Origin of the sequence: Bhargavaea cecembensis DSE10 (assembly GCF_000348905.1) — a bacterium.
GTDB classification, from domain to species: Bacteria; Bacillota; Bacilli; order Bacillales_A; family Planococcaceae; genus Bhargavaea; species Bhargavaea cecembensis.
This window is the reverse complement of record NZ_AOFT01000002.1, coordinates 173,014-364,254: the sequence shown is the minus strand read 5'-3', so window position 1 is coordinate 364,254 and position 191,241 is coordinate 173,014. Positions and strand designations below refer to the sequence as shown.

General features: G+C 56.1%; 182 protein-coding genes, 1 pseudogene and 1 other annotated feature (1 of these 184 only partly in view). Of the genes and pseudogenes, 157 read left to right on the top strand and 26 right to left on the bottom strand.

Annotated features, from left to right (window positions below):
• Positions 1 to 9 precede the first annotated feature (9 nt).
• From C772_RS03425 to C772_RS03395, 7 genes are all read right to left on the bottom strand, one after another.
• Positions 10 to 1,230 carry an MFS transporter gene (locus C772_RS03425; RefSeq protein WP_008297429.1) on the bottom strand — a complete coding sequence of 407 codons (1,221 nt, stop codon included), beginning with the start codon at positions 1,228 to 1,230 and terminating at the stop codon, positions 10 to 12.
• Positions 1,231 to 1,372: 142 nt separating this feature from the next.
• Complete coding sequence (locus C772_RS03420; protein WP_008297428.1) at positions 1,373 to 2,449, bottom strand: ABC transporter substrate-binding protein; 1,077 nt, start codon at positions 2,447 to 2,449, stop codon at positions 1,373 to 1,375.
• On the bottom strand, positions 2,446 to 3,246 hold the full coding sequence (locus C772_RS03415) for an ABC transporter permease (RefSeq protein WP_008297427.1): 801 nt from the start codon (positions 3,244 to 3,246) through the stop codon (positions 2,446 to 2,448). The genes C772_RS03420 and C772_RS03415 overlap by 4 nt, the downstream gene beginning before the upstream one ends.
• Positions 3,230 to 4,054 (bottom strand): ABC transporter permease, encoded by an 825-nt coding sequence (locus tag C772_RS03410; protein WP_008297426.1) that lies wholly within the window; start codon positions 4,052 to 4,054, stop codon positions 3,230 to 3,232. The genes C772_RS03415 and C772_RS03410 overlap by 17 nt, the downstream gene beginning before the upstream one ends.
• The gene (locus C772_RS03405) at positions 4,044 to 5,150 is read right to left on the bottom strand and encodes an ABC transporter ATP-binding protein (protein ID WP_008297425.1); all 1,107 of its coding nucleotides are present in this window, start codon (positions 5,148 to 5,150) and stop codon (positions 4,044 to 4,046) included. Before C772_RS03405 ends, C772_RS03410 begins: the two co-directional genes overlap by 11 nt.
• A 22-nt stretch (positions 5,151 to 5,172) precedes the next feature.
• Complete coding sequence (locus C772_RS03400; RefSeq protein ID WP_008297424.1) at positions 5,173 to 5,712, bottom strand: helix-turn-helix domain-containing protein; 540 nt, start codon at positions 5,710 to 5,712, stop codon at positions 5,173 to 5,175.
• A gap of 175 nt (positions 5,713 to 5,887) precedes the next feature.
• On the bottom strand, positions 5,888 to 7,345 hold the full coding sequence (locus C772_RS03395) for a magnesium transporter CorA family protein (protein ID WP_008297422.1): 1,458 nt from the start codon (positions 7,343 to 7,345) through the stop codon (positions 5,888 to 5,890).
• A gap of 67 nt (positions 7,346 to 7,412) precedes the next feature.
• Between C772_RS03395 and C772_RS03390 the strand changes: the two genes are divergently transcribed.
• Positions 7,413 to 7,697, top strand: a complete 285-nt coding sequence (locus tag C772_RS03390; RefSeq protein ID WP_008297421.1) for a hypothetical protein — start codon at positions 7,413 to 7,415, stop codon at positions 7,695 to 7,697.
• 105 nt (positions 7,698 to 7,802) lie between these two features.
• Positions 7,803 to 8,462 carry a potassium channel family protein gene (locus C772_RS03385; RefSeq protein ID WP_035001263.1) on the top strand — a complete coding sequence of 220 codons (660 nt, stop codon included), beginning with the start codon at positions 7,803 to 7,805 and terminating at the stop codon, positions 8,460 to 8,462.
• Between the two features lie 110 nt (positions 8,463 to 8,572).
• On the opposite strand, the gene rnjA is transcribed toward C772_RS03385, so the two are convergent.
• Both rnjA and C772_RS03375 read right to left on the bottom strand, forming a co-directional pair.
• Positions 8,573 to 10,243, bottom strand: coding sequence for a ribonuclease J1 (gene rnjA / locus C772_RS03380; protein WP_008297419.1), 1,671 nt, complete (start codon positions 10,241 to 10,243; stop codon positions 8,573 to 8,575).
• A gap of 5 nt (positions 10,244 to 10,248) precedes the next feature.
• Positions 10,249 to 10,458, bottom strand: a complete 210-nt coding sequence (locus tag C772_RS03375; RefSeq protein WP_008297418.1) for a DNA-dependent RNA polymerase subunit epsilon — start codon at positions 10,456 to 10,458, stop codon at positions 10,249 to 10,251.
• 275 nt (positions 10,459 to 10,733) lie between these two features.
• Here C772_RS03375 and C772_RS03370 point away from each other — a divergent pair, with 275 nt between their 5' ends.
• The gene (locus tag C772_RS03370) at positions 10,734 to 11,504 is read left to right on the top strand and encodes a Cof-type HAD-IIB family hydrolase (protein WP_008297417.1); all 771 of its coding nucleotides are present in this window, start codon (positions 10,734 to 10,736) and stop codon (positions 11,502 to 11,504) included.
• A 63-nt stretch (positions 11,505 to 11,567) separates the two neighbouring features.
• Here the strand turns inward: C772_RS03370 and def (C772_RS03365) are convergent, their stop codons facing one another.
• Positions 11,568 to 12,131, bottom strand: coding sequence for a peptide deformylase (def, locus tag C772_RS03365; protein ID WP_008297416.1), 564 nt, complete (start codon positions 12,129 to 12,131; stop codon positions 11,568 to 11,570).
• 143 nt (positions 12,132 to 12,274) lie between these two features.
• Between def (C772_RS03365) and C772_RS03360 the strand changes: the two genes are divergently transcribed.
• The 6 genes from C772_RS03360 to C772_RS03335 all read left to right on the top strand — a co-directional run bounded on the left by C772_RS03360 (position 12,275) and on the right by C772_RS03335 (position 19,089).
• Positions 12,275 to 12,922 (top strand): YkyA family protein, encoded by a 648-nt coding sequence (locus C772_RS03360; protein ID WP_008297415.1) that lies wholly within the window; start codon positions 12,275 to 12,277, stop codon positions 12,920 to 12,922.
• A gap of 264 nt (positions 12,923 to 13,186) precedes the next feature.
• The gene (gene pdhA, locus C772_RS03355; protein ID WP_008297414.1) at positions 13,187 to 14,302 is read left to right on the top strand and encodes a pyruvate dehydrogenase (acetyl-transferring) E1 component subunit alpha; all 1,116 of its coding nucleotides are present in this window, start codon (positions 13,187 to 13,189) and stop codon (positions 14,300 to 14,302) included.
• Positions 14,303 to 14,305: 3 nt separating this feature from the next.
• On the top strand, positions 14,306 to 15,283 hold the full coding sequence (locus C772_RS03350) for an alpha-ketoacid dehydrogenase subunit beta (RefSeq protein ID WP_008297412.1): 978 nt from the start codon (positions 14,306 to 14,308) through the stop codon (positions 15,281 to 15,283).
• A gap of 33 nt (positions 15,284 to 15,316) precedes the next feature.
• The gene (locus C772_RS03345; protein ID WP_008297410.1) at positions 15,317 to 16,669 is read left to right on the top strand and encodes a dihydrolipoamide acetyltransferase family protein; all 1,353 of its coding nucleotides are present in this window, start codon (positions 15,317 to 15,319) and stop codon (positions 16,667 to 16,669) included.
• A 3-nt stretch (positions 16,670 to 16,672) separates the two neighbouring features.
• Positions 16,673 to 18,082 (top strand): dihydrolipoyl dehydrogenase, encoded by a 1,410-nt coding sequence (lpdA, locus tag C772_RS03340; protein WP_008297408.1) that lies wholly within the window; start codon positions 16,673 to 16,675, stop codon positions 18,080 to 18,082.
• Positions 18,083 to 18,204: 122 nt separating this feature from the next.
• Complete coding sequence (locus C772_RS03335; protein WP_008297407.1) at positions 18,205 to 19,089, top strand: polysaccharide deacetylase family protein; 885 nt, start codon at positions 18,205 to 18,207, stop codon at positions 19,087 to 19,089.
• A gap of 51 nt (positions 19,090 to 19,140) precedes the next feature.
• Here the strand turns inward: C772_RS03335 and C772_RS03330 are convergent, their stop codons facing one another.
• On the bottom strand, positions 19,141 to 20,613 hold the full coding sequence (locus C772_RS03330) for an aminotransferase class I/II-fold pyridoxal phosphate-dependent enzyme (protein WP_008297406.1): 1,473 nt from the start codon (positions 20,611 to 20,613) through the stop codon (positions 19,141 to 19,143).
• A 139-nt stretch (positions 20,614 to 20,752) separates the two neighbouring features.
• On the opposite strand from C772_RS03330, the gene C772_RS03325 reads away from it, so the two are divergent.
• From C772_RS03325 to C772_RS16490, 3 genes are all read left to right on the top strand, one after another.
• On the top strand, positions 20,753 to 21,730 hold the full coding sequence (locus C772_RS03325) for an NAD(P)H-dependent flavin oxidoreductase (protein WP_008297405.1): 978 nt from the start codon (positions 20,753 to 20,755) through the stop codon (positions 21,728 to 21,730).
• Positions 21,731 to 22,021, top strand: a complete 291-nt coding sequence (locus C772_RS03320) for a UPF0223 family protein (RefSeq protein ID WP_008297404.1) — start codon at positions 21,731 to 21,733, stop codon at positions 22,019 to 22,021.
• Between the two features lie 261 nt (positions 22,022 to 22,282).
• Positions 22,283 to 22,645 carry a hypothetical protein gene (locus C772_RS16490; protein WP_152419676.1) on the top strand — a complete coding sequence of 121 codons (363 nt, stop codon included), beginning with the start codon at positions 22,283 to 22,285 and terminating at the stop codon, positions 22,643 to 22,645.
• 180 nt (positions 22,646 to 22,825) lie between these two features.
• Here C772_RS16490 and C772_RS03315 read toward each other — a convergent pair whose 3' ends face one another.
• The gene (locus tag C772_RS03315) at positions 22,826 to 23,443 is read right to left on the bottom strand and encodes a YktB family protein (RefSeq protein WP_008297403.1); all 618 of its coding nucleotides are present in this window, start codon (positions 23,441 to 23,443) and stop codon (positions 22,826 to 22,828) included.
• 171 nt (positions 23,444 to 23,614) lie between these two features.
• On the opposite strand from C772_RS03315, the gene C772_RS03310 reads away from it, so the two are divergent.
• A complete protein-coding gene (locus C772_RS03310; RefSeq protein WP_008297402.1) occupies positions 23,615 to 23,818 on the top strand; it encodes a hypothetical protein in 204 nt (67 codons plus the stop codon).
• A gap of 120 nt (positions 23,819 to 23,938) precedes the next feature.
• The gene (locus C772_RS03305; RefSeq protein ID WP_008297401.1) at positions 23,939 to 24,736 is read left to right on the top strand and encodes an inositol monophosphatase family protein; all 798 of its coding nucleotides are present in this window, start codon (positions 23,939 to 23,941) and stop codon (positions 24,734 to 24,736) included.
• A 53-nt stretch (positions 24,737 to 24,789) separates the two neighbouring features.
• Here the strand turns inward: C772_RS03305 and C772_RS03300 are convergent, their stop codons facing one another.
• Positions 24,790 to 24,975 carry a YlaF family protein gene (locus C772_RS03300; protein WP_008297399.1) on the bottom strand — a complete coding sequence of 62 codons (186 nt, stop codon included), beginning with the start codon at positions 24,973 to 24,975 and terminating at the stop codon, positions 24,790 to 24,792.
• A gap of 117 nt (positions 24,976 to 25,092) precedes the next feature.
• Between C772_RS03300 and typA the strand changes: the two genes are divergently transcribed.
• A complete protein-coding gene (gene typA / locus C772_RS03295) occupies positions 25,093 to 26,943 on the top strand; it encodes a translational GTPase TypA (protein WP_008297396.1) in 1,851 nt (616 codons plus the stop codon).
• 51 nt (positions 26,944 to 26,994) lie between these two features.
• A complete protein-coding gene (locus C772_RS03290) occupies positions 26,995 to 27,303 on the top strand; it encodes a YlaH-like family protein (protein WP_008297394.1) in 309 nt (102 codons plus the stop codon).
• A 396-nt stretch (positions 27,304 to 27,699) separates the two neighbouring features.
• Here C772_RS03290 and C772_RS03285 read toward each other — a convergent pair whose 3' ends face one another.
• Both C772_RS03285 and C772_RS03280 read right to left on the bottom strand, forming a co-directional pair.
• Positions 27,700 to 27,903: a YlaI family protein gene (locus C772_RS03285; RefSeq protein ID WP_008297393.1), complete on the bottom strand. Its 204-nt coding sequence runs from the start codon at positions 27,901 to 27,903 to the stop codon at positions 27,700 to 27,702.
• 12 nt (positions 27,904 to 27,915) lie between these two features.
• Entirely contained in the window at positions 27,916 to 28,416 is a 501-nt protein-coding gene (locus C772_RS03280; RefSeq protein ID WP_008297391.1) for a hypothetical protein, read from the bottom strand.
• A gap of 176 nt (positions 28,417 to 28,592) precedes the next feature.
• Between C772_RS03280 and C772_RS03275 the strand changes: the two genes are divergently transcribed.
• The 3 genes from C772_RS03275 to pyc all read left to right on the top strand — a co-directional run bounded on the left by C772_RS03275 (position 28,593) and on the right by pyc (position 33,560).
• Positions 28,593 to 28,874, top strand: coding sequence for a YlaN family protein (locus C772_RS03275; protein WP_008297390.1), 282 nt, complete (start codon positions 28,593 to 28,595; stop codon positions 28,872 to 28,874).
• A gap of 65 nt (positions 28,875 to 28,939) precedes the next feature.
• Entirely contained in the window at positions 28,940 to 30,103 is a 1,164-nt protein-coding gene (locus C772_RS03270) for an FtsW/RodA/SpoVE family cell cycle protein (protein ID WP_008297389.1), read from the top strand.
• A gap of 16 nt (positions 30,104 to 30,119) precedes the next feature.
• Positions 30,120 to 33,560 carry a pyruvate carboxylase gene (gene pyc / locus C772_RS03265; RefSeq protein WP_008297388.1) on the top strand — a complete coding sequence of 1,147 codons (3,441 nt, stop codon included), beginning with the start codon at positions 30,120 to 30,122 and terminating at the stop codon, positions 33,558 to 33,560.
• A 136-nt stretch (positions 33,561 to 33,696) separates the two neighbouring features.
• Here pyc and C772_RS03260 read toward each other — a convergent pair whose 3' ends face one another.
• Positions 33,697 to 34,617: a COX15/CtaA family protein gene (locus tag C772_RS03260; RefSeq protein ID WP_035001260.1), complete on the bottom strand. Its 921-nt coding sequence runs from the start codon at positions 34,615 to 34,617 to the stop codon at positions 33,697 to 33,699.
• A 318-nt stretch (positions 34,618 to 34,935) separates the two neighbouring features.
• Between C772_RS03260 and cyoE the strand changes: the two genes are divergently transcribed.
• The 7 genes from cyoE (at position 34,936) to C772_RS03225 (ending at position 41,475) form a co-directional block, all read left to right on the top strand.
• Positions 34,936 to 35,850: a heme o synthase gene (cyoE, locus tag C772_RS03255; protein ID WP_008297386.1), complete on the top strand. Its 915-nt coding sequence runs from the start codon at positions 34,936 to 34,938 to the stop codon at positions 35,848 to 35,850.
• Between the two features lie 94 nt (positions 35,851 to 35,944).
• Positions 35,945 to 37,012 carry a cytochrome c oxidase subunit II gene (coxB, locus tag C772_RS03250; protein WP_008297385.1) on the top strand — a complete coding sequence of 356 codons (1,068 nt, stop codon included), beginning with the start codon at positions 35,945 to 35,947 and terminating at the stop codon, positions 37,010 to 37,012.
• A 27-nt stretch (positions 37,013 to 37,039) separates the two neighbouring features.
• Positions 37,040 to 38,914, top strand: a complete 1,875-nt coding sequence (gene ctaD / locus C772_RS03245; RefSeq protein WP_008297384.1) for a cytochrome c oxidase subunit I — start codon at positions 37,040 to 37,042, stop codon at positions 38,912 to 38,914.
• Entirely contained in the window at positions 38,914 to 39,540 is a 627-nt protein-coding gene (locus tag C772_RS03240) for a cytochrome (ubi)quinol oxidase subunit III (protein WP_008297382.1), read from the top strand. Before ctaD ends, C772_RS03240 begins: the two co-directional genes overlap by 1 nt.
• A 1-nt stretch (position 39,541) precedes the next feature.
• Positions 39,542 to 39,874: a cytochrome c oxidase subunit IVB gene (ctaF, locus tag C772_RS03235; protein WP_008297381.1), complete on the top strand. Its 333-nt coding sequence runs from the start codon at positions 39,542 to 39,544 to the stop codon at positions 39,872 to 39,874.
• Between the two features lie 183 nt (positions 39,875 to 40,057).
• Positions 40,058 to 40,984 (top strand): cytochrome c oxidase assembly factor CtaG, encoded by a 927-nt coding sequence (gene ctaG, locus C772_RS03230; protein ID WP_035001315.1) that lies wholly within the window; start codon positions 40,058 to 40,060, stop codon positions 40,982 to 40,984.
• Positions 40,985 to 41,013: 29 nt separating this feature from the next.
• Positions 41,014 to 41,475, top strand: a complete 462-nt coding sequence (locus C772_RS03225; RefSeq protein WP_008297379.1) for a DUF420 domain-containing protein — start codon at positions 41,014 to 41,016, stop codon at positions 41,473 to 41,475.
• Positions 41,476 to 41,611: 136 nt separating this feature from the next.
• Here C772_RS03225 and ytvI read toward each other — a convergent pair whose 3' ends face one another.
• A complete protein-coding gene (gene ytvI / locus C772_RS03220; RefSeq protein WP_008297378.1) occupies positions 41,612 to 42,670 on the bottom strand; it encodes a sporulation integral membrane protein YtvI in 1,059 nt (352 codons plus the stop codon).
• A gap of 130 nt (positions 42,671 to 42,800) precedes the next feature.
• Positions 42,801 to 43,166 carry a YugN family protein gene (locus C772_RS03215; protein WP_008297377.1) on the bottom strand — a complete coding sequence of 122 codons (366 nt, stop codon included), beginning with the start codon at positions 43,164 to 43,166 and terminating at the stop codon, positions 42,801 to 42,803.
• A 151-nt stretch (positions 43,167 to 43,317) separates the two neighbouring features.
• Here C772_RS03215 and C772_RS03210 point away from each other — a divergent pair, with 151 nt between their 5' ends.
• On the top strand, positions 43,318 to 44,379 hold the full coding sequence (locus tag C772_RS03210) for a CAP domain-containing protein (RefSeq protein WP_008297376.1): 1,062 nt from the start codon (positions 43,318 to 43,320) through the stop codon (positions 44,377 to 44,379).
• Positions 44,380 to 44,388: 9 nt separating this feature from the next.
• Here the strand turns inward: C772_RS03210 and C772_RS03205 are convergent, their stop codons facing one another.
• Positions 44,389 to 45,117, bottom strand: a complete 729-nt coding sequence (locus C772_RS03205) for an amino acid kinase family protein (protein WP_008297375.1) — start codon at positions 45,115 to 45,117, stop codon at positions 44,389 to 44,391.
• Between the two features lie 114 nt (positions 45,118 to 45,231).
• Between C772_RS03205 and C772_RS03200 the strand changes: the two genes are divergently transcribed.
• Positions 45,232 to 46,764, top strand: a complete 1,533-nt coding sequence (locus tag C772_RS03200) for a UDP-N-acetylmuramoyl-L-alanyl-D-glutamate--2,6-diaminopimelate ligase (protein WP_160162832.1) — start codon at positions 45,232 to 45,234, stop codon at positions 46,762 to 46,764.
• Positions 46,765 to 46,769: 5 nt separating this feature from the next.
• On the top strand, positions 46,770 to 47,216 hold the full coding sequence (locus C772_RS03195; protein ID WP_008297373.1) for a YlbF family regulator: 447 nt from the start codon (positions 46,770 to 46,772) through the stop codon (positions 47,214 to 47,216).
• A gap of 682 nt (positions 47,217 to 47,898) precedes the next feature.
• Here the strand turns inward: C772_RS03195 and C772_RS03180 are convergent.
• Positions 47,899 to 48,840 carry a glycerophosphodiester phosphodiesterase gene (locus C772_RS03180; protein ID WP_008297372.1) on the bottom strand — a complete coding sequence of 314 codons (942 nt, stop codon included), beginning with the start codon at positions 48,838 to 48,840 and terminating at the stop codon, positions 47,899 to 47,901.
• Between the two features lie 130 nt (positions 48,841 to 48,970).
• On the opposite strand from C772_RS03180, the gene C772_RS03175 reads away from it, so the two are divergent.
• Positions 48,971 to 49,243, top strand: a complete 273-nt coding sequence (locus tag C772_RS03175; protein WP_008297371.1) for a YlbG family protein — start codon at positions 48,971 to 48,973, stop codon at positions 49,241 to 49,243.
• Positions 49,244 to 49,249: 6 nt separating this feature from the next.
• On the opposite strand, the gene C772_RS03170 is transcribed toward C772_RS03175, so the two are convergent.
• Positions 49,250 to 49,633, bottom strand: coding sequence for a DUF7147 family protein (locus C772_RS03170; protein ID WP_008297370.1), 384 nt, complete (start codon positions 49,631 to 49,633; stop codon positions 49,250 to 49,252).
• Between the two features lie 71 nt (positions 49,634 to 49,704).
• Between C772_RS03170 and rsmD the strand changes: the two are divergent.
• A pseudogene (gene rsmD / locus C772_RS03165) lies at positions 49,705 to 50,283 on the top strand (16S rRNA (guanine(966)-N(2))-methyltransferase RsmD); the annotation flags it as partial.
• Positions 50,276 to 50,773, top strand: a complete 498-nt coding sequence (coaD, locus tag C772_RS03160) for a pantetheine-phosphate adenylyltransferase (RefSeq protein ID WP_008297368.1) — start codon at positions 50,276 to 50,278, stop codon at positions 50,771 to 50,773. The pseudogene rsmD and the gene coaD, both read left to right, overlap by 8 nt.
• Before the next feature lie 52 nt (positions 50,774 to 50,825).
• On the opposite strand, the gene C772_RS03155 is transcribed toward coaD, so the two are convergent.
• Positions 50,826 to 51,719 carry a hypothetical protein gene (locus C772_RS03155; protein ID WP_008297367.1) on the bottom strand — a complete coding sequence of 298 codons (894 nt, stop codon included), beginning with the start codon at positions 51,717 to 51,719 and terminating at the stop codon, positions 50,826 to 50,828.
• 96 nt (positions 51,720 to 51,815) lie between these two features.
• On the opposite strand from C772_RS03155, the gene C772_RS03150 reads away from it, so the two are divergent.
• Positions 51,816 to 52,868, top strand: a complete 1,053-nt coding sequence (locus C772_RS03150) for a SepM family pheromone-processing serine protease (RefSeq protein ID WP_008297366.1) — start codon at positions 51,816 to 51,818, stop codon at positions 52,866 to 52,868.
• 3 nt (positions 52,869 to 52,871) lie between these two features.
• On the opposite strand, the gene C772_RS03145 is transcribed toward C772_RS03150, so the two are convergent.
• A complete protein-coding gene (locus C772_RS03145; RefSeq protein ID WP_008297352.1) occupies positions 52,872 to 54,080 on the bottom strand; it encodes a nucleotidyltransferase in 1,209 nt (402 codons plus the stop codon).
• 157 nt (positions 54,081 to 54,237) lie between these two features.
• On the opposite strand from C772_RS03145, the gene C772_RS03140 reads away from it, so the two are divergent.
• The 43 genes from C772_RS03140 (at position 54,238) to pyrE (ending at position 99,037) form a co-directional block, all read left to right on the top strand.
• The gene (locus tag C772_RS03140; protein ID WP_008297349.1) at positions 54,238 to 54,777 is read left to right on the top strand and encodes a YceD family protein; all 540 of its coding nucleotides are present in this window, start codon (positions 54,238 to 54,240) and stop codon (positions 54,775 to 54,777) included.
• A 21-nt stretch (positions 54,778 to 54,798) separates the two neighbouring features.
• Complete coding sequence (gene rpmF, locus C772_RS03135; RefSeq protein ID WP_008297348.1) at positions 54,799 to 54,972, top strand: 50S ribosomal protein L32; 174 nt, start codon at positions 54,799 to 54,801, stop codon at positions 54,970 to 54,972.
• A 157-nt stretch (positions 54,973 to 55,129) separates the two neighbouring features.
• Complete coding sequence (locus C772_RS03130) at positions 55,130 to 55,891, top strand: enoyl-CoA hydratase/isomerase family protein (RefSeq protein ID WP_008297347.1); 762 nt, start codon at positions 55,130 to 55,132, stop codon at positions 55,889 to 55,891.
• A 52-nt stretch (positions 55,892 to 55,943) separates the two neighbouring features.
• Positions 55,944 to 56,330 (top strand): Prespore transcriptional regulator rsfA, encoded by a 387-nt coding sequence (locus C772_RS03125; protein WP_008297345.1) that lies wholly within the window; start codon positions 55,944 to 55,946, stop codon positions 56,328 to 56,330.
• A gap of 135 nt (positions 56,331 to 56,465) precedes the next feature.
• Positions 56,466 to 57,821, top strand: a complete 1,356-nt coding sequence (locus tag C772_RS03120) for an acetyl-CoA carboxylase biotin carboxylase subunit (protein WP_008297343.1) — start codon at positions 56,466 to 56,468, stop codon at positions 57,819 to 57,821.
• A gap of 1 nt (position 57,822) precedes the next feature.
• Positions 57,823 to 58,035: a biotin/lipoyl-binding carrier protein gene (locus C772_RS03115; protein WP_008297341.1), complete on the top strand. Its 213-nt coding sequence runs from the start codon at positions 57,823 to 57,825 to the stop codon at positions 58,033 to 58,035.
• Between the two features lie 35 nt (positions 58,036 to 58,070).
• A complete protein-coding gene (locus C772_RS03110) occupies positions 58,071 to 59,612 on the top strand; it encodes an acyl-CoA carboxylase subunit beta (protein WP_008297340.1) in 1,542 nt (513 codons plus the stop codon).
• A gap of 61 nt (positions 59,613 to 59,673) precedes the next feature.
• A complete protein-coding gene (locus C772_RS03105) occupies positions 59,674 to 60,579 on the top strand; it encodes a ketopantoate reductase family protein (RefSeq protein ID WP_008297338.1) in 906 nt (301 codons plus the stop codon).
• Positions 60,572 to 60,964: a DUF3397 family protein gene (locus C772_RS03100; protein ID WP_008297336.1), complete on the top strand. Its 393-nt coding sequence runs from the start codon at positions 60,572 to 60,574 to the stop codon at positions 60,962 to 60,964. Before C772_RS03105 ends, C772_RS03100 begins: the two co-directional genes overlap by 8 nt.
• 74 nt (positions 60,965 to 61,038) lie before the next feature.
• Positions 61,039 to 62,655 carry a bacillithiol biosynthesis cysteine-adding enzyme BshC gene (gene bshC / locus C772_RS03095; RefSeq protein WP_035001251.1) on the top strand — a complete coding sequence of 539 codons (1,617 nt, stop codon included), beginning with the start codon at positions 61,039 to 61,041 and terminating at the stop codon, positions 62,653 to 62,655.
• A gap of 323 nt (positions 62,656 to 62,978) precedes the next feature.
• Complete coding sequence (mraZ, locus tag C772_RS03090) at positions 62,979 to 63,410, top strand: division/cell wall cluster transcriptional repressor MraZ (protein ID WP_008297332.1); 432 nt, start codon at positions 62,979 to 62,981, stop codon at positions 63,408 to 63,410.
• 28 nt (positions 63,411 to 63,438) lie between these two features.
• On the top strand, positions 63,439 to 64,374 hold the full coding sequence (gene rsmH / locus C772_RS03085; RefSeq protein WP_008297330.1) for a 16S rRNA (cytosine(1402)-N(4))-methyltransferase RsmH: 936 nt from the start codon (positions 63,439 to 63,441) through the stop codon (positions 64,372 to 64,374).
• A gap of 54 nt (positions 64,375 to 64,428) precedes the next feature.
• Positions 64,429 to 64,812, top strand: a complete 384-nt coding sequence (gene ftsL / locus C772_RS03080; RefSeq protein WP_008297328.1) for a cell division protein FtsL — start codon at positions 64,429 to 64,431, stop codon at positions 64,810 to 64,812.
• Positions 64,813 to 64,847: 35 nt separating this feature from the next.
• A complete protein-coding gene (locus C772_RS03075; protein ID WP_235046361.1) occupies positions 64,848 to 67,025 on the top strand; it encodes a penicillin-binding protein in 2,178 nt (725 codons plus the stop codon).
• 86 nt (positions 67,026 to 67,111) lie between these two features.
• A complete protein-coding gene (locus C772_RS03070) occupies positions 67,112 to 69,022 on the top strand; it encodes a penicillin-binding transpeptidase domain-containing protein (RefSeq protein WP_035001305.1) in 1,911 nt (636 codons plus the stop codon).
• Between the two features lie 53 nt (positions 69,023 to 69,075).
• Entirely contained in the window at positions 69,076 to 70,047 is a 972-nt protein-coding gene (gene mraY, locus C772_RS03065; RefSeq protein WP_008297323.1) for a phospho-N-acetylmuramoyl-pentapeptide-transferase, read from the top strand.
• Between the two features lies 1 nt (position 70,048).
• A complete protein-coding gene (murD, locus tag C772_RS03060; RefSeq protein WP_008297321.1) occupies positions 70,049 to 71,392 on the top strand; it encodes a UDP-N-acetylmuramoyl-L-alanine--D-glutamate ligase in 1,344 nt (447 codons plus the stop codon).
• Between the two features lie 38 nt (positions 71,393 to 71,430).
• A complete protein-coding gene (locus tag C772_RS03055) occupies positions 71,431 to 72,522 on the top strand; it encodes an FtsW/RodA/SpoVE family cell cycle protein (protein WP_008297318.1) in 1,092 nt (363 codons plus the stop codon).
• Positions 72,523 to 72,546: 24 nt separating this feature from the next.
• Positions 72,547 to 73,350, top strand: a complete 804-nt coding sequence (locus C772_RS03050) for a cell division protein FtsQ/DivIB (RefSeq protein WP_235046365.1) — start codon at positions 72,547 to 72,549, stop codon at positions 73,348 to 73,350.
• Between the two features lie 186 nt (positions 73,351 to 73,536).
• Positions 73,537 to 74,811: a cell division protein FtsA gene (gene ftsA, locus C772_RS03045; RefSeq protein WP_008297314.1), complete on the top strand. Its 1,275-nt coding sequence runs from the start codon at positions 73,537 to 73,539 to the stop codon at positions 74,809 to 74,811.
• A 36-nt stretch (positions 74,812 to 74,847) separates the two neighbouring features.
• Entirely contained in the window at positions 74,848 to 76,026 is a 1,179-nt protein-coding gene (gene ftsZ / locus C772_RS03040; protein WP_008297313.1) for a cell division protein FtsZ, read from the top strand.
• Between the two features lie 205 nt (positions 76,027 to 76,231).
• On the top strand, positions 76,232 to 77,092 hold the full coding sequence (locus tag C772_RS03035; RefSeq protein WP_008297312.1) for a sigma-E processing peptidase SpoIIGA: 861 nt from the start codon (positions 76,232 to 76,234) through the stop codon (positions 77,090 to 77,092).
• Complete coding sequence (gene sigE, locus C772_RS03030) at positions 77,076 to 77,783, top strand: RNA polymerase sporulation sigma factor SigE (RefSeq protein WP_008297311.1); 708 nt, start codon at positions 77,076 to 77,078, stop codon at positions 77,781 to 77,783. The genes C772_RS03035 and sigE overlap by 17 nt, the downstream gene beginning before the upstream one ends.
• 97 nt (positions 77,784 to 77,880) lie before the next feature.
• A complete protein-coding gene (sigG, locus tag C772_RS03025; protein ID WP_008297310.1) occupies positions 77,881 to 78,687 on the top strand; it encodes an RNA polymerase sporulation sigma factor SigG in 807 nt (268 codons plus the stop codon).
• Between the two features lie 214 nt (positions 78,688 to 78,901).
• The gene (locus C772_RS03020; RefSeq protein WP_008297309.1) at positions 78,902 to 79,141 is read left to right on the top strand and encodes a PRC-barrel domain-containing protein; all 240 of its coding nucleotides are present in this window, start codon (positions 78,902 to 78,904) and stop codon (positions 79,139 to 79,141) included.
• 77 nt (positions 79,142 to 79,218) lie between these two features.
• The gene (locus C772_RS03015) at positions 79,219 to 79,911 is read left to right on the top strand and encodes a YggS family pyridoxal phosphate-dependent enzyme (RefSeq protein WP_008297308.1); all 693 of its coding nucleotides are present in this window, start codon (positions 79,219 to 79,221) and stop codon (positions 79,909 to 79,911) included.
• On the top strand, positions 79,908 to 80,384 hold the full coding sequence (locus C772_RS03010) for a cell division protein SepF (protein WP_008297307.1): 477 nt from the start codon (positions 79,908 to 79,910) through the stop codon (positions 80,382 to 80,384). Before C772_RS03015 ends, C772_RS03010 begins: the two co-directional genes overlap by 4 nt.
• A 19-nt stretch (positions 80,385 to 80,403) precedes the next feature.
• Entirely contained in the window at positions 80,404 to 80,667 is a 264-nt protein-coding gene (locus C772_RS03005) for a YggT family protein (protein ID WP_008297306.1), read from the top strand.
• A 172-nt stretch (positions 80,668 to 80,839) separates the two neighbouring features.
• Complete coding sequence (locus C772_RS03000; RefSeq protein WP_008297305.1) at positions 80,840 to 81,616, top strand: YlmH family RNA-binding protein; 777 nt, start codon at positions 80,840 to 80,842, stop codon at positions 81,614 to 81,616.
• Between the two features lie 124 nt (positions 81,617 to 81,740).
• Positions 81,741 to 82,250: a DivIVA domain-containing protein gene (locus tag C772_RS02995; protein WP_008297304.1), complete on the top strand. Its 510-nt coding sequence runs from the start codon at positions 81,741 to 81,743 to the stop codon at positions 82,248 to 82,250.
• A gap of 65 nt (positions 82,251 to 82,315) precedes the next feature.
• Positions 82,316 to 82,531 (top strand) — a binding site (T-box leader).
• Positions 82,532 to 82,601: 70 nt separating this feature from the next.
• Positions 82,602 to 85,367, top strand: coding sequence for an isoleucine--tRNA ligase (gene ileS / locus C772_RS02990; RefSeq protein ID WP_008297303.1), 2,766 nt, complete (start codon positions 82,602 to 82,604; stop codon positions 85,365 to 85,367).
• Between the two features lie 593 nt (positions 85,368 to 85,960).
• Positions 85,961 to 86,446: a signal peptidase II gene (gene lspA, locus C772_RS02985; protein ID WP_008297302.1), complete on the top strand. Its 486-nt coding sequence runs from the start codon at positions 85,961 to 85,963 to the stop codon at positions 86,444 to 86,446.
• The gene (locus C772_RS02980; protein ID WP_008297301.1) at positions 86,446 to 87,357 is read left to right on the top strand and encodes an RluA family pseudouridine synthase; all 912 of its coding nucleotides are present in this window, start codon (positions 86,446 to 86,448) and stop codon (positions 87,355 to 87,357) included. Before lspA ends, C772_RS02980 begins: the two co-directional genes overlap by 1 nt.
• Positions 87,358 to 87,557: 200 nt before the next feature.
• The gene (gene pyrR / locus C772_RS02975) at positions 87,558 to 88,100 is read left to right on the top strand and encodes a bifunctional pyr operon transcriptional regulator/uracil phosphoribosyltransferase PyrR (RefSeq protein ID WP_008297300.1); all 543 of its coding nucleotides are present in this window, start codon (positions 87,558 to 87,560) and stop codon (positions 88,098 to 88,100) included.
• Between the two features lie 33 nt (positions 88,101 to 88,133).
• Positions 88,134 to 89,420 carry a uracil-xanthine permease family protein gene (locus C772_RS02970; RefSeq protein ID WP_008297299.1) on the top strand — a complete coding sequence of 429 codons (1,287 nt, stop codon included), beginning with the start codon at positions 88,134 to 88,136 and terminating at the stop codon, positions 89,418 to 89,420.
• A gap of 132 nt (positions 89,421 to 89,552) precedes the next feature.
• On the top strand, positions 89,553 to 90,431 hold the full coding sequence (locus tag C772_RS02965; protein WP_008297298.1) for an aspartate carbamoyltransferase catalytic subunit: 879 nt from the start codon (positions 89,553 to 89,555) through the stop codon (positions 90,429 to 90,431).
• A 1-nt stretch (position 90,432) separates the two neighbouring features.
• Positions 90,433 to 91,713: a dihydroorotase gene (locus tag C772_RS02960; protein ID WP_008297296.1), complete on the top strand. Its 1,281-nt coding sequence runs from the start codon at positions 90,433 to 90,435 to the stop codon at positions 91,711 to 91,713.
• Positions 91,710 to 92,816 carry a carbamoyl phosphate synthase small subunit gene (locus C772_RS02955; RefSeq protein WP_008297295.1) on the top strand — a complete coding sequence of 369 codons (1,107 nt, stop codon included), beginning with the start codon at positions 91,710 to 91,712 and terminating at the stop codon, positions 92,814 to 92,816. Before C772_RS02960 ends, C772_RS02955 begins: the two co-directional genes overlap by 4 nt.
• Positions 92,809 to 96,024 (top strand): carbamoyl-phosphate synthase large subunit, encoded by a 3,216-nt coding sequence (carB, locus tag C772_RS02950; RefSeq protein WP_008297294.1) that lies wholly within the window; start codon positions 92,809 to 92,811, stop codon positions 96,022 to 96,024. The genes C772_RS02955 and carB overlap by 8 nt, the downstream gene beginning before the upstream one ends.
• Complete coding sequence (locus C772_RS02945) at positions 96,021 to 96,788, top strand: dihydroorotate dehydrogenase electron transfer subunit (RefSeq protein WP_008297292.1); 768 nt, start codon at positions 96,021 to 96,023, stop codon at positions 96,786 to 96,788. The genes carB and C772_RS02945 overlap by 4 nt, the downstream gene beginning before the upstream one ends.
• On the top strand, positions 96,785 to 97,696 hold the full coding sequence (locus tag C772_RS02940) for a dihydroorotate dehydrogenase (RefSeq protein ID WP_008297291.1): 912 nt from the start codon (positions 96,785 to 96,787) through the stop codon (positions 97,694 to 97,696). The genes C772_RS02945 and C772_RS02940 overlap by 4 nt, the downstream gene beginning before the upstream one ends.
• On the top strand, positions 97,696 to 98,403 hold the full coding sequence (gene pyrF, locus C772_RS02935) for an orotidine-5'-phosphate decarboxylase (protein WP_008297289.1): 708 nt from the start codon (positions 97,696 to 97,698) through the stop codon (positions 98,401 to 98,403). Before C772_RS02940 ends, pyrF begins: the two co-directional genes overlap by 1 nt.
• Before the next feature lies 1 nt (position 98,404).
• On the top strand, positions 98,405 to 99,037 hold the full coding sequence (gene pyrE / locus C772_RS02930; protein WP_008297287.1) for an orotate phosphoribosyltransferase: 633 nt from the start codon (positions 98,405 to 98,407) through the stop codon (positions 99,035 to 99,037).
• 108 nt (positions 99,038 to 99,145) lie between these two features.
• Here the strand turns inward: pyrE and C772_RS17005 are convergent, their stop codons facing one another.
• The gene (locus C772_RS17005; protein WP_008297285.1) at positions 99,146 to 101,761 is read right to left on the bottom strand and encodes a multicopper oxidase; all 2,616 of its coding nucleotides are present in this window, start codon (positions 101,759 to 101,761) and stop codon (positions 99,146 to 99,148) included.
• 231 nt (positions 101,762 to 101,992) lie between these two features.
• Positions 101,993 to 103,687, bottom strand: a complete 1,695-nt coding sequence (locus C772_RS02920; protein WP_008297283.1) for an Rqc2 family fibronectin-binding protein — start codon at positions 103,685 to 103,687, stop codon at positions 101,993 to 101,995.
• 145 nt (positions 103,688 to 103,832) lie between these two features.
• Here C772_RS02920 and gmk point away from each other — a divergent pair, with 145 nt between their 5' ends.
• From gmk to spoVM, 13 genes are all read left to right on the top strand, one after another.
• Complete coding sequence (gene gmk / locus C772_RS02915) at positions 103,833 to 104,459, top strand: guanylate kinase (protein WP_008297281.1); 627 nt, start codon at positions 103,833 to 103,835, stop codon at positions 104,457 to 104,459.
• Entirely contained in the window at positions 104,459 to 104,683 is a 225-nt protein-coding gene (gene rpoZ / locus C772_RS02910) for a DNA-directed RNA polymerase subunit omega (RefSeq protein WP_035001300.1), read from the top strand. The genes gmk and rpoZ overlap by 1 nt, the downstream gene beginning before the upstream one ends.
• Positions 104,684 to 104,753: 70 nt before the next feature.
• On the top strand, positions 104,754 to 105,971 hold the full coding sequence (gene coaBC / locus C772_RS02905; protein WP_008297278.1) for a bifunctional phosphopantothenoylcysteine decarboxylase/phosphopantothenate--cysteine ligase CoaBC: 1,218 nt from the start codon (positions 104,754 to 104,756) through the stop codon (positions 105,969 to 105,971).
• Positions 105,961 to 108,369, top strand: coding sequence for a primosomal protein N' (gene priA / locus C772_RS02900; protein WP_008297277.1), 2,409 nt, complete (start codon positions 105,961 to 105,963; stop codon positions 108,367 to 108,369). The genes coaBC and priA overlap by 11 nt, the downstream gene beginning before the upstream one ends.
• 28 nt (positions 108,370 to 108,397) lie before the next feature.
• The gene (gene def, locus C772_RS02895) at positions 108,398 to 108,892 is read left to right on the top strand and encodes a peptide deformylase (RefSeq protein ID WP_008297275.1); all 495 of its coding nucleotides are present in this window, start codon (positions 108,398 to 108,400) and stop codon (positions 108,890 to 108,892) included.
• Positions 108,889 to 109,830 carry a methionyl-tRNA formyltransferase gene (gene fmt / locus C772_RS02890; RefSeq protein ID WP_008297274.1) on the top strand — a complete coding sequence of 314 codons (942 nt, stop codon included), beginning with the start codon at positions 108,889 to 108,891 and terminating at the stop codon, positions 109,828 to 109,830. Before def (C772_RS02895) ends, fmt begins: the two co-directional genes overlap by 4 nt.
• Positions 109,827 to 111,176: a 16S rRNA (cytosine(967)-C(5))-methyltransferase RsmB gene (gene rsmB, locus C772_RS02885; protein ID WP_008297272.1), complete on the top strand. Its 1,350-nt coding sequence runs from the start codon at positions 109,827 to 109,829 to the stop codon at positions 111,174 to 111,176. Before fmt ends, rsmB begins: the two co-directional genes overlap by 4 nt.
• A 60-nt stretch (positions 111,177 to 111,236) precedes the next feature.
• Positions 111,237 to 111,998, top strand: coding sequence for a Stp1/IreP family PP2C-type Ser/Thr phosphatase (locus C772_RS02880; protein WP_008297270.1), 762 nt, complete (start codon positions 111,237 to 111,239; stop codon positions 111,996 to 111,998).
• Positions 111,995 to 113,938 (top strand): Stk1 family PASTA domain-containing Ser/Thr kinase, encoded by a 1,944-nt coding sequence (gene pknB, locus C772_RS02875; protein ID WP_008297268.1) that lies wholly within the window; start codon positions 111,995 to 111,997, stop codon positions 113,936 to 113,938. The genes C772_RS02880 and pknB overlap by 4 nt, the downstream gene beginning before the upstream one ends.
• A gap of 51 nt (positions 113,939 to 113,989) precedes the next feature.
• On the top strand, positions 113,990 to 114,877 hold the full coding sequence (rsgA, locus tag C772_RS02870; protein WP_008297266.1) for a ribosome small subunit-dependent GTPase A: 888 nt from the start codon (positions 113,990 to 113,992) through the stop codon (positions 114,875 to 114,877).
• Positions 114,874 to 115,539 carry a ribulose-phosphate 3-epimerase gene (rpe, locus tag C772_RS02865; RefSeq protein ID WP_008297264.1) on the top strand — a complete coding sequence of 222 codons (666 nt, stop codon included), beginning with the start codon at positions 114,874 to 114,876 and terminating at the stop codon, positions 115,537 to 115,539. The genes rsgA and rpe overlap by 4 nt, the downstream gene beginning before the upstream one ends.
• The gene (locus C772_RS02860; protein ID WP_008297261.1) at positions 115,536 to 116,186 is read left to right on the top strand and encodes a thiamine diphosphokinase; all 651 of its coding nucleotides are present in this window, start codon (positions 115,536 to 115,538) and stop codon (positions 116,184 to 116,186) included. Before rpe ends, C772_RS02860 begins: the two co-directional genes overlap by 4 nt.
• A gap of 14 nt (positions 116,187 to 116,200) precedes the next feature.
• A complete protein-coding gene (spoVM, locus tag C772_RS16280) occupies positions 116,201 to 116,335 on the top strand; it encodes a stage V sporulation protein SpoVM (protein WP_008297258.1) in 135 nt (44 codons plus the stop codon).
• 41 nt (positions 116,336 to 116,376) lie between these two features.
• On the opposite strand, the gene rpmB is transcribed toward spoVM, so the two are convergent.
• A complete protein-coding gene (rpmB, locus tag C772_RS02855) occupies positions 116,377 to 116,565 on the bottom strand; it encodes a 50S ribosomal protein L28 (protein ID WP_008297256.1) in 189 nt (62 codons plus the stop codon).
• A gap of 236 nt (positions 116,566 to 116,801) precedes the next feature.
• Between rpmB and C772_RS02850 the strand changes: the two genes are divergently transcribed.
• The 68 genes from C772_RS02850 to yfmH form a co-directional block, all read left to right on the top strand.
• Positions 116,802 to 117,164 (top strand): Asp23/Gls24 family envelope stress response protein, encoded by a 363-nt coding sequence (locus C772_RS02850; protein WP_008297254.1) that lies wholly within the window; start codon positions 116,802 to 116,804, stop codon positions 117,162 to 117,164.
• 19 nt (positions 117,165 to 117,183) lie between these two features.
• Positions 117,184 to 118,845, top strand: coding sequence for a DAK2 domain-containing protein (locus C772_RS02845; RefSeq protein ID WP_008297251.1), 1,662 nt, complete (start codon positions 117,184 to 117,186; stop codon positions 118,843 to 118,845).
• Between the two features lie 134 nt (positions 118,846 to 118,979).
• Complete coding sequence (gene sdaAB / locus C772_RS02840) at positions 118,980 to 119,642, top strand: L-serine ammonia-lyase, iron-sulfur-dependent subunit beta (protein ID WP_008297250.1); 663 nt, start codon at positions 118,980 to 118,982, stop codon at positions 119,640 to 119,642.
• Between the two features lie 15 nt (positions 119,643 to 119,657).
• Entirely contained in the window at positions 119,658 to 120,560 is a 903-nt protein-coding gene (gene sdaAA, locus C772_RS02835; protein ID WP_008297248.1) for an L-serine ammonia-lyase, iron-sulfur-dependent, subunit alpha, read from the top strand.
• A complete protein-coding gene (gene recG / locus C772_RS02830) occupies positions 120,553 to 122,589 on the top strand; it encodes an ATP-dependent DNA helicase RecG (protein WP_035001241.1) in 2,037 nt (678 codons plus the stop codon). The genes sdaAA and recG overlap by 8 nt, the downstream gene beginning before the upstream one ends.
• 309 nt (positions 122,590 to 122,898) lie before the next feature.
• Positions 122,899 to 123,477, top strand: coding sequence for a transcription factor FapR (gene fapR / locus C772_RS02825; RefSeq protein WP_008297245.1), 579 nt, complete (start codon positions 122,899 to 122,901; stop codon positions 123,475 to 123,477).
• Positions 123,474 to 124,469: a phosphate acyltransferase PlsX gene (plsX, locus tag C772_RS02820; RefSeq protein WP_008297243.1), complete on the top strand. Its 996-nt coding sequence runs from the start codon at positions 123,474 to 123,476 to the stop codon at positions 124,467 to 124,469. Before fapR ends, plsX begins: the two co-directional genes overlap by 4 nt.
• Positions 124,462 to 125,406: an ACP S-malonyltransferase gene (gene fabD, locus C772_RS02815; protein ID WP_008297241.1), complete on the top strand. Its 945-nt coding sequence runs from the start codon at positions 124,462 to 124,464 to the stop codon at positions 125,404 to 125,406. Before plsX ends, fabD begins: the two co-directional genes overlap by 8 nt.
• Positions 125,407 to 126,153, top strand: a complete 747-nt coding sequence (gene fabG, locus C772_RS02810; protein ID WP_008297238.1) for a 3-oxoacyl-[acyl-carrier-protein] reductase — start codon at positions 125,407 to 125,409, stop codon at positions 126,151 to 126,153.
• Between the two features lie 114 nt (positions 126,154 to 126,267).
• A complete protein-coding gene (acpP, locus tag C772_RS02805; protein WP_008297236.1) occupies positions 126,268 to 126,504 on the top strand; it encodes an acyl carrier protein in 237 nt (78 codons plus the stop codon).
• A 123-nt stretch (positions 126,505 to 126,627) separates the two neighbouring features.
• Positions 126,628 to 127,389, top strand: a complete 762-nt coding sequence (rnc, locus tag C772_RS02800; protein WP_008297234.1) for a ribonuclease III — start codon at positions 126,628 to 126,630, stop codon at positions 127,387 to 127,389.
• A 1-nt stretch (position 127,390) separates the two neighbouring features.
• Positions 127,391 to 130,999: a chromosome segregation protein SMC gene (gene smc, locus C772_RS02795; protein WP_008297232.1), complete on the top strand. Its 3,609-nt coding sequence runs from the start codon at positions 127,391 to 127,393 to the stop codon at positions 130,997 to 130,999.
• Positions 130,996 to 132,012, top strand: a complete 1,017-nt coding sequence (ftsY, locus tag C772_RS02790) for a signal recognition particle-docking protein FtsY (RefSeq protein ID WP_008297230.1) — start codon at positions 130,996 to 130,998, stop codon at positions 132,010 to 132,012. Before smc ends, ftsY begins: the two co-directional genes overlap by 4 nt.
• Positions 132,013 to 132,090: 78 nt before the next feature.
• Entirely contained in the window at positions 132,091 to 132,426 is a 336-nt protein-coding gene (locus C772_RS02785; RefSeq protein ID WP_008297229.1) for a putative DNA-binding protein, read from the top strand.
• Positions 132,427 to 132,444: 18 nt separating this feature from the next.
• Entirely contained in the window at positions 132,445 to 133,803 is a 1,359-nt protein-coding gene (gene ffh, locus C772_RS02780) for a signal recognition particle protein (protein ID WP_008297227.1), read from the top strand.
• A 363-nt stretch (positions 133,804 to 134,166) separates the two neighbouring features.
• Positions 134,167 to 134,439, top strand: a complete 273-nt coding sequence (gene rpsP, locus C772_RS02775) for a 30S ribosomal protein S16 (protein WP_008297224.1) — start codon at positions 134,167 to 134,169, stop codon at positions 134,437 to 134,439.
• Between the two features lie 18 nt (positions 134,440 to 134,457).
• The gene (locus tag C772_RS02770; RefSeq protein ID WP_008297223.1) at positions 134,458 to 134,688 is read left to right on the top strand and encodes a KH domain-containing protein; all 231 of its coding nucleotides are present in this window, start codon (positions 134,458 to 134,460) and stop codon (positions 134,686 to 134,688) included.
• A gap of 64 nt (positions 134,689 to 134,752) precedes the next feature.
• Positions 134,753 to 135,268 carry a ribosome maturation factor RimM gene (gene rimM, locus C772_RS02765; RefSeq protein ID WP_008297220.1) on the top strand — a complete coding sequence of 172 codons (516 nt, stop codon included), beginning with the start codon at positions 134,753 to 134,755 and terminating at the stop codon, positions 135,266 to 135,268.
• On the top strand, positions 135,268 to 136,002 hold the full coding sequence (trmD, locus tag C772_RS02760) for a tRNA (guanosine(37)-N1)-methyltransferase TrmD (protein ID WP_008297219.1): 735 nt from the start codon (positions 135,268 to 135,270) through the stop codon (positions 136,000 to 136,002). Before rimM ends, trmD begins: the two co-directional genes overlap by 1 nt.
• Positions 136,003 to 136,131: 129 nt before the next feature.
• The gene (gene rplS, locus C772_RS02755; protein WP_008297217.1) at positions 136,132 to 136,476 is read left to right on the top strand and encodes a 50S ribosomal protein L19; all 345 of its coding nucleotides are present in this window, start codon (positions 136,132 to 136,134) and stop codon (positions 136,474 to 136,476) included.
• A 100-nt stretch (positions 136,477 to 136,576) separates the two neighbouring features.
• Positions 136,577 to 137,134 (top strand): signal peptidase I, encoded by a 558-nt coding sequence (lepB, locus tag C772_RS02750; RefSeq protein ID WP_008297216.1) that lies wholly within the window; start codon positions 136,577 to 136,579, stop codon positions 137,132 to 137,134.
• A 14-nt stretch (positions 137,135 to 137,148) separates the two neighbouring features.
• Positions 137,149 to 138,000, top strand: coding sequence for a ribosome biogenesis GTPase YlqF (gene ylqF / locus C772_RS02745; protein WP_008297215.1), 852 nt, complete (start codon positions 137,149 to 137,151; stop codon positions 137,998 to 138,000).
• Positions 138,001 to 138,103: 103 nt separating this feature from the next.
• A complete protein-coding gene (locus tag C772_RS02740; protein WP_035001299.1) occupies positions 138,104 to 138,913 on the top strand; it encodes a ribonuclease HII in 810 nt (269 codons plus the stop codon).
• 62 nt (positions 138,914 to 138,975) lie between these two features.
• Positions 138,976 to 140,136: an ADP-forming succinate--CoA ligase subunit beta gene (gene sucC, locus C772_RS02735; protein ID WP_008297210.1), complete on the top strand. Its 1,161-nt coding sequence runs from the start codon at positions 138,976 to 138,978 to the stop codon at positions 140,134 to 140,136.
• 16 nt (positions 140,137 to 140,152) lie between these two features.
• Positions 140,153 to 141,055 (top strand): succinate--CoA ligase subunit alpha, encoded by a 903-nt coding sequence (gene sucD, locus C772_RS02730; RefSeq protein WP_008297209.1) that lies wholly within the window; start codon positions 140,153 to 140,155, stop codon positions 141,053 to 141,055.
• Between the two features lie 65 nt (positions 141,056 to 141,120).
• Positions 141,121 to 142,011, top strand: a complete 891-nt coding sequence (gene dprA / locus C772_RS02725) for a DNA-processing protein DprA (RefSeq protein ID WP_326929634.1) — start codon at positions 141,121 to 141,123, stop codon at positions 142,009 to 142,011.
• Positions 142,012 to 142,139: 128 nt separating this feature from the next.
• A complete protein-coding gene (gene topA, locus C772_RS02720; RefSeq protein WP_008297203.1) occupies positions 142,140 to 144,215 on the top strand; it encodes a type I DNA topoisomerase in 2,076 nt (691 codons plus the stop codon).
• 18 nt (positions 144,216 to 144,233) lie between these two features.
• On the top strand, positions 144,234 to 145,544 hold the full coding sequence (trmFO, locus tag C772_RS02715; RefSeq protein ID WP_008297201.1) for an FADH(2)-oxidizing methylenetetrahydrofolate--tRNA-(uracil(54)-C(5))-methyltransferase TrmFO: 1,311 nt from the start codon (positions 144,234 to 144,236) through the stop codon (positions 145,542 to 145,544).
• Positions 145,545 to 145,608: 64 nt separating this feature from the next.
• Positions 145,609 to 146,508 carry a tyrosine recombinase XerC gene (gene xerC, locus C772_RS02710; protein WP_008297199.1) on the top strand — a complete coding sequence of 300 codons (900 nt, stop codon included), beginning with the start codon at positions 145,609 to 145,611 and terminating at the stop codon, positions 146,506 to 146,508.
• 12 nt (positions 146,509 to 146,520) lie between these two features.
• Positions 146,521 to 147,066 carry an ATP-dependent protease subunit HslV gene (gene hslV / locus C772_RS02705; protein WP_008297198.1) on the top strand — a complete coding sequence of 182 codons (546 nt, stop codon included), beginning with the start codon at positions 146,521 to 146,523 and terminating at the stop codon, positions 147,064 to 147,066.
• On the top strand, positions 147,063 to 148,457 hold the full coding sequence (gene hslU / locus C772_RS02700) for an ATP-dependent protease ATPase subunit HslU (RefSeq protein WP_008297196.1): 1,395 nt from the start codon (positions 147,063 to 147,065) through the stop codon (positions 148,455 to 148,457). Before hslV ends, hslU begins: the two co-directional genes overlap by 4 nt.
• Positions 148,458 to 148,538: 81 nt before the next feature.
• Positions 148,539 to 149,318, top strand: coding sequence for a GTP-sensing pleiotropic transcriptional regulator CodY (gene codY, locus C772_RS02695; RefSeq protein ID WP_008297195.1), 780 nt, complete (start codon positions 148,539 to 148,541; stop codon positions 149,316 to 149,318).
• A 300-nt stretch (positions 149,319 to 149,618) separates the two neighbouring features.
• Positions 149,619 to 150,350 carry a 30S ribosomal protein S2 gene (rpsB, locus tag C772_RS02690; protein WP_008297193.1) on the top strand — a complete coding sequence of 244 codons (732 nt, stop codon included), beginning with the start codon at positions 149,619 to 149,621 and terminating at the stop codon, positions 150,348 to 150,350.
• An 82-nt stretch (positions 150,351 to 150,432) separates the two neighbouring features.
• Positions 150,433 to 151,320: a translation elongation factor Ts gene (gene tsf, locus C772_RS02685; RefSeq protein ID WP_008297192.1), complete on the top strand. Its 888-nt coding sequence runs from the start codon at positions 150,433 to 150,435 to the stop codon at positions 151,318 to 151,320.
• A gap of 82 nt (positions 151,321 to 151,402) precedes the next feature.
• Positions 151,403 to 152,128, top strand: a complete 726-nt coding sequence (gene pyrH / locus C772_RS02680) for a UMP kinase (protein WP_008297190.1) — start codon at positions 151,403 to 151,405, stop codon at positions 152,126 to 152,128.
• Entirely contained in the window at positions 152,128 to 152,685 is a 558-nt protein-coding gene (frr, locus tag C772_RS02675) for a ribosome recycling factor (RefSeq protein ID WP_008297189.1), read from the top strand. The genes pyrH and frr overlap by 1 nt, the downstream gene beginning before the upstream one ends.
• 124 nt (positions 152,686 to 152,809) lie before the next feature.
• Positions 152,810 to 153,583 carry an isoprenyl transferase gene (locus tag C772_RS02670; protein WP_008297188.1) on the top strand — a complete coding sequence of 258 codons (774 nt, stop codon included), beginning with the start codon at positions 152,810 to 152,812 and terminating at the stop codon, positions 153,581 to 153,583.
• A complete protein-coding gene (locus C772_RS02665; RefSeq protein ID WP_008297186.1) occupies positions 153,580 to 154,374 on the top strand; it encodes a phosphatidate cytidylyltransferase in 795 nt (264 codons plus the stop codon). The genes C772_RS02670 and C772_RS02665 overlap by 4 nt, the downstream gene beginning before the upstream one ends.
• A gap of 21 nt (positions 154,375 to 154,395) precedes the next feature.
• Positions 154,396 to 155,544: a 1-deoxy-D-xylulose-5-phosphate reductoisomerase gene (locus C772_RS02660; RefSeq protein WP_008297185.1), complete on the top strand. Its 1,149-nt coding sequence runs from the start codon at positions 154,396 to 154,398 to the stop codon at positions 155,542 to 155,544.
• Positions 155,545 to 155,588: 44 nt separating this feature from the next.
• Complete coding sequence (gene rseP, locus C772_RS02655) at positions 155,589 to 156,848, top strand: RIP metalloprotease RseP (protein ID WP_008297183.1); 1,260 nt, start codon at positions 155,589 to 155,591, stop codon at positions 156,846 to 156,848.
• A gap of 33 nt (positions 156,849 to 156,881) precedes the next feature.
• Complete coding sequence (locus C772_RS02650; RefSeq protein WP_008297181.1) at positions 156,882 to 158,582, top strand: proline--tRNA ligase; 1,701 nt, start codon at positions 156,882 to 156,884, stop codon at positions 158,580 to 158,582.
• A 102-nt stretch (positions 158,583 to 158,684) separates the two neighbouring features.
• Positions 158,685 to 162,986 (top strand): PolC-type DNA polymerase III, encoded by a 4,302-nt coding sequence (locus tag C772_RS02645; RefSeq protein ID WP_035001296.1) that lies wholly within the window; start codon positions 158,685 to 158,687, stop codon positions 162,984 to 162,986.
• 129 nt (positions 162,987 to 163,115) lie between these two features.
• Positions 163,116 to 163,592 carry a ribosome maturation factor RimP gene (gene rimP, locus C772_RS02640; protein WP_008297176.1) on the top strand — a complete coding sequence of 159 codons (477 nt, stop codon included), beginning with the start codon at positions 163,116 to 163,118 and terminating at the stop codon, positions 163,590 to 163,592.
• Between the two features lie 24 nt (positions 163,593 to 163,616).
• On the top strand, positions 163,617 to 164,828 hold the full coding sequence (gene nusA / locus C772_RS02635; RefSeq protein ID WP_008297174.1) for a transcription termination factor NusA: 1,212 nt from the start codon (positions 163,617 to 163,619) through the stop codon (positions 164,826 to 164,828).
• A 20-nt stretch (positions 164,829 to 164,848) separates the two neighbouring features.
• Entirely contained in the window at positions 164,849 to 165,127 is a 279-nt protein-coding gene (rnpM, locus tag C772_RS02630) for an RNase P modulator RnpM (RefSeq protein ID WP_008297171.1), read from the top strand.
• Positions 165,124 to 165,441 (top strand): YlxQ family RNA-binding protein, encoded by a 318-nt coding sequence (locus tag C772_RS02625; protein ID WP_008297168.1) that lies wholly within the window; start codon positions 165,124 to 165,126, stop codon positions 165,439 to 165,441. Before rnpM ends, C772_RS02625 begins: the two co-directional genes overlap by 4 nt.
• 4 nt (positions 165,442 to 165,445) lie before the next feature.
• Positions 165,446 to 167,695, top strand: a complete 2,250-nt coding sequence (gene infB / locus C772_RS02620) for a translation initiation factor IF-2 (protein WP_008297167.1) — start codon at positions 165,446 to 165,448, stop codon at positions 167,693 to 167,695.
• Complete coding sequence (locus C772_RS02615) at positions 167,692 to 167,970, top strand: DUF503 domain-containing protein (protein WP_008297165.1); 279 nt, start codon at positions 167,692 to 167,694, stop codon at positions 167,968 to 167,970. Before infB ends, C772_RS02615 begins: the two co-directional genes overlap by 4 nt.
• A gap of 20 nt (positions 167,971 to 167,990) precedes the next feature.
• On the top strand, positions 167,991 to 168,344 hold the full coding sequence (gene rbfA, locus C772_RS02610; protein ID WP_008297163.1) for a 30S ribosome-binding factor RbfA: 354 nt from the start codon (positions 167,991 to 167,993) through the stop codon (positions 168,342 to 168,344).
• 66 nt (positions 168,345 to 168,410) lie between these two features.
• On the top strand, positions 168,411 to 169,334 hold the full coding sequence (gene truB, locus C772_RS02605) for a tRNA pseudouridine(55) synthase TruB (protein ID WP_008297161.1): 924 nt from the start codon (positions 168,411 to 168,413) through the stop codon (positions 169,332 to 169,334).
• Between the two features lie 5 nt (positions 169,335 to 169,339).
• Positions 169,340 to 170,287, top strand: coding sequence for a bifunctional riboflavin kinase/FAD synthetase (locus tag C772_RS02600; RefSeq protein ID WP_008297159.1), 948 nt, complete (start codon positions 169,340 to 169,342; stop codon positions 170,285 to 170,287).
• A gap of 123 nt (positions 170,288 to 170,410) precedes the next feature.
• Entirely contained in the window at positions 170,411 to 170,680 is a 270-nt protein-coding gene (gene rpsO, locus C772_RS02595) for a 30S ribosomal protein S15 (protein ID WP_008297156.1), read from the top strand.
• A gap of 236 nt (positions 170,681 to 170,916) precedes the next feature.
• Positions 170,917 to 173,040 carry a polyribonucleotide nucleotidyltransferase gene (gene pnp / locus C772_RS02590; RefSeq protein ID WP_008297153.1) on the top strand — a complete coding sequence of 708 codons (2,124 nt, stop codon included), beginning with the start codon at positions 170,917 to 170,919 and terminating at the stop codon, positions 173,038 to 173,040.
• A gap of 99 nt (positions 173,041 to 173,139) precedes the next feature.
• On the top strand, positions 173,140 to 174,357 hold the full coding sequence (locus C772_RS02585; RefSeq protein ID WP_008297151.1) for a M16 family metallopeptidase: 1,218 nt from the start codon (positions 173,140 to 173,142) through the stop codon (positions 174,355 to 174,357).
• Between the two features lie 110 nt (positions 174,358 to 174,467).
• On the top strand, positions 174,468 to 174,737 hold the full coding sequence (locus tag C772_RS02580) for a YlmC/YmxH family sporulation protein (RefSeq protein WP_008297148.1): 270 nt from the start codon (positions 174,468 to 174,470) through the stop codon (positions 174,735 to 174,737).
• A complete protein-coding gene (locus C772_RS02575) occupies positions 174,734 to 175,510 on the top strand; it encodes an NAD(P)-dependent oxidoreductase (RefSeq protein WP_008297146.1) in 777 nt (258 codons plus the stop codon). The genes C772_RS02580 and C772_RS02575 overlap by 4 nt, the downstream gene beginning before the upstream one ends.
• Positions 175,511 to 175,526: 16 nt before the next feature.
• A complete protein-coding gene (locus C772_RS02570) occupies positions 175,527 to 176,117 on the top strand; it encodes a dipicolinate synthase subunit B (RefSeq protein WP_008297144.1) in 591 nt (196 codons plus the stop codon).
• An 80-nt stretch (positions 176,118 to 176,197) separates the two neighbouring features.
• A complete protein-coding gene (gene asd / locus C772_RS02565; RefSeq protein ID WP_008297142.1) occupies positions 176,198 to 177,292 on the top strand; it encodes an aspartate-semialdehyde dehydrogenase in 1,095 nt (364 codons plus the stop codon).
• Positions 177,246 to 178,133, top strand: a complete 888-nt coding sequence (dapA, locus tag C772_RS02560; protein WP_008297141.1) for a 4-hydroxy-tetrahydrodipicolinate synthase — start codon at positions 177,246 to 177,248, stop codon at positions 178,131 to 178,133. Before asd ends, dapA begins: the two co-directional genes overlap by 47 nt.
• 243 nt (positions 178,134 to 178,376) lie before the next feature.
• Positions 178,377 to 180,044: a ribonuclease J gene (locus C772_RS02555; RefSeq protein WP_008297139.1), complete on the top strand. Its 1,668-nt coding sequence runs from the start codon at positions 178,377 to 178,379 to the stop codon at positions 180,042 to 180,044.
• 85 nt (positions 180,045 to 180,129) lie between these two features.
• Positions 180,130 to 182,499, top strand: a complete 2,370-nt coding sequence (locus C772_RS02550; protein ID WP_008297137.1) for a DNA translocase FtsK — start codon at positions 180,130 to 180,132, stop codon at positions 182,497 to 182,499.
• 421 nt (positions 182,500 to 182,920) lie between these two features.
• On the top strand, positions 182,921 to 183,649 hold the full coding sequence (locus C772_RS02545; protein WP_008297135.1) for a GntR family transcriptional regulator: 729 nt from the start codon (positions 182,921 to 182,923) through the stop codon (positions 183,647 to 183,649).
• Between the two features lie 63 nt (positions 183,650 to 183,712).
• Complete coding sequence (locus C772_RS02540; protein ID WP_008297133.1) at positions 183,713 to 184,804, top strand: BMP family lipoprotein; 1,092 nt, start codon at positions 183,713 to 183,715, stop codon at positions 184,802 to 184,804.
• A 162-nt stretch (positions 184,805 to 184,966) separates the two neighbouring features.
• Positions 184,967 to 186,523, top strand: a complete 1,557-nt coding sequence (locus C772_RS02535; RefSeq protein WP_008297131.1) for an ABC transporter ATP-binding protein — start codon at positions 184,967 to 184,969, stop codon at positions 186,521 to 186,523.
• Positions 186,513 to 187,559, top strand: coding sequence for an ABC transporter permease (locus tag C772_RS02530; protein WP_008297129.1), 1,047 nt, complete (start codon positions 186,513 to 186,515; stop codon positions 187,557 to 187,559). Before C772_RS02535 ends, C772_RS02530 begins: the two co-directional genes overlap by 11 nt.
• 1 nt (position 187,560) lies before the next feature.
• Positions 187,561 to 188,520: an ABC transporter permease gene (locus tag C772_RS02525; RefSeq protein ID WP_008297127.1), complete on the top strand. Its 960-nt coding sequence runs from the start codon at positions 187,561 to 187,563 to the stop codon at positions 188,518 to 188,520.
• Between the two features lie 1,107 nt (positions 188,521 to 189,627).
• Positions 189,628 to 190,908 carry an EF-P 5-aminopentanol modification-associated protein YfmF gene (gene yfmF, locus C772_RS02520; RefSeq protein WP_008297124.1) on the top strand — a complete coding sequence of 427 codons (1,281 nt, stop codon included), beginning with the start codon at positions 189,628 to 189,630 and terminating at the stop codon, positions 190,906 to 190,908.
• A protein-coding gene (gene yfmH, locus C772_RS02515) for an EF-P 5-aminopentanol modification-associated protein YfmH (RefSeq protein ID WP_008297121.1) crosses the window boundary here: on the top strand, positions 190,895 to 191,241 show its start. Its footprint extends 952 nt past the window's final position; only the first 347 of its 1,299 coding nucleotides appear in the window; its start codon is at positions 190,895 to 190,897; its stop codon lies off the right edge, out of view. The genes yfmF and yfmH overlap by 14 nt, the downstream gene beginning before the upstream one ends.

Below are 191,241 nucleotides of genomic sequence, written 5' to 3'. Positions count from 1 at the left end.
TCGTTCTGTTTATCGGGTTGCTGCAACCTTTCTGGAGCGGAGCGTCCGGAGCTGTTCCCGGTGGAGCCTCGCCCAGGAGGCGGTGATGCCGAAGCAGACGAGCAGCACGGCGGTCCCGAACACATAAGGGATGGCCATGTTGATATCGAACAGCGTACCCGCCAGCGCGGGGCCGAACATGTTGCCGAGGCTCATGTAGGCATTGATCAGGCCGGCGGCAAATCCCTGTTCATTTCCGGCCATCTTCGAGATCAGCGTGTTGAGCGCAGGGCGCAGCAGCGCGGTTGCCGTGAAGAAGAATGTGGAAATGAGCATAAGTGACCAGAACCGGTCCACAAACAGGATGCCGGTCATGGCAAATGCCGCAATCAGCAGATTCACGAGAATGACGCGCATCTCCCCGTACTTCCGGAACAGCGGGTCGACGACAAATGTCTGGACAACCACTCCGACAAAGCCGCCGATTGTCATCAGGACGGCGATTTCGGATGGGGAATACGCATACTTCTTATCCATATACATGGAAATCGTCGCCTGGAAGTTTGCGAGACCGAACGAAAAGACGAGCGTGATGATCAGCAGGATAAAGTAATCCAGTGCAATGGAGCGTTTTAGCTGTCCAATGATATTCTCCTGCTTTTTCTCCTCCTGTTCTTCCGGCCCGTTTTTCGGACGGGGGTCCGGAAGAATCAGTGCCGACGACAATGCGGCAATCAGTGCGACGCTGCAGGCGATATAAAATGGAAACTGAAGACTGACGCTCGAGAGGAATCCGCCGATGGAAGGGCCGATCATGAAGCCCAGGGACATGGAGGCACCGAGCCAGCCCATCCCTTTTCCGCGGTCATCGAACGAAGTGATGTCTGCCACGAACGCCATCATCGGAGGAATGAGGAAAGCCGCTCCGAAGCCCGTAATGAACCTGGCGACGAACAGCATCCAGAGTTCCGTCGCGAGACCGAATGCAAGCTGCGACAGGCCGAAGACGACCAGCCCGAAGATGATCAGCTTCTTTCTGCCATACTTGTCGGACAGGTTGCCTGAGATCGGGGAGAACAGGAATTGCGCCAGCGCAAAGGAGGAGATGAGGAACCCGAGCACCTGGCCCGCCGCTCCGAATGTCTCCAGGTAAGCCGGCATGATCGGGATAATCAGCCCGATGCCGGACATTGCGATAAACATGTTGAACATGAGGACATACAATGCAAAACGATTGGTTCCCTCCGCCATGCCCGGGCCCCCTTTGGAAATTTCGTGTGTCAAACTATCTTACCATATCCGTAATACCCGTTACACTACCGGCTGATGCCTTTTGAAGGGGAAAATCCAAAATAAAAAACAGCCCGAAATCGGAAAGATTCCGGGCTGCAAGTCAGTTCATCCCCATCTTAAAGCGGAGGAAGCGTTCATTGTATTCGCCGGTCATTTCCGGTCCGAGGTTCCGGTACACTTCAAGCCTTCCGCGGATTTCCTCATCCGGGTAAAAACGCTCATCCCCGGTCACTTCGGGATCCATCAGTTCAAGCGCGGCGGCGTTCGGCGTGGAGTAGCCGACCCAGTCGGCGTTCTGGGCCGCCACTTCCGCATCCAGCATGAAGTTGATGAACTGGTGGGCGCCATCGACATTGGCCGCAGTTTTCGGAATGATCATGTTGTCGAACCAGAGGTTGGAACCTTCTTCCGGGACGGCAAAGTCGATCGATTCGTTGACGTACATCATGTCGAGGGCCTGGCCGGACCAGGTGAGGGCGATGGCCGCCTCGTTCCGCCGCATCATCTCGACAATCTCATCCCCGATGATCGCTTTGACATTCGGCGTGAGTTCATCCAGTTTGGCCGATGCCGCATCCAATTCGGCATTATCGGTCGAGTTGAGGGAATAGCCGAGACTGTTCAGTCCCATCCCCATCACTTCACGCGCACTGTCGACAAGGATGACCTGCTGGCGGAGCTCGGGGCTCCACAGGTCCTCCCAGCTGGTGAAGTCAAAATCCTCCTCGAGAAGGTCCGGGTTAAAGGCGATTCCGACCGTTCCCCAGAAGTAGGGGACGGAAAACTCGTTGCCGGGGTCGAACGGCAGATCCAGGAAGTACGGATCGATGTTTTTCAGGTTCGGGATTTTGGAGTGATCAAGCGGAACGAGGAGGTCTTCCTCCTTCATCTTCTCGATCATGTATTCGGACGGCATGGCGACGTCATAAGACGTACCGCCCTGCTCGACCTTTGTCATCATCGCTTCGTTCGAATCGAATGTCTCATAGATGACACGGATGCCGGTTTCCTCCGTGAACCGGTCCAGGAGTTCCGGATCCAGGTATTCTCCCCAGTTGTAGACAGTGATGGTGTCGTTCCCGGCGCTGCCCGACGTCTTGCCGAGCTGGCTGTTGATATAGATCAGCAGTGCGGATACGGCAATTACGGCAACTGCTGCCCGGATGATTTCTTTCATTTCTTCACCCCCGTGACAGGTGTGCGGTTGCGCCGGTTCAGCGCATAGTAGACGAGGACCAGTCCGACGGTGACGATGAAGATCAGGCCGGACAGTGCATTGATCGTCAGCGAAATGCCGGCCCGGGCCATTGAGTAGATCTCGACGGACAGGGTGCTGAAGCCGTTGCCGGTGACGAAGAACGTCACGGCAAAGTCATCAAGCGAGTAGGTAAGTGCCAGGAAGAATCCGGCGAAGATGCCCGGCTTGATGTATGGGATGATGACACGGGTGAGCACGTCCCTTCCCGATGCCCCGAGGTCGCGTGCGGCATCAATCAGCGAATCGCTCATTTCCAGGAGCTTCGGCAGCACCATGAGGACGACGATCGGTACGCTGAAGGCGATGTGGGAGATCAGCACCGATGCAAAACCGAGACGCACGCCGACCGCTGTGAAAAGGATCAGGAACGACGCCCCGATAATAACGTCAGGGCTGACGATCAGCACATTGTTCAGGGAAAGCAGCGTGCTGCGGAGCTTCCGGTTTTTCAGATAGACGATCGCAAGTGCGCCCAGAACGCCGATCGCGGTCGAGATCAGAGCCGACAAGAGTGCGACGATCACCGTGTTGAACACGATCATGATCAGCCGGGTGTCTTCGAAGACGGCGGCGTAATGCTCCCATGTGAAGGAGTCAAACGACGACATCGTCCCGTTCGAGTTGAACGAATAGAAGATCAGGAAGAAAATCGGCGCATACAGGATGATGAAAACGAGTGCCAGAAAAGCTTTCTGCACATTACTTTGTTTTCCCAATGGATGCGCCTCCTTTCTCCTTCTGGCCGGTGAACAGCATGATGACGAACATGAACAGGATCAGGAAGACGGCAATCGTCGAGCCCATTCCCCAGTTTTGGGTGACGAGGAATTGCTGTTCGATGGCTGTGCCGAGCGTGATGACCTTGTTGCCGGCAATAAGCCGGGTGATCATGAACAGTGAAAGCGCCGGGATAAAGGTCACCTGGATGCCTGATTTCACGCCGTTCATCGTGAGCGGAAGGATAACCCTCCGAAATGTCGTCCAGGGGCTTGCCCCGAGGTCACGCGATGCATCGATCAGTGCGGGATTCAGCCGGTCGATCGCGTTGAAGATCGGCAGGATCATGAACGGGATGAAAATATAGACCGAAACGAAAATAAAGCTGAAGTCGGTGAACAGAAGCTGTGTGGATCCGATTCCGATCGCTGCGAAAAAGGCGTTGATCGGACCGTACTGGCCGAATATCCCGATAAAGGCATACGTCTTCAGCAGCAGGTTGATCCAGGACGGGATGATGATCAGCAGCAGCCAGAGCTGCTTGTGCCTGGTCTTCGTCAGGAAGTAGGCGGTCGGATACGCGATCAGCAGCGAAAACAGCGTGATCAGGAAGGCGTACCAGAACGAGCTGAGCGTCAGTTCCAGATAGACCGAGGAAAAGAACGCCCCGTAGTTGGCAAACGTGAAGTCGCCGTGGATATCGAACAGCGAATAGTAGACGACAAGCGCAATCGGCGCGATGACAAACAAGAGGATCCAGGCCCCATACGGAATCAGGTAAAGTGCGCGTGTCGACTTATTCTGCATGGCCAGACACCTCGTACGACTCGAGCCTCCGGTCGAAATCTTCTTCCGATTCGTTCAGCCTCATGACGTGGATCGCCTCCGGATCGAAGTCCAGGCCGATTTCGTCGCCGACCTGGGCTTTTCTCGTGGAATGCACCAGCCATTCGTTGCCGTCCCTGTCGTAGGTCGACAGCTCATAATGGACACCGCGGAACAGCTGGGTGTCCACCGTGACGACGAGCTTCCCGCGGTCCGGGGAAGTGATCTCCAGGTCTTCAGGGCGGATGACGACCTCGATCTTTTCGTTCGGGTCCAGGCCGGCGTCGACGCACTCGAACTCCCTGCCGGCGAAGCGGACCAGGTGGTCGCGGATCATGACGCCGTCCACGATATTGGACTCACCGATAAAGTCCGCGACGAACCGGTTGATCGGCTCGTCATAAATATCGATCGGGGTCCCGGACTGGACGATTTCCCCGGCATTCATGACGAAGATCTCATCGGACATCGCGAGTGCTTCTTCCTGATCATGGGTGACGAAGATGAACGTCTTGCCGAGCCGCTGCTGCAATTCGCGCAGCTCATACTGCATCTCGGTCCGGAGCTTCAGGTCAAGTGCGGACAGCGGCTCATCGAGAAGGATGATTTCCGGGTCATTGACGATGGCCCGGGCGATGGCGACACGCTGGCGCTGGCCGCCGGACATCTCGGAGATTTCGCGGTTTTCGTATCCCTGCAGGTTGACGAACTGCAGTGCTTCCTCAACACGGCGCTTGACCTCCGCCTGCTTGATTTTCTTGATGCGCAACCCGAAGGCAACATTCTCGAATACATTCAGGTGAGGGAAGAGGGCATAGTCCTGGAATACGGTATTGACCTGCCGCTCATTCGGCGGGGTGTCATTTATTTTCTTCCCGTTAAATTGGATTTCGCCGCTGCTCGGTTCAATAAAGCCGGCAATCAGCCGGAGAATGGTCGTCTTTCCGCAGCCGGAAGGACCGAGCAGGGTATAAAACTTGCCGCGTTCCATTTCGAAGCTGATGTTGTTCAGGACGGACGTGTCGTCGTTGTACCGCTTGGAGACATTGTCGAAGCGGATAATGGGCTGTTGGGTCATGACTTACCTCCAGTATCAATAATCACAAATACGATTCAGTGGCGACGAGCAGGCATCTGGCCTCCCCGGGACCGGCATTTGACAGCTGATGATCATGCGATGCCTCGTAGTAAAGGGCATCGCCCGCACCGGCCTTATAACTCTCTGTACCCAATTGGAGCAGGATCTGCCCTTCCAGGACCAAAATGAATGTCTGGGAGAGGGAAGGTTCGAATTCCTTGAATTCCCCGCCGGGTGCAAGTGTCAGCAGGACAGGCTCCATCTCATTCTCGTTCGACTCGGAAACAAGCCAGCGGACGGAGTACCCCCGGTCCTCATCGGTGTTCAGAATATGTTCATCCTTGCTGAAGACGACTTTGGCCGCAGGGCCGTCGTCGAAAAACTCCTTGGGGGAAGAACCGAGTACCTCCAAAAGAGAAAACAGGGTTTCGATGGACGGCGAGGTATGGTCGCGTTCTAGCTGGGAGATGTAGCCCTTGCTCAAATCCGTCCGCTCGCCGAGTTCTTCCTGTGTGAGCCCTTTTTTCAGCCGGAGCTGCTTGATTTTTTTCCCGATTTGCATGGGACAGCCTCCTGTGGAGTTTACTTATAATAAACTTTAAGTTTAGCAATAGCGGATTTTATTATACAAAATCCATCCGTGATTGCAAGAGAAAAATGTCACCCGGTTTGGTCCCTTGTTTTTTGGGAGACATGCCAAAAGTCCGGCACGCTTTTTTGCGTGCCGGACCGGCGGATCAGAAGTCCAGGTCGTCGAGCTTTCTCTTTAGCTTCCGCCATACGATGCGGCCGAGGTAAGTGAAGAAGAGGTAGACCGACATGCCGATTCCGAGAAGCGCGGTAATGAGCGCGATCCACCCGAACAATCCGTATGAAGAGATCTCGCTCCAGCTCGTATCGTTTTTCCAGTCGTCAATCACCAGGTTCATTCCGTAGATTCCCGAAATCACAGTGAAGACGGTGAGGAAGAAGAGGAGCAGATTCATGCTGTTGGCAGCTGCGTTTTCCTGCGTCCGATACAGCTCATCGAGTGTCGTGCGCACTTCCTGAAACAGATCGTCCAGGCTGAATGCCTGCCTGAAGAGCAGTCCCAGTTCCCGTCCTTCCTGGCGGACACTGACATGCTTGAAATAATACCAGGACGAGAAGATGGTAATCAGCTCAATGAGCCGCTTCAGATACTCTTCGTCCTTGTCCCATTTAAGACGGCTGTATTCGAACGATACCCTGAGAAGCATAATCCGATAAAAGTAATGCAGGAGGAAATTATAGTAGTGCGTTCCCATGAAGTGGGCAAGCGGTCGCTGCATCTCCTCGGAACTTTTCGTGGTCACGTTGGTATAGGAAAAATCCGTGGCCAGCGTGTACAGATCAGGCGCCCATCGGTCATGCAGATATTTATCCAGATAGTCCCTTATGTAGTTCATGTTTGAGGCCGAAATGAAGGGCTTTCCTTCGGGGCTCAGCCCGTCGACCCTTCCGATCCGGAACAGCTGCTCGTCGCTGAATTCCGTCCCCGGTTCGGCGAACAGGAAGGAAGTCACGAACATCCGCTCATCTTCGAAATAAGGCAGGCTTCCGAAGTAGCCTGTGAGCCGCTCATCATGGATGATAAACGGCCTGATTGCGGAGGCCAGGCGGTCGAGGAGAAATTCGTGGATACTTGAAAAATCCTTGCCATCCCCACAATGGATGATCGATCCCTTTTCTTCTTTCAGTTTGTTTTCTGTTGCACGGAAGTGCTGCATAAAGTTGAGGACGGAGGAAAGCGGCAGGTTTTCTTCCAGCAACCGCACCCTAGACGTAAGGAATGCGATGCCGAAAGGACCCAATGTCACGTCCAGGCTCATAAAACGGAACGGATACCGCTCTCCGTCCGCTGTCAGCGTAAAATCTTCGCCGATCACTTTGTAGAAACGGTGGAAGCCGTACTCCTCGACGGTCGGAGGGAAAATTTTGCGTTCCACGTAGGGAAGGAAATACTGATCCAGTTCCTCCTGTGAAATCTCGATCGAGCCTTCGTAAAGATCGTTAATCCGGCCTCCGGGATCTTCCAGGGTGAAAAAGTGAAACCCGTCTTTTTTGAGGACATCGGCCGCTTTCCTGATCTGTTTTTTTCTATAGGCAAATGGCAGGATAAAGGACAGATAGCCGTCTTTGACAATAAAGTCTTTTGTATCCGGAACCTCAGTCATGTTTTCACCGCGATTCATTGTAGTTTTGGGATGATGTGGTACACTATTGGAAAAAGGAGGGGTGGCAATGGGAAAGAACAATTTCTTCCCGGGTCCGGACCATGGCCGGGGGCGCAGCCGCAACGGCGTAACGCCCGTCATCGAAGGGGTTTTCCTGATGACAAAAGATCGCATCATCCCTTATGAAGAGCTGGATGATTACTGTGAATTCTGTCTGGAACCGCTGTCCTACGATGCCACCTATGATTCCGCATATTGCGCCGGATGCAATGAGTGGCGCGAAGAAACCTGTACGGATCCGAAATGCCAGTTCTGCACGGAACGGCCAAAGCGTCCGTTTGGCCGGGGCTGAACGGCCTCCCTCTCATCCTTCCCTCTTTCCGGGGAAGAGTAAACGGTTTTGAAGCTGTAATTTACGCGCGGCCCCCGGGCGGGCCGGCGTCTGGAGGCATGGATGATGAAGAAAGAGTTTGTCGTAGTCGGGCTGGGGCGGTTCGGAGGAAGCATCTGCCGGGAACTGGTGGAGCAGGGGGCCGACGTCCTTGCCATCGATCAGGATCCCGAGAGGGTGGACGAGTTCGCCTCGATCGCGACACAGGCCGTCGTGGCGGATACGACCGACGAGCAGGCACTCGTGTCGCTCGGCATCCGGAATTTCGAACACGTGATTGTCGCCATCGGGGAGGATATCCAGTCCAGCATCCTGACCACGCTCATCCTGAAGGAACTGGGTGTCGAAAAGATTACGGTAAAAGCGCAAAACGACTATCACGCGAAGGTGCTCCAGAAAATCGGAGCGGACCAGGTTGTCCATCCGGAGCGGGACATGGGCATCCGTATCGCGAACAATATGATCTCAAACAACATCCTGGATTACCTCGAGTTGTCCGAAGAGCACTCCATCATGGAGATCAAAGCGAATGAGATGCTTGCGGGCCATTCCATTCTGGATCTTGATATCCGGGCCCGATACGGCATCAACATCGTGGCGATCAAGCGGGGGGAGGACGTAGTGGTCTCCCCGATGGCGGAGGAACCGATCCGTGAGGGGGATATCCTGATCATCATCGGCTCCGATGCGGATATCCTGCGTTTTGAGAAAAAAGCACTTCACTGAGCAGCACGAAAAGCCCCGGAAAAGAAAGTTTCCGGGGCTTTCTGATGGGCAGCAGGAATATAAAAAAGCTGAACGGAATGGGATTCCGTTCAGCTTTTTCTTTTCGGTGATCAGACTTCCATGACGACAGGAAGGATCATCGGTTTGCGTTTGGTCTGTTCGTACAGGTACGGACCCAGAATATCCGTGATCTGGCTTTTCAGCGCCTCGGTGTCCGGTGTTTCGGAATTGGATACCGACTGGCGGAGCCGCCGGTTCAGCATTGACTGGGCTTCGTTGATCATCTGTCCGGATTCACGCATGTAGACGAATCCGCGTGAGATCAGGTCAGGGCCCGCGACGATTTTGCCTTTGGCCTTGTTCAGCGTGACGACCACGATGACGAGCCCGTCTTCCGAAAGGACGCGGCGGTCGCGCAGGACGACGTTGCCGATATCGCCGATTCCGCTGCCGTCGATGTAGACGTCACCCGACGGGATCCGTCCCGCCAGATGGGCCTCATCCGAACTGAGCGCAAGAACATCGCCGTTCTCCATGATGAAGATATTGTCTTCCGGTACGTCACACTGGACGGCAAGCCCGGCGTGGGTTTTCAGCATCCGGTATTCTCCGTGGATCGGCATGAAGAACTTCGGTTTGATCAGGCGGAGCATCAGCTTCTGCTCCTGCTGGGAACCGTGGCCGGACGTATGAATGTTGTTGAGCGATCCGTGGATCACTTCTGCGCCTGCCCGGAACAGCAGGTTAATCGTCCGGTTCACGCTGGCAATATTGCCCGGAATCGGGGAAGAAGAGAAGATGACCGTGTCCCCGGGCTGGATCTGGATCTGCCGGTGCGTGCCGTTTGCGATCCGTGAAAGTGCCGCCATCGGCTCACCCTGGCTTCCCGTACAGAGGATCATGACCTCATTGGCGGGAAGGCGGTTGAGTGTCTGGGTATCCACAAACATTTCTTTCGGTGCGTCGATGTAGCCGAGCTCCGTGCCGATGGTGATGGCGTTGTCCATGCTCCGACCGAATACGGCGATCTTCCTGCCATGACGGATCGCCGCTTCCACTGCCTGCTGGAGGCGGTAGATGTTGGAGGCAAATGTTGCAAAGATAATGCGTCCGTTCACTTTCCGGAAGATCTCATCGATGCTTTCACCGACAGTTTTCTCGGACATCGTGAAATCCGGCACTTCCGCATTTGTGCTGTCGGAAAGAAGACAGAGGACGCCTTCCTCTCCGATCTGTGCCATCTTCGCCAGGTTCGCAGGCTCTCCGACAGGGGTGAAGTCAAACTTGAAGTCACCGGTGTGGACAACGTTGCCGGGAGGCGTTTTGACGACAATTCCGAAGGCATCCGGTATACTGTGGGTCGTCCTGAAAAAGCTGACGGATGTTTTTCTGAACTTGATCACGTCATCCTCTTCGACCTCGATCAGCTTCGTGCGGCGGAGGAGTCCGTGCTCCTCAAGCTTGTTGCGCAGGAGGCCCAGCGCCAGCTTGCCGCCATAAACCGGGATGTTGACTTTTTTGAGCAGGTAGGGGATGCCGCCGATATGGTCTTCGTGGCCGTGTGTGACGAAGAGGCCTTTTACTTTGTCGACATTCCGTTCGATGTACGTATAGTCGGGAATCACATAGTCGATGCCGAGGAGGTCATCTTCCGGGAACATGATCCCTGCATCGATCAGGATGATTTCATCCTGGAATTGGACCCCATACGTGTTTTTGCCGATTTCGCCCAGTCCGCCGAGCGCAAATACGGCTGTCTGATCATTCTTGACCGATTTCATCCGGGTCACACCTGTTCGACATGGAAGTCGGGCGATTTTTTCTCGTATTCCAGATGGCCGTCTTCCAGGGCTTGGATGTGTTCAACGTACAGTTCGCGCTCTTTTAATGCAGCGCGGACGGCACGGACAGATTCTGCTTCGACATACATGGTTTTCGTGTTTTCGCGGACTGGTACTTCATGCATGTTTTCTTGATAGTACACTTTGTAGATCATGGTCTGCTCTCCTTTTTCACGTTCAAATACTTGCCATATCGTTTATAATAGCATGCAGGCCCAGTGAAATAAAGAAAAGCCCCCGTAATTGCGGGGGCATGAGTTCACTATGCAATGGACTTCTTGCCGAGGATGCCATTGAGCCGCTTCAACCATTTGCGTTTCAGGCGTTTCAGCATGGCTATCACTCCTTGTGAACCCATTATAGGCCTTTTTGAATGTTCTGTCAAGGGTGGTTCAGAAAGAAATTATATAGGAAGGCGGAGATTGAAACGATGAAGAAAATCCTCTTTTTCGATATCGACGGCACCCTGTACGACCATGACAAGCAATTGCCCGAGTCAGCCAAAAAAGCGGTCATGGCCGCGCGTGAAAAGGGCCATCTTGTTGCGATTGCAACAGGACGGGCACCTTTCATGGTCGGCCCGGTTCTTGAAGACCTGGACATCGATACATACATTTGCTTTAACGGACAATATGTTGTCCACAAGGGTGAGCGGATCTACGGCGGCGTCATCGAACCGGATATCCTTGCCCGCATCAAGGAGAAGGCGGACAGGGACCGCTTCCCGCTCATTTTCATGGATGACCGGGAAATGGTCGCAACAGAAACCGGCCATCCCCATGTCGGGGACAGCCTGAGTTCACTTAAAATGCCGTATCCACGGGCATCGGATACATTCTATAAAGAGAGACCGATCCACCAGGCACTCCTTTTCTGCACCGAGCAGCAGGAGCATGACTATACCGAGGCATTCCCGGAAATGAAATTTGTCCGCTGGCACCGCACGTCGACTGATATCCTTCCAGCAGGAATTTCAAAAGCCGAAGGGATGCAGCGGATCCTCGATCGGGAAGGGCTGACGATGGCCGATGCCGTCGCATTCGGAGACGGTCTCAATGACATCGAGATGCTTGAGGCAGCGGGTGTCGGAGTGGCCATGGGAAATGCCCATGAAGAAGCCAAAAAACGGGCCGACTACATCGCGGGCGACGTGTCCGAAGACGGCATCGCAAGAATCCTCGATCAGTTGCAGCTCATCTGAATAACAAAACAGACAGGCTGGGCCTGTCTGCAATGATTCCGGGACCGCTTGGCGGCCCCGGATTTATTCTTCTTCCGCCTTTAGCGGCTCCGCATCCGGGTAATCACGGAATGGCTCATCCGGATCGATGTGGTCATAGAACATGACACCGTTCAGATGGTCCAGTTCGTGCTGGAAGGCGATGGCCTGCAGTCCGGATAGGCGCTTCTTGATCGGCTCGCCTTCCGGTGTAAAGCCCTTGATTGTGATCTTGGCATGTCGCGGAACAAAGCCGGGAACGTCCCTGTCCACGGACAGGCAGCCTTCTCCGCCCGGGAGATAGGACCTCTTGGCGGAGTGGCTCACAATCTTCGGATTGATGATCGTCATGCTGAGCGGCTCCATGCCCTCATCTGTTATATGCAGGGCGAACATCCGCTTCGGCACGTCGATCTGGTTGGCGGCGATGCCGATGCCTGCACGCAGCCCGTATTTTTCAGCCTTCTCGGGATCCTGGCTGTTTTTCAGAAACTCAAGCATCTCACCGGCAATTTTCTTTTCTTCTTCCGTGAGCGGGAACTTCATTTCCTCCGCTTTTTTCCGCAGGGTCGGATGACCTTCGCGAATAATCTGATCCATCGTAATCATGGCAGCTGACTTCCTTTCGTACGGTATACCTTGTCTCCCATTATATACGGTCCGGCGGGTTGATGAAACAAATTGTCCCGCCTGATTGAAAACGGTGCGCCCAGCGAATATAGTAGAAAGTGGAAAGGGAAGGGGAGACCGAGATGAAAAAACGATTGGCAGGCACAGCGCTTGCTGCGGCGATGCTCCTTTCCGCCTGCTCTTTCGGCGCATCTGCCGAAGACCGGCTATCAGATGTGATCGGGACGATCCAGGAAAAGGAGAAGCCGTTCCTGGAAGCACAGGAGAAAATGGCATCGCTCGAAAAAGAGGAATTCGGGAAGTTCAATGAAATGATGGAGCTGACCCAGGAAGACCGTGAAGAACTGTCTGCATTGGCGGGAGAGGCTGACGAATCTGCAGATGAGCGTCTCGGCCTGCTGGAAGAAGGGAAAGAGGCCCTGGACAATGCCCGGAAGGAGTTGTCCGGGCTCGATGAAATCGGCAAGGACGACGAAGACCCTGTCAGGGAGGCCGTCGGGAAACTGAAGCAGTCGATGTCCGACCGATATGACGCCCACGAGGAATTCTCTGAGGTTTATGAAAAGGCCGCCGTCATGCAAAAAGATCTGTATAGCCTTGCGACGGATGAAGAGGCCGATTTCCAGACGATCCAGGAAAAAGTGGAAGCTGTCAACAAGGGAAATGCGGAAGTGACTGCGGCAGCGAATGCGTTCAATGAAGCGACGGAAGCTGTCAACACGGTGAAAAAAGAAACATATGCAACGATCGGCGACACTGAAGAAAATTAAATACCGAGAGCCCGGAAGCATCTCATTCCGGGCGTTTTTTCGTTTTCATAAAGGGAATACTGGAAATGTTGATTGGGTGTGCTAAAACAAACAAGTGCTATGTGTTAATACAGATGATTGGTTTTATCGGTGTGTACTAATACTAAAAGCGCTTTCAAACCCTTGTATTGACTAGTATTTTCCGGTCTTGTATAATTCAATCCGAATCAGGTGTACCAATTCTGGAAAGAAAAACGATAATACAGCTAAAGGAGAGTTGCCGCAATGGCTGCCAAGAAGGCGAACGCATTCGATCCGGAACAAAACCTCCGTGAAATCGAAGACAAATTCGAAATGCTCCAGATTCTCAATGAAGATGGGGAAATCATCAATAAAGAGATGGATCCGGGACTGAGCGATGAACAACTGACAGAGCTGATGACCCGCATGGTCTGGACAAGGATCCTGGACCAGCGCTCCATTTCCCTGAACCGCCAGGGCCGTCTCGGCTTCTACGCGCCGACTGCCGGACAGGAAGCTTCCCAGCTTGCGTCCCAGTTTGCTCTGGAAAGTGAAGACTTTATCCTGCCCGGATACCGTGACGTGCCGCAGATTATCTTCCACGGCCTCCCGCTTGAACAGGCATTCCTGTGGTCCCGCGGACATTTCCAGGGAAGCGATGTTCCTGACGGCGTGAATATTTTCCTGCCTCAAATCATCATCGGCGCCCAGTATATCCAGGCTGCCGGCGTTGCGCTCGGAAAGCAGAAACGCGGAGAAAAGTCGGTCGTCATCACTTATACAGGCGATGGCGGTACATCCCAGGGTGACTTCTATGAAGGAATCAACTTTGCAGGTGCGTTCAACTCTCCTGCGATTTTCATCATCCAGAACAACCAGTATGCCATCTCGACCCCACGTTCCCTTCAGACAAAAGCGAAAACACTTGCCCAGAAGGGGATCTCTGCAGGCATTCCGAGCGTGCTCGTCGACGGAATGGACCCGCTGGCAGTTTATGCGGTCACAAAACAGGCCCGCGAGCGTGCTCTGAACGGCGGCGGCCCGACCCTCATCGAGACAATGTGCTACCGCTACGGCCCACACACAATGGCAGGGGACGACCCGACCCGCTACCGCACATCCGAAACCGATTCGGAATGGGAAAAGCGCGATCCGCTCATCCGTTTCCGCAAGTACCTGGAAGGCAAGGGCCTCTGGAACGAGGAAAAGGAAAACGAAGTGATCGACCGCGCCAAGGAAGAGATCAAAGCCGCCATCAAGAAGGCGGATGCCGCTCCAAAGCAGAAAGTGAGCGACTTCCTCAACATCATGTACCGCGGGGATATGCCGCAGAACGTGAAAGAACAGCTTGACATCTATACAAAGAAGGAGTCGAAGTGACCGATGGCACAAATGACGATGATCCAGGCGATTACGGATGCACTCCGTACTGAGCTGAAAAATGATGAAAATGTCCTCGTCTTCGGGGAGGACGTCGGCGTTAACGGAGGCGTTTTCCGTGCTACGGAAGGCCTCCAGAAGGAATTCGGCGAAGACCGCGTATTCGACACGCCGCTTGCCGAATCCGGCATCGGCGGCCTTGCGGTCGGCCTTGCGCTCCAGGGATTCCGTCCCGTACCGGAAATCCAGTTTTTCGGGTTTGTCTATGAAGTAATGGACTCCATCAGCGGCCAGCTTGCACGCATGAGCTTCCGCAGCGCCGGACACTTCCACGCACCGGTCACGATCCGTTCGCCGTTCGGCGGCGGCGTCGCCACTCCCGAAATGCACGCGGACAGCCTTGAAGGCCTCATGGCACAGCAGCCGGGCCTGAAAGTGGTCATCCCGTCCGGCCCGTACGACGCAAAGGGCCTCCTGATTTCGGCAATCCGCGATGAAGACCCGGTGATTTATCTGGAACACATGAAGCTTTACCGCTCGTTCCGTGAAGAAGTTCCGGAAGAGGAATACACAATCCCGCTCGGAAAGGCGAATGTGAAGAAGGAAGGCACGGACCTGTCGATCTTTGCATACGGCGCGATGGTGCGTGAAAGCCTGAAAGCGGCCGAGGAACTTGAAAAGGAAGGCCACTCCGTTGAAGTGGTCGACCTCCGTACGGTCCAGCCGCTCGATATTGACACCATCATCTCGTCGGTCGAGAAAACCAACCGTGCGATTGTTGTCCAGGAAGCACAGCGCCAGGCGGGCATCGCGGCGAACGTGGTTGCAGAAATCACAGAGCGCGCAATCCTTAGCCTGGAGGCGCCTGTGCTCCGCGTAACGGCTCCGGATACCATCTATCCATATGCACAGGGCGAGAATGCATGGCTTCCAGGTGCAAAGGATATCGTAGAAACCGCTAAAAAAGTTCTCGAGTTCTGATAGACGATTTTTATAGAAGAAAGGGTGAGAGGCGTGGCATTTGAATTTCGTATGCCGGATATCGGTGAAGGCATCCATGAAGGGGAAATCGTAAAGTGGTTCGTCAATAAAGGCGATACCATCCAGGAAGACGACGTCCTGTGCGAAGTGCAGAACGACAAAGCGGTCGTTGAAATCCCTTCCCCGGTGGATGGGACTGTAGAAGACATCCTTGTCGGCGAAGGTGAAGTTGCTGTTGTCGGGGATCTCCTCATCAAGATCGATTCCCCGGACCACCCGGGCGGTGAAGAGGAAGGGCAAGACGCCGGCACGGACAAAACCGATGACCAGGTCCAGGCTTCCCTTGAATCCGGCCAGGATCTGGAAAAGGAACAAGCCCCAAAAACCGAAAAAGACCAGGGAACAGCCCCAGCTGCTGCCCAGAAATCGGACAAGCCGAAGGGCGGCCGAGTTATCGCCATGCCATCGGTACGTAAATATGCGCGTGACAATGATGTGGATATCCATGAAGTCGAAGGAAGCGGCAAAAATGGCCGTATCCTTAAGGAAGACGTGGATGCGTTCATGAGCGGAGGACAAAAACCTGAGGCAGATCAGTCCGCTGAGGCAGCTGCCCAGGATACTGCACCTGCAGCAGAAGAGACGGCACGTCCTGCCGCGGCTGCACAGCTGCCGGAAGGGGAATTCCCGGAAACCCGGGAGAAGATCTCCCCGATCCGCAAGGCCATTGCCAAAGCGATGGTCAATTCCAAGCATACGGCACCGCACGTCACACATCTTGACGAAGTCGACGTTTCAGCACTTGTCGAACACCGCCGGAAGTTCAAAGAAATCGCAGCGGAAAAAGGCATCAAGCTGACTTATCTGCCATATGTCGTTAAGGCCCTCGTCAGCACGCTGCGTGAATACCCGCAACTGAATGTGTCGTATGACGAGTCGACAGAAGAAGTGATCCAGAAACACTACTTCAACGTAGGCATCGCTGCAGACACCGACCGCGGACTGCTTGTTCCGGTGATCAAGAATGCGGACCGCAAGTCTGTTTTCGCCATCTCCGACGAAATCAACCAGCTTGCAGCTAAAGCGCGCGACGGAAAGCTGGCGCCAAATGAGATGAAGGGCGGCTCGATGTCCATCTCGAACCTTGGCTCTGCAAGCGGACAATGGTTCACCCCGATCATCAACCACCCGGAAGTCGCAATCCTCGGAATCGGCCGCATCGCGGAAAAACCGGTTGTCAAAAATGGTGAAATTGTGGCGGCTCCTATGTTAGCATTGTCATTGAGCTATGATCACCGGATGATCGACGGCGTCACTGCGCAGCAGGCGCTGAACCATATCAAGCGGCTGTTGTCGAATCCGGAACTCTTACTAATGGAGGCGTAAAAAATGGTAGTAGGTGATTTTCCAATTGAAACGGATACAATCGTTATCGGTTCCGGCCCGGGGGGATATGTTGCAGCGATCCGCGCAGCACAAACCGGCCAGAAGGTAACGATTGTAGAACGTGAAAATCTTGGCGGCGTGTGCCTGAACGTAGGCTGCATCCCGTCCAAAGCGCTCATCAGTGTCGGCCACCGCTTCGTCGAAGCACAGGGTGCGGACAACATGGGCATCAGCACCTCCGATGTGAAACTTGACTTCTCCAAGGCGCAGGAATTCAAAAACAGCGTCGTCAAGAAATTGACCGGCGGAGTCGAAGGCCTCCTGAAAGGCAACAAAGTTGAAATCGTACAAGGTGAAGCTTACTTTGCCGACGCCAACACAGTCCGTGTCATGGATGATAAATCCGCACAGACCTATAAATTCAAAAATGCGATCATCGCTACCGGGTCCCGTCCCGTCGAGATTCCTTCGTTCAAGTTCTCGAAGCGCATCATCGATTCGACCGGCGCACTGAACCTTGAGGAAGTGCCTGGCAAGCTGGTCGTTATCGGCGGCGGCTATATCGGCACAGAACTCGGGTCCGCGTATGCCAACCTGGGTTCCCAAGTGACGATTCTCGAAGGCGCGAAGGACATCCTTGCCGGCTTCGAAAAGCAGATGACGCAGATCGTCAAAAAAGGCCTGAAGAAGAAGGGCGTTGAAATCGTCACAGGCGCAATGGCGAAAGGCGCTGAAGAAACAGAAAACGGCGTCAAGGTCACCTACGAAGCGAAGGGTGAAGAACAGACACTCGAGGCGGATTACGTCCTCGTTACAGTCGGACGCCGCCCGAACACAGACGAGATGGGTCTCGAGGAAGCCGGCGTGAAATTCGGCGAGCGCGGCCTCATCGAAGTCGACCGCCAGGGCCGCACGAGCGTGTCCAACATCTTCGCAATCGGTGACATTGTCCCGGGCCCTCAGCTCGCCCACAAGGCGTCGTATGAAGGCAAAATCGCCGCTGAAGCGATTGCCGGCGAAAAATCGGAAGTCGATTACATGGCCATCCCGGCAGTGTGCTTCACTGATCCGGAACTGGCAACAGTCGGCCTGAACGAAGAACAGGCGAAAGCAGAAGGCTATGAAGTGAACGCGGGCAAGTTCCCGTTTGGTGCAAACGGCCGTGCGCTCGCACTGGATGCTTCCGACGGCTTCGTCAAGCTGGTTTCCCGCAAGGAGGACGGACTCCTTCTTGGTGCGCAGATTGTCGGTGCAGGCGCATCCGATATGATCGCGGAACTCGGCCTTGCCATCGAAGCGGGCATGACAGTCGAAGATATTGCCATGACCATCCACGCTCACCCGACACTCGGCGAGATCTCGATGGAAGCGGCGGAAGTCGTACTCGGCAACCCGATTCATATCCTGAAATAATCACGACAGCAAGAGAGCGGACTTTCCGCTCTCTTTTTTCGTTTCCTGAAACTCCCTTTGGCGGATTGTGCGGCGGGATCATGCGGTGATAGACTGATAGTAGGGAAGGGGTGGATTCACGAATGCTGCTTAAACTGAATTGGATGGCGGGCGCCGCACTGGCTGCAGCCCTGCTCGGCGGCTGCGCTGCCGAGGAGGATGCCGCAGACAGCGGAGCGGCGGATGACCAGGGCCAAATGGAAGAACAGACTGAAGAAACCACTGATGGCAAGAATGCAGATGGTGAATCAGCGGAAGAAAAGGCGGAAGATAAAGAGGAAGGCAGTGAGGGGAGCCAGGTGCCTGCCACAGCGGAGCCGGCGGAAGCGCTTTATGAGCTGAATGAAGCCACCTGGTCATTCCGGCCAATCGGTGACGCCGATCCGAAGGCGGCCCTGCTGACAATCGATGATGCGCCCGACAAGCATGCGCTTGATATGGCGAAGACCTTGAAGCAGCTGGATGCGCCGGCCATCTTTTTTGTAAACGGCCACTTTATCGATACCGATGAAGAAAAGGCAGTGCTGAAGGAAATTCATGAAATGGGATTTCCGATCGGCAATCATACGATGTCGCATCCCAATCTGAAGCAGATTCCCGAGGAGGCCCAGCGTGAGGAGATTCTGGGGGTCAATAAAATCGTGGAGCAAGTGACGGGGGAAAAGCCCAAATTCTTCAGGGCGCCCTTTGGAGTGAACACGGATTTCACCCGCCAGCTGGCAGCTGACGAAGGAATGCTCCTTATGAACTGGACATACGGCTATGATTGGGAACCGCAGTACCAGGACGGAGACGCCCTTGCCGACATCATGGTCAACACGGAATTCCTGAACAACGGAGCGAATCTGCTCATGCATGACAGGGAATGGACGGCTGCGGCCCTTCCGAAGATTGTTCAGGGCCTGCGCGACAAAGGGTACACACTGATCAACCCCGCAACCATCAAAATGCCGGAATCGGCCCAATAAAATGGAGAGCACCGGAATTTTTCCGGGCTCTCCATTTCTTATTCAGTGATATTACGAAATGATCGGCATCCTCTCTTTGATGACGAGGAGGTTTTGCAGCGTGTCATCTTCCGGCCCCTGGACAGGGAGGCCGGCTTCCATGTTCATCCGGATATAGTCGATGTTGTCCCGTGTGACGATTTCGCCGGGGATGACAATCGGGATTCCCGGAGGATAGACCATGATGAACTCGGCGGAAATCCGGCCCTCCGCTTCATCAAGGGGAATGGCTTCCGTCTGCGCGTAGAAAGCATCCCTCGGGGTGAGCGCAAGTGCCGGAATTTCCGGAAGTGCCACGAACGGCGGGGGTTCGGAGCCATCCGGTGCGAACGTCTCGGCCATCCTCTTAAGTGCATTGACCAGAAGGCTCACTTCTTTTCCGGTATCGCCGATGGTGAGGATGCACAGGATATTGTACAGGTCGGACAGTTCAACCTCGATGTTGGCGTTTTCCCGGAGCCAAACTTCTGCCTGGCTGCCGGTGATTGACAGATCCTTGACGCTGATCAGAAGCTTTGTCGGATCAATGTCGTAGGTGGCGGAACTCCGGATCAGTTCACGGCCGGGGCACCAGAGTCCCGGGATCTTATTGATCCGCTTTCTTGCATCCTTCGCAAGGCGGATCGTTTCATCCAGAAGGTCGCTTCCGTGCATGGCGAGCTGCCTGCGGGCGCAGTCAATCGATGCCAGGATCGGATACGAGGTGGACGTGGTTGTCAGCATCGACAGGATGGACTGGACCCGCTTGGTCGAAACCAGCCCTTCCCGGACATTCAGGACAGATCCCTGAGTCATCGCGCCGCCCAGCTTGTGGACGGAAGTGGCGGCCATATCGGCACCCGCCTGCATGGCAGATACGGGAAGGCTGTCATTAAAGTGGATATGGACCCCGTGCGCCTCATCGACCAGCACAGGGATGCCGTAGCCATGGCTGATGTCGACGATCCGCTCCAGGTCTGCACAGACCCCGTAATAGGTCGGGTTGATGACGAGCAGGCCCTTCGCGTCCGGATGGGCCGCCAGCGCTGTTTCCGCGGCTTCCGCAGAGATTCCGTGCGAGATGCCGAGTTCCGGATCGACTTCCGGATGGATAAAGACCGGAACGGCCCCGGCAAAGACAATTGCGGACATGATCGATTTATGGACGTTCCGCGGGACGATGATTTTGTCCCCGGGTTCACAGACGCTGAGGATCATCGTCATGATCGCACCGCTTGTCCCCTGTACGGAGAAAAAGGTGTAATCGGCCCCAAGCGCTTTGGCGGCCAGTTCCTGTGCTTTGTGGATGGCCCCCTTCGGGGAATGGAGATCATCAAGCGGGGCGATGTTGATCAGATCGACCGACAGGATGTTGTCTCCGGCAAATTCCCGGAATGCGGGATCCATGCCCCGGCCCTTTTTGTGGCCCGGAATATGGAATTGTATCGGATGACGGTTCCGGTGTTTCAGGAGCGCGTCGAATAATGGTGTTTCAAGCTGTGACAATCTGGAGCCCCCTCGTTCTTATGATGCAGGATTTCAAGGGGATATTATAGCACCGACTGCCATCAAATGTCACCGAAATACACGGCACGGTTCAACTTCTCCTTTCCATGCGATAAGATGGAAGCAAGGGGGGATTGACATGGAATGGAACACGAGGATCACTGAACTGCTGGGCATCCGCTATCCGATCATTCAGGGGGGACTGGCCTATCTTGCTTATGCCGATCTGGCGGCTGCAGTGTCTAACGCAGGGGGGCTCGGGCAGATTACTGCAATGAGCCTTCCCGGACCGGACGAGCTCCGCCGGGAAATCCGGAGGGTGAAAGAGATGACGGACAAGCCATTCGGGGTGAACTTTGCCATCGGCCAGCATGGGCGGCCCTATGAACACATGCTGGATGCGGCTGTCGAAGAAGGGGTCCCGGCAGTAACGATGACCGGGGGGAATCCGGCGCCGCTTCTGGAACGGCTGGAAGGGACCGGCATCCGGAAACTGGTGCTTGTCGCTGCGGTGCGCCAGGCACAGAAGGCGGAAAGCCTGGGAGCGGATGCTGTCATGGTGGTCGGCCAGGAAGGCGGCGGGCATCTCGGCCGGGACGATGTCGGCACGATGGTCCTTGTGCCCCGTGTTGTCGACAGCGTTTCGATTCCGGTGGTCGCTTCCGGAGGGATCGGTGACGGAAGGGGCTGGATGGCCGCGCACGCACTGGGTGCCGAAGGCATTGAGATGGGGACCCGGTTCATCGCCACACAAGAGTGCGTGGATGCATCCGATGCCTACAGGAAAGCGCTCATGGACGCTTCCGAAACGGGGACAAGCATCATCAAGCGCTCGATCGGTGCGCCGGCCCGTGTACTGAAAGGCAGCTGGACCGAGAAGATCCTTGAAATCGAGCAGGAGAATCCGACATACGAAGCACTGAAAACCTATATCAGCGGTGAGGCGAACCGGCGATTTATCCATGAAGGCCACGAGGATGAAGGATTCGGCTGGGCCGGACAGGTGGCCGGCCTCATCGAAGACGTGCCGACCGTGCAGGAGCTGTTCGACCGCATGGCGCAAGAAGCCGGACAGATCCGTGCAAGATGGGGCTCCGGCAAAAATGGGGAGGAATGAATGATGGCAAGTGAAGGCTATTCCTATCCGCTCCGGACGGACTGGTCGACAGATGAAATCATCGATGCAGTCAAGTTTTTCGAAGCGGTTGAAAAAGCGTATGAAAGCGGGATCAGGCGCGGGGAACTCATGAATGCCTACCGCAGATTCAAGGACATCGAGCCTTCGAAGTCAGGGGAAAAGAAGCTGTTTGCAGAGTTTGAGGAAGCGAGCGGCTATGCGGCCTATCCGGTCATCAAGAAGCTGAAGGATCTTCCGGATGAAGCAATCATAAAAGGAGCGGGGCGATAAGCCGGCGCTCCTTTTGTCTGCTTTTTTGTCCAAAGATGCTAAGCTGTTAAAAGGGCTTTGTTAGTAATTATAATTAATTTTTTATATCAAATGTCATATGTATAGCTTTTTTTATTACAGAATTATAAGACGCGTTACTCTTTTTAGGGTTACTTTAGATGTGTATTTGAAAAAGTAAAGGAATTAAATAGAAATATGCAGTACAATATTTACAAGGATTTGCGCAAATTCTAAAAAAAGTGATGAGAGGATGATTTTGGTATGAAGAAAATGTTATCGATCTTTTTTGCATTGTCCATGGTTCTAGCATTCAATTCCGAGGCTTATGCAGCAACGTCCGCTAGTGCAACTTTATATGCAAGTGAGACCAGTAAGTCAACCATTAGAATAGATGCTAGACAGCACGCAACTTATAACGTAGCTAATACAGGTAAATACAGCATTAGCTACAGAGTATTTAAAAATGGTGTAGCGGTGACTGGCTACAAATTTGTTTCTCCAGGGCAAAGAGCTTCCGGTAAACAGTTAACAGGAGGAACATCTGCCCAATATTCCGTTAGAATGTATTGTGAAAGTAGTTCAGGTACAGGTTGCACCGGTAATTCTGGTATCGTCGGTTTTTAATATATATAAAGAAAGACTCTTTCCTAATTGCCAGATCGTTTGAGGAACTGTATTTTCTGTAATTTAGAGAAGCCCCCACAACACCTTTTCATAAAAGGGTAGTGGGGGCTTTTTTAGATTCAAACATAATGATCTGCATATTATTTCTATCAGACTTAAAATGTTTATCTACAGTTCTCGTTAGCTATAAACCATCCTATAAAGTGGTACGAGCGTGTTGAACGTCTCATTGGCAAGCCGGTAAAACGCTTCTCCGTCGTCCAGCAGCGGGTCGCCTGCCGGAATCGTGCGGCCGATCAGCAGCTCGGCTTTCTTGACGGTGCGGAACCGTTCCAGCACAGCGTCCAGATCGATGCCGGTAACCGGATCGGCCCCTTTTTTCATATGGTCCTGCGAAATGACATACCCGTCCGGAATCGTCGCTTCCACCGTATCGATCCTGTCAAGGAAGCGCTGGGCGATGTTTGCTTTATCGGGAAGCTCGTAAATGAACGCAAGCCAGATAAACGCCCGGTCGTCGAACAGCCCGACCTGGAAATGCGGGTGTTTTTTATAGCCGCGTTTATCACCGGCAATCGCGAGCCATGTATCCTTCGGTGGGTTCACCGTGCGGCGTGCATGCTTGGCGATATGGAGATGCATTTCCTGTCCGAGGATCGCCGAGAGGTCGTCCGTCAGCTCTCCGCCAAGCTCGCGGAACTTCGGCCGGATACGTTCTTCGATGGCTTCCATCCGCTCGGCAAGACCCTCTATTCTAAATGTGTCGAAGTCTTCCTGGCTAAATCCGTTGAACTGCATTTTATTCACTTCCTTCGATTGAATGGTTGGTTGGTTCCTTTTTTGTCCGCACGTTTATTGTAACAAAAAACGGGGAACAATCTTTGCAACAGGACATCTCAACAAACCGCGCGGCAACTCCTGGAATGATGATCGAGATGACCAAAAAAATCCGTGAAAGGGTGCATAAGCATGAAACAAGTCATCCATGTGATCCGGAAAGCCGAAGTTGAAAAACAGTATATCAGCATGCTCAACCTGGAACTGGACTATGAACTCGCCACACTCTACGATGCCATGTCCCAGTCGGATGCCGACCAGAAGAAGAAAAGCAAGCAGCGACTCAAGGAGATTCACGCAGAGCTTGAAAAATATGAAGCGTTCAGGGCGAACTGACCGTCCGACGGCCAGGGACCGAGGGGATCCGGATTCATTCAAGCTTCATTGAATGATGCGGATCCCCTTTCAGTTATAATAGAAGAACGGCCTGCGGCGCAGGCGGGAAGGGGGAGCCCGATGGACTGGGGAGCAATTGACCGCTATGCAAAATCATTGATAAAAGAAGCAGGGCACCGGATCAGGGTGAGCTTTGCGGGAAAGATACAGATTGAGACAAAGGCGGATGCCAATGACCTCGTGACCGACATCGACCGGGAAATCGAGCAGTTCTTCATCTCGCGAATACGCCGGGATTTTCCCGGGCACCGGATACTCGGCGAGGAAGGGTTCGGCGATGATGTCAGCTCAGGTGAGGGAGTGGTCTGGATCCTTGACCCGATCGACGGGACGATGAACTTCATCCACCAGAGGCGCAACTTCGCCATCTCGCTTGGCATCTTCGCCGACGGGGTCGGAATGCTCGGATATATCTATGATGTGATGGCTGACGATTTTTATCACGCCTACCGCGGCGAAGGCGCCTACCGCAATGACGAGCGGCTGCCTGTCCTGGAACCGGTCACTGTCGACAAGGCCGTCATCGGCGTCAACGCCAGCTGGGTGGCACCGAACCGGTATATCGATCATGAAGCGGTCGGGCGCCTCGTTTCGGACTGCCGCGGGACACGATCTTACGGCTCGGCTGCGATCGAGCTTGCGCATGTCGCTGCCGGACGCCTCGATGCGTATCTTTCCATGAGGCTTGCCCCATGGGACATAGCCGGCGGATCCGTCATCATCCGGGAAGTCGGGGCCATTTCGACAAATCTCCGAGGCGAAGACCTGGACATGATTTCCAATGATACGTTCATCGCCGCCCGGCAAGGTCTGCATCAGTCGATATTGGACCAATATATCCGGCTGAAACAGACATAATAAAAGCGGAGCCCGGCATCGGGTTCCGCTTTTCCATCGATTGGGTAAAGACTTTATAGAAGTCCTTTGTCCCGCATGGCTTTTTTGGTTTTGAAGCCCATCCCCATGATGACGAAGAGCAGAATAATGCCGCCGATGATGCCGAGTACACTTTTCACACCGATGGCAAAGCCGATCGCGATCATCGAGAACAGCGCGGCAAGGGCGTATAAGATGAATACCCATTGAACATTTTTCATGAATGATTCCTCCGGAAACAGCTATTTTCGTCTCTTGGTAGTTATTAGATGACAAATGGCTTTCCTGTGATATAATAGCACAGTTATGAATCCGGCAACAGAAAAGTGAGTGAAACTATGACAAACCTTCGTCAAGATCTACGCAATATCGCCATCATTGCCCACGTTGACCACGGAAAAACGACACTAGTCGACCAGCTGCTGAAGCAATCAGGCATTTTCCGTTCGAATGAGCACGTTGATGAGCGCGCGATGGATTCGAATGACATCGAGCGGGAGCGGGGAATTACGATTCTCGCCAAAAACACCGCTGTCCAATATCACGACATCAAGATCAATATTCTGGATACGCCCGGCCACGCCGATTTCGGGGGCGAGGTCGAGCGGATCCTGAAAATGGTCGACGGCGTACTGCTTGTCGTTGACTCCTATGAGGGCACCATGCCCCAGACCCGTTTTGTACTGAAAAAAGCCCTGGAACAGAATCTGAAGCCAATCGTTGTCGTAAACAAAATTGACAAAGATGCTGCCCGCCCCGAAGAAGTGGTCGATGAAGTGCTTGAACTCTTCATCGAACTGGATGCAAACGATGAACAGCTGGAATTCCCGGTCATCTATGCTTCCGGAATCAACGGAACTGCTAGCCTCTCGCCGGATCCTGCAGATCAGGGAGAAAATATGCAGGTGCTGTTCGAGTCGATTCTGGAAAATATTCCGGCACCTGCCGACAACCGTGAGGAGCCCCTTCAGTTCCAGGTGTCACTGCTTGATTACAATGACTATGTCGGCCGGATCGGTATCGGCCGGGTGTTCCGCGGTACGATGCATGTCGGCCAGCAGGTCGTCCTCATGAAAAACGACGGAACGCTGAAAAACTTCCGGATCACCAAAATGTCCGGGTTCATGGGTCTTAAACGGGTTGAAATCGAGGAAGCCTATGCAGGGGACCTCGTGGCCATTTCCGGTTTTGAAGACATTGACGTAGGCGAAACGGTCTGCCCGGTCGACCATCCGGAGGCGCTGCCTGCCCTTCATGTTGACGAGCCGACGCTCCAAATGACATTCCTTGTCAACAACAGCCCGTTCGCCGGACGGGAAGGCAAGTGGGTCACTGCCCGCAAGATCGAAGAACGTCTTGAGCAGCAGCTCCAGACGGACGTCTCGCTCCGTGTCGACCCGACAGATTCTCCGGATGCCTGGATCGTATCGGGCCGCGGGGAACTGCACCTGTCAATCCTGATCGAGAACATGCGCCGGGAAGGATATGAGCTCCAGGTGTCCAAGCCTGAAGTCATCGTCCGTGAAATTGACGGTGTCCGCTGCGAGCCGGTCGAACGCGTCCAGATTGATACACCGGAAGAGTACACGGGTTCTGTCATTGAATCACTCGGGGAGCGCAAGGGCGAAATGCTCGACATGGTCAATAACGGCAACGGCCAGGTACGGCTTGTATTCAACGTGCCGGCACGCGGCCTGATCGGCTACACAACCGAGTTCATGACCATGACACACGGCTACGGCATCCTGAACCATACATTTGACAGCTATCAGCCAATGCAGAAGGGCCGGATCGGCGGACGCCACCAAGGGGTCCTCGTCTCAATGGATAACGGTACGGCTTCGCCATATGGTATACTTCAGGTGGAAGACAGGGGAACGATCTTCGTCGAGCCGGGCACGGAAGTGTATGCCGGCATGATCGTGGGCGAACACAGCCGGGACAATGACCTGACTGTCAACGTCACGAAAGTGAAGCATGCGACCAACGTGCGGTCTGCGACGAAGGACCAGACAACCACTCTGAAAAAGCCCCGGATCATGTCGCTCGAGGAAGCGCTCGAATACCTCAGTGACGATGAATATTGCGAGGTCACGCCGAAGTCCATCCGTCTCCGCAAAAAGCTCCTGGACAAAAACGAGCGGGAGCGGGCAGCAAAAAGGAAAAAGCTGGCGGAGCAGGACGCGTAACCGAATCCGAAAGGAATGTCCATTTTGCAAGAGGAGCAAGTATTCGGAAGAATGTCGGCCATCTCCCGCTATGTGTATGAAGCGATGCCATCTTTCACTTCAGCGGGATATGTCCTGTTCTTCATCATTTTCGCCTTATCGGCCCTCGTGTATTATCTTGGATTTGCGAAGAAGCTGAAACCCTGGCAGAACGTGGTCATCTATCTTTTCCTGTTCCTCGGATGCCTGGTCCTCACATTCCTCGCGTTTTTCCTTCCGATTGTGGAAGGGCTGATTGTTGCGGCACTGATCCTGATCATCTACAGGATCCGCCGGGTCAACGACGACAAAAACGAACAAAAAGATTCCACGCCCGTGTGAGCGTGGAATCTTTTTTTGTATTCTGCCAGGGGTATTGGAGACGGAAGTGCAGACAACGGGGCTTCCGTTTGATTGCATCCACACCAGGTTTATCTAACCAGAAACTTTTTCTCGGTAAGCCGCATGGGGATTGAAGCGAAGGGCCCGAGACTCCTGCGGGAAAAGCCGCACATAAGCCAGTACGAAGACTGGCGTCTGCGCCCACAAGCGAAGCGTTGGGCAGCAGGCAAGCAGGACGGAGTCGAGGGCTAGGCGCCGGCCCGCGGAACGCGAGGGCCCGCAGCGGAAATCCGGTGGATTTCAGTACACACAAGTGACTCGGAAAACAAAAAGTAGCTGCAGACAAAGAAAGAAGTCCCCGCTTTGTCTGCAGCTATAAGGTCTGTTGTCCACCGCTTAAAATTCTTCCTCCGATGATTCGGAGGAGCGGCGGAAAATGAATTTTCCGGTGGCGAGCCGCTCCGCAGTTTTTTCCGCGATGCGGTCGTGGCACTCCCTGCACATATACGTATGGATCGGCCGGTTACGGATGCGCTTGGCCTCCGGGGAGTCATCCGGGATTTCTTCTTCTCGGTCGCACATCACGCAGCGCACATGCATGACTCCACCTCCTCAGACAAATGTGATGGAGCGGATTCCCTTGATCGGGGCTTCCAGATTCGAGCCATCAGGCAGAATGAGGAATGCAGGGCCTTCTTCACCGAGCGGCTTGCCGTCCCGGCTGAATTGGAACAGCATTCCGTAAGCTTCTTCGATCGGGAAGCGGTGCTCGCCTCCATCCTTGTCGGCGAAGACCACGGCTTCCGCATCTTCTTCCGCCTCTGCGTTCTTCAGGAACGGTTCGAGTGCAATGCCGAATGTGCCGGTGAGCAGCTCCTGCTTCTTGAACTTCCTTGCCGGTTTCTCCAGCTCTTCCTGGGTCTTCGCGCCTTCCATCAGTTCGCGGGACCAGTGTTTGGACGTCGATTTGATGTAGTCGCCCATTTTATCATCCGCTACTTTTTCTTCTGTGAAATACGTATTCAGGTCAAGTTTCCGGTCATCGAAGATCCAGGTGGTCGGATCCAGCGAGATGCGGTACTTGCACTTTCCCTGTATCGGAATGATCAGCATCTTGTATCTCCTCCAGTTTGTCGCATGTTCAGTTTACAGCAAAGCGGGCTCCTGCAAAAGGGGAAACCTCTGCCGATGAGAAGCGTCTATATGAAGGGTGCTTGCAATTTCTGCTCCTAAAAGATAAACTCTAATAGATATACTGTAGCAGAAAACCTGCTGATGGGGGCGGCTTCATGGATACAAATGTTCAACCGGCGTATCATGAAAAGGCATTGGAACTTCTTCAGGCGGATGCGGAAAAGATCGCCCAGCTGATCAAAGTTCAGATGGATCATTTGACGATGCCGCAGTGCCCTCTGTATGAAGAAGTGCTCGATACACAGATGTTCGGGCTTTCCCGCGAAATCGAGTTCGCAGCAAAATTGGGCCTGATTGAACGTGAACAGGGAAAAGAGATTCTGGCTTCCCTGGAGCGCGAACTGTCGATTTTGCATGATGCATATACGAAGAAATAACGCAAAAAACTCAAACTCGTTTGCCGGTTTGAGTTTTTTGTTTAGAAGAAAGATTGAGGGATTCGATGAAAGCATACTTGAAGCGATACATCCGGAATTTTGATTTTCCGCTCTTTTTCGTTTATCTTGCACTTTGCCTGTTCGGGCTTGTGATGATCTACAGTGCGAGCATGGTCTGGGCTGTTAACCGCTACGGATTTGATGCGGACCATTTCTACAAACGGCAGCTGGTCAATCTCGCTGTTGCGCTGCCTGCCCTTGCGCTCGGTGCGATTATCCCGTTCAAGCATTATAAGCGGAAAGGGTTCATGGCGCTGATGCTGTTTGTCACGTTCGCCCTGCTTTTTACGGTCCACTTTATCGGGTTCGGCGATGAAGCGGGGGCGAGAAGCTGGATCGACCTGGGGCCGATCAACCTCCAGCCTTCCGAAGTGGCTAAAATTGCCTTCATCCTGTATTTCTCCGGTTTTTTCGCGAAGAAACTGCAGCAGAACGCCATCAATGATTTGAACAACTCGGTGTTTCCACCGGTTATCCTGCTCGCGTTTGCCGTTTTGTCGATCATGATGGAAACCGATATCGGGGCGACCATGATTTTGTTGGTCACCTCCGTTTCCGTCATGGCCGCAAGCGGCATGAGGCCCAAGACATTCTTCAAGTTCTCAGGCCTTGCGATCGCAGCCGCATTCCTCTTCGTTCTTGTCGCAGTCCTGAGCGGCAAGCAACTGCTGACTGATGGACGGCTTGCCAGGCTGACCACATTCATGGATCCGTTTGAAGATCCGCTCGGCTCCGGGTTCCAGATTATAAATGGGTACCTGGCAATCGGAGCGGGCGGGCTGAAAGGACTCGGACTCGGCCAGTCTGTCCAGAAAATGGGTTATCTTCCGGAGCCGCAGACCGACTTCATTATGGCGATCATCTCTGAAGAACTTGGAATCCTCGGCGTGCTGATTGTCGTGGGCGGTCTTGGCTTTATCGTGATGCGGGCCATCAGCCTCGCGCTCAAGACAAAAAATCCCCAGGCCCGCATGATTGCGGCGGGCATCGGGAGCCTCATCGGTTTTCAGACGTTCGTCAATCTCGGCGGGATGACGGGTCTGATGCCTCTGACCGGTGTTCCGCTTCCGTTTATAAGCTATGGCGGAACCTCATTAATCCTGTTATCATTTTGTATAGGGATACTGTTGAATGTATCCATGTTCGTCAGGAACGAAACAAGATCATGATGAAGGAGATGGGGAAATGGGGAAAATCCAGAAGATCCTGGTGGCTAACCGGGGAGAGATTGCAATCCGGATTTTCCGGGCGTGCACAGAACTGAAGATCCGCACAGTCGCCATCTACTCGGCGGAGGACAGCGGATCGTTCCACCGTTATAAAGCGGATGAAGCATACCTGGTCGGCAAGGGGAAAAAGCCGATCGATGCCTATCTTGACATTGAGGGGATCATCGCCATCGCGAAAGATTCCGGCGCGGACGCCATCCATCCGGGATACGGCTTCCTGTCGGAAAACGTTGAATTCGCACGGCGATGCGAAGAAGAAGGGATCATCTTCATAGGGCCACGCTCTACTCACCTGGATATGTTCGGCGACAAAGTCAAGGCACGCGAACAGGCGGTCAAGGCTGATCTGCCGGTTATTCCGGGAAGCGGCGGCCCTGTTTCTTCGCTTGAAGAAGTCCAAACATTCGGGGAACAGAATGGCTATCCGATCATTATCAAGGCAGCACTCGGCGGCGGCGGCCGCGGAATGCGGGTAGTGCGTTCTTCCGATGAGACGGCAGAAGCCTATGAGCGGGCAAAATCCGAAGCAAAAGCTGCTTTCGGATCCTCCGATGTCTATGTAGAGAAATTCCTCGATAAACCGAAACACATCGAAGTGCAGATCCTGGCAGATACATACGGCAACGTCGTCCATCTGTATGAGCGCGACTGCTCAGTCCAGCGGCGCCACCAGAAAGTCGTGGAAATTGCACCGTCGATCACGATCTCGGACGAGCTTCGGGCGGAAATCTGCGAAGCGGCAGTCCGCCTCATGAAAAATGCAGGATACATCAACGCCGGTACGGTAGAATTTCTTGTGGACGGGGACAACTTCTACTTTATCGAAGTCAATCCCCGGATCCAGGTGGAGCATACCATCACGGAGATGGTGACAGGAATCGACATCGTGCATTCACAAATCTATATTGCAGAAGGCAGGAGCCTGTCCGATCCGGAGACGGGGATCCCGGCACAGGATAGCATTCCGCTGTTCGGCTATGCGATCCAGTCCAGGGTGACGACGGAAGATCCGCTGAACAATTTCATGCCGGATACCGGCAAGCTGATGGTCTACCGGTCAGGCGGCGGTTTCGGTGTCCGTCTGGATGCAGGCAACGGCTTCCAGGGGGCGGTCATCACGCCTCACTACGATTCCCTTCTCGTCAAGGTATCCACGTGGGGGATGACGTTCAAGGAAGCGGCGGCGAAGATGGAGCGGAACCTGCAGGAATTCCGGATCCGCGGCATCAAAACGAATATTCCGTTTCTTGAAAACGTCGTCAAACATCCGGATTTCCTCAGCGGCAGATACAATACCGCGTTCATCGATGAGACGCCGGACCTGTTCATCTTCCCGGCGAGGAAGGACCGCGGGACAAAGCTTCTGACGTACATCGGCAATGTCACCGTCAACGGCTTCCCGGGCATCGGTAAAGAACAGAAGCCGGTGTTCCATCCGGCCCGCAAACCGTCCGTCGACCTGTCTGCACCGCCAAAGCAGGGAACCAAGCAGATCCTTGATGAGCGGGGAGCCGAAGGGCTCGCACAGTGGATCCGTGAACAGGATGATGTGCTGCTGACGGACACCACATTCCGGGATGCACACCAGTCACTGCTTGCGACCCGTGTCCGGACGCATGATCTGCTTGATATCGGTGATGAAACCGCACGCCTTATGCAGGATGCATTCTCACTTGAGATGTGGGGCGGCGCGACGTTCGATGTCAGCTACAGATTCCTTGGCGAAAGCCCTTGGGACAGGCTGATCAAGCTTCGCGAGAAAATCCCGAACGTGCTGTTCCAGATGCTATTCCGAGGATCCAATGCGGTCGGCTACACAAACTATCCGGATAATGTGATCCGAGAGTTCGTCAGGAAATCGGCGGAAGCGGGCATCGACGTATTCCGCATCTTCGACAGCCTGAACTGGATCAAGCAGATGGAGGTCGCCATCGATGAGACCCGGCTGTCAGGAAAGGTTGCTGAAGCGGCCATCTGCTACGCCGGGGACATTCTGGACGACAACCGCGCGAAATATACAGTTTCCTATTACAAGGAGATGGCGAAGGCACTGGAAGATGCCGGCGCGCATATTCTCGCCATCAAGGACATGGCGGGGCTTCTGAAGCCTGAAGCGGCTTACCGTCTTGTCTCGGAGCTGAAGGATACGGTTTCGCTTCCGATCCATCTGCACACGCATGACACGAGCGGCAATGGAATCTTCATGTACGCCCGTGCGATCGATGCCGGAGTGGACATCGTCGACACGGCACTCGGCTCGATGGCCGGCCTCACCTCCCAGCCGAGCGCTTCGTCGCTGGCCTATGCGCTTTCGGGCAGAGAACGCAATGTCCGGGCGGATATCGGTTCTCTGGAAGAGCTTTCCCATTATTGGGAAGACGTCCGGAAAATGTACGGAAGGTTCGAGAGCGGCATGAAGAGCCCGCACTCGGAGATTTATGCCCATGAGATGCCGGGCGGCCAGTACAGCAACCTGCAGCAGCAGGCAAAAGGGGTCGGCCTCGGTGAGCGCTGGGAAGAAGTGAAGGAGATGTACGGCCGCGTCAACATGCTGTTCGGCGACGTTGTCAAAGTTACACCTTCTTCAAAAGTGGTCGGCGATATGGCACTCTTCATGGTCCAGAACAACCTGGATGAACAGTCCGTAATTGAACGGGGCCGTTCGATCGATTTCCCGGATTCAGTCATCGAATTCTTCCGCGGGGAGATCGGCCAGCCATACGGCGGTTTCCCGGAAGAGCTCCAGAAAGTCATTCTGAAGGGAAGGGAACCCCTCACTGTACGCCCTGGTGAACTGCTGGAACCGTTCGACTTCCAGGCGGCGCGAGACCAGCTGTTCGAGAAACTGAACCGTCCGGTTTCCGCCCATGACATACTGGCGCATGCACTTTATCCGAAAGTGTTCGATGACTTCGCTGCCCAGGCGGAGAAATTCGGGGACGTTTCCGTACTCGATACGCCAACTTTCTTCTACGGGCTGAAGCTCGGCGAGGAAGTGGAAGTGGAGATTGAGAAAGGGAAGACCCTCATCATCAAGCTTGTATCGATCGGAGAAGTTCAGCCGGACGGGACACGGAACCTCTACTTTGAACTCAACGGCCAGCCGCGTGAGGTCTGCATTGACGATGCATCTGCGGAAACGGATCATATCCAGCGGAAAAAGGCGGAGAAGGGCAACAGTAAGCATATCGGCGCAACCATGCCGGGTACTGTGCTGAAAGTTGCCATTGACCGTGGCAGCCGGGTCAAGCGGGGCGAACATCTCCTCATCACCGAAGCAATGAAGATGGAAACGACCGTCCAGGCACCATTTGACGGCACGGTCAAAGAAATCCATGTTTCTGCGGGAGACTCCATTTCCACCGGGGATCTTCTGATTGAAATGGACGAAGACTGATAAAAAACAGCAGGGAATGCCGAAAACGGCATTCCCTGCTGTTTTTTTGTGAATAGTGGATGGGGGATTGTTTTGTGCGAAGATATGAAAATGCCGCAGACAACAACGGTTGTCTGCGGCTGGAGCCCGGATCGGTTTATATCTTTTTCTCGAAGTGCCGGCTCCTTGAGACGAGCAGGATCATGTAGCAGAGGAGGCCGAACAGAAGCGAGATGATCAGTGAGTGGACCAGGGCCGCGGCCAGATTGGCACGTGTGAGTACCACGAGCATGCCGGTCGTCGCCTGCGCCAGAACGAGGATCAGCGCAATCAGCCAGCCCCGGCTGACAGCCTTCTGGCTCTGGTAATGTTTCCACGCATGGTAGAAGATATAGGCGATCCAGACCATGATGAGCAGTGCGGCAACCCGGTGGCCCATCTGCACCCACTCATGCATGTTTGTGGGAAGGCCGATGTCGTCATTTCTGCAGAACGGCCAGTCCCTGCAGACCAGTCCCGAATCCGTATGCCGGACCAATGCCCCCGTATAGACGACGATATACGAATAAAGGGTAACGCCGATCGTATGCCACTTCAGTTTTTTGCCGATTCTCACATTCTCCGCATCGAATTTCCGGTCCACCTCGAAAATGAGGAGTGTCAGCAGGAAAACTGCTGTGAAAGAAATCAGGGAAATGCCGAAGTGAAGGGCGAGGATGAAGTCACCCTGCCCCCAGAGCACCTGTGCTGCACCGATCAGTGCCTGGAGGACGAGGAAGAAGATGGCCATGAACGACAGAAACTTTGTTTCGCGTATATGTCCGAGTGCTCGCCATGCCCAGACGGACAGTAGGACAATCAGGATCCCGACCACACCGGTAACAACACGGTGGGAGAACTCGATCAGCACTTCAGCGTTGATCTCTGACGGAATCAGTTCTCCGTTGCAGCCGGGCCAGTGCCTGCCGCAGCCCATCCCGCTTTCCGTCTTCGTGACGAGCGCCCCGCCAAGAAGGATGGCGAGCATGCCGATCGTCGAAGCAACGGCGAGCCATTTCAGTGTTCGATTGTGCTGCATGGATGACACCTCTTTAAGAGTTCTGTACCGTTTGGTGACGGTGTCGCTTAACTGATGATATCGGAAACGGAGGGCAAAAACAACGGCGACACCCGCATGGAACACCCGGCCGCACTCCATTTCACAATTTGTTCATAAAAAAGGCTCAAAGGCTTCACAAAAGATTTTCGTAAATGCATTACTATAGAGATGCTGTGCTCTATTATACGGACGGTCCGCTATCATTCGACAAATTCGGGTTATGTATAGAATTCAGCCCGAAATTCAGCTATAGTAAAGGGTAGCGGAACTTGCCGGCAGTTCGAAAGGAGGGGTTTCATGACAAACAGTCGCACCGCACATGCAACTGCGGCGGAAGCTGAATCCGCTTCTTTTATGAAGGACTTTTTGGCACTCATCAAGATCGGCATCGTGAACTCGAATGTCATTACGGCGTTTACCGGTTTCTTCCTTGCCATCCAGTTCGCCGGCCGGCACTTTCTGGACGAGTTGGACTTGTTGTTTTATGTCGTAATTGGGTCCTCACTAATCGTCGCCGGGTCGGCGGCGATGAACAACCTGATCGACAGGGACATCGACCCGATCATGTCGCGGACGAAATCACGTCCCACAGTAACAGGACGCTTCAGGGCATCATCGGTTCTTGCCATGTCGGTTGCCTTTTTGCTGATCGGGGAGATCCTTCTGTTCTCCGCCAGCACGACAGCCGGGCTATGGGGCATCGTCGGGGTTTTCAGCTATGTTGTTCTCTACTCGATGTGGTCCAAGAGAAAGCATGTCAGCAACACGATTGTCGGCAGCATTTCCGGGGCCATTCCTCCGCTGATCGGCTGGGCTGCCGTCGAGCCGACGCTTGGCCCAGGTGCATGGGCGCTGTTCCTGATCATGTTTGCCTGGCAGCCGCCTCACTTCTATGCCATCGCCATGAGAAGGACGGAAGAATACCGAGCAGCGGGCATCCCGATGCTCCCGGTCGTAAAAGGATTCGCCCGGACGAAAAAATCGATGCTCGCCTGGGTCCTCGTTCTCTTCCCGCTCCCATTCCTGCTGCCTCAGCTTGGCTGGCCATTTATTGTCCTCGCCACGGCACTTAACGCAGGCTGGCTCTTTATCGCCCTGAAAGGCTTCAGGGCGGAAGACGACCTCAAATGGGCAACACGAATGTTCGTGTACTCGCTGAACTACATGACGATCCTATTCGTCTCGATGATCATCTTCGCGGTCATCATCTGATTGCGGAATTCTTTCTTTGATAAGAATTCATCATAAATTGGGCACTCCGTCCTCATATTTGAAAACATCTATGAAAGAGAGGTTTGGTTAATCGATGATGAAAGGACTCAAAAAATGGCGCCTTGTAACGCTGCTGGCAGCCCTCACCATCATCCTGTCGGGTTGCGGCGAAGAATACCTCTCGACGCTTCTACCGGCAGGGGAAGTCGGACAGGACCAGTTTAATCTCCTGCTCCTGACGACCGGCATCATGATCCTCGTCATGGCAGTCGTCTTCACCATCTACTTCATCGCGCTTGCAAAGTTCCGCCGCAAGAAGCTGGGTGACGACCATATGCCAAAAGACGTGGAAGGAAGCCACAAGCTCGAATTCATCTGGACGGCGATCCCGATTCTTCTCGTCATCATCATGGCAGTTCCGACAGTCTACTACACCTATAAACTGGGTGATGTGTCGGCGATGGAAGCAACAGACGAAGAAGGAAACCCGGAAAACCTTGTCGTCAACGTGACGGCAAAGCTGTACTGGTGGGAATTCGAATATCCTGAGCACGGAATCGTCACTTCCCAGGAACTCGTCGTTCCAACAGGCGAGAAAGTGTACTTCAACCTGATTTCCTCTGACGTCAAGCACTCCTTCTGGATCCCTGCGGTCGGCGGTAAGCTTGACACGAACGTCGAGAACGTCAACAAGTTCTATCTGACATTCGACAAGGAATCCAAAGATCTCGAAGACGGCGTCTTCTACGGGAAATGTGCCGAACTCTGCGGTCCTTCCCACGCGCTCATGGACTTCAAGGTGAAGACCCTGAGCCCTGATGAGTTCGACAACTGGGTTGCAGCGATGAAAGAAACCGAAGGTGCAACAGCAAGCGCTGAGTCCGCAGATGCGGGTGAGGCTGCATTTGGACAAAGCTGTATCATGTGCCATGCGGTTTCCGCTGTCGGCACGAGCGGTGCTTCGGCTCCGAACCTTGCTACCTACGGTGACCGCAACCGCGTTGCAGGTTTCCTCGAGCACGACAAGCAAAACACGATCGACTGGATCAAGGATCCCCAGAAGTACAAGCCGGGCAACCTGATGCCTGCCTTCGACCAACTGTCGGATGAAGACCTTGATGCCATTGCAGATTATCTGCTTGATCTGAAAGTAGAAGAATAAGGTACCGGTAAAGGAGGGTAACTAACAGTGACAACTGTTGCGAATTCAGTCGGACAAAAGAAAGGGTTCGGCGCGACGCTGTGGGATTGGTTGACCACAGTTGACCACAAGAAGATCGGTATCCTTTACCTCATCGGCGGCGGGTTCTTCTTCGTCCTCGGCGGTATTGAAGCCATGCTGATCCGTCTGCAGCTTCTCATACCGAATAACGACTTCGTCAGTGCGGGGTTCTTTAACGAACTGATCACCATGCACGGTACGACGATGATCTTCTTGGCAGCGATGCCGCTTTTGTTCGGATTTATGAACGCCATCGTCCCGTTACAGATCGGGGCGCGTGACGTTGCGTTTCCATTCATCAACTCCCTTGGTTTCTGGATGTTCTTCTTCGGGGGGCTGTTCCTGAACCTCAGCTGGTTCCTGGACGCTGCACCTGATGCCGGATGGACATCCTATGCATCCCTGTCGATAGCCTCGACAGGCCACGGAATCGACTTTTATGCGATCGGTCTCCAGATTGCCGGTGCGGGTACGCTCATGGCGGGGATCAACTTCCTCGTCACGATCATCAACATGCGTGCACCTGGTATGACATACATGCGTATGCCGCTGTTCACATGGACAACATTTGTGGCATCCGCACTGATCCTGTTCGCATTCCCGCCGCTCACGATCGGGATCTTCTTCCTGACATTCGACCGGATGTTCGGCGGTAACTTCTTTGACCACACGATGGGCGGCAACACGATCATCTGGGAGCATATCTTCTGGATTTTCGGTCACCCTGAGGTATACATCCTGATCCTTCCGGCATTCGGGATTTTCTCGGAAATCTTCTCCGTCTTCTCCCGCAAGCGCCTGTTCGGTTACTCGGCGATGGTCTTCGCGACTGTCCTCATCGGGTTCCTCGGGTTCATGGTTTGGGCCCACCATATGTTCACGGTCGGTCTCGGGCCTACGGCAAACGCGATCTTCGCTGTTGCGACAATGGCAATCGCAGTTCCTACAGGGGTCAAGATCTTCAACTGGCTTCTGACCATGTGGGGCGGAAGCATCAAGATTACGACTCCGATGCTTTATGCTCTTGGATTTATCCCGTCGTTCGTCATGGGCGGCGTAACCGGTGTCCAGCAGGGTGCTGCACCGCTTGACTACCAGCTTCATGACTCGTACTTCATCGTGGCCCACTTCCACTACGTCATCGTCGGTGGTGTCGTGCTCGCGATTCTTGCGGCGACTCACTACTGGTGGCCAAAAATGTTCGGTACGATGCTCAGCGAAAAGCTGGGTAAGATCACATTCTGGTTCTTCTTCATCGGCTTCCATATGACGTTCTTCCTGCAGCACTTCCTCGGTCTGATGGGGATGCCGCGCCGGGTCTGGACATACATGGACGGCCAGGGCTGGAACCTGTTTAACCTGATCAGTACGATCGGTGCCATCCTGATGGCAATCGGCGTCATCGTGCTCATCATCAACATCATTGTTACGACTGCAAGGAACGAACGTGTCGGCAACGACCCTTGGGAAGACGGCCGCACACTCGAGTGGGCGATTCCTTCTCCGCCGCCGTTCTACAACTTTGCACAGACACCGCTTGTCCGCGGCCTGGACACGTACTGGATCGAAAAGCAGGAAGGCCATAAAGGCTATACTGCAGCCGAGCCGGTGACAGATATCCACATGCCGAACGGTTCGATCATTCCGTTCTTCATGACACTCGGACTCTTCATCGCAGGCTTCGGTGCGATGTACCGTGTCGATCATAGCTGGGGACTTGGTGTCCTGGTCTTCGGACTTGCGTTCACGTTCCTTACGATGGCGATCCGCTCGGTCAAGGATGACCTCGGATACTACGTAACGAAAGACCAAATCCGCCGCATGGAAAGGGGGCGCGACTGATGGATCTGAATACTAAATTCACACCTCAGTCCTGGCCGGATCATCCGGAAACGGCCACGATGGAAGCCAAGAACAAGTTCGTCGGCTTCTGGCTCTTCCTCGGTGGAGAGACAGTCCTGTTTGCCACGCTCTTTGCAACGTATCTCGCGCTTAAAAACTCGGTTCCTGACGGGAACGAGTTCCGCACCGAGACACTGTTTGAACTGCCGCTAGTCTTTGTCATGACGATGCTTCTTTTGACATCGTCACTGACGAGCGTATACGCGATGTATCACATGAAGAACTATAACTTCAAAGGGATGCAGGTCTGGCTGGCCATCACCGGCTTCCTCGGCCTCGGCTTCCTTGCTCTTGAAGTTTACGAGTTCAATCACTACATCCACCTCGGGTTCACTTTCGGCAATAGTGCATTCAGCTCGGCATTCTACACGCTTGTCGGCACGCACGGACTACACGTTGCAATCGGCCTCGTCTGGCTGACGCTTCTGATCCTGCGGAACGCGAAACGCGGACTGAACCTGTACAATGCCACGAAGTACTATACATTCTCGCTGTACTGGCACTTCATCGACGTCGTCTGGGTATTCATCTTCACGGTAGTCTACTTGATGGGAGTGGTCGGTTAATATGGCACACGATATCGAGATCATCGAAAAGACACCGGCCGAGTACGCATACAAGAAGCGCCGTTCTGACCGGCTGATGCGCAGCCAGCTGATGATGTTCGCGCTCATGATCTTCATGACGCTGATCTCCTTCGCGGCTGTCCAGGCAGGCTTTTCCGCCTACTTTGTCATCCCGGTGGTGCTCCTTCTTGCAGCTGTGCAGGTCGGACTCCAGCTGTATTACTTCATGCACATGAGTGAAAAAGGCCATGGCCTGGTTGCATTCTTTATGTACGGCGGAATACTGATCGCGTTCCTGACCGTCCTGACATTCGTCACCATCATCTGGTGGTAATGCAGCAACATCCCTGAAGCATCTTGCTTCAGGGATGTTTTTTTCGTTTTCTGATGGCGCATGCTTGAATCAGGCAATTCATCTGTTTCAGTTCCGTCAGGCAGGTGTCATAGTTCGTTCATTGATTCACCTATCTCCCGGGCTTATAATGGGAGGAGACCTTTAAAAGGAGCGATGGCAATGGTGCCAATTAGCATATTCGGTTTCAGGGCGCTTTGGAGCCCCTACTTTTTCCTGACGCTCGTCGTCCTGTTCCTGCTTTACCTGGCCATCACCGTAAAATGGCGAGACCGTTTTGAAGAAAGCGAGCCGCTCACGCGCAGCGAACTGATCTACTTTTCGGCAGGGATGCTGCTTGTTTACATCACCAAAGGATCTCCCGTCGATCTTCTGGGACATATCCTGTTCAGCATGCACATGGTCCAGATGGCGATCCTTCTGCTGGTCGCGGCACCGTTCCTCATCAAGGGGATTCCGGTGTGGATCTGGAGAAACGTCTTTGCCGTCCCTGTTCTCGGTACGATTCTCCGTGTTCTGACCAGACCGCTTGTCAGCGTCATCGTTTTCAGCGCCATGTTCTCGGTCTATCACCTTCCTGCGATCCTGGATACGATCAAGCTCAGCATTCCGCTTCATGCGGTCTTCACGATTACGCTCTTTATCTCCGCGCTGTGTCTCTGGTGGCCCCTGCTCAATGAAAATGACTTTGCGCCTAGGCTTAAGCAGGGCCTGCACAAGATCGCCTATATCATCTCCAGCGCGATTCTGATCACTCCTGCGTGTGCGCTGATCATCTTTGTCGACACGCCTGTGTACGAGACCTACCAAAGCGGGGAAGCGTGGCTCATGTCGATGGCGCTCTGTGTTCCGGCCTCGACTCTAAGCGCACTGTCCGGCACCGGCCTGTCAGGACCGGAAGTGTTCACGTCCATGCCGATCCTATACGATCAGCAGATGGGCGGGGTCATGATGAAGATTCTCCAAGAGATTATTTACGGAGTAGTACTCGGCAAGATCTTCCTGAGCTGGTTCCGTCATGAGCGGGACAATGCGGATGAACTTACACAAAAACAATTGCTTGAACGCAAGCGGCTCTCGATGTACAACTGAGCCGCACACAATAGGGGGATAACATTCAGATGTCACTGCCGATCTTACCGACCATCAGCACATTCTTCATCGTCCTGAGTGCGATTTTAGTCGCCATCGGGTGGTCGCTCATCAGAAAGCGGAAAGTGGAAGCCCATAAAAAGACGATGCTGGCCGCCGGCGTTTCGGCACTTCTGTTCTTCATCATCTATGTCTCCAGAACGGTGTTTGTAGGGAATACGTCGTTCGGCGGTCCGGACGATCTGAAGATCTACTACACGGTCTTCCTTGTCTTCCACATCATTCTGGCGACAACAGGTGCCGTGTTCGGACTGGTGTCGATCTATACCGGGCTTAAGGAAGTCCTTCCGCGGCACCGCAAGATCGGCCCTGTTACAAGCATCATCTGGTTTTTCACCGCCATCACCGGTGTAGCCGTCTACCTGCTCCTGTATGTCTTCTATGAAGGCGGAGAGACGACTTCGATGCTCAAGGCCATCTTCGGCCATTAAAAAAAAGACCGCCCATGGCGGCCTCCATCAGCAGATCATGCGCACCGGCATGGTCTGCTGTTTTTTGCATTTGGTATTGTAATCATATAAAAGACTGTAGGCAGGGAGTAATCCCGCATTGCCCACAGCCAGAATTTCAAATTTTGAATTCCAGTTTGATGATGCCTGCTTCCCGTGCCGTCGTAAAGAGGATGACGATCAGCGGGCCGATAAACAGGCCAAGGAAACCGAAAAGCTTCAGACCGATGAACATCGAAATCAGTGTGGCAAGAGGGGACAGGCCGATCTGCTCTCCCATCACTTTCGGCTCAACAGTGCGGCGGATCACGAGAAGGATGGCTGCGAGGATCGCAAGTTTTGTTCCTTCGGCAACATCACCGATCGCAAACTGATAAATTGACCAGGGGGCAAGGATGATGATGGACCCGAGGATGGGGATCAGGTCGATGATCCAGATGATGATGGACATCAGAATGGCATATTCGGGCTTGATCAGAAGCAGTCCGACAAACGAGGCGGCCAGAATGATCAGGCTGACGAGGAACTGGGCCTTGATGAAGCCGAATACCGTCCGGTTGAGACGGTCCGTCATCAGGATTACTTTTTTCGCGGTGCCGTCGGTCAGGTGGCTGAAGACTTTTTTCTTCAGGCCGGGAAGGTCCAGCATAAACAGGAACAGTGCGATGGCGTAGAACAGCAGGCTCACCAGGAAGTTCGGAATTCCCGTCAGAAGCCCGGTGATCACGTCATAGTTGACGAAGGCGAGCAGGAAATCCCTGGCCGTTTCGATCACCTGGTTCATGCCGTTCTGGATGGATTCCACGACCTCAAGCGGCATGCCTTCCGTATAGTTGAACAATTTGTCCTGCATATCGATCCAAGCACCGGCAATGGCGTTGAATGTATCCGGAGCGGACTTTGTGAAATTGATCAGCCGGCCGACAAGCTGGGTCACCGTAAAGTAGATTAACAGGGCCAGCAAAAGCAGGAAGAAGATATAAACCGAGATCACGGTCAATTTTCTCTTCCACTTAAACCGGATCATCGTCATCCTGACAAGCGGTTCCAGCAGAATTGCCGTGATGAGGGCAAAGATGAGCGGCAGAGAGATCGGCAGGATAAAGAATGCGATCAGGATGGTGATGATTGTGAGGAAGATAATTGTAAAGGTGCGGCGGTTCAGCCATTTTCCCATGAATGAGGTCTCTCCCAGATGGTTGATACATTTATTATAGCCAACAAAAAGAAGTTTGAATAGAAGCGAAGTTTCAAGTTTTTCCGGCAAGCAATCAAAAAGCCCCGCTCAATCGAGCGGGGCGCGGCCATCAGGCCTGCAGTTCGTACGGCTTCAGATCTTCTTTCAGTGCAAGAAGGGTCTGTGTGCAGCTATCAAGAAGGTAGTCCGGGAAATGTTCATCTTCGCCGTATTCGACACCATGCGGATAATAGTGCTTGCCGATCACCGGTTTCTTAAGATGAATCACCGCATCCCTGGCTCCGACATCACCGTCTTTCGTGTAGCCGAAAACGCGGAGATAATAAGTGCCTTCCTTGATGACGATCTTTTTATCATAGCTTACCCGTTCATAATCCCATTGCTCAGCGCGGATGAGGCCATGCTTGTTCATGATATCATCAAGCAGCTGTAGATCGGCGGCAACGCCTTCGATGCCGGTGTTTTCAAAGTACATATTCAGTACGCCTCCTTTGGTGCGGTCTGTCTGCATATCATACCCCATCTATGATAGAACAACGGGAAAACAGTTGCAATGACAAGATTGTGTCCAAAGTCGCCGCACTGTTATAATGGTCCCAATAAACAGAGACCGAGGAGTTTTTTGATTGAAATTTGCACTCAGGCTTATTGCGGTCCTTGCTGCCATCACGGCGGTGATCCTTTTCACGACACAGGGCACAAAAGAGAATGATCCGCTGATTTCACCGGTTCCGAATACGGCCATGCCGGGGGAAGGAGCCCCTTCGCCGGGACAGGATTCCGTCAGCCGGCCGGAAAACGGCCTTTCGGTTTTTGTCGGTGAGACAACTGAAAAGCTTACCCGGGAATTTGGACGGCCGGACCGGATCGAGCCCTCCATGTACGGTTACGAGTGGTGGGTGTTTAGCCGCTCGGCAGATACCTATATGATGGCCGGTGTACAGAACGGGACGGTCAATCAGGTATATGCTGCCGGACAGGATCTTGACGTAAGCCCGTTCAGCATCGGCGAACCGATGGAGGAAATTTATCGGTATACGATCATCGAGCCGGAGGTCAGCGTTGAAATCGGGACCAATCGGTACCTTTTCTCCCTGAACGGCGACGATCTGGAAGAGCGGCTTCTTGTGGCCTTTGACGGTGTATATGCCCAAGTTTACGCCGACCGGGAAGAGGGAGAGGTCATGGCGGTACGATACCTTTCTCCCCGGGTGCTTGTCCTGCATCAGCCATACGAAATGACATACGAAGGTCATTTGATCGCAACGGAACCGCTATCATCGGCAGTGCAGATAGCTGCTGACCGGGCGGCCGAGCAACAAGTTATGGAGCTGACAAATGTTTTCCGGCAGCGGCATGAACTGCTTCCGCTGCAGGCCGATGGGAGTGCGGCAGTGATTGCACGCGAGCGCGCATCCGATGCTGCCAGGGGCAGCCGGACAGAGGAAGGGATCGGACCGCTGTCAGACCAGCTGAAATTGGCAGGCATCGACTACGGCGAGGCGGGGGAGAACATCGCGGCGGACTATGTGGATTCCGCCGCAACCGTTCACGGCTGGGTGAATTCTCCGGAACACCGTGAGCTGATCTTTAACCGAAAATACAACCGGCAGGCAGCCGGCGTATCCAATAAAGTGTATTCGCATCTGTTCCTCAACCGGAAGGAACCGGCCGGCTCTTCCGAGTGAGGCGGCCGGTCATCCGGTAACGAAGGTTCCGGGACATTCTTCGGAAAAACTGCGGATATGAAGCGGCACGGATGCCATCGCGGCATACAGTGCCGCTTTTTTTTGAATAACGGGCCGTTCTGTCTCCAAAAGCGGAAGAAGTTCCTTGTAGGTCAGTGTTTCAAACAATTTCGCATCCGGCTTCACGGAAGGGTCCGCTTCCATTACACCGGGAACGTCCTTGAAGAACTCGACGATTTCGGCATCGAGCATATCACCCAATACCACTGCTGTGAGGTCGCTCCCGCCCCGGCCCGTGGTCCGGATCCGGCCGTCACGCCCTGTCCCCTGAAAACCGGGTACGACGGCGACATTGCGGTCACCCCAGATGCGGAAAAACGGCTCAAGCTCCATTTTCAGATCTGCGCTGCCGAATGGCCCTTCGGTCAGGATGCCCGAACGGCTGCCATAGATCAGTTCGTTTTCGATCCCTTCCTTTTCAAGTTCGGCAGACATGATCGCCGAGGAAAGGAGTTCCCCGCAACCGGCCGCGACATCCTGGGCATGGGGAGAGATTCCGAGCGCATCACTGATGGACAGCAGGCTGTCCGTTGAGTAGGAATCTCCTGCCCTCCCCATGGCGGATACGACTATGACAACCTTCCCGTGTTCCTCGATCGCCCTTCTGATATGACGGATGCATGCTTTTCTGGAGCTGCTGTCCCTCATGGCGACCCCTCCGAATTTCTGGATGATCATCGAACTACGCCACCATCTTTCTTCGTGTCATTCAACCACCGTCCTACATACGATGGAGGGTACTCCAACATAATGTATTCGCTCGGAACAAAAATGTTCGGGAAGGGGTCAGGCATGATCGAATTATGCGAGCTGCTGAAAAACTGGCCGTGCACGGCAAAGGGCGGGGACTTCCGGGCACTTGTCAGCGGCGTGACGGATCATTCGGCCGAGGTCATTCCCGGGTCGGTGTTCGTGGCTAGAAAAGGGCGTTCGGCCAGCGGGCTGGATCACATCCAGGAAGCTCTCCGGAGAGGGGCGATTGCAGTTGTCACCGACATTTCCCGCCCTCCGGCGCTTCCGCAGGGCGTATCGGCCATCTCGGTGCCGGATGCTGCCGATTTTCTCGCCTACGCCTGCTCGGCATTTTACGGCCATCCATCCAGGGAGCTGACGGTGTTTGCGGTTACCGGAACAAACGGAAAAACGACCACCACCCGGTTTATCGGACAATTGCTGAAGGCGGGCGGCATACGGGCGGCCGTCATCGGGACACTCGGGGTGTGGATCGATGGAAGAAAAGCTCCGCTTCAGATTCCGCCGATGACGACGCTGCCGCCTGCCCACCTGCACCGGGTTCTCAGATACTGTGCGGACGAAGGGGTCACACATATCGCCATGGAGGCTTCTTCCCTCGGATTGTCGGGCAGGCGCCTCGACCATTGCAGCATCGATTACGGGATCTTCCTTAATATCGGAACGGATCATCATGCCGAACATGGCGGGGAAGAAGCATACCTTCATGCCAAGGGAAGGTTGTCCGGGCTTGCCGGACAGATCGTTTTGAATGCGGAAGATCCGGCGGTCCTGAGGATTGCCGGAGACAAGTTGCCCGTGATGACTTTCGGCGAGCGGCCCGGAGGAGGCTCTCACCTCAGAATCGATGATGACGGCAACGGGAATTGGATGGTTGTGTACGGTGAAGATCAGGTATGTATTCATGCTCCGGTTGAGGGGCGCCATAACCGGCTGAATGCGGCTGCGGCATTTGCATCTCTTGTGGCCGCGGGGTTCGGCCTGGCCGAACTTTGCAGATATGCATCCTGCCTCTCTTTGCCCGAGGGCAGGATGCAGGAAGCAGAAGGTGCGGGTATCAGGGTATTTGTCGACTATGCCCACACGCCCGATGCCCTTGAGGCGGTCCTGGGGGCCCTGTCCACTGTGTGCAAGGGCAGACTGATATCGGTTTTTGGCTGCGGCGGGGACCGGGACAGAGAAAAACGTCCTCAGATGGGGAGGGTGGCGGGAGAGTATTCGGATTCGGTCTGGGTGACTTCCGACAACCCGCGAAGCGAGGAGCCTGCCCGGATTATCACTGACGTCATGGAAGGGCTTGAGAATACGGCAGCCATCGTCCGTGCCGAGACAGACAGGGAGCGTGCAATCCGCGGGGCCATCTATGAGGCGGAACCGGGGGATGTCGTGCTGATTGCCGGCAAGGGCCATGAGGAGATCCAGATTTCCCGTTCTGCATCGAGGCCATTTTCGGATTTCAGGACAGCTCTGCGCTTTCTCGGTGAACGGGAGGCAGAAGATGGAGCGGCCGGCGGAGATGACAGAGTACAAACGGCCGACAGATTCTGGTATGATGGGAGTGGAATGGAGTGATGACCATGATGATGACCGACGAGTGGCTCCGAGTCATCGAGGAATCCGAACTGCTCAGCCGGATGATTGTCTCCTCCGAAACGGCGGAGGCTTACCGGCTTGCCCATCATAGAGTATATTCCGATCCCGGCCTCGTGCAGGAGATCGCTGATTTTGCAAGACTGAAGGAACAGTACGAGGAGGTACAGCGGTTCGGCCGCTATCACCCCGACTACAGCACCGTCATGAAGGAAGTCCGCACAAAAAAGCGGGAACTCGACATGAATGACAAAGTGGCCGAACTTAAAATGGCCGAGAACGATCTCCAGGACCTTCTTGATGAAGTGAGCCTGCTGATCGGAAAGACCGTCTCAGAATCCGTCAAGGTCCCTGTGAGCAACCCGTTCTTCGAGACCGCATCCTCCTGCGGAGGCAGCTGCGGAACGGGCGGCGGCTGTTCCTGCAGTGCTTGAATACAGAAATAGGAGATGCCTGCCGGCATCTCCTATTTTATTTGAACATCAAGAGAGCCTTGATTTCCGCCGCGGACGGGGGGACTGGCCTATGGTTCATTGAGACGTTGACATATTTCATTGAGACGTTGATATATTTCATTGAGACAAAACCAGTCTCCCTACTGGCTACTCCCGTGACAAATCTCTGCAAACTGGCGGATGCAGTCACGAAGAGCAGCAGGGTCGATCAGGTGCGTGTTTTGCGCCTAGGGAGCTGAATCCCCAGCCGCCGACGAAGCCCTCATCCACGGCGCCAAAGCCATGGCTGCAGCGGACTACCGGCAAAGGGTGAATAACTTTGATGTCATCTTCCTCAGGGTGTACCGGAGGGAGGATTTTTTATTGGGAAGCGTTGTTGGTTTCGTCATTCGGTTGCTCAGTTTCGTCATTCGGAGCTTCAATTTCGTCATTCGACCTCTTCTGGGACGTGAATGACGAAATCATCGTCGGTTATTTTCCTTTCAAGTGCTTCACGAAATCAAACTGGAACGCCCGTTTACGTGCTGCCGGGTATTATGTCCAGTTCAGAGCGCTCATCTTCCGCCACGCGATTCGCACAGATGCCAGTCTCCCGGGAAAGTAAAAACAGTAGACAAAGGAGTGATACTCACTTTGTCTACTGAATGAGGAATACGATTTATCATGAGTCCGGGTATTGGTCCGTCTGCCCGGGTTCTTCTTCCGGTCCGCCTGCAAGGCCTGCGGCAAGGTCCGGACGGTCCGTGATGATTCCCTTGGCGCCGGCTGCGATCAGCCGCTCCATGGCGGACCGGTCGTTGATTGTCCAGTAATGGACCGGAATATTGAGCCGCCCGAGAAAACGGATAAAAGGCGGAAGGTCGAGCGGGAACATGCCGGACCGGACCGGAATCTGGAACACATCGGCCTTCGGCTGATACAGGTGTCCGAAACCGCTCGCAAAGGCGAGGTAAGCGCGCCTCACTTCCTGTTCACCGGCACCGAGCGCAATCTGGTTTCTGGCATACAGATTAAACCGGTCGATCTGGCTGTCATGGAAACTGGTGACGACAACCCTGTGCCGCGCGTCTGCTTCCTCAATGACCCGCCAGAGCTTGGACGGAAGCAGGCCCCCTTCATAGGTATCCGGCGCATCTTTCATGTCAATATTGACCAGCATATGAGGGAAGTCCTCCAGGAGTTTACGGAGCGGTACGGCACCGCCTGCCTTTCCCCTGAATGGATAGGATCCGTCTTCACCCGGATGATGGTAGCCAAAATCAGCTTCTTCAAGCTCGGCCAGCGTATAGTCACCGGGACGGCCGTCCAGGTCGGTTGTCCGTTCGAGCGTATCATCATGGAAAACGATCACTTCTTCGTCCTTGGTGAGGTGGACATCGATTTCAAATCCGTGCACGCCCAGCCCGGCGGCACGCTCAAATGCGGCCATCGTATTTTCGGGCGCGAGTCCGGCTCCCCCACGGTGGGCGAGGATGATCGGGACGTCATAATCCAGGGCCGGAACGGTTGTCCGGCCCTCCGGTTTTGATAACATCTTCGAACCGGCCCAGGCGGCGGCCCCGGCCGCTGCAACCGTCAGGGCGACTTTTCTTTTCTTTGTCATGCTGACCCCTCCCTGTATCCGAGAAAACTATCTCCAGTATAAAAGAAACCGGTTTCTGTGTCATTCTCCGTCCGGTTGCCGTGTTTTTCCGGCTTATGGTATTCTGTATGGTAGGAAAGTAGGGATGATCATGATTGAGCGGCGCGGAATCGTCGTCCACCTTCACCATCTCAAACAGGTGAAGGCTCTCAGGAAATATGGGCATGTCCAATATATTTCCAAGCGGATGAAGTATGCCGTACTGTACTGCGATCTAGACGATGCGGAAGAGACGGCCAGAAAACTTGAGAAACTCCAGTATGTCCGATCGGTCCAGCTCTCGATGAAGCCGTTCATCAAAACGGAATTCGAGAATGCGAAGCCGGACAAGGCGAAGGAGTATGACTACAAGGGCGGCATCTGATCTATTCTACTGGAGCGGCGGAATCAGATGATTGAGCCGAAGGATGCCCGTGATGTGCCTGAAATACTGTTCGCGATCGGAAAAGTCTTTTGACGGACGCACTTCCACTGTGACGGGAGTGGCGCCGGCTTCTGCAGCGGCTTCCCGGAAGCGGCTGACACGGGCACTTTCTTTGCCGTTGCTCCGGATGCCTTCCCGGCAGATGTAGATCGGCATGAAGCTGCCTTCCCCTGCAGGATCAAAGGCCGCGCCCAGCGACAGGACACCGCCGTCGCCAGTAGTGAAGATGAAGGCGCGGTGAAGTCGGCCCGAATTTGTGCGGATCAGCTCGCACAGCTCAAAGACGTCACCCAGCCCTTCGCCCAGTTCGATAAATCGTTGTGTGATCATGCGGATCCTCCTTTCTCTGCTCATCCTATCATACCGGCAGGGCGGGGCTTGGCGCAAAACAGGAAGGTGAGAAGATGAGAATCATTTCCGGAGAACGCAGGGGCCTGCAGCTGAAATCGGCATCCGGGACCGGCACGAGACCGACTTCGGACAAGGTCAAGGAGTCCGTATTCAATATGATTGGGCCATACTTTGATGGCGGCCGCGTGCTGGACCTGTTTGCGGGAAGCGGGGGGCTGGCACTTGAGGCGCTCAGCCGGGGGATGGATCATGCGGTCCTTGTCGAAAAAGACCGGCGTGCCCAGGCGGCAATTCTTGAGAATGTGGCGAAATGCCGATATGATGACCGGGTGGAACTGATCCGGGCGGATGCCCGGCAGGCTGTCCGCCGGATCATCACCAAAGGGGAGCCGTTTGATATGGTCTTCCTGGATCCGCCCTATGCGCGGGATACATATTACAAGCTGGCAGGGGAACTGGCCGGGGCGGGACTGATCGGCAATGATGGGATCATTGTCTGTGAACATGACCGGTCTGTGACCCTTCCGGACAGTTTCGCGGAATTCAGAAGAGAGAAAGAATCTGTTTATGGCGGCACGGTGATTTCGATCTACCGTCATGCTGCCGGCGAGGGGGAGACAAATGGGTAAAATGGGGGTAGTGCCGGGAAGCTTCGATCCGGTGACCAACGGCCATCTGGACATCATCAGGCGTGCATCGCGCGTTTTCGGAGAGATCAGGGTATGTGTGCTGAATAACTCATCCAAAAATCCGCTGTTCACGGTCGATGAGCGGATCAGGCTTATCCATGAGGCAACTGCAGGCATTGACAACGTAAAAGTCGAGTCGTATTCCGGACTGCTCGTCGATTATGCTAAGGGCGTAGGGGCGACCGCGATTGTCCGCGGCCTGAGGGCGGTATCGGATTTTGAATACGAAATGCAGATCACTTCGATGAACAGGGTGCTGGAGGAAGAGATTGAGACATTCTTCATGATGACGAACAATCAGTATTCGTTTCTCAGTTCCAGCATCGTCAAGGAAGTGGCCAAATACGGGGCCGATACCTCGGATCTTGTCCCGCCTGTTGTTGAACAGGCGCTCAGGGAAAAGTACAATATCAAGGAAATCCGAAAATGACACCAAAAAGCGCCCGGGCAAGCCAGTCGGCTTTCCCGGGCGCTTTTTAACGTCAGCTCCAGAATGACAGGAGCAGCATGAAGACGGGCGGCACGATGATCATGTGCGCAAGGCGGGCCGCGGCATACCAGCGCATCGGAATGCCGGCACCCCTGGTAATGACCGCGACCTGAAGGTGAATGCTGAGGCCGTTCATGGAAAGGATGAGCGCAGTGAGCGCCGCATGCAGATCCATTCCCGAAAACAGATCATGGGCAGTCTGTAGGCCCGCGGTCATTTCAAAAAGCGGGAACACCGCCATGCCGGCCGTCTGTGCTTCCAGCGGGCTCAGCCTGGACAACAGATCTGCCGCAACAGTCCCGACTGCGGAAAAGAAAACGACGGTCGTCGCGACAAGGACAATGGTCTGTGAACTTTCCTTCAGGCTTTCGGTGAGAGGGGAGCCGGCTTTCCTTCCCGGAATATTTGAGGAAACCGGCTCCCGCTCCGGATGAAGGGCCGTGTGGGCGGACAGAATAAGGAGGAAAATGAGATTGAGGCCATGGATCACGGCCATCAGCAGCCAGCCGACCGAGGCACGGCCGAACAGCTCATTGCCGACATAGCCGATCAGCAGCATCGAACTTGGCGCATGGCAGATCGCGGTCAGCAAGGCGCCTTCCCGCTTTGTCAGCCTTCCGTCCCTGACCTGGTGAGATACGGAGACAGCCCCCACGGGGAAACCGCCGAATGCCCCCAGCAAATACGTTTTCCAGTAGGTGCCTGTCCGTCTTTTCGGCGCTTTCCCGGGCAGCCGGAGCAGCCACTGGGTCAGGATCAGATACGGAAGCAGATAGGGGAGCAGAGCTTCCGAAAACAGTTCAATGCCGAATACAGCCCCTTCACGGGCAAGGCCCGGCTGGAGAAGAAACAGTGCGATGAGGCACCATATAATGACGGTATACACGAAAATGATCGACTCCCTCGTTTTTGAATGCGCCCATCGCCGGTGCTACACTATGTATATGCCGGCATGTACGGGGCTATTTTGGAGGGATCGGTTTTGAACAATGTAAAAAGGATTGCGCTCACGGCAGTGCTGCTGCTATTTGCGGCAGCGGCACTTCTGCCGCTGGATATGTACATCCAGAAGCCGGGGGGCGCATATGAACTGGCACCGCTCGTGGAAGTGAAGGGCGGCGATCAGGATGACGAAGGTTCCTTGAGCCTGATGACGATCGCCCTCTCGAAGGCAACCCCGCTTACCTATGCCGTTTCCGGCCTGGTGGACAGCCGGAAAATCATGAAAGCCGGACAGGTCCGAAGGCACGGGGAGACGGAAGAGGAGTATAACCTCCGGCAAATGCAGCTGATGGAGGACTCTCAGATCAATGCGATCTATGTGGCCTATAACCGGGCCGGAAAGCCCGTCAAGCTTGAGACCGAAGGTGTACTTGTGATGGACGTGGTAAAAGGCAGTGCTGCAGACGAAATTCTGGAAGCGGGCGACCTGATTGTCCGTGTGGGTGAAGAGCCGGTCGACTCCTCTGAAGCCTTTGCAGAAACAGTCGCGTCGGTGCCCGACGGAGACGCCGTCCGCCTCACTGTGATCCGGGATGATGAAGAGGTTACAGAAGAAATTTCCCCCGGCACCATTCCGGGCGCCGGAGGGAGGAAAGGGCTCGGCGTAAGCTATGCGGCAAAACGCAGCATCGAAACCGATCCTGAGGTTGAAATCGAAACGGAGGATATCGGCGGACCTTCGGCCGGCCTGATGTTCACGCTGGAGATCATGAACCAGCTGCTGGATGAAGATCTCACGAAGGGATACCGGGTTGCCGGTACCGGGGAGATGAATGAGGACGGCACGGTGGGCCGGATCGGCGGAATCGACTTCAAGGTGATGGCTGCCGACCGTGAAGGAATCGAAATCTTCTTCGCACCGGATGACGAAATTACCGGCGAGATGAAGGAGCGCATCCCGGGGGTCCGCTCCAATTACGAAACTGCCGCAGAAACGGCAGAAAAAATCGGCACCGATATGAAAATCGTGCCGGTGAAGACCATTGATGATGCCCTGGACTATCTGGAGAAACTGGATGCGAAGCCGGAATGACAGTTAATCCGTCATGATGGGCCGTGTGCGGAAGTCCTTTCCGGGCCTGTCCCCGATGCCGACTGCATACATGTCGGAGGCCCGGATGTCCGCCGCCAGCATCGGGTCATCGGATGAGGCGGCACGGGAAACGAGCGGAAGACCGAAATCGTCTTTATACAGGTTCAGATACGTGCGGCCGGCCGCCGTCATCCCGAGAAGCCGGAGATAACGGGGATGGCGGAGCCGGCTGAAATCGTTCCTGTCCATCCCGCAGAGAACATGGATAAGAATCCTCTGGATACGGGTCCAGGTGTACCGCTTCGTCTTGACCGCCTCCATGAATTCTGTGAATGTTGAAGCTTCAAGCGCAGCCCGGACAATCCGGTGTTCGAGCCCTTCGGTCATTTCCGCAGTTTCCCTGAGCCGCCCGGCACCGTCACGGATGATGAGAGGACGGAGGATCGGCCAGAAGCGGTCCCAGCCGCCGAATCCGCTGTGCTCCTCCCGGAAGAGGTCCATGGCGCTGGCTGTCCGGGCCGGGACGGCGCGCAGGACCCCATCGGTGATACCCTCTGTCCTGACAGCCTCCCGGATGGCAGTCGCGCTCATGATGCCGCTGTCGGGGTCTGCAACGAGGTCATGGTAGCCGGTTCCGGTACGCCCGATGGTGAAGGCGGTCATTTCCGGTGCGATTGACCGGGCGGCCTTCATATAGTGGAAGCCGAGGATGTTGTTCGGCTTCGTGAGATCCGCAAGCGGACCCGTATCTGCGGAAGCTTCTGCCACGGACCGGTAGGCTTGGCTCAGCGCCGACGGATAACTGATGCCCGTCTTCACGAGCCGCCGCACTTCCGCCTCGTAACCCGTCTCTTCGTCTTCCAGCAGGCGAAGCGTGTTTAGGAAGGGTTCGATCCGCCCGTCTTCTGACCCGAAGCAGTACATGCTGCACCTGGCCGCCGCCAAGATTCCGATTGCGCCTTCGGCAAATTCGGATGCCTGTGCTACGGCGAACCGGTACGGCAGCTCAAGCACGATGTCGGCTCCCGAAGTGAGGGCCAGTTCCGTGCGGGTCCACTTGTCGATAAAAGCCGGCTCGCCCCGCTGGAGGAAGTTGCCGCTCATGACGGCGATGACAACATCAGCATCTGTGATCCTGCGGGTCTCCTTCAGATGATGGACATGCCCGTTATGCAGCGGGTTATACTCGACGACGACGCCTGCGGCTTTCATCACGCTCACTCCTCTGATACAATCGGTTTAACGACATTATAGCGTGGCCGGGATGAAAAAAATAGGCGGCAAGGGCATCCGCGGGTGACAAGAAATAATCTTGACATCACGTTTTGGACATACTATAATCAATTCTGTTGTCTTGAGGTGATTCCTGATGAAATGGACCATCCGGCAATTAAATCAATTCCGGCAGGATTCCATGCCGGTTGACGGCACTGCGGACCTGTCCGGCGTGATGAAGCGCAACCCGGAAATCCGGGCAATCGAACCGGTACGTGTGACGGGCACCTGCTCCGTCGGCACCGGCCAGATGACCTGCCGCTTCAGGCTGGAGGGGACGATGACGCTCCCCGAGGCAAGGACATGGGAAGATGTCGAATACCCGTTTATAATCGAAACGGATGAACAGTTTGTCTGGGAAGGCTATGCCGACCCGGACGATGACGCCGTTCACGAGGTGACGGGGGAAGTGGTGGATCCGACGCCGGTCTTCGAAGAGCTGGTCCTGCTCGAAGTCCCGATCCAGGTGATCGGGGAAGAAGCGGCACCTTCACGGGAAGGGACAGGATGGGCCTACTCATCCGAAGAGGAATTCGCCGCCAAGCGTGAAGAAGAAAAGCCGAAAGTGGATCCAAGACTTGCCGGGCTGGCCAAGTTTTTTGACCAGCAGGGCGAGGATTCAAAGGACGAATAGAACCGTAAGGAGGTGCCCCGCATGGCAGTACCTAAGAGAAGAACTTCCAAAACTGCAAAGCGTCAACGCCGCACGCATTTCAAGCTCCAAGTGCCAGGCATGGTCGCTTGCGATAACTGCGGCGAGATGAAACTCGCTCACCGTGTTTGCAAGAGTTGCGGTGAATACAAAGGTAAACAAGTCGTTTCCGAGTAATCAGAGACGAGCGCGACGGCCGGAATCCGATTCCGGTCTTTTTTTGTGCGGAAAAAACGGATCAGAGCAGAAATCTGCTTGGTCGGCAAGAAGATATGCCGGAGGACCGGCGGAATGGTAGGGTTAAGAAAGCAAGCAACTGAAGGAGGATTCGGGAATGGCTTACAGGTTTGAGAAAAGGGGAAGCGGAGCGGTCTTCACGATCGACCGCCAGGAAAAGCGCAATGCGATCAATGAAGAGGTGATGGATGGCCTGTCGGCAGCGGTTGAGGCAGCCGGGGAAGATGGGTCTCTCCGGTATTTCGTCATTACGGGTGAGGGGCAATCGGCCTTTTGTTCGGGTGGGGACCTGTCGGAATTCCATAAGCTCCGCACAGAGGAGGATGCTGCGCCGATGCTCGGCAAAATGGCGGATATCCTGCTCCGGATGGCTATGTTGCCCGTTCCGGTCATCGCGCTGATTGACGGACATGCCGTCGGAGGCGGCTGCGAGATTGCCACCGCCTGTGATTTCAGGCTTGTCCGTGAAGACGTGAAGTGCGGATTTATCCAGGGGACACTTGCGATCACGACCGGGTGGGGCGGGGCTTCCCATCTGCTGCTCAAGTCAGGGAGGCACGACACGGCGCTCAGGATGCTGACGGAAGCCACGCCGAAGGAAGCCCGGGAATTGCTTGAATACGGATGGGTGACCGAACTGTTCGCGGGGGATAAATTCGGGGCGCTCGACCGCTTCACTGACCCGATGGAGCGCGTCCACCCATCGGTCCACCGCGCCTACAAGCAGGCAGCCGTCCGGCGCCTCCTTGCCGCAGGCCTGCGGGAGCAGGTCCGGGAGGAAGTCGCCTTATGCGCCAAGCTGTGGGCAGCCGATGTCCATCATGAAGCGGTCGACCGTTTCCTCAACAAGAAAAAATGAAGTCTATTTCTTTACTCCACCGCATATAGTTTCCCAAACGGGGGTGGTAGAGGTGAAGGAAAATACAAGAAAAGACCGGTGGACACCGGAAGATGACCGCATCCTCGCCGATACGGTGATCGAAGCAGTGAAAAATGGCGGAACGCAGCTGGGTGCATTTGCGGATGCGGCCGAGAAGCTGGGACGTACCAAACAGGCTTGCGGATTCAGGTGGAACAAGACGCTGCGCAAGATTCATTCGGCCGAGCTTGAGGCCGCCCAGAAAAAGCCCGAGCATCATCTGAAGTCCCACCTGAAACAGGCGATGAGCGGGTTCGATGAATTATCCGAATCCTATATGCGGCTGAAAAAAGAGCATGAAGCGCTCGCCCGCGAGCATCACAGGCTTCTAGCATGGCTTTCAAAAGGAGTGGCTTTCATCGAAAAACAGGAAAGCTGACGGCAGGACCGCGTGTCGGTTCTGCTTTTCTTTTTGACAGTTTTTCCGGTTTGACTTGAAAACGGTTTCAGCTTTCATATAGACTGATATTGAAGGGGTTTTAAATAGTTTGTCAATTCAATAGGGGGGATCCTCATGGAAAAGATTCTCATCGCGAACCGGGGGGAAATCGCGTCACGAATCATCAGGACCTGCCGGGAGCTCGGCATCCGCACCATTGCTGTCCATTCGGAGGCAGACGCAGGGCTGCCATTTGTAAAAGAAGCAGATGAATCGTTTGAAATCGGGCCAGGTCCCGTTCCCCAGTCTTATCTGAAGGGCGACGAAATCATCGATCTCGCCAAGCGTGAAGGGGCGGATGCCATCCACCCCGGTTACGGGCTTCTTTCGGAAAATGCGTCATTTGCACGGAAAGTCCAGGAAGCAGGCCTGGCCTTTATCGGTCCTTCGGCTGATGTGATCGAGAAGATGGGGGACAAGATCGAAGCCAGACGCGCCATGATCAAAGCCGGAGTTCCGGTTGTGCCGGGAACGGAGGAAGGCGTGGCGACGCTGGAAGAAGCGATTCGCGCGGCCGGTGACATCGGCTATCCGGTCATGATGAAAGCGAGTGCGGGAGGCGGCGGAATCGGCATGGTGCGCTGTGAAAGTGAGCAAGCGCTCAGTCGAAATTTCGAAGGGGTCAAAAAGCGCGCCATGTCCTATTTCGGGGATGACCGGGTGTTCATCGAGAAATTCATCGATGAAGCCCGGCATATCGAAGTCCAGATTTTCGGAGACAGCCATGGGAATGTCGTTCATCTGTTTGAACGCAACTGCTCTGTTCAGCGCCGTAACCAAAAAGTGATCGAAGAATCTCCATCACCCGGGTTCCCCGAGGAAGCGAAAGAACGGATGCTCCAGGCAGCGGTGGAGGCGGGTAAAGCAGTGGGCTATACAAATGCCGGAACGGTCGAGTTCATTGTCGGACCGGACCACGAGTTTTACTTTCTTGAGATGAACACCCGGCTTCAGGTGGAACACCCGGTGACGGAAGCCGTAACCGGATTTGACCTGGTGGAATGGCAGATCAGGGTCGCTTCAGGAGAGGAGCTTCCTGTGAAGGTTCAGGATAGCATCACTTCTTCCGGACATGCGATTGAATACCGGATTTACGCGGAGGATCCGGAAAAGTTTCTTCCGTCCCCCGGCAAGATCACACAGCTTGCCCTGCCGGAAGGAGAGGGCGTCCGGATCGACCGCGGATACACGGAGGGCGATACGGTCACGCCGTTCTATGACCCGATGATTGCAAAGGTGATCATCAGCGGCAGTTCGCGTGAAGAAGCGATCCGCCGGTCGGAGCAATTTTTCGGCGAGGCGCATGCCGCGGGTGTCCGGACGAACATCCCGCTTTTCGCATCTTTTGCCGGGTCCGAAGAATTTGCGGAAGGCAACTATACAACCCAGGTGCTTGCAGGATGGCAGGCCAAGAAAAAGGAGGAAGTTTAAGATGAATGAACTGAAATCGACAATGGCAGGCACGGTTTTCACCGTTGATGTAAATGCGGGGGATGAAGTGACGGCAGGACAGACGGTCGTCGTACTCGAATCGATGAAGATGGAGATCCCGGTCGAAGCCGAAAAGGGCGGCAAAGTAAAGGAAGTTCGTGTCAACATCGGAGATTTCATCAATGAAGGGGATACCATCCTCACATTCGAATAATCGGCAGCCGCGAAGCAAAGGGAGGGGGAAGTGGAATGACAGTACAAACAAATGAAACTGAACGTCTTGAAAAGTCCCTGGAACAGATTTTCGCCGGAGGACACCCGAAGTATCATGAAAAGCTGAAGGAGCAGGGCAAACTCTTTGTGAGGGACCGGCTTGAGCTGTTGTTTGACGATGGGGAGTATACGGAAGATGCCCGGTTTGCGAACGTTGAGGCCGGCGATCTGCCGGCCGACGGAGTCGTGACGGCCACAGGCAAGGTCGGGGGGAAGACCGTTTGTGTCATGGCCAATGACTCGACCGTGAAGGCCGGTTCCTGGGGGGCACGGACGGTTGAAAAAATCATCCGCATCCAAGAAACGGCGGAACAGCTGAAAGTCCCGCTGCTTTACCTCGTCGACTCGGCGGGTGCGCGGATCACCGATCAGCTGGACATGTTCCCGAACCGCAGGGGGGCAGGCCGGATCTTCCACAATCAGGTGCGCCTTTCCGGTGTCATCCCGCAGGTCTGCCTTTTGTTCGGGCCGTCCGCAGCAGGCGGGGCCTATATCCCGGCGTTCTGTGACATCGTCATCATGGTGGACGGAAATGCTTCGATGTATCTCGGCTCCCCGAGGATGGCTGCGGAAGTGATCGGGGAAAAGGTGTCGCTGGAGGAGATGGGCGGGGCCCGCATGCACTGCACGGTCAGCGGATGCGGGGACTGGCTTGCCGCGGATGAGCAGGAAGCGATCGAAGCCGCGAAAGCCTACCTGGACTTTTTCCCGTCCAACTTCGCGGAAAAGCCGGAAATCAAATCACCTGTTCCTGTATCCGAAGGCAGGTCTCTCGGGGAAATCATCCCCAAAAACCAGAACGCACCGTTTGATATGTATGAGGCCATCGGCAGACTGATCGATGAAGGCAGCTTTTTCGAGATCAAGAAGCTGTTCGCGCCCGAGCTGATCACCGGGCTTGCGCGCATCGAGGGACGCCCTGTCGGCATCATCGCCAACCAGCCGAAAGTAAAGGGCGGCGTGCTCTTCGTCGACTCGGCCGACAAGGGAGCGAAATTCATCTCGCTCTGTGACGCATTCTCGATTCCGCTCCTGTTCCTCGCTGACGTGCCGGGCTTCATGATCGGAACAAAGGTTGAGCGGGCAGGCATCATCCGTCATGGCGCCAAGCTCATTTCCGCGATGAGTTCAGCGACGGTGCCGAAGATTTCCGTCATCGTCAGAAAGGCGTATGGCGCCGGTCTGTATGCGATGGCAGGCCCTGCATTCGAGCCGGATGCCTGCATCGCGCTTCCGTCCGCACAAATTGCGGTCATGGGTCCTGAAGCCGCGGTCAACGCCGTCTATTCAAACAAGATCCAGGCGATCGAGGATCCGAAAGAGCGGGTTCAATTTATCCAGGAAAAGCGAGAGGAGTACCGTGAGCAGATTGACATCTATAAGCTGGCTTCCGAGATGATCATCGATGATATCGTCTCGCCGGACAATCTCCGTTCGGAGCTGGCTGCCCGGTTCGCGATCTATTCCACGAAAGAAGTCGCACACCCTCTTCGCAAGCACCCGGTCAATCCGGTATAATAGTACTGCAACAAGGCCTGCCCTTCCGGCGGGCCTTTTCATTGGGGGAAGGAGATTGGCGATGAGGATCCATGTAGCTGGAGCCGGAGCGGTCGGGTTGCTGGTAGGAGCCCGCCTGGCCGAGGCCGGGCTTGATGTCCGGATGATTACGAGAACCGCGGAACAGGCGGCTGCCATCCTGGATGAAGGCATCTTGCTTTCGGCCGGCCGGGAGGAGAAGGTCTTCAGGGTCGGTGCGACATCAATCCCCGGGGAGGCCCGAAATGGCGGATTGACCATCTTGGCCATGAAGTCGTATGACTTGAATGAGTTTCTTGCGGCACTGGACGGAAAACCGGGGGACGCACCGCTATTGTTTGTTCAGAACGGAGTGGCGCATCTGTCATTGGCTTCCCGTTTCCGGGACAGGCCGGTTGCGTTCGGGACAATCGAGCACGGCGCACGGAAAACCGGTCTCCGGTCGGTCGAGCACACCGGGACCGGTCCGCTCCGGATTGCACCTGTTTCGGATGACTTCCGCCCGTTTATCCCGCTTCTGGGCGCCGACTCCCCGTCTTTCCCCGTTGTCCGCTCCAATGAAGAGCCGGAGTGGCTTCTCCTGAAAAAGGCCTTGAAAAATTGCATGATCAACCCGGTCACGGCGGTTGCCGGTGTCAGGAACGGGATGCTTGCGGAAGACCCCAACCTCGGTGCGCTACTCGGAAGGCTTCATGCGGAACTTGCTGCAGCATTTCCGGAAACGGCAGACGAAGTCACGCTGGACGAGGTGCTGGCGCTCTGCCGGAAAACAGCTGAAAACACCTCGTCGATGCTGGCCGATCTCCTTGAAGGGAAACGGACGGAAGCAGGCGCTATCATGGGTGGCGTCATTTCCCTAGCCCGGGAGCGCCGTGCCTCCCTTCCGACATTGGCGGCGCTGCATGACCTCGTCTGCTCAATGGAAAGGAGGGGGGACCGGCTTGGCTGACTTCTTTTATTCGGCAGCGGGGTTTCTGATCGCTTTCCCGGCTGTCGCTCTTTTGATTCTGTTCATCTTCTTCACCCGCTTATATAAGGATCCGTCAAAGGGGTTCAGCAGGGCGGCGGATTTCACGACCTTTCTGCTTCTGCCGGCTGTGCCGGCAGTCCTGGCGGCATTTACCGGTTACCGCACAGGATTTTACCTGGCCATTGCAGTGATCTTGTTCGCGCTTTACATGACCTACAGGGAACGCAAGACCGGGCATGATCTGGAGATCGGCCCGCTTCTGCGGAAAATCTGGCGACTGCTGTTTCTGATCCTGTCGGCAGCCTACCTTGCCGCATTTATTGTCGGCTCCGGGGTCATGATTGCCGATTATACGGGTGGCTGAGCTGAATTTTTCATTCGGCAGGGTGGGAATGCTATAATCGGTTTCGATTAATGAATACAAATGGGGTTTTCGACATGGAATTTGAACGACTGGACATCCGGCCTGCGGGGAGAGTCATGGACGCCTACTTCAACGACCCGGATTTTATCCATACATATTTTGATTACTCGCCTGATGCCGAGGGCTATGCGGCCAGACTGAAGGAACTGGAATCCCGCACCTTCGACCGTGCCGGCCTAAGCCGGGTCATCCGGGGGTTCATGGGGAAAGCCGGGCTTTCCGAGGAGGCGGAAGCCCATCTGCTTGAGCTTGAAGAAGGGGCACCGGCAGTTGTCGGGGGGCAGCAGGCCGGGCTCCTGACCGGTCCGCTTTACTCGGTAAACAAGGCCCTGTCTGTCGTTGCGGAAGCCCGCCGGCTCCGTGCAGAACTCGGCACGCCTGTAGTTCCGATTTTCTGGATTGCCGGGGAGGACCATGATCTCCTGGAAATCAATCACGTTTATGCGATTTCTGATGACCGTCCGGTGAAAAGGCAGTTTCCGGTGCCCTTCGGAGCCAAGACCATGGCATCGGAAACTGCCTTTGACCCAGCAGAAATGGAAGCGTACATCCGCAGTGTTTTCCGTGACTACGGGGAAACGGCGCATACCGAAAGCCTGATCGGTACGGTACTGGACTGTCTGGAAGGCAACCCGACCTTTACCTCTTTTTTTGCTGCGCTCATGGCACGGCTGTTCAGTGAAGAAGGGCTCCTGCTTCTGGATGCAGCCGACCCTGCGCTCAGGCAGCTCGAGGCGCCTCACTTTGAGAACATGGTCCGCAATTCCGCGGCCATTGCGGCAGGGGTGGCGGAAACGGAAGAGCGCTTCGTCCGTGACGGGTTCGACCGCCCGCTAGGTTCGGATGGGCAGGATGCCCATCTGTTTTACGTGGAGTCCGGTGAGCGGTTCCTGCTCAGACGGGAGGATGGGAAATTCGTCAACAGCCAGGCAGGCTTCTCGTTTTCGGAAGACGAACTGGCGGAGATTGCACATACCCGCCCGGAACTGCTCAGCAATAATGTCGTGACCAGGCCGGTCATGCAGGACTTGGCCATTCCGGTGCTGACGTTCGTCGGTGGCCCCGGCGAAATCGCCTACTGGTCACTGCTGCGCCCTGCGTTCCGGGAAATGGGGATCAGGATGCCGGTTATTATTCCCCGCCAGTCCCTGACATTTATCAGCCGTCTGACGGCGAGCCTCCTCTCGGAGACCGGACTGAGCGAAGAAGAGGTGCTGGCCGGCATGGCGGAAGAAGAAAAGCAGGCATTCATCGACCGCGTCAGCGACCGCGAAGCGGCCGGCCGGATCGCCCGGATGGAAGAGCAGCTGAATGACGGCTACCGGGAACTTTCGGCATCATTGGAATCGCGCGGCCGGAATGTCCGGGAACTGATTGAGAAAAATATCGCTTTCCATGAACGCCAGTTCAACTACCTGAAAGAGAAGATCCGTGAATCTGTCCTGCTCGAACATGAGACGGCGATCCGCCGCTACAGCCGCCTTGAAGCGGAACTGCTGCCGGAGGGCGGCTTCCAGGAGCGCAAGTTCTCGCCATTCCAATTCATGAATGAATATGGGCCCGGCTTCATCTCCGACCTTGCCGCACGGATGGACGGCCGGCCGGGGGACCACCACCTCGTCCGCCTCTGAATATCCATAAGATCCGATTCGCACCGCCTTCCTGTAAGGGCGGTGTTTTTGTTTGTTCCGGTATATTAAGGCGCCCGGAACGGACAAACTGCTTTTTATGGGGAGAAGCGCAGAGGGATTAAATTTGCAGAGTGGGGATGCCCGGCAGGTTGCCTGGTCGGCACCCTGCATCAGAAGGGTTAAGGCGGTCAATCTGATGTAAAATCAGGCCTTCTGGATCCACAGTTTTCGTTACCAAATTGTAATATAAGAGATTTGCAAAAACGGGTGGAGGAAAGTGGGGGGATGTGGTACATTAAGTTTACGATGTGGGGTGAAGACACATGTTCATGGGCGAATATCAGCATACGGTTGATACAAAGGGCCGGCTGATCATTCCGGCGAAGTTCCGCGATGATCTGGACGGCGGATTCGTCGTCACCCGCGGATTGGATAAATGCCTGTTCGCCTATACCATGGACGAGTGGAAACGGCTTGAGGAAAAGCTGAAAGCCTTGCCGGTCACCAAGAAAGATGCCCGCGCATTCACCCGCTTCTTCTTCTCCGGGGCAACCGAGGTGGAACTTGATAAGCAGGGACGCGTCAATTTACCTGCGAACCTTTTGAGCTATGCCGGCCTTGAGAAGGATTGTGTTGTCCTGGGTGTTTCCAGCCGGATTGAAATCTGGGCGAAGGAAGCCTGGGAAGGCTATTTCGAGGAATCGGAAGACTCCTTTAACGAAATTGCCGAAAACCTTATTGACTTTGACATTTGAAACCTACCGATGAAAGAAGGGGACGGACATGTTCGATCATGTGACCGTGCTGCTGAAAGAGACAGTCGACGGACTGAATGTCCGGCCGGACGGCCTCTATGTCGACTGCACACTCGGCGGCGGCGGCCATAGTGAATATCTTGTGCAGCAATTAGGAGAAGGCGGACGGCTCATCTGCTTTGATCAGGATGAAACCGCCATCCGTCATGCCCGTGAGCGGCTTGCCGAACACTTGGACAAGATTACATTCGTCAGATCGAACTTCCGCTATCTGAAGGAAGAGCTCGGAAAGTTGGGGATCACCGGTGCAGACGGTGTGCTCTACGATCTGGGTGTCTCCTCTCCCCAATTCGACACGCCGGAGCGGGGCTTCAGCTATCGCTATGACGCGCCGCTTGATATGAGGATGGACCAAAGCGCCCCGCTCAGTGCCTATGATGTGGTCAATGAATGGGCATACGGCGACCTGGTCCGCATTTTCTACCGTTATGGCGAAGAAAAATTCTCCAAGCAGATTGCCAGGAAGATCGAAGAAGCGAGGAAGGAACATCCGATCCGGACAACCTTCGAACTTGTGGAACTGATCAAGGCAGGCATCCCGGCGGCGGCAAGAAGGAAGGGCGGGCATCCCGCCAAGCGGATTTTCCAGGCCATCCGGATCGCCGTAAACGACGAGCTGGGGGCAGCGGAGGAATCGCTGCAGGATGCGATCGGTCTTCTGAACAGGGGCGGACGGATCAGTGTCATCACATTCCATTCACTGGAGGACCGGCTGGTCAAGACGATGTTCAAGGAAGCCTCGTCGCTGCCCGACCTGCCTCCGAATCTTCCGGTGATCCCCGAAGGCATGGAACCCGAGCTCAAGTTAATTACGCGCAAGCCGATCCTGCCTACCGAAGAGGAACTGGAAAACAACAACCGCTCCCACTCGGCAAAACTCAGAATCGCAGAAAAACAGAGATAAAAACTAAACAAGATAAAAAACGAGAAAAAAACAATTCAAGGGGGACTAGTTTCGATGGCGCTTGAAGCACGCAAGTTTGACCATGCTTACATACAGGAACCCGAGATCACCCGTGTGCCGGCACCCGCGCCGGAGCCGGAGATACAGCCGAAACGCAGTAAGAAATGGTTCACAAAAGGCGAAAAAACACTGTTCGTGGCATTTGTTGCCGCTGTGGCCATGTTCGCGGTTATCCTTCTCCAGGCGCAGTCATCCCTCAACGAGGTGAACAAGGAGATCCAGCTGATCCAATCCGATATTACGGAAACGGCCAAGCAAAATCATGATTTGTCCATACAAGTGAGCGAAAAATCGACCTACGAGCGCATCTGGGGCAAAGCCCGCGAGCTCGGCCTGTCGCTCAATGAGAAAAACGTGAAGGTCGTGCCTGGGCAATGAAAAAGAAGTTTCGTTTCCAATGGGGAGCCTTCCTGATGTTTTGCGTCTATGGGGGGCTCTTTTTCCTTTTATTCTCAAGATTCCTATATATTCAGGTGACCGGGGAAGCCGAAGGCCAGCCTCTCCGGGCAATGGCGCAGGCGAAATATGAAAGGGAGCAGGTGCTGAGCGCCGACCGCGGCAAGATTGTCGACCGGTCGGGAAATCCGATTGCAGAAGATACCGTGAGCTATAAGCTGATTGCGGTTCTTTCAGAGAAGGCGAGCAAGGACGTCAAAGATGACGAGTGGCTCCATGTCGTCGACCGGGAAAAAACGGCACGTGCCCTTGCCGAACATATCGACATGCCGGAGGAAGAGATTCTGGATCGGCTGAACCGCCAGGATGACCCGGATGTATACCAGGTGGAGTTCGGTCCCGCAGGCCGGGATCTGAGCCATGACAAGATGAAAAAGATCGAGGCGCTTGACCTTCCGGGCATCCAGTTCGTGAAAGACAAAAAACGCTTTTACCCGAACGGGCCGTTTGCCTCCCACCTGATCGGCTTTGCGCAAAAGATGGAGCAGGAAGACGGATCGGTGAAAACGATCGGCCAGATGGGGCTGGAAAAGACCTATGACGAACTGCTTTCCGGCAAGGACGGGAAGATGGCCTATGAAAGCGATACATGGGGTTATCTGCTGCCCGGTGCCGAAAAGCAGGTAACTCCTCCCGAGGACGGGGCGAACATCCGGCTGACCCTGGACAAGACGATCCAAAACTTCGTCGAAGATTCCATGAAGCAGGTGGAGGAAGAGTATTCCCCCGAGCGGATGTCAGTGATTGTCGCCGACCCGAAAACGGGCGAGATCCTGGCGATGAGCCAGCGGCCGACATTCGATCCCGAGACGAGAGAAGGGCTTTCATCCAACTGGCTGAACGAGGCGGTCCAGTACACGATCGAACCGGGATCGACGATGAAGATCTTCACACTCGCGGCAGCGATCGAGGAAGGTGTCTGGAAGCCGGATGACTATTTTAAGTCGGGCAGTTACTCGATCTATGACACGACCATTTATGATCACAACAAAAACGGATGGGGCTGGATCTCCTTCAGGGAAGGCTTCCAGCGCTCCTCCAATGTCTCGATGGCCAACCTCCTTGAGAGGATGGGCGGAGAGGCGATGATGCAGCATTTCAGGAACTTCGGTTTTGGGCAGAAAACCGGCATCGACCTTCCGGGTGAAGCGGCCGGCAGCCTGAACGATGTCGGGCCGGTCGAGCGCCTGACGACGTCCTACGGACAGGGGTCGACGGTCACGCCGATCCAGATGGTGCAGGCCGCCACGGCAATCGCGAACGGCGGTAAAATGATGCAGCCTTATATGATCCAGGAAATCAAGGACCCGAACACAGGCAAGGTCCTCAGGGAAGGGCAGCCTGAAGAAAAGGCGGAACCGATCTCCGAAGACACGGCGGAAACGGTGCTGGAGCTGATGGAATCGACCATCACCTCCGAAAATGGCACCGGAAAAATCTTTAAGCTCAACGACTATTCCGTTGCGGGCAAGACGGCAACCGCCCAGATCCCGAACGGCAAGGGAGGCTATCTGAGAGGACCGAACAATCTGTTGTACGGATTCATCGGCATGGCCCCTGCGGACGATCCACAGCTGATCGTCTATGTGAACGTCCACCGGCCAAAAATCCCTGCCGGAGAATGGGGTTCCGTCCCGGTAGCGAAGATTTTCAAGCCGGTCATGGAAAACAGCCTGAAGCACCTGAATATCCGTCCGGATGAGGAGCAGGCGGCGGACGCTGCCTACCAGCTCCCTGAATTCACCGGCCAGACTGCGGAATCGGCATCCGCCGAGCTCGGGGAAAACGGCATCCGCGCCGTGGCCACAGGTACCGGCGGGGAAGTCATCGCCCAGTTCCCGGAAAAAGGGACTCCGGTCCTTCCGGATAGCGTCGTTCTGCTCCGGACCGAAGGCGAACCGGTCATTCCGGACTTTACCGGATGGCCGAAGAGAACCATTCTGGCCTATGCATCCATGACCGGAACAACGCTCGAGCTGAGCGGGGAGGGTTATGCCGTGTCGCAGAGCGTATCTCCGGGATCACCGGGAGATCCTTCGACCCCGGTGGTCATCCAGCTGGAAACCCCTGAACAGGAAGTCATCACGTCCGGGCAGGAAGAGGTTCCGGAGGAAGAGCAGCTGCCGCTGGACTAAGCGGCTGAATAGCACCCGAAGGCCTGTCATACGTTGTAAGAAAAACGTAAGGTGGGGAAAATGTGCGACGCTTCATCGAAGCCCGGATGAGAAAACGGCTCCGCCTGGCCTTTCTCGTTCTCGCCATCCTGTTTGCTGCACTGCTCGCGAAACTGTTCCATGTCCAGATTGTCCGCAATGCCGAATTGACCGAGAAGGCGATGGAAAACTGGGACCGGGAGCTTCCTTTCGCCGGGAAGAGAGGAGAAATCCTTGACCGGAACGGCAATCGCATCATCGGCAACCGGATTGCCCCGACACTCTACTTCATGCCATCCCAGAATCGGGACATCGCAGGTGCGGCCAAAGAACTTGCCCCGCTGATCGATGCGGACCCGAAAAAATTGGAAGAGCAAATGTCGAAAAGAGCGTCTATCATTAAACTCGCGCCTGAAGGAAAGAACATCCCTTATGAGACTGCAGTCAAGATCGGGAAGATGGGGATTCCGGGGCTCTATACCGGCGTAGACTATGTGCGTGACTACCCATACGGCGATATGCTGTCCCGTCTTGTCGGCTTTACCGGCTATGACAATCAGGGACTGGCCGGGATCGAATTTGCTTATGACCAGATGCTTTCCGGCAAGGGAGAAAAGGTCAGGCTGTTTACTGATGCAAAAGGCAATCCGCTGCCCCATGTCGGTGACGGCTGGGTGGAAGGTGCCGGAGGGGCCGATCTGGAGCTGACGATCGATGTCCGCATCCAGGAAATCGTGGAGCGGGAACTGGAGCAGGCCATGCTCAAGTACGATGCCGCACAGGCGCTCTCGATGGTCATGGACCCGGACACCGGCGAGATTCTCGCCCTTGCCTCTTCACCGAACTTTGATCCGTCAGACTATTCTTCGGTTGACCCTTCCGTCTTTAACCGGAATCTGCCGGTATGGATGACATTCGAGCCGGGATCGACATTCAAGATCATCACCCTCGCCGCAGCGCTTGAAGAGGGAAAGGTCAATCTTGAGGAAGATCACTTTCATGATCCCGGGTACTCGATGGTGGAAGGGGCACGGCTGCGCTGCTGGAAACGTGAGGGGCACGGCTCCCAGACATTCCTTGAAGTCGTCGAGAACTCGTGCAACCCGGGATTCATCGAACTCGGCCAGCGGGTGGGGAAAGAAAAGCTCATGCAGTATATCCGCGACTTCGGCTTCGGTACATCCACCGGCTCCGGCATTGCCGGCGAGGCGGCCGGAATCCTGTTTTCAGAAGAAGCGTTCGGGCCGGTCGAGCATGCGACGACCTCGTTCGGTCAGGGGATTTCCGTCACGCCGATCCAGCAGGTGCAGGCTGTCGCTGCAGCCGTCAATGGCGGAAGGATCATGAAACCGTACGTCGTCAGCCGTGTGCTGGATCCCGAAACGGGCAAGACGATCGAAGAAAACGGCCCTGAGGAAAAGCGCCGTGTGATCAGTGAAGAAACGTCCAAGAAAGTGCGTGAATCGCTGGAATCTGTCGTCGCCAACGGGTCCGGAAGAAACGCGTTCGTCGACGGACTTCGGGTTGCCGGGAAAACAGGGACCGCCCAGAAGGTGGAGGACGGCCGGTACAAGGAGGGGGATTACATCGTATCCTTTATCGGCTTTGCACCTGCTGACGATCCCGATGTACTTGTCTATGTGGCGGTGGACAGCCCGAAAAACGAAGTCCAGTTCGGCGGCACGATTTCGGCACCGATTGTCGGCAGGATCATCGGCGATATCGCGGCCGTCCGCGAAATCGGTCCGAGAAAAGGCCAGCTGGAACGGGAATACCGCTGGGGTGATCCCGTCCAGATCCGTGTTCCTGACCTGACCGGGAAAACATATGACGAAATCAGGCAGATGCTGTACACTGTGAAACTGGAATGGCACGGACCAGAAGGCGGAACGGTCGTGCGGCAGCTGCCGGAGCCGGGAACGCTCATGGAAGAATCGGGCACGCTCCACCTTTATGCCGGGCCGGACGAAAAAGATTAACGATAAAAGGTGCCGGAACAGGCACCGCCGTTTTTAAAGGAGAACGAGAATACATGACACTCGCCACGACCATCACGATCATCGCGATCGCCTTTATCATATCTGCGCTTCTTGCGCTTCCGCTCATCCCGATGCTCAGGAGGCTGAAGTTCGGCCAGAGCATCCGTGAGGAAGGCCCGCAGGCACACCAGAAAAAAGCAGGGACACCGACGATGGGGGGCATCATCTTTATCCTCTCCATCGTCGTGACCGCACTTGCGCTCGGCTGGATGAACGGCCTGCTGACCACCCAGACGGTTGTCCTGCTTCTCGTGCTTGCGGGATTCGGGCTGATCGGATTCCTGGATGACTTCATCAAGGTCGTCCTGAAGCGCAATCTGGGACTGACGTCCCTGCAGAAGCTGATCGGCCAAATTGTCATCGCAGTCGTCTCTTATCTTCTGCTCCGCCTGGGGCCGTTCGAGACAACAGTGGGGCTGCCGTTCACTTCGTTTGAAATTGACCTGGGACCGTTTTATGTCCTGTTCCTCATTTTCTGGCTGGTCGGTTTTTCGAATGCGGTCAACCTGACTGACGGCCTGGATGGACTGGTCGCGGGTACTTCTTCGATCGCCTTCGCGGCATTCGGGGTACTTGGGCTGGTTTACGGGCAGGAAGACCTTTCCCTTGTCGCGTTTTCCGTAACCGGAGCGCTTCTCGGGTTCCTTCTCTTTAACGCGAATCCTGCAAAGATCTTCATGGGGGATACCGGCTCACTTGCGCTCGGCGGCATATTGGCGATGCTGTCAGTCCTGATGAAGCAGGAACTGCTCCTGCTCCTTGTGGGAATCGTCTTTGTCATCGAGACGCTGTCCGTTATCCTGCAGGTGATTTCTTTCAAGACGACGGGCAAGCGAATCTTCAAGATGAGCCCGATCCATCACCATTTCGAACTGTCGGGATGGTCCGAATGGAAAGTCGTCATCGTTTTTTGGACGGCAGCGCTTGCCGCTGCACTTATCGCGGTTTTGCCGGAGGTGATCTGATATGAAACCGATACACCAATTTGAAGGAAGCCGCGTGCTCGTGCTGGGGCTGGCCAAAAGCGGTTCGGCCGCTGCACGGCTCCTGTACAGGCTTGGCGCGGACGTGACGGTGAATGATGCACGCGATGAAGATCCGGAAGCGGCATCTCTCCGTGAAATGGGCGTCGAAGTGATTCTCGGCGGCCATCCGGAGAACCTGCTGGACAGGGGATATGACTGCGTCGTCAAAAACCCGGGAATCCGATATGACCATCCGGTCGTCTCACAGGCGGTGAATGCCGGCATTCCGGTATGGACCGAAGTCGAGCTTGCGTATCTGATCAGCGAGGCCCCGCTTCTCGGCATCACCGGTTCCAACGGAAAGACGACCACCACCACGCTCCTCTATCACATGCTGAACATCGGCGGAAAGAATCCGCTGATAGCAGGGAATATCGGTACGCCGTCTTGCCTGGTTGCGGCAGAGGCGGAACCGGATCAGGCTGTCGTCATCGAACTGTCTTCGTTCCAGCTCATGGGCACGGAGCGTTTCCGGCCCAAGATTGCGATCTGGACGAACCTCTATGAGGCGCATATTGATTACCACGGGACGTTCGGGGAATACGGCGAAGCAAAGTTCAATATCACCCGCAACCAGCTGCCGGAAGATGTGCTGATCTATAATGCCGACCAGCAGGCTGTGGCGGAATATGCCGCAAGGTCCCGTGCACGGAAAATCCCGTTTACGCTGTCCGGACGGGCAGACGACGGCATCAGCGCGGACCGGGAAGCCGTATATTGGTACGGGGAAAAAATGCTGGACCGTTCCGCCATTCTGCTGCCGGGTCGCCACAATCTGGAGAATATCCTGTCGGCGACGGCCGCAGCCCTTACATACGGCTGCCCGCTGGATGCGGTCAAGGATGTCCTGTCCTCCTTCTCCGGGGTCCGGCACAGGACGCAATTTATCCGGGAATGGAAAAAGCGCAGATTCTACAATGACTCGAAGGCAACCAACACCCTCGCGACAAAAAGTGCCCTTGAAGCATTCGGGGGTCCAGTCGTCCTTCTGGCAGGAGGGCTGGACCGGGGGCATTCTTTCGAGGAACTGCGCCCGTTCATGGACCGTGTCCGGGAAATTGTCGTCTTCGGGGAAACGGCAGCCCGGCTCCGCGAATTCGCAGAGTCATGCGGAGTCGAGGGCATCCATGATGCCTCGGACATCGAGCAGGCGACTGAAATCGCAGCCCGCTGTTCAGAGGAAGGGGATACCATCCTGCTGTCGCCCGCCTGTGCGAGCTGGGACCAGTACGAAAGCTTCGAGGTCCGGGGCGATCGCTTTATCGAGGCTGTCCGCAAGCTATAAGGGATCCGGGCAGGCCAGCCGATTCATAACAAGGAAGGATGCATGCACTGGAAAAGAAGCTCCTCATCCTGTTCGCCTCCGCTGCTGCAGCACTCAGTCTGCTGGGAATCCTGTTTGTTCACTCTGCGGGATCCTACTGGGGTGAGATCCATTACGGAGATACACTCCCGTTCGCCCTGAAGCAGGCAGTCTATCTTGCCGTGGCACTTGCCGCGGCTGCATTTATCCTGCGATTCAGGGGTATCGGGAACAAAAAGTTCTGGAATGCCGTCTACATCCTGTCTATTATTCTTTTGGTAGGCGTGCTGATTCCGGGAATCGGGGCGGTGCGCAACGGTTCACAAAGCTGGATCGCTCTGGGGCCGATCAGTCTCCAGCCTGCGGAATTCACGAAGATCGCCGTGATCGGCAAGCTTGCCTCCATGCTGGGGGAGCAGCGGGGCCGCAAGGTGTTCAGGCTGTCACATCTGGCGGTGATCCTGCTGCCGGCAGGGCTGATCATGCTTCAGCCGGATTTCGGATCGATGATGATCATGACGGTCTCGGCTTTCTGCGTTCTTCTGATCGCCGGCTATCCGCTGAAATTCTTTTTCGGGCTCGGTGCGGCCGGTGCAGCCGGCATCACGGCGCTGATCGCCGCGGCCCCATACCGTCTTGACCGGATCAAGGCTTTTCTTGACCCGTGGAGCGACCCTCTGGGAAGCGGATTCCAGGGGATCCAATCCCTCCTGGCGGTAGGGCCGGCCGGCCTGCTGGGCTACGGTTATGGCCAGAGCAGACAAAAGTATCTCTACCTGCCGGAGCCGCAGAATGATTTCATTTTTGCCATCATTGCGGAGGAAATCGGCTTTCTCGGCTCCTCAGCCGTCATCCTTCTCTTCTTATTGCTGACTGCCGCGGCATTCGGACTCGCGGCCCGCCAGCGGGATCCGTTCTCGCTTCAGATGGTATCGGGGATGGCGGCCATGCTCGGTTTCCAGTCTTTCCTCAATATCGGGGTCGTGACGGGACTGTTGCCCGTGACAGGCGTCACCCTGCCGTTCATCAGCTACGGCGGATCATCTTTGCTTGCCGCCTGGATCGCGGCAGCCCTCATCCTGAGATTCGGGTCCGGTGGGGGAAAGGGCTGAAAGGAGGCCACCCGTTTGGATAAAGTGATCGATATCGAAGACCGTATCCCTTCCCTTAAGGAGAAGAGAAGGAGAAGGACGAACCGGAACTTCCTGTTTCTGCTTGTCCTGTTCCTCCTGCTGCTGGCAGTCCTGCTCTATTTTCAGTCACCGCTCAGCAAAGTGAGGGAGATCCGGGTTGAAGGTGCTGCCCTCCAGAACGAGGAGGAGTATATAAAGGCTTCCGGAATCAGGACGGGTGACGCGCTTTGGGGATTCAGTTCCGGTGAAGCCGAGCAGTCGGTAACACGCCTGGCAGGCGTCGAAGGGGCGGAAGTCGTAAGGGAAGACTTCCGTGATGTCGTCATCCGGGTGGACGAGTTTAAAACCGTGGCACTGGTCCAGCGCGAGTCGGGTTTCCATCCGGTCCTGGCTGACGGATCGGTTTTCGGGCGGGCATCCGAAACACCGCCGCCCGCCCCGATCCTTGCGGAATTCGGCGAGGATGAGCAGATGAAGAAAATGGTCGGTGAACTGGAAAAGCTCCCTGCCTCCATCACTTCCCTCATATCAGAGCTGAAGTATACCGGTGAAGGCTCCATCACGGCATTTATGACAGACGGGTATGAAGTCCGGGGTGTCATTTCCGGATTTGCGGATAAGATGGAATACTATCCGTCGATTGTCTCGCAGCTTACAGAAGAGGGGAAAGGCGTCATCGACCTGGAAGCGGGGGTGTACTTCACGAGCTATGAGAAAATTTATGGCGACGGAGAAAGCCAGAATGATAGCGGAGAGGAAAATGCCGGAGAAGGCGGGCCGGAAGAACAGGAAATAGAAATCCCGTAAAAATTCCGTATTTCCTGCCGGACAGCTGCCTGTGTATGCAATAAGTTGCCTGGACATCCCTTTTACGTTTAAAGTATAGATGGACCGGGAATTGAAGGATTTTCAACATAATTCACGAATATACTTAACATTGACTTGATAATGAAATAGAATGATTGTTAAGAGGATCAGAAGGAGGTGCCATCCGTGAGTCAGGCCGATATGTATGTTTCACTCGACATCGGTTCCTCCTCCGTTAAAGTGCTGATCGGGGAAATGACGGATCGTTCGCTGCACGTAATCGGAGTCGGAAATGTTAAATCGGAAGGCATCCGGAAGGGTGCCATTGTAGATATAGATGCGACTGTCCAGTCCATCCGGAAGGCAGTTGAACAGGCCGAGCGGATGATCGGGATGTCGATCCGGGAGGTTGTGCTTGGAATCCCGGCCAATCAGGTCATGCTTCAGCAGGTGAAGGGCGTCGTGGCGGTGAACAGCGAAAACCGCGAAATTACGGACGATGACCTCGACCGGGTCATGAGATCCGCGGAAGTGATGATTCCGGCGGAGCGGGAGCTCATCAACATCATCCCGCAGCAGTTCATCGTCGATGACCTCGATGAGATCAAGGACCCGCGCGGAATGATCGGCGTCCGCCTGGAGATGGACGCAACACTCGTGACGACGTCACGCACGCTTCTCCACAACATTCTCCGCTGTGTTGAGCGGGCCGGACTCCAGATCCGGGAGATTTACCTGCAGCCGCTTGCGGCCGGGTATTTCGCCCTGTCGGAGGACGAGAAAAACCACGGGACCGCCTATGTCGATATCGGCGGCGGTTCGACGACGGTCGCCGTATTCGGTGACGGCCGCCTCGTTTCGGCGGGCGTTATTCCAGTGGGCGGCGACCATGTGACAAAAGACCTGTCGATCGTCCTGAAAACGACGACCGAACAGGCGGAGCAGATCAAGCACCAGTACGGGCACGCCTACTACGATGATGCTTCAGAGGATGAACTGTTCGAAGTTCCAGTTGCTGGCATGGAAACAAAAGACCAATACAGCCAGAAATACATTTCCGAAATCATCGGAGTCCGGCTCGAAGAATTGTTCGAGATGGTGCTGGACGAGCTATACCGGATGGATATCCGGGATCTGCCGGGCGGGATTGTCCTGACCGGCGGCACCGCCAAGCTCGAGGGGCTTCCGCAGCTAGCAAGGGAAGTTCTCCAGACACGTGTCCGGATCTATGTGCCGGAGTTCATCGGAGTCCGTGAGCCGAAGTACTCATCTGCGGTCGGACTCATCCGCTATGCCCGGATGGAAGACGAATTCTTCGGCCAGCGCGGGGAATCTCCGTTCGGCGAAGCGATGGAGGCGGCAGCAGCGGCTCCCGCCAAGAAGAAAGAACCGCGCGGCAAAGACGGCCAGGAAAAGGTCGTCAACCGGATGAAGAAAATATTCGACAAATTCTTTGATTGACCGGAAGTCACCCGTACATCCATAGGAGGAGAAACCATGCTGGAATTTGATACTAATATCGATGCGCTCGCCGTCATCAAAGTCATCGGCGTAGGCGGCGGCGGCAATAACGCAGTAAACCGGATGATTGAACACGGCGTACAGGGCGTGGAATTCATCGCAGTCAACACGGATGCCCAGGCTCTCAAACTGTCCCAGGCGGAAGTGACGCTCCAGATCGGTGAAAAGCTGACGCGCGGACTCGGTGCAGGCGCGAACCCTGAAGTCGGGAAAAAAGCGGCTGAAGAAAGCAAGGAGCAGATCGAGGAAGCGCTCCGCGGCGCGGACATGGTGTTCGTCACAGCGGGAATGGGAGGCGGCACCGGTACGGGCGCGGCGCCTGTCATCGCCCAGGTGGCAAAAGATCTCGGTGCGCTGACGGTCGGCGTCGTGACGCGTCCGTTCACATTCGAAGGCCGCAAACGTGCAACACAGGCTATCGGCGGCATCGCGGCCATGAAGGAATCGGTCGATACACTGATCGTCATCCCGAACGACCGCCTGCTCGAAATCGTAGACAAAAACACGCCGATGCTTGAGGCGTTCCGTGAAGCGGACAATGTTCTCCGCCAGGGTGTCTCCGGCATTTCCGATCTGATTGCGGTTCCGGGACTCATCAACCTCGACTTCGCAGACGTGAAGACGATCATGCAGAACAAAGGCTCCGCATTGATGGGGATCGGTGTCTCTTCAGGCGAGAACCGGGCTTCGGAAGCTGCCAAAAAGGCCATCTCCAGCCCGCTTCTCGAAACCTCGATCGATGGGGCCAAGGGTGTTCTGATGAATATTACAGGCGGATCAAACCTCAGCCTGTTCGAAGTACAGGAAGCGGCCGATATCGTCGCCAGCGCTTCCGATGAAGAAGTCAATATGATTTTCGGTTCCGTCATCAACGACAACCTGAAGGACGAGATCGTCGTGACGGTCATCGCCACCGGCTTCACCGAGGAACAGCTGAATCAGCGCAACACGCGTGCAGGCGGCTTCAGCGCCGGGCGCGTACAGCCGGCCCGGCCGGAACGGCCGCAGCAGCCGGCTCCTTCCCGCAGCGACTATCGTGACCGTGACGATCAGGGCGGCCACTTCCAGCAGGAAGCGCCGCAGCGCCAGAGCCAGCAGCACCAGGAAGACACACTGGATGTTCCGACATTCCTGCGCAACCGCAGGAGAAGATAATCCGGTAACCGACAAGTTTCCAAAAGCCCTTTCCGCATCCTGGCGGAAAGGGCTTTTTGGCATGCCTCCGTTTTTGCGGCAGCTGCAGCCATGGAACTCCCCCTATCCTGTCGGGTCCTGTCCGAATTTTGAGGTCTGTCAGTTCCGGATTCCGACAGAGCCCGCAGACAGGGCGTGATACGGTATGGACAAGGGAGGGGGAGCCATGTACGGAGAAGTGGCGATCGCGGTAAACTCGGCATTCAATTATCTGATTCTTTCATTCGCGGACAAGGTCTGCCGGCGGCCTGCCGGCAAGTGGCGTCTTCTGGGAGCGGCGGTCGCAGGGGCGCTTCCGGTGGTGGTGTTCGGAGGGGCTCCCGTCCCGACGGCAGCGGCATTCCTGGCGATGATCATGATCGCCTTCGGACTGCACCGGAATGCGGCTCTGAAAGGGGCGGGCGCGACTCTGACGGCAGCCCTGTTCGCCGGGGGTCTTCTGACAGTGCTGAATCCTTCGGAGTTCGGGATCGGGGGCACAGCGGCCATTTTCACATCCTGTCTGTTTGCCTCGGGCGGTCTTCAAATGCTGGCCGTCAGATGGCGTGGGGCAGAAGAGGATTCGGCCGCGGCGGAATACCGCGTGGATACAGAGCTTGAATGGTTTGGAAGCAGCATTCCGATTTCGGCATTTGCGGATTCCGGCAATGCCTGCACGGAGCCGCTGACAGGTGCCCCGGTCCATTTTATTGCCTACAGGTCGGTAAAAGAACAGCTGCCGGAAGAAGTCCGCTTTGCCCTGGAAAACCTTCCGGGAGAGGGCGTTCCGGATCTGACCGCTTTTCCGCCGGAGATCCGGGCCCGGCTCCGCCCGATCCGGATCAGGACGGTCGGCGGAAGCGCCTGGGCAGTGGGTTTCAGGGCCGGCAGCTGGACCGTAAACGGCACAGAAGATGCCCGGATCGGCGGATACATCGTACTCACCGAGAATGATGCCGAATATCCGCTCGGCGCGGACGCCATTCTCCACCGCTCCTCCCTCATTCATCTCAAGGAAAGGGGATCGACAGATGCTGACAGGTCTTAAAAAATGGATTGCGGTGCTTCTTCAGACCATCAAGAAAGACGGGACATACTATATCGGAGGACACGAATCACTTCCGGTCCCTCTCACGAAAGAAGAGGAAGAAGAGACGCTCAGAAGATTCATGGAAGGTGACAGGGAGGCCCGCGACCGGCTGATTGAGAAGAACCTGAGGCTCGTCGTGTATATCGCCCGGCGTTTCGAGAATACGAACACACATATTGAAGACCTGATCAGCATTGGCGCAATCGGCCTGATCAAGGCGATCGAAACCTTCGACACGGAGAAGAAAATCAAGCTCGCCACCTATGCATCCCGCTGCATCGAGAACGAAATCCTGATGCACCTGAGGAAGACAAGCCGCATGAAATCGGAAGTATCGTTTGACGAGCCGCTGAATTCGGATGCGGACGGCAATGAGCTGCTCCTGTCCGATATCCTCGGGACGGATGAGGACATCATCACCGATGACGTCGAACGGAAAATCGAACGTCAGCATGTCGTGGAAGCGATTTCAAGGCTGAACGACCGGGAGCGCTACATCATGGAATGCCGGTTTGCACTTGGGGGCAAGGAAGAGATGACACAAAAGGAAGTCGCTGACCACCTGGGGATTTCCCAGTCTTATATATCAAGGCTTGAAAAGAAAATCATCAGTGACTTGAGGGGGCTGCTGAACCATCCGGTAAGCTGATGGATGAAATTGGCGAGGGTCCGCAGCGAATAGGACACCGGCCTCCGGACAGACTGTAGGGAAACAGAGAAAAGTCAAAAGTCCGGAGGATGATGAGATGTCCAACATGAAAGTGGAGATCTGCGGAATCGACACATCGAAGCTCCCTCTCCTGTCCCATGAAGACATGCGTGAAACATTCAAACGGATGCAGGCGGGTGACCAGTCTGCCAAAGATGAACTGGTCATCTGTAATCTCCGGCTCGTTCTGAGCATCGTACAGCGGTTCGCCTACAGGGGGGAGCAGGCAGATGATCTGTTCCAGGTAGGCTGCATCGGCCTTCTGAAATCCATTGATAACTTTGACCTTAAGCATAATGTCCGTTTTTCCACCTATGCCGTACCGATGATCATCGGGGAAATCCGAAGACATCTGCGGGACCACCATCCGGTCCGGGTGTCGCGCTCGCTCCGTGACATCGCCTACAAAGCAATGAAGGCGAAGGAGCAGTTTGTCCACGAGCAGCTGAGGGAGCCGACCCTTGACGACCTCGCCAAGATGACAGACATCCCGTCGGAGGATATCCTTTTCGCACTGGACGCCATCCAGGATCCGCTGTCTCTGCATGAGCCGATTCACCATGATGGCGGGGATCCCGTAACGATGATGGACCAGCTGCAGGACACGCTAGTAAATGAAGACCGCTGGCTGAACTATGTCTCGGTAAAGGAGACGGTGCGGAAAATGGACGCCCGCCAGCAGAAAATATTGTCCAAGCGCTTCTATTACGGTGAGACCCAGACGGAAATCGCGAAGGAACTCGGTATTTCCCAGGCGCAGATCTCGCGTCTCGAGAAACATGCGATCGGAATCATCCGGGAAACACTCGACCAGGAAAAGGACAAAGAAAAGAAAAAGCGTTAGCAGACGGAGATTCGGCCATTCAAGGAAAATCCCGGTTTTGTTCAGTATGGACGGAACCGGGATTTTTTTGCGTTTGTGCCAAACTCCTTTTCTTGAATTTCCGCTTTTCGGTACAACTGCGAGCATCCGTCTTTTCCCGGGAAATGGACAGCGGGTGTCATAGGGAGGGCTCTTTTCAAGACGCCCGGCATAGGATGTACGGGAGGGATCCGCCTTGAAATTTTCCGATCTGCAGAAAAAGGAGTTCATAGAGGCCGGAAGAGGCCGTCAGCTCGGCTATGCGGTCGATGCGACTGTTTCGACGGAAGACGGGACTATCGAGTATTTTCACGTGGGCGGAATGGAGAAGATGCGCCTTTTCGGGAACGCGGAGGCACCTGTGAAAATTCCGCTCCGCCGGGTGATGGTAATCGGCAAGGATGTTGTCCTCGTCGATGATGCGGCCAAAGAATAGGAATGGGGAAGTCATTGAAAAAGCACTTCCGCCTTGATACAATGTAGAAAGCAACGTAGAGAAAAGTGGGAATTGAATTGTCGACTGTAGCAGAACGTTTGAACGATATACAACAACAGATCACGGATGCGTGCAGGCGTGCAGCGAGAAACCCGGAAGAAGTCACGATTGTTGCGGTGACGAAGTCGGTCGGGCCGGAGCGGGCCAGGGAAGTGGTCGATTCCGGAATCGTCCATCTGGGCGAGAACCGCAATGAAGGCCTTGACCTGAAGCAGTCCGCAATCGGCTCCGATGCCCGCTGGCATTTTATCGGTTCTCTCCAGAGCCGTAAGGTCAGGGATGTGATCGGCAGGATCGATTTTCTCCATTCACTGGACCGCAAAAGCCTTGCAAAGGAAATCCAGAAGCGGGCAGAACGGCCGGTCGACTGCTTTGTCCAGGTGAATGTATCGGGCGAGGCTTCCAAGTCCGGGGTCAGCCCGGATGAAGCGGAAGATTTCATCCGCATGCTTGGCGCCTATGATAAGATCCGCGTTGTCGGGCTTATGACAATGGCGCCGAATACGGATGACGAAGAAGTTATCCGAAGCACATTCCGCGGACTCAGGGAATTGCGAGATGAAATCTCATCGCTGGGTCTTCCGCATGCGCCCTGCACCGAACTATCGATGGGCATGTCAAACGATTTCGGCATAGCGGTTGAGGAAGGGGCGACATTCGTCCGGATCGGCACCGCAATTGTCGGCTATGAAAGCGGGGAACGCTCATGAGCTTCAAGGACAAGTTCAAGAACTTCTTCTATCTAGAGGAGGAAGAGGAAATGCAGGAAAAAAAACAGCCGGCTCCCGCACAGCAGCCGCGTCCGGAACCGCCTCGCCAGGCAGATCAGGATTGGCGGCAAAAAGATCGCCGCAAGCCGGCACCTTCAAAGCCGCAGGAAGGCCCTAATGTGGTGAGCCTTCAAAGCATCAAGAAATCCTCCAAAATGATTCTCTCCGAACCCCGTGTGTATGCGGAAGCACAGGATATCGCAGAGCACCTGAAAAATAAGCGCACGGTTGTCGTCAATCTTCAGCGCATCGATCATGGCTCGGGCACGAGGATCATCGATTTCCTGAGCGGAACGGTCTATGCGCTCGGAGGGGACATCACCCGCATCGGGCATGACATCTTCCTCTGTGTACCGGAAAATGTGGAATTGTCCGGTGAGATCTCTGAGTATCTGTACGACGAATTTGAATGATGGGATGAGATAAAGTCTTATGTGGGCACTGTTTAATCTACTGGCCAACGCAGCTCAGATCTATTCGATCCTGCTGGTCATCTACGTACTTATGTCCTGGGTGCCGAGCACGAGGGAAACATCCATCGGCCGGCTCCTCGCCAAAATTTGTGAACCTTATCTGGATATTTTCCGGAAGATCATCCCGCCGATCGGCATGATCGACATTTCGCCGATTGTTGCACTGATTGCACTGAATCTGATTGTTCGGGGACTATTCACTGTTTTCCAGTGGATTGCGTGACCGGCATCCCGGTTTCGGCTCCGATCATCAGAAATACGATACCGGGAGCCTTCCCGGATCCCTGCCCGCGATGCGGAGGGATTCGGAGAGGCTTTTTTTAATGGGCGCCGGTCCCCCGGTTTATTGGTAAATATATGATTTCTGATTTAAACAGGAAGGATGGAGTCGTCCAATGAATGAGGTCTTTCAGCATTTCAGAAAAGATGAACAGCCGTTTATCGAACAGGCAAGCGGCTGGGGGACTGAGGTCGAAGACCGGTACGCGCCGAAGCTGACCGGTTTTCTCGATCCGAGGCAGCGGCACATTGTCCGGGCAGTTGCCGGGACCGGTGACCTGGTCATCACGGAATCTGGCGGGCTTCCGGAGGCGGAGCGCAAGCGGATGATGATCGCCCCTTCCTACTTCGAGGTACAGCCGGAGGATTATGAGATATCGGTGATGGAGATCCGCTATCCGTCCAAGTTCATCGAAATCGGCCACCGGGATGTGCTCGGGTCCCTCACAGGCCTCGGCATCGACAGGGCCAGATTCGGGGATATCCGGACCGGTGACGGCGTCATCCAGTTTGCGGCTGACCGTTCACTCGCGGATTATCTCGCAGCCAATCTCCAGGCGGTGGGAAAGGCGAAGGTGCGTGTATCGGAAGTGGACACGGCAGAATCACTTCTGCCGCTGACCGAGCGGTATGAGGAAGCGTCGATCACCGTCTCTTCCCTGAGGCTGGACACCGTCCTTGCAGGCGCATTGAATCTGTCCAGGCAGAAAGCTGCTACACTGATCCAATCGGGCCGGGTGAAAGTCAACCATGCCGTCCGTGAGTCGGTTTCATTTGAACTGTCCGACTCGGACCTGCTTTCTGTACGGGGCCACGGCAGGATCCGGATTGAAGAAATCGGAGGCCGGACAAAAAAAGAACGGATCCGCCTGATCATCGGCATGCTGAAATAATCCGCCGCGGACAGAGGCAGAATGCCCGTTTTTCCGCCAAAATTTTCGGATTTGCCGTGTCACGGATGCCGGGTCCATGTATAATAGGTCTCAACGGAGTTTGAAAAAGGGGAGATGCAACACAATGGCATTGACACCGCTTGATATACATAACAAGGAATTCGGACGCTCGTTCCGTGGCTATGATGAAGACGAGGTCAACGAATTCCTCGAGCAGGTCATGAAAGATTACGAGGGGGTTCTCCAGAAAAACAAGCAGCTGGAAGAACAGCTCGAAATGACGACTGAACGGGTCACCCATTTCACGACGATTGAAAACACGCTACAGTCTTCGATTCTGATCGCACAGGAAGCGGCAGAGGAAGTGCGCCGCAATTCCCAGAAGGAAGCGAAGCTCATCGTCAAAGAAGCCGAAAAGAACGCCGATCGCATCGTGAATGATGCCCTGACCAAAGCACGCAGAATTGCGGTCGAAATCGAAGAGCTGAAAAAGCAGTCCAAAGTTTTCAGGAACCGGTTCCGGATGCTTGCGGAGGCGCAGCTGGAGATGATCAACACCGATGACTGGGATCTCCTGATGGACTATGAAGTCGACACGTCCGGGCTGGAAGAGCTGGAGGCAGAGCAAGAGTAAGCTGCCTTGACCGGCAGTGTCGGATTCTTTATAATGACGACAAGCAAAACAGAACGATCCAATCATAAATGGCGAAGACGGAGACAGTAGGGGCAGCGGAAGACAAAGCGAGCCGGGGATGGTGAGAGCCCGGTGCGGAAGCCGCCAGCGAAAATCACTCCGGAGCCGGACCGCGGAAACCCAGTACGCGGTCCCGTCACACCCCGTTACGGTGTCCGAGAGGCGGTGCGCGTGCGCGCCGCAATGAGGGTGGTATCGCGGGCAGAGGCTCCGTCCCTTTTATAGGGACGGGGTTTTTTTATTTGGTTGGCCGCCTGCCTGTGCAGGTTTCAATTAAGAGGAGGAATCAGGATGGATTACAAGAGCACGCTGCTCATGCCGAAAACAGAATTCCCGATGCGCGGGAATCTGCCGAAAAACGAACCGAAGATGCAGGAAAAATGGGAAGAGATGGACATCTACGAAAAAGTGCAGGAGCGGACAGAAGGCCGCCCGTTTTTTGTCCTTCATGACGGACCGCCATATGCCAACGGCGACCTCCACATGGGCCACGCACTCAATAAAGTGCTGAAGGATATCATCGTCCGGCACCGTTCGATGACCGGCTATCACGCACCATACGTGCCGGGCTGGGATACGCACGGCCTGCCGATCGAGCAGGCACTCGTCAACAAGGGCGTCAACCGGAAAGAGATGACGGTTGCCGAGTTCCGCGAGCTCTGCAAGGAGTACGCGCTTGAGCAGATCGACCGCCAGCGCACGCAGTTCAAGCGGATCGGTGTCCGCGGAAACTGGAAAAACCCTTACATCACCCTGAAGCCGGAGTTCGAAGCGCGCCAGATCGGTGTGTTCGGAGACATGGCCAAGAAGGGCTATATCTATAAAGGCAAGAAACCGGTTTACTGGTCGCCGTCAAGCGAGTCCGCACTCGCCGAAGCGGAAATCGAATACAAAGACAAGAAGTCACCATCGATCTATGTCGCTTTCCCGGTCAAGGACGGCAAAGGCGTCCTTGATACCGATGTGAACTTCCTGATCTGGACGACAACGCCTTGGACGATCCCCGCCAACCTTGCGATCTCCGTCCACCCGGACTTCGACTATTCCGTCGTCGAAGCTGACGGCAAAAAGTACATCCTGGCAAAAGACCTTCTGGAAGATGTTTCTTCAATGGTCGGCTGGGAACAAGTCGAGACGCTGCGTGAACTGAAGGGCCGGGAGCTGGAGCACCTGACTGCAGAGCACCCGCTTTACGGCAGGGATTCTCTGATCATCCTCGGGGACCATGTCACGATCGACGCAGGTACCGGGTGTGTCCATACGGCGCCGGGCCACGGGGAAGACGATTTCCGCGTCGGCAAGGCGAATGGCCTCGACGTGCTTTGCCCGGTGGATGACCGGGGCTTCATGACAGAAGAGGCACCGGGCTTTGAAGGCCTCTTCTATGACAAGGCCAACAAGCCGATCACCGATGCGCTGAACGAAAAGGGAGCCCTCGTGCACCTTGAATTCATCACGCACTCCTACCCGCACGACTGGCGCTCGAAAAAGCCGGTCATCTTCCGTGCCACTTCCCAGTGGTTCGCATCGATCGATAAGTTCAGGGAAGATCTGCTTCAGGCGATCCGTGACACATCGTTCACGCCGGCATGGGGAGAAACCCGCCTCTACAACATGGTCCGCGACCGCGGTGACTGGTGCATCTCCCGCCAGCGTGCATGGGGCGTGCCGATCCCTGTCTTCTATGCGGAAAACGGGGAACCTGTGATCACCGATGAGACGATCGGACATGTGCAAAAACTGTTCCGTGAGCACGGATCGAATGTCTGGTTCGAGCGCGAAGCGGAAGACCTGCTTCCTGAAGGCTTCACACATCCGGGCAGCCCGAACGGCAAGTTCACGAAGGAGACGGATATCATGGACGTCTGGTTCGACTCCGGATCAACCCACCAGGGCGTCCTCGTCGAACGCGATGACCTTGTTTATCCGGCAGACCTGTACCTTGAAGGGTCTGACCAGTACCGCGGATGGTTCAACTCTTCCCTGACGACATCGGTTGCCGTGAACGGCCACGCTCCGTACAAAGGCATCCTCAGCCACGGCTTCACACTTGACGGAGAGGGCCGCAAGATGAGCAAATCGCTCGGCAATGTCATCGTCCCTGCCAAGGTCATGGACCAGATGGGTGCGGATATCCTCCGGCTGTGGGTATCGTCGGCGGACTATACGGCGGACGTCCACGTTTCCGATGCGATCTTCAAGCAGGTGTCCGAAGTGTACCGGAAGATCCGGAATACACTGCGCTTCCTGCATGGAAACCTGTCGGACTTTGATCCTGCGAAGGACCGTGTCGCTAAGGAAGACCTCCGTCCGGTCGACAAGTATATGGACCTCAAGCTCCAGCGACTGATCCGGACGGTACGCGATGCCTACGACCGCTACGAGTTCATGACGGTCTACACATCGGTCAACAACTTCGTTACGGTCGATCTCAGCTCGTTCTATCTGGATATCGCAAAAGACGTCGTCTATATCGAGGCAGCCGACCATCCGCACCGCCGCGCTATGCAGACGGTCATGTATGACACGCTGACCGCGCTGCTCAAGCTGATGTCGCCGATCATCCCTCATACAGCAGATGAGATGTGGAGCTACCTCCAGCATGAAGAAGCGGAAAGCGTCCAGCTGACCGACATGCCGGATGCGCGCGAGGAAACAGACGAAGACTTCGCGCTCATGGCCCGCTTCACCGAGCTGATGGAAGTCCGCGATGATGTTCTGAAGGCGCTCGAAGAAGCCCGTAACGGGAAAGTCATCGGCAAATCGCTCGAAGCGGCAGTGACCGTCTATGTTCCTGAGGACCTCAAAGTTCTCCTGACTTCTGGAGACATCGACTTCGCCCAGTTCTTTATCGTTTCCGGCTTCCGCATCGGCGGCAACCTGGAAAACTCCCCTGCAGACGCAACGGGCTCCCGTGTCCGTGTCGTCGTGGAAAAGGCGGAAGGCGAGAAATGTGCACGCTGCTGGTCGGTGCCGGGCACAGTCGGAGAAAACCCGGAACACCCGGAACTCTGCGCACGCTGCGCAGATGTCGTTGTTAATCATTACGAAGCGTAAGCAAGCCATAACTGAAGAAAAATCGGACCCGGAAGCAAACTGCCTGGGTCCGATTTCTTTTTGTTGATCTTTGGGGTGAATGGTTACCTAATGAGAACGGGTGATTATCCGGCGATACCACTAATTACAACCAACTCTCTGCCGAATCGCAACCAATGGGTAACTGAACTCCTACCATGCCCGGTGAATCCCAACAAACGCCGCTCAGTTACAACGGCAGCGGGCTTTTTACTTCCCCTTACTTTGGGCTTCGGAATAAAGAAGAGATTATGTTATTTAGGCTATTACTTGTTTAAACTAGCGTTTGCCTCTACTTGTCCTAACAAGCCCTATGACGGATTGAAGCGGAGGGCCTGAGACTCCTGCGGGAAAAGCCGGGCAGGCGAGACCCGCAAGACGCAGTCGCGGGGCTCGGCGCCGGCCCGCGGAAAGCGAAGGCCCGCAGCTGAAATCCGAACGACTTTATGGATGTCTACAAAATGGCTCATCCTTTTCCAGGGCGGCATGAATTCAAAGAACCCCCACATCCCGGGCGCACTGCCGCGGCATCATATGGTAAAATAAACAGGATTCAATCGGATGGAGGAAAAGACGTGTTATTTTACTACGCCATCGCGGCGGCCCTCGTCATCATCGACCAGTGGACGAAGTGGCTCGTCGTGAAATATATGGAAGTCGGAGAGCGGATCTCCGTACTTGACCCGTATCTTGCCATTTTGTCTCACCGGAACCGCGGAGCGGCATGGGGCATGCTGCAGGGCCAGATGTGGCTGTTCTACATCGTGACGGTGGTGGTCGTCGCGGGAATCCTGTACTATTTCCACAAGCATGGAAAAGAGGGCGGTGCGGGCTTCAGGGTGAGTCTCATGATGCTTCTCGGAGGGGCGCTCGGCAACTTCATCGACCGATTGCGGATGGGTGAGGTCGTCGACTTCGTCGATGTCCTGATTCCCGTCATCAACTACGATTTCCCGATCTTCAACGTGGCCGACGCTGCACTGACCATCGGGGTCATCCTTCTCATCGTGCATATGTTTCTTGAGGAACTGAGAGAAAAGCGAAACAAAAAGGAGTCATAATGGAAAAACAGATTCTTGAAATCACACCGGAACACAGCGGCAGCCGCATTGACAAGGCCCTGTCCGCATTCAATCCTGAATGGACGCGCTCCAAGGTCCAGTCGTGGGTCAAAGAAGGCCTCATCCTTGTGAACGGAAAAACCGTGAAGCCGAATTATCAGCTGAAGGAGGACGACCGGGTGGAGGTGTCCGAGCCCGAACCTGAGCCGCTTGAAATCGTACCGGAGGATCTCGGCCTCGATATCGTTCATGAAGATGCCGATGTGCTCGTCGTCAACAAACCGCGCGGAATGGTCGTTCATCCGGCGGCGGGACATGCGACCGGCACGCTCGTTAACGGGCTGATGCACCACTGCACCGATCTGTCGGGCATCAATGGCGTCATGCGGCCGGGAATCGTGCACCGGATCGACAAGGACACGACCGGACTGCTGGCCGTCGCCAAAAACGATCTGGCCCATGCGTCGCTTGCCGAACAGCTTTCCAAAAAGACCGTCACACGGAAATACACCGCGCTCGTGCACGGCAACATCCAGCATGACGAAGGAACGGTCGATGCGCCGATCGGGAGGGATCCGAAAGACCGCCAGCGGATGACCGTCATTGACGGCGGCCGGGATGCGGTCACCCATTTCACCGTCACGGAACGGTTCGGGGACTATACCCTCGTGGAGTGCCGGCTCGAGACCGGGCGGACCCACCAGATCCGTGTCCACATGCGCTACATCGGCCATCCCCTTGCCGGAGACCCGAAGTATGGACCGAAAAAGACACTGCCTTTTGGCGGACAGGTCCTGCATGCGGGCATACTCGGATTCACCCATCCGTCCACCGGGGTGTATATGGAATTCGAGGCACCGCTTCCTGAAGATTTCGAAGACCTTCTCGGGAAATTGCGCCAGCGGGATTGACACCCCCCTGCTGCAGGTGTATAGTGAGTCAGACGAATCAAATAGCGAACCTTTAAGTCGGTCCAGAGAGGCCGGGAAGGTTGTACGGGAAATCCGCGGACCCATGCCGAGTGCATGCTTCCACGGGTAAATTCTGCACATCTGCCCTCCTGCCTGCCGGCCGGAGGGTATTTATTTTGGGGAAAAAGGAGGAAGCCCTGATGGGAGAAACAGTGAATCTTCTGGATGACAAGGCGATCGGACGGGCCGTCACCAGAATCGCCCATGAAATCATCGAGCGGAACAAAGGAATCGACAACTGTATCCTGGTCGGCATCAAGACACGGGGAGTCGACCTTGCCAGAAGGCTGGCGGCCAAGATCGAGACGATCGAGGGTGCGGCGATTGACATGGGGGAACTCGACATCACGCTTTACCGGGACGACATCGGCAAGAAGGAGCGGATGGATGCACCGCTCGTCCAGCAAATCGACATCGAGCAGGATCTTACAGGCCGAAAAGTGATCCTGATCGACGATGTGCTGTACACGGGAAGGACCGTGCGTGCTGCAATGGATGCCCTGATGGACACGGGCCGCCCGGCAAGCATCCAGCTTGCGGTGCTGGTCGACCGGGGCCACCGGGAACTTCCGATCAGGCCCGACTATGTCGGGAAAAATATCCCGACTTCCAAAGAAGAGCGGGTCACCGTCCTCCTTAAGGAGACGGACGGCACCGACAGCGTGACGCTCGAAAAACGGTAACAGCAATTCTTCGAAGAATGGGGAGCATGAACCATGGCAAAGGCAGTTCTCGACATCCAGGATAAGCCGTCCAACGGCAAGCTGCTGACACTCAGCCTGCAGCATATGTTTGCAATGTTCGGGGCGACCATCCTCGTTCCTCAGCTTGTCGGGCTCAGCCCGGCAATCGCGCTCCTGACAAGCGGCATCGCAACGATCGTATTTATCCTGGTAACCGGATTCAAGGTTCCGGCGTATCTCGGCTCTTCATTCGCATTTATCATACCAATCCAGGTGGCGACACAGGCGGGCGGCATCGGCAGCGCCATGATCGGAAGCCTGTTTGTCTCGCTGGTCTACGCGCTCGTATCGCTGCTGATCTGGAGGACCGGCCACCGGTGGATCATGCGGCTCCTGCCGCCGGTCGTCGTCGGACCGGTCATCATGGTCATCGGCCTGGCGCTTGCCCCGACTGCGGTCGGCATGGCGAGCACCATCCAGGTGGACGGGGAAAGCACCTACAGCTTCCTCCACTTCTCTGCCGCGATCGTGACACTTGCGGCAGCGGTCATCTGCATCATCTTCTTTAAAGGCCTGGTGAGCCTCATGCCAGTCCTGATCGGGATTGTCACGGGCTATCTGTACTCGGCTGCGATCGGAATCATCGATTTTTCTCCGGTGCGGGAGGCAGACTGGTTTGCGCTACCGGACTTTATCGTGCCGGGTGTGCATTATGAGTTCCAAGTGACAGGCACGCTGCTTGCCGTCATGGTTCCGATTGCGATCGTGACGATTTCCGAGCATATCGGCCATCAGCTGGTGCTGGGGCGGATCACAGACAGGAATTTCATCAAGGATCCCGGCCTGCACCGCTCGATTCTGGGGGACGGACTCGGAACGTTCTTTAGCGGGCTGGTCGGAGGCCCTCCGAAGACGACCTACGGAGAAAACATCGGTGTCCTCGCACTGACAAAAGTGTTCAGCATCCACGTCATTTTCGGCGCAGCGGTACTGGCGATCGTGTTCTCCTTCCTCGGGAAACTGATGGCACTGATTGCAACGATTCCGCAGGCGGTGCTCGGCGGCATCTCGATCCTGCTGTTCGGGATCATCGCCTCATCCGGTCTCCGGATGCTGGTCGAGCATGGCATCGACTTCGACAAGCAGCGCAATCTGGTGATCGCCTCGGTCATTCTCGTGACGGGGATCGGCGGAGCGGCGATCGAAATCAGCGAAACGTTCAAAATCGAGGGCATGGCGCTCGCAGCCATCCTCGGCGTCCTGCTCAACCTGCTCCTGCCGGGCAAGCCGGAGGGCAATGAAGCGGGAGAAATCGAATAACCGCCTTTTAACTGTATCCGGGAGATACGGAAAGGCCCTTTTGCCGCAGACGGGATACGTGTACCCGCCAAAGCGAAAAGAGCCTTTCCGACGACCGGAAAGGCTCTTTTTTACATAAGGAGGACTGTCACCATGGACCACCTGCTATCGATGAAACGGCTCGGACCGGATGGGATCATCCGCATTCTCGACAGAGCGGCTGAACTGAGGGGCGGGGCCGTGCCGGAAATCGGCCGGACCCACTACATCAGCAACCTGTTCTTTGAACCGAGCACACGCACCAAGACAAGCTTTGAAATGGCAGAGCGCAGGCTCGGGCTGGACGTGATTCCGTTCGAAGCCGGGTTCTCGAGCACCCTGAAGGGGGAGACCCTCTATGACACGGTCCGGACACTCGAAGCGATCGGCCTCGATGCTCTTGTGATCCGGTCTCCCGAGGACCGCTTCTACAAGGAACTAGAAGGCAGGACATCCGTAGCGATCATTAATGCCGGAGACGGATCGGGCCAGCACCCGACACAGACGCTGCTCGACCTGTTCACACTGCGTGAGGAGTTCGGCACACTGGAAGGCCTGAAGGTGACCATTGCCGGAGATGTCTCGCACAGCAGGGTGGCCAAGTCCGGCCGGGATGCGCTCCAGATGTTCGGGGCGGACGTCCGGATCCTCTGCCCGCCGGAATGGCAGGGAGACTTTGAATCGTCGGAGGACTGGGAAGAAGTTCTGCCCGACAGCGACGCGGTGATGCTGCTGCGTGTCCAGCATGAGCGGCACAGCGGCGAAGGATCGTTCTCCGCTCACAGCTACCACGAACGTTACGGGCTGACTGCCGGGCGGGCGGAGCGGATGAAAAAAGGCGCCATCATCCTTCATCCGGCACCCGTCAACCGGGGCGTTGAGATTGCCGGCGAACTGGTCGAACACAGCCGGTCAAGAATCTTCCGGCAAGTGGAAAACGGAGTCTATGTGAGAATGGCAGTACTCGAAACGATATTGAAGGGGAGAGATTGAGATGGGCACATTGATCAGAAACATCCGGATGCTGGATGAAAACGGGACACTCGGGAACGCAGAAATCCTGATGGAGGATGGCCTCTTCAAAGCGATCGGGCAGGAACTGCCCCATGAAGGCCATGAAATCGTGGACGGAGGCGGCCGATTTGCGGCTCCGGGACTGATCGATGTGCACGTCCATCTGCGTGAGCCGGGGGGCGAGCACAAGGAAACAATCCGGACGGGAACGGAAGCGGCGGCACGCGGCGGATTCACGACAATCTGTGCCATGCCGAACACGCGGCCGGTTCCGGACACTGCGGAAAACATCGGCAGGGTCAATGCACTCATTGAAGAAAACGCACTTGTCCGGGTACTTCCTTATGCGTCGATCACCATCCGCGAAGCGGGCAAGGAACGGACGGACATGGAGGAGCTGAAAAAGAACGGCGCATTCGCCTTCACCGACGACGGTGTCGGTGTCCAGTCGGCAGGCATGATGTATGAAGCGATGCGGGATGCGGCGGAAATCGGAATGCCGGTCGTGGCACACTGTGAGGACAATACGCTCATCTATGGCGGCGCACTGCACGACGGCAAGCGGAACAGGGAGCTCGGCATCCCGGGCATCCCGTCGATTGCCGAGTCCGTCCATATTTCAAGGGATGTCCTTTTGGCGGAGGCTGCCGGAGCGCACTATCATGTCTGCCACGTGAGCACGAAGGAGTCGGTGAGGACGATCCGGGATGCGAAGGCGGCAGGCATCCGGGTGACGGCGGAAGTCACGCCCCACCATCTGCTGCTGACGGAAGACGACATTCCGGGCAATGACGCAAACTGGAAGATGAATCCGCCGCTCCGCGCCCAGGAAGATCTGGAAGCCCTACACGAAGGGCTGCTCGACGGCACGATTGATGTGATCGCGACAGACCACGCTCCGCATAGTGCGGAAGAAAAGGCGTCCGGGATGGAAAAGGCGCCTTTCGGCATCACGGGCCTCGAGACGGCTTTCCCGCTGCTCTACACGAACTTCGTGGAAACGGGCAAGTGGACACTCAAACAGCTGACAGACTGGCTCACAGAGAAGCCGGCGGATGTGTTCGGCCTCGGATTCGGCCGGATCGCGGAAGGACTGCCGGCGGACCTTGTCCTGATCGACCTGGAAAAGGAAAAAGAGATTGATCCCGAAACATTCGCATCCAAAGGAAAGAACACCCCGTTCGGAGGCCGTGCATGCAAAGGCTGGCCGGTCATGACGATCTTCGGCGGCGACATCGTTTGGCAGGAGGGACAACAATGACGAAAAAGCGATATCTGATTCTGGAAGACGGTACGGTATTTGAGGGAGAGGCGTTCGGCGCGGAACGCGGCATGGTCGGCGAGGTCGTCTTCACAACGAGCATGAGCGGTTATCAGGAGGCACTGACGAATCCGTCCAACACGGGCGTGATCCTTGTCATGACCTACCCGCTCATCGGCAATTATGGGGTGAACCGGGATGATTCAGAATCGGTCGATCTCAATCTCGGCGCTCTCGCAGTGCGGGCAATTGAGGATCAGCCGTCGAATTTCCGCTGTGACGAAACGCTTTCCTCCTTCATGGAAAAACGGAACATCCCCGGCATCTCCGAAATCGACACACGGAAACTGACCCGCATCATCCGGAGCAAGGGAACGATGAAGGGGATGCTCACCGAGGCCGGAAAGGACGTCGACCTGGATACAGCGCTTCAGGTGCTGGCGGCATCCGAGATGGCACCGGGCCTGGTCGAAGCCGTTTCTACCAAGCGCCCATACCCGAGCCCGGGCCGCGGCAAGCGGGTGGCTGTCGTGGACTACGGCATGAAGCACGGCATCCTCCGCGAGCTGAACAACCGCGGCTGCGATGTGCTCGTCGTTCCTTATGACACATCCGCCGAAGACGTGCTTGCCTGGCATCCGGACGGCATCCTGCTCTCGAACGGGCCCGGCAACCCGGAAGATGTTGAAGAAGCGCCTGCCTTCATCAGGGAAGTGCTCGGAAAAGTGCCGATCTTCGGCATCAACCTCGGCCACGAGCTGCTTGCCATCAGCTGCGGGGCGAAGACGTTCAAGATGCGCTTCGGGCATCACGGCGGCAACCATCCCGTAAAGGACCTGCAGACGGGCCGCACGGAAATCACTTCCCAGAACCACCAGTACGCGGTGGACCGGGACTCGCTCGAAGGAACGGGACTGACCGTCACCCATGTCGCCCTCAATGACGGCACGGTTGAAGGGCTCGCCCATGAGACACATGCGGCATTCTCCGTCCAGTTCGATCCGGAAGCTTCTCCGGGACCGGAGGATTCGAACCACCTGTTTGACAGGTTTATCGACACCATGGAGCGCCACAACGGAAAGGAGATCATCGCCAATGCCTAAACGCACAGATATCGAAACGATCCTCGTCATCGGTTCCGGCCCGATCGTCATCGGCCAGGCCGCAGAGTTCGACTATGCCGGAACACAGGCCTGCCTCTCCCTGAAAGAGGAAGGCTACCGCGTCATCCTCATCAACTCCAACCCGGCAACGATCATGACCGACACGGAGATTGCGGACAAGGTGTACATTGAACCGATTTCCCTGGAATTCGTCTCCCGGATCATCCGCAAGGAGCGCCCTGACGCCATCCTGCCGACGCTTGGCGGCCAGACCGGCCTCAACATGGCCATCGAACTCCACAATTCGGGAATCCTCGATGAACTCGGCATTGAAGTGCTCGGCACGAAACTGGATGCCATCAACAAGGCAGAGGACCGCGAGCTGTTCCGCTCCCTCATGAATGAACTGGACGTACCGGTACCGGAAAGCGAGATCATCCATAACCTGGCGGAAGCAAAGGCGTTTGTCGCGGAGGTCGGCTATCCGGTCATCGTTCGCCCGGCATTTACGCTCGGCGGTACGGGCGGCGGCATCTGCCATGACGACAAGGAACTTGAAGAGATTGTCGCGAGCGGACTAAAATACAGCCCGGTCAGCCAGTGCCTACTCGAGAAGTCGATCGCAGGCTTTAAAGAGATCGAATTCGAAGTGATGCGTGACTCGGCGGACAATGCGATCGTCGTCTGCAGCATGGAAAACTTCGACCCGGTCGGCATCCACACCGGGGACTCGATCGTCGTGGCACCGGTACAGACGCTGTCCGACCGTGAAGTCCAGATGCTCCGCAACGTGTCCCTTAACATCATCCGTGCGCTCGGAATCGAGGGCGGCTGCAACGTCCAGCTGGCACTCGACCCGGACAGCTTCAACTTCTATGCCATCGAAGTCAACCCGCGCGTCAGCCGCTCGTCGGCGCTCGCCTCCAAGGCGACAGGCTATCCGATCGCGAAGCTCGCATCGAAAATCGCGGTCGGCCTCACGCTTGACGAGATGATGAACCCGGTTACCGGACAGACTTATGCCTGCTTCGAGCCGACGATCGACTACATCGTCGCGAAAATCCCGCGCTGGCCGTTCGACAAGTTTGAAAGCGCGAAGCGTAACCTCGGCACCCAAATGAAGGCGACAGGTGAAGTCATGTCCATCGGCCGCACATTCGAAGAAGCGATTCTGAAAGCCGTGCGTTCCCTCGAGACCGGCCTTTACCACCTGAATCTGAAGCACGGGGAAGACCTCTCGATGGAATGGATCGAAAAGCGCATCCGCCGGGCGGGCGACGAGCGCCTGTTCTTTATCGGCGAGGCGCTGCGCCGCGGTGTAACGGTAGAAGCGATCCATGAATGGAGCAAGATCGACTTCTTCTTCCTTAATAAGCTGGAGAAGATCGTTGCCTTCGAAAACACGCTCAGGGAAAACCCGTTTGACCGCACGGTCGCCCGCAAGGCGAAACGCATGGGCTTTGCCGACCGTACGATTGCCGAGCTCTGGAATACGAAGGAACGTGAAGTGTACGAATGGCGCGCCGGGCAGGGGCTCGTACCGGTCTACAAGATGGTCGATACATGTGCCGGAGAATTCGAGTCCGAGACGCCTTACTTCTACGGCACCTACGAAGAAGAAAACGAGTCGGTCAAATCCGGCAAGGAAAGTGTCATCGTGCTCGGTTCCGGCCCGATCAGGATCGGTCAGGGCGTCGAGTTCGACTATGCCACGGTCCACTCGGTCTGGGCCATCCAGGAAGCCGGCTACGAGGCGATCATCATAAACAACAACCCGGAGACGGTATCGACCGATTTCTCCATCTCCGACAAGCTCTATTTTGAGCCGCTCACAATCGAGGACGTCATGGCGATCATCGACCTCGAACAGCCAAAAGGTGTCATCGTCCAGTTTGGCGGCCAGACGGCGATCAACCTGGCGGATGCCCTCGAGGCACGCGGAGTAAAGATCCTCGGTACGACTCTGGAAGACCTCGACCGAGCGGAAAGCCGCGACAAGTTCGAGGAGACGCTCCGCGGACTCGGCATTCCCCAGCCGCTCGGAAAGACGGCAGTTTCCGCGCCGGAAGCGGTCGAAATCGCAAGCGGCATCGGCTATCCCGTGCTTGTCCGCCCGTCGTACGTCCTAGGCGGCCGCGCGATGGAAATCGTCTACAACGAACAGGAACTGAGGCACTATATGGAACATGCCGTCGAGGCGAGTCCCGAACACCCGGTCCTGATCGACCGCTACCTGACGGGCAAGGAGATTGAAGTCGATGCCATCTGCGACGGCGAAAACGTCCTGATCCCGGGCATCATGGAGCACGTCGAGCGCGCGGGCGTCCACTCCGGGGACTCGATCGCGGTCTATCCGCCGCAGAGCCTCACGGAGAAGCAGGTCGCCACACTGGCGGATTACACGGAGCGTCTTGCACGCGGCCTGAACATCGTCGGGCTCATGAACATCCAGTATGTGATCGCTGGTGGAGAGGTGTATGTGATCGAGGTCAACCCGCGCTCCAGCCGGACAGTGCCGTTCCTCAGCAAGATCACCGGCATCCCGATGGCGAATATCGCGACAAAGGCGATTCTCGGGGAATCGATCACCGCTCAGGGCTACCAGACCGGTCTGCTGGAACAGGTAAGCGGCGTTTATGTGAAGGTTCCGGTGTTCAGCTTTGCGAAGCTGGCACGCGTCGACATCACCCTCGGACCTGAGATGAAATCGACGGGTGAGGTCATGGGCAAGGATGACACATTCGAAAAAGCGCTGTATAAAGGATTTATCGCTTCCGGAATGGAAATCCGCGACCACGGCACGGTCCTCTTCACGGTCTCCGACAAAGACAAGGAAGAAGCTGTCGGCATCGCAGCCCGGTTCGCGGATATCGGCTATCAGCTCCTCGCGACGGAAGGTACGGCGGATACATTCCGCGAAGCGGGTCTGCCTGTCAGGACGGTCGGCAAGATCGGCGGGGAAGGCAAGACGCTGATCGACGTCATCCAGACCGGCGAAGCCCAGTTCATCATCAACACGCTCACCAAAGGCAAGCAGCCTGAACGCGACGGATTCCGCATCCGCCGTGAATCTGTCGAAAACGGCATTCCGTGCATGACGTCCATGGATACGGCAAAAGCCGTGCTCCGGGTGATTGAATCGATGACTTTCTCTGCGGAGGCGATGCTTCCGCGTCATACGAAGTCCGCACGGGAGGTCCATGCATGATCCGAAATGAACACATGAAGGTCGCGGGACAGAGGGAGATTGCCCGGAACATCTATGAACTGGTCCTGGAAGGGGAACTGGCCGATGAAATCAAGGAGCCCGGGAAGTTTGTCCACGTCCGGGCAGGCGAGACGCTGGACCCTCTCCTCCGCAGGCCGATCAGCATCGCCGATTACGGCAATGGCAGGATCACGCTGATCTACCGCGCGGAAGGCTACGGAACGCGCGTGATATCGGAAAAGGGCCTTCATGGCCAGGCCGACGTCCTTGGTCCGCTCGGTAACGGGTTTCCCGTTGAGGCGGCCGCTCCGGGAACGAAGGCGCTGCTTGTCGGCGGGGGAATCGGCGTGCCGCCGCTTTACGGCCTGTCCAGACGGCTTAAGGAAGCGGGAGTCGAGCCGGTCCACGTTCTCGGCTTTCAATCGGAAGATGTGGTCTTCTATGAGGAAGAATTCATCCGGCTTGGTGAAACCCATATCGCGACGGTTGACGGCTCCCGGGGGGCGAAGGGGTTTGTCACAGATGTCATGGCCTCGCTCGGCCATGAGTTCAGCGTGTATTACAGCTGCGGGCCGCTCCCGATGCTGAAAGCTGTTGCAGAAGGAATGGCGGGAACGGAAGGCTATCTGAGTTTTGAGGAGCGGATGGGCTGCGGCATCGGCGCATGCTTCGCATGTGTCTGCCGCACGGATTCAAACGACCGCGGCTACGTGAAGGTCTGTTCGGACGGCCCGGTATTCAAGGCGGGGGTGGTGACGTTATGAACCGGCTACAGGTGGAACTGCCCGGACTCACACTGAAAAACCCGATCATGCCGGCAAGCGGCTGTTTCGGGTTCGGCAAGGAATATGCACAACTGTATGACCTGTCAAAGCTTGGAGCCATCATGGTGAAAGCGACCACCCTTGAACCGAGGTTCGGAAACCCGACACCCCGCGTCGCGGAAACGCCCGCGGGAATGCTGAATGCGATCGGGCTCCAGAATCCGGGGCTCGAAAAAGTCGTCACGGAAGAACTGCCGTGGCTGGAGCAGTACGATGTACCGATCATCGCGAACGTCGCCGGCTCCGAGACGGAAGATTATGTCGCGGTCGCCGAGCGCATCTCCAAAGCACCCAATGTCCGGGCGCTTGAACTGAACATCTCATGCCCGAACGTCAGGTGCGGAGGCATCACATTCGGCACGGATCCCAAAATTGCCGGGGAACTCACCCGGGCGGTAAAGGCGGTCTCATCCGTGCCCGTCTATGTCAAGCTTTCCCCGAACGTCACGGACGTCACCGAGATTGCCCGTGCGGTTGAAGCGGGAGGAGCGGACGGGCTGACGCTCATCAACACGCTTGTCGGCATGAGGTTTGATCCGCGGACAGGCCGGCCGGTCATCGCGAATGGCACAGGAGGCCTCTCAGGCCCCGCCGTAAAACCGGTCGCGCTGCGCATGGTCTATGAAGTCTCCCGCAGCGTCTCGATTCCGGTCATCGGGATGGGCGGCATATCCGATGTGGATGATGTCATCAACTTCATGTCGGCCGGCGCCAGTGCGGTCGCGGTCGGGACTGCCAATTTCGTCGACCATTTTGTCTGTCCGAACCTGATCGATGCACTCCCGGACCGCATGGACGAGCTTGGCATCAGGAACATCACGGAACTGATCGGAAGGAGCCACAGATGATGAACCGTTCACCGATTATTGCGCTGGACTTTCCGGCGCCGGATGATGCATTGGGATTCCTGGACAACATGCCGTCCGGCCTGTGGGTGAAAGTCGGCATGGAACTGTATCTCCAGAACGGGCCGGATATCGTAGGCAGGCTCAAGGACAGGGGGCATGCGGTATTCCTTGACCTGAAGCTGCATGATATCCCGAACACGGTGGGCCGGGCGATGGAAGGGCTTGCCCGTGTCGGCGCGGACATGGTGAATGTCCATGCAGCCGGAGGAAGCGAGATGATGCGGCGGGCGCTTGATGGCCTGGATGCCGGAACACCTGCCGGCAGGAAACGCCCCGCACTGATCGCGGTTACCCAGCTGACTTCCACGGGGGAAGAGCAGATGAACCATGAACAGGGGATTCCCGGCAGACTGATGGATTCAGTGGTACGGTATTCCCGTCTCGCAGATATGTCCGGACTGGACGGGGTCGTCTGTTCGGTACACGAAGCCTCTGCCATCCGGGATGCCTGCGGTGAAGAGTTCCTGAAAGTGACCCCGGGCATCCGCCTGGCGGACGGGGACACGCATGACCAGAAGCGGATTGCCACACCGGCAGATGCCGGGCGGGCGGGTTCAACGCATATCGTCGTCGGACGCGCCATCACCCGGGCCGCCGATCCGGCTGCGGCCTATGAAACCGTGAAACAGCAATGGGAGGAAGGTTGACATGTCACTGAAACGAGAAATTGCTGAATCGCTTCTTTCGATCGGAGCCGTGCGCTTCAGTCCGGAAGAGCCGTTTACTTGGGCCTCGGGCATCAAGTCGCCGATCTACTGCGACAATCGCCTGACCATGTCTTATCCCGGAGTGCGGAAGCGCATCGCAGAGGGGCTGGCCGAATTGATCAGGACGGAGTATCCGGAAGCCGAAGTGATTGCCGGCACCGCAACCGCGGGCATTCCTCATGCCGCATGGGTAAGCGACCTGATGGACAAGCCGATGATCTATATCCGCTCCAAGCCGAAAGGCCACGGCCGCGGAAACCAGATCGAAGGGGAATTGAAGGAAGGAAGCCGTACGGTCATCATTGAGGACCTGATTTCGACGGGCGGCAGCAGCCTGACCGCAGCCGCAGCAGCGAAGGAAGCAGGGGCGGATATCCTGGGGGTCGTTTCAATCTTTACATATGGCCTTGAAAAGGCAGAAAAGAATTTCGGGGAAGCCGATTTGCGGCACCACAGCCTCACGGACTTCGATGCCCTTGCGAATGCGGCAGCGGAGTCGGGTGCCATCCCTCGTGACTCGCTGCCGGGCCTGATCGACTGGCACGGGAAGTTGAGAAAAGGCGAACTACTATAAAGATATCCGGCCGGTCCTGTTCAGGGGCCGGTCGTGTTTGTCTAATGAAAAGAGCCGAAGGGGAGGGCATTACCGCGCTCCACTTCGGCTTAACATCATGTCATTCTCTTATTTGCCTTTCTTTTTCTTCCTGGCGTAACGGCATTTCGGGCAGTTGCATGGCTTTTGTTTATAAGTTGGGGCCATTCCGGTCCCTGCGCGGCCAGGGCTATTTTGAGTTTCTATTGCTTCGTAACCCTGGATTGCCATAGTGGATTTCCAGTCGGTGCTTCCAACAGCCGTACCGGCATCGGAAACATCTGTGCCTTCAACAGTGGTGCCTGCACCGGTGTCATCAGTGCCGTCAGGAGCAGTACCTTCAGCTGGGGCCATTCCGGTTTCTGCGCGGTCAGTGGCATTTTGGGTTTCTATTGCTTCGTAACCCTGGATTGCCATAGTGGATTTCCAGTCGGTGCTTCCAACAGCCGTACCGGCATCGGAAACATCTGTGCCTTCAACAGTTGTGCCTGCACCGGAGTCATCTGTGCCCTCGGCAGTTGTGCCTGCATCGGAGTCATCTGTGCCTTCAACAGTTGTGCCAGCACCGGAGTCATCCGTGCCCTCGGCAGTTGTGCCTGCATCGGTGTCATTTGTACCTTCAACAGTGGTACCTGCATCGGAGTCAACAGCGCCTTCTGCAGGGGTGCCGGCACCGGAATCATCTGCGCCTTCAACAGTGGTACCTGCATCGGAGTCAACAGCGCCTTCTGCAGGGGTGCCGGCACCGGAATCATCTGCGCCTTCAACAGTGGTACCAGTATCGGAGTCATCAGTGCCCTCGGCAGTTGTGGCAGCACCGGAGTCGTCTGCACCTTCAACAGTTGTGCCAGCACCGGAGTCGTCTGCACCTTCAACAGCGGTTCCGGCATCGGAGTCATCTGCACCTTCTGCAGGGGTGCCGGCATTTGAATCATCCGTGCCTTCAGCAACAGTACCGGCATCAGAGTCCCCGTTGCCTTCGGTATCCGTAGTGGCAGTGGTGTCATCCGTGCCCTCAATCACTTCATTTACTGTCTCCTCAGCAGTCTCATCCGTGACTTGAGGATCTTCCGGAGTGACAGTGTCAGTTGGGGGCTCTGCCGGAGCGGGTACTTCCGCTGGGGCTTCATCTGCGTGCGGCAGTTGAACCGGGTGGGTGTTCTCGATGATTGTAATCGGACGCATCATGTCATGATCTTCGTGCTCCAGGAAGTGACAGTGCCAGATATAGTTTCCTGTGAAGTCCTTCCAGTGCATGGCGATCGACGTCACCATGCCGATATCGGCCCTTACGACATCCTTCCAGCCGCGCTCGTATTCCCTAGGGGGCTCCGCAGGACCGGTAAATACGATTTCCCCCGTCTCTGTGAAGACATCCACGTCGAACGGACGGCGCTCAAGGATTTTAAACTGGATCAGGTGAAGGTGGATCGGGTGCTGGATCGGTGTCGTGTTGATGAAGTTCCAAATTTCAATGCTGTCAAGTGACGGCCTTTCCGAGGCCGGATCATGATACATATGATCATTCAGCATGAGCATCGGCCGGCCGTATTCATCTGTCGTCGCCGTAAGGGGCAGGTTTCGGACAATATGCGCATGCTCAGTATGCAGTGCCATTTCCGGGTAAAGGGTTTCCGGAATCTGGCTGTCGTCCTCACCGTCCAGCGGAAGGCAGACGGAGAACTGCATGACGACGCTCGTATGCTCATTGAGCGGAAACTCCGGATCATTGTTCAGCAGAGTGATGGTCTGGCCCTGCATCGTCGAGAAGTCGATGATGATGTCTGTCCTCTCTGCCGGCAGCAGATCAAAGGACGTCAGTTCTGCCGGTGCCTCGAGAAGTCCTCCGTCAGTTCCGATCTGATGGATGGTGCCCCCGTTCGATAAACTCAGGGAGTAGCCGCGACGGTTGGAAGCATTCAGAACACGGAACCTGTATTTTCTCGGCTCAACGTTCAGGTAAGGCCAAAGCTTTCCGTTGACCGCGATGGTATCTCCAAGGACACCCGGTGTGATTGAAGGATTGACCGTTACAGGAAACGGCGGTGTGTCCGGGTAGAAGAGTGATCCGTCATCATTGAACGAACGGTCCTGGATCATCATCGGGATTTCATACTTGCCTGAGGGCAGCCTGAGGCGATCTTCCAGGGCATCGCGCAGCAGGTAGAAGCCTGCAAGGCCGGAGTAGACGTTCAGCCGCGTGAGCGACATCGCATGGTCATGGTACCAGAGCGTGGCTCCAGGCTGATGGTTCGTATAGGCATGCACCTGCCTTCTGAACGTCGGGCCGGTCATCTCATAATTCTTCGTGTACCATGCTTCGGGGTGGCCGTCACTTTCCCAGTCCACTTTCGCACCGTGCAAGTGAACGACTGTCCGGACGTCGGCCGTGTCGATGCTGGAGTGAAGGGTGCGGTCGAGTGGGAGGAAATGTTCATCAGGAAGGTTGTTCAGGTATTTCACATAGGTGGTTTTGTCTTTTCTCGCCTCGATCGTCGGACCAGGGATCAGCCCGTCATATCCCCAGATTTTTGTTTCAGGGAAGTTTTGGTGATAACGGTGCAGCCCCTCTTTCATTTCCAGCTCGTAATAGGAGCCGTCGGGATAATCGTCGTGCTGAACAGGCACCGCAACTGACGGCTTTGGCAGCGGATCCATAAATTTGGGGATGCTGTTCGGGTCTGAAGGCTTGACGCATTTGCCCATCGTATTCACTTTCCTTTCCTGTTATTTTTTTGCATGGACCGGCAGGATCCGGCATGCTATCACATCGTATGTATGCAAATAGTCCCAATCATGGACAGTCATCCGGGGAAATGAGATTTAATTGCATAAATATATAAACGCACAAAAAAAGGGCTGCCGCATTTAGCGGTCAGAGCCCTTGTTGTTCGTTAGGTGAGTGTCACGTTGTGTGACACCAAACCACAACAATATTCACTTCCGAAGCTTTTTCACCAGATCCTCATCAGGGTCGGCGAAGATTGTTTTCTGTTCGAAGTAGATGACAAATCCCGGCTTGGAGCCGTTCGGCTTTTTCACATGCCGCACTTCCGTATAGTCGACCGGGACAGAAGCCGATTCGCGGGCCTTGCTGAAGTAGGCCGCAAGGGAGGCCGCCTCCCTGATCGTTTCATCATCCGGCGAGTCTGTATGAATGACGACATGGGAGCCCGGGATATCCTTGGTGTGGAGCCACGTTTCGTTGCGCTTCGCCAGTTTGAAGGTAAGGTAGTCATTCTGCTTGTTGTTCTTGCCGACGGAGATCGGCACGCCGGCACTTGAGACAAATGGATCGGGAACGGGGCGGGTATCCTTTTTCTTTTTCTTGAGACGCCGCGCCTTCATGAACCCCTGTTCGGCAAGCTCATCCCGGATCTCCTCGATGTCAGCCGCGGAGCCCTGGGTGACCTGCTGGAGCAGCGATTCAAAGTAACCGATATCCTCCTCGGCCTTTTCCAGCTGCTCGGCGATTTTAACGAGCGCGTGCTTCGCCTTGTTGTACTTGGAGTAATACCGCTGGGCGTTTTCTGCGGGAGTGAGCCGCGGATCAAGCGGGATCGTAACGGTCCCGCCGTCTTCATCATAGTAATTCACTGCCTCAATGGAACTGTCGCCTTTCTGGATCTGATACAGATTGGCTGTCACGAGTTCTCCGAAAAGCTGGTGGCGGTCAAGCTTTCCGGCCTGCTCCTGTTCATCCCGGAGCTTGATCATTTTGTTTTTCAGTTTCTGGATCTCATTCGTCAGCCAACGCTCGAGGTCTCCGGCCTGCTGCTTGACCCTGTCCCGTTCCGCCTTTGCATGGAACACTTTGTCAAGCAGGGCGGAGAGGGATGGATAATCCCTCGTTTCGCCGCCAAGATGGTGGAGGGGATTGGCGGAGAAGTAGACTTTTCCGCCCGCTTCGCACAGCGTCGGCCGGGCGCCGCCAGACCGGAAATCTTCTATATAAGAGCGGTACGCCGCGAGCCTGTCTGCCGGTTCCATACCCCCGATGCGGAACAGAAGCTCTTCTGCATGAAGCGGCGAAAATCCGCCTACCCTCCGGAAAATCGCTCCCGCAGTTTCCGCATCACCGAGGACTTCCATGATCTCACGGTCATCTGCTTCGACAGGGTCCAGCTTGTCCTGTGGAGGTGCCGGGACATAGGACTGCCCGGGAAGCACCGTCCGGTAACTGTTCACAGAAGGCGGCAGGTGCTTCAGGCTATCGAGGATCAGGTTCCGTTCCGGATCGGTCAGGATCAGGTTGGAGTGCCGTCCCATTACCTCGGCATGAAGTTCCCGGATGGTGTCATCGCCGATTTCGTCCCGGCCGCGCACGGTAAGGGTGACGATCCGGTCGGCACCCGCCTGGCGGATGCCGGTGATGATGCCGCCCTCGAGATGTTTGCGGAGAAACATGCAGAACGTCGGCGGCTGCGATGGTGTATCCACGGGTTCGTCTGTGAGGTGAAGACGCGAGTAGGACGGGTGGATCGAAATGAGTAGCCGGTGGTTGGTCCTGCCGGCGCGTATCGTGAAAAGCAGCTCCTGCGCATTCGGCTGCTGGATCTTGGAGATCCGGCCGCCGGTGAGCTGCCGCAGTTCCTGTGTCATTGCCATCATGAATAATCCGTCAAAAGCCATATGATTGCCTCTTTCATTGCGTTTGTTTCCATTTTAGCATTCATGCGGAGGGATATGGTATAATTGCGACATCATCCAAAAACGGTTCCGCCCTTTACCGGTGTGCCGGGAGGCGGAAAAACTGACTGCAGAGGGATCAACGTTTATGAAAAAAGGACGCGGCCTGCTCATCGTCCTTTCGGGGCCATCGGGCGTCGGAAAAGGCACGGTGCGCAAGGAGCTGTTTTCACAGCCGGATACGAACTACGAATATTCCATTTCCATGACTACCCGCAGCCCGCGGGAAGGCGAAGTGGACGGAAAAGATTACTTTTTCAAGAAACGCGAAGAATTTGAGCAGCTGATCCGGGAAGGACGGCTGCTTGAGTATGCGGAGTATGTCGGGAACTATTACGGCACTCCGCTGGATTACGTAAATGAGACGCTGGATGCCGGCCGCGATGTGTTCCTCGAAATCGAGGTTGTCGGCGCAGCGAAAGTCCGGGAAAAGATGCCGGACGGCGTGTTCATTTTCCTGGCGCCTCCGAATTTATCAGAGCTGGAACAGCGCCTGATCGGCCGGGGCACGGAGACTGACGAAGTCATCCGCAACCGTATCGGCAAGGCGAAGGAAGAGCTCGAGATGATGCACCTCTATGACTATGTCGTCGAGAACGACGAGGTCGGCAGGGCGTGCGACCGCATCAATGCGATCATCACGGCCGAGCACTGCCGCCGCACCCGTGTGGAAGAACGATACAAACTCATGCTGGAAGGGAATGATCCGCAATGATGCTTTATCCATCCATCGACTCGCTGAAAAAGCAGATCGACTCCAAATACACCCTGGTGAGCCTGGCCGCCAAGCGCGCCCGTGAAATCCAGGCCAAAGACAATCTTCTCCTTGAGAAGTATGACGCCGAAAAGTTCGTCGGAATGGCCCTTGAGGAAGTCGCGGAAGGCGTGCTCGAGAAGCAGGCTTCCGACGCCAACATCCAGTACGAAGACGAAATGTAAGATATGCACAATGAAAACTCCCGGAGAATCTTCTTCCCTGGGAGTTTTCATTCGAAAGGGAGAAAAAAGGATGCTGAAAAACAAACATATCCTTCTTTGTGTCACAGGGGGAATCGCTGTATACAAAGCCGTGGCGCTTGTCAGCAAGCTGTCCCAGGCAGGAGCGGAGGTCAAGGTGATCATGACGGAATCCGCCACGCAATTCGTGGCACCGCTCACCTTCCAGGTCATGTCCCGCAATGATGTGTACACCGATACGTTCGACGAAAAGGACTCATCGGTGATTGCCCATATCGATCTTGCCGACTGGGCTGACCTCATCATCGTCGCGCCGGCGACGGCCAACGTGATCGGCAAGCTGGCGAACGGCATCGCAGATGACATGGTGACGACGACATTGCTGGCAGCCACAGCCGATGTGTGGATTGCACCGGCGATGAATGTCCATATGTATGATCATCCCGCGGTTATTCGCAACATTGACCGCCTCCACAAGGACGGCTATCGGTTTATCGAACCGTCCGAAGGATTCCTCGCCTGCGGATATGTCGGGAAAGGTAGGCTTGAGGAGCCGGAGCGGATCACCGAACTGGTGGAGCGGCATTTCAGCGAAGGGAACCATTCCGAACCGGGAATCCTTGCCGGAAAAAAAGTGGTCGTCACTGCCGGTCCGACCAGGGAACGGATCGACCCGGTGCGCTACCTGTCGAACTTCTCAAGCGGCAAGATGGGCTATGCGATGGCCGAGGCCGCTTCCAGGCTCGGGGCTGAGACTGTTCTTGTCTCGGGACCGGTCGGGCTTGAAGTTCCGGCCGGGATCCGGGCTGTCCAGGTGGAAAGTGCGGCGGATATGCTCGACTCGGTCCTTGCGGAATACGCAACAGCCGATGTTGTGATCAAGGCCGCGGCAGTTGCCGACTACCGTCCCAAAACCGTCCACGGCGGCAAAATGAAAAAACAGGATGGGGACTCGGTCATTGAGCTCGAGCGGACAACGGACATCCTCAAGACGCTCGGCGAACAAAAAGAAGGCCAGTGTCTCATCGGATTCGCGGCCGAGACTGACCGGGTCGCCGAGTACGCCCGGGGCAAGCTGGAGCGAAAAAACCTCGACTACATCATCGCCAACGATGTAACCGCCCCTACCGGTGTGTTCGGGAGCGACACGAATGTCGTGACGCTGTTCGGCCGTGACGGCACCGAAGTGTCGTTTCCGGCTACGGAGAAAAAGGCGCTCGCGCTGAAGCTCCTTCGCCGGATCTTCGGGGGTGAGCGGGATGATCGCTGAAGTCATCACGGATGTCTCTGCCCACCCCGTTGACCGGCCTTTTGATTACGCAGTGCCGGAAGGAATGGCGGAAGTCATCGAACCCGGTGCGCGTGTGAGGGTCCCCTTCGGGAATCGCAAGGTCCTCGGATTCGTCACCGGGCTAAAGGAGGAAACCGACGTACCGCCCGCCCGCCTGAAGCCGGTCGACGAACTGCTCGACCCCGAGCCGGTCCTGACCGGGGAGATGCTTCAGCTTGCAGACTGGATGAAGCGGACGACGCTCTGCTTTGAGATTGATGCACTCCAGGCGATGCTCCCTTCTGCGCTCCGGGCAAAGTACGAAAAAACCGTCCATATACTCGAGCCGGAAAAACTGGACGGGGAAGTAGCGGAAATTGCACGGAACCGGCGGGTCGTGGCAGTCAAGGAATTCGGCGAACGGCTTCTGCCCGTGCTCAAGCGTCTTGCTGCTGATGGGAAGGTCTCGATTGAAACCGCGGTCAGGCAGAGAACGAACATTAAAACAGAGAAGGTTCTTCATATCGGGGAATCCGAACGGCTGATGGAGATCAGGGAATCCCTACCGAAATCGGCGAGCCGGCAGGCGGAACTGATTGATTGGATGGATACACACATCGGCCTGTCCGTGCCGACGAAAGATGTGATGGAGGCCACCGGCACGACACGGGCGACCGTCAAGGCGCTGATTGAGAAAGGGGCTGCCCGGGAGACGGAGGAGGAAGTGTACCGGAAGCCGGAATCGGGCCTCATGCCGGAAAGCGGCGGCATGCCCGGGCCGCTCACTATAGAGCAGGAGACCGCAGTAGGGGAAATCGCTCAGGCGGTCGGTGACAGGCGTGCTGAAACATTCCTACTTCACGGTGTGACGGGAAGCGGAAAAACAGAGGTGTACATGCAGGTCATCCGCCATGTCCTGGACCTCGGCAAGGAAGCGATCGTCCTGGTTCCGGAAATTTCGCTGACCCCGCAGATCACCTCCCGCTTTAAAAGGCGCTTCGGCCCAATGGTCGCCGTCATGCACAGCGGGCTGTCCGCAGGTGAAAAATACGATGAATGGCGGAAGGTGCAGCGCGGGGAAGTGAAGGTCGTCGTCGGTGCGCGTTCCGCCGTTTTCGCGCCGTTCAGGAATCTGGGCGTCATCATCCTGGACGAAGAGCATGAATCCAGCTACAAGCAGGAGGACAGCCCGCGCTACCATGCAAGGGATGTGGCGATCCGCCGCTCGGAGGAGCACGGCTGCCCGGTTATCCTGGGCAGCGCAACGCCGTCGCTTGAATCCTATGCACGGGCAAGTAAAGGCGTCTACTCGCTTTTGACCCTCACCGAGCGGGCGAAAAAACAGCCGCTGCCGGAAGTGCAGGTCGTCGACATGCGCGAGGAACTGAAAAACGGCAACCGCTCGATGTTCTCTGTCCCGCTGGCAGAGGCAATCCGGGACAGGCTGGAAAAAGGCGAGCAGACTGTGCTGTTCCTGAACAGGAGGGGGTACTCTTCATTCGTGCTCTGCCGCGACTGCGGGACGTCCGTCCAGTGCCCGAACTGTGATATTTCGCTGACCTACCACCGGGCGACCGAGCGTCTCCAATGCCATTATTGCGGACATGAGGAGCCGGTCCCGCTCACCTGTCCCGAATGCGGAAGTGAACATATCCGCTTTTTCGGGACGGGCACCCAGAAAGTGCAGGAAGAACTTCACCGGCTGCTGCCGGAAGCGCGCGTGCTGCGGATGGATGTGGACACGACGCGACAGAAAGGCGCCCATGAACGGCTGCTCCGGCAATTCGGCGAAGGCGATGCGGATATCCTCCTGGGAACCCAGATGATCGCAAAAGGGCTCGACTTTCCCAACATCACGCTGGTCGGTGTGCTGTCCGCTGACACAATGCTCCGGCTGGCCGACTTCAGGGCGGCCGAGAAGACGTTCCAGCTCCTTACACAGGTAAGCGGCCGTGCCGGGCGGCATGAAAAGGAAGGGGAGGTCATCGTCCAGACCTACGCTCCGGAACATTATGCGGTGGAGCTGGCCAAGGACCAGGCCTATGAGCCTTTTTATGCGATTGAAATGGGGAACCGCAAGCGGTATTCCTATCCGCCGTTTTATTTTGTGACGCTGATTCAGTTCTCCCACGAGGATCTTCTGAAGGTATCGGAAACCGCCGGAAACGCGGTGCGCTACCTGTCCGGGAAGCTGGGGCCGGACACCGTCATCATCGGCCCGACGGCAGCGGAGGTGGCCCGCGTGAACAATAGATATCGCTATCAATGTCTGATAAAATACAAAAAAGAACCGAAGCTGGCCGGGGTTCTGACGGATCTTGTGAAAATCTACAGAAGCAGCTGGATGAAAGAAGGCATTCTCATGTCGATCGATATGAATCCTTCCTCCATCAGCTGAACCCGGCAACGGAAATGGGGAATCATCAATGGCAATTCTTAAAATAGTGCAACATCCGTCCCCGATACTGACGGAATCCTGCAAGCCGGTCACCGATTTCGGTGACGGGCTGCAGGTGCTTTTGGACGATATGTACGAGACGATGATCGATGCTGACGGCATCGGCATCGCTGCCCCGCAGGTCGGTGAAGCCATCCGCGCGGCCATCGTCGATCTCGGCGAGGGCCAGGATCCGATCTGGCTCATCAACCCCGAAGTGGTTGCAACGGGCGGCAAAGAAACCGAAGTGGAAGGCTGCCTGAGCTTTCCGGGCCTCTACGGCGAAGTGGAGCGGCCCTATCATGTAAAGGTGCACGCCCAGGACCGCGACGGCTCATGGTATGAGCTGGAAGCGGAGGATTACGAGGCAAGGGCGATCCTCCACGAGATCGACCACCTGGACGGCATCCTGTTCGACTCGAAAATCATCCGGGTCGTTCCGGAGGAAGAACTGGAAGCGGCGGAAGAGGAGGAAGAGGAATGACGCGAATCGTATTCATGGGGACTCCGGACTTTTCCGTGCCGATCCTCCGCATGCTTCATGAAGAGGGTTACGACCTCCTGGCTGCTGTTACGCAGCCGGACCGTCCCGTCGGGCGAAAGCGGGTCCTGACGCCTCCGCCGGTCAAGGAGGAGGCGCTCCGGCTCGGACTCCCGGTCATCCAGCCGGGCAAGCTGAGAGGATCAGCGGAGCTGGACGAGATTCTTTCGCTCGAGCCGGACCTGATCGTCACGGCCGCATTCGGCCAGATTCTTCCGAAGGAGCTGTTGGACGCGCCTCCGCTCGGCTGCCTGAATGTCCATGCGTCACTGCTGCCCGAGTACAGGGGCGGCGCGCCGATCCACCAGGCCATTATTGACGGCAGGGAGGAGACGGGCGTCACCATCATGTATATGGCAGAAAAGCTGGATGCAGGCGACATCATTTCCCAGGTGCGCGTGCCGATCGGTGAAAACGACAACACCGGCGAGCTGTTCGAACGGCTTTCGGAAGCCGGTACCCGTCTATTGAAAGAAACGCTTCCGGCCGTCATCGCCGGCAAGAACGACCGTATCACCCAGGACCATGAAAAAGCCACGTTCGCGGGAAACATCAAACGGGAGCAGGAGCGCATCGACTGGGCGAAGCCTGGTAGCGCGGTGCACAATCAGATCCGGGGCCTCAGCCCATGGCCGGTTGCCTACACCGAACTGGACGGGAAGACCGTGAAAATCTGGCGCTCCGAAAAAGCTGCGGGCAAGTCAGGCACATCCCCCGGTGAAATCATTTCGACAGATGACGGCACCATCACGGTGCAGGCCGGCGACGGAACGGCTGTCCGGATTCTTGAACTCCAGCCGTCAGGCAAAAAGCGGATGGAGACCCGGGGATACCTGAACGGGGCCGGATCCCACATCAAACCGGGAGACCGTTTCGAATGAGCCGCAAAAAAGAGAAAAGATGGGACGGGAACGTCAGGGACGCGGCACTCAGCATCCTGCTGTCGGTAGAGCGCGACCAGGCCTACAGCAACCTGCTGCTGAACCGCACGATCGAAACGTATGGCCTTGATGACAAGGACCGGTCCCTTCTTACGGAACTGACATACGGCACGCTGCAGCACCGGATGACACTTGATTATCATCTTGAGCCGCTGGTACGGGGCAAACTTGATGACTGGGTGCGGGAGCTCCTGAGGCTGTCGGTCTACCAGATCGTCTACCTGTCGAAGATTCCGCCGCACGCCGCGGTGAATGAAGCGGTAGAGATTGCCAAGCGGCGCGGCCATAAAGGAATCGCATCGCTGGTCAACGGAATTCTCCGCTCTTTCTTGAGGAAAGGCCCGAGGGAAATCGGGAGCAACCTGACTTGGGAAGAGCGGACCGCGGTCGAAACGAGCCATCCCGAGTGGATGATCCGCCGCTGGGCGGAACAGTATGGCAAAGAAACGGCGCGAGAAATGGCGCTTGCGAACAACGAACCTCCTATCCAGACAGTGAGGGTGAACCGGACGAAGGCCACACGTGAGGAAGTCTTGGACATGCTCGGGGAAGAAGGCTTCAGGGCCGAACCGAGCCCCGTTGTGCAGGATGCGGTCCGTATCCGCGGAGGCAATGCCGCCAGAAGCCGGGCATTCCGGGAAGGTTTTGTCACCATCCAGGACGAAAGCTCGATGCTTCCCGTCATGGCACTGGACCCGGGGCCGGGCATGTCGGTGCTTGACATGTGCGCGGCGCCCGGCGGCAAAACGACCCACATCGCAGAACGGATGGAAAACACCGGCGAAGTGCGGGCATTCGACCTACATCCGCACAAGGTGAAACTCATCGGCCAGAACGCGGCCCGGCTCGGACTGGATAATATCCGGACAGGTTCCGCTGACAGCCGTGAACTGGCGGGAAGCCTGGAGCCGGCATCTTTCGACCGGATCCTCGTTGATGCACCGTGCAGCGGGCTCGGCGTCATCAGGAGAAAGCCGGATATCAAATATTCCAAGTCGGAAGATGAAATCGGCAGATTGCCGGACATCCAGAAAAGCCTGCTGGAAGAGGCCTATCAACTCCTGAAGCCCGGCGGCCTGCTTGTCTATAGCACCTGTACGGTCGACAGGGAAGAAAACCGCATGACGGCAGAGGCATTCCTGGAGGCCCATCCGGATCTCGAACGCGTGGATCTCCGGAAATCGATGCCAGAAGATCTCCGTTACGAGGACGGCATGCTTCAGGTTTTGCCGCAGGATTTCGGCGGTGACGGATTTTTTGTGGCCGCATTCAGAAAACCGGAATAAGCCGGCGGACCGGACCCGGAAATATGAGGGGAGTCCGCAAAAGGAAACGGGGGAGTCAAAGTGGAAGTTGCAGTCCGGACGCATGTCGGGATGAAAAGGCGCATCAATGAAGACCGGACCGGCCTCTTCACAAGGGAAGGCGGCCGGTTCCTGCTGGCTGTGGTCGCAGACGGAATGGGCGGCCATAATGGCGGTGATACGGCAAGCCGGATGGCCGTCGAGGGTTTCGGTGAAGAATTCGGCAAGGCCGACATCTCCTTCCTCAGTTCGGATAATAGCCGGGCCGACTGGCTTTCAGACGTGACAGAGAGGCTGAACCGCAGCCTTCTCGAACATGCACGTTCCAATGAGGAATGCAGGGGCATGGGGACGACACTCGAAGCGGCAGTGATTGCAGGGAAAGAAGTGACACTGTGCCATATCGGGGACAGCCGGACGTACAGGCTGGGACCGGAAGGCTTCGAACAGGTGACAAAGGATCATTCCCTTGTCAGCCTGCTTGTCGATTCCGGAGAAATCACCGAAGAGGAAGCGCGCATCCACCCGAAACGGAACTTCATCATGAAGGCTTTGGGTACGGATGACACAGTTGAACCGGACATCATTCCTCTCCGGCTGCCGGAAGGGAGCGCGCTCCTGCTCTGTTCCGACGGCCTGAGCAATAAACTTGGGGATACCGAAATTGCGGAGGCAGTGGCCGGGGAAGGTACCGCGACAGAGCGTGCGGATGCCCTTGTCGATCTTGCCAATGAGCGGGGCGGCGAAGACAATATCTCCGTCATCCTGATTGACAATGGCGTTCGGGAGGCTGATGCCGGATGATCGGAAAACGGATCAGCGGACGTTATGAAGTCCTCGGCCTGCTGGGCGGAGGCGGAATGTCCACCGTCTATCTCGCGCAGGATATCATTCTGGACCGCCCGGTCGCAATCAAGGTCCTCAGGCAGGATTTCTCGGATGAAAATGAGCTCAGGAAACGCTTCCAGCGGGAAGCCCTGTCTGCCACTTCGCTCGTCCATCCGAATATCGTCAACATCTATGATGTCGGCGAAGACGGGGACCTGCAGTACCTGGTCATGGAATACGTGGAGGGCCAGACACTTAAGGAATACATCAAGGACCGGGCTCCGCTCGCGCCGGCGGAAGCTGTGGAGATCATGAAACAATTATGTTCGGGCATCACGGCGGCCCATATACATGGCATCATCCACCGGGACATCAAACCGCAGAACATCCTGATGGACCGTGAAGGGCAGGTGAAACTGACCGATTTCGGGATTGCAATGGCGCTGTCCGCCACTGCGCTTACACGCACCAATTCGGTGATGGGGACGGTCCACTATCTGTCACCCGAGCAGGCGCGAGGCGGGATGGCGACAGAGCGGACCGATATCTACTCATTGGGGATCGTCCTGTTCGAGATTCTGACGGGAAAACTGCCGTTCTCGGGTGAATCGGCGGTTTCCATCGCACTGAAGCATCTCCAGGAACAGACTCCTTCGGTCCGTGCACTCAGGCCTGAAATTCCGCAAAGCCTTGAAAATGTCATCCTGAAAGCAACTGCCAAAGATTCGGCAGCCCGCTATCCTTCCGCTGATGCGATGCTCCGGGACCTTCATACCGTCCTGTCGCCCGAACGTTCCGGTGAAGCTCCGTACGAGCCGCCGCCAATCGACGAGGAAGCGACAAGGGCCATCCCGGTCATCAGGGATGAGCCTACGTCAGAAAAGACAATAGGCCCCAAGCCTGTTGTGCCGCCTTCAACGGAGCCGGCAGATGAACCACAGGCACCAAAAAAGAAAAAGCGGAAAAAATGGCCCTTCGTTTTGGGCGGAATCATCCTGCTTGCCCTGATCGCAGGCATCGTCCTTTATATGACCGGTGTAATCGGAACCAGGCAGGCTGAAGTGCCGGATGTTGCCGGCATGACCGTGGAAGAAGCATCTGCGGAGCTAGAGCAGGCCGGTTTCCTTGCCGGGGATATAAATGAAGAACATTCGGCGGACATCGGGGAAGGATCCGTCATCCGGACGAGTCCGCAGGCAGGGCGTGTCCGTGATGAGGGAGAAACCATCGACCTGGTGGTCAGCATGGGACCTGAGAAAGTCGAGCTGACCGATTTTACCGGCCGTGACCATGAGGCCATTTCTGATGTCATAGAAGATTATGGTTTCCGGAATGTGGAAGTCAACGAAGTGTTTTCCGAAGAGGCACCCGGAACAATCATCAGCCAAGAACCCGAAGCGGGTGAAGAAATCGCCCCTTCCCAGACTGACCTGGTGCTCACGGTCAGCAAGGGCGTCGAAATGATCGGAACCGAAGACCTGTCCGGATTTGATGAGCAGCAGCTGAACGACTACGCCAAACGGTCCGGGTTCAATATCCGGATCGTGGCCGAACAGCCATCCGGCAGCATCGAGGCCGGCAAGGTGATCTCCCAGAATCCGGAAGCCGGAACGGAGCTTGAAAAAGGCAGCACCATTGAAGTTGTCCTCTCCAAAGGCCCGGAGTCGAAGCCGGTCAAGACCTACATCCAGTCAATCACCATACCGTACGAACCGGCGGAAGAGGGTGCAGAACAGGCAGTGGAGATCTATATCCGGGACAATACCCGGACGATGGATCAGCCGGCAGAATCATTTGCGATCTCTGCAGATGAGACAAGGCGCATCCGCCTTGAGATCAGCGAGGGACAGACCGGGGCCTACAAAATTGTCCGCGACGGAGACACGATCGATGAAGCAACAATTCCATATGAATAGAAGCTGATGCACGCAGCAGCCGCTGACAATTCGGAAAGGGAAGGTGAAAGTTTGAAACAGGGCCAGATCCGCAAGGCACTGAGCGGGTTCTACTATTTGTATGACGATGGCGAGATGGTGCGCAGCAAAGGGCGAGGGGTCTTCAGGGTGCGCGGTGTCACTCCGCTTGTCGGGGACTTTGTCGACTACGAAAAAGACGGTGAAAATGACGCCGTCATCGTGAACGTCCATGAGCGCAAGAACGAACTTGTCCGGCCTCCGATCGCCAATGTTGACCAGGCGCTCCTCGTCTTCTCGGTCAAAGAGCCGAACTTTTCTCCGAAGCTGCTTGACCGGTTCCTTGCCGTCATCGAATCCTACGGGGTCGAGCCGGTCATCATCCTGACCAAGACCGACCTGCTGGATGAAAACGATGCGGCGCATATCCGGAGGTACATGGATTACTACCGGGGCATCGGCTACACGGTGCTGAAAACCAATATGGGAGACGGGGCGATCTCCGAGGAGCTCGGTCCGATCATCGAGGCCAGGACAACTGTGCTGACCGGCCAATCGGGAGTCGGAAAGTCGACCCTGCTCAACACCCTCATGCCGGAACTCGAACTGAAAACGGATGAAATCTCCGATTCGCTCGGCCGCGGCCGGCATACGACCCGTCACGTTGAACTGATCGAGTTTGCCGGCGGCCTGGTGGCGGATACGCCGGGCTTCAGTTCGCTCGATTTTGACCATATTGAGAAAGAGGAATTGGCCGGCTGCTTCGCCGAATTTGCGGAGCTGTCCGAAAACTGCAAGTTCAGGGGCTGCCTGCATCTGAAGGAGCCGAAATGTGCGGTAAAGGCCGCTGTCGAATCCGGAGAAGCCGAGCAGTTCAGGTATGACCATTACGTACAGTTCCTGCAGGAAATCATAGACCGAAAGCCGAGGTATCCATCATGATCAAAATAGCACCATCCATCCTGTCTGCCGATTTCGCGAAACTCGGTGAGGAAGTCAGGGAAGTGGAACAGGCGGGAGCCGACTACATTCACGTGGATGTGATGGACGGTCACTTTGTGCCGAACATCACCCTGGGACCGAATATCGTCAAGGCAATCCGTCCTGTAACGGACCTGCCGCTTGACGTCCATCTGATGATTTCGGACCCGGACCGCTATATCGCCGACTTTGCCGAGGCGGGGGCGGACATTATCACCGTGCATGCGGAGGCGTGCACCCACCTGCACCGGACCGTCCAGCTGATCCGGTCGCATGGAGTGAAGGCGGGGGTTGTCCTGAACCCCCATACCCCTCATGAGGTCCTCGAGTATGTGATCGATGACCTGGATATGGTGCTGCTGATGACGGTCAACCCAGGGTTCGGCGGCCAGTCGTTTATCCGGGAAGTGGTACCGAAGATTGCCAAGGTGTGCGCGATGATCCGCGAGCGGGGCCTTTCCACCGAGATCGAGGTGGACGGCGGCATCACTGCGGATACGATCGCGGAATGTGCCAAGGCGGGGGCGAATGTGTTTGTGGCCGGGTCTGCGATCTACAACAAGGATGACCGGGCGGCAGCGATAGCTGCGATCCGCGAAGCAGGGGTATCGGCACTCCAATGATCCGTGAAGCTGTGGTCGTGGCAGGAGGACCGGGTGTTGCCGGGATCCGCCCGGATGCGGGAGGGAACGCCGTGTTTATCGGGGCCGACCGCGGTGCGCTCCGCCTTGTGCGCCTCGGCATCCGTCCTGCCCTATCCGTCGGGGATTTTGACTCCGTCACGGAGGAGGAGTTCCTGGAAATCTCATCTTCATCGGACCGGGTGCTCCGCGTCGGGGAGGAGAAGGACGAGACCGACACGGAACTGGCACTTGCCGGTGCGATCCGTCTGGAGCCCGCGACCATCACGCTCACCGGTGTAACGGGCGGACGTCTCGACCATGCGCAATCGGCCATGCATGCCGTTTACCGGCTCCAGGAAAAGCATCCGCAAATCACATTCAGGATCCTCGATCCGAATAATGAACTTTACTTTCTCCGTCCGGGAAGGCATGTGCTGCAGGACGCAGGGCCCTACCGGTATATTTCTTTCTTTTCATTTGGCGGGCCGGTGACCGGAATGACGCTCAGGGGATTCAGGTATGAAGCGGAAAATGCGGAGATCCTGCCGGGGACGACGCTCTTCACGAGCAATGAAACCGGCAGCGGGGAATGTACTATCTCATTCGAGACAGGCATATGTTTGGTTGTAAGAAGCACCGATGCCTGAAAGGAGCGGACGAAATGAGAGTGTACACATTCCAGCTGCCCAAAATGGTGAGCAGCTTTGCGCGCAAGTGCCTGCAGCTTTTCCAGCGTGAGGAGCGGAAGCCTGTCGCAAAAAAGAAAAAGCGGAGAAAAAGCAAAATGCCGAGCTGACTCAGGTCAGCTCGGCATTTCTTTTTGCGATATTTAACAGGTCAGACGCGCTGGACTTTACCGGATTTCAGGGCGCGTGCGGAAACCCATACGCGCTTCGGCTTGCCGTCCACCATGATGCGCACTTTCTGAAGGTTGGCACCCCAAGTGCGGCGGTTTGCGTTCATTGCGTGGGAACGGTTGTTGCCGGCGCTTGCTTTACGGCCTGTAATAACACATTTTTTAGGCATGTTTTTCCCTCCTCTTCGGTGAAGATGAAGACGGGATCCCGTCTGTTCGCCATCTCACATACTAAAATAATTTAGCACAAATCAGCCGGCGATGCAACAGGTTTACGGCGTCCATCAAGAAAAAACACTTTACAGCGTCCATCGATGACAGAAGCCGCTCTGGGTGTGTCTTTTCTATTCCCGGGCAGTAGTGTACAATGACGTTAGCCAAAATGGACTTCACAGGAGGCGTTACCATGTCGATCGGACTGAAAAATGAATTCGGTACTATTGAAATTTCGAATGATGTGATCGCACAGGTGGCCGGCGGCGCAGCGGTCGAGTGCTACGGAATCGTCGGGATGGCATCCCGCCATCAGATCCGGGACGGCCTGACCGACATCCTCCGCAAGGAAAACTTCACCAGAGGTGTGATCGTCCGGTCAATCGGGGAAGATCTCCATATCGACATGTACGTCATCGTCGGCTATGGTGTAAAGATTTCCGAGGTCGCTTATCAGGTCCAATCCAAAGTGAAATATACATTGAGCAAACTATTGGGTATGACGGTCAGCTCCGTCAATATTTTTGTCCAGGGAGTCCGTGTGACGAACCTGTAAAAGGAGGAAGCGAACGTTTATGAAAGAATTAGATGGACATCGATTTGCGGAAATGGTGATGATGGGCTCCCATCACCTTTCCAATAATGCGGACTTCGTCGATTCGCTCAACGTCTTTCCCGTGCCGGACGGCGATACGGGGACGAACATGAATCTGTCCATGACGTCCGGCGCGAAAGAGACGGAACAGGCGGCAAACGACCATATCGGCAGGACTGCGCAGGCCCTTTCAAAGGGTCTGCTCATGGGCGCGCGCGGAAATTCCGGCGTCATCCTGTCCCAGCTTTTCCGCGGTTTCGGCAAGGCGATCGAGGACAAGCCGGCGCTGGATGCAAAGGAGTTTGCCGGCGCATTCCAGGCGGGCGTGGACACTGCCTATAAGGCGGTCATGAAACCGGTCGAGGGCACCATCCTCACCGTGGCAAAAGATGCCGCAAAAAAAGCGGTCGAGGCAGCAGAAACGGAATCGGATATCATCAAGGTGATGGAGGCGCTCACTGACGAGGCGAAGGCTTCACTGAAGAGAACACCCGACCTGTTGCCGGTCCTCAAGGAAGTCGGTGTCGTGGACAGCGGCGGCCAGGGTCTTGTTTTTGTCTATGAAGGATTCCTTTCCGCTCTCAGGGGCGAGGAACTGCCTGAAGCCACGCTGCAGACATCAATGGATGATCTTGTGAGCGCCGAGCACCACAAAAGTGTGCAGGGTTTCATGGATACGTCCGAAATCGAGTTCGGCTACTGCACGGAATTCATGGTGCGTTTCGAAGAAGATAAAACCACGGGCAATCCGTTTGACGAGTCGAAGTTCCGGGAAGATCTCAGCGCTTACGGAGACTCGCTTCTCGTCATTTCGGACGATGACGTCGCCAAGGTACATATCCACTCTGAAGATCCGGGGGAAGTCCTTTCCTACGGCAAAAAATACGGCAGCCTGATCAAGATTAAGATCGAGAACATGCGGGAGCAGCATACGGCCATCCTTGAAAAGGATGAACCGGCCCGCACCCCGCAGGCGCCCGCCACCCATCCGTATGCCATCATCACAGTTTCGATGGGACCGGGTATTGCCGATCTGTTCCGCAGCATCGGTGCCTCGTATGTCATCGCAGGCGGCCAGACGATGAACCCTTCGACGGAAGACATCGTCAAGGCGATCCGGGAAGTCGGCGCCGAGCGTGCCCTGATTCTTCCGAACAACAAGAATATCATCATGGCTGCCGAACAGGCAGCGGAAGTGTCCGGCATTGAGGCTGCAGTCGTTCCGACGAAAAACGTGCCTCAGGGGCTGGCGGCCATCCTCGCCTTTAATCCGGAGGCACCGGTTTCCGACAATGCGGCTTCCATGACAGATGCATTTTCACATGTCCGGACCGGCCAGGTGACGACAGCCGTCCGTGATACAACCATAGACGGCGTAGAAATCCGAAAAGGTTCCTTCATGGGAATGGCCGAAGGCAAGATTGTCAACTCCGACCCTTCCCTAAAGAGTGTCACCGAATCCCTGATCCCGGAGATTGTCGATGAGGAATCGGAAATCGTGACCATTCTTTTCGGTGAAGGTGCGACGCGTCAGGAGGCTGACGAACTTGCCGGATACATCGAGGATCTTTATCCGGATGTTGAAGTGGAAATCCACGAAGGCAAGCAGCCGCTTTATCCATATATCATCTCTGCCGAATAAAAACAGGCGCACCGGGCAGCCGGTGCGCTGTTTTATAGAGCCGGGAGAAAGCGTTTGCAGCGAACGTGTGTTTTGAGAAAAGTCACGAAATCATGTAAAATAGGGAAAACGTCCCTCAAGGAGGACTTCAACTTATGAAATTCAGATCGGTTTTTGATATTATCGGTCCGGTCATGGTCGGGCCTTCATCCTCGCATACAGCGGGAGCCGCGAGGATCGGCCGTGTGGCCAGGACGCTGTTCGGGCGACAGCCGGACTGGGCGGAAATCCGCCTGTACGGATCATTTGCGGAAACTTACAAAGGCCACGGCACCGATGTTGCGATTATCGGCGGGCTTCTTGACTACGATACGGATGACGAACGGATCCGCACGGCTTTCGATGAAGCGGAACAGGTCGGGCTGAAGTTCGAATTTATCACAGAATCCGAAGAGCCGGAACATCCGAATACCGCAAAAATCCGGATCGGTGACGCTGATGGCGAAATGGAACTGACAGGCATTTCGATCGGCGGCGGCAAGATGGAAGTGACGGAACTGAATGGCTTTACGCTCAGGCTGACCGGGCACTACCCTGCGCTGCTGATCGTCCACCACGACCGTCCCGGTGTCATCGCGAGCGTCGCAAATGCGCTCGCGGCAGACGGCATCAATATCGCACACATGGAGTGCGGGCGAAAAGAAAAGGGCGAGATGGCGCTTATGGTCATCGAAGTCGACCAGATCATCACCGACTCCATGATCCGTCTCATCTCTGACCTGGACAATGTGACTCAAGTTTCGATACTTGCAGACTGATAAGGGGGATTCCCATTGGATATTCTATTTTCTACAGTTAAAGAACTGGTCGGGCTCGCGGAGGAATCCGGACGGCCGATTTCCGAAATCATGATCGAGCAGGAAATGCTCATCACCAAGCGTTCCCGCGAAGATGTAATCGCACAGATGGAGCGCAATCTCGAAGTCATGGAGGAAGCGGTCGAAAAGGGGCTGAAAGGCGTCAGTTCGACGTCCGGGCTGACCGGCGGCGATGCTGTCCTGATCCAGAACTATATCAAGAGCGGCAAATCGCTTTCCGGAAATCTTCTTCTAGATGCCGTGAGCAAGGCTGTCGCGACCAATGAAGTCAATGCTGCAATGGGCATGATCTGTGCGACGCCTACGGCAGGCGCAGCGGGCATTGTGCCGGGCACATTGTTTGCCGTGAAGGACAAGCTGAACCCGACACGTGAACAGATGATCAACTTCCTGTTCACATCAGGGGCATTCGGATTTGTCGTGGCGAACAATGCATCCATCTCCGGAGCCGCAGGCGGCTGCCAGGCGGAAACAGGCTCGGCAGCTTCGATGGCTGCCGCGGCAATTGTTGAGATGGCCGGCGGCACGCCGCAGCAAAGTGCAGAAGCGTTTTCCATCGTCATGAAGAACATGCTCGGACTGGTCTGTGACCCGGTGGCTGGACTGGTAGAAGTGCCGTGCGTCAAGCGCAATGCGATGGGTGCAGCCAAGGCGCTGGTCGGGGCGGATATGGCGCTTGCAGGCGTCACAAGTGTGATCCCGACCGACGAAGTGATTGAAGCCATGCACCGGATCGGCCGGTCGATGCCGTCCGCATTGCGCGAAACGGCAAAGGGAGGCCTTGCCGCGACACCGACGGGCAAGCGGCTCGAGGCGGAGATCTTCGGAAAGAAGGCGGAAGAAAGTGTGGTTGACTGAACCGGTCACTACTCTGAAGGGCATCGGAAAAGAAGCTGCCGCATCCCTTGAGAACCTGGGGGTCCGGACGGTAGGGGACCTTGTCATGATGTTCCCTTACCGCCATGAGGACAACCGTCTGAAGGATTTGGCGGAAACCCCCCACGAAGAACGGGTCACCATTGAAGGAAGGGTCGAAAGCGAGCCTTCCGTTTTCTTTTCCGGAAAAAACAGGTCCAGGCTGCAGATCCGCCTTTTGGCGGGACGCCATCTCGTGAAGGCGGTATTCTTCAACCAGCATTATCTCAAGAACCGCCTGACGCCGGGCATGACAATCACCGTCACCGGAAAATGGGACCGCGGACGGCAGACCATCAACGTCAGCTCCTTCAAGGAAGGACCGAAGCAGGCAGGGGAGGATTTTGAGCCGGTCTACAGCCTGAAGGGCGGCATGCACCAGAAGACGATCCGCCGGTACATCCGCTCGGCCCTTGATGCTGTGGCGGGCGACCTGCCGGATCCGATGCCTGCCGACCTCCTGGAAAAATATAAGCTGCCGGGAATCGCGGAAGCGCTAGAGGGCATGCATTTTCCGCGCGATGCGGAACATGTCAAGCATGCCCGCCGCCGCTTTGTCTACGAGGAGTTCCTCGGCTACCAGCTGAAGATGCAGGCGATCAAAAAGGTCAGGAAAGAAACGGGCAAGGGGACGGAACTCCATTATGACCTGGAGAAGCTGAGGGCATTCATCGACTCACTGCCTTTCGAGCTCACCGGCGCGCAGAAGAGGGTCGTCAATGAGCTTTGTGCAGAGCTGAAGGAGCCGGTGCGCATGAACCGGCTTCTTCAGGGTGACGTGGGATCGGGAAAGACCGCCGTGGCAGCGATTGCCCTTTATGCGACAGTCACTGCCGGTGCGCAGGGGGCGCTCATGGCACCGACGGAAATCCTCGCAGAGCAGCATGCCCAGACACTTGCGGACTGGCTGGAACCCTTTGGTGTCCGAATGGCCCTGCTGTCGGGCTCCACAAAGGCGAAAGCTCGCCGGATCATCCTTGAAAAGCTGGCAGAGGGCGAAATCGACCTCGTTATCGGCACTCATGCCCTGATCCAGCCGGATGTCGTATTCAGGAAACTCGGGCTGGTCATCACGGACGAGCAGCACCGGTTCGGAGTGGAGCAGCGCCGGGTCCTGAAGGAAAAGGGGGAGGATCCGGATGTGCTGTTCATGACTGCGACGCCGATTCCCCGGACGCTTGCCATCACGGCATTTGGTGAGATGGATGTCTCCATCCTTGACGAGATGCCGGCTGGCCGCCAGCCGATCGAAACCTACTGGACAAAGCGAGAAGCGCTGACGGCTGTCCTTAAGCGGATGGGGAGGGAGCTCCAGGAGGGTCGACAGGCATACGTCATCTGTCCTCTTATCGAAGAGTCCGACAAGCTGGACGTCCAGAATGCGGTCGATATGTATGAACAGATCCGGCAGTATTTCGGCGGCAGGTTCAACGTCGGGCTCATGCACGGACGCCTCCATCCCGATGATAAGGAAGCGGTCATGCGCGAATTCTCCGAAGGCGGGCTGCACGTGCTCGTCTCGACGACGGTCGTAGAAGTCGGCGTGAACGTTCCGAATGCGTCATTCATGGTCATCTCGGATGCCGAGCGTTTTGGCCTTGCGCAGCTGCACCAGCTTCGCGGCCGCGTGGGCCGCGGGGCGCATAAATCCTACTGCGTGCTTCTGGCAGATCCGAAGACGGAAATCGGCAAGGAGCGGATGCAGTCGATGACCGAGACGAACGACGGCTTCCGGCTTGCCGAAAAGGACCTGGAGCTTCGCGGCCCGGGCGACTTTTTCGGGAAAAAGCAGAGCGGCATGCCGGACTTCAAGGTGGCCGATCCCGTCCATGACTATCGTGCACTCAATACAGCCAGGCTGGACGCGGAACAGCTTATCGCATCCGAGGCATTCTGGAACGGCACAGAATACGAAACACTCCGGACGATGATCGAACAATCAGGAGCCCTGTCCGACGAACGGATCGACTGACCCGAATCCGTTCGCCGGATTTTTGTGTTTTACAAAAGTAGCGGTCGTAAAAAGGCCAAGACACGTGCATTTTACCGAAACGTTAACATACCGGTGTGAGACGTTGACATAGAGCGATGAGATGTTGACATCTACAGACGCCGGCCTCCGTACTTGCGCCTCACGAGAAAGGCGCCTGTGCCCAAAGCTGAAATCCGGAAGATAGATTAGAAACGTGGCAAGTACAAAGTTTCCATGCACGGTTGCAATCTGCCCCGATGGTTTTATATACTCATATTAGTACCAAGTGCTAAATCCGGTGGTGAAAACATGAAACTGCAGAAACGAGAGCGCCAGGCCCGCCTGTCATCGCTGCTGGAGGAGAACCCGCTGCTCACGGACGGCGACCTCGCCGAACATTTCGGGGTCAGCGTCCAGACCATACGCCTCGACCGGATGGAGAAGGGGATTCCTGAACTGCGGGAACGCCTGAAAGATGTGGCCGTCCGGTCGCTTGACGACGTGAAGTCGCTGCCGATCGACGAAGTGATCGGCGACATCATCGATATTGAGCTGGACAAGCGTGCGGTGTCCGTGTTCGACGTCACGAAGGACCACGTCTTCCAGCGCAACGGCATCGCAAGGGGGCATCATCTGTTCGCACAGGCCAACTCCCTTGCCGTGGCGGTCATCGATGATGAGCTTGCGCTTACCGCAAAATCATCGCTGAACTTCATCAAGCCGGTGAGGGCGGGAGAGCGTGTCGTTGCAAAAGCGGCGGTCCGGCCGGATAAACGGCCCCGCCGGTCAATCGTGGAGGTTATCTCGACGGTGGGTGATGAGCCTGTTTTCACCGGAACATTTGAAATGTACCGGACCCACGAGAGCGGAAAAGAGGGACAATCATGATCATAGCAGTAGACGGAATGGGGGGCGACCATGCCCCTGATGCGGCAGTGGAAGGAGTGCGGCAGGCACTGGAGGCGTTCCCTGATATCCGGATCCGGCTATACGGGGATTCCGGCCGGATCGAGCCGATGATCGGGGCGCATGAGCGCCTTGAGATCATCCATTGCACCGAGAAAATCGAAGGGGAGGACGAACCGGTCCGCGCTGTCAGGCGGAAAAAGGATTCATCCATGGTCCGCATGGCACAGGCCGTCCGGGACGGGGAGGCCGATGCGGGCGTCAGCGCCGGGAATACGGGAGCGCTCATGGCCGCGGGGCTTTTCGTTGTCGGCCGTCTTGACGGGGTTGACCGTCCCGCTCTTGCGCCGACCCTCCCGACTCTCGACGGGAATGGGTTTGTCATGCTTGACATGGGGGCGAATGCCGACGCGAAGCCGCAGCATCTTGCGCAGTACGCAATTATGGGAAGCATCTATGCCGAGCAGGTCCGCGGCATCCAAAATCCCCGGGTGGGCCTTCTCAATATCGGCACCGAAGAAAACAAGGGAAACGAACTAACCAAGGAAGCCCACGCCCTCCTGGCCGGCTGTCCGGTCAACTTTATCGGAAATGTGGAAGCGAGAGATCTGCTGGGAGGAGTCGCCGACGTCGTCGTGACCGACGGCTTCACCGGCAATATGGTGCTGAAGACGATCGAGGGCACAGCCCAGGGGCTGATGTCCATGATGAAAGACGCCTTCATGTCCAATGCAAAAGGCAAGATCGCCGGCCTCCTCGTCAAGGACGGGCTCAAGGATCTGAAAAAGAAAATGGACTACACAGAGTACGGCGGTGCCGGCCTGTTCGGCCTGAAAGCACCGCTGATCAAGGCACACGGCTCCTCGAATGCCAACGCCGTCATGAACGCCATCCGCCAGGCAAGGACCATGGCCGGACACGGTGTGACGGAGCGTATCGGAGAGACGATCGGAAGGATGGGGGAACATGAGTAAGATCGCATTTGTCTTCCCTGGCCAGGGTTCGCAGAAAGTCGGCATGGCCTCGGAATTTATCGGAACAGGCGCCGCGTTCAGCAGCTTCGCTGATGAAGCGGACAGCCGCCTCGGCATCGGGCTGGGCGGGCTGATGCAGGAAGGCCCTCAGGAAGAACTGACACTCACCTACCATGCACAGCCTGCCCTGCTGACGGCTGGCGCGGCGATTGATGCCGCACTCAAGGAAGCGGGCATCCGGCCGGATTACGCTGCCGGTCATAGCCTCGGCGAATATACGGCACTTGTTTCGGCGGGCGTTCTGACGTTCGGCGACGCCGCGGAGACGGTCCATCGCAGAGGTTTGTACATGAACGAGGCCGTCCCGGCGGGAGAAGGCTCGATGGCCGCCATCCTCGGCCTCGGTGCCGAAGAGCTGAAGCGCGTGACGGATGTTGTGACCGGAGAAGGGCATCCGGTGCAGCCGGCCAACCTGAACTGCCCGGGACAGATCGTTATTTCCGGCAGCAAGCGCGGTGTCGAACTGGCTTGCGAGGCAGCGAAGGCGGCAGGCGCCAAGCGGGCGATCCCGCTAGACGTGAGCGGGCCATTCCACTCCTCGCTCATGAAGCCTGCGGCACAAAAGCTCCAGGCGCAGCTGGATTCCGTCGGGTTCAGCGAAGCGGAATTCCCGGTGATCGCAAATGTCACCGCAGAACCTGTCCGGGATCCCGAACAGACCAAACAGCTTCTCGTGGAGCAGCTGTATTCTCCGGTGCGCTGGGAAGAATCCGTCAGGAACATGCTGGACCTCGGCGTGACACTCTTTATCGAATGCGGTCCGGGCGGCGTGCTGTCCGGGCTGATCCGGAAAATCGACCGTTCCGCCACCGTGCTCAGGGTCGAAGATACGGAAACATTGAACAAGGCCGTCGAGACGGCGAAAGGATGGTCGTGAATGGGCAAACTTACCGGTAAATCCGCTATTGTGACGGGGGCTTCCCGCGGCATCGGGCGGGCGATTGCCATTGCCCTTGCAAAAGAAGGCGCGAAGGTCGCCGTAAACTATGCAGGCAGCGAAGACAAGGCCGCAGAGACCGTCCGGATGATCGAGGATGCGGGCGGGGAGGCGTTTGCCGTCCGCGCCTCGGTCAGCAGCCAGGAAGACGTCAAGCAGCTTGTCGACGAGACGATGGAGCGCTTCGGCTCCGTCGACATCCTCGTCAACAACGCGGGCATCACGAAGGACAACCTCCTCATGCGCATGAAGGAGGAAGAATGGGATGACGTGCTGTCGACCAACCTGAAAGGGGTCTTCCTCTGCACAAAGGCCGTCGCGCGGCCGATGATGAAAAAACGGTCCGGCACGATCGTCAATCTGGCATCCGTGGTAGGCGTCGCCGGAAATGCCGGCCAGGCCAACTACGTTGCCGCAAAGGCGGGCGTCATCGGACTGACAAAGACGGCCGCCAAGGAACTGGCTGCACGGGGAATCCGTGTCAATGCCGTTGCACCCGGATTCATCACGACGGACATGACGGACAAGCTTCCTGAAGATGTGAAGGAAGCGATGCAGGCACAAATCCCGCTCGGAAACCTCGGGGATCCGGAGCACGTGGCCCGTGCGGTCGTCTTCCTCGCTTCGGAGGATGCTGGGTACATCACCGGCCAGACGCTGCATGTTGACGGCGGAATGGTCATGTAACCCCTTGTCCCGAAACGGGCTGCCTGTCATACTGATTGGGTGGCCGGAAAAACTTCAGGCAACAGCCGGAAGCGAACCGATAAACAGACTCTCCCTTGAGAGGAGGTGAATGGATTGGCAACTGTTCTGGAACGTGTGACAAAGGTGATTGTCGACCGTCTTGGCGTTGATGAGAGCGAAGTGAAGCCCGAAGCATCCTTCCGTGAGGATCTTGGCGCGGACTCCCTTGACGTCGTAGAGCTCGTGATGGAGCTCGAGGACGAATTCGACCTTGAAATCTCCGACGAGGACGCGGAGAAGATCGGGACTGTCGGAGACGCAGTTTCTTATATTGAAGAAAAGACCGCATGATCGGTTTTGAAGAGGCAGGCGAGCAGTCCGGATACGGACGGGCGCCAGCCTCTTTTGCCATTTTGCGTTACCCTGCCGAAAGGGGTAAACTTAGCATATATCCACAACGGAAAGGCAGATCTGATGACTATGAACAAAAAAGAGCGCCACATCAAAAAAGGTTCCTACCCGGAATCTGTCCATAAGCGATTTGCCGATTTCGAGGAGAACATCGGCTTCACGTTCAGTGACCCGACCCTCCTGTACCGTGCATTCACGCACTCCTCGTATGTGAACGAGCACCGGAGAAGGATCCATGACGACAACGAGCGCCTTGAATTTCTGGGCGATGCCGTCCTGGAACTGGCCGTCTCCCGTTTTCTTTTTGAAACTTATCCATCCATGAGCGAAGGCGAACTGACCAAGCTCCGCGCTGCAATTGTCTGCGAACCGTCCCTCGTCCAGTTTGCGGACGAGCTGGATTTCGGCCGCTACGTGCTCCTCGGCAAAGGCGAAGAGCAGACCGGAGGACGCACACGGCCGTCTCTTCTGGCCGACGTGTTTGAAGCATTTGTCGGTGCGCTTTATCTGGACAACGGATTCGACAAGGTGGTCGGATTCCTTGAACAGATCGTCTTCCCGAAAGTGAAGGTCGGTGCTTTTTCCCATGTGATGGATTACAAGAGCCAGCTCCAGGAAATGGTGCAGCAGTCGTCCAGCGGCCAGCTTAACTACCGGATTGTGGACGAAAAGGGACCCGCGCATGATCGCGTGTTCGTTTCGGCCGTCACGATCGGCGGCGACGAATTGGGCCGCGGCGAGGGCAAGTCGAAGAAAGAGGCGGAGCAGCTGGCGGCCCGCCACGCCATCAGCGAACTGCGCAAGACTGAAGGGCAGGCGGAATAATTTGTATCTGAAGCGACTCGAAATCATCGGGTTCAAGTCGTTCGGCGAACGGATCGGCCTGGACTTTGTGCCGGGGGTGACCGCGGTCGTGGGCCCGAACGGAAGCGGAAAAAGCAACATCACCGACGCCATCCGCTGGGTCCTCGGCGAACAGTCGGCAAAAACCCTCCGCGGGGGCAAGATGGAAGATGTCATCTTCTCCGGAAGTGATTCGAGGAAGGCGCTGAATTTCGCAGAGGTTACCCTGGTTCTCGACAACTCGGACGGCCGCGTGCCGCTCGACTTTAGTGAGGTCAGCATCACGCGGCGGGTGTTCCGCTCGGGAGACAGTGAATACCAGATTAACCGGCAGGACTGCCGCCTCCGGGACATCGTTGATCTGTTTATGGATTCGGGGCTCGGCAAGGAAGCGTTCTCCGTCATTTCACAGGGGCGTGTCGACGAAATCCTGAACAGCAAGCCGGAAGACCGCCGTGCGATCTTCGAGGAGGCGGCGGGCGTGCTCAAGTATAAGCAGCGCCGCCGCAAGGCCGAACATAAGCTGTTCGAAACGGAAGACAACCTGAACCGGGTGCTTGACATCCTTCACGAGCTGGACGGACGCCTTGAACCGCTCAGGATCCAGGCGTCCGCCGCAAAGGATTATCTTGCAATGTCCGGTGAGCTGAATGAAATCGGCACTGCATTGCTGTCCCATGACATCCGGGAAAATGAAAAGCAGCTGCAGGAAGTCCGCAAACGCCTTGAGGAGGCGTCCGGGCTTGAGCGGGCTGCCGCGGAAGAGGCCGGACTCCATGAAGCGGAACTCGGCCGTCTCCGTGAAGAAGCAGAGAAACTGTCAGCAAGGCTGGATGGCCTGCACACCGCGCTTGCGGAAGCGGGGGCGAACGTCGAGAAGTGGGAAGGCCGCAAACAGGTGCTTGCAGAGCGGAAGACCCATGCCGAGCGGCAGCTGGAAAGGCTGCGCGAAGACCTTGCCGAAACCGAAGAAGCGGCTGCAAGGCTCAGACAGCGGAAGGAACAGGCCGGGCAGGAAGCGGACAGCCGGAAAAAGACCCTCCGGGAAACACGTTCCGAAATCCGCCGGCTTCAGGAAGTCATGGACCGCCCGCTGGATGAGACGGCCCGAAAGATCGACGAACTGAAATCAGCCTATATCGAACTGCTGAACGAAGAAGCTGCCGTGAAAAATGAACTCAAGCATCTTGCACAGCAGCTTGAATACCAGTCCGAATCGGCCGAACGGAACCGTACGCGTGCAGGCGAGGCCCGTGCGGAATGGGAGGAAGCCTCCGCAGCCCTGTCCGTGGCAGAAGAGGAGCTCGCCGTCCTAAAGGAGCGGCTTTTGTCCGTACGGTCCGATGAAACGGAACTGGCTTCGTCAAGGGAACGCACCGCTGCCGAGCTGAACGGGAAACAGGAGCAGCTGTACAAGGCCTACAGCCTGCTTGAGAAGCTGAAGGGCCGGCGGGAAGCCCTTCTTTCGATGGAAGCGGAATTCGCCGGATTCCATACCGGTGTCCGTGAAGTGCTCCGGGCGGCCGAAAGCAACCGCCTGGACGGCATCGAAGGGGCGGTCGCCTCACTCGTCGCCGTGAAAAAAGAGTTCTCCGGTGCAGCGGAAACGGCCCTCGGTGCCGCAGCGCAGAATATCGTCACTGTCACGGAGGCCGATGCCCGCCAGGCGATCGGCTATCTGAAAAACAGCCGGAAGGGCCGGGCCACATTCCTGCCGCTGTCCGTGATGAAGCCGCGCCGGGTCGATGCTTCCTCCCTATCCCGTGCATCTTCCCACGGCGACTTTATCGGTACAGGGGACACGGTCGTGACCGCGGAAGAAAAGTACATGCCAATCGTGCAGAACCTGCTTGGCAACGTCCTCATCTCCCGCACCCTGAAAGGGGCCAATGAAATTGCCGGGCTGACCGGACACCGCTACCGTGTCGTGACGCTGGACGGTGATGTCGTCAATGCCGGCGGTTCGATGACCGGCGGCGGAACAGACCGGGGCAATCCGATCTTCATGAGAAAAGCGGAGCTGGAACAGGTGACCGCCGATGCCGGGCGGCTCGAAAAGTCGATCGGCAATGCCGAAACGGCCATTGCCTCGCTGAAACAGCAACTGGCGGAAGAATCCCGGAACCACGAACGGGTGAGGGAAGAACGCGAAGCACTGACGGAGAAAGAAGTCGCACTCGTCGGCAGGGTCGCGGAACTGAAGGCGGCTGAGCGGCGCCTGGCAGACCGTCTTTCCCTGTTTGGTGACGAGGAATCCGGTACGACGGTCCTTGCATCAGGGATCCGCAGCCGCATCCGTGAAGCAGAATCACGGCAGGCAGCCCTCAAGGAAGAACTCAGCCGGTCATCAAACGAAATCGAGGAGATGACGGGCCTTTATGAAGAGGGGCGCACTGAGCGCGACCGGATGAACAACCGGCTCGGCGAACTGAGGCAGGAAGCAGCCGTGGTTGCCGAACAGCTTGCACAATCTGAAGCTGCCGGAGCGGCAGTCGAGGAGGAGCTTGCCGGGCGCCTTGCCAGGGCGGAGCGTCTTCGGGAAGAGATGCAGTGGACGGCCGGAGGGGATGCCGGTTCAAGCCCCGAGGAAGCCGAGAACGAACTTCGTGATTGGAGACAGAAAAAGACTTCCCTTGAAAAAGACCTGTCTGAAGCGCTTAAGCGGCGGGAGGCGCTCCAGCAGTCCATCGCGTCCGCGGAAGCGAGATTCCGGCGCACGTCCGAAAAGAGGGCTGCGCATTCAGCCTCCGTACGGGAGGCCGAGCTCCGTGCGGGCCGGATCACCTATGAGCTTGAAGCATTGCAAAATTCGCTCGAGGAAGATTACGGGATCGATGAACTTCCGGAAGAAGGAATCAGATTCCCGGAAAACCTCAGCGCGGACGAAGCCCGAAAGAAAGTGCGGCTCCTGAAGCAGTCGATCGAAGAGCTGGGCCCGGTCAACACTGCTTCGATCGGGGAATTCGAGAGCGTCTCGGAGCGCCATGCGTTCCTCACGGATCAGCGCAATGATCTGCTCGAAGCCAAAGAGACGCTTGAGAGCGCGATAGACGAGATGGATACAGAAGTGACGGAGCGGTTCAGCAGCACATTCCACGCAGTCAGCAGGCAGTTCGGCATCGTCTTCAAGGAACTGTTCGGAGGCGGCAGGACGGAGCTTGTCCTCACCGATCCGGACGACATGCTCCGGACCGGCATCGATATCGTCGCATGCCCGCCGGGCAAGAAACTGCAGAACCTGAGCCTGCTTTCCGGCGGGGAGCGGGCATTGACCGCAATCGCGCTGCTGTTCGCCATCCTGAAAGTGCGGCCCGTGCCGTTTTGCGTACTGGACGAAGTCGAGGCGGCGCTGGACGAGGCCAATGTGCTCCGCTACAGCGATTACCTGAAGAAATTCAGCAGCGAGACACAGTTCATCGTGATTACCCACCGGAAGGGGACGATGGAAGGTGCCGATGTGCTTTACGGCATCACTATGCAGGAGTCAGGAATTTCGAAACCGGTCTCCGTCAGGCTGACGGAAGGCAGCGAAGTGGAATACGAGGAGCCGGTCCCTTCTGTCGGGACTGGCCCGAAAGGAGCGGGATCATGAGCTTTTTCAAGAAGCTGAGAGAGAAAATGACCGGAAAGCCGGATGAAACGACGGAAAAATACAAGGACGGTCTGGAAAAGACGAGAACGTCGTTCACCTCTAAAGTGAATGACCTCATTGCCCGTTACCGGAAAGTGGATGAAGACTTTTTCGAGGAGCTGGAAGATCTCCTGCTTCAGGCGGATGTCGGATTCGAGACAGTCATGCAGCTGATGGACGATCTCCGGTTTGAGGTGCAGCGAAGGAACGTCAAAGATACGGAAGGCCTCCAGACCGCCATCTCCGAGAAACTGGTCGATATCTACCGCAAAGGCGAGGAGGGCGAAGGCGGCCTCAACATGCAGGAGGAGGGCCCTACGGTCATCCTCCTCGTAGGTGTCAACGGCGTCGGCAAGACGACGACAATCGGCAAACTTGCCCACCGCTTTATCCGGGAAGGCAAGACGGTCATGCTTGCAGCGGGGGATACATTCCGTGCCGGAGCGATCGATCAGCTTCAGGTATGGGGTGACCGCGTGGGAGCCGAAGTGATCCGGCAGGCGGAAAATTCTGACCCTGCAGCCGTCATGTATGATGCGGTGAGGGCTGCGAAAAACCGGAAAGTGGACGTCCTGATCTGTGATACCGCAGGACGGCTCCAGAACAAGGTCAACCTGATGAACGAGCTCGAAAAGGTGCACAGGGTGATCGGCCGGGAGCTTCCGGGCGCGCCGCATGAGACCTTGCTTGCGCTTGATGCGACGACCGGGCAGAACGCCCTCATCCAGGCAGAGACATTCAAAGAGGCGACGGATGTGACAGGCATCGTCCTGACAAAGCTGGACGGCACCGCGAAAGGCGGCATCGTGCTCGCCATCCGGAATAAGCTTGGCATCCCGGTCAAGTTTGTCGGTCTCGGGGAAGGCATGGAAGACCTTCAGCCGTTTGACGCCGAACGGTATGTATACGGCCTGTTCGCAGAAGGGCTCGAGCAGGAAGCCGAGACTCTCGGCGAGTCTCCAGAGGAAGATTGAAAGACAAGGGGATTTACTTGACAGGACGATCCGCCCTGTATAGAATGCTCATGACGGAGACGGGAAGGAGGGGCTTTCATGCTGCTTGAAAAAACGACCCGGATGAACTTCCTGTTTGACTTCTATCAGGCACTGCTGACCGAGAAGCAACGGAGCTATATGGACCTGTATTATCTGAACGACCTGTCCCTGGGGGAGATTGCGGAACAATATGATGTCTCCCGCCAGGCGGTCTATGACAATATCCGCCGTACGGAAGCGATGCTTGAAGAGTACGAGCAGAAGCTCCAGCTTTTCAGCAAGTTCCGCCAGCGGCGAGAAGCGGTCGACGCGCTTGCGGCCGATGTGGAAAAGGGCGGGACAGACGCCGGCGAAATCATCCGGCGGCTGAATGAACTGAAAGAATTCGACTGATTAGGAGGCGGGCAATCGATGGCATTTGAAGGATTGGGCGAGCGCCTGCAGCAAACGCTACAGAAAATCAAGGGCAAGGGGAAAGTGACCGAGGCCGACGTCAAAGAAATGATGCGCGAGGTCCGCTTCGCGCTGATCGAGGCCGACGTCAACCTGAAGGTCGTCAAGGAATTCGTCAAGAAAGTAAGTGAACGGGCTGTCGGCTCGGACGTCATGGAAAGCCTGACGCCGGGACAGCAGGTCGTCAAGATCGTCCGCGATGAGCTGGCTGACCTGATGGGCGGCGAAGCCGAAACCATCACCTTTGCGAAAAAGCCGCCGACCGTCATCATGATGGTCGGTCTGCAGGGCGCCGGGAAAACCACGACAACCGGCAAGCTCGCAAACCTTATCCGCAAGAAATACAACCGGAAACCGCTGCTGGCCGCTGCCGACGTCTACCGGCCGGCAGCGATCCAGCAGCTGGAGACGATCGGCAAGCAGCTCGGCATGCCGGTTTTCCAGCTCGGGACCGAGGCGAACCCGGTCGATATCGCCAAACAGGCCATCGCCAAGGCGAAGGAAGACCACCACGATGTCGTCTTCATCGACACGGCGGGCCGTCTCCAGATCGATGAGGACCTTATGCAGGAACTCCGGGATATTCATGAGGCAGTGAATCCGGATGAGGTCTACCTCGTCGTCGATGCGATGACCGGCCAGGTTGCCGCAAACGTGGCGGAAACATTCGACCAGCAGGTCGGCGTGACCGGCGTTGTCCTGACGAAGCTCGACGGCGACACCCGCGGCGGTGCCGCGCTCTCGATCCGCTCCGTCACCGGCAAGCCGATCAAGTTTGCCGGGATGGGCGAGAAGCTCGACGCGCTCGAATCCTTCCATCCGGAGCGCATGGCTTCCCGGATCCTCGGCATGGGCGACGTCATGTCGCTGATCGAAAAGGCCCAGTCCAATGTTGACGAGCAGAAAGCGAAGGAACTGGAGCAGAAGTTCCGGGACCAGTCGTTTACGTTCGACGACTTCCTTGAGCAGCTGGAGCAGGTGAAGCAGATGGGGCCTCTTGACGAGATCCTCAAAATGCTTCCGGGCGCCGGCAAGATCAAGGGCATCGACAACGTGAAGGTGGATGAAAAACAGATGGGCCGGGTGGAGGCCGTCATCAAATCGATGACGACCGAGGAAAAATCCAAGCCGGAAATCATCAACTCCAGCCGAAAAAAGCGCATCGCGCGCGGCTCCGGCACGTCCATCCAGGAAGTCAACCGCCTGCTCAAGCAATTCGACGAGATGAAAAAGATGATGAAACAAATGTCGAACATGCAGCAGGGCAAAGGCAAACGCAAAATGAAAATGCCGGGACTCGACTCGCTGTTCAAATAAATGTTGTAGAGACAATAACGGTCTTTATTGCTTGTGTGATTTTTGGGCAGATTGGAGCGGAGAGCCCGAGACACCTGCGGGAAAAGCCGGGCATAAGCCAGTACGAAGGCTGGCGTCTGCGCCCACAAGCGAAGCGTTGGGCAGCAGGCTAGCAAGACGCAGTCGCGGGGCTCGGCGGCGGCCCGCGGACTAGCGGGCGCCGTCACGAAGAACGGCGTCTGTGGCCAAAAGCGACAGCGTTGGCCGACAAGGGCTCGTAGCGGAAATCTGCTGGAAATCATGGTGTTAAGAAAAAACACTTTACAAACCAAAAATGACTTGGTAATATACTATCTTGTGTGAAACTATTCGGAGGTGCTAACCATGGCAGTTAAAATTCGACTTAAGCGTATGGGCGCAAAAAAGACGCCTTTCTATCGTATCGTAGTAGCAGATTCCCGTTCCCCTCGTGACGGCCGCCAGATCGAAACGATCGGCACATACAACCCGCTCACGACGCCGGCTGAGCTCAAGATCGACGAAGAGCTTGCACTCAAATGGCTCCAGAACGGCGCGAAGCCTTCTGATACAGTACGCAACCTGCTCGCTACGCAGGGCATCATGGAGAAATTCCATAACGCCAAGACCGCAAAATAATTTGACGGAGGCGACATGATGAAAAAGCTGATTGAAACGATCGTCAAACCGCTCGTTGATCATCCGGATGATGTCCGGATCGGCGTGGAAGAACGGCAGGGCAGACTCGTCTGCTCGCTGTCCGTCCACCCGGAAGACATGGGGAAAGTGATCGGCAAACAGGGCCGGGTGGCATCCGCGATCCGGACTGTCGTAAATTCAGCTGAAGGCGCAGGCCGGAAACGGGTGCGCGTCGACATCATGGATTAAGGAAGGGACGATTCAGGTTCCTTCCTTTTTCATACCCCGGAAAACCGATGAAGGAGGACGACGGATGAACTGGTATAACGTCGGAAAAATCGTCAACACGCACGGCATCCGCGGTGAAGTTCGCGTGATGTCGCGTACGGACTTCCCTGAGGAGCGCTATGCGAAAGGGGCCCGTCTCGCACTCTTCATGCCGGGCGCCAAAGAGCCGGTCATGCTGACTGTGGCCTCCCACCGGGTCCATAAGAACTTCGATCTCCTCACTTTCGAGGGCCACCCAAACATCAATGACGTGGAAAAATATCGCGACGGCATCCTTAAAGTGTCCGAAGCAGACCTCGGGGAACTGGAAGAAGGCGAATTCTACCACCATGAGATCATCGGCTGCACCGTTGTCGACCAGGATGGCCGGGAGATCGGCAAGGTGACCGAGGTTCTGGAAACAGGCGCAAATGATGTCTGGGCGGTCAAGCCGCCGGAAGGCAAGATGCACTACATTCCGTATATCGAGCATGTCGTCCTGGAAGTCGATCCCGAAAACGGGCGGATCGTCATCGATCCGATCGAAGGGCTGCTGTCCTGATGAATATTTCGGTCCTGTCCATCTTCCCGGAAATGTTCGGCGGCGTATTCAATGCATCCATCCTGAAACGGGCGCAGGAAAGCGGCGCCGTGAGCCTTACGGTACGCGATTTCCGTGAATTCGCCACGGACAAGCATCATAAGGTCGACGACTATCCCTACGGCGGAGGGGCCGGCATGGTCCTGAAGCCGGAGCCGCTTTTCCGCGCCGTGGAAAACCTAACGGAAGGCCATTCCCCAAGAATCATCCTCATGTGCCCGCAGGGAGAACGGTTCACCCAGAAAAAGGCCGAGGAGCTGGCGCAGGAAGACGACCTCATCTTCCTGTGCGGCCACTATGAGGGCTATGATGAACGCATCCGCGAACACCTTATCACCGACGAGATCTCCATCGGTGACTTTGTCCTCACCGGAGGGGAACTGGCGGCGATGACGGTCATCGACAGTGTTGTCCGGCTGCTGCCAGGCGTCCTCGGAAATGAGGAGTCCCCTGCGCTTGATTCGTTCTCTACGGGGTTCCTGGAGCATCCCCACTACACCCGTCCCGCGGACTTCAGGGGGATGAAAGTGCCCGATGTCCTCTTGTCCGGAAACCATGCCGAAATCGAGCGCTGGCGCGAGGAGCAGTCGCTCCGGCGCACATTGGAGCGCAGGCCCGACCTCCTCGGGGAAGCCGAACTTACCGGCCGGCAGAAGGAAGTGCTCCGAAAGCTCGGCTGGCAGGAAGAAGATTAAGTCCCGGACTTGCCTGGAGGCCGCACCTGTGGTATGATAAGTCCCGTGCTTCTGCGTGAAGCACTCGATTACGGTGTTCCGCTGCAAAGGCAATTTGTGCATGAGCATCTGTAGTAAGGAGAGGAAAACATGCAAAACATTATTGCAGAAATCACGAAGGAACAACTTCGTACAGACCTTCCGGCATTCCGCCCGGGCGATACAGTACGTGTACACGTAAAAGTCGTCGAGGGTACGCGTGAGCGGATCCAGGTTTACGAAGGGGTTGTCATCAAGCGTCGCGGCGGCGGCATCAGCGAGACATTCACAGTCCGCAAAATTTCCTACGGTGTAGGAGTTGAGCGTACATTCCCTGTGCACACGCCGAAAATCGCGAACCTTGAAGTGACTCGCCGCGGTAAAGTACGCCGTGCGAAGCTGTACTACCTCCGCAACCTTCGCGGAAAAGCTGCCCGCATCAAAGAAATCCGATAATCGACATCCGAAAGGGGCCGGCCTGCCGGCTCCTTTTCTTTTTGCCTCAGTCTTTCATACACTCTATAATGGAATCAGATTGAACAGGGAGGCCAACGGGATGACAGAAGAGAAAAAGAAAAATGAACTGTGGGAATGGACGAAAGTCCTTCTTATCGCGTTCGGGCTGGCTGCCATCATCCGGTATTTCCTCTTTACGCCGATTGTCGTAGACGGGGAGTCCATGATGCCGACGCTCGAGGATGGAGACAAGATGATCGTCAACAAAATCGGCTATACAATCGGAGAGCCGGAGCGTTTTGATATCGTTGTCTTCCATGCACCGGAACAGAAAGATTACATCAAGCGGGTCATCGGGCTTCCGGGGGATCATATCGAGTACCGGGACGATCAGCTGTTCATCAACGGCGAAGCTTATGATGAACCGTACCTGGATGAGTATAAGGAAGCGGTCACCGACGGAACACTGACCGAGGACTTTACGCTTGAAGACAAAATTCAGCGGGAGACCGTACCGGAGGGCCATGTCTTCGTCATGGGAGATAACCGGCGGTTCAGCAAGGATTCCCGCCATATCGGTGTCATCCCGTTCGATGAAATCATCGGCAGCACGAGCCTGATCTTCTGGCCGATGGAAGATATCGGGTTCGTCAAGTGACGGAGGTGTAAGACATGACAATCCAATGGTTCCCGGGACATATGGCGAAGGCCAGGCGGGAAGTCACCGAACAGCTGAAAATGGTCGACATCGTTTTCGAGCTGGTCGATGCCAGGCTCCCGCAGTCTTCCAGAAACCCGATGATCGATGACATCATCAGCCGGAAACCCCGGCTTGTCATCCTGAACAAGAAAGACATGGCCGACGAGGCCGAGACCGCCCGCTGGCTGGAGAGGTTCAGGCAAAGCGGCACAGAAGCCGTGGCGGTCAACTCGCTTGACGGAAGAGGCCTTCAGCAGGTGACAAAGGCGGCCCAGCAAATCCTCAAGGAGAAATGGGACCGCATGAAGGCGAAGGGCATCCGCCCGAGGGCCATACGCGCGATGATCGTCGGCATCCCGAATGTCGGGAAGTCGACCCTCATCAACCGTCTCGCCAAAAAGAATATCGCAAGGACGGGGAATACCCCCGGCGTCACCAAGGCCCAGCAATGGATCAAGGTCGGCAAGGAGCTGGAGCTTCTCGATACGCCGGGCATTCTCTGGCCGAAATTCGAGGACCCGGAGGCCGGCTATAAACTGGCGCTTACCGGGGCGATCAAGGATGCCATCACCGATCAGCAGGAGCTGGCGGTCTATGCGCTCAAATTCCTTGAGGGCCACTATCCGGACCGCCTGGAGGAACGCTATGGCTTCCGCTCGCTGGACGGCGACATACCGGGGGCCTATGAGCGGATCGGCGAACTCCGCAAGGTCTACGAAAAAGGCGGCACCATCGACTATGACAGTGTGTCAGAACTGATTGTCCGGGACGTCCGGGACCAGCAGTTCGGCAAACTGACATTTGACTTTTCGGAAGATCAGTGAACAGGCACGCCGCCGCAGCGGGGCGTGCCTCTTTTCATGCCCGGTTCCGGATGGTTCCGGGAACATACATAAGACGGGAAAGGCCTGATTCATAGTGGCGAAAATGACAATCAGTGAAGTGAGGGCATGGCTGGAGACAGCGGAAGAGGGGGATCCGTACTTCCTCGAGCTTAGGAACGACAGCCGGGCAGGCGTCCGGAAGCTGCTTGCTTCCTATGCCCGCAGAATGGAAAAAAAGCGGCTCGAACTAGAGCGGCATCTTGAAAAGGAACGGTTCGACGCAGGATTCCGGCGGAGCACGGATTCACCGGTGGCCGGCGTGGATGAGGCGGGGAGGGGGCCGCTTGCCGGCCCTGTGGTGACGGCTGCCGTCATCCTGCCGCCGTCCTGCCCGGAATTGGCGGGACTGGACGACTCGAAGGCAATGTCCCGTGAGGCGCGGGAACGCCTGGCAGAGGTAATCCGGAAGCATGCGGTCGCCTGGTCGGTCCATGTCCAGCCGGCGGCGGAAATCGACCGGCTGAACATCTACCGGGCCACGCGCGAGTCGATGGAACGGGCGGTGGCCGGCCTTTCCGTAAGGCCGGATGCGGTCATCGCCGATGCCATGGCGCTCCAAGCGGATGTCCCTTGCCATCCGGTCGTAAAGGCGGATGCGCAAAGCCTGTGTGTGGCGGCAGCATCGGTTCTGGCCAAGACGGAGCGGGATGCCTATATGGACAGGCTTCATGAACAATACCCTGCATACGGCTTTTGCCGCCATGCGGGATATAGCACTGCCGCACATCTGGAGGCGCTAAAAGCGCATGGCCCCTGCCCGGAACACCGGAAGACATTCGCGCCGGTGGCCGGATTTCTTGTCGGAACCAGCGGAAAGCCGGTTCAGGAAAAGACAATTATGGACAACCTGTGACGGGTTGATTACAATGGGGGATGGCAAGAAACTATTCAAGCAGTTCGATTGGAGGATGTAAGATGAATATCCATGAGTACCAAGGGAAGCAGATTCTTCGCGAGTATGGCGTCGCGGTACCGAACGGAATCGTTGCGTTTTCCCCTGAAGAGGCCGTCAAGGCGGCCAAGGAACTCGACACCGGCGTTTATGTCGTGAAAGCGCAGATCCACGCAGGCGGCCGAGGCAAGGCCGGCGGCGTCAAGATTGCGAAAACGGTCGACGAAGTACGCGAATACGCGAAAGAACTTCTCGGCAAAGTCCTGGTGACACACCAGACAGGCCCTGAAGGAAAAGAAGTCAAGCGCCTTTACATTGAAGAAGGTTCCGACATCCTCAAAGAATACTACATCAGCCTCGTCGTAGACCGTGCGACTGACCGCGTTGTCCTCATGGGCTCCGAAGAAGGCGGCATGGACATCGAAGAAGTGGCGGAAGAAACACCGGAGAAAATCTTCAAGGAAGTCGTCGACCCGGTTGTCGGCCTGACAGGATTCCAGGCGCGCCGCATGGCGTTCAACATGAACATCCCTGCGAAGCTCGTCAACAAGGCAGCGAAGCTGTTCCTCGGAATCTACGAGGCATTCATCAGCAAGGACGCATCCATCCTTGAAATCAACCCGCTGGTCGTAACCGGTGATGATCAGGTCGTGGCACTGGATGCGAAGTTCAACTTCGATGCGAACGCGCTCTACCGTCATGCGGATATCGTTGAGCTCCGTGACTTTGACGAAGAAGATCCGAAAGAGATCGAAGCGTCCAAGTTCGACCTCAGCTACGTTTCCCTCGACGGCAACATCGGCTGCATGGTAAACGGTGCGGGCCTTGCGATGTCCACGATGGACACGATCAACTTCTACGGCGGCAAGCCTGCCAACTTCCTGGACGTTGGGGGCGGCGCGACTGCGGAAAAAGTAACCGAAGCGTTCAAGATCATCCTTTCCGACTCGAACGTCAAAGGGATCTTTGTCAATATCTTCGGCGGCATCATGAAGTGCGACATCATCGCGGAAGGCGTCATCCAGGCAACGAAGCAGCTTGGCCTTGAAGTGCCGCTCGTCGTCCGGCTCGAAGGAACGAACGTTGACGCAGGCAAGAAGCTTCTGAACGAATCCGGTCTGAACATCACTTCGGCTGACTCCATGGCCGACGGTGCACAAAAAATTGTCGAACTCGTAGGCTAAGAAAGGCGGGAAAACGATGGGCATTTATGTCAATAAGGATACAAAAGTACTTGTACAGGGAATCACGGGCTCCACTGCCCTTTTCCATACGAAACAAATGATCGAATACGGCACGAAGATTGTTGCAGGTGTAACGCCGGGCAAAGGCGGCACGGAAGTTGAAGGCGTTCCGGTCTTCAACACGGTCGAAGAGGCTGTCAAGGCGACGGGTGCGAATGTTTCCGTCATTTACGTTCCGGCTCCATTTGCAGCGGATGCAATCCTCGAAGCTACAGACGCGGAACTGGATATGGCAATCTGCATCACGGAACACATTCCGGTGCTGGATATGGTCAAAGTCGTCCGCTACATGGAAGGCAAAAAGACCCGTCTCGTCGGCCCTAACTGCCCGGGCGTTATCACGGCGGACGAATGCAAGATCGGCATCATGCCGGGCTATATCCACAAAAAGGGCCATGTCGGCGTCGTATCCCGTTCCGGGACACTGACGTACGAAGCGGTTCATCAGCTGTCCGAAGCGGGTGTCGGCCAGACAACTGCTGTCGGCATCGGCGGCGACCCGGTGAACGGCACGAACTTCATCGATGTCCTCAAGGAATTCAATGAAGACCCTGAAACGCTCGCTGTCGTCATGATCGGCGAAATCGGCGGAACAGCCGAGGAAGAAGCGGCAGAGTGGGTCAAGGCCAACATGAAAAAGCCGGTCACAGGATTTATCGGCGGCCAGACTGCACCTCCAGGAAAACGGATGGGCCACGCAGGCGCCATCATTTCCGGCGGCAAGGGAACTGCAGCCGAAAAAATCAAAGCGATGGAAGCGGCAGGCATCAAGGTTGCCGAGACACCATCCGTCATCGGTGAGACGATGATCAGCGTCCTGAAGGAAAAAGGTCTGTACGAACAGTGCAAAACCCACTAAAATGAAAGTGCGGCACATCGGTGCCGCACTTTTACTATTTCCGGAAATATCCGGGACAGGAGGTAGTGATCATCGATCGGTTCGAAGACCGTCTGCTGGCACTGCATTACGTTTTTCCGGCTCCGCTGAACCGGTTTGGCCGGCTTCTTGCGGCAGACCCCCTGCTGGAGGCGCTCCCGGACATGGGAACCGCCGAGCTGGCGTTTCTGCTGGATCTGGACACGGACAGGGCGGCGCTCCTAAAGAGGAAGCTCAGCCGCAGCGCGGACCCCCCATACACGGAAGTGTATGCCGCAAGCTCCATCACCCCCATCCTGTATACCCACGAACTTTACCCCCATTCACTCACCCAGCTGATCGACCCGCCCGCTGTCCTGTATGCCGCGGGCGACACATCCCTGCTTGCGACGCGGAACAAAGCGGCCATCATCGGATCGAGGAAGGCGACCGCCTATTCACGGCTTGCCATGGAGAAGATTATCCCGCCGCTCGTCGCGCGGGGCTATGCCATTGTAAGCGGCCTTGCGATGGGTGCCGACGCGATGGCGCATGAGGCGGCCATCCGCCACGGCGGAAAAACGATCGGTGTTCTCGGGACCGGGCTTTCGCACAGATACCCAAAGCAGAACAGCGGCCTTTATGAGGTGATGCAGGACGGGCATCTGCTCATCACCGAATATCCGCCTTACGCCGGCCCGAAAAAGTGGCAGTTCCCGATGCGCAACCGGATCATCAGCGGTCTTTCCGGCATCGTCATCGTCACAGAAGCGGCCCGCCCGAGCGGAACGATGAGCACAATCGACCATGCGCTGGAGCACGGCAAGGATGTCCACGCCGTTCCGGGGCCGATCGATTCGCCTCTTTCCGCCGGGCCCAACCGGCTCATTCTGGAAGGCGCTGCTCCCGCTCTTGACGGCTATACCATTCTCGGCGGGCTGCCCCGGGAGCCGGTCTGAATGTACCGGCGGCTTCCTCTCGGGGAAAATGCGCGGAGCCGAAAATGGTTGCAATTATATAGAAGATAGTTTACATTTTCCATCAGGACTTTCTTTAGGTAACGTTCACCTCGAATGGAGGCACATCAATGGCACCAGATTATTTGGTCATCGTCGAGTCGCCTGCGAAGGCAAAGACGATTGAGAAATATTTAGGGAAGAAATACAAAGTAAAAGCTTCGGTCGGCCATGTGCGGGACCTCCCGCGAAGCCAGACCGGAATCGATGTCGAAAACAATTATGAACCGAAGTACATCACCATCCGCGGCAAAGGACCGGTTCTCCAGGAACTGAAAAGCGCGGCCAAGAAAGCAAAGAAAATCTTTCTCGCATCCGACCCCGACCGAGAAGGGGAAGCGATCGCCTGGCACCTTGCACACTCCCTCGGCATCGACGAGGATTCCGAATGCCGCGTCGTGTTCAACGAAATTACGAAGGATGCCGTCAAGGAAGCGTTCAAGCATCCCCGCGCGATCAACCGTGATCGTGTGGACGCCCAGCAGGCTCGCCGCATCCTGGACCGGCTGGTCGGCTATAACATCAGCCCGATCCTCTGGAAGAAAGTGAAGAAGGGGCTTTCTGCGGGACGGGTGCAGTCCGTTGCCCTCCGCCTGATCATCGACCGGGAAAACGAGATCCGGAACTTCAAGCCGGAAGAGTACTGGTCGATCACCGGGCTGTTCGGCAAGGGGAAAAAAGAATTCACGGCAGCCTTCCACGGCGACGGGAAAAAGAAAATCAAGCTGCCGGACCGGCAGGCAGTCGATGCAATTCTCGCCAAGCTCGACGGCAGCGACTTTGAAGTCGCCGAGCTGGAGAAAAAAGAACGGAAGCGCAACCCGGCGCCCCCGTTCACGACGTCCTCCCTCCAGCAGGAAGCTGCGCGCAAGCTGAACTTCCGGGCCCGCAAAACGATGATGCTCGCCCAGCAACTTTATGAAGGGATCAATGTCGGCAAAGAAGGAAGCGTCGGTCTCATCACCTACATGCGGACCGACTCGACCCGAATTTCCGATACCGCGAAAAAAGAAGCAGGCGACTTCATCCTTTCCGAATACGGCCAGGAATACATGGCTCCGGGGGAGCGGGCATCTAAACAGAAAAATGCCCAGGATGCGCACGAAGCGATCCGCCCGACATCCGTCCTAAGGACACCGGCTTCTCTGAAGGCCGTGCTATCGAATGACCAGATGAAGCTTTACCGGCTCATCTGGGAGCGGTTCATTGCGAGCCGGATGGCGCCGGCCGTACTGGATACCGTGACGGCAGACCTTCGCCAGGGGGATGTCGTGTTCCGGGCGACAGGCTCCCAGGTCAAGTTCCAGGGCTTCATGAAAGTTTATGTGGAAGGTGAGGATGACAAGGAAGATGTGAAGCAGAAAATGCTTCCTCCTCTTGAGAAGGGCGATATCGTCAAGAGTCTCAAGATCGATCCGAAGCAGCACTTCACCCAGCCGCCTCCGCGCTACTCGGAAGCGCGCCTTGTCAAGACGATGGAAGAGCTCGGCATCGGCAGGCCTTCAACTTACGCGCCGACACTTGATACGATCCAGAAACGCGGCTATGTGTCCCTCGACGCCAAGCGCTTCATCCCGACGGAACTCGGCGAAATCGTCCACTCCCTCGTCAGCGAGTTTTTCCCTGAAATCATCGATGTCGAGTTTACGGCGGAGATGGAGAAGGACCTCGACAGCATCGAGGACGGGAAAAACGAGTGGGTCAATGTCATCGACTCCTTCTACAAGGATTTCGAAAAGCGGCTGAAAGTCGCCGAGAAGGAAATGGAAAAGGTGGTCATCAAAGATGAGCCGGCCGGCGAGGACTGCGAAAAGTGCGGATCCCCGATGGTCATCAAAATGGGACGCTACGGCAAGTTCATGGCCTGCTCAAACTTCCCCGACTGCCGGAATACCAAGCCGATCCTGAAGAAAATCGGCGTGACCTGCCCGAAATGCAAAAAGGGAGAGGTCGTGGAGCGCAAGAGCAAGACAAAACGCATCTTCTACAGCTGCGACCAGTATCCGGAATGCGACTTCATCTCATGGGACAAGCCGGTTTCCCGTCCTTGTCCGAAATGCAGCGCCATGCTGGTCGAGAAAAAGCTGAAAAAGGGCAAGCAGATCCAATGCTCGGAATGCGATTATAAAGAACAACCGCAACAGTAAAAGGAGACACGATTCAACATGACACCAGTCGTCAACGTAATCGGCGCAGGCCTTGCGGGCAGCGAGGCTGCCTGGCAGATCGCCAGCCGCGGCGTCAGGGTCCGCCTGCACGAAATGCGCCCTGTCCGGCAGACGCCGGCTCACCATACCGGCCAGTTTGCGGAGCTTGTCTGCACGAACTCCCTCCGCGCCAACAATCTCACGAATGCCGTGGGCGTCCTCAAGGAGGAGATGCGGATCCTTGACTCCGTCATCATGCAGTCCGCGGATTCCAGTGCGGTGCCTGCAGGAGGTGCCCTTGCAGTCGACCGCCATGACTTTGCGGGGCGCGTCACGGAAACGGTCAAAAACCACCCGCTCGTCGAAGTGGTGAATGGCGAAGTGACGGAAATTCCGGAGGGCATCACGGTCATCGCGACCGGGCCGCTCACTTCTTCCTCCCTTGCTGAACAGATCAGCAGCCTGACCGGCGAATACGACCTGTACTTCTACGATGCGGCGGCGCCGATCATCGAGAAGGACTCCATCGACATGGACAAGGTCTATCTGAAATCCCGCTATGACAAAGGGGAGGCCGCCTATCTGAACTGCCCGATGACCGAAGAGGAGTACAACCGCTTCTACGAGGCGCTGATCTCCGCCGAAACGGTCGCACTCAGAGACTTTGAGGAAGAAAAGTATTTTGAAGGCTGCATGCCGGTGGAGGAAATGGCACGGCGCGGCCGTGATACCCTCCGGTTCGGCCCGATGAAACCGGTCGGCCTCGAGGATCCGAAAACCGGCAAGACCCCTTATGCAGTCGTACAGCTCCGCCAGGACAACGCGGCGGCGACCCTCTACAACATCGTCGGTTTCCAGAACCACATGAAGTGGGGTCCGCAGAAAGAAGTCATCCGGCTGATCCCGGGACTGGAGAATGCGGAGATTGTGCGCTTCGGCGTCATCCACCGGAACATGTTCATCAACTCGCCGAGGGTGCTTGAGCGCACCTATCAGCTGAAGGCCCGAAAAGACCTGTTCTTTGCAGGGCAGATGACCGGCGTCGAAGGCTATGTGGAATCCGCAGGCAGCGGCCTCATTGCAGGCGTTAATGCCGCACGCCTCGCGCTGGGCGAGGAGCCTGTCGTCTTCCCTGCGGAAACGGCACTCGGCAGCATGGCACGCTATATCAGCGAGGCAGACCCGGGCAACTTCCAGCCGATGAACGTGAACTTCGGGCTTTTCCCTTCTCTCGGTGAAAAAGTCAGGAAAAAAGCGGAGCGCGCGGAAAAACAGGCCGGGCGCGCGCTGGATACAATTCGAAATTTCAAGAATACAATTGCACATTGATTGAACAAAAGCCTCTGAATGCCTTATACTTTAGAGGCTTTTGTATATTTCCGGAGGTGACGGGATGAATGCCAGGCTGAAACAGGCGGCAGAGGAGTTCCAGTCCTACATCCGCCTGGAGCGAAACTTTTCTCCGCTGACCGTGGAAGGATACCGGAAAGACCTTGAAGAGTTTTTCTCTTTCCTGGAATCCGAGGGGATCGGCGAGGGAGAGGATATCCGATATCCGGAGGCGCGTCTTTATGTGACCCGTCTTTACGAGCGGGAGCTCGAACGGGCGACAATCTCCAGGAAAATCTCTTCCCTGCGATCGTTCTTTAAATTCGCCAACACCCGCTTCGGCATCGATGACCAGGCATTCCGATCACTGTATCATCCGAAAAAAGAAGAAAAGCTGCCCCAGTTCTTCTATGAAGAAGAAATGGAGCAGCTTTTCGAAGCGAATGCGGGCAGCTCCCCGAAACAGATCCGGGACACCGCACTGCTTGAGCTGCTTTATGCAACCGGCATGCGGGTGTCCGAACTGACGGGACTTGCCGTACAGGATGCCGACCTTGAGCTCGATATTGTCCGGGTCATGGGAAAGGGCCGCCGCGAGCGCTACATCCCGTTCGGCCATTTTGCCGCCGATGCGCTTGGCAGGTATTTGGACAGTGCTCGCCCGGCCATCATGAAGGGGAACAAACATGACCGGCTTTTCGTCAATATGAGGGGGACTCCGCTGACCGACCGCGGAGTCCGGCACATCCTGGAAGAGATGGTCAAAAAGGCCTCACTCCATATTTCGATCCATCCGCACATGCTCCGCCATACGTTCGCTACGCACCTGCTCAATAATGGTGCGGATATGCGTTCGGTCCAGGAGCTTCTCGGCCATGCCAGCCTGTCATCGACACAGGTCTATACACATGTGACGAAAGAACATCTGAGAAAGACGTACATGAACGCACATCCTAGAGCTTAAGGGGGAGAGGCAATGGACATTCATGCAACCACGATATTCGCAGTCAGGCACAACGGGAAGGCCGCAATGGCCGGTGACGGACAGGTGACACTCGGAAACCAGGTCGTCATGAAACATACCGCAAAGAAAGTCAGACGTCTGTTCGGCGGGAAAGTCGTCGCGGGCTTTGCAGGTTCTGTCGCGGATGCCTTCACGCTGTTCGAACTGTTCGAGGGAAAGCTTGCCGAGTATGACGGGAACCTCACACGCGCGGCTGTTGAACTCGCCAAGGAATGGCGGGGGGACAAAATGCTCCAGAAGCTGGAGGCCATGCTGATCGTCATGGACAAAGACACGATGCTGCTTGTATCCGGATCCGGAGAAGTGATTGAGCCGGATGACGGCATCCTCGCAATCGGATCAGGAGGCAACTATGCGCTGGCTGCCGGCCGTGCCCTTAAGATGCACGCGGGCGAAAGCATGGATGCCGAGCAGATCGCTCGGGCAGCCCTGGAGACCGCTGCCGATATCTGCGTGTTCACGAACCACCAAATCATCCTGGAGGTGATCGGGGAATGAAGATGGAGCAGATGACACCCCGCATGCTGACAGAGCAGCTTGACCGTTACATCGTGGGCCAGAATGAAGCAAAACGGGCCGTCGCGGTGGCGATGCGGAACCGTTACCGGCGCAGCCGGCTGCCGGAAGAAGAGCGCAACGAGATTATTCCGAAAAACATCCTCATGATCGGGCCGACCGGTGTCGGCAAAACAGAAATCGCGCGCAGGATCGCCAAGCTGGCCGGCGCCCCTTTTCTTAAAGTGGAGGCGACAAAGTTCACGGAAGTCGGATATGTCGGCCGGGATGTTGAGTCGATGGTCCGTGACCTCGTCGAGGCATCATTCCGCCTCGTCCGCAGCGAGCGGATGGAAGAAGTGGCGGACCGCGCCGGGGAACTGGCCGAAGAACGTCTGGTGAAGCTGCTTGTCCCTTCCATGAAAAAAGAGAAAACCGGGCAAAACCCGTGGGAAATGCTTCTCGGCCAGATGCAGGACCGTTCCGAGGAAGAGGAAGAGGATGCCTCGGTCCGCATGAAGCGTTCCGAAATCCGGGCAGAGCTGAAGGCCGGCCGCCTGGAAGACAGGAAAGTCATGGTCGAAGTGACCGAGAATATGCCGTCATTGTTTGACAGCATGCAGGGTTCGGGTATGGAGCAGATGGGCATGAATATGCAAGACGCACTTTCTAACCTGATGCCGAAAAAGAAGAAAAAGCGGGAGATGCGCGTGAAGGATGCCCGCCGGGTGCTAGCCATGGAGGAAGCCGAAAAACTCGTCGACCGTGAAGAAATATCGCAAGTGGCGATTGAACGGGCGGAGCAGCAGGGAATCATCTTCATTGACGAGATCGACAAAATCGCGTCAAAGCAGGGGAATGGCACCTCTGCAGACGTCTCCCGTGAAGGCGTTCAGCGGGACATTCTGCCGATTGTGGAAGGGACGACGGTAACCACGAAATATGGTCCCGTCCGGACAGATTTCATGCTCTTCATCGCGGCGGGGGCCTTCCACGTTTCCAAGCCGTCTGACATCATACCTGAACTGCAGGGCCGCTTCCCGATCCGGGTGGAACTGGATAAACTGACGAAGGATGACTTTGTCCGTATCCTCAAAGAACCGGACAACTCCCTGATCCATCAATACCGGCTGCTGCTTTCGACGGAAGGGGTCGAAATTGACTTTACCGACGAAGCGATCGGCCGCATTGCGGAAATCGCCGCGGAGGTCAATGCGGAAACGGAGAACATCGGGGCCCGCAGGCTGCACACGGTTCTGGAGAAATTGCTTGAGGACCTGAGCTTCGAAGCGTCCGACATCTCGCCCGCGTCCATACGCATCACACCGGAATATGTCGACGAAAAGCTTCAAAAGATTGCAACGAACAAAGATTTGTCACAATTTATTCTGTAGGCACACCTTATCGTTTCCAAAAACGATTACAAACCTTTAGAATATTCTTGAATCCATATATCCAGTAGGAGGAATTGTGTTATGTCACTATTGCAAAATACCCGGGAGATCAACTCCATGCTTCAGGCGTCTGCCGGGAAGCCGGTTAATTTTAAGGAAATGTCCGAGACGCTGTCCAAGGTGATCGGGGCCAACGTCTTCATCGTCAGCCGGAAGGGCAAGCTGCTCGGCACGGCTGTTCACCAGGAAATCCAGAACGAACGGATCCAGAACATGCTGGAGGAGCGCCGTTTCCCTGAGGAATACACGAAAAACCTCTTCAATGTAACGGAAACCTCCCCGAACCTCGACATCAATGACGAGCACACCGTGTTCCCGGTCGAGAACAAGGACCTCTTTGAAGAAGGGCTCACGACCATCGTTCCGATCATCGGAGGCGGCGAACGCCTCGGCACTCTGATCCTCGGCCGTGTGAAAGATGAGTTCACCGACGATGATCTGGTGCTTGCCGAATATGGTGCGACAGTTGTCGGCATGGAGATCCTCCGCGAAAAGGCGGAAGAGATCGAAACCGAGGCCCGCTCGAAAGCGGTCGTCCAGATGGCCATCAATTCCCTTTCCTACAGTGAACTCGAAGCGATCGAGCATATCTTCGACGAGCTCGACGGCACTGAAGGCCTCCTCGTTGCATCGAAGATCGCGGACCGCGTCGGCATCACACGTTCGGTAATCGTCAACGCACTCCGCAAACTGGAGAGCGCGGGCGTCATCGAGTCCCGTTCCCTTGGCATGAAGGGTACGTACATCAAAGTCCTGAACGACAAATTCCTCGTCCAGCTCAACGAACTCAAATCCAAATAATCCTGCCTGGCATTTTGCATTGGCGGACCTCAAGAGCCGGGAGCATGACTTCCGGTTCTTTTTTACGGGAACCTGCCAAACCGGATGCATGGCCAATTAATATGTAGAAAAACCCTTAACCGGGGACGGGAGAATCGGGATTTGCATGCAAAGAGTTTTGTATTGCAAAACGGGTAAACACGTGGTATAGTGACCAATGGTGCGATTACACACGTATCCTGACGGAAGGGCCGGTGCCGAATAGGCTGCCCGCCGGTTGATGGATGCGGAGGACCAAAAAACCAATCGGAGGTAACAAAAATGGCAGTAATCACAATGAAACAGCTTCTTGAAGCAGGTGTCCACTTCGGTCACCAAACACGCCGCTGGAACCCGAAGATGAAGAAATACATTTTCGTGGAGCGTAACGGCATCTACATCATCGACCTTCAAAAGACGGTCAAGAAACTCGAGGAAGCATACGACTTCATGCGCCAGACTGGTGCCGAAGGCGGCAAAGTGCTCTTCGTCGGAACGAAAAAACAGGCTCAGGACGCGATCCGTGAAGAAGCGGAACGTGCAGGCCAATACTACATCAACCAACGCTGGCTCGGCGGCCTTCTGACGAACTTCGGTACGATCCAGAAGCGCGTTGACCGCATGAAAGCAATCGAGCGCATGGAAGAAGAAGGCACTTTCGAAGTCCTTCCTAAGAAAGAAGTTATCCAGCTCAAGAAAGAACACGAACGCCTCGTCAAGTTCCTCGGCGGCATCCGTGACATGAACGGTCTTCCGGATGTCATGTATGTTGTCGACCCGCGCAAAGAGCGCATTGCCGTTGCGGAAGCACAAAAACTGAACATCCCGATCGTCGGCATCGTCGACACAAACTGCGATCCGGACGAAATCGACTACGTCATTCCGGCAAACGATGACGCGATCCGCGCGGTGCGCCTCCTGACAAGCAAGATGGCGGATGCTCTCGTCGAATCGAAACAAGGCGAAGAAGAAACGGAAGTCGAAGCTCAAGGCGAAGAAGTCGCAGCAGAGTAAGACCGTATGTTCAGGCGATAAGCGGCTCCCCAGTCCTTATCGCCTTTTCTAAACAATTTGAATCGACCGGGAGGAATGACAAATGGCAGCAGTAACAGCACAAATGGTAAAAGAACTTCGCGAAAAAACAGGCGCAGGCATGATGGACTGCAAAAAGGCTCTCACGCAAACTGACGGCGACATGGACGCGGCAGTAGACTTCCTTCGCGAGAAAGGCCTCGCGAGCGCAGCGAAGAAAGCGGACCGCATCGCGGCCGAAGGTACGGTTTCCGTTGAAACAGAAGGCAACAAAGCAGTCATCTTCGAAATCAACGCTGAAACAGACTTCGTTGCCAAAAACGACGCTTTCAAGCAGCTGGTTTCCGAAATCGGTACGCATCTTCTTAAAACAGAGCCTGCATCCCTTGAAGAAGCACTTGCTTCCGAAATGGAAAGCGGCCTGTCGGTACAGGACCACATCTCCAACGCCGTAGCGAAGATCGGTGAGAAAATCACGCTCCGCCGTTTCGAAATCATCGAGAAGACAGACAACGACACATTCGGCGCTTACCTCCACATGGGCGGCCGCATCGGCGTTCTCCTTCTCCTCGAAGGCACAACAAACGAAGAAGCGGCTAAAGACGTAGCGATGCACATCGCTGCGATCAATCCGAAATACGTTTCCCGCGACGAAGTTCCTGAAGAAGAAGTCGAGCGCGAGCGCAAAGTCCTCACGGAACAGGCACTCAACGAAGGCAAGCCGGAAAACATCGTTGCGAAGATGGTTGAAGGCCGCCTCGGCAAGTTCTTCGAAGACGTTGTCGTCCTCGACCAGCCGTTCGTCAAGGACTCCGACCAGAAAGTCCGTGACTTCGTCAAGTCGGCCGGCGGCGAGCTGAAGTCGTTCGTCCGCTATGCAGTGGGCGAAGGCATCGAAAAGCGCGAAGACAACTTTGCCGATGAAGTCATGAACCAGGTCAAAGGCAACTGATCCAATACCAAATTTGGGAGGGGAACACGAACCAGGTGTTCCCTCTTTTTCGATAAAAAACAGAGATGATGGAGGAGACCTCATGAGCGTACCGAAATATAAAAGAGTCGTCCTGAAGTTAAGCGGGGAGGCACTGGCCGGAGAGCAGGGCTTCGGGCTCTCGCCGGCAATCATCAAATCTGTCGCCGAACAGGTGAAGGATGTTGTCGACCTTGGCGTGGAAGTCGCCGTAGTCGTCGGCGGCGGAAACATCTGGCGCGGCAAAGTCGGAAGCGAAATGGGTATGGACCGGGCTACAGCCGACTACATGGGGATGCTCGCCACAGTCATGAATTCTCTTGCGATGCAGGATGCCCTGGAAAAGCTGGGCATCGAGACAAGGGTGGCCACGTCCATCGAAATGCGGCAAGTTGCTGAACCGTACATAAGGAGACGCGCCATCCGCCATCTCGAAAAAAAGCGGGTCGTCATTTTCGCTGCCGGCACGGGCAACCCATACTTCTCGACGGACACGACAGCCGCTCTCCGCGCAGCGGAAATCGAGGCGGATGTCATCCTGATGGCAAAGAACAATGTGGATGGCGTCTATAGCGATGATCCGAAGACCAATGCTGACGCGGTGAAGTATGAGACCCTCACTTACCTGGACGTCATCAAGGAAGGTCTTCAGGTGATGGATTCGACGGCTTCCTCGCTCTGCATGGACAACGACATACCGCTCATTGTATTCTCGATCATGGAACAGGGGAACATCAAAAAAGCCGTCCTCGGTGAAGAAATCGGAACGATTGTCAGGAGGAATGCATAATGGTGAACAAACTGATTGAAGAAACAAAGGATCGCATGGCCAAGTCTTTACAGTCGCTCCGGCGCGAGCTGGCTTCCATCCGTGCGGGCCGCGCGAACGCATCGCTGCTCGACCGGATCTCGGTCGACTATTACGGTGCGCCGACCCCGGTAAACCAATTGGCCGGAATTTCTATTCCGGAAGCGCGCCTTCTCGTCATCCAGCCGTACGACAAATCGGTGATCGGCGACATTGAAAAGGCAATCCTGAAATCTGACCTCGGGCTGACGCCGGCAAACGACGGCAATGTGATCCGTCTTGCGGTGCCGGCACTGACGGAAGAACGCCGGAAAGAACTCGTCAAGCTCGTCAAGAAGGAAGCGGAAGAGGGCAAAATCTCCATCCGCAACATCCGCCGGGATGCCAATGACTCCCTTAAGAAACTGGAGAAAAACGGCGAAATCACGGAGGACGACCAGCGCGGCTACAGTGATGACATCCAGAAGATGACGGACGATCATATCCGCCAGATCGATGACGTCGCGAAGGAAAAAGAAGAAGAAATCATGGAAGTATAACGAAAGAACCAAAACCCCACAAGGGCGTCCTAAACTAAAAGGACGCCTTTTTTACTTGTGGAAAAACTGCTATGATAGTAAAAGCATGGATTCCGAATTGTTGTTGAGTGGAGGAAATCTGATTATGTTGGATAAATTGATCCGCAAAAAAGGCGGCGGAGCCAAGGTGGAACCGGATGATGCCATCATTCCGCGGCACGTCGCCATCATCATGGACGGAAACGGCCGTTGGGCAAAAAAGAGGTCGCTTCCGAGAATTGCGGGACACCATGAAGGAATGAAGACTGTCCGCAAGATCACCAGGGAAGCGGATCGTCTGGGCATAAAAGTGCTCACTCTCTATGCCTTCTCCACGGAGAACTGGAAACGCCCGAAGCCTGAAGTGGAATTTTTGATGAGGCTGCCGGAAGAGTTTCTCGGGACCTACCTGCCGGAGCTTGTGGAACGCAATGTCCGTGTAAGGATGATCGGCGATCATGAGCATCTTCCTCCGCATACCCGGCGTGCCATTACTCGGGCAATGGAAGCGACGGCGGACAACGATGGCCTGATCCTGAATTTCGCAATGAACTATGGCAGCCGCGCTGAAATTACCGAAGCTGTCCGTTCAATTGCACAGGCGGTGGCTGAAAACCGGATGAGCGCGGATGACATCGATGAATCGATGATCACCGGAGCGCTGATGACCGCGGAACTGCCCGAGCCCGACCTGCTGATCCGCACGAGCGGGGAAGTCCGGCTCAGCAACTTCATGCTGTGGCAACTCGCCTATACAGAGTTCTGGTTTACTGATACGCTTTGGCCGGATTTCGACGAAAGCCGGCTGCAGGAGGCGATCGCTGTATACCAGGCAAGGAACCGCCGGTACGGCGGAGTTGACAAGGAGGACACGGATTGAAGACCCGAATCATCACGGGCGTGGTGGCTGCCCTTCTCTTCATCCCGCTCGTCATCATCGGGGGGCTGCCGTTCACGCTGGCGGTCTTCCTGCTTGCGGCGGTCGGGATGTACGAACTGCTCCGGATGAAGAAGATTTCCATCTTCTCCATTCCCGGATTGCTTGCCGTGCTTGCCCTGTTCAGCTTTTTGCTGAAACCGGAATGGGCGGCGGTAATTACAGAGTATACCGGTTATACGAAAATTGAAGTGGTCTATATGACCGTACTTCTGCTCCTGGTGTATACCGTTGTCGTGAAAAACCGGTTCACATTCGAGCATGCGGCTTTTACGGTGCTCGCCATGCTTTATCTGGGAATCGGCTTCTACTACCTGATCGTCACGCGTGACGCGGGGATCGAATACATCATCTATGCGCTCATCGTCGTCTGGCTGACAGACACGGGTGCTTATTTCACTGGCCGAAGCTTCGGCAAGCGCAAACTCTGGCCAGAAATCTCCCCGAACAAGACCGTGGAGGGATTTGTCGGCGGCATTGCGGCTGCGGTAATTGCAGCATGCCTGTTCCAGCTGTTCATGCCGGTGACCGACTCCTATCTGTTCCTCATCGTTGTGACAATCGTCGCTTCGGTGACCGGGCAGATCGGCGACCTCGTGGAATCGGCGCTTAAACGGCACTACGGCGTGAAGGATTCGGGGAACATCCTGCCCGGACACGGCGGGATCCTCGACCGGTTCGACAGCCTGCTTTTTGTGCTGCCGGTACTGAACCTCCTTCACTTTGTCGGATGAACGGAAAGGAAGTAGCATATCATGGTTAAGAAAATCAGTTTATTGGGCGCCACCGGTTCCATCGGGACACAGACTGTCGACATCGTCCTGGCGGATCCGGGGCGCTTTGAAATCACAGCCCTTGCAGCCGGAAGAAACCTGCCAAAGCTGCGGGAGATTTTGGCCCGGATAAAACCGCAGTTTGTAGCGGTTTCAGATGAAGCGGATGCCGAAAAACTGAGGGCGGAATTTCCCGGAATCCGGTTTGGTTCGGGCAGGGAAGGCCTTCTCGAGGCATCTGCCGGTACCGAAGCGGACATCGTTGTCGGGGCGGTGATCGGCAGCGTCGGTCTCGAGCCGACGCTTGAAGCGATCCGGAGCGGCCGGGACATTGCCATTGCGAACAAGGAAACACTGGTTGCTGCCGGTTCAATTGTCACTTCGGAAGCGGAAAAGCATGGCGTGCGGCTACTGCCGGTTGACAGCGAGCACTCGGCCCTGTTCCAGGCACTGAACGGCGAGGATCCGAAACGGGTGGACCGCCTGATTCTGACAGCATCGGGCGGCAGCTTCCGGGACAAGTCCCGTGACGAGCTGGAAGGCGTGACCGTCGCGGAAGCGCTGGCCCACCCGAACTGGTCGATGGGAAGCAAGCTGACGATCGACTCCGCCACCATGATGAACAAGGGGCTCGAAGTGATCGAAGCGCATCATCTGTTCGGCATGCCCTATGACCGGATCGATGTCCTCCTCCATAGGGAGAGCATCATCCACTCCATGGTCGAGTTCGAGGATACGAGCGTGATTGCACAGCTTGGCTCACCGGATATGAGGGTGCCGATCCAGTACGCACTCACTTATCCGGACAGGCTTCCGAGAAAGGGAACCGAAAGACTGGATCTGGCCAAAATCGGTCTGCTTCACTTTGAGGAAGTCGACCTTGACCGTTTTCCGGCACTGCGGATCGCCTTTGAATCCGGCAGGGCCGGAGGAACGGCGACGACCGTCATGAATGCGGCGAACGAAGTGGCGGTCGCCCTCTTCATGGAAGGCCGCATCACCTTCACCGAGATTGAGCCGCTGGTTGAACAGGCACTCGGACGGCATGACCTGATCGCGGAGCCGGACCTTGAGACCGTGCTTGCCGTGGATGCGGAGACGAGAAAAGCCGTCCTCGATATGGTAAAATAGGACGATATGAATTCCGGCGGAAAGCCGGATGAAGGTGGGTGCACATGCAGACAATCCTTGCATTTATTGTCGTTTTCGGTTCGCTCGTCTTCTTCCATGAGCTGGGCCACTTCCTTCTTGCCAAGCGGTCCGGCATCATGGTCAGGGAATTTGCCATCGGGTTCGGGCCGAAACTGCTCGGCATCAATAAAGGGGAGACGCTCTACACGATCCGGCTGCTGCCGCTTGGGGGCTATGTCCGGATGGCGGGAGAGGACTTTGACAAAGTCGAACTTCAGCCCGGACACCGGATCGGTCTCCTGCTGGACAGGGACGGCCGTGCCGAGCGCATTGTCCTGAACCAGAATGACCGGACACCGGACATGCTCTATATGGAAGTCGAACAGGCAGATCTCGAAAAGGAATTATATATTGACGGATATGACGAAGAAGAGCGGAGGGTCCGCTACCCGGTCTCCCGAAAGGCGATCATCTCCGAAAAAGGAACTGAAACACTGATCGCGCCGCATGACCGGCAATTCGAGTCGAAGTCTCTAGGAGCCCGTGCGGCAACCATCATTGCGGGCCCGCTCTTCAACTTCATCCTTGCGTTTTTCATCTTTGTTATCCTCGGACTGGTCCAGGGGATTCCAAAGGATGACCCGGTCATTGCGGATGTGACCGATGATGGCCCGGCCATCTCCGCAGGCATCGAGAAAGGGGACAGGATCGTTTCCGTCAACGGTCGCGAAGTCGGTTCCTGGAATGCCTTCTCGGCCATCATCCAGGACAGCCCGGGTGAGGAGCTGACGATCGGACTGGAGCGCGGCGGTTCTGTGGAAGAGGTCAATGTCACGCCTGCTTCCATTGATGTCGAAGGCCAGACAATCGGCCAGATCGGGGTCCTGTATGAACCGCAGTATGAGAAAAATGTACTCGGCACGGTTGCGTATGGCGCTGAACAGACATGGTTCTGGTTCAAGCGGATCTTCCAGCTGCTCGGCATGCTGGTGACCGGCCAGTTCACGATCGAGGCGCTTTCGGGACCGGTCGGCATCTATCAGGCGACGGGTGCGGTTGCACAGGCGGGAGTCTTCAATCTGATGAACTGGGCCGCCGTGCTGTCGATCAACCTCGGCATAATGAACCTGCTTCCGCTCCCGGCACTGGACGGGGGAAGGCTCCTGTTCTTCGGCTTTGAGGCGCTCAGGGGCCGGCCGATCGACAAGCAGAAAGAGGGCATGGTCCATTTTGTCGGCATCATGCTGCTCATGGTCCTGATGATCGTCGTCACCTGGAACGATATCCAGAGATTTTTCTTCTGATCCATAATATTGAATATCCGGGGTGCTATACCGATGAGACAAAGCAAAACGTTTATTCCAACATTGCGCGAAACGCCGTCTGATGCGGATCTCAAGTCCCATCAGCTCCTGCTCCGTGCAGGATATATCAGGCAGAATACGAGCGGGGTCTACTCCTACCTGCCGCTGGCCAAGAAAATGCTCACGAAGATCGAGTCGATCATCCGTGAGGAGATGGATGCGATCGGCGGTTCCGAAGTACTGATGCCATCCCTCCAGCAGGCGGAACTCTGGCAGGAAACGGGCCGCTGGTACACCTACGGCCCCGAGCTGATGAGACTCAATGACCGCCATGGCCGTGAGTTCGCACTTGGCCCGACACATGAAGAAGTGATTACATCACTCCTTCGCGACGAAATCAAATCCTATAAAAAACTGCCGCTCACCCTCTACCAGATCCAGACAAAATTCCGCGACGAGAAGCGCCCGCGCTTCGGACTTTTGCGCGGCCGGGAGTTTATCATGAAGGACGCCTATTCCTTCCATGATACCAAGGAAAGCCTGGATGCCACCTATGAGGACATGAAGCAGGCCTACACGAACATCTTCACCCGGCTGGGACTGAACTTCCGTGCGGTCATCGCTGATTCCGGCGCAATCGGCGGAAAGGATACGCATGAGTTCATGGTGCTGTCCGAGGTCGGCGAGGATACGATTGCCTACAGCGATTCTTCCGATTTTGCAGCAAACATCGAAATGGCGGAAGTCAATGTCGCTTATCCGGAACCCGAAGGCGAAGAACTCACGGTGGAGAAGGTCGACACGCCAGATGTGAAGACCATCGAGGATGTGGCGGCTTTCCTGGACGTCCGTCCGGAAGACTGCATCAAGACACTCGTGTTCATCGTCGATGATGAACCGGTCGTCGTCCTTTCCCGCGGTGATCATGAAATCAACGATATCAAGGTAAAACACGCACTCGATGCGTCAATTGTCGAGATGGCCACACCGGAACAGGTCAAGGATGCAACCGGAACGGAGATCGGTTCCCTTGGCCCGGTCAAACTGCCTACAGGCCTGAAGGTAATCGCGGACCATGCCGTGCGCAACATGCGCAACGCAGTGACGGGCGCCAATGAAGACGGCCGCCATTACCGCAACGTGAATCCTGAGCGGGACTTTTCCGTGGATTCCTACGAAGACCTCCGGTTCATCAAGGAGGGTGACCCGTCTCCTGACGGAAACGGGACCATCCGGTTCGCCAAGGGAATCGAGGTAGGGCACATCTTCAAGCTGGGCACGACCTATTCGGAACCGATGGAAGGGAACTTCCTCGATAACAACGGGCGCCAGCAGCCGTACATCATGGGATGCTACGGTATTGGCGTATCACGCCTTATGTCCGCGATGGCGGAACAGTTTAATGATGACGATGGCCTGAAGTGGCCGAAGGACCTTGCGCCTGCCGATATCCATCTGATCCCTGTGAACATGAAGGATGATGACCAGCGGGAACTGGCTGAAGAGATGTATGGCCTTCTGTCCTCGTACCGATACAACGTGCTGTTCGATGACCGTCCGGAGCGTCCGGGGGTCAAATTTGCGGATGCGGATCTGATCGGCCTCCCAATTCGCCTGACGGTCGGCAAAAAGGCCGCCGAGGGAATCGTGGAAGTGAAATTCCGCGCAACCGGTGAAACAGCGGAGTGGAAAAAAGAAGAGCTCACGGACAAGCTCCGTTCGTTCTTCGGCTGATAAACAAGACGGAACCGGAAGAACGGGAAAGCCCTCGGGCTTTTCCCTTCTTTTTTCGGTTCTGGCGGAAAGGAGGAATATTCTGTGGAACAAGACCCGAAAATGCGCTTCAATATTCTGCTCCAGCACATCGGCATGACGGAGGATGCGGTGGCCCGCCACTTTGAAGGTGCCTCCCTTGAACGGCTTGATGTACATACGAAATCGCGCGTCTGGCGGTTCCGGGTGACCGTGCCTTCGATCCTGCCGGCTGCGATCTTCAGGGAGTTCAGAAAGCGGATCGATGCCACGTTTTCCCCGATTGCACGTGTTTTGCTGAATATCCGTGCCAAAAATCCGGCATTTGACGAACAGAGGATACGCGACTACTACGAGCTTGCGGTCGGAGAGATCGCGGACATGTCCCCGCCCGTGCGGGAGCGGCTAGCGTCGCAGCTCCCGGCATGGAACGGCCAGACGCTCATGCTGAAATGCGGCAATGAGCTCGAGCTCCAGACAATGAAGGGCAAATACGGCACTTTGATCTCGGAATCCTATGATTCGTTCGGTTTTACCGGGCTGTCTGTCGATTTTGTTCTAGGAGAAGAAGATAACGGTGAAGAAGAAGCACGGCGTGCCTTCTTCGAGCAGCGCAGGATTGAAGAAGAAGCCCTCGCCAACCGCGCGCTGGAGGACATGAAAAAGCGGGAGAAGGAGAAAAAGGAATCCTCCGGTCCGGAGGGGCCGTTTTCAATCGGCTTGCCGATCAAGCCGGATGAGCCGATCACGGGCATCCGCCTGATCCAGGACGAAGAACGGAAAATCACGATCGAAGGCGTTGTCTTCGATGTGGAAGTCCGTGAGCTCCGGAGCGGCCGTTCTCTTCTGACGGTGAAAGTGACCGATTATACGGACTCCATTCTCGTGAAGATGTTCTCCCGCGATAAGGAAGACGCCGAAATGATGACGGCCCTGAAGAAAGGGGCCTGGGTCCGCGCAAGAGGGTCGATCCAGAATGATACCTTTATACGCGACCTCGTCATGATGGCGAATGACATCATGGAAATCGCCCCGAGAGTGAGAAAAGATGAAGCTCCGGAAGGCCGCAAGCGCATTGAGCTCCACGCCCATTCCAACATGAGCCAGATGGACGCTGTTGTGCCTGCGGGAGAGCTTGTCGCACAGGCTGCCAAATGGGGCCATCCCGCGATTGCGATTACGGACCATTCAAATGTGCAGGCTTTTCCGGATGCCTACACGGCCGGGAAGAAACATGGCATCAAGGTGATCTTCGGGCTCGAGGCGAATCTGGTCGATGACGGAATCCCGATTGCCTATGATGAGGTCGTCAGGGATCTGGAAGATGCGGAATTCATTGTCTTCGACGTGGAGACGACCGGTCTGTCTGCGGTCTACGATAAGATCATCGAGCTTGCCGCGGTAAAGGTGAAGGGCGGAGAGATCATTGATACATTCGAAAGCTTTTCCGACCCGGGACATCCTTTGTCCGCGACGACCATTGAGCTTACCGGCATCACCGATGACATGGTGAGCGGCGCACCGGCCATCGAAGAAGTAGCCCGAAGGTTCCGCGACTTTGCGGGTGACGGCATCCTTGTTGCCCACAATGCCACATTTGATATGGGCTTTCTCTACGAAGCCTATAAACTTGCCGGCGTTGAGGAGCGGGAGCATCCGGTCATTGACACCTTGGAACTCGCAAGGCTCCTCCATCCGGAGCTGAAAAACCACAGGCTTAACACGTTATGCAAAAAGTTCGGCATCGAACTCACCCAGCACCACCGTGCGATCTATGACTGTGAAGCGACCGGCCATCTGCTGATCCATCTTCTGAAGGAAGCGGAGCAGGATTACGGAATCCGGCGCCATGACGAATTCAACCTCCATATCGGCGGGGGGGATTCGTACAAACGCGCACGGCCGTCCCATTGCACGATCCTGGTCAAAGATGCGGTCGGCCTGAAAAATCTGTTTAAGCTGGTTTCCCATTCGCACACCGAGACATTTTACCGGGTGCCCCGGATTCCGAGGTCGGTGCTCCAGCGGCACAGGGAGGGGCTGCTGATCGGCTCCGGCTGCGACAAAGGCGAAGTGTTCGAAGGGCTCATGCAGAAGCCTCTCGATGAAGTTGAGCAGATCGCCAAGTTTTATGATTATCTGGAAGTCCATCCGAAACCGGTCTATCAGCATCTGATCGAACTGGAGCTGGTCAGGGATGAGTGGAACCTCGAAGACATCATCAGAAAAATGATGAAGCTCGGCAAAAAGACCGGTATACCCGTCGTTGCAACGGGCAATGTTCACTATATCGACGAGCATCAGGCGGCTTACCGGAAAATCCTCGTCGGTTCGCAGGGAGGGGCCAATCCGCTTAACCGCCATAGCCTTCCGGATGTCCATTTCCGCACAACTGACGAAATGCTGAAAGAATTCGAATTCCTTGGCGAGGAAAAGGCGGAGCAGATCGTCATCGACAATCCTCAGAAAATCGCGGACCTGATCGGTGATGTCCAGGTCATCAGGGACGAACTGTACACACCGGTCATCGAAGGGGCGGACGATGAAGTCCGCAACCTGACCTATACGATGGCGCACTCGATCTACGGGGAGGAGCTGCCGGAAATCGTCACCGGGCGGATCGAGAAAGAATTGACATCGATCATCGGACACGGCTTCGGCGTCATCTACCTGATCTCGCACAAACTGGTTAAAAAGTCGCTGGACGACGGCTACCTGGTCGGGTCCCGGGGATCGGTCGGCTCGTCATTTGTCGCGACGATGATGGAGATCACCGAAGTCAATCCGCTTCCGCCGCACTATGTATGCCCATCCTGCAAAAAGTCGGAATTCATCACGGACGGTTCCATCGGCTCCGGCTTCGACCTTCCGAGAAAGGATTGCGATACATGCGGAGTTGAAATGACAAAGGACGGACATGATATTCCGTTCGAGACGTTCCTCGGCTTCAAGGGGGACAAGGTCCCGGATATCGACCTGAACTTCAGCGGCGAATACCAGCCCCGCGCGCACAATTATACAAAAGAGCTGTTTGGTGAAGACTATGTGTACCGTGCGGGAACCATCGGCACGGTCGCCGAAAAGACGGCTTACGGTTACGTGCGCGGTTACATGAACGACAATGGCCTGACGATGAGAAACGCGGAGATCGACCGGCTTGTCCAGGGCTGCAGCGGCGTCAAGCGGAACACCGGACAGCACCCTGGCGGAATCATAGTCGTGCCGGATACGATGGATATCTACGATTTCAGCCCCGTGCAATTCCCGGCGGATGACCAGGAGGCGTCGTGGAAGACGACCCATTTTGACTTCCATTCAATCCACGACAACCTGCTGAAGCTGGATATCCTCGGCCATGATGACCCGACGGTTATTCGGATGCTGCAGGATCTGTCCGGCCTGGATCCGAAAGAGATTCCGGTTGACGACCCGGAAGTCATGAAGATCTTCAGCTCACCTGAATCGCTGGGCGTCACCGAAGAGCAGATCCGGTGCAAGACCGGTACACTCGGTATTCCGGAATTCGGAACCCGGTTCGTCCGCCAGATGCTGGAGGACACACGTCCGTCCACGTTCTCCGAACTCGTCCAGATTTCCGGGCTCTCCCATGGTACCGACGTCTGGCTCGGCAATGCACAGGAACTGATCCACAACAAGACCTGCGTCCTGTCCGAAGTAATCGGCTGCCGGGATGACATCATGGTCTACCTGATGCACAAGGGGCTCGAGCCGTCGCTCGCTTTCAAGATCATGGAGTTTGTCCGGAAAGGACGAGGACTCACTCCCGAGTTTGAAGCGGAGATGAAGAAAAATGGCGTGCCGGACTGGTACATCGATTCCTGCAAGAAGATCAAGTACATGTTCCCGAAAGCGCACGCCGCAGCCTATGTCCTCATGGCTGTAAGGATCGCCTGGTTCAAGGTCCACAAACCGCTGTTCTACTATGCCGCGTACTTTACCGTCCGCGCTTCCGACTTTGACTTGATCGCGATGAACAAGGGTTCAGCGACGATCAAGGCACGGATCGATGAAATCGAAGCAAAGGGCCTTGAAGCATCACCGAAAGAAAAGAGTCTCCTGACTGTGCTCGAACTCGCGCTTGAAATGTGCGAACGCGGGTATAAGTTTGGAAAGGTGGATCTCTACAAATCGAAGGCGACCGAGTTCGTCATCGAGGGAGATTCGCTCATTCCGCCATTTAACGCGGTACCCGGCCTCGGGAACAACGTGGCCCGCGCAATTGTGGAGGCAAGGGAAGATGGAGAGTTCCTCTCCAAGGAAGATCTCCAGCAGCGCGGACGTGTTTCGCGGGCCATCATCGACTACCTGGATGAGCTCGGCTGCCTTGATGGCATGCCTGAAGCCAACCAGCTCTCGCTTTTCTGATTTGTTGCAACAGCCGTGCGGCTATGGTAAAATGGATTCAACAAGTTCGGATAGTCGCGCACAGAAGAGTGGGGTCCCCCGCTCTTTTCTGTTTGTCGGGGGAAATTCCCTGTAAACAAGGAGGTCCTTATGAGCAAAGTCACACAAGAAGTCGAAATGTTGGTCGCGCCGATCCTCGAAGAGCAGGATCTGGAACTTGTCGACATCGAATTTGTTAAAGAGGGACGCGATTGGTTCCTCCGGGTGTTCATCGACACGCCCGGCGGAGGCATTGACATCGAGCAGTGTGCGGCTGTCAGCGAACAGCTGAGCGTCAGGCTTGATGAGACGGACCCGATTCCGCAAAACTACTTTCTCGAAGTCTCCTCGCCGGGAGCCGAGCGTCCGCTCAAGAAAGAGCAGGACATGGAGCGCGCGGTCGGCCAATATGTCCACATCAGGACATATGAGCAGATCGACGGGCGAAAAGAGTTTGAAGGCTACCTCCTCTCCTACGGCGAAGAGGGTGCGGAACTTGAAATGAAAGTGAAAACACGCAAAGTAAAAGTGCTGATACCGAAGGACAAAATTGCGTTTGCACGTTTGGCCATCGATTTTTCGGCATAATGTCCGGATAGGAGTGAAATACAGATGAGCAGCGATCTTCTGGAAGCGCTCAACGCCCTTGAGAAACAAAAGGGCATTTCGAGGGATGTTCTTGTCGAGGCGATTGAAACCGCCCTTGTCACAGCATACCGCCGAAATTTTAATCAGGCACAGAACGTCCGCGTCGATCTGAACATGGACGCCGGGACGATGAAAGTGTTCTCGCGCAAGGATGTCGTCGAGGAGATCGAGGACGACCGGCTGCAGATTTCGCTTGAGGAAGCGCGCAAAGTCAATCCGCTGTATGAGATCGGCGACGTGCTTGAGGAGGAAGTGACCCCCCGCAACTTCGGCCGCATCGCGGCTCAGACAGCGAAGCAGGTTGTCACGCAGCGTGTGCGCGAGGCGGAACGGGGCATGATCTACGATGAATACGTGGACCGACAGGATGATATCGTCAATGGTGTCGTCGAACGCCTGGATCCTCGGAACATCTATGTGAGCCTCGGCAAGGTGGAAGCGGTCCTCCCGCAAAACGAGCAGATCCCTTCCGAAACTTACCGTCCGCATGACCGCATCAAGGTATACATCACGAAAGTGGAGCGGGCTGCCCGCGGTCCGCAGGTATTTGTTTCGCGGACACATCCCGGCCTGCTGCGCCGCCTCTTCGAGATGGAAGTGCCGGAAATCTATGACGGCATCGTCGAGATCAAGTCGATTGCACGTGAAGCCGGCGACCGCTCCAAAATCTCCGTGTATGCCCATGATGAAGACGTCGATCCGGTCGGCTCCTGTGTCGGAGCGCGGGGCAACCGCGTCCAGACGATTGTGGATGAATTGTCCGGAGAAAAGATCGATATCGTTGAATGGTCCGAGAATCCGGAAATCTTTGTGGCGAATGCCCTGAGCCCTGCCAAAGTGCTGGATGTGCTCGTCAATGAAGAGGACAAGTCGACGACGGTCGTCGTCCCGGATTATCAGCTTTCCCTCGCCATCGGCAAGCGCGGGCAAAACGCCCGTCTTGCGGCAAAGCTTACCGGCTGGAAAATCGACATCAAGAGCGAGGCGGATGCTACGGAACTCGGCATCTATCCCCGCACGGTGACCGACGAGCCGGAAGAGCAGTGGGAAGACGGCGAATGGACCGAAGACGGTGCCGACCTGTATGATGAACAGGGCACCGGCGAAGAACTTGAGCCGGAAGACATCGACCTGTACGAAGATGTGCAGGAAGATGATGAATCAAAAGAAGACTGACTCTTGAAAGGATGGGAGCAATGGGGAACGGCAAGAAAATCCCTCTCCGGAGATGCTCGGCAACCGGCGAAATGTTCCCGAAAAAAGAGATGATCCGAGTCGTCCGCACAAAGGAAGGCGAAGTTTCCGTTGATCCGACAGGCAAAAAGTCAGGACGCGGGACTTACATCTCCAAATCGGAAAAAGCCGTGGAACAGGCAAAAAAGCGAAAATCGCTGGACAGCCAGCTGGGCGTCAAAGTTCCTGAAGAAATCTATGATGAGGTCCTGCGCCTCATACTGAGAGAAAAACTGCTATGAACGAGAAAAAGATATACAGCCTATTGGGGCTGGCGGCGCGCGCGCGCAAAATCGCAACCGGCGAAGACCTCGCCATCGAAGCGATCCGTTCGGGAAAAGCAAAGCTTGTTATCCTGTCTGCCGATGCTTCGGACAACACCCGCGGCAAAATTACAGACAAGGGTGCCCATTACGGGATTCCAGTGCATGAGTTCGGAACGAGATACGAACTGGGCCATGCAATCGGAAAGGAGGCGCGCGTCACACTGGCGATTATGGACAGCGGCTTTGCGAAAAAGCTGTCCGGCCTGCTTGAGGAACCAGAGGAGGACTGACTGAATGACGAAAATGAGAGTTCATGAATATGCGAAAAAGGTAAACAAGTCAAGCCGTGAGGTCATTGACGAGCTGGACAAAATGAAGGTGGATGTCAAAAACCACATGTCGGTACTTGACAGTGATGTGACTTCGAAACTCGACCGTAAATTCGGTCAGGGCGGGAGCCGTCCGAACAACCAGAGCGGCAATCGTCCGGCAGGCCAAAACGGCGGAAACCGCCAGGGCGGCCAAGGCGGCGGCAATCGTCCGGCAGGCCAGGGCGGCGGCAATCGCCAAGGCGGCCAAGGCGGCGGCAACCGTCCGGCAGGTCAAGGCGGCGGCAATCGCCAAGGCGGCCAGGGCGGCGGCAACAGCCGTCCGGGCGGCAATAACCGTCCGGGGGGCCAGGGCGGAGGAAATCGCCGGGGCGGCGGCCGCAAGATCCGCGGTACCCACCAGGGCAAGAAGAAAAACTACAGCCAGCAGCAGGCACCTCGCACACCAAAGCCGCTGCCGGAGAAAATTACATTCTACGAGTCGCTGAGCGTAGCGGAACTCGCGAAAAAGCTCGGCCGTGAACCATCAGAGATCATCAAGAAGCTCTTTATGCTCGGCGTCATGGCGACGATCAACCAGGAGCTTGATAAAGACGCGATCGAACTGATCTGTGCAGACTACGGCGTGGAAGTGGAAGAAGAGATCCGCATTGACCGGACCGACCTCGAAACCTACTTTGAGGAAGAGGAAGGCGCGGAAGAGCTCAAGGGAGAACGTCCGCCGGTCGTCACGATCATGGGCCACGTCGACCACGGGAAGACGACCCTTCTTGACTCCATCCGGAACACGAAAGTGACCGAGGGCGAAGCAGGCGGCATCACACAGCATATCGGTGCCTATCAGGTTGAAGCGAACGGCAAGAAAATCACCTTCCTCGATACACCGGGACACGCGGCCTTTACAACGATGCGTGCGCGCGGTGCGAAAATCACCGATCTCACCATTCTCGTCGTCGCGGCGGATGATGGTGTCATGCCGCAAACCGTCGAGGCGATCAACCATGCGAAGGCGGCGGAAGTACCGATTATTGTGGCGGTCAATAAGGTTGACAAGCCGACGGCCAATCCTGACCGGGTCATGCAGGAATTGACCGAGCACGGCCTCGTGCCGGAAGACTGGGGCGGAGACACGATCTTCGTGCCGGTGTCCGCACTGAAAGGCGAAGGCATCGATACCCTGCTTGAGATGATCGTACTAGTTTCCGAGGTGGAAGAGCTCAAGGCCAACCCTGACCAGAATGCCCGCGGCACCGTCATCGAGGCACAGCTTGATAAAGGCCGTGGCGCCGTTGCGACCCTCCTCGTGCAGGAAGGCACGCTCAAGGTCGGCGACCCGATCGTTGTCGGTTCCACTTTCGGCCGTGTCCGGGCAATGGTCAACGATGTCGGCCGCCGGGTGAAGGAAGCCCTTCCTTCTGCCCCTGTCGAAATCACGGGCCTGAATGATGTGCCTTTTGCAGGTGACCGTTTCGTCGTATTTGATGACGAGAAGTCGGCGCGCCAAGTCGGTGAATCCCGTGCGATGGATGACCTCCAGGAACAGCGCGGCGAAAAGAACCGCGTCACCCTTGACAATCTGTTCGAGCATATGAAGCAGGGCGAGATGAAAGATATCAACCTGATCGTCAAAGCGGACGTGCAGGGCACGGTCGAGGCGCTTGCCGCTTCCCTCATGAAGATCGAGGTTGAAGGCGTCAATGTCAAGATCATCCACACCGGTGTCGGAGCCATTACGGAATCGGACATTACACTGGCGGCTGCATCCAATGCCATCGTCATCGGATTCAACGTCCGTCCGGATGTCAATGCGAAACGCGCTGCCGAAGAGGAGGGCGTCGATGTCCGCCTCCACCGGATCATTTACAAAGTAATCGAGGAGATCGAATCCGCGATGAAGGGCATGCTTGATCCCGAGTTCGAGGAGAAGATCATCGGACAGGTGGAAGTGCGCGAAACGTTCAAAGTCTCCAAAGTGGGCACGATTGCCGGCGGCTATGTAACCGACGGAAAAGTCACAAGAGACTCCGGGGTACGCGTGATCCGTGACGGCGTGGTTGTCTTCGAAGGCGAACTCGATACACTCAAGCGCTTCAAGGACGACGTCAAAGAAGTCGCACGAGGGTATGAATGTGGCCTGACAATCAAAAACTACAATGACATCAAAGAAGGCGATGTCATCGAAGCGTATGTCATGGAAGAAGTCGAGCGGAAGTGATTGTCGCCGCCGAATGTGAATTCTTCCTGTACGATACACATTCGCTAAAGGAAAAGCGGGCGATTTTGCAGCGCATGCTCACGAGGGCCCGCCAGCAGTTCAACGTCTCCATCGCCGAAACGGACCATCAGGATCTTTGGCAGCGCGCCGGCATCACCCTGGCTGCCGCCTCTTCTTCGGGGACGGTGGCAGAGCGTGAAATCGACCGGGTGCTGAACTTTCTGATGTCCCACTCGGGCTGGGAGATGACAAGCAGCAAGAAGTATCATTTATAGCGGAAGCCGAGGTGTTCCATATGACAATGAGGGCAAACCGCGTGGCGGAACAGATGAAAAAAGAATTGGGCGACATCATCGGCCGCAAGCTGAAGGACCCGAGAATCGGGTTCGTCACGGTGACGGATGTCGAGGTGACCGGTGACCTTCAGCAGGCGACAGTGTTTATCTCTGTGCTTGGCGATGATCGCCAAAAGGAAGATACGCTAAAAGGCCTGACAAAGGCCAAGGGATTCATCCGTTCTGAAATCGGGAATCGGATCCGCCTGCGAAAGACGCCGGAGCTGCTTTTTGAATTTGATGAGTCCGTCGACTACGGCAACCGGATCGAGTCGCTTCTCCGCGAGGTGAACGAGTCGAATCCGGAAGACTGAGAATAAGCCTGCAGCCGTTCCGGCATGCAGGCTTGTTTTCCGTACATAGGAAAGGAGGAGTACGCCATGCTTGAGGGAATTCTGCCGCTCTGGAAAGAAAAGGGCATGACTTCACATGACTGTGTCTTCCGGCTTAGGAAGATCCTCGGGATGAAGCGCATCGGCCATACGGGCACGCTTGATCCCGATGTCGAGGGCGTCCTTCCGATTTGTCTTGGCCGTGCGACGAAGGCTGCCGAATATGTGACGGACATGGGCAAGACATACGAGGCCGTGGTCAGCATCGGCCGATCGACGGAAACCGAGGATGCATCGGGCGTCACCGTCGAGCAGAACCTGGCTCCGAAGCGCTTCACCGCGGCGCAGATCCTGGACGTCCTCCAATCGCTCACCGGGGAAATCACGCAGATTCCCCCGATGTATTCGGCGGTCAAGGTGAACGGCAAGCGCCTGTATGAGTATGCCCGTCAGGGGCAGTCCGTTGAGCGGCCGTCCCGAAAAGTGCTGATCAGGGAAATCAGCCTTTTGTCCGGCGGACAGCTTTTTGAAGGAACCGAAGTTGAGTTACGCATCCGGGTCGTCTGCGGCAAGGGGACCTATATCCGTACGCTTGCCGTGCAGATCGGCGAAAAGCTGGGTTATCCGGCACATATGGCTTCACTTGTCCGTACCGCGTCCGGACCCTTCAGGGCGGAGGATTGCCTGACGCTGTCCGAAGTGGAACAGCAGCGGGATCGCGGCATCCTGGAAGCAGCCCTGCTCCCGGTTGAACGGGCGCTGTCCGAATTTCCTTCGGTGCCTGCTGATGACGGGCTTCTTCCGAAGATCCTGAACGGCCAGGTGCTGTCCGCGCATCCGCTGCTGTCCGCGCACCCGCGGATCGTCTTTTATGACGGTAGCCGGGCGGTGGCCGTATACCGCCGCCATCCTGAAAAAAACGGGCTGATGAAACCCGAGAAAATGTTCGGCATGGCTGAAGACAAGAGGTGAACATAATGAAGATTCATCACATTAAATATCCCGAAATTCCGGAGACGGGCGGCAATGAATACTCGGTGGCCGCCGGATTTTTTGACGGCATCCACCGGGGGCATCAGGAAGTGATCGGCCATGCCATGGACGTGGCCCGTGAGAAAGGCCTTTCTCCGGCAGTCATGACGTTCGATCCGCACCCGTCTGCCGTACTCGGAAACCGGAAGGAAGTCACCTATATCACACCGTACAAGCAGAAAATGCAGCTGCTTGAAGAAATGGGGACGGACACGGTGTTCGTCATCAGCTTTACGGGAGAATTTGCATCGATGACTCCCGAACAGTTTGTCGAGTGCTATATCCGGAGGCTTGGCATCCGCCACATCACCTGCGGCTTTGATTTTTCCTTCGGCCGGTTCGGCAAGGGGAAGCCTGATGATCTGGAAAGGCTGTCCGAAGGGGACTACGGAGTGTCCGTTATCGGAAAAGTAACCGAGGAAGATGAGAAGATCAGCTCGACCCGCATCCGTTCGATGCTCAGCGAGGGTGATGTGTCCGGGGCTGCACAGCTTCTCGGCCGCCCGCTCATGACCGACGGTACGGTCATCGAAGGCGACAAGCGGGGACGGCTGATCGGGTTCCCTACCGCAAATGTCGATCCGGTGCCTGGCTCATGCCTTCCCGCGCCTGGTGTGTATGCCGTCACTTTCGAAACGGACGGCAGGCTCCATGCCGGTGTTCTCAACGCAGGCTACCGTCCCACTTTCAAGGATCCGTCCGACACCTTCCTTTCGGTCGAGGTGCATCTGCTCGATTTTGAAGGCGAACTTTATGATAAGCCTGTGCGCGTGCGATGGATCAGGCGGATCCGGGAAGAGCGGAAATTCGCCGGGATCGATGAGCTGAAAGCCCAGATCGGGCGCGACAGGGAAGAGGCACGGCTCATCCTGGCCGCGCAACATGACAGTTGAATCAGCCTCCGTGCTGTGGTATGATACTCATGTGCTGATGCACTAACCATTGCTTGGCAATCGACTCACCAACGTTTGCTCGGGAATTGGGGATTTTTAACTAACGATTTGGAGGTGAACAGGATGGCAATTACAAAAGAGCGTAAAAATGAACTCATCCAAGAGTTCCGCACACACGAATCGGATACGGGATCTCCTGATATCCAGATCGCTATCCTCACGGAAGAGATCAACAACCTGAACGAACACTTGCGCACACACAAGAAAGACCACCACTCCCGCCGCGGCCTTTACAAAATGGTCGGCCGTCGCCGGAATCTGCTCAAGTACCTTCGTGAAAACGACGTTCAGCGTTATCGTGACCTCATCGCGAAGCTTGGCCTTCGCCGATAAGATCGCACATACAAAAGCGGGCTGCGGCCCGTTTTTTTTATTGCCATGAAATCCATTCCCGTTAAGTGCGTTCCACCGCAAATCCTTTCGCATCACTATGCGAATTTTGGTACACTATGGGGAGTGAGTACATACGTTTGACGGCTGTCCCGGCCTGCCTCCGCTCCGATTTGGCTGCGCATGCAGACGGACAGGCACCCGGTATAGCGTTATGCACAGAAGAGAGGAGCCCCATGATGAACGAGAATCACAAAACGTACGAATTTGATTGGGCCGGCCGGACGCTGATCGTCGAGACGGGCAAGTTTGCGAAGCAGGCGAACGGAGGCGTGCTGATCCGCTACGGCGATACCGCTGTCCTGTCGACGGCGACTGCATCAAAGGAGCCGAAACCGCTGGATTTTTTCCCGCTCACCGTCAACTACGAGGAGCGTCTGTACGCGGTCGGGAAGATCCCGGGCGGATTTATCAAGCGGGAAGGCCGTCCTTCCGAAAAGGCCGTCCTGACCAGCCGGCTGATCGACCGTCCGATCCGCCCGCTTTTCCCTGACGGTTTCCGGAATGAAGTGCAGGTCATCTCGATGGTGATGTCGGTCGACCAGGACTGCTCATCCGAAATGGCTGCGATGTTCGGTTCCTCACTTGCCCTGATGGTGTCGGACATTCCGTTCGGCGGCCCGATTGCAGGTGTGAAGGTCGGCCGCATTGATGGTGAATTCATCATCAACCCGACTGTCGAGCAGGAAGCCAGAAGCGATATTGATCTGATTGTCGCAGGGACAAAGGACGCGATCAACATGGTGGAAGCCGGCGCGGACGAAGTCGAGGAATCCATCATGCTGGAAGCGATCATGTTCGGCCACGAAGAGATCAAACGGCTTGTGGCCTTCCAGGAAGAGATTGCCCGGGAAGCCGGCAAAGAGAAAAAGGAAATCCCCCTCTTTGAACTGGACCGGGAGCTGACGGAGGAAGTACGCGAAAAAGCGGAAGCGCCTCTGCTTGATGCCATCCAGACAAAAGAAAAGCACGCGCGGGAAGAAGCCATCCAGGCAGTGAAGGCTTCCGTAACCGAAGCCTATGCCGAAGCGGATGAGCAAACAGATCTCGGACAGGTCAGGGCCATCCTCGACAAACTCGTCAAAGATGAAGTCCGCCGCCTGATCACCGACGAGAAAATCCGCCCGGACGGACGGAAACCGGATGAAATCCGCCCGCTTTCCTCCGAAGCCGGAATCCTTGGCCGGACACACGGTTCCGCGCTGTTCACCCGGGGACAGACCCAGGTGCTCAGCATCTGTACGCTCGGTGCACTCGGGGACGTGCAGATCATCGACGGCCTCGGGCTCGAGGAATCCAAGCGATTCATGCACCACTACAACTTCCCTCAGTTCAGTGTCGGCGAGACCGGCCCGATCCGCTCTCCCGGCCGCAGGGAAATCGGGCACGGTGCGCTCGGTGAAAGAGCCCTCGCACCGATCGTCCCGTCCGAAGATGAGTTCCCATATACGGTCCGGCTAGTCTCGGAAGTGCTGGAATCCAACGGTTCCTCTTCCCAGGCGTCCATCTGCGCATCCACAATGGCAATGATGGATGCCGGGGTTCCGATCAAGGCACCGGTCGCAGGTATTGCGATGGGCCTTGTCAAGAAGGGCGACAACTATACCGTCCTGTCCGACATCCAGGGGATGGAGGACGCACTCGGTGACATGGACTTTAAGGTGGCGGGAACCGAAAAAGGCATTACCGCCCTGCAGATGGACATCAAGGTCGAGGGACTGTCGCGCGAGATTCTCGAGGAAGCGCTGGAACAGGCGAAGGCGGGCCGGCTGCACATCATGGAAAACATGATGTCCGCAATTTCCGAACCGCGCAAGCAGCTGTCCGACCACGCTCCGAAGATCATCGTCATCCAGATCAAGCCTGAGAAGATCCGCGACGTGATCGGCCCGGGCGGCAAGCAGATCAACAAGATCATCGAAGAGACCGGAGTCAAGATCGATACGGAACAGGACGGAACGATCTACATCTCCTCGATCGATCAGGAAATGAACGAAAAGGCGAAGTCGATGATTGAAAACATCGTCCGAGAGGCACAGGTCGGCGAATACTATGACGGCAAGGTCAAGCGGATCGAGAAATTCGGTGCATTCCTTGAGATCTTCCCGGGCAAGGACGGCCTGCTCCACATCTCGGAAATCCAGGAACAGAGGACGAACAAAGTCGAGGACGTCCTGTCGATCGGCGACGTCGTGCGGGTGAAGGTCGTCGAGATCGACAACCACAACCGCGTGAACCTGTCCCGAAAGGCGGTCCTGAAAGAAGAGAAGGAAGCTTCCGAAGAGGCCGGCAAAACGGAATAACCATCACCAGAGGGCGGCCGGGATCGGCCGGCCCTCTTTTTACCGGCAGGGCTCTTATGGGCGTGCCGCAAACATAAAAATAACTAAAGGGGGGAGAAGATGATCCAGACCAGAAAATGTCCAAACGGCGTGCGGATCGTCACAGAACAGATGCCGCATGTCCGTTCGGTGGCGATCGGCATTTGGGTCATGGCCGGTGCAAGAAATGAAACCGCGGGGGAAGCCGGCATGGCGCACTTTATCGAGCACATGCTGTTCAAAGGAACCTCCGTCCGGACGGCAAAGGACATAGCGGAAGCGATTGACCGGACAGGCGGGGAGATCAACGCCTACACCGCCATGGAAGAAACCTGCTTTTATGTCAATGTGCTCACGGAGGATGCGGCTGAAGCGGTCGATGTACTGGCGGATATGTTCTTCAACTCGGCCTTTGACGAGCAGGAGATGCGCAAGGAAAAGTCTGTGATCCTCGAGGAAATCGCCATGGTCGCCGACACGCCCGACGATGACGTACATGAACAGCTGCAGGCCGCGATGTATCCCGGCCATCCGATGGGCCGCCCGATCCTCGGTTATCCGGAAACGGTCAGCGCATTTACGAGGGAAGAGACCCTTTCATTCATGCAGCGGGAGTACCGGCCGGAGCGGGTCGTCATATCCGCTGCAGGCTGTGTGGATGATCAGCTGATCAGACAGCTTGAAAAAAGCTTCGGAACATTCACGGCAGGAGCCGAGTCTGCCATTCAGTCGGAACGGCCGGAATTTACTCCCGGCGCGGTCCGCAAGCGGAAAGACACGGAGCAGGCCCATCTGTGTCTCGGCTATCCGGGAATGGACGTGAACGACCCCGACATCTACGGCATGATCATCCTCAATGCCCTATTCGGCGGGAGCATGAGCTCAAGACTCTTCCAGCGGATCCGTGAAGAGAGGGGCCTTGCCTATTCCGTGTACTCGTACCATTCGTCCCATACCGATTCGGGATCGGTCACCATCTATGCCGGCACCTCGCCGTCCCGTCTGGAGGAGACCCGGACGGTCATCCGGAATGAAGTTTCCCGGCTGCTCCAGGATGGGGTATCCGATGCCGAAATCGGGAGCGCTGTCGGCCAGATGAAGGGGAGCCTCCTGCTTGGCCTTGAAACACCCGCCTCCAGGATGAGCCGGAATGCGAAAAACGAGCTTTTTACCGGAGAACATAAAGATATTGACGAGGTGATGGAAGAATTCCGCCGTGTGGATGGCAGGCAGATCCGCCGCATTGCGGAAAGGATCTTTTCCGGAACGCCGGCAGAATCGATCATCATTCCGAACTGAAACAGGACCTGAGGGCAGATGCCTTCAGGTTTTTTGTATAACCCGGACATTTGGGGGACGGAACTTCCGCCCCGGCGGCGCATATAGTTTAGGAAAAGGGGGAGTGGAACATGCTGCTGTCGACAATGGCCGAAAAAGAACTGATCCAGATGGAAGACGGCGTCCGCTACGGGCTCCTTGCCGACACAGAGATGCTGTTTGATCCGAAAAGCGGAAGGATCTACGGATTCGAACTAAAGCGCCGGACCGGCTGGCTGCAGGGTGGCCGGAAATCGTCCGGAGAAGCGGAATACATCCCTTGGGAGGAGATCGTCCTGATCGGGGATGATCGGATTTTGTTCAGGCGGACCCGCCCGATCCATGAGGGGCTATTTGAATGACCCGGCCGGACTGGCTGATCGTCGGATCCGATGCCCGGTTCTCCAAAGCTGCGGAACACCTGCGGAAAAAGGGGTTTATCGTTCTCCACGACGCACGGGACCGGTGGGACAGCAAGACGGATGCCCTCCTGCTTGAAGAAAAGCCGGTGCGGGTCGTGCTTCCGATACATCCGCCGGAAGGAACGCCGGCTCCCGGTGTGCTCAATCAGGCGGAGCGGCTGTTTGCGGGCAGGCTCGATGCTGCCTGGGAAAAGGCGGCGGAGACCGCGGAGAAACTGCCCCGGCTCTACCTTCAGGAGGAACGGTTCATCTGGGAAAATGCCAGCCTGACGGCAGAGGGTTTTCTCGCCATGTTCTATGAATCGGGGGGAGGGCCGGTAGCCGGCAGTCAGTGGGTCGTCGCCGGCTACGGGCGCGTAGGGAAGACCACGGCCCGGCTGATGCGTGCGATGGGTGCGGAAGTTTCCGTGCTTGCCCGCTCACCGTCACAGACGGCTGAAGCCCTGACAGAAGGATTCGGCACTCTGGACTTTGACGGGGCCGGCATGCCGGAAAACAGCTGGAACCTGGTCAACACCATCCCCGCGCAATGGCTGGATCCCGACGGCCCGTTTGACCCTGCAGGCATCTACGACCTGGCTTCTGCGCCCGGGTGCCTAAAGCCCGGTGCCGTCCATGAATACTATAGGTTACTGCCTGCGCTTCCGGGCCGGCTTTTTCCGGACGAGGCCGCCCGGGTCCTCTCGGAGGCGCTGTGCAGAATGGACAGCTAGCGGAAGGAGAGTCAGGATGCTCGAAGGCAAAAGAATCGGTTTCGGCATCACCGCATCCCACTGTACTTATGCGGATGTGATTCCGAAAATCAAGGCGTTCACCGACAGGGGGGCGACGGTTGTGCCGGTCATCACCAACTCTGTGCTGACCGCCGCGACCCGTTTCGGGACAGGCGAGGAATGGATGGCGAAAATCCGCGAGGTGGCCGGAGCCGACATCATCTCGACCATCGCGGGGGCTGAGCCGTTCGGACCGAAAACACCGGTCGACTGCATGGTGATTGCCCCGATGACGGGGAACTCCATCTCACGGTTTGCCAACGCCATCACGGACTCACCCGTGCTGATGGCAGCCAAGGCGACGCTCAGGAACGGCACGCCGGTCGTGATCGGCGTATCAACCAATGACGCACTCGGCCTGAACGGGACGAATATCATGAAACTGCTGAACACCAAGAACATTTACTTCATCCCGTTCGGACAGGATGACCCCGTCAAAAAACCGAACTCCCTCATCAGTGATTTCACAAAGATGGTCGATACGGTCGAGGCTGCACTTAGAGGAGAACAGCTTCAGCCCCTCCTGATCAGGCATGAAAATACTTAAAGACGAATATATCTCCAAACATACATGAAAACATGCTATAATACTGAACATTCGATCATGAAACTGAGGAGTGTTTAATCATGGGATATCGTGTTGCAATTGTCGGCGCTACAGGCGCAGTCGGCCAAAGGATCGCCAAAAAGCTTGAAGAAAGGAATTTCCCCGCCGATGAAATTCTTTTCCTTGCGTCAGCCCGCTCAGCAGGAAGCAAAGTGGAGTACGGCGGCAAGGAATATACAATTGAAGAAGCGTTGCCTGAGCGCTTTGACGGTGTGGACATCGCCTTCTTCAGTGCAGGAGGCAGCGTGTCCAAACAGCTTGCGCACGAGGCGATCAGCCGCGGAGCGGTAGTCATCGACAATACGAGCGCGTTCCGTATGGACCCGGACACTCCGCTCGTTGTTCCCGAAGTCAACCGTGAGGCGCTCAAGGAGCACCGGGGCCTGATTGCCAACCCGAACTGCTCGACAATCCAGATGGTGGCGGCACTGGAACCGGTCCGCCGCAAGTATGGCCTGAAGAAAGTCATCGTCTCGACGTACCAGGCGGTTTCCGGAGCGGGCGCCGCCGCGATCGGCGAGCTGGAAAAGCAGAGCACGGACATGGAGAACAGGACCGGAGCGGAGGCCGAGCTTCTGCCGGTCAAGGGTGACAAGAAACATTACCCGATCGCTTTTAATGCGGTGCCGCAGATCGATGTCTTCAGTGAGGACGGCTACACCTTCGAAGAGTGGAAAATGATCAATGAGACAAAGAAAATCATGGGCATGCCCGAACTGTCGGTCGCTGCAACATGTGTACGTCTCCCGGTCGTGACCGGCCACTCCGAATCGGTCTATTTCGAAACGGGAGATCCGTCAGCCGATACGGCCGGCATCCGGGAATCCCTGCAACATGCGGAAGGCATCACCGTAATGGATGATCCGGACAATCAGGCATACCCGATGCCGCTCTTCGCGGAAGGCAAGGACGATGTGTTCGTCGGCCGCCTTCGCAGGGATCTCGACACCCCAGGCGCATTCCACTTCTGGGTGGTCGCGGATAACCTCCTGAAGGGAGCTGCCCTCAACTCGATCCAGATCGCGGAAGCGCTCATTGCGGACGGGTTGCTGAAAGGGGACAAAGCCGATGGAACTCGGCAATATAGCGACGGCGATGGTCACGCCGTTCGGTGAAGATGGAAAAGTTGACGAGGGCCGTCTGAATGCCCTCGTCAATTATTTGATACAAAACGGTTCGGATTCCATTGTCGTCTGCGGGACGACCGGGGAAGCACCGACACTCACAGATGATGAAAAAGAACAGGTCATCCGACTGGCCGTTGAGGCAGCCGGCAAAAGGATTCCCATCATTGCCGGCACAGGCAGCAACAGCACCGCCGGCACAGTCAGCATGACGAAAAGGGCCGAAACCGCGGGAGCGGACGGAATCATGCTGGTGGCCCCTTACTATAACCGTCCCGACCAGCGGGGGATGGTTGCGCATTTCACGCAAGCGGCCGGCAGCACGAAGCTTCCAGTCATGCTCTACAATGTGCCGGGCAGGACGGCGTCCCGCCTGGAGCCGGCAACGGTCGCCGCGCTGTCCCGTATTCCGAACGTCAGGGCCGTGAAGGAAGCAGGCGGGGATCTTGGTGCCATGACCCGCATCATCGCCGGGACTGACCCCGGATTCCTCCTGTACAGCGGGGATGATGGCCTGACACTCCCGGTGCTTGCCATTGGCGGGCACGGTGTGGTCTCTGTCGCCTCGCACGTCGCCGGCCCCGAAATGCAGCGGATGATCCGGGCATACCGGAACGGCGATTCCGGGGAAGCTGCCCGCCTGCATGCCATCATCAGCCGGCTGACAGAAGCGCTTTTCAGCCGGCCGAGCCCGGCACCGGTCAAGCATGCCCTGAAACTGGCCGGCATGGACACGGGACCGGTCCGTCTTCCGATCACTTCTCTTGATGATGAAGGTGCAGAAATCATCGGAAAGGCGATGGGTGACTTTCGTTCGGCAGCAGGCGCCTAATCGGCATGTCTGTTCCTCACGTGCATGGATGTCCGGGACGCCGTGCCCGATCGTCCAAAAAGAAATGGATCCGGCGGACGCCGGGGACTGCGGTCCCTTGTGTCCGCTTTTTGATTTCCGGCGGTGCGCGGATCTCGAGACTTGAATGTAAATTCGGCACTTTTTTAATTTGTCTAGATTGTACGGCTACCGTATAATGGGGGTTAGCGGATATGGAACGGGTATGATTTAGGAGGAGAACCATTGACCAAGACAAAAAATGAAAACATCAGGGTCATCCCCCTCGGAGGAGTGGGGGAGATCGGAAAGGCGATGTATGTGGTCGAAATCGATGATGAACTGTTTATCGTCGACAGCGGGCTCATGTTCCCTGAAGGGGAAATGCTCGGCATCGACATCGTCATTCCGGATATGACCTACATCGAAGAAAACAAAGACCGGCTGAAAGGGATCTTCCTGACCCACGGCCATGAAGATGCGATCGGATCGATCGCTTATCTGCTCAGCAAAGTCCAGGCGCCTGTCTACGGGTCGAAACTGACCATCGCCCTGGCAAAGGAACATCTGAAGGACAAGCAGGCACCCAAGAACATCAAGTTCTTCGAGGTTTCGAGCAGGAGCCGGATGAACTTCGGCAGGACGTATGTAACCTTCTTCCATACGACGCACAGCATTCCGGACTCCCTCGGGATCGTGTTCCACACAAGTGAGGGTGCCATTGTGCACACGGGAGAGTTCAAGTTCGACCAGTCGGCAAAGGGCAAATACCGGCCCGACATCTCGAAGATGGCCGCAATCGGGGACGAAGGCGTATTCATCCTGATGTCCGATTCATCGGAAGCGGAGCGTCCGGGGCATACGACACCTGAGTCCGTCGTCGCGGAGCAGCTGTCCAAGACATTCCACAAGGCGCAGGGGCGCATCCTCATCGCCCTTTATGCTTCCAACTTCATCCGCATGCAGCAGGTATTCGACCGGGCAGCCGAATCGGGACGCAAAGTCGCTGTGATCGGAAAGTCGCTTGAGATCTACTTCGAAGTCGGCATGAAGCTCGGCTATCTGGACGTCGCGGACGGCCTCGTCATCCCGGTCAAGGAAATCGGCAAGTACGATGACTCCGAAGTGGCGATCATCGTGACAGGTAACCAAGGCGAGCCGCTCCATGCGCTTGAGCGCATTGTGAAGCGCCAGCACAAGGACATCCGAATCAAGGAGACCGATACGGTCCTCATCACGTTCACTCCGTCGCCGGGCATGGAAGTCGGGATGTACAACACGATGAACGAGCTGGCCAAGGCAGGCGCCGATGTGCTGACTTCCAGCCGCAAAGTCCACGTATCGGGGCACGGCAGCCAGGAAGACCTGAAGCTGATGCTCAACCTGATGAAGCCGAAATTCTTCATCCCGATCCAGGGAGAGTACCGGATGCTGATCGCCCACTCCAAGCTGGCACAGCAGACCGGCCTGCCGAAGTCACGCATTTTCATCGCGGACAAAGGGGATATCGTCGAATACAAGAACGGCAAGATGCGAATGACCGGACGGGTGACCGCCGGAAACGTGCTGATCGACGGAAGCGGTGTCGGCGATATCGGCAATATCGTCCTGCGCGACCGGAAACTTCTTTCCGAGGACGGCATCTTCATCGTCGTCATTACGCTCAACCGCAAGAAAAAGACGATCGCGGCCGGGCCGGAAATTCTTTCCCGCGGATTTGTCTACGTGCGGGATTCGCGCGAGCTGATCGGCGAGGCCGGCGAACTCGTGAAGAAGATCGTAGGAAAATATTCCAACAAAGAATCGTTCGAATGGACGAGCATCAAGCAGGAAATCCGCGATACACTCAATTCATACCTCTACCAGAAGACGAAGCGCCGCCCGATGATCATTCCGATTATCATGGAATACTGAGGCGGAGCACCAGAGATAGAACAAAACGGGATTTCTACGCCGTCGCTGGCGGGAAATCCCGTTTTCATCGATGGGGGTGAACCAGATGGCAACCAAACGCAACAAGAAGAAAAAGCGCAGGAACTCTGCCAAAAAGAAGAAATCCGGACTTTATCCGCTCGGGTACGAGCTGGCGGGCCTCGTCATGACCGGGCTTGCCATCATCACATTTTTTGATCTCGGATTTGTCGGGAGGGCACTCGGCAGTGCTGCCCGGTTCCTGTTCGGGAACTGGCATGCCGCACTTCCGTTCCTGTTCCTGATATTCGCGCTTCTTCTGATGGTGAAGCGGGAGATCCCGGATCTGCGGAACCGCATTGTCGGAGGACTGCTTCTCATACTCGGAAGCCTGACACTTTTCAGCCATGTGCTGCTGTTCACGGAGCGTTATGAAAGCGGCCGTCTGCAGACCACTTCCGCACTGAAGGAAACATGGCTCATCCTGGTCACTGACGGAGGCATCACGGATCCGGCCGTTTCCCTCGGCGGCGGGATTGTTGGAGGATTCCTGTTTGCCATGTTCCATGTGCTGTTTGATTCGGCAGGCGCCACCATTGCGGGAATCATCATGCTTTCGATGGGCCTGATTTTGCTGACCGGCAAAGCGCTTGTCCCGTATCTGGCAGAAAAAGTTCCGGAAGCGATGGATTCGGTACGGGAATGGATGACAAGGGAACGCAAGCCCGCCCGTCCGAAGCCGGAAAAGCAGGAGAAAGTGAAGCAGCCGAAAGAGCCGCGGAAGTCCCGGCGTGCGGCCGCTGATGAGGAAGCGGCTTCCGCCGGCATCGCGGCACCTGAACCAGATTCCGCGGCGGGCGCCTACGGCAGTCCGGCAGAACCCGAACCGGTCCGCGTGCAGCCGATCATCTCTTCCTTCACCGAACGGGTCAGGGAAGAGCCCGGCGCAGAAAAGCCTGCAGCCAACACGAAAGAGGAAGGACAGGATATGGATGCAGAGATCCGGGATATCGGCGACGCACAGCCTGTAAACGAAGATTTTGTCCTGCCGCCTGTTTCCTTGTTGAACCCGCCGCCTGAAAACGACCAGAGCGGCGAATACAATATGATCCAGCACAATGCCGAAAAGCTTGAAAAGACGTTCCACAGCTTCGGCGTGAAGGCGAGCGTCACGGAAGTGCATCTCGGCCCGGCCGTCACCAAGTACGAAGTGATGCCGGCCACGGGCGTGAAAGTCAGCCGGATCGTCAGTCTGGCGGATGACATCGCCCTTGCGCTTGCCGCGCGCGATATCCGGATCGAAGCGCCGATTCCGGGCAAGTCGGCAGTCGGCATCGAGGTCCCGAACACCGAAGTGGCGATGGTCTCGCTTCGCGAAGTGCTGGAATCGAGGAACAACAACAAGCCGGATTCCAAGCTCATGGTCGCTCTAGGGAGGGACATTTCCGGTGAGGCGGTCATGGCCGAGCTCAACAAGATGCCCCATATGCTCGTTGCCGGGGCGACCGGCAGCGGGAAGAGTGTATGCATCAACGGTATCATCATCAGCATCCTCATGAGGGCGAAGCCGCATGAAGTCAAGATGATGATGATCGACCCGAAGATGGTTGAACTGAATGTATACAACGGTGTGCCGCATCTGCTTGCACCGGTCGTCACGGATCCCCGGAAAGCATCCCAGGCACTCAAGAAAGTGGTTGCGGAGATGGAACGGCGGTACGACCTCTTCTCCCACACCGGCACGAGGAATATCGAAGGCTACAACCATCATATTGACGAGTGGAATGAGGAAAACGAAGAAAAACATCCTCGCCTTCCTTACATTGTGGTCATCGTCGATGAGCTGGCAGACCTTATGATGGTTGCTTCGAGCGATGTAGAGGACTCGATCACCCGGATCGCCCAGATGGCACGGGCGGCAGGGATTCACCTGATCATCGCTACACAGCGCCCGAGTGTCGATGTCATCACCGGCATCATCAAGGCAAACATTCCGTCCCGGATCGCATTTGCCGTTTCATCGGCTGTGGATTCGCGGACGATCCTGGATTCCGGCGGGGCGGAGAAACTTCTCGGACGCGGGGATATGCTTTATCTGCCGGCGGGGGCCTCCAAGCCGACAAGGATCCAGGGTGCGTTCCTTTCCGACCAGGAAGTCGAGGAAGTCGTGGATTTCGTCATCAGCCAACAGAAGGCACAGTATGAGGAGTCGATGATCCCGACCGAGGTGGAGGAAACCGCACCCGAAGAAGAAACGGATGACTTGTATGACGAAGCGGTCGACCTGGTCCGGAGCATGCAGCAGGCATCGGTCTCGATGCTGCAGCGCAGGTTCAGGATCGGGTATTCCCGTGCAGCGCGCATCGTCGACCAGATGGAGATGCGCGGAGTTGTCGGGCCGCACGAAGGCAGCAAACCCCGCCAGGTCCTGATCCAGGACCATCCGGACGAACCGTGAACCGCCAAACAGGCAGGATCGGGTAAAGGCAGTCCGCTATAAACCGCCATCCATACTGCAGACAAAGTGAAGCCCGGTGCTCCTTTGTCTGCAGTTTTTTTATGCAGTCTTCTTTGTGACCCGTTGGCACATGCGACCGATCAGCACATGTCTGTTCGTGGTGTCTGCAAGAAACCGGAGGACCTTTTGTAAATTAGGAGGACCTCTTATGAAATCTCCATGAAATGTTGAAAACGCTTTATTGTAAAAGTAAGCGCTTTATCATGGCAGTTTGTTTACATGGATGGGGCATAAGTACGAATTTGTCTTCATATTTAGAAAGAAAGGTATTCCACTAGGGTAGCAAAAATGATATAGTATGTCTGATTAGGAGGAAGGTTTTACATCAGATGTCTGATCTCTTTAATTTGGTGGTGATGTCATGACGGTAAAGGCGGACCACCGGCACTTGTATCTTCAGGTTATCGAGCAGCTCAAGCGGGACATCGCGTCGGGTGTGTTTAAAGAAAAAGAAAAACTCCCATCCGAGTTTGAACTCGCCAAGATCATGGGCGTGTCCAGGGCGACTCTTCGGGAGGCGCTCCGCCTGCTTGAGGAAGAACACTATATTGTCCGAAGACACGGTGTCGGGACTTTCGTCAATCCGAGGCCGCTGTTTACAGCCGGCATCGAAGAGCTGGCAAGCGTATCGGACATGATCCGCCAGGTCGGCATGACCCCGGGAACGAACTTCATCAGCTCCTCCGAAGAACTTGCGACGGAAGAAGACATGGAGCGTTTCGGGTGCGGACCGGATGAACGGATCATGACGATCAAGCGGGTCCGGACGGCGGATGGTGAGCCGGTTGTCTACTGCATCGATGTCTTCCCGTCACGTTACGTCGGTGAGGAATTTCTGAAACAGGAAAATGAATCCATCTTCGAGGCGATTGAACGGACGGGAAACCTGAGGATTACACAGGCGGTGGCCCAGATTGAACCGGTCGGATACGACGAGGAAGCATCTCCGATCCTCGAATGCGAACCGGAGACCGCGCTGCTTATGCTGCGGCAGTCGCATTACGCGGAGGGGGAAGAGGTCATTCTCTACTCCCGCAATTATTTCAAGGGCGATAAATTCAATTTCCACGTTTTGCGGAAACGGATGTAAAACAGACAACCTTCCTGCTATCAAAAAGTACATTTACAACACAACATTTAGGGGGTACCACAAATGGCAAAACGCAAGTTTGGTCTTGCGCTGTCGGTTCTCTTGGCTGCGGGCACGCTCCTCGGCGCATGCGGCTCCGACAACGGTGAAGAAGCACAGAACGAAGGCAACAACTCCGGCGGCGGCGAGTCCGCTTCCGAGTTTTCCGTAGCGATGGTCACTGACGTCGGCGGCGTTGACGACAAGTCGTTCAACCAGGCTGCATGGAAAGGGATTCAGGAGTTCGGCGAAGACAATGGCCTCGAAAAAGGCGACGGCGGCTTTGATTATCTCCAGTCTGCCGGTGAAGAAGACTACATCCCGAACCTGAACGCATTGGCGCGACGTGATTTCAACCTCGTTTTCGGTGTCGGCTTCATGATGCAGGATGCGCTTGATGAGATCGCTTCCCAGCAGAAAGACACTCAGTTCGCGATCATCGACGCAGTTGTCGAGCAGCCAAACACGGTCAGCCTCCTTTTCAAAGAGCATGAAGGTTCCTTCCTCGCGGGTGTCGCAGCGGCACTCACGACAGAAAGCAAGAAAGTCGGCTTTGTCGGCGGCATGGAAAACGAAGTCATCCACCGCTTCGAGTCCGGTTTTGTACAGGGCGTCGAAGCAGTTGACCCGTCGATCGAGATCGATATCCAGTACACTGGCGCATTCGACAAAGCAGAGCTCGGAAAAACAACAGCCAACCGCATGTACTCCAGCGGCGTTGATGTGATCTTCCACGCTGCGGGCGGCACGGGCAACGGTGTCTTCTCCGAAGCGAAAGAACGCAAGTCGAACGACCCCGATGCAAACGTATGGGTCATCGGCGTTGACTCCGACCAGTACGACGAGGGTGCGGTCGGCGACACGAACGTCACACTTACTTCGATGCTGAAGCGTGTTGACGTAGCGGTTAAGGACATCTCCGAAAAAGCGAAAAACGGCGAGTTCCCTGGCGGCGAAGTCATCACTTACGGCATCGCGGATGAAGGCGTTGCACTTGCGGATTCCCGCGGCAACATCCCTGAAGATGTCGTGGCGCAGATCGAAGAGTACCAGGAAAAGATCGCTTCCGGCGAAATCGAAGTCAAGGAATACCCGGAAGGCAAAGAACCGAAGTAAGCATGAATGTGTTGAGCATGGGGGCCGGACTTTCCGGCCTTCATGTTTAATTATGTAAGGGCCATTTTTGTAATTGGTAGATGAAAGATTTCCTGACAGGAAGTCTTTCCTGTATCAGTTTACAGGTGTTTGGCAGGTTTTAAGGACAAAGGAGTGAATCCATTGGAATACGTGATCGAAATGCTCAACATCCGCAAGGAGTTCGGCAATTTCGTGGCTAACGATAACATCACCCTGCAACTCCGGAAAGGGGAGATTCATGCCCTGCTCGGTGAGAATGGCGCAGGGAAATCCACACTCATGAACGTCCTGTTCGGCCTTTATCAGCCGGAAGGGGGAGAAATCCGGGTTCGCGGCAAGAAAGTGGACATCACCGATCCGAACGTCGCAAACGAACTCGGAATCGGCATGGTGCACCAGCACTTCATGCTGGTCGAAAATTTTACGGTCACCGAAAACATCATCCTCGGCAATGAGCCGACAAAAAACGGCAGTGTGAATATTTCCAGCGCAGCCAAGAAAGTGGCGGAGCTGTCCAAACAATATGGTCTCAATGTCGACCCGAATGCCAAGATCGAGGATATCTCGGTCGGGATGCAGCAACGCGCCGAAATTCTGAAGACGCTCTACCGGGGGGCGGACATCCTGATCTTCGACGAACCGACGGCTTCACTGACTCCCCAGGAGATCAGCGAACTGATCGGCATCATGAAAAAGCTGATCGCCGAAGGCAAGTCCATCATCCTGATCACCCACAAACTCCAGGAAATCATGGATGTTTCAGATCGCGTCACGGTCATCCGTAAAGGCAAGGGGATCGGTACGGTCGAGACTTCAGAGACCGATCCAGAGCAGCTGGCATCGATGATGGTCGGCCGGCAGGTCACATTCAAGACCGAAAAGGGGCCGGCAGACCCGAAAGAGGAAGTGCTCAAGATCGAGGGGCTCACCGTCGAAGATTCGCGCGGAGTTCCGAAGGTCAAAGGCCTCAACCTGAGCATCAGAAAAGGCGAGATCGTCGGCATCGCCGGTATCGACGGCAACGGGCAGTCGGAACTCATCGAGGCAATCACCGGCCTGCGCAAGTCGAAATCAGGCAATATCCTGATCAACGGTAAGGACATCACGAACCGCAAGCCGCGGGAAATCACAAACAGCGGCATCGGCCATATTCCTCAGGACCGTCATAAGCACGGCCTCGTCCTGGATTTCCCGATCGGGCATAATATCGGATTGCAGACTTACTTCCGGCCTCCTTATTCGAAAGGCGGAATCATCAATTACACGGCAATCGACAAAAAAGCGGAAGAAATCATTGCCCAGTATGATGTCCGTACGCAGGGCCCCCACGAACCTGCGCGTGCGCTTTCGGGCGGGAACCAGCAAAAAGCGATCATCGGGCGCGAAGTCGAACGGGACCCGGATCTCCTGATTGCAGCACTGCCGACCCGCGGCCTTGACGTCGGGGCCATCGAATTCATCCATCGCCGTCTGATCGAGCAGCGGGACAGCGGCAAGGCGGTCCTTCTCGTCTCGTTTGAACTCGATGAAGTGATGAATGTCTCCGACCGCATCGCGGTCATCTATGACGGTTCGATCATCGATACAGTACTGCCGTCGGAGACGGACGAACAGGAACTCGGCCTGCTAATGGCCGGCCATTCGAGAGAAGCGGCTGCCCGGCAGGCGGAAGAAGGTGTCAACAACCATGTCGAATAGAATGATCAATCTCCTCGTGCCGGCCATCGCCGTCATCCTCGGCCTGCTGGTCGGGGCGATCGTCATGCTCGTGAGCGGCTATGATCCGGTTGCGGGGTATATCGCGCTTTGGCAGGGGATTTTCGGAGACTCCTATGCCATCGGTGAAACCATCCGCCAGATCACGCCATACATCCTGGCGGGCCTTGCGGTAGCCTTCGCTTTCCGCACCGGCCTGTTCAACATCGGGGTCGAAGGGCAGCTGATCGTCGGCTGGTTCGCGGCCGTCTACGTCGGTGCTGCATTTGACCTGCCGAAAGTGATCCATCTTCCGCTTTCCATCCTGGCGGGGGCGGCGGCAGGTGCACTCTGGGCCTTCCTGCCGGGACTTCTGAAGGCGAAGATGAAGATTCACGAAGTCATCGTGACAATCATGATGAACTATATTGCGCTGCACGTTGTCAACGCACTGATTAAAACATGGTCGGGCGGCGGGGACAAAACCGACCGGATCCTTGAATCGGCATCCCTGCGTTCCGAATTCCTTTCTTCCCTGACGGACTATTCACGGCTTCACTACGGGATTCTCGTGGCGCTGCTGATGGTGGTCGTCATGTGGTTCATCCTTGAAAAGACAACAACCGGCTTTGAATTGAAGGCGGTCGGCTTCAACGAGCATGCATCCGAGTATGCGGGCATGAAAATCGGCAAGAACATCATCTTGTCGATGGTCATTTCCGGCGCATTCGCCGGTCTCGCGGGAGCGATGGAAGGCCTCGGTACATTCGGCAATATGTATACGCGCGGCGGGTTCACCGGCATCGGGTTTGATGGGATCGCTGTTGCGCTCCTCGGGGCGAACACTCCGCTCGGCGTCATTTTCGGTGCGGTTTTGTTCGGCTCGCTGAAATACGGGGCGCTCAATATGCCGAACGCCGCACAGATTCCGGAAGAGGTTGTCCAGATTGTCATCGCGCTCGTCATCTTCTTTGTGGCGTGCGGCTATGCCATCCGTCTTTTCCTGACCAAGATCTCCAAGAAAAAGGAGGCGAAGTGACATGGGCTTCCTCGATATCCTTTACTTTATGGTGCCGGTGTCCATCGCCTATGCGGCGCCGCTGATCTTCACAGCGCTCGGCGGAGTTTTTTCCGAGCGTTCGGGTGTCGTCAACATCGCGCTGGAAGGCCTTATGGTGATGGGCGCATTTATCGGCATCCTGTTTAACCTGTTTTTCTTTGAGACGTTCGGTGCATGGACGCCTTGGATCGCCCTGATTGCCGCAATGATCGTATCGGGCGTGTTTGCCATCCTGCATGCGGTCGCATCGATTTCATTCCGTGCCGACCAGGTCGTTTCCGGCGTCGCCATCAACATGCTCGGCCTCGCCATCGCCCTGTTCCTGACTAAGATGATATTTGACAAGGGACAGACCGATTTCATTAAGAAAGCGATCCCGAACTTTGACGTGCCGTTCCTGTCGGACATCCCGGTGATCGGGCCGATGCTTTTCAAAGGCATCTATGGTTCGAGCATCCTGGCGATCGCGGTGGCCGTCATCACCTGGTACGTGATCTACAAGACGCCGTTCGGGCTGCGTCTCCGCGCCGTCGGGGAACACCCGATGGCAGCGGATACGATGGGCGTCAACGTCAACAAGATCCGGTACATCGCCGTCATCATTTCCGGTGCACTTGCCGGAATCGGCGGAGCGATCTATTCCCAGACCATGACCCGTGATTTCGGCCATGCGACCATCAACGGCCAGGGCTTCATGGCCCTTGCCGCAATGATCTTCGGGAAATGGCATCCGATCGGTGCCATGGGCGCGGCCATCTTCTTCGGGTTTGCCCAGGCGCTGGCAGTGGTCGGCCCGAGCATTCCGCTCATCAAAGAAATTCCGACGGGCTATCTTCACGCGCTCCCTTATGTCGTCACGATCCTCGCCCTTGCCGGCTTTATCGGCAAAGCGACCGGACCGAAGGCAAACGGAAAACCATATATCAAAGGCAGCCGGTAACTCCGGCCGGAGCGGGTCCTTCACGGGCCCGTTTTTTTATTTTTGGCTTAGGAAATGATAAAACTTCACGCTGTGGCCAATTATTATTCCCGTGTCGCCCACATCCGGTTCCAGCGCCCTGCAACCAGCAAACTTCACCCTTCGCCATTTCGATCAGTCAACATCGGCTCGTTCCTCGCCGTGTTCAGACTGTAGACAAAACGGGGCTTTCTGATAAGTCAATAACACGACGAAAAATGCAAACGGCACGGACTCTGGTCGCTTACCGCGGGCCGGCGCCGAGCTCCGTGTAAAGCGGATCTCGACAGCCCGGCTTTTCCTGCAGGTGTCTCCTGGCGTCCGTGCCGTTTGCTTTACCATGTGCTGAAACCGATTTTCGGACAGCTCCGTTTTGTCATTCACTTGGATATTTATCGTGTTTTTACCCCTAGACGGCCACGGTCTGAATACAAATCCTATACGAAATCGTAAAAGAACGAAAAGTCGATGGCTTTCGAGTTTACTGACCAGGTGGTCCTCAAAGGACCATCTCATCCAGTGAGACCATTTCCAGTTGATCAGGATTAATTCCATTCGATATTGACAGCATATCCATCAACCGTTTTGTAAACTGTTAATTCGATTATATAAACAGGTACCGTTCGTCTCAATAAGCCTCATGGCGGATTGTAGCGGAGGGCCCGAGACACCTGCGGGAAAAGCGTTAGCCGAAGACCACGCAGGATGTTACGCAATGCTGGCGCTTTTGCTCGCAGGAGATCTTCCGCTACGCGATGCGCACAGACGCCAGTCTTCGTACTGGCGCCGGCTAAGGCTACGTCCGCGGTAAGCGAGGGCCCGTAGCGGAAATCCGTAGGATTTTTCAGGAATAGAAAAAACTGCAGAGAACGGAGTAAGCTACTCACTTTGTCTACAGCCTAAACATCAGTCCGTTCCTCGCCGTGTTTCCTTTATCTCATTGCGAAGGGCACCAGTTTGTACGTTGCTGAACGGGCGCTTGCACTTTTGTTCTTAAAACCTCTCCAAAGTTTGCCATGCCTCAGCCGGGTTGGGTATAGTTAAATTGGTGAATACTTGATACAAATTTGAATGAAAACGAGGTGTCCCATGTTTACGGAAACTCGATTGACTCAAGGCGTCCGCCTGTATGTACGCAGGACGGAACAATTCAAAACGCTGACATTCTCCATCCGCTTCAAGCAGCCGCTGACAGCGGAAGGGGCTTCCGAGCGGGCTGTCCTGGCCAACATCCTGGAAGACAGCACAGAAACCTATCCGAGCCGGGCGGCACTCCGGCAGGCGCTCGAAACCATGTACGGAACCCTTTACTATACAGATGTCGGCAAACGCGGAGGCTACCACTACCTGTCGTTTAACGCCGAGTGTGTGGACGACCGCCTGATCCGTGACGAAGACATTGCGGACTGGACAATCCGGCTCCTTGCAGATGCCGTGCTCCGCCCGAATCTGCAGGACGGAGTCTTCAAAGCCCAGGTGTTCGAGCGGGAAAAGCAGACGGTTCTTGAGCGAGTCCGCTCCCTTTACGATGATAAAACCCGTTATGCGCAGCACCGGCTGCTGACGCTGCTGAGGCCTGAAGGGCCCGAATCCATCAGGGCCACCGGCGAAGAAACCCTTCTGGAAGCGCTGACTCCCGAGAAAGTCATGGAAGCGTATCGCCGGATGATCGGTGAAGACGAGATCGAGATTTACGTCGTCGGAGCAGTTGATGAGGAGGCCATCACCTCCTCACTTAAAGAAGCTTTCCACTTCGAGGGGCGTGTTCCGGCCGTGCTGCCCGAAAAAGCGGCCCGCGGAACCGGAAAGGAAGGCCGGATTTCGGAAAAGCAGAACATGAAGCAGGGTAAGCTCCACATCGGTTTCAGCACGCCTGTGATGTTCGGCACGGAAGACTTCCCGAAGATGCAGCTGGCAAACGGCATTTTTGGCGGCTTCCCTCATTCAAAGCTGTTCATGAACGTCCGTGAAAAGGAAAGCATGGCCTACTATGCCGCAAGCTCCTATCTGTCCCGCTACGGGCTCATCACCGTTTCAGCCGGCATCGACGCGGACCTCGCCGACAAAGCGACGAAGCTGATCGACGAACAGCTTGAGGCAATGAGAGCCGGGGAGATCACGGACACCGAACTGAGCCAGACCAAAGCGATGCTTGCCAACCAGCTTCGTGAAGCGCTGGATTCCTCAAGGGGCCAGATTGAGATCTTTGACCAGTACAAAGACCTCCCCGGCGGTTTCACGCCTGAAGGATGGATCGCGAAATGGGAGCCTGTGACGGCCGATGATATCCGGGAAATGGCCGGGAAGATCGATCGCCAGCTTGTCTATCTGCTTTCCGGAAAGGAGGAATCGGCTGATGAAAATGCTTGAGTACAGCCGCGTCAACGAAACGCTTTATCATGAGACTCTGCCGAATGGGCTGCAGGTGTTTATCCTGCCGAAATCCGGCTTTTCGAAAACCTATGTCTCGTTTACGACCAGGTACGGTTCCATTGACAATACCTTTATTCCGCTGGGCAAAGACGAAGTCGTCCGGGTCCCTGACGGCATCGCCCACTTCCTCGAGCATAAGATGTTCGAAAAGGAAGACGGGGATGTGTTCCAGAAGTTCGGGATGAACGGGGCATCAGCAAACGCCTTTACGTCCTTTACCCGTACCGCCTATCTGTTTTCCGCGACGGAGAACCTTTATCCGAATACGGA

Coding starts and splice junctions, on each gene's coding strand:
- C772_RS17005 (WP_008297285.1), bottom strand. CDS start 101,761: ATGGGCAAATGCGTCAAGCCTTCAGACCCGAACAGCATCCCCAAATTT.
- C772_RS02530 (WP_008297129.1), top strand. CDS start 186,513: ATGTCGAATAGAATGATCAATCTCCTCGTGCCGGCCATCGCCGTCATC.
- rpsP (WP_008297224.1), top strand. CDS start 134,167: ATGGCAGTTAAAATTCGACTTAAGCGTATGGGCGCAAAAAAGACGCCT.
- typA (WP_008297396.1), top strand. CDS start 25,093: ATGACAAACCTTCGTCAAGATCTACGCAATATCGCCATCATTGCCCAC.
- C772_RS03300 (WP_008297399.1), bottom strand. CDS start 24,975: ATGAAAAATGTTCAATGGGTATTCATCTTATACGCCCTTGCCGCGCTG.
- C772_RS03115 (WP_008297341.1), top strand. CDS start 57,823: ATGAATGAACTGAAATCGACAATGGCAGGCACGGTTTTCACCGTTGAT.
- C772_RS03120 (WP_008297343.1), top strand. CDS start 56,466: ATGGAAAAGATTCTCATCGCGAACCGGGGGGAAATCGCGTCACGAATC.
- C772_RS03310 (WP_008297402.1), top strand. CDS start 23,615: ATGAAACAAGTCATCCATGTGATCCGGAAAGCCGAAGTTGAAAAACAG.
- ileS (WP_008297303.1), top strand. CDS start 82,602: ATGGATTACAAGAGCACGCTGCTCATGCCGAAAACAGAATTCCCGATG.
- frr (WP_008297189.1), top strand. CDS start 152,128: ATGGTGAACAAACTGATTGAAGAAACAAAGGATCGCATGGCCAAGTCT.
- C772_RS02650 (WP_008297181.1), top strand. CDS start 156,882: ATGAGACAAAGCAAAACGTTTATTCCAACATTGCGCGAAACGCCGTCT.
- rplS (WP_008297217.1), top strand. CDS start 136,132: ATGCAAAACATTATTGCAGAAATCACGAAGGAACAACTTCGTACAGAC.
- murD (WP_008297321.1), top strand. CDS start 70,049: ATGAAACCGATACACCAATTTGAAGGAAGCCGCGTGCTCGTGCTGGGG.
- rsmB (WP_008297272.1), top strand. CDS start 109,827: ATGAGCCGCAAAAAAGAGAAAAGATGGGACGGGAACGTCAGGGACGCG.
- ctaF (WP_008297381.1), top strand. CDS start 39,542: ATGGCACACGATATCGAGATCATCGAAAAGACACCGGCCGAGTACGCA.
- C772_RS02660 (WP_008297185.1), top strand. CDS start 154,396: ATGGTTAAGAAAATCAGTTTATTGGGCGCCACCGGTTCCATCGGGACA.
- C772_RS02960 (WP_008297296.1), top strand. CDS start 90,433: ATGGGCACATTGATCAGAAACATCCGGATGCTGGATGAAAACGGGACA.
- C772_RS03335 (WP_008297407.1), top strand. CDS start 18,205: ATGCTGCTTAAACTGAATTGGATGGCGGGCGCCGCACTGGCTGCAGCC.
- C772_RS02525 (WP_008297127.1), top strand. CDS start 187,561: ATGGGCTTCCTCGATATCCTTTACTTTATGGTGCCGGTGTCCATCGCC.
- C772_RS03215 (WP_008297377.1), bottom strand. CDS start 43,166: ATGTACTTTGAAAACACCGGCATCGAAGGCGTTGCCGCCGATCTACAG.
- C772_RS03110 (WP_008297340.1), top strand. CDS start 58,071: ATGACAGTACAAACAAATGAAACTGAACGTCTTGAAAAGTCCCTGGAA.
- C772_RS02770 (WP_008297223.1), top strand. CDS start 134,458: ATGAAAAAGCTGATTGAAACGATCGTCAAACCGCTCGTTGATCATCCG.
- C772_RS03285 (WP_008297393.1), bottom strand. CDS start 27,903: ATGCATGTGCGCTGCGTGATGTGCGACCGAGAAGAAGAAATCCCGGAT.
- C772_RS03395 (WP_008297422.1), bottom strand. CDS start 7,345: ATGACTGAGGTTCCGGATACAAAAGACTTTATTGTCAAAGACGGCTAT.
- mraY (WP_008297323.1), top strand. CDS start 69,076: ATGACACTCGCCACGACCATCACGATCATCGCGATCGCCTTTATCATA.
- rpoZ (WP_035001300.1), top strand. CDS start 104,459: ATGCTTTATCCATCCATCGACTCGCTGAAAAAGCAGATCGACTCCAAA.
- hslU (WP_008297196.1), top strand. CDS start 147,063: ATGAAGATGGAGCAGATGACACCCCGCATGCTGACAGAGCAGCTTGAC.
- rsmH (WP_008297330.1), top strand. CDS start 63,439: ATGTTCGATCATGTGACCGTGCTGCTGAAAGAGACAGTCGACGGACTG.
- C772_RS03105 (WP_008297338.1), top strand. CDS start 59,674: ATGAGGATCCATGTAGCTGGAGCCGGAGCGGTCGGGTTGCTGGTAGGA.
- C772_RS03315 (WP_008297403.1), bottom strand. CDS start 23,443: ATGCAGTTCAACGGATTTAGCCAGGAAGACTTCGACACATTTAGAATA.
- C772_RS03225 (WP_008297379.1), top strand. CDS start 41,014: ATGTCACTGCCGATCTTACCGACCATCAGCACATTCTTCATCGTCCTG.
- pyrH (WP_008297190.1), top strand. CDS start 151,403: ATGAGCGTACCGAAATATAAAAGAGTCGTCCTGAAGTTAAGCGGGGAG.
- C772_RS02970 (WP_008297299.1), top strand. CDS start 88,134: ATGGCAAAGGCAGTTCTCGACATCCAGGATAAGCCGTCCAACGGCAAG.
- C772_RS03010 (WP_008297307.1), top strand. CDS start 79,908: ATGAGCTTCAAGGACAAGTTCAAGAACTTCTTCTATCTAGAGGAGGAA.
- C772_RS03270 (WP_008297389.1), top strand. CDS start 28,940: ATGAAAGCATACTTGAAGCGATACATCCGGAATTTTGATTTTCCGCTC.
- bshC (WP_035001251.1), top strand. CDS start 61,039: ATGGAATTTGAACGACTGGACATCCGGCCTGCGGGGAGAGTCATGGAC.
- C772_RS03425 (WP_008297429.1), bottom strand. CDS start 1,230: ATGGCGGAGGGAACCAATCGTTTTGCATTGTATGTCCTCATGTTCAAC.
- codY (WP_008297195.1), top strand. CDS start 148,539: ATGTCACTATTGCAAAATACCCGGGAGATCAACTCCATGCTTCAGGCG.
- C772_RS03130 (WP_008297347.1), top strand. CDS start 55,130: ATGGCTTACAGGTTTGAGAAAAGGGGAAGCGGAGCGGTCTTCACGATC.
- fabG (WP_008297238.1), top strand. CDS start 125,407: ATGGGCAAACTTACCGGTAAATCCGCTATTGTGACGGGGGCTTCCCGC.
- sigE (WP_008297311.1), top strand. CDS start 77,076: ATGCTGACAGGTCTTAAAAAATGGATTGCGGTGCTTCTTCAGACCATC.
- rpmB (WP_008297256.1), bottom strand. CDS start 116,565: ATGCCTAAAAAATGTGTTATTACAGGCCGTAAAGCAAGCGCCGGCAAC.
- C772_RS02570 (WP_008297144.1), top strand. CDS start 175,527: ATGCTCGAAGGCAAAAGAATCGGTTTCGGCATCACCGCATCCCACTGT.
- C772_RS03385 (WP_035001263.1), top strand. CDS start 7,803: ATGAAGAAAGAGTTTGTCGTAGTCGGGCTGGGGCGGTTCGGAGGAAGC.
- cyoE (WP_008297386.1), top strand. CDS start 34,936: ATGACAAACAGTCGCACCGCACATGCAACTGCGGCGGAAGCTGAATCC.
- fabD (WP_008297241.1), top strand. CDS start 124,462: ATGAGTAAGATCGCATTTGTCTTCCCTGGCCAGGGTTCGCAGAAAGTC.
- pyrR (WP_008297300.1), top strand. CDS start 87,558: ATGGGAGAAACAGTGAATCTTCTGGATGACAAGGCGATCGGACGGGCC.
- coaBC (WP_008297278.1), top strand. CDS start 104,754: ATGCTGAAAAACAAACATATCCTTCTTTGTGTCACAGGGGGAATCGCT.
- sucD (WP_008297209.1), top strand. CDS start 140,153: ATGGGCATTTATGTCAATAAGGATACAAAAGTACTTGTACAGGGAATC.
- rbfA (WP_008297163.1), top strand. CDS start 167,991: ATGACAATGAGGGCAAACCGCGTGGCGGAACAGATGAAAAAAGAATTG.
- pyc (WP_008297388.1), top strand. CDS start 30,120: ATGGGGAAAATCCAGAAGATCCTGGTGGCTAACCGGGGAGAGATTGCA.
- topA (WP_008297203.1), top strand. CDS start 142,140: ATGGCACCAGATTATTTGGTCATCGTCGAGTCGCCTGCGAAGGCAAAG.
- C772_RS02585 (WP_008297151.1), top strand. CDS start 173,140: ATGATCCAGACCAGAAAATGTCCAAACGGCGTGCGGATCGTCACAGAA.
- infB (WP_008297167.1), top strand. CDS start 165,446: ATGACGAAAATGAGAGTTCATGAATATGCGAAAAAGGTAAACAAGTCA.
- C772_RS02645 (WP_035001296.1), top strand. CDS start 158,685: ATGCGCTTCAATATTCTGCTCCAGCACATCGGCATGACGGAGGATGCG.
- spoVM (WP_008297258.1), top strand. CDS start 116,201: ATGAGAGTGTACACATTCCAGCTGCCCAAAATGGTGAGCAGCTTTGCG.
- pdhA (WP_008297414.1), top strand. CDS start 13,187: ATGGCTGCCAAGAAGGCGAACGCATTCGATCCGGAACAAAACCTCCGT.
- C772_RS03005 (WP_008297306.1), top strand. CDS start 80,404: ATGTGGGCACTGTTTAATCTACTGGCCAACGCAGCTCAGATCTATTCG.
- C772_RS03410 (WP_008297426.1), bottom strand. CDS start 4,054: ATGCAGAATAAGTCGACACGCGCACTTTACCTGATTCCGTATGGGGCC.
- C772_RS02625 (WP_008297168.1), top strand. CDS start 165,124: ATGAACGAGAAAAAGATATACAGCCTATTGGGGCTGGCGGCGCGCGCG.
- C772_RS02600 (WP_008297159.1), top strand. CDS start 169,340: ATGAAGATTCATCACATTAAATATCCCGAAATTCCGGAGACGGGCGGC.
- C772_RS16490 (WP_152419676.1), top strand. CDS start 22,283: ATGAAGAAAATGTTATCGATCTTTTTTGCATTGTCCATGGTTCTAGCA.
- coaD (WP_008297368.1), top strand. CDS start 50,276: ATGGGTAAAATGGGGGTAGTGCCGGGAAGCTTCGATCCGGTGACCAAC.
- mraZ (WP_008297332.1), top strand. CDS start 62,979: ATGTTCATGGGCGAATATCAGCATACGGTTGATACAAAGGGCCGGCTG.
- C772_RS03360 (WP_008297415.1), top strand. CDS start 12,275: ATGAAAAAACGATTGGCAGGCACAGCGCTTGCTGCGGCGATGCTCCTT.
- C772_RS03180 (WP_008297372.1), bottom strand. CDS start 48,840: ATGACAAAGAAAAGAAAAGTCGCCCTGACGGTTGCAGCGGCCGGGGCC.
- C772_RS02980 (WP_008297301.1), top strand. CDS start 86,446: ATGGAAAAACAGATTCTTGAAATCACACCGGAACACAGCGGCAGCCGC.
- ytvI (WP_008297378.1), bottom strand. CDS start 42,670: ATGGGAAAATGGCTGAACCGCCGCACCTTTACAATTATCTTCCTCACA.
- C772_RS03390 (WP_008297421.1), top strand. CDS start 7,413: ATGGGAAAGAACAATTTCTTCCCGGGTCCGGACCATGGCCGGGGGCGC.
- C772_RS02860 (WP_008297261.1), top strand. CDS start 115,536: ATGATCCGTGAAGCTGTGGTCGTGGCAGGAGGACCGGGTGTTGCCGGG.
- ffh (WP_008297227.1), top strand. CDS start 132,445: ATGGCATTTGAAGGATTGGGCGAGCGCCTGCAGCAAACGCTACAGAAA.
- pyrF (WP_008297289.1), top strand. CDS start 97,696: ATGAACCGTTCACCGATTATTGCGCTGGACTTTCCGGCGCCGGATGAT.
- C772_RS03370 (WP_008297417.1), top strand. CDS start 10,734: ATGAAGAAAATCCTCTTTTTCGATATCGACGGCACCCTGTACGACCAT.
- def (WP_008297416.1), bottom strand. CDS start 12,131: ATGATTACGATGGATCAGATTATTCGCGAAGGTCATCCGACCCTGCGG.
- C772_RS02670 (WP_008297188.1), top strand. CDS start 152,810: ATGTTGGATAAATTGATCCGCAAAAAAGGCGGCGGAGCCAAGGTGGAA.
- lpdA (WP_008297408.1), top strand. CDS start 16,673: ATGGTAGTAGGTGATTTTCCAATTGAAACGGATACAATCGTTATCGGT.
- yfmF (WP_008297124.1), top strand. CDS start 189,628: ATGTTTACGGAAACTCGATTGACTCAAGGCGTCCGCCTGTATGTACGC.
- C772_RS03145 (WP_008297352.1), bottom strand. CDS start 54,080: ATGAAAGCCGCAGGCGTCGTCGTCGAGTATAACCCGCTGCATAACGGG.
- C772_RS03290 (WP_008297394.1), top strand. CDS start 26,995: ATGTCGGCCATCTCCCGCTATGTGTATGAAGCGATGCCATCTTTCACT.
- C772_RS03140 (WP_008297349.1), top strand. CDS start 54,238: ATGAAATGGACCATCCGGCAATTAAATCAATTCCGGCAGGATTCCATG.
- rpe (WP_008297264.1), top strand. CDS start 114,874: ATGATCAAAATAGCACCATCCATCCTGTCTGCCGATTTCGCGAAACTC.
- C772_RS03305 (WP_008297401.1), top strand. CDS start 23,939: ATGGACTGGGGAGCAATTGACCGCTATGCAAAATCATTGATAAAAGAA.
- C772_RS03420 (WP_008297428.1), bottom strand. CDS start 2,449: ATGAAAGAAATCATCCGGGCAGCAGTTGCCGTAATTGCCGTATCCGCA.
- asd (WP_008297142.1), top strand. CDS start 176,198: ATGGGATATCGTGTTGCAATTGTCGGCGCTACAGGCGCAGTCGGCCAA.
- C772_RS03375 (WP_008297418.1), bottom strand. CDS start 10,458: ATGATCTACAAAGTGTACTATCAAGAAAACATGCATGAAGTACCAGTC.
- C772_RS02850 (WP_008297254.1), top strand. CDS start 116,802: ATGTCGATCGGACTGAAAAATGAATTCGGTACTATTGAAATTTCGAAT.
- C772_RS02945 (WP_008297292.1), top strand. CDS start 96,021: ATGATCCGAAATGAACACATGAAGGTCGCGGGACAGAGGGAGATTGCC.
- C772_RS03055 (WP_008297318.1), top strand. CDS start 71,431: ATGCATGCACTGGAAAAGAAGCTCCTCATCCTGTTCGCCTCCGCTGCT.
- rnjA (WP_008297419.1), bottom strand. CDS start 10,243: ATGAAATCGGTCAAGAATGATCAGACAGCCGTATTTGCGCTCGGCGGA.
- xerC (WP_008297199.1), top strand. CDS start 145,609: ATGAATGCCAGGCTGAAACAGGCGGCAGAGGAGTTCCAGTCCTACATC.
- C772_RS03175 (WP_008297371.1), top strand. CDS start 48,971: ATGATTGAGCGGCGCGGAATCGTCGTCCACCTTCACCATCTCAAACAG.
- fmt (WP_008297274.1), top strand. CDS start 108,889: ATGACGCGAATCGTATTCATGGGGACTCCGGACTTTTCCGTGCCGATC.
- C772_RS03195 (WP_008297373.1), top strand. CDS start 46,770: ATGATGATGACCGACGAGTGGCTCCGAGTCATCGAGGAATCCGAACTG.
- truB (WP_008297161.1), top strand. CDS start 168,411: ATGCTTGAGGGAATTCTGCCGCTCTGGAAAGAAAAGGGCATGACTTCA.
- C772_RS02550 (WP_008297137.1), top strand. CDS start 180,130: ATGGCAACCAAACGCAACAAGAAGAAAAAGCGCAGGAACTCTGCCAAA.
- C772_RS03200 (WP_160162832.1), top strand. CDS start 45,232: ATGATCGAATTATGCGAGCTGCTGAAAAACTGGCCGTGCACGGCAAAG.
- sdaAB (WP_008297250.1), top strand. CDS start 118,980: ATGAAATTCAGATCGGTTTTTGATATTATCGGTCCGGTCATGGTCGGG.
- priA (WP_008297277.1), top strand. CDS start 105,961: ATGATCGCTGAAGTCATCACGGATGTCTCTGCCCACCCCGTTGACCGG.
- rnc (WP_008297234.1), top strand. CDS start 126,628: ATGACTATGAACAAAAAAGAGCGCCACATCAAAAAAGGTTCCTACCCG.
- C772_RS02740 (WP_035001299.1), top strand. CDS start 138,104: ATGACAATCAGTGAAGTGAGGGCATGGCTGGAGACAGCGGAAGAGGGG.
- nusA (WP_008297174.1), top strand. CDS start 163,617: ATGAGCAGCGATCTTCTGGAAGCGCTCAACGCCCTTGAGAAACAAAAG.
- lepB (WP_008297216.1), top strand. CDS start 136,577: ATGACAGAAGAGAAAAAGAAAAATGAACTGTGGGAATGGACGAAAGTC.
- ftsZ (WP_008297313.1), top strand. CDS start 74,848: ATGCTGGAATTTGATACTAATATCGATGCGCTCGCCGTCATCAAAGTC.
- C772_RS02540 (WP_008297133.1), top strand. CDS start 183,713: ATGGCAAAACGCAAGTTTGGTCTTGCGCTGTCGGTTCTCTTGGCTGCG.
- C772_RS02845 (WP_008297251.1), top strand. CDS start 117,184: ATGAAAGAATTAGATGGACATCGATTTGCGGAAATGGTGATGATGGGC.
- C772_RS03240 (WP_008297382.1), top strand. CDS start 38,914: ATGGATCTGAATACTAAATTCACACCTCAGTCCTGGCCGGATCATCCG.
- pknB (WP_008297268.1), top strand. CDS start 111,995: ATGATCGGAAAACGGATCAGCGGACGTTATGAAGTCCTCGGCCTGCTG.
- gmk (WP_008297281.1), top strand. CDS start 103,833: ATGAAAAAAGGACGCGGCCTGCTCATCGTCCTTTCGGGGCCATCGGGC.
- rpsB (WP_008297193.1), top strand. CDS start 149,619: ATGGCAGTAATCACAATGAAACAGCTTCTTGAAGCAGGTGTCCACTTC.
- C772_RS03320 (WP_008297404.1), top strand. CDS start 21,731: ATGATGGCAAGTGAAGGCTATTCCTATCCGCTCCGGACGGACTGGTCG.
- rpmF (WP_008297348.1), top strand. CDS start 54,799: ATGGCAGTACCTAAGAGAAGAACTTCCAAAACTGCAAAGCGTCAACGC.
- C772_RS03075 (WP_235046361.1), top strand. CDS start 64,848: ATGTTTTGCGTCTATGGGGGGCTCTTTTTCCTTTTATTCTCAAGATTC.
- C772_RS02575 (WP_008297146.1), top strand. CDS start 174,734: ATGACCCGGCCGGACTGGCTGATCGTCGGATCCGATGCCCGGTTCTCC.
- dapA (WP_008297141.1), top strand. CDS start 177,246: ATGGAACTCGGCAATATAGCGACGGCGATGGTCACGCCGTTCGGTGAA.
- rimP (WP_008297176.1), top strand. CDS start 163,116: ATGAGCAAAGTCACACAAGAAGTCGAAATGTTGGTCGCGCCGATCCTC.
- rnpM (WP_008297171.1), top strand. CDS start 164,849: ATGGGGAACGGCAAGAAAATCCCTCTCCGGAGATGCTCGGCAACCGGC.
- trmD (WP_008297219.1), top strand. CDS start 135,268: ATGAATATTTCGGTCCTGTCCATCTTCCCGGAAATGTTCGGCGGCGTA.
- C772_RS03000 (WP_008297305.1), top strand. CDS start 80,840: ATGAATGAGGTCTTTCAGCATTTCAGAAAAGATGAACAGCCGTTTATC.
- C772_RS03035 (WP_008297312.1), top strand. CDS start 76,232: ATGTACGGAGAAGTGGCGATCGCGGTAAACTCGGCATTCAATTATCTG.
- pnp (WP_008297153.1), top strand. CDS start 170,917: ATGAACGAGAATCACAAAACGTACGAATTTGATTGGGCCGGCCGGACG.
- carB (WP_008297294.1), top strand. CDS start 92,809: ATGCCTAAACGCACAGATATCGAAACGATCCTCGTCATCGGTTCCGGC.
- trmFO (WP_008297201.1), top strand. CDS start 144,234: ATGACACCAGTCGTCAACGTAATCGGCGCAGGCCTTGCGGGCAGCGAG.
- C772_RS02995 (WP_008297304.1), top strand. CDS start 81,741: ATGGCATTGACACCGCTTGATATACATAACAAGGAATTCGGACGCTCG.
- C772_RS02965 (WP_008297298.1), top strand. CDS start 89,553: ATGGACCACCTGCTATCGATGAAACGGCTCGGACCGGATGGGATCATC.
- rimM (WP_008297220.1), top strand. CDS start 134,753: ATGAACTGGTATAACGTCGGAAAAATCGTCAACACGCACGGCATCCGC.
- C772_RS03280 (WP_008297391.1), bottom strand. CDS start 28,416: ATGCTGATCATTCCGATACAGGGAAAGTGCAAGTACCGCATCTCGCTG.
- rpsO (WP_008297156.1), top strand. CDS start 170,411: ATGGCAATTACAAAAGAGCGTAAAAATGAACTCATCCAAGAGTTCCGC.
- plsX (WP_008297243.1), top strand. CDS start 123,474: ATGATCATAGCAGTAGACGGAATGGGGGGCGACCATGCCCCTGATGCG.
- C772_RS02955 (WP_008297295.1), top strand. CDS start 91,710: ATGACGAAAAAGCGATATCTGATTCTGGAAGACGGTACGGTATTTGAG.
- C772_RS02920 (WP_008297283.1), bottom strand. CDS start 103,687: ATGGCTTTTGACGGATTATTCATGATGGCAATGACACAGGAACTGCGG.
- sucC (WP_008297210.1), top strand. CDS start 138,976: ATGAATATCCATGAGTACCAAGGGAAGCAGATTCTTCGCGAGTATGGC.
- C772_RS03070 (WP_035001305.1), top strand. CDS start 67,112: ATGAGAAAACGGCTCCGCCTGGCCTTTCTCGTTCTCGCCATCCTGTTT.
- C772_RS03350 (WP_008297412.1), top strand. CDS start 14,306: ATGGCACAAATGACGATGATCCAGGCGATTACGGATGCACTCCGTACT.
- C772_RS03275 (WP_008297390.1), top strand. CDS start 28,593: ATGGATACAAATGTTCAACCGGCGTATCATGAAAAGGCATTGGAACTT.
- ftsL (WP_008297328.1), top strand. CDS start 64,429: ATGGCGCTTGAAGCACGCAAGTTTGACCATGCTTACATACAGGAACCC.
- rseP (WP_008297183.1), top strand. CDS start 155,589: ATGCAGACAATCCTTGCATTTATTGTCGTTTTCGGTTCGCTCGTCTTC.
- C772_RS02580 (WP_008297148.1), top strand. CDS start 174,468: ATGCTGCTGTCGACAATGGCCGAAAAAGAACTGATCCAGATGGAAGAC.
- tsf (WP_008297192.1), top strand. CDS start 150,433: ATGGCAGCAGTAACAGCACAAATGGTAAAAGAACTTCGCGAAAAAACA.
- C772_RS03400 (WP_008297424.1), bottom strand. CDS start 5,712: ATGCAAATCGGGAAAAAAATCAAGCAGCTCCGGCTGAAAAAAGGGCTC.
- pyrE (WP_008297287.1), top strand. CDS start 98,405: ATGTCACTGAAACGAGAAATTGCTGAATCGCTTCTTTCGATCGGAGCC.
- coxB (WP_008297385.1), top strand. CDS start 35,945: ATGATGAAAGGACTCAAAAAATGGCGCCTTGTAACGCTGCTGGCAGCC.
- ftsY (WP_008297230.1), top strand. CDS start 130,996: ATGAGCTTTTTCAAGAAGCTGAGAGAGAAAATGACCGGAAAGCCGGAT.
- sigG (WP_008297310.1), top strand. CDS start 77,881: ATGTCCAACATGAAAGTGGAGATCTGCGGAATCGACACATCGAAGCTC.
- fapR (WP_008297245.1), top strand. CDS start 122,899: ATGAAACTGCAGAAACGAGAGCGCCAGGCCCGCCTGTCATCGCTGCTG.
- C772_RS03325 (WP_008297405.1), top strand. CDS start 20,753: ATGGAATGGAACACGAGGATCACTGAACTGCTGGGCATCCGCTATCCG.
- C772_RS02785 (WP_008297229.1), top strand. CDS start 132,091: ATGCTGCTTGAAAAAACGACCCGGATGAACTTCCTGTTTGACTTCTAT.
- def (WP_008297275.1), top strand. CDS start 108,398: ATGGCAATTCTTAAAATAGTGCAACATCCGTCCCCGATACTGACGGAA.
- C772_RS03170 (WP_008297370.1), bottom strand. CDS start 49,633: ATGATCACACAACGATTTATCGAACTGGGCGAAGGGCTGGGTGACGTC.
- C772_RS02545 (WP_008297135.1), top strand. CDS start 182,921: ATGACGGTAAAGGCGGACCACCGGCACTTGTATCTTCAGGTTATCGAG.
- C772_RS03405 (WP_008297425.1), bottom strand. CDS start 5,150: ATGACCCAACAGCCCATTATCCGCTTCGACAATGTCTCCAAGCGGTAC.
- hslV (WP_008297198.1), top strand. CDS start 146,521: ATGGACATTCATGCAACCACGATATTCGCAGTCAGGCACAACGGGAAG.
- C772_RS03260 (WP_035001260.1), bottom strand. CDS start 34,617: ATGCAGCACAATCGAACACTGAAATGGCTCGCCGTTGCTTCGACGATC.
- C772_RS02940 (WP_008297291.1), top strand. CDS start 96,785: ATGAACCGGCTACAGGTGGAACTGCCCGGACTCACACTGAAAAACCCG.
- C772_RS03205 (WP_008297375.1), bottom strand. CDS start 45,117: ATGATCATCCAGAAATTCGGAGGGGTCGCCATGAGGGACAGCAGCTCC.
- ylqF (WP_008297215.1), top strand. CDS start 137,149: ATGACAATCCAATGGTTCCCGGGACATATGGCGAAGGCCAGGCGGGAA.